160 protein-coding genes, 1 rRNA gene and 2 pseudogenes (1 of these 163 only partly in view) are annotated in these 169,489 nt (G+C 60.5%); 81 read left to right on the forward strand and 82 right to left on the reverse strand.

Going from position 1 to position 169,489, the window contains the following annotated elements; genetic code table 11:
* Positions 1-1,071 carry the 5' portion of a copper resistance system multicopper oxidase gene (locus tag JV551A3_RS00835; RefSeq protein WP_023377932.1) on the reverse strand. Its footprint begins 840 nt before the window's first position, so the window shows 1,071 of its 1,911 coding nt (coding positions 1-1,071); it begins with the start codon at positions 1,069-1,071; the stop codon falls past the left edge of the window.
* 182 nt (positions 1,072-1,253) lie between these two features.
* A complete protein-coding gene (locus tag JV551A3_RS00840; RefSeq protein WP_011953085.1) occupies positions 1,254-1,460 on the reverse strand; it encodes a co-regulatory protein PtrA N-terminal domain-containing protein in 207 nt (68 codons plus the stop codon).
* Between the two features lie 166 nt (positions 1,461-1,626).
* Between JV551A3_RS00840 and JV551A3_RS00845 the strand changes: the two genes are divergently transcribed.
* The 6 genes from JV551A3_RS00845 (at position 1,627) to JV551A3_RS00875 (ending at position 10,396) form a co-directional block, all read left to right on the forward strand.
* Positions 1,627-2,304, forward strand: coding sequence for a heavy metal response regulator transcription factor (locus JV551A3_RS00845; protein WP_011953086.1), 678 nt, complete (start codon positions 1,627-1,629; stop codon positions 2,302-2,304).
* On the forward strand, positions 2,304-3,710 hold the full coding sequence (locus tag JV551A3_RS00850; RefSeq protein ID WP_011953087.1) for a heavy metal sensor histidine kinase: 1,407 nt from the start codon (positions 2,304-2,306) through the stop codon (positions 3,708-3,710). The genes JV551A3_RS00845 and JV551A3_RS00850 overlap by 1 nt, the downstream gene beginning before the upstream one ends.
* A 470-nt stretch (positions 3,711-4,180) precedes the next feature.
* Positions 4,181-5,434, forward strand: a complete 1,254-nt coding sequence (locus tag JV551A3_RS00860) for a TolC family protein (RefSeq protein ID WP_133978228.1) — start codon at positions 4,181-4,183, stop codon at positions 5,432-5,434.
* A complete protein-coding gene (locus JV551A3_RS00865) occupies positions 5,431-6,897 on the forward strand; it encodes an efflux RND transporter periplasmic adaptor subunit (RefSeq protein WP_011953090.1) in 1,467 nt (488 codons plus the stop codon). Before JV551A3_RS00860 ends, JV551A3_RS00865 begins: the two co-directional genes overlap by 4 nt.
* Positions 6,894-10,052: an efflux RND transporter permease subunit gene (locus JV551A3_RS00870; RefSeq protein WP_011953091.1), complete on the forward strand. Its 3,159-nt coding sequence runs from the start codon at positions 6,894-6,896 to the stop codon at positions 10,050-10,052. The genes JV551A3_RS00865 and JV551A3_RS00870 overlap by 4 nt, the downstream gene beginning before the upstream one ends.
* Entirely contained in the window at positions 10,049-10,396 is a 348-nt protein-coding gene (locus JV551A3_RS00875; protein ID WP_011953092.1) for a copper-binding protein, read from the forward strand. Before JV551A3_RS00870 ends, JV551A3_RS00875 begins: the two co-directional genes overlap by 4 nt.
* 414 nt (positions 10,397-10,810) lie before the next feature.
* Here JV551A3_RS00875 and JV551A3_RS00885 read toward each other — a convergent pair whose 3' ends face one another.
* The 7 genes from JV551A3_RS00885 to JV551A3_RS30605 all read right to left on the reverse strand — a co-directional run bounded on the left by JV551A3_RS00885 (position 10,811) and on the right by JV551A3_RS30605 (position 16,906).
* A complete protein-coding gene (locus tag JV551A3_RS00885) occupies positions 10,811-11,470 on the reverse strand; it encodes a methyltransferase family protein (protein WP_011953093.1) in 660 nt (219 codons plus the stop codon).
* Positions 11,467-11,742 (reverse strand): DUF2933 domain-containing protein, encoded by a 276-nt coding sequence (locus JV551A3_RS00890; protein ID WP_011953094.1) that lies wholly within the window; start codon positions 11,740-11,742, stop codon positions 11,467-11,469. The genes JV551A3_RS00885 and JV551A3_RS00890 overlap by 4 nt, the downstream gene beginning before the upstream one ends.
* 25 nt (positions 11,743-11,767) lie before the next feature.
* Complete coding sequence (locus tag JV551A3_RS00895; protein WP_011953095.1) at positions 11,768-12,223, reverse strand: hypothetical protein; 456 nt, start codon at positions 12,221-12,223, stop codon at positions 11,768-11,770.
* A gap of 138 nt (positions 12,224-12,361) precedes the next feature.
* Positions 12,362-13,384 carry a YVTN family beta-propeller repeat protein gene (locus JV551A3_RS00900; protein ID WP_011953096.1) on the reverse strand — a complete coding sequence of 341 codons (1,023 nt, stop codon included), beginning with the start codon at positions 13,382-13,384 and terminating at the stop codon, positions 12,362-12,364.
* A 265-nt stretch (positions 13,385-13,649) separates the two neighbouring features.
* Positions 13,650-13,850, reverse strand: a complete 201-nt coding sequence (locus JV551A3_RS00905) for a heavy-metal-associated domain-containing protein (RefSeq protein WP_004575963.1) — start codon at positions 13,848-13,850, stop codon at positions 13,650-13,652.
* 337 nt (positions 13,851-14,187) lie between these two features.
* Positions 14,188-16,704 carry a heavy metal translocating P-type ATPase gene (locus JV551A3_RS00910; RefSeq protein ID WP_012269848.1) on the reverse strand — a complete coding sequence of 839 codons (2,517 nt, stop codon included), beginning with the start codon at positions 16,702-16,704 and terminating at the stop codon, positions 14,188-14,190.
* Between the two features lie 43 nt (positions 16,705-16,747).
* The gene (locus JV551A3_RS30605) at positions 16,748-16,906 is read right to left on the reverse strand and encodes a hypothetical protein (RefSeq protein WP_011953098.1); all 159 of its coding nucleotides are present in this window, start codon (positions 16,904-16,906) and stop codon (positions 16,748-16,750) included.
* A 47-nt stretch (positions 16,907-16,953) separates the two neighbouring features.
* On the opposite strand from JV551A3_RS30605, the pseudogene JV551A3_RS30805 reads away from it, so the two are divergent.
* The 7 genes and pseudogenes from JV551A3_RS30805 to JV551A3_RS00950 form a co-directional block, all read left to right on the forward strand.
* Positions 16,954-17,289: pseudogene (locus tag JV551A3_RS30805) on the forward strand (helix-turn-helix transcriptional regulator); the annotation flags it as partial.
* A 423-nt stretch (positions 17,290-17,712) separates the two neighbouring features.
* On the forward strand, positions 17,713-18,732 hold the full coding sequence (locus JV551A3_RS30810; RefSeq protein ID WP_015268415.1) for an ATP-binding protein: 1,020 nt from the start codon (positions 17,713-17,715) through the stop codon (positions 18,730-18,732).
* Between the two features lie 174 nt (positions 18,733-18,906).
* Positions 18,907-19,161 (forward strand): STAS-like domain-containing protein, encoded by a 255-nt coding sequence (locus JV551A3_RS31285; RefSeq protein ID WP_128337688.1) that lies wholly within the window; start codon positions 18,907-18,909, stop codon positions 19,159-19,161.
* A gap of 417 nt (positions 19,162-19,578) precedes the next feature.
* Positions 19,579-19,812 carry a hypothetical protein gene (locus JV551A3_RS00935; protein ID WP_156867445.1) on the forward strand — a complete coding sequence of 78 codons (234 nt, stop codon included), beginning with the start codon at positions 19,579-19,581 and terminating at the stop codon, positions 19,810-19,812.
* 310 nt (positions 19,813-20,122) lie between these two features.
* Positions 20,123-21,046 (forward strand): hypothetical protein, encoded by a 924-nt coding sequence (locus JV551A3_RS00940; RefSeq protein WP_011953102.1) that lies wholly within the window; start codon positions 20,123-20,125, stop codon positions 21,044-21,046.
* 220 nt (positions 21,047-21,266) lie between these two features.
* A complete protein-coding gene (locus JV551A3_RS00945) occupies positions 21,267-21,476 on the forward strand; it encodes a hypothetical protein (protein WP_015268418.1) in 210 nt (69 codons plus the stop codon).
* Between the two features lie 14 nt (positions 21,477-21,490).
* Complete coding sequence (locus tag JV551A3_RS00950) at positions 21,491-21,697, forward strand: hypothetical protein (protein WP_011953104.1); 207 nt, start codon at positions 21,491-21,493, stop codon at positions 21,695-21,697.
* A gap of 143 nt (positions 21,698-21,840) precedes the next feature.
* Here JV551A3_RS00950 and JV551A3_RS31170 read toward each other — a convergent pair whose 3' ends face one another.
* The gene (locus JV551A3_RS31170; RefSeq protein WP_003253468.1) at positions 21,841-21,969 is read right to left on the reverse strand and encodes a hypothetical protein; all 129 of its coding nucleotides are present in this window, start codon (positions 21,967-21,969) and stop codon (positions 21,841-21,843) included.
* Between the two features lie 122 nt (positions 21,970-22,091).
* Positions 22,092-23,789: a phosphoethanolamine transferase gene (locus JV551A3_RS00955; RefSeq protein WP_003298414.1), complete on the reverse strand. Its 1,698-nt coding sequence runs from the start codon at positions 23,787-23,789 to the stop codon at positions 22,092-22,094.
* Positions 23,790-24,279: 490 nt separating this feature from the next.
* Between JV551A3_RS00955 and JV551A3_RS00960 the strand changes: the two genes are divergently transcribed.
* The 3 genes from JV551A3_RS00960 to JV551A3_RS00970 all read left to right on the forward strand — a co-directional run bounded on the left by JV551A3_RS00960 (position 24,280) and on the right by JV551A3_RS00970 (position 26,086).
* Positions 24,280-24,618, forward strand: coding sequence for a zinc ribbon domain-containing protein (locus tag JV551A3_RS00960; RefSeq protein ID WP_071890582.1), 339 nt, complete (start codon positions 24,280-24,282; stop codon positions 24,616-24,618).
* A gap of 54 nt (positions 24,619-24,672) precedes the next feature.
* Positions 24,673-25,578 (forward strand): cation diffusion facilitator family transporter, encoded by a 906-nt coding sequence (locus tag JV551A3_RS00965; protein WP_010951438.1) that lies wholly within the window; start codon positions 24,673-24,675, stop codon positions 25,576-25,578.
* 157 nt (positions 25,579-25,735) lie between these two features.
* The gene (locus JV551A3_RS00970; RefSeq protein ID WP_011953105.1) at positions 25,736-26,086 is read left to right on the forward strand and encodes a DUF3147 family protein; all 351 of its coding nucleotides are present in this window, start codon (positions 25,736-25,738) and stop codon (positions 26,084-26,086) included.
* A 32-nt stretch (positions 26,087-26,118) separates the two neighbouring features.
* On the opposite strand, the gene JV551A3_RS00975 is transcribed toward JV551A3_RS00970, so the two are convergent.
* A complete protein-coding gene (locus JV551A3_RS00975) occupies positions 26,119-26,445 on the reverse strand; it encodes a DUF2790 domain-containing protein (protein ID WP_011953106.1) in 327 nt (108 codons plus the stop codon).
* A 689-nt stretch (positions 26,446-27,134) separates the two neighbouring features.
* On the opposite strand from JV551A3_RS00975, the gene JV551A3_RS00980 reads away from it, so the two are divergent.
* Together JV551A3_RS00980 and JV551A3_RS00985 are read left to right on the forward strand one after the other, a co-directional pair.
* Positions 27,135-27,809 carry a heavy metal response regulator transcription factor gene (locus JV551A3_RS00980; protein ID WP_003253457.1) on the forward strand — a complete coding sequence of 225 codons (675 nt, stop codon included), beginning with the start codon at positions 27,135-27,137 and terminating at the stop codon, positions 27,807-27,809.
* On the forward strand, positions 27,806-29,224 hold the full coding sequence (locus JV551A3_RS00985) for a heavy metal sensor histidine kinase (RefSeq protein WP_011953107.1): 1,419 nt from the start codon (positions 27,806-27,808) through the stop codon (positions 29,222-29,224). Before JV551A3_RS00980 ends, JV551A3_RS00985 begins: the two co-directional genes overlap by 4 nt.
* A 57-nt stretch (positions 29,225-29,281) precedes the next feature.
* On the opposite strand, the gene JV551A3_RS00990 is transcribed toward JV551A3_RS00985, so the two are convergent.
* A complete protein-coding gene (locus tag JV551A3_RS00990; protein WP_010951442.1) occupies positions 29,282-29,869 on the reverse strand; it encodes a hypothetical protein in 588 nt (195 codons plus the stop codon).
* A 266-nt stretch (positions 29,870-30,135) separates the two neighbouring features.
* On the opposite strand from JV551A3_RS00990, the gene JV551A3_RS00995 reads away from it, so the two are divergent.
* The gene (locus tag JV551A3_RS00995; RefSeq protein WP_010951443.1) at positions 30,136-30,357 is read left to right on the forward strand and encodes a hypothetical protein; all 222 of its coding nucleotides are present in this window, start codon (positions 30,136-30,138) and stop codon (positions 30,355-30,357) included.
* An 82-nt stretch (positions 30,358-30,439) separates the two neighbouring features.
* Here JV551A3_RS00995 and JV551A3_RS01000 read toward each other — a convergent pair whose 3' ends face one another.
* From JV551A3_RS01000 to JV551A3_RS01010, 3 genes are read right to left on the reverse strand one after another with little or no spacing between them, the layout of a single operon-like run.
* Positions 30,440-31,894: a phospholipid carrier-dependent glycosyltransferase gene (locus JV551A3_RS01000; protein ID WP_010951444.1), complete on the reverse strand. Its 1,455-nt coding sequence runs from the start codon at positions 31,892-31,894 to the stop codon at positions 30,440-30,442.
* Positions 31,888-32,871: a glycosyltransferase family 2 protein gene (locus JV551A3_RS01005; protein WP_010951445.1), complete on the reverse strand. Its 984-nt coding sequence runs from the start codon at positions 32,869-32,871 to the stop codon at positions 31,888-31,890. The genes JV551A3_RS01000 and JV551A3_RS01005 overlap by 7 nt, the downstream gene beginning before the upstream one ends.
* Positions 32,837-33,256 carry a GtrA family protein gene (locus JV551A3_RS01010; RefSeq protein ID WP_010951446.1) on the reverse strand — a complete coding sequence of 140 codons (420 nt, stop codon included), beginning with the start codon at positions 33,254-33,256 and terminating at the stop codon, positions 32,837-32,839. Before JV551A3_RS01010 ends, JV551A3_RS01005 begins: the two co-directional genes overlap by 35 nt.
* 257 nt (positions 33,257-33,513) lie before the next feature.
* On the opposite strand from JV551A3_RS01010, the gene JV551A3_RS01015 reads away from it, so the two are divergent.
* From JV551A3_RS01015 to JV551A3_RS01030, 4 genes are all read left to right on the forward strand, one after another.
* On the forward strand, positions 33,514-34,482 hold the full coding sequence (locus JV551A3_RS01015; RefSeq protein ID WP_011953108.1) for a LysR family transcriptional regulator: 969 nt from the start codon (positions 33,514-33,516) through the stop codon (positions 34,480-34,482).
* A 210-nt stretch (positions 34,483-34,692) separates the two neighbouring features.
* Entirely contained in the window at positions 34,693-36,000 is a 1,308-nt protein-coding gene (locus JV551A3_RS01020) for an OprO/OprP family phosphate-selective porin (protein ID WP_009395904.1), read from the forward strand.
* Between the two features lie 298 nt (positions 36,001-36,298).
* Positions 36,299-37,324, forward strand: coding sequence for a hypothetical protein (locus JV551A3_RS01025; protein WP_011953109.1), 1,026 nt, complete (start codon positions 36,299-36,301; stop codon positions 37,322-37,324).
* A gap of 127 nt (positions 37,325-37,451) precedes the next feature.
* On the forward strand, positions 37,452-37,676 hold the full coding sequence (locus tag JV551A3_RS01030) for a hypothetical protein (protein ID WP_010951451.1): 225 nt from the start codon (positions 37,452-37,454) through the stop codon (positions 37,674-37,676).
* 92 nt (positions 37,677-37,768) lie between these two features.
* Here the strand turns inward: JV551A3_RS01030 and JV551A3_RS01035 are convergent, their stop codons facing one another.
* From JV551A3_RS01035 to JV551A3_RS01055, 5 genes are all read right to left on the reverse strand, one after another.
* Positions 37,769-39,766 carry a heavy metal translocating P-type ATPase gene (locus JV551A3_RS01035; RefSeq protein WP_133978230.1) on the reverse strand — a complete coding sequence of 666 codons (1,998 nt, stop codon included), beginning with the start codon at positions 39,764-39,766 and terminating at the stop codon, positions 37,769-37,771.
* 202 nt (positions 39,767-39,968) lie between these two features.
* Entirely contained in the window at positions 39,969-40,292 is a 324-nt protein-coding gene (locus JV551A3_RS01040) for a DUF2790 domain-containing protein (RefSeq protein ID WP_003253432.1), read from the reverse strand.
* A gap of 162 nt (positions 40,293-40,454) precedes the next feature.
* Positions 40,455-43,616: a CusA/CzcA family heavy metal efflux RND transporter gene (locus JV551A3_RS01045; RefSeq protein ID WP_010951454.1), complete on the reverse strand. Its 3,162-nt coding sequence runs from the start codon at positions 43,614-43,616 to the stop codon at positions 40,455-40,457.
* Between the two features lie 24 nt (positions 43,617-43,640).
* Positions 43,641-44,891, reverse strand: coding sequence for an efflux RND transporter periplasmic adaptor subunit (locus JV551A3_RS01050; protein WP_012269854.1), 1,251 nt, complete (start codon positions 44,889-44,891; stop codon positions 43,641-43,643).
* A gap of 68 nt (positions 44,892-44,959) precedes the next feature.
* On the reverse strand, positions 44,960-46,231 hold the full coding sequence (locus tag JV551A3_RS01055; protein ID WP_010951456.1) for a TolC family protein: 1,272 nt from the start codon (positions 46,229-46,231) through the stop codon (positions 44,960-44,962).
* Between the two features lie 403 nt (positions 46,232-46,634).
* Here JV551A3_RS01055 and JV551A3_RS01060 point away from each other — a divergent pair, with 403 nt between their 5' ends.
* From JV551A3_RS01060 to JV551A3_RS01070, 3 genes are all read left to right on the forward strand, one after another.
* Positions 46,635-47,978, forward strand: coding sequence for an OprD family porin (locus tag JV551A3_RS01060; protein WP_003253422.1), 1,344 nt, complete (start codon positions 46,635-46,637; stop codon positions 47,976-47,978).
* 489 nt (positions 47,979-48,467) lie between these two features.
* Positions 48,468-49,142, forward strand: coding sequence for a heavy metal response regulator transcription factor (locus JV551A3_RS01065; protein ID WP_003253420.1), 675 nt, complete (start codon positions 48,468-48,470; stop codon positions 49,140-49,142).
* A 117-nt stretch (positions 49,143-49,259) separates the two neighbouring features.
* Positions 49,260-49,583: a hypothetical protein gene (locus tag JV551A3_RS01070; protein ID WP_010951457.1), complete on the forward strand. Its 324-nt coding sequence runs from the start codon at positions 49,260-49,262 to the stop codon at positions 49,581-49,583.
* Between the two features lie 101 nt (positions 49,584-49,684).
* Here JV551A3_RS01070 and JV551A3_RS01075 read toward each other — a convergent pair whose 3' ends face one another.
* The 5 genes from JV551A3_RS01075 to JV551A3_RS01095 all read right to left on the reverse strand — a co-directional run bounded on the left by JV551A3_RS01075 (position 49,685) and on the right by JV551A3_RS01095 (position 54,947).
* Complete coding sequence (locus JV551A3_RS01075) at positions 49,685-50,212, reverse strand: hypothetical protein (RefSeq protein ID WP_012269855.1); 528 nt, start codon at positions 50,210-50,212, stop codon at positions 49,685-49,687.
* A 189-nt stretch (positions 50,213-50,401) separates the two neighbouring features.
* Positions 50,402-51,799 (reverse strand): hypothetical protein, encoded by a 1,398-nt coding sequence (locus JV551A3_RS01080; RefSeq protein ID WP_223296393.1) that lies wholly within the window; start codon positions 51,797-51,799, stop codon positions 50,402-50,404.
* A gap of 81 nt (positions 51,800-51,880) precedes the next feature.
* On the reverse strand, positions 51,881-52,282 hold the full coding sequence (locus JV551A3_RS01085; protein ID WP_012269857.1) for a hypothetical protein: 402 nt from the start codon (positions 52,280-52,282) through the stop codon (positions 51,881-51,883).
* 737 nt (positions 52,283-53,019) lie between these two features.
* A complete protein-coding gene (locus JV551A3_RS01090; protein ID WP_133969794.1) occupies positions 53,020-53,427 on the reverse strand; it encodes an RcnB family protein in 408 nt (135 codons plus the stop codon).
* Positions 53,428-53,654: 227 nt separating this feature from the next.
* Entirely contained in the window at positions 53,655-54,947 is a 1,293-nt protein-coding gene (locus JV551A3_RS01095; RefSeq protein ID WP_133969795.1) for a sigma-54 interaction domain-containing protein, read from the reverse strand.
* Positions 54,948-55,169: 222 nt separating this feature from the next.
* Between JV551A3_RS01095 and JV551A3_RS01100 the strand changes: the two genes are divergently transcribed.
* The 3 genes from JV551A3_RS01100 to JV551A3_RS01110 are packed head-to-tail and all read left to right on the forward strand — an operon-like array spanning position 55,170 to position 58,180.
* Positions 55,170-56,054 carry an MBL fold metallo-hydrolase gene (locus tag JV551A3_RS01100; protein WP_133969796.1) on the forward strand — a complete coding sequence of 295 codons (885 nt, stop codon included), beginning with the start codon at positions 55,170-55,172 and terminating at the stop codon, positions 56,052-56,054.
* Positions 56,055-56,093: 39 nt separating this feature from the next.
* Entirely contained in the window at positions 56,094-57,365 is a 1,272-nt protein-coding gene (locus JV551A3_RS01105; protein WP_133969797.1) for an NAD(P)/FAD-dependent oxidoreductase, read from the forward strand.
* Positions 57,362-58,180 carry a sulfite exporter TauE/SafE family protein gene (locus tag JV551A3_RS01110; protein ID WP_133969798.1) on the forward strand — a complete coding sequence of 273 codons (819 nt, stop codon included), beginning with the start codon at positions 57,362-57,364 and terminating at the stop codon, positions 58,178-58,180. Before JV551A3_RS01105 ends, JV551A3_RS01110 begins: the two co-directional genes overlap by 4 nt.
* On the opposite strand, the gene JV551A3_RS01115 is transcribed toward JV551A3_RS01110, so the two are convergent.
* Positions 58,169-59,056 (reverse strand): LysR family transcriptional regulator, encoded by an 888-nt coding sequence (locus tag JV551A3_RS01115; protein WP_133969799.1) that lies wholly within the window; start codon positions 59,054-59,056, stop codon positions 58,169-58,171. The genes JV551A3_RS01110 and JV551A3_RS01115 overlap by 12 nt on opposite strands.
* Positions 59,057-59,275: 219 nt before the next feature.
* On the opposite strand from JV551A3_RS01115, the gene JV551A3_RS01120 reads away from it, so the two are divergent.
* On the forward strand, positions 59,276-60,922 hold the full coding sequence (locus JV551A3_RS01120; RefSeq protein WP_133969800.1) for a GMC family oxidoreductase: 1,647 nt from the start codon (positions 59,276-59,278) through the stop codon (positions 60,920-60,922).
* Between the two features lie 98 nt (positions 60,923-61,020).
* Positions 61,021-62,640, forward strand: coding sequence for an MFS transporter (locus tag JV551A3_RS01125; protein WP_112251673.1), 1,620 nt, complete (start codon positions 61,021-61,023; stop codon positions 62,638-62,640).
* A gap of 322 nt (positions 62,641-62,962) precedes the next feature.
* Here the strand turns inward: JV551A3_RS01125 and JV551A3_RS01130 are convergent, their stop codons facing one another.
* The 4 genes from JV551A3_RS01130 to glyQ are packed head-to-tail and all read right to left on the reverse strand — an operon-like array spanning position 62,963 to position 67,321.
* Positions 62,963-63,748: a lysophospholipid acyltransferase family protein gene (locus tag JV551A3_RS01130; RefSeq protein WP_133969801.1), complete on the reverse strand. Its 786-nt coding sequence runs from the start codon at positions 63,746-63,748 to the stop codon at positions 62,963-62,965.
* Between the two features lie 46 nt (positions 63,749-63,794).
* Positions 63,795-64,322, reverse strand: a complete 528-nt coding sequence (gene gmhB / locus JV551A3_RS01135; protein WP_133969802.1) for a D-glycero-beta-D-manno-heptose 1,7-bisphosphate 7-phosphatase — start codon at positions 64,320-64,322, stop codon at positions 63,795-63,797.
* 3 nt (positions 64,323-64,325) lie between these two features.
* Complete coding sequence (glyS, locus tag JV551A3_RS01140; RefSeq protein ID WP_133969803.1) at positions 64,326-66,377, reverse strand: glycine--tRNA ligase subunit beta; 2,052 nt, start codon at positions 66,375-66,377, stop codon at positions 64,326-64,328.
* A complete protein-coding gene (glyQ, locus tag JV551A3_RS01145; RefSeq protein WP_027592054.1) occupies positions 66,374-67,321 on the reverse strand; it encodes a glycine--tRNA ligase subunit alpha in 948 nt (315 codons plus the stop codon). The genes glyS and glyQ overlap by 4 nt, the downstream gene beginning before the upstream one ends.
* 83 nt (positions 67,322-67,404) lie before the next feature.
* Between glyQ and JV551A3_RS01150 the strand changes: the two genes are divergently transcribed.
* Positions 67,405-67,956, forward strand: coding sequence for a DNA-3-methyladenine glycosylase I (locus JV551A3_RS01150; RefSeq protein WP_133969804.1), 552 nt, complete (start codon positions 67,405-67,407; stop codon positions 67,954-67,956).
* A 41-nt stretch (positions 67,957-67,997) separates the two neighbouring features.
* Complete coding sequence (locus JV551A3_RS01155; protein WP_133969805.1) at positions 67,998-68,885, forward strand: lysophospholipid acyltransferase; 888 nt, start codon at positions 67,998-68,000, stop codon at positions 68,883-68,885.
* A gap of 97 nt (positions 68,886-68,982) precedes the next feature.
* Here JV551A3_RS01155 and JV551A3_RS01160 read toward each other — a convergent pair whose 3' ends face one another.
* The 5 genes from JV551A3_RS01160 to def are packed head-to-tail and all read right to left on the reverse strand — an operon-like array spanning position 68,983 to position 73,510.
* Complete coding sequence (locus JV551A3_RS01160) at positions 68,983-69,297, reverse strand: tetratricopeptide repeat protein (protein WP_133969806.1); 315 nt, start codon at positions 69,295-69,297, stop codon at positions 68,983-68,985.
* Positions 69,298-69,308: 11 nt separating this feature from the next.
* Positions 69,309-70,682, reverse strand: coding sequence for a Trk system potassium transporter TrkA (trkA, locus tag JV551A3_RS01165; RefSeq protein ID WP_133969807.1), 1,374 nt, complete (start codon positions 70,680-70,682; stop codon positions 69,309-69,311).
* A gap of 23 nt (positions 70,683-70,705) precedes the next feature.
* A complete protein-coding gene (rsmB, locus tag JV551A3_RS01170; protein WP_133969808.1) occupies positions 70,706-72,016 on the reverse strand; it encodes a 16S rRNA (cytosine(967)-C(5))-methyltransferase RsmB in 1,311 nt (436 codons plus the stop codon).
* Positions 72,013-72,945 carry a methionyl-tRNA formyltransferase gene (gene fmt / locus JV551A3_RS01175; protein WP_133969809.1) on the reverse strand — a complete coding sequence of 311 codons (933 nt, stop codon included), beginning with the start codon at positions 72,943-72,945 and terminating at the stop codon, positions 72,013-72,015. The genes rsmB and fmt overlap by 4 nt, the downstream gene beginning before the upstream one ends.
* A 58-nt stretch (positions 72,946-73,003) precedes the next feature.
* The gene (gene def, locus JV551A3_RS01180) at positions 73,004-73,510 is read right to left on the reverse strand and encodes a peptide deformylase (RefSeq protein WP_016712797.1); all 507 of its coding nucleotides are present in this window, start codon (positions 73,508-73,510) and stop codon (positions 73,004-73,006) included.
* Positions 73,511-73,717: 207 nt separating this feature from the next.
* On the opposite strand from def, the gene dprA reads away from it, so the two are divergent.
* A complete protein-coding gene (dprA, locus tag JV551A3_RS01185) occupies positions 73,718-74,815 on the forward strand; it encodes a DNA-processing protein DprA (RefSeq protein WP_133969810.1) in 1,098 nt (365 codons plus the stop codon).
* 42 nt (positions 74,816-74,857) lie between these two features.
* The gene (locus JV551A3_RS01190) at positions 74,858-75,415 is read left to right on the forward strand and encodes an L-threonylcarbamoyladenylate synthase type 1 TsaC (protein ID WP_023660948.1); all 558 of its coding nucleotides are present in this window, start codon (positions 74,858-74,860) and stop codon (positions 75,413-75,415) included.
* A gap of 399 nt (positions 75,416-75,814) precedes the next feature.
* Here JV551A3_RS01190 and JV551A3_RS01205 read toward each other — a convergent pair whose 3' ends face one another.
* Positions 75,815-76,792, reverse strand: a complete 978-nt coding sequence (locus JV551A3_RS01205; RefSeq protein ID WP_133969811.1) for an NADPH:quinone reductase — start codon at positions 76,790-76,792, stop codon at positions 75,815-75,817.
* Positions 76,793-77,045: 253 nt separating this feature from the next.
* On the opposite strand from JV551A3_RS01205, the gene JV551A3_RS01210 reads away from it, so the two are divergent.
* From JV551A3_RS01210 to aroE, 3 genes are all read left to right on the forward strand, one after another.
* Entirely contained in the window at positions 77,046-77,309 is a 264-nt protein-coding gene (locus JV551A3_RS01210; RefSeq protein WP_133969812.1) for a hypothetical protein, read from the forward strand.
* Between the two features lie 211 nt (positions 77,310-77,520).
* Entirely contained in the window at positions 77,521-78,432 is a 912-nt protein-coding gene (hemF, locus tag JV551A3_RS01215) for an oxygen-dependent coproporphyrinogen oxidase (RefSeq protein ID WP_133969813.1), read from the forward strand.
* Between the two features lie 25 nt (positions 78,433-78,457).
* Positions 78,458-79,282: a shikimate dehydrogenase gene (aroE, locus tag JV551A3_RS01220; RefSeq protein WP_133969814.1), complete on the forward strand. Its 825-nt coding sequence runs from the start codon at positions 78,458-78,460 to the stop codon at positions 79,280-79,282.
* 143 nt (positions 79,283-79,425) lie between these two features.
* On the opposite strand, the gene JV551A3_RS01225 is transcribed toward aroE, so the two are convergent.
* The 3 genes from JV551A3_RS01225 to betC all read right to left on the reverse strand — a co-directional run bounded on the left by JV551A3_RS01225 (position 79,426) and on the right by betC (position 83,568).
* Positions 79,426-80,991, reverse strand: coding sequence for a SulP family inorganic anion transporter (locus tag JV551A3_RS01225; RefSeq protein WP_133969815.1), 1,566 nt, complete (start codon positions 80,989-80,991; stop codon positions 79,426-79,428).
* A gap of 115 nt (positions 80,992-81,106) precedes the next feature.
* Positions 81,107-82,036: a choline ABC transporter substrate-binding protein gene (gene choX / locus JV551A3_RS01230; protein WP_133969816.1), complete on the reverse strand. Its 930-nt coding sequence runs from the start codon at positions 82,034-82,036 to the stop codon at positions 81,107-81,109.
* Between the two features lie 14 nt (positions 82,037-82,050).
* A complete protein-coding gene (gene betC / locus JV551A3_RS01235; protein ID WP_133969817.1) occupies positions 82,051-83,568 on the reverse strand; it encodes a choline-sulfatase in 1,518 nt (505 codons plus the stop codon).
* A 108-nt stretch (positions 83,569-83,676) separates the two neighbouring features.
* On the opposite strand from betC, the gene JV551A3_RS01240 reads away from it, so the two are divergent.
* Positions 83,677-84,576: a choline sulfate utilization transcriptional regulator gene (locus JV551A3_RS01240; protein WP_133969818.1), complete on the forward strand. Its 900-nt coding sequence runs from the start codon at positions 83,677-83,679 to the stop codon at positions 84,574-84,576.
* A 121-nt stretch (positions 84,577-84,697) separates the two neighbouring features.
* Here the strand turns inward: JV551A3_RS01240 and JV551A3_RS01245 are convergent, their stop codons facing one another.
* The gene (locus JV551A3_RS01245; RefSeq protein WP_133969819.1) at positions 84,698-85,315 is read right to left on the reverse strand and encodes an NAD(P)-dependent oxidoreductase; all 618 of its coding nucleotides are present in this window, start codon (positions 85,313-85,315) and stop codon (positions 84,698-84,700) included.
* A gap of 52 nt (positions 85,316-85,367) precedes the next feature.
* On the opposite strand from JV551A3_RS01245, the gene JV551A3_RS01250 reads away from it, so the two are divergent.
* Entirely contained in the window at positions 85,368-85,700 is a 333-nt protein-coding gene (locus tag JV551A3_RS01250) for a DOPA 4,5-dioxygenase family protein (RefSeq protein ID WP_003261037.1), read from the forward strand.
* Positions 85,701-85,820: 120 nt separating this feature from the next.
* On the opposite strand, the gene trpA is transcribed toward JV551A3_RS01250, so the two are convergent.
* Positions 85,821-86,630 carry a tryptophan synthase subunit alpha gene (trpA, locus tag JV551A3_RS01255; RefSeq protein WP_112251693.1) on the reverse strand — a complete coding sequence of 270 codons (810 nt, stop codon included), beginning with the start codon at positions 86,628-86,630 and terminating at the stop codon, positions 85,821-85,823.
* Positions 86,627-87,844 carry a tryptophan synthase subunit beta gene (gene trpB, locus JV551A3_RS01260; protein ID WP_133969820.1) on the reverse strand — a complete coding sequence of 406 codons (1,218 nt, stop codon included), beginning with the start codon at positions 87,842-87,844 and terminating at the stop codon, positions 86,627-86,629. The genes trpA and trpB overlap by 4 nt, the downstream gene beginning before the upstream one ends.
* A 111-nt stretch (positions 87,845-87,955) precedes the next feature.
* Here trpB and JV551A3_RS01265 point away from each other — a divergent pair, with 111 nt between their 5' ends.
* On the forward strand, positions 87,956-88,852 hold the full coding sequence (locus tag JV551A3_RS01265; protein WP_133969821.1) for a LysR family transcriptional regulator: 897 nt from the start codon (positions 87,956-87,958) through the stop codon (positions 88,850-88,852).
* Here the strand turns inward: JV551A3_RS01265 and JV551A3_RS01270 are convergent.
* On the reverse strand, positions 88,849-89,172 hold the full coding sequence (locus JV551A3_RS01270; protein ID WP_112251696.1) for an ElaB/YgaM/YqjD family protein: 324 nt from the start codon (positions 89,170-89,172) through the stop codon (positions 88,849-88,851). The genes JV551A3_RS01265 and JV551A3_RS01270 overlap by 4 nt on opposite strands.
* A 150-nt stretch (positions 89,173-89,322) precedes the next feature.
* Between JV551A3_RS01270 and JV551A3_RS01275 the strand changes: the two genes are divergently transcribed.
* Both JV551A3_RS01275 and JV551A3_RS01280 read left to right on the forward strand, forming a co-directional pair.
* Complete coding sequence (locus tag JV551A3_RS01275; RefSeq protein ID WP_013970282.1) at positions 89,323-89,538, forward strand: dodecin; 216 nt, start codon at positions 89,323-89,325, stop codon at positions 89,536-89,538.
* Between the two features lie 101 nt (positions 89,539-89,639).
* A complete protein-coding gene (locus JV551A3_RS01280; RefSeq protein WP_133969822.1) occupies positions 89,640-89,861 on the forward strand; it encodes a DUF1161 domain-containing protein in 222 nt (73 codons plus the stop codon).
* 98 nt (positions 89,862-89,959) lie between these two features.
* Here JV551A3_RS01280 and JV551A3_RS01285 read toward each other — a convergent pair whose 3' ends face one another.
* Entirely contained in the window at positions 89,960-90,964 is a 1,005-nt protein-coding gene (locus JV551A3_RS01285) for an LLM class flavin-dependent oxidoreductase (RefSeq protein ID WP_133969823.1), read from the reverse strand.
* A 152-nt stretch (positions 90,965-91,116) separates the two neighbouring features.
* Between JV551A3_RS01285 and JV551A3_RS01290 the strand changes: the two genes are divergently transcribed.
* The gene (locus JV551A3_RS01290) at positions 91,117-91,542 is read left to right on the forward strand and encodes an OsmC family protein (protein WP_112251699.1); all 426 of its coding nucleotides are present in this window, start codon (positions 91,117-91,119) and stop codon (positions 91,540-91,542) included.
* 73 nt (positions 91,543-91,615) lie between these two features.
* Complete coding sequence (locus JV551A3_RS01295) at positions 91,616-91,849, forward strand: DUF1161 domain-containing protein (protein WP_133969824.1); 234 nt, start codon at positions 91,616-91,618, stop codon at positions 91,847-91,849.
* A gap of 121 nt (positions 91,850-91,970) precedes the next feature.
* Here the strand turns inward: JV551A3_RS01295 and JV551A3_RS01300 are convergent, their stop codons facing one another.
* Both JV551A3_RS01300 and JV551A3_RS01305 read right to left on the reverse strand, forming a co-directional pair.
* Positions 91,971-92,384 carry a PA0061/PA0062 family lipoprotein gene (locus JV551A3_RS01300; RefSeq protein WP_013970286.1) on the reverse strand — a complete coding sequence of 138 codons (414 nt, stop codon included), beginning with the start codon at positions 92,382-92,384 and terminating at the stop codon, positions 91,971-91,973.
* Positions 92,385-92,439: 55 nt separating this feature from the next.
* Complete coding sequence (locus tag JV551A3_RS01305; protein ID WP_015268455.1) at positions 92,440-92,853, reverse strand: PA0061/PA0062 family lipoprotein; 414 nt, start codon at positions 92,851-92,853, stop codon at positions 92,440-92,442.
* Positions 92,854-92,938: 85 nt separating this feature from the next.
* On the opposite strand from JV551A3_RS01305, the gene JV551A3_RS01310 reads away from it, so the two are divergent.
* The gene (locus JV551A3_RS01310) at positions 92,939-94,012 is read left to right on the forward strand and encodes an aminopeptidase (RefSeq protein WP_133969825.1); all 1,074 of its coding nucleotides are present in this window, start codon (positions 92,939-92,941) and stop codon (positions 94,010-94,012) included.
* Between the two features lie 123 nt (positions 94,013-94,135).
* Here JV551A3_RS01310 and JV551A3_RS01315 read toward each other — a convergent pair whose 3' ends face one another.
* Positions 94,136-94,786, reverse strand: a complete 651-nt coding sequence (locus tag JV551A3_RS01315; RefSeq protein ID WP_133969826.1) for an HAD family hydrolase — start codon at positions 94,784-94,786, stop codon at positions 94,136-94,138.
* 123 nt (positions 94,787-94,909) lie between these two features.
* Positions 94,910-95,458 carry a gamma carbonic anhydrase family protein gene (locus tag JV551A3_RS01320; RefSeq protein WP_133969827.1) on the reverse strand — a complete coding sequence of 183 codons (549 nt, stop codon included), beginning with the start codon at positions 95,456-95,458 and terminating at the stop codon, positions 94,910-94,912.
* Between the two features lie 66 nt (positions 95,459-95,524).
* On the opposite strand from JV551A3_RS01320, the gene prlC reads away from it, so the two are divergent.
* From prlC to JV551A3_RS01350, 6 genes are all read left to right on the forward strand, one after another.
* Entirely contained in the window at positions 95,525-97,612 is a 2,088-nt protein-coding gene (gene prlC, locus JV551A3_RS01325; RefSeq protein WP_133969828.1) for an oligopeptidase A, read from the forward strand.
* On the forward strand, positions 97,609-97,890 hold the full coding sequence (locus JV551A3_RS01330) for a YheV family putative zinc ribbon protein (protein ID WP_133969829.1): 282 nt from the start codon (positions 97,609-97,611) through the stop codon (positions 97,888-97,890). The genes prlC and JV551A3_RS01330 overlap by 4 nt, the downstream gene beginning before the upstream one ends.
* Before the next feature lie 124 nt (positions 97,891-98,014).
* Positions 98,015-100,009, forward strand: coding sequence for a M3 family metallopeptidase (locus JV551A3_RS01335; protein ID WP_133969830.1), 1,995 nt, complete (start codon positions 98,015-98,017; stop codon positions 100,007-100,009).
* 77 nt (positions 100,010-100,086) lie between these two features.
* Positions 100,087-101,145, forward strand: coding sequence for a PA0069 family radical SAM protein (locus JV551A3_RS01340; protein WP_133969831.1), 1,059 nt, complete (start codon positions 100,087-100,089; stop codon positions 101,143-101,145).
* A gap of 422 nt (positions 101,146-101,567) precedes the next feature.
* On the forward strand, positions 101,568-102,287 hold the full coding sequence (locus JV551A3_RS01345) for a carbonic anhydrase (RefSeq protein WP_063912352.1): 720 nt from the start codon (positions 101,568-101,570) through the stop codon (positions 102,285-102,287).
* A 191-nt stretch (positions 102,288-102,478) separates the two neighbouring features.
* The gene (locus JV551A3_RS01350) at positions 102,479-104,011 is read left to right on the forward strand and encodes a SulP family inorganic anion transporter (protein WP_133969832.1); all 1,533 of its coding nucleotides are present in this window, start codon (positions 102,479-102,481) and stop codon (positions 104,009-104,011) included.
* A gap of 141 nt (positions 104,012-104,152) precedes the next feature.
* On the opposite strand, the gene JV551A3_RS01355 is transcribed toward JV551A3_RS01350, so the two are convergent.
* A complete protein-coding gene (locus JV551A3_RS01355) occupies positions 104,153-104,794 on the reverse strand; it encodes a hypothetical protein (RefSeq protein ID WP_133969833.1) in 642 nt (213 codons plus the stop codon).
* Between the two features lie 370 nt (positions 104,795-105,164).
* On the opposite strand from JV551A3_RS01355, the gene coxB reads away from it, so the two are divergent.
* The 4 genes from coxB to JV551A3_RS01375 are packed head-to-tail and all read left to right on the forward strand — an operon-like array spanning position 105,165 to position 109,406.
* Positions 105,165-106,292, forward strand: a complete 1,128-nt coding sequence (gene coxB, locus JV551A3_RS01360) for a cytochrome c oxidase subunit II (protein ID WP_133969834.1) — start codon at positions 105,165-105,167, stop codon at positions 106,290-106,292.
* 43 nt (positions 106,293-106,335) lie between these two features.
* The gene (ctaD, locus tag JV551A3_RS01365) at positions 106,336-107,925 is read left to right on the forward strand and encodes a cytochrome c oxidase subunit I (protein ID WP_013970300.1); all 1,590 of its coding nucleotides are present in this window, start codon (positions 106,336-106,338) and stop codon (positions 107,923-107,925) included.
* A 10-nt stretch (positions 107,926-107,935) separates the two neighbouring features.
* Positions 107,936-108,502 (forward strand): cytochrome c oxidase assembly protein, encoded by a 567-nt coding sequence (locus JV551A3_RS01370; RefSeq protein WP_112251712.1) that lies wholly within the window; start codon positions 107,936-107,938, stop codon positions 108,500-108,502.
* 16 nt (positions 108,503-108,518) lie between these two features.
* Positions 108,519-109,406, forward strand: a complete 888-nt coding sequence (locus tag JV551A3_RS01375) for a cytochrome c oxidase subunit 3 (RefSeq protein ID WP_112251713.1) — start codon at positions 108,519-108,521, stop codon at positions 109,404-109,406.
* Between the two features lie 111 nt (positions 109,407-109,517).
* Here JV551A3_RS01375 and JV551A3_RS01380 read toward each other — a convergent pair whose 3' ends face one another.
* Positions 109,518-109,721: a twin transmembrane helix small protein gene (locus JV551A3_RS01380; RefSeq protein WP_003258925.1), complete on the reverse strand. Its 204-nt coding sequence runs from the start codon at positions 109,719-109,721 to the stop codon at positions 109,518-109,520.
* Between the two features lie 63 nt (positions 109,722-109,784).
* On the opposite strand from JV551A3_RS01380, the gene JV551A3_RS01385 reads away from it, so the two are divergent.
* Genes JV551A3_RS01385 through JV551A3_RS01405 form a run of 5 tightly spaced genes read left to right on the forward strand, consistent with a single transcriptional unit; the run spans position 109,785 to position 113,668 of the window.
* Entirely contained in the window at positions 109,785-110,522 is a 738-nt protein-coding gene (locus tag JV551A3_RS01385; RefSeq protein ID WP_133969835.1) for an SURF1 family protein, read from the forward strand.
* Positions 110,491-111,072: a hypothetical protein gene (locus tag JV551A3_RS01390; protein WP_133969836.1), complete on the forward strand. Its 582-nt coding sequence runs from the start codon at positions 110,491-110,493 to the stop codon at positions 111,070-111,072. Before JV551A3_RS01385 ends, JV551A3_RS01390 begins: the two co-directional genes overlap by 32 nt.
* A gap of 9 nt (positions 111,073-111,081) precedes the next feature.
* Entirely contained in the window at positions 111,082-112,161 is a 1,080-nt protein-coding gene (locus JV551A3_RS01395; RefSeq protein ID WP_015268468.1) for a COX15/CtaA family protein, read from the forward strand.
* Positions 112,146-113,039 carry a heme o synthase gene (cyoE, locus tag JV551A3_RS01400; protein ID WP_133969837.1) on the forward strand — a complete coding sequence of 298 codons (894 nt, stop codon included), beginning with the start codon at positions 112,146-112,148 and terminating at the stop codon, positions 113,037-113,039. The genes JV551A3_RS01395 and cyoE overlap by 16 nt, the downstream gene beginning before the upstream one ends.
* Positions 113,036-113,668 carry an SCO family protein gene (locus JV551A3_RS01405; protein WP_133969838.1) on the forward strand — a complete coding sequence of 211 codons (633 nt, stop codon included), beginning with the start codon at positions 113,036-113,038 and terminating at the stop codon, positions 113,666-113,668. The genes cyoE and JV551A3_RS01405 overlap by 4 nt, the downstream gene beginning before the upstream one ends.
* Before the next feature lie 119 nt (positions 113,669-113,787).
* Here JV551A3_RS01405 and JV551A3_RS01410 read toward each other — a convergent pair whose 3' ends face one another.
* The 3 genes from JV551A3_RS01410 to JV551A3_RS01420 form a co-directional block, all read right to left on the reverse strand.
* On the reverse strand, positions 113,788-114,558 hold the full coding sequence (locus JV551A3_RS01410; RefSeq protein WP_133969839.1) for a MetQ/NlpA family ABC transporter substrate-binding protein: 771 nt from the start codon (positions 114,556-114,558) through the stop codon (positions 113,788-113,790).
* A 64-nt stretch (positions 114,559-114,622) separates the two neighbouring features.
* Positions 114,623-115,294 carry a methionine ABC transporter permease gene (locus tag JV551A3_RS01415; RefSeq protein WP_085621373.1) on the reverse strand — a complete coding sequence of 224 codons (672 nt, stop codon included), beginning with the start codon at positions 115,292-115,294 and terminating at the stop codon, positions 114,623-114,625.
* Entirely contained in the window at positions 115,294-116,301 is a 1,008-nt protein-coding gene (locus JV551A3_RS01420) for a methionine ABC transporter ATP-binding protein (RefSeq protein WP_133969840.1), read from the reverse strand. Before JV551A3_RS01420 ends, JV551A3_RS01415 begins: the two co-directional genes overlap by 1 nt.
* Positions 116,302-116,525: 224 nt before the next feature.
* Between JV551A3_RS01420 and katE the strand changes: the two genes are divergently transcribed.
* Complete coding sequence (gene katE / locus JV551A3_RS01425; RefSeq protein WP_133969841.1) at positions 116,526-118,661, forward strand: catalase HPII; 2,136 nt, start codon at positions 116,526-116,528, stop codon at positions 118,659-118,661.
* A 110-nt stretch (positions 118,662-118,771) separates the two neighbouring features.
* Here the strand turns inward: katE and JV551A3_RS01430 are convergent, their stop codons facing one another.
* The 4 genes from JV551A3_RS01430 to zur all read right to left on the reverse strand — a co-directional run bounded on the left by JV551A3_RS01430 (position 118,772) and on the right by zur (position 121,640).
* Positions 118,772-119,479: a PA5502 family lipoprotein gene (locus JV551A3_RS01430; RefSeq protein ID WP_133969842.1), complete on the reverse strand. Its 708-nt coding sequence runs from the start codon at positions 119,477-119,479 to the stop codon at positions 118,772-118,774.
* Between the two features lie 127 nt (positions 119,480-119,606).
* Positions 119,607-120,389, reverse strand: coding sequence for a zinc ABC transporter permease subunit ZnuB (znuB, locus tag JV551A3_RS01435; protein WP_112251722.1), 783 nt, complete (start codon positions 120,387-120,389; stop codon positions 119,607-119,609).
* Positions 120,382-121,158, reverse strand: coding sequence for a zinc ABC transporter ATP-binding protein ZnuC (znuC, locus tag JV551A3_RS01440; protein WP_133969843.1), 777 nt, complete (start codon positions 121,156-121,158; stop codon positions 120,382-120,384). Before znuC ends, znuB begins: the two co-directional genes overlap by 8 nt.
* Positions 121,155-121,640, reverse strand: coding sequence for a zinc uptake transcriptional repressor Zur (gene zur, locus JV551A3_RS01445; RefSeq protein WP_112251724.1), 486 nt, complete (start codon positions 121,638-121,640; stop codon positions 121,155-121,157). The genes znuC and zur overlap by 4 nt, the downstream gene beginning before the upstream one ends.
* Positions 121,641-121,658: 18 nt before the next feature.
* Here zur and JV551A3_RS01450 point away from each other — a divergent pair, with 18 nt between their 5' ends.
* Entirely contained in the window at positions 121,659-122,615 is a 957-nt protein-coding gene (locus tag JV551A3_RS01450; RefSeq protein WP_133969844.1) for a zinc ABC transporter substrate-binding protein, read from the forward strand.
* Positions 122,616-122,726: 111 nt separating this feature from the next.
* Here the strand turns inward: JV551A3_RS01450 and JV551A3_RS01455 are convergent, their stop codons facing one another.
* A complete protein-coding gene (locus JV551A3_RS01455) occupies positions 122,727-123,677 on the reverse strand; it encodes a homoserine kinase (protein WP_112251726.1) in 951 nt (316 codons plus the stop codon).
* A gap of 69 nt (positions 123,678-123,746) precedes the next feature.
* The gene (locus tag JV551A3_RS01460; protein ID WP_013970316.1) at positions 123,747-124,034 is read right to left on the reverse strand and encodes a DUF2782 domain-containing protein; all 288 of its coding nucleotides are present in this window, start codon (positions 124,032-124,034) and stop codon (positions 123,747-123,749) included.
* Between the two features lie 75 nt (positions 124,035-124,109).
* Here JV551A3_RS01460 and polA point away from each other — a divergent pair, with 75 nt between their 5' ends.
* Complete coding sequence (polA, locus tag JV551A3_RS01465; RefSeq protein ID WP_133969845.1) at positions 124,110-126,857, forward strand: DNA polymerase I; 2,748 nt, start codon at positions 124,110-124,112, stop codon at positions 126,855-126,857.
* Between the two features lie 429 nt (positions 126,858-127,286).
* Here polA and yihA read toward each other — a convergent pair whose 3' ends face one another.
* A complete protein-coding gene (yihA, locus tag JV551A3_RS01475; protein ID WP_019099202.1) occupies positions 127,287-127,919 on the reverse strand; it encodes a ribosome biogenesis GTP-binding protein YihA/YsxC in 633 nt (210 codons plus the stop codon).
* A gap of 201 nt (positions 127,920-128,120) precedes the next feature.
* Between yihA and JV551A3_RS01480 the strand changes: the two genes are divergently transcribed.
* The 7 genes and pseudogenes from JV551A3_RS01480 to JV551A3_RS01510 all read left to right on the forward strand — a co-directional run bounded on the left by JV551A3_RS01480 (position 128,121) and on the right by JV551A3_RS01510 (position 135,707).
* On the forward strand, positions 128,121-128,423 hold the full coding sequence (locus JV551A3_RS01480) for a c-type cytochrome (protein ID WP_015268479.1): 303 nt from the start codon (positions 128,121-128,123) through the stop codon (positions 128,421-128,423).
* Between the two features lie 31 nt (positions 128,424-128,454).
* A complete protein-coding gene (locus JV551A3_RS01485; protein ID WP_003256951.1) occupies positions 128,455-129,072 on the forward strand; it encodes a c-type cytochrome in 618 nt (205 codons plus the stop codon).
* 368 nt (positions 129,073-129,440) lie between these two features.
* Entirely contained in the window at positions 129,441-130,073 is a 633-nt protein-coding gene (dsbA, locus tag JV551A3_RS01490) for a thiol:disulfide interchange protein DsbA (protein WP_133969846.1), read from the forward strand.
* 34 nt (positions 130,074-130,107) lie between these two features.
* A pseudogene (locus JV551A3_RS01495) lies at positions 130,108-130,940 on the forward strand (endonuclease/exonuclease/phosphatase family protein).
* 27 nt (positions 130,941-130,967) lie between these two features.
* Positions 130,968-132,911, forward strand: a complete 1,944-nt coding sequence (locus tag JV551A3_RS01500; protein WP_133969848.1) for a GGDEF domain-containing protein — start codon at positions 130,968-130,970, stop codon at positions 132,909-132,911.
* Positions 132,912-132,991: 80 nt separating this feature from the next.
* Positions 132,992-133,780, forward strand: a complete 789-nt coding sequence (locus tag JV551A3_RS01505) for an N-acetylmuramoyl-L-alanine amidase (RefSeq protein WP_133969849.1) — start codon at positions 132,992-132,994, stop codon at positions 133,778-133,780.
* 322 nt (positions 133,781-134,102) lie between these two features.
* The gene (locus JV551A3_RS01510) at positions 134,103-135,707 is read left to right on the forward strand and encodes an EAL domain-containing protein (protein WP_133969850.1); all 1,605 of its coding nucleotides are present in this window, start codon (positions 134,103-134,105) and stop codon (positions 135,705-135,707) included.
* Between the two features lie 162 nt (positions 135,708-135,869).
* Here JV551A3_RS01510 and JV551A3_RS01515 read toward each other — a convergent pair whose 3' ends face one another.
* Both JV551A3_RS01515 and algB read right to left on the reverse strand, forming a co-directional pair.
* Positions 135,870-137,636 carry a KinB sensor domain-containing domain gene (locus JV551A3_RS01515; RefSeq protein WP_133969851.1) on the reverse strand — a complete coding sequence of 589 codons (1,767 nt, stop codon included), beginning with the start codon at positions 137,634-137,636 and terminating at the stop codon, positions 135,870-135,872.
* 11 nt (positions 137,637-137,647) lie between these two features.
* Positions 137,648-138,994, reverse strand: a complete 1,347-nt coding sequence (gene algB, locus JV551A3_RS01520) for a sigma-54-dependent response regulator transcription factor AlgB (RefSeq protein ID WP_112251736.1) — start codon at positions 138,992-138,994, stop codon at positions 137,648-137,650.
* Positions 138,995-139,205: 211 nt separating this feature from the next.
* Here algB and JV551A3_RS01525 point away from each other — a divergent pair, with 211 nt between their 5' ends.
* The 6 genes from JV551A3_RS01525 (at position 139,206) to JV551A3_RS01550 (ending at position 144,708) form a co-directional block, all read left to right on the forward strand.
* Entirely contained in the window at positions 139,206-140,027 is an 822-nt protein-coding gene (locus tag JV551A3_RS01525) for a BON domain-containing protein (RefSeq protein WP_133969852.1), read from the forward strand.
* Between the two features lie 174 nt (positions 140,028-140,201).
* On the forward strand, positions 140,202-140,492 hold the full coding sequence (locus JV551A3_RS01530; RefSeq protein WP_112251738.1) for a hypothetical protein: 291 nt from the start codon (positions 140,202-140,204) through the stop codon (positions 140,490-140,492).
* A gap of 41 nt (positions 140,493-140,533) precedes the next feature.
* The gene (locus JV551A3_RS01535) at positions 140,534-140,695 is read left to right on the forward strand and encodes a DUF1328 domain-containing protein (protein ID WP_003252966.1); all 162 of its coding nucleotides are present in this window, start codon (positions 140,534-140,536) and stop codon (positions 140,693-140,695) included.
* A 2-nt stretch (positions 140,696-140,697) separates the two neighbouring features.
* Positions 140,698-141,168, forward strand: coding sequence for an inhibitor of vertebrate lysozyme family protein (locus JV551A3_RS01540; protein WP_133969853.1), 471 nt, complete (start codon positions 140,698-140,700; stop codon positions 141,166-141,168).
* Between the two features lie 743 nt (positions 141,169-141,911).
* Entirely contained in the window at positions 141,912-143,240 is a 1,329-nt protein-coding gene (gene gltP, locus JV551A3_RS01545) for a glutamate/aspartate:proton symporter GltP (RefSeq protein WP_025337235.1), read from the forward strand.
* 238 nt (positions 143,241-143,478) lie between these two features.
* The gene (locus JV551A3_RS01550; protein ID WP_133969854.1) at positions 143,479-144,708 is read left to right on the forward strand and encodes a nucleoside recognition domain-containing protein; all 1,230 of its coding nucleotides are present in this window, start codon (positions 143,479-143,481) and stop codon (positions 144,706-144,708) included.
* Positions 144,709-144,851: 143 nt separating this feature from the next.
* Here JV551A3_RS01550 and JV551A3_RS01555 read toward each other — a convergent pair whose 3' ends face one another.
* The 9 genes from JV551A3_RS01555 to JV551A3_RS01595 all read right to left on the reverse strand — a co-directional run bounded on the left by JV551A3_RS01555 (position 144,852) and on the right by JV551A3_RS01595 (position 155,307).
* Positions 144,852-145,469: an ABC-type transport auxiliary lipoprotein family protein gene (locus tag JV551A3_RS01555; RefSeq protein WP_133969855.1), complete on the reverse strand. Its 618-nt coding sequence runs from the start codon at positions 145,467-145,469 to the stop codon at positions 144,852-144,854.
* On the reverse strand, positions 145,466-146,404 hold the full coding sequence (locus JV551A3_RS01560; protein WP_133969856.1) for an MlaD family protein: 939 nt from the start codon (positions 146,402-146,404) through the stop codon (positions 145,466-145,468). Before JV551A3_RS01560 ends, JV551A3_RS01555 begins: the two co-directional genes overlap by 4 nt.
* Before the next feature lie 3 nt (positions 146,405-146,407).
* On the reverse strand, positions 146,408-147,199 hold the full coding sequence (locus JV551A3_RS01565) for an ABC transporter ATP-binding protein (RefSeq protein WP_013970333.1): 792 nt from the start codon (positions 147,197-147,199) through the stop codon (positions 146,408-146,410).
* Positions 147,196-148,329, reverse strand: a complete 1,134-nt coding sequence (locus JV551A3_RS01570; protein WP_133969857.1) for an ABC transporter permease — start codon at positions 148,327-148,329, stop codon at positions 147,196-147,198. The genes JV551A3_RS01565 and JV551A3_RS01570 overlap by 4 nt, the downstream gene beginning before the upstream one ends.
* 219 nt (positions 148,330-148,548) lie before the next feature.
* Positions 148,549-149,571, reverse strand: a complete 1,023-nt coding sequence (locus tag JV551A3_RS01575; RefSeq protein WP_133969858.1) for a DUF5924 family protein — start codon at positions 149,569-149,571, stop codon at positions 148,549-148,551.
* Between the two features lie 151 nt (positions 149,572-149,722).
* On the reverse strand, positions 149,723-151,123 hold the full coding sequence (locus JV551A3_RS01580) for a M16 family metallopeptidase (protein WP_112251745.1): 1,401 nt from the start codon (positions 151,121-151,123) through the stop codon (positions 149,723-149,725).
* A gap of 30 nt (positions 151,124-151,153) precedes the next feature.
* On the reverse strand, positions 151,154-152,812 hold the full coding sequence (locus JV551A3_RS01585) for a Na/Pi cotransporter family protein (RefSeq protein WP_112251746.1): 1,659 nt from the start codon (positions 152,810-152,812) through the stop codon (positions 151,154-151,156).
* 345 nt (positions 152,813-153,157) lie between these two features.
* The gene (locus JV551A3_RS01590) at positions 153,158-153,928 is read right to left on the reverse strand and encodes a TerC family protein (RefSeq protein WP_112251747.1); all 771 of its coding nucleotides are present in this window, start codon (positions 153,926-153,928) and stop codon (positions 153,158-153,160) included.
* Positions 153,929-153,999: 71 nt separating this feature from the next.
* Positions 154,000-155,307 carry a CitMHS family transporter gene (locus JV551A3_RS01595; RefSeq protein ID WP_015268498.1) on the reverse strand — a complete coding sequence of 436 codons (1,308 nt, stop codon included), beginning with the start codon at positions 155,305-155,307 and terminating at the stop codon, positions 154,000-154,002.
* Between the two features lie 267 nt (positions 155,308-155,574).
* On the opposite strand from JV551A3_RS01595, the gene JV551A3_RS01600 reads away from it, so the two are divergent.
* Positions 155,575-155,976: a GFA family protein gene (locus tag JV551A3_RS01600; protein WP_133969859.1), complete on the forward strand. Its 402-nt coding sequence runs from the start codon at positions 155,575-155,577 to the stop codon at positions 155,974-155,976.
* Between the two features lie 45 nt (positions 155,977-156,021).
* Here JV551A3_RS01600 and JV551A3_RS01605 read toward each other — a convergent pair whose 3' ends face one another.
* The 10 genes from JV551A3_RS01605 to JV551A3_RS01650 all read right to left on the reverse strand — a co-directional run bounded on the left by JV551A3_RS01605 (position 156,022) and on the right by JV551A3_RS01650 (position 165,849).
* The gene (locus tag JV551A3_RS01605; protein WP_133969860.1) at positions 156,022-157,977 is read right to left on the reverse strand and encodes a DUF7844 domain-containing protein; all 1,956 of its coding nucleotides are present in this window, start codon (positions 157,975-157,977) and stop codon (positions 156,022-156,024) included.
* Positions 157,974-158,294, reverse strand: coding sequence for a DUF2388 domain-containing protein (locus tag JV551A3_RS01610; protein ID WP_003256970.1), 321 nt, complete (start codon positions 158,292-158,294; stop codon positions 157,974-157,976). Before JV551A3_RS01610 ends, JV551A3_RS01605 begins: the two co-directional genes overlap by 4 nt.
* Positions 158,295-158,331: 37 nt before the next feature.
* The gene (locus tag JV551A3_RS01615; protein ID WP_025337246.1) at positions 158,332-158,625 is read right to left on the reverse strand and encodes a DUF2388 domain-containing protein; all 294 of its coding nucleotides are present in this window, start codon (positions 158,623-158,625) and stop codon (positions 158,332-158,334) included.
* A gap of 88 nt (positions 158,626-158,713) precedes the next feature.
* Entirely contained in the window at positions 158,714-159,031 is a 318-nt protein-coding gene (locus tag JV551A3_RS01620) for a DUF2388 domain-containing protein (protein ID WP_133969861.1), read from the reverse strand.
* 305 nt (positions 159,032-159,336) lie between these two features.
* Positions 159,337-159,552: a DUF1127 domain-containing protein gene (locus JV551A3_RS01625; RefSeq protein ID WP_112251752.1), complete on the reverse strand. Its 216-nt coding sequence runs from the start codon at positions 159,550-159,552 to the stop codon at positions 159,337-159,339.
* Between the two features lie 393 nt (positions 159,553-159,945).
* Entirely contained in the window at positions 159,946-161,439 is a 1,494-nt protein-coding gene (locus tag JV551A3_RS01630) for an acetyl-CoA hydrolase/transferase family protein (RefSeq protein WP_112251753.1), read from the reverse strand.
* A 186-nt stretch (positions 161,440-161,625) separates the two neighbouring features.
* Complete coding sequence (locus JV551A3_RS01635; RefSeq protein WP_015268505.1) at positions 161,626-163,062, reverse strand: NAD(P)(+) transhydrogenase (Re/Si-specific) subunit beta; 1,437 nt, start codon at positions 163,060-163,062, stop codon at positions 161,626-161,628.
* A gap of 2 nt (positions 163,063-163,064) precedes the next feature.
* Positions 163,065-163,379 carry an NAD(P) transhydrogenase subunit alpha part 2 gene (locus JV551A3_RS01640; protein ID WP_003256966.1) on the reverse strand — a complete coding sequence of 105 codons (315 nt, stop codon included), beginning with the start codon at positions 163,377-163,379 and terminating at the stop codon, positions 163,065-163,067.
* An 11-nt stretch (positions 163,380-163,390) separates the two neighbouring features.
* Positions 163,391-164,512 carry a Re/Si-specific NAD(P)(+) transhydrogenase subunit alpha gene (locus JV551A3_RS01645; protein ID WP_133969862.1) on the reverse strand — a complete coding sequence of 374 codons (1,122 nt, stop codon included), beginning with the start codon at positions 164,510-164,512 and terminating at the stop codon, positions 163,391-163,393.
* A 437-nt stretch (positions 164,513-164,949) separates the two neighbouring features.
* Positions 164,950-165,849: a LysR family transcriptional regulator gene (locus tag JV551A3_RS01650; protein ID WP_133969863.1), complete on the reverse strand. Its 900-nt coding sequence runs from the start codon at positions 165,847-165,849 to the stop codon at positions 164,950-164,952.
* A gap of 161 nt (positions 165,850-166,010) precedes the next feature.
* Between JV551A3_RS01650 and JV551A3_RS01655 the strand changes: the two genes are divergently transcribed.
* The 3 genes from JV551A3_RS01655 to JV551A3_RS01665 form a co-directional block, all read left to right on the forward strand.
* Positions 166,011-167,192 (forward strand): acyl-CoA dehydrogenase, encoded by a 1,182-nt coding sequence (locus JV551A3_RS01655; RefSeq protein ID WP_133969864.1) that lies wholly within the window; start codon positions 166,011-166,013, stop codon positions 167,190-167,192.
* A gap of 14 nt (positions 167,193-167,206) precedes the next feature.
* On the forward strand, positions 167,207-168,427 hold the full coding sequence (locus tag JV551A3_RS01660; protein WP_133969865.1) for a CaiB/BaiF CoA transferase family protein: 1,221 nt from the start codon (positions 167,207-167,209) through the stop codon (positions 168,425-168,427).
* Positions 168,428-168,994: 567 nt separating this feature from the next.
* A 16S ribosomal RNA gene (locus tag JV551A3_RS01665) occupies positions 168,995-169,489 on the forward strand; the annotation flags it as partial.

Genomic DNA, 169,489 nt, shown 5'->3' on the forward strand with positions numbered 1-169,489 from the left:
CGGCACCGGTGCCTGCAGGCCCTCACGGACAGCCAAGGTACCCCTTGAATAGCCGGTGCGATCCATGGATTGAGCAAAGATGGTGTAAGCCTGCTCGTTTTCAGGCTCGACAATGACATCGTAGGTTTCAGCAACGGCAATCCGGAATTCATCGATCGACACTGGCTTAACGTACTGACCGTCGGCTGCGACAACCGTCATTTTCAAGCCGGGGATCCGCACGTCGAAATAGGTCATCGCCGAGCCATTGATAAAGCGAAGCCGGATTTTCTCCCCTGGCTTGAAGATTCCCGTCCAGTTCCCATTTGGCGCCTGGCCGTTCATGAGGTAGGTGTAGGTGTGCCCGCTCACGTCAGCGAGATCGGTTGGGCTCATCTTCATCTCGGCCCACATCTTTCGATCGGCCACAGCAGCAGACCAACCTTTCTCGCTCACGTCGTCGACGAAGTCGCCAACGGTGCGCTTGTGGAAGTTGTAATAGTCCGACTGTTTTTTGAGCTTGGACATAACCCGCGCCGGGTCTTCGTCGGTCCAATCACTCAGCATGACGACATAGTCACGATCGTAGGTGAAAGGCTCTGGATCCTTGGCATCAATCACCAGCGCACCGTAAACACCGACCTGCTCCTGGAAGCCCGAATGGCTGTGGTACCAGTAGGTGCCGTTCTGGTGGACCTTGAACTTGTACTCGTACATGCCGTCGGGAGCGATGCCATGGAAGCTTAGACCCGGCACGCCGTCCATATTCGCCGGCAGGATGATGCCGTGCCAGTGGATGGACGTGTCCTGCTTCAAGCGGTTGCGAACCCGTAGCGTGACCGTGTCGCCTTCGCGCCAACGGAGTATTGGTCCTGGCAGCGAACCGTTGATGGCCATCGCCGTTCGAGCTGCCCCGGTAATGTTCACCGGGAGCTCCCCGATGTACAGGTCAAAATCGGTGCCGGTCAGTACGTTAGGCTGGCCAGGGCTGGTTACGGCCCAGACCGGCGCGCGCCACATGCCCAGCCCACCCAGTAGTCCGGTAGCAGCCAGGCCTTTGACGAATGAACGTCTCGTGGTTTTGCTTTGCATGCCGTTGCGTCCAATCAGGTAGATCGCTGATATCCAGACTGCGGGATCCGCAGCCATCTGGTTTCAATTGAGCTCCCCCAAGCCTCGTAGACTTTCGCCAAAGCACAAGGATTGCGGGAGGCAATACCCCGAAAGCTGACATAGTTCAGATTCCGGGGTGATTACATTTCTGTAAGCTAAGCTCAGCAGCTCTCGTGGCCGGGGTGCTTTTGGCTTTGGGCGGTAACAGGAGCCTCTGCTTTTTTCTCCTGAGCAACCTGGTAAGCCTGCATGGAAGATGCACGTGCAGCTTCCATCCTGGCGAAGGTGCGATCCGCGCCGCCTTCAGCCAGGGCGAGGCTCGCCATGCCGAAGGTGACTACCATCACAATCGCTTTGATCATGTTCATTTGCGTTTCCTCTAAGGGTCAGTTTCGCCTGATTGGCGCCGTTCACAGTGCTCAAGCTAGCTACCCGGCACTGTCAGCAAGCTGAGCCCGACATTACTTTTCCGTCAGCTTCTGGTTGGGTGCCTTTTTTGCTGCACACTGAAGGGCATCCAAGGGGGCGCAGCAGATGAAATTACTCGTAGCCGAAGATGAGCCAAAAATCGGGGCCTACCTGCAGCAAGGGCTGACGGAGGCAGGCTTTACCGTCGATCGTGTGGTCACAGGGACCGACGCGCTGCAATACGCTTTGAGCGAGGCGTATGACCTGCTGATTCTTGATGTAATGATGCCGGGGCTAGACGGCTGGGAGGTGCTGCGGATGGTACGTGCGGCAGGGAAAGAGGTCCCAGTCTTGTTTTTGACGGCCCGTGATGGCGTGGACGATCGCGTGAAAGGGTTAGAACTCGGGGCTGACGATTACCTGGTCAAACCCTTTGCATTCTCGGAACTGCTAGCGCGTGTGCGCACTTTGCTGCGAAGAGGCAGCAGTGGCTATGCTCAGACCACTATGAAGATGGCTGACCTGGAGGTAGACCTGCTTAAGCGCCGGGCCACCCGAAATGGCAAGCGGATCGACCTCACAGCCAAGGAGTTCTCCTTACTGGAACTACTCATGCGCCGACGCGGCGAGGTACTGCCGAAGTCCCTGATCGCATCGCAGGTGTGGGATATGAACTTCGACAGCGACACTAACGTGATCGAGGTTGCTGTTCGTAGGTTGCGGGCCAAGATTGATGACGATTTCGCCCCCAAGCTCATACATACAGTTCGTGGCATGGGCTATCTGATGGATGTTCCCGAGTAATGCGCGCCCAATCGTCGCTCGTTAAACGCCTTACCCTCATGTTCATGTTCGCGGTCATCGCCGTATTGGTCGTTGCCGGCGTGAGCTTCTACATGCTCAGTCAGCACCATTTCCAGATGCTGGATGAGCAAGCCCTGGCCGAGAAACTCGAATCCACCCGGCACATCCTTTCACTTTCAGCAGCACGTGATGAACTTGAGGATCAGGAGCCTCAACTGCGTGCTTTGTTGGGGGCTCATCAGGACCTTTCTGCGGAGATTCTTGATGCTGACGGTACTGTCCTGTTCTCGGACTCCAAGGCATCCCGCATCCCTGAGCGCTTTAAGCAGGCCTCTTCTGGCGCCGTTTGGGACTGGCAAATCGACTCGCGGAACTTCCGGGGGATTACCTCTCAACTGGCTATAGCGCAGGCGCAGGCGCCGGTAACAGTCATGTTGATGCTGGATGTCACCAGCCATGCCCACTTTTTCAAGACGCTGCAATGGTGGTTCGGCATTGGCTTGGTCATCAGCGCTCTGGTTAGTGCAGGATTGGGGTGGATCGTGGCCAAGAGCGGTCTTCGGCCGGTTGGGCAGATCACCAAGGTGGCGACATCCATGTCTGCCCGGTCCCTTCGCGAGCGAATTCCATTGGAGCCCGTGCCGCTTGAATTGCAGGAGCTGATCCTCTCCTTCAACGGAATGCTTGCACGCCTGGAAGACGCGTTCGTCCGGCTATCAAACTTCTCAGCCGACATCGCACATGAGCTGCGGACTCCGGTAAGTAATCTTCTGACGCATACCGAAGTCGTTCTGACCAAAAAACGCGACCTCGATGCCTACGAAGACAACCTCTACTCCAATCTTGAAGACCTCAAGCGCATGTCGCGCATGATCGATGACATGCTGTTCCTGGCAAAAGCTGATAACGGCTTGATCATCCCCGAGCAGGTTGATATCGATCTGGTCGGGCTAGTGTCCAGACTGATTGAGTACTACCAGCTTGCAGCCGAAGACCGAAGCATTCGGCTTGCCCTTCAAGGCGAAGGTACGATCCGTGGTGACCGGCTAATGATTGACCGGGCGGTTTCCAACATTCTATCCAACGCTTTGCGCTATACCCCCGAAGGCCACGATATCGCCGTCCGGATTGTCGAGGCGGCTGATCAAGTGAACCTGTCCGTCCAGAACAATGGGGCCACGATTGATCCGGAACATATCAACAAAATCTTCGACCGGTTCTATCGCGCTGACCCTGCAAGGCGGGAAGGAAGCCCAAGCAACGCCGGCTTGGGTCTGGCCATAACGCGTTCGATCATCGAGGCTCATGGTGGGCGAATTTGGTGTACCTCCGCTGACGGCGTGACGAGTTTTCACATCGCTCTGCCGCACGCCAAACAATCCACTTCCAAGCCTCAAACGGCTTAATGCTCATTTCATGCGTGTAACCTATACTCGGCCATCATGAACCGGCTCCTACGACTGTTCACCATCCTGCTTCTAATCGCATCGCTTCCTCTCAACGGCATGGCGGGAGTCGACTCAGCCATTGAACCATGCCCCATGCAAACCATGGGGATGGAGATGATGGCGGGGATGGATCACGATTGTTGCCAGGATACTGATCCAGGATCAGCTGCCGACCACTCCAAAGCCTGCAAAGTGGGCCAGGAGTGTAGAACCGCGAGCACAGTTCAGGTCGAAATAATTAACCCCACGCTCACCTATTCTGCGCCTAGGCCAGTAGATACCTATGCGGTGAGCCTCGTAAACAGGGCGCCTCCTGACCCTTGGCGGCCACCCCGCGCCTGATTACCTCTTAAATTCACCCCATCGTCCTGTTTTGCAGCCGGATGATGGCATGCGCTTGCGCGCTGATTTTTTGAGGAATCATTTCCATGACTCCCCCACGTTACCGATTAGGGATGGCATGTCTGGCCGCTCTGATCAGCCTGTTGTCGACGTTACCGGCTCAGGCTACACCGTTGTCTCTGGAGGAAGCGCTTCAACTTGCCGAACGCAATGCCCCCATCCTCCAGGCCAGGCAAGAGCAAATGACGGCCGCTCGACACGCTGTGATCCCAGCAGGCGAGCTGCCTGATCCACGTCTCAACCTAGGAGTGCAGAACCTTCCTGTTGACGGCAGTGATCGTTGGAGCATGAACCGCGATTTCATGACGATGCAGGTTGTCGGCCTCTCCCAGGAAGTACCAAACCGGGACAAGCGGGAGGCACGAGTTGAGACGGCACGAGCGAGCGTTGAGCGAGCCGATGCAGAGGCGGTGTTCGAGCGCTTAAAAGTGCGTGCTGCCACAGCCCAAGCTTGGGTCGCGGCGTACACCGTTCAACGGAAACTGCAGCAGTTTGAGGACTTCTACAAAGAAAACGGTCTGTTGGCCGCAGCAATCCGCGCACGCCTGGCCGGCGGTACCGGCGCGACGGCCGACGCACTTGCTCCTGACCAGGAAGCTGCGCAACTCGATGAGCAAAAAGATGTTCTGCTCACACAGGCCGCTCAGGCACGGGCTGCACTCAAGCGATGGATTGGAGAGGATGCTGATCCGCAAGCTCAAGCATTTCCGCGCTGGCCAGTGAGCGCGCCGGACTATCTACACGCTATACATGCACATCCAGAATTGGCGACCTACAACGCCCTTACGCGGGAAGCACAAGCTCAAGTGCACCAAGCCTTGGCAGAAAAGAAGTCGGACTGGGGGTGGCAGGTGGATTACCAGCGGCGCGGGCCTGAATTCAGCAATATGGTGAGCCTGCAGGTAAGTTTCCAACTGCCCTTGTTCGCTGGCTCACGGCAGGACCCGATGATCGCGGCACGTCGCGCACAAGTCCGGCAACTGGAGGACGAACAGGAAGCGGCATTGCGTGAGCATAAAGCGCAGCTGGAGACAGATCTTGCGGATTACCAGCGATTGCAGCGAGCAGTGCAGCGCAGCCGTGAAACATTGTTACCGCTAGCGGAGGATCGAGTCCGCCTCGCCCTTGCTGACTATCGAGCCGGTAAATCACCCTTAAGTGAGGTTCTCACCGCTCGACGTCAGCGGGTTGAAACACGACTGCAAGACATCGATCTGCAAGGACAGTTGGCCGCGACAGCTGCACGGCTGCACTTCGCGTATGGAGAGGTGCGCGCATGAGAAATTCAACTATCAGCCTTGTGGTATTGGCCGCGTTGGCTATCGGCGGTGGCGTTGGCTATCAGCTAGCAAAGCGTGGGCAGGTGTCCACTGCCTCCCCTGAAACGCTACAGAAGGTGCTGTATTGGTATGACCCGATGTACCCCCAGCAGCACTTTCCAGCACCGGGCAAGTCGCCCTTCATGGACATGCCACTGGTGCCGAAGTACCAGGAAAGCACCGCTGCTGAGGTGAGCCCCGCAGTTCAAGTTTCACAGGGGCTCCAACAAAACCTGGGGGTCCGTCTGGCTACCGTAGCGAAAGGGCAGCTTGCTCGAACCCTCCAGGTGAGCGGCGTGCTTACCTTCGATGAGCGGGATTTTAGCGTTCTGCAGGCTCGTACCGGTGGCTACGTCGAACGCACCTATGGCCGCGCTACAGGCGACGTGGTTGCCAAGGGCGCCCCATTGGCAGATGTGTTGACGCCTGAATGGGCGGGCTTGCAGGAAGAGTACCTGGCGCTTCAGCGATCTGGGGACAATGAATTGCGCGCTGCAGCTCGGCAACGACTACTGCTGGCGGGTATGCCTGCCGATCTTATCAACCGGATTGACCGTACGGGAAGGGTCCAGAATTCGGTAACGCTCTTGGCCCCAACAGCAGGCGTCCTTCAGGCTCTGGAATTGCGGCCAGGCATGACAATGACACCGGGTGCAACGTTGGCGAAGATCAATGGTATCGCGAACGTCTGGCTTGAGGCCGCAGTACCTGAAGCGCAAGCCCAAGGCCTACAGGAAGGACAGGCAGTGCAGGCGAATCTGGCAGCGTTCCCAGGCGAACCTGTTCCCGGCAAGCTGACCGCATTGCTGGCTGATGCGGATCTGCAAAGCCGCACCTTGCGGCTTCGTATAGAACTGCCCAACCCCGGCGGCCGGTTGCGCCCAGGCATGACCGCGCAGGTTTCCCTCCATCCGTCCGGGCAACAGGATGACAGCCTACTGGTGCCAGCCGAGGCGATCATTCGGACGGGGAAACGCGATCTCGTAATGGTGTCAGAAGACGGAGGTCGATTCCGGCCGGTGGAAGTAGTGCTCGGCCAGGAAAGTGCTGGCCAGGTGGTCGTGCTGCGAGGCCTTCAGGCGGGCCAGCGCGTTGTGGCGTCCGGGCAGTTTCTGCTGGACTCCGAAGCGAGCTTGAAAGGTATCGAGGCCGTTACTGCTGGCGATGCTCCACTTGCGCAACCTGTACAGCCGGCTCTACATCAGGCCAATGGGCGCATCGTTCAAATAGAAGGTAATCAGCTGACCATCGCTCATGGACCGTTCGTGACGCTGGGCATGCCTGGTATGACGATGACTTTCCCTGTGGCAGATCCCCGCTTGATTGCCGGACTCAAGGTTGGCGAACGCATCCGGTTTGGAGTGCGCGAGCGCGATGAAGGCATGGTCATCGAGCAAATAACCCAGCAGGAGAACCAGCCATGATCGCGAACCTGATTCGTTGGTCGGTTGGCAACCGCGTCCTGGTCCTGCTGGCAACACTGTTTGCCGTAGCTTGGGGCGTTTTCTCTCTGCGCAGTTTGCCGATCGACGCGTTGCCTGACCTGTCAGATGTGCAGGTGATTATCCGCACCTCCTACCCAGGGCAGGCACCGCAGATCGTGGAAAATCAGGTGACATATCCCCTGACCACCACAATGCTTTCCGTACCCGGAGCCAAGACAGTGCGGGGCTTTTCAGCATTTGGAGACAGCTTCGTATATGTGTTGTTTGAGGACGGCACAGATCTCTATTGGGCGCGGTCCAGGGTGCTCGAATACCTAAGCCAGGTTCAGTCTCGATTACCGGCGTCCGCTAAGCCAGTGCTCGGACCCGATGCCACTGGTGTAGGCTGGATCTACCAGTATGCGCTGGTGGACCGCAGTGGTACCCATGACCTGGCACAGCTGCGCAGCCTTCAGGACTGGTTCCTGCGCTTCGAGTTGAAAACTCTTCCGGACGTTGCCGAAGTGGCGACGATAGGCGGGATGGTCAAGCAGTACCAGGTAGTGCTCGATCCGCTGCGCATGGCCAGCTTGGGAATCACTCAAGTTGAGGTTTCGGACGCCATCGCCAAGGCCAATCAGGAAACCGGTGGCGGCGTGCTCGAACAAGGCGAAGCTGAGTTCATGGTAAGGGCTTCCGGCTATCTGAAGTCACTCGATGATTTCCGAGCCATTCCCCTGCGCCTGGCTGCGAAGGGTATACCCGTAACACTGGGCGATGTAGCCACTGTACAGCTGGGCCCTGAGGCACGTCGCGGCATCGGCGAGCTTGATGGACAGGGCGAAGCGGTGGGCGGCGTAGTAATTCTGCGCAGTGGCAAGAATGCGAAAGATGCCATCGCTCACGTCAAATCCAAGCTTGAATCGCTGGAAAAAAGCCTGCCTGCCGGGGTCGAGCTGGTCACTACCTACGACCGTAGCCAGTTGATCGATCGTGCTGTGGAAAATCTGAGCCAGAAGCTGATTGAAGAGTTCATCGTGGTCGCACTGGTGTGCGCTGCATTTCTTTGGCATCTGCGCTCATCGTTGGTCGCCATCGTCTCGCTTCCGGTTGGTGTCCTCATTGCCCTGATCGTCATGCGCCACCAGGGCATCAACGCCAACATCATGTCGCTTGGGGGCATAGCCATTGCAATCGGTGCGATGGTGGACGCCGCTGTGGTGATGATTGAGAACGCGCACAAACGGGTTGAGGCTTGGCATACGTGGCACCCTGGAAAGTCGTTGCGTGGCGAAGATCATTGGAAAGTGATGACTGAGGCAGCAGTCGAGGTCGGGCCTGCGCTGTTCTTCAGCCTCATGATCATTACGCTGTCCTTCATACCGGTATTCACCTTGCAGGCTCAGGAGGGAAGGCTGTTTGCGCCCCTCGCATTCACCAAGACTTATGCAATGGCAGCAGCAGCGGGCCTTTCGGTTACCCTGGTACCCGTGCTGATGGGGTACTGGATTCGGGGTCGTTTACCGGCAGAAGAGCGCAACCCACTCAATCGAACCCTGATACGGCTCTATCGCCCAGCATTGGAGATCGTTCTACGCCGGCCAAAGCTCACGTTGGCGGGTGCACTGTTGATTTTGCTCAGCAGTGTCTGGCCCCTGAGCCAGCTCGGCGGCGAATTCTTGCCGCCACTGGATGAAGGCGATTTGCTGTACATGCCGACTGCCCTGCCAGGTCTTTCGGCGCAGAAAGCCTCTGAGCTTTTGCAACGTACGGACCGGCTGATCCGAACGGTACCGGAGGTCGCCAGTGTCTTCGGTAAAGCGGGCCGGGCTGAATCAGCGACCGACCCGGCCCCGCTGGAGATGTTCGAGACGACTGTCCGACTTAAACCGAAGGATCAGTGGCGAGCAGGGATGACCACTGAGAAGCTGATCGAAGAGCTGGACCGTACCGTGCAGGTACCTGGGCTAACCAATATCTGGATCCCACCGATTCGAAACCGTATCGACATGCTCGCAACCGGTATCAAAAGCCCGATCGGCGTAAAGGTTGCCGGCAGCAATTTGAATGAGATCGACCGGGTGACTCTGGCTATCGAGAAGGTGGCCAAAACGGTTCCAGGGGTGACTTCCGCCCTCGCCGAGCGATTAACCGGTGGACGCTACATCGATCTGGATATCGACCGCCAATTCGCAGCGCGTTACGGCCTGAACATTGCTGATGTCCAAGCGATTGTTGCCGGCGCCGTTGGGGGCGAAAACATCGGCGAAACCGTAGAAGGCCTGGCGCGATATCCCATCAGTGTTCGGTACCCACGGGAGTGGCGTGACTCTGTTGATGCCCTGCGGCAGCTACCGATTTACACCAGCCAAGGGGGGCGAATCACACTGGGAACCGTGGCACGGGTGCGTATTGCGGACGGTCCACCCATGCTCAAGAGTGAAAACGCGCGCCCCTCGGGCTGGGTGTATATCGACGTGCGGAGACGGGACCTGTCCTCCGTCGTTGCCGACCTGCGCCGGCTAGTCGATCAGCAGGTGAAGCTCGATCCTGGCATAAGCTTGAGCTATTCCGGGCAGTTCGAATACCTGGAGCGCGCCAATGCGCGCTTAGCATGGGTAGTACCGGCGACGCTGGCCATTATTTTCGTCCTTCTCTACCTCACGTTTGGCCGCCTCGGTGAAGCGCTGCTGATCATGGCTACCTTGCCATTTGCGCTAACCGGCGGCGTATGGCTGCTGTACATGATGGGCTACAACCTGTCGGTGGCCACGGGTGTCGGTTTTATCGCCTTGGCTGGGGTCGCAGCAGAGTTTGGAGTCATCATGCTGATCTACCTCAACAATGCCTGGACTGAACGAAACGGCAACGGTACGCAGGGGCAACCTGCGCTTCTGGATGCTATCCGCGAAGGGGCCGTGCAGCGCATCCGCCCCAAAGCCATGACCGTAGCAGTGATCGTCGCAGGCTTGATGCCAATCCTCTGGAGTAGCGGTACCGGCAGCGAAGTCATGAGCCGGATCGCTGTACCCATGGTCGGCGGCATGCTCACCGCGCCTTTGCTCTCACTATTTGTAATCCCTGCGGCTTACTGGCTCGTCAGGCGCCGCGGACTCGCTGTACACGATAACCCCCAAACAGGAGTAACCCGATGAAGAAGCTACTGATCAGCGCTGGCCTGGTGTTCGCCGTTGCGGCGGCGGTGCAGGCCCAAGACATGTATGGCACGGATATGAAGAATATGCCCATGGAAGGCAACGAGACCCAAGGCAGCCAGGCGGCTCCGACTGCATCGGCTGAGGGAACCATCAAAGCTTTGGAACCAGGTAAAGTTACCTTGGCGCATGGACCAGTATCAGCCCTGAAATGGCCGGCAATGACCATGGGCTTCAGCGCTACCGAGCAGCAACTCAAGGGACTCAAGGTAGGCGACAAGGTCAGCTTCGATTTCCGAATGAATGGGGGCACAGCGACGATCGTAGGCATTCGCAAGCAGTGACGGATTGACTTCTAACCCTGCCTATTAGAGCTGATAGGCAGGGTCATTTAGCCAAACTTTGGAAAAAGTGCTGCCGCAATTCCTGACCGCGCCGCCTTCAGCTCTGTGCCTCGGGACGCTAGTTGGTCTTTGCGCTCTGTAGCCGGGATGCATTCAGATCAGAGTAGTAGCTGACGTTTGAGCAGAGATCTTCGTGCATCACGATCTATATGGGTCGAAAGCGGACAGGGCATCGCAAAGTCATCCAACTGCCTGAGTTATCCGAACGCCAACAAGGATTCCACCGAGCTTGTCGACAAGAAAACCCGCGACAACTCAGAGTGTTATCCGAGCAAACAGACTTTGGATACCCTATTCCCGCTAGAAACACTGCCGCTGAAACCCTCCTGGCATGTAGCTCCTTCGTCCTACGCTTCAGCCTCTATGACCCCCACCCAACCTTTCGCGCAGGTGCGGAACGAACCTAGGCGTAACGCGGGTATAAGCTTCGTAGGCAGCGCCAAACTGCTTGTGCATTTCCCGCTCTTCGGAAACCGCCAAACGCCCGTACATCACCAGCAACACCGGGAACATTGCCAGCGTCAGCAGCGTCGGCCACTGAAGGAGAAAGCCCAGAAGAATCAGCACAAATGCCACGTACTGCGGATGTCTGATCCAGCCATAGGGCCCGACCGTTGCAAGTGAACGGCGGCGTTGCGCGTGATATAGCACGTTCCAGGCGGCAGAAAGCAAATAGAAGCCGAAACCCAGGAATAGGTAACTGGCAATGTGCAAAACACTGAAGTGTGGGTTGCCCTGGTCACCGAGCAACGTCGACCACAGATGGCCGGATTCGTGGGAAAGCAGATCGAGGTTGGGGAACCTGGCCTGCAACCAGCCTGACAACAGATAGATCGTCAGGGGGAAGCCATACATTTCCACAAACAGGGCAACGATGAAGGCCGAGAATGCACCGAAGCTCCTCCAGTCTCTCGCCGTTGCCGGCTTGAAGAAACTGAAGGCAAACATGATGAAGATCGCGGAGTTGATGAAAACCAGCGACCAGAGGCCATACGCGCTTTCACCATGATTCATGATGGATCTCCCGGCTTATGGATATCAGCCTTATCGGAGGGGGCCGGTTTGCTCTGGCCCTGGTGATGGTGTCCCCCATGTCCTCGATGCATGAAGACATGCATCAGCGGACAGGCGAGCAACAACAGATAAGGCAGGGCTCCAACGACATGGGCAAGGTGCTCGGTGAGCAGGAAGTAGACGGCGATCCCACCGATTACCACCAGGCCGATTGCATAGCGTGAACGCCAGAAACTGTGTGGTGAGCCGTTTTCATCGAAGTGAGGGTTCATAGCGACTCCTGGGAAAGGAGATGGGTTACTTCGATGCAGCAGATGGCATGCGGTCCATCATCATCTGCATCATCGACTCCATCATGTCCATGCGCTTTTCCATCATCTGGTGGCGGGCGGCCATATCCCCGCCCATGCCGCCATGCATGCCCCCCATTTCAGGCATGCCACCCTCCATGGACTTCATCATGGCCATGCCATTTTTCATCAGCGCCATATGCTCGGCCATCAACGCCTGACGGGCTTCCGGCGTTTTGGCTGCAGCCATCTTTTCGTGCATGGCTTGCATGGCCTTCATTTGCTGGTCCATCGCCGCCATTTGCCCTTTGTCCATTGGCTGAGAAGGCGTCTTCTCGGTAGCCGCCGCGCTTGGCGCATCGGCCGGGTGATGTGTCGAGTGTTCATCGGTGTTTTGCGCCATGGCGCCCACGGACGCTGCGGCCAAACAAAGTCCGATCAGTAAATTTCGAACGTTGTTCATCATCATCTCCTTAGCACTGTTTTAAAGCCGGATGCCTTGGTCTGGGCGCTAGGCCTCACCTGGCACGACAAGCAAATTACTGCGCCGGCGTGAATGCTCATTTTTCGCGTCGTGCTCGGGTTGTACACCGACGGGCTATTATTGGGCACTCGGCGGCTCGAAGCTGATCCCGTTTGGCCCGGCGCCAACCTTATGGGTAGCAACGACCTTTCGGCTGCTCGTATCGATGACAGATACGGTGCCCGCTTCAATATTGCTGACAAACACATAAGCGCCGTCGCTGCTGATGGCCACACCATGGGCACCCTTGCCGGTGGTCACGGTGCCCAGGCTGCTACGCGTCTGGAGATCTACGATGGAGACTCGGTCGTCCGGATTCTGGCCACTGCCCTGATTCGCGACATAGACCTGGCGACCGTCAACGGTGGCCATCATCTGGATTGGCGTGCGGCCGACATCAACCTTGCTGATCACCTTGCGTCTGGCCGTGTCGATGATGCCAAGCTGATTTGTCGCACTGAGCGAGACGAATGCCAGGCGACCGTCAGGGGCAAAGCCGACCTGGACAGGGCCTTTGCCCACGGGAATCTGCGCGGTTTCTTTGAGTGTGACGACATCGATAAGCGATACGCTGTCGCTCTTCATGTTCGCGATATAGAGTGTCCGGCCATCAGGGCTCAAGCGCAGCCCATGGGGATAACGCCCAGTTGGAATACCGGGCAACTCGATTCGCTGCTCAAGGTCAAATACTCGCACCTGGTTGGCAGCGGAATCGGTCACAAAAGCTCGCAGCCCGGTGACGTCGGTGACCACATGAGCCGGGTGATCGCCTGCCGGGAAGCTGAACGGTGGCCTGTCCAGCGCGCTGGTACTGAACACCAGCAACTGCCCACCGGGCTTTTCACCGCTCGAATGCCCCGCATGTCCAGCCACTCCAACAACCAGAAGCAAGCTGCCGTCGGGCGAAACCTGTAGGTTGTGGGGTGCGATCGGCAAGGCGACCGTGCTCACATCACCTGTCGCAAGATTTACCTGGCTAATGGAAGCGGACCGTTCATTGGCCGTGTAGACGTTACCCGTAGGGTTTGCCATGACCAGCCCCAGAGGGATGAGCAGGGATATCCCCAAGGCCATAGAACTAAACCGCTTGGCAGTCATCATTGTGAATGAGCTCCAACGAGGGGCCGGGGTATGTGAGCCAGGCTGGCCTATACATTTACTCAAGATAAACACCAATCGCGAAGCATTTTCTTGATCAGCGTCAACGTCCACAGCTTGACTCGGCACTGGGTGATCGAAGGCCGTCCATTTCTTGGGGAGTATTGCTGGCTATCCCGACCCGGAGTCAGTCGACATCAGGCTGTATATGAAGAAACCGCGCCATGAAACATGGCACGGCGGCTTGCCATCTGAGCGGTAACGAGACTTAGCGACTGACTTTGGTTGGGTAACCAAGCGCCTGGACCAGTGCACCGACGCGTTCCGCCTCGATGTTGCTTTGGACACTCACTGTACCGGCAGCACGATCAACGATCACCTTCGCGTCGCCATCGGCAGCCTGGATGGCCTTGGTGATCTTGTTGACACAACTGCCACATCCCATACCGGAAACTTCCAAAACGAACATAGCGGGCCTCTCATGCTGGTACGGCTTTTCTCGCCGCATTTACAGCTTCAACCTTGACACGATGACAAGGTCAAGGCCCGGTCAAAGGATTTATCTTCGCCCTGAAATCTTGTCCAACTCCTCTGGCGGCGGCCCCTGCTGCATCACAATTGTCCCTTACGATCTTGGCAGAAGATGGCGGACGTCGCAGTTGCCCGATGTCCTCCATCAGGACCAGATTGGCGCCGAACTCGCGGACATACCCGCTAAGGCCAAAGCCCTAGACAGTCAGTCATATGGATCAGGCGTTGAAACGCTGATGGCGGAACTTCCTCTCATAGGTTGCGGTGTGCCCATTTCAGTCTGTGACTACGCGCTTCAGCCGCAGTGCGTTGAATACCACGGAAGCCGAACTTACGCTCATGGCCAATGCCGCAATCATCGGTGACAATAGATGGCCGGTAAGCGGGTAGAACAAACCTGCCGCCAGCGGTATGCCCATAGCGTTGTAGAAGAATGCGAAGCCCAAGTTTTGACGCATGTTCTTCACCGTGGCCACGGATAGTGTTCTGGCCCGCAGGATGCCCATCAGGTCGCCCTTGACCAGCGTCAACTGGGAGCTGTTCATGGCAACATCGGTGCCAGTTCCCATGGCGATCCCGACATCAGCCCGGGCCAGCGCAGGGGCATCGTTGATCCCATCTCCTGCCATGGCAACCCGGCGCTTATCGCCCTGCAGGAGCGCCACCAGTTGCTCCTTGTCCTCGGGTTTCACTTCTCCGTGGACTTCCTCGATGCCGAGTTGTTTCGCGACCGCACGTGCCGTAGTCAGGCCGTCGCCGGTGGCCATGATGACCTTCACATCTTCTGCCTGTAGCCGGGTTACCGCCTCCTTGGAGGTGGGTTTGACCGGATCGGACACCGCTAGCAGGCCAGCGAGCACGCCATCGACGGCCAAGTACATGATACTCATGCCTTCCAGACGCAGCTGCTCGGCGCGGTCTCGCAACGGACTGGTGTCGAGGCCAGCCTCTTCCATCAAGGTCGTGTTGCCAAGCTGCAGCCGTTTGCCGTTCACCTGGCCACGTACACCGATCCCAGAGCCCGACTCAAACGCCTCTGGCTTGGACAAGCTGTGTCCATGCGCTCGCGCATGATCGACAATCGCATGTGCCAGCGGATGCTCGCTGCCTTGGTCCAGGCTGGCGGCAAGGCGCAAGACTTCGGGTGGCATGAACTGCCCGGTACCGACCACGCTATGAAACACTGGCCGGCCCTCGGTGAGGGTCCCGGTCTTGTCGACGATCAGCGTGTCGATCTTGCAGAGGTTCTCGATAGCACTGGCGTCTCGGAAGAGCACGCCACTGCTGGCAGCCTTCCCGGTAGCGACCATGATCGACATGGGAGTGGCTAGGCCGAGCGCGCAGGGGCAGGCAATGATCAGGACCGCGACCGCATTGATCAGGCCGAAGACCCAGCCAGGCTCCGGTCCGAAAAGCCCCCAGCCGAAGAGCGTGACCAGCGCGACCAGAATCACCCCCATGACGAAATAGCCGGCCACGGTGTCCGCCATCCGCTGCATCGGGGCTTTCGAGCGCTGAGCCCGCGCGACCATCTGCACGATTTGCGAGAGCACTGTCTCGGCGCCGACCTTCTGCGCCGCCATCACAAGGCTGCCGTGGGTATTCAGCGTGGCACCGATGAGTGCATCCCCAGCTTTCTTCATCACTGGCACGGGCTCGCCTGTCAGCATGGATTCATCGATAGCACTTTCGCCTTCCAGGACCACCCCGTCGACCGGCACCTTCTCGCCAGGGCGAACGCGCAGGTGGTCGCCCGTATGCACGTGGGTGAGCGGAATATCTTCCTCCTGACCATCGGCCCCGATGCGACGGGCCGTCTTGGGGGCAAGACCCAGGAGCGACTTGATGGCGGCGGAGGTTTGTGAGCGCGCCTTGAGCTCGAGCATTTGGCCGAGCAACGTTAATGAGATGATGACTGCAGCCGCTTCGAAGTAGACACCGATGCGGCCATCCTGCATGAAAGTCGTCGGGAAAACCTGCGGGAACACTGTGGCCGCAACGCTGTATAGGTACGCCGCAGCCGTTCCCAAACCTATCAGGGTCCACATATTCGGGCTGCGATTACGAATCGATGCGACCCCACGCACGAAAAACGGCCAGCCAGCCCATAGTGTCACGGGAGTGGCCAGAATCAACTCCACCCAATTCTGTGTGGCACCATGCAGCAATTGGAGTTGGTGGGCAGTCATGGCCAACACGGTCACGATGACCGTCAGGGGCAAGGTCCACCAGAAGCGGCGGGAGAAGTCCTTGAGTTCCGGGTTCTCGTCTTCCTCAAGCTCCGGTATTACCGGCTCTAGGGCCATGCCACAGATTGGGCAACTGCCCGGCCCACGCTGGCGGATTTGGGGATGCATCGGGCAAGTGTATTCGGCGTCCGCCGCGTTGCTTGGCTGCGGGGCAGCCGAGTGGAGATGGCCCGCGTGTTCTTGGTCCTGGGGAGGGCTAAGATAATGCACAGGCGCTGCGCGGAATTTCGTCAGGCACTTTTCACTGCAGAAGCGGTATGTCCTTCCCTCGTATAGCTCGAAGTAGCGACTATCCGGTGGCACCGTCATACCGCATACCAAATCGCGCTGACTACCATCCGGTTGCTCATACGGGTGCGAGTGGTCATGGTCATGGTCATGCTGGCACGATTCGGTGTGCATGAAGTAGTTCCCTTTGTTGTCCGGTTTGGACGAGTTTTCACCCTTCTGGTGAGAATACCCGCCATGGTTGTGCCCGAAGAGTTGCGTCAGCGGACAGAGCAACAAAATTAAATAACTGTAGTGCCTGTGACAGGTGGCCATAGTGCACGAGCCACATAAAACAGGCCAAATATGGCCAGCATGATCAGTGCAATACCGCCTTTAGTCCGCCAAAAAGGTATTGCCAGATCTGTACCACGGCGATGGGCTCCATCATGATCAACTCCCAAGCTGGGTGGGAAATATCGGCCGCTGCCGTATTGTCCAGCCTAGACAACATCTCCTTGAACAGCTGTGACGCCAATCAATGCTCCTGTAAGCGTGTCGATTATTGTTGTGGTGTAGCGTCATGGCATAGATCATTTCTGGAGGTTGCTGATCCTGCTGCTGCACCAGTGGTTGCCCTTCGACAATGCGCTGGCTGCCTTGTACCCCGGCGAGGGAGTGCCCAAGCCGCTGGAGGAGTACGACGCCGGCTCCCGGTGGGGAACGCCGTCCATGCTTTCCTGCCTGGACGGCCTATACTTGCTCGACCCCTTCTACCAGGCCTGTCAGGAAGGCCTGCCCAGTGGGCTGTAACGCCTGGAGGAGATCGCTTCTGACCAGTTCCGTCAAAGCGAGTACTTCCTCAGTTACTTCCACGCCAACGCATTGGAAGACGAGGAGCAGTTCGTTCTCCAGTTGCCGGCCAAGGTAGCCTTATGCGATCTAACAGCTCAAGCCCCAGACCTGATACATGCGGTGCGGTACAGCGCTGATCGGGTCACTCTTCGCTGTTCCCCTTCCAGCTTTGCCTTTGCCCACAGCAGACGTCGGAGATGAAACTGCTCGGCGGACTCACAAACCTGCTCCAGTGCTCTCGCACAAGGCTTTGATCTGGCCATCTTTGCTTGAATGGCTGACCCGTGGCAGGGCGTTGGCCGTGTTTTCTTCGTGCGTGTTGAGCCCAAGGCGAGCGCGATCCACCATCCACAGGCCGCTACTGCCGCGCGCCAATTCTATGCCGGCACTACTCGTCAAAAAATAGGTGAGTGCTTACCCGGCAGGCAATGGGCTACTATCGAGCCCTATATCTATCCGAAAGGGTTAGCTCCGTTGCCAGGGAATTGCATGCAGGCCATCGATATTGAAAACGCGATCGTTCTTCCTTGGGGGCTTGGCTCAAGATCGCCCCATGACCTGTTTTCTGTGTGCGCAGAAATCATTAACTGCCCTGGTGACATCGTTTTAGACGCTAGCAACCTCTCGTATATCGATCCGTTAGGGATGGCCACGCTGCGAGCGTTGTTTGAAAACCAGTTGGTCCAGAAGCGAGTTTCGATGCAGTTTTTGAGCAGAGACCTGACCTCCTACCTGGCCAGGATGGATTTTTTCAAGGACATTGATGTAGAGGGTGTAGATCTATCGGGGGTAGGACGTCGAAACGACCGAAGCACCTCGTTGGTGGAAATCACCAAAATCAGCGAACACCATCAAGCAGAGGCTGCAGCCTCTCGCCTCGCTAGAGCTATTACGGGAAGGTTGACTCAATCGGACCCGGATGCCCCAGTCGACGAGCACACGGGACGGAATGAGTTTGACTCCTACCGGGGCCCTCTGGAGTATTCGCTCAAGGAGCTATTGGAAAACTCGCTTACTCACGCCCGCAGAGAGGGACGTGGTGACGCCGCCGTTTGGCTGACCTGTCAGTTTTATCCAAAATTGAACCTTGTACGCATGGCCATCGTCGATAATGGGTGTGGGTTTCTCGCGACACTGAGGAATCACCCTGAGCTTCATGACCGCACGCATTTGCACGCGATCGAGGCGGCACTCAAACCGCGAGTGAGCTGCAACCGGGGTGCGATGGCCCAGATCCTGGGTAGCGAGAACCAAGGTATCGGGTTAACAACTACCGCAAAAATTGCAGACGCGGCGGGCGGTGGTTTGATCATCGTGAGCGGCAATGGCATACATGACACAAAGCGTCGGCAGTCTCAGGAGCTGCATGATGCGCTGTGGAATGGTGTATCGATCGCGTTTAGCTGTACCCGTGAGCTGCTGCCCACCATTTCGATCAGTGACTTGCTGCCGAAGGACGATGCAGGACAGGTTGACGACGATCTCGACCTAGATCTGAATTTCCGCTAGCTCTGGCTTTTTGATAGCTCGAGGGCTAGAGTCGATCATGCAAGGAGCGGTAAATGGGAGATTCAGCGTCAACTGAAACTCTCGGGCTGCAAAAAAGGATTATGCAATACAAGGGGTTACGACATGCAAACTCAAATTCGATTAAGTAGGGATAGTTCTATCCGAACGTACGGAATGCGAGCTTCAGCGATCCCCTACCGTACCGAAATCGAACGCTCGCTCAGCAGTGGTGAGAGCGTTGTCATAGATTTCGCTGGGAACGATGTCACTCAGTCCTTCGTCGACGAGTTGATCGGGGCGCTGATTCTGAAGGAGGGTCGCCAGGTGGTATCGCGCCTTGCCTTTGAAAACTGCACCAACGATGTCAAAGGAATCATTAAATTTGTGGTCCATGATCGAGTTCGACAGCTGCAAAAAATGCCCGCGTGACGGATCCGCATTGAATTTAAGGCCCTCAATATTGAGGGCCTTTTCATTGGTGCCAGGCAAAAGATAGCCGTCTTGAGTGGCCCCCATAGCTCGCCCTGAAAAGCGAATGTCAGGGGACACACCGCAGAAAAGCGTTCTGTAGCGGAGGAATACGTGGAAAACGGAGCTTAGGTTTCCTCATTGAGATGTGTAGAAATCCATCGCGACTCACCTATGCAAAGGCTGCGAAAAGCCTGAATCTACTGGGGTATCGTGGCGTGAGATATGTGCAAAAAAATGTGCACAGCATCTGCGGATTGGAGAGCTGGCTTGGCTCCTTAAGTAAAACCATCAAGCTGCAACGGACCTGCAACTCCTGCGGCTTGAAGCAAAGCGGGTAATACCACCCCTGAGCCCTACGAGGTGGTGTTCCGGTTTTTGACCAAACGAGAGCACGCCAGGCGCGCAAATGAGCTGCACGACCAGCTGAATGAAGTGCTCGGGGTGGCCAGAAATCTCAACGATGGGCTGTACTTCGGTGGAGCAGACGTCACGGTGCTACAAGACTTTACCATGCTCGATGCGGAAGACTTCGTGCGGTACAACCTTCACGACTGGCTCAGTGTTGGGGATACCGATGAAGATGAAGAAGGTGCCGATGATGCTGACTGAGCTGCTATCGGCCTCCCCTTTAGGATCTGGGTTTGACCTTAGCTGACCGGCTGCTCTACAAACCAATTGATTTTCTCCGGAGCCGGTGTCACTGTCGCTCCAAGAATAGCCCCCACGCCTCGGGCAGGTCCCAGACCTGTACTGCGCATCAGGGGGTTAGTTGTTTCTAGGGCCCGCCCAGGTCGATCAGGCATGCTTTGGGCTGGCCTCAAACCAGTGGGTGACCACCAAAAGGGTCAGTTAGGCCTACTGCTGCCTATCCTCGCTCGTTACCATCCAGAAACCCTCTATTGATACGGTTTCAGCAAAGATGGATGTCTATAAGCTCCGCATCGAAGACACAGAAAGCAAGATCATCGACAAGGAAGGTTTCGAGGCCGAGACCTTCCGCAGAGATCCGTGGTACCAGCCTGGAAGTGCGGGCAAGCTAGCTCAGTTTGCTGTATGCCCGGCATGCGACAACCCTGTCCAGCTGGTTGGGCTGTATGAGCTACCGCCTAACGTGAAGAACCCATTCGGGAAACATGCTACTAAGAGCATTCGCGGCATCGCTCCATTTGATAGTGAGGCCCGTAACGATTGCCCGTACTTCAAGCCTCGCCAGCATAAGAAAACAGAACGAAAAACCAGGTTTGACGGCGTCCCGCGGAAGATTCTCAAGCTATTGATCGAACAGTTCGATCGCGTGGTTTACATCCTGGAGAAAGAGACCCAACTGGTCCTTTCCGAGAACGCGTTGAGAGGCATGCTGCAGCGTTACAAGGGAGAGCGTGGCTACCTCTATACCGGCGCGACGCTTCGCAATGTGCCATGGATCTTTGCTTACATGTCGGACGCCACCCGCCTGTTTGGCCAGAAGGTCAGTGGAAATGCTGAGCTGGTGAAAGCTATTGCCGCTGAGGTGCCGGGGGCGGAAATCAGCAGCACTGGTCGGCTGGAATCGAAGAAGGTGCCTGGTTCGAAGGCGGCATATTTTGATCTCAAAATGAGTTTCATCCGCCATCGAATCGTCAAAGACAGTGAAGCGTCTGGCTTGGTTGAAAGCATGGAGTTTGTAGTGTCACAGCCTCGCGGAGGTGAGCTTGAGCACATTCACAAGGAAGTCATCAAATTCGATTCGGCTTGGTTCGAATCTCTTATCCGGATGCCGGTTGATCATCCTTATCGCAGAATGGATAGAGTGAAGATGGCCCGGGAGGAACTGGGCGATCTGCTGGAGCTGACTCAGGCCTGAGGAGGCCTGCTGTAAACCACTTTTTTTCACTGTAAACCACAGTGGTTTACAGTGAAAAAAGTGGTTTACAACGTAGCTATGACACGCGCCCTGGCCACTCCCCAGGCCAGCGCGCTCCTCATTGGTTCGTTCAGCCGGACGTCGAACACCTGTGCTGCTCGGGGCCTTGCCACGCCGCGGTGTCCTATAATTCATCTTCAGCTGAGTGGAGCAAAATGTTGTGAAGCGCACATTCATTGGAATGGTCGAGGCTGGTGAGCCACTGATGAGGCAAGCGCTTGAAGCTATCCGACAGGCCCACGAAGCGGAGGCTGCTGGATTGCCAGACCTTGAGGTACAGCGTCTTCACCTATTGGCAGATTCGCTCTATCAGGCGGTCATTGATTTTCAGCTCCTCAAAGCAGGTAAACCACCGTCGACTATCCAGTGAGGACCTGCCGCTACATGACGAAAAAGATACCAGCTCTTCTCCCCGACCACCCCATGTATACCGACGCAGTGGATGCGATGAAGCAATACCACGAGGCGCAGGCTTCTGGCTCATCTGCCGAAGAGGTTGAGCGCCTGCGTCAAATCGCAGAATCACAATTTCGGGCTGTCAGCGAGTATCAGCTCAACGCTCTGGGATATCAGTCTCGTCGTCCGCACTGAAGGGATAACCGATCCGGAGGTAGCTTCAGAATCCATCAAGCCAAGCGGAAGACTCACGACGCGGTCCGATTGATCAGCGAGACGGTCGGGAGGGTTTGCACACAGCCCCAAAAAAAAAGCAGCTCCCGAGAGCTGCTTTTTTCTTACTCCCCCTTTTTGTGCTTGTGGGGTTTCAGGTCCGGATGGTCCTTCTGCTTTTCAGGGGTGACTCGCTGCCTTTTGTCCGGAGTGCCATCTTCATTGGTGCGCTTTGGGCCTGGCTTGATGCTCATGCAAAACTTCCTTTTCCGCTTGGGTTGTTGAATGCAGCTATGTAATTAGTCCAGCTTCTCTCAGCTGTCAAAGCAGGCTGGTGCAGAACCGCCTGGCCGATGATCCGGTCCACATCGAACATTCAGAGGCCAGAATAAGAGCCTCCGACAAAGGGCTTACAAGGGGCAGTGAAATCCAGCGCTGAGCGATACGAAGACGTCTGGACGTTCATCATGCCGAGCACGGTGTGGAACAGGTTGTCGTGGCTCAGCGGTGACGTGGTTTGAGCTTTCAAACAACCCACGTTGACCTTTTCGCTCTTCGCGAGCGAGTCAGACATCCAAAGTACCAACGGCACCTTTGTTTGCTCGTCAGGAGCCATCGCGTAAGGCAGCCCGTGTAGATAGAGCCCACCCTCCCCCAGCGATTCGCCGTGGTCCGAAACGTACATCAGCGCAGTGTCGAACTTGGTGTTGGCCGCCAGGATATCGATGAGATTTGCAGTCACATAATCGGTGTAGAGGATTGAGTTGTCGTAGGCATTGACCACCTCCTCCTGCTTACATTTGTCGAGCTCGTTGGTCTCGCACACCGGTGCGAATTTCTTGAATTGCGAGGGGTAGCGCTTGTAGTAGGCCGGGCCGTGACTGCCTTTGTAGTGGAGCACCAGGACAGCATCGCCTTCCTGGCGCTTGATGAAGTCTTGCATCTCCGTGAGCAGCACCCCGTCCTTACACTCCTCGCTGGTGCACAGTTGGGAATCCGCGTGAGAGGCAGCCTTGTGGTTGGGAACCCTGTCGCAGACCCCTTTGCACCCCGAGTTGTTGTCAGTCCACATGACACTGATGCCAGCGCGTTGAAGCACGTCGAGCAGCCCTTCTCGGCTCTTGGCCAAGCCATCTTTGTACTGGGCCTTACCCACGTCCAGGAACATGCATGGCAGCGAGACCGCGGTAGCGGTACCGCAGGAGCTCACGTTCGTGAAGCTAATGACATTTCGCTTTTCTAGTTCCGGATTCGTTTCACGGGAGTAGCCGTTGAGGGAGAAGTTGGCGGAGCGAGCGGTCTCTCCTACTGCCAGTACCAGCAGCCTGGGTTTACGAGCCGCACCCTGTCGATTAACTACCGCATCAGTACCAATGGCCGTCAGCGTTTTAGGTGAGGCCAGCTGACGCTTCAGGTACCCATGGCCAGCCGCAAACAAGTTGGTAGGTACCAGAATCAGCCGGATCTCCCGATTGTTGCGCAGCAAGGAGGCATACGACTGGTACTGACTCAACGCGATGCCAGATAAGGTCAACAGAGCGAGCGACAGAGCAATGAACCTGCTGACCAAAGCTTTGGCCCAAGGCTTGCGCCGGAGGGGAACCCGGGCAATCAGGTAGACGGGCAACACCCCAACCATTGCGACCCAAAGACCGAGCTTCCAATTCAGCAGCTCGGTTGCCTCAGCGACGTCGGTCTCCACAACGTTGGTGAACATTGTGTAATCGATCACGATGCCGTAGGCATTCATGAAGTAACTCGCAAAAGACGCGCTGATCAGTACCAGGCACAGTATGGGTTTGGCCAGCCGCCCCCATGACAGCAAGCTCAGAACGGTAAACACCCATGCGAATACTATGACTGGGAGGCTAGCCGCTAGCTGCCAGTTCACTTCATCGGTTTTGAATACCAGCTTCCAGAGCACGTTCCAGAGCTCAGCGTTCGCGAATAGCAGTAACCAAAAAGTCACCAGGCCGATTAGCAAATTAGTACTGATGCCTTTCTGCCGCGCATTGCGAATAGCAAAGATCCATTTGCTTAACAGGGTGTGAACAATGGATTTGGAAGGTGTCATTATCAAACTCTGGAAGCTGCTTATCCATGGCGGTAGCTATGGAGTTAGCGGGAGCTACAAGGCAAACCGTCGACAGATGCTGAGCGATTGCGCAATGTGCGGAGCGTCAGAGGCCTTAGGCCCCTAGGCGTTGGGGACGCTTAGTATGTGTGAGGCATAGGGATAAAAAGAGAAATGAATCTCGCTGAGCGCATTATTTCCGGGACCTGATAACGACACGATGACCTCGGGATTACAATGCTGACAGAAATCCAATTACTGCTGTTTTGATTGTCATTGATCACGCTATGATCAAAATTAGGGGGATACTACCCACCAAAAGCAATGCTCCGCTCAGCTAGATAAATTTAATTTCACAAACAAAACGGTTTCGTTTTGTCGTAGGCTAATTTTGAACTTTCAATTCAACTTACAAGTCTTTCTCGCGAGCAGAATATTATTTTCAACTTTTGCTCGTTAATATGTCACCCATCAATGAGGGGCGAATACCATGAGCTTTTTCAAAAACATCCTGGGCGGGCACCATGGCCGTGGAAACCACGGTGGAGGCAAGCACCACAGCGGGGGACATGGGGCCGAGCAATATGATCGCCATGGCCGGCAGCAGGGCTGCGACGGCGGTAATCAGGTGTATGACGGCGGGCGCCCTCCCACTCCTGCCCCCATCAAAGATCTGCAGGGCTGCAGGCAGTGCCGGACGGCCAACGATCCGTCAGCACGCTTTTGTCTAAACTGCGGAACACCGCTATCGAGTGGTTGCACCGCCTGCGGCTCGCTGCTGAGTGCAGGAGCAAGATTTTGCAGTCACTGTGGCCAAGCGACGCTCTAAGGCTAGGTAGACAGGAAGGCCAACGAGACCACAACCCTGCGCAAGGAGAAATACGTGGGTTCAAATCATGACCATGGCAGCGCTGCAGTACGCGAGGGGCATCAGAAGAAGCTAATCATGGCGCTCGGCTTGACTGGCAGCTTCATGATTGCAGAAGTGATCGGTGCGTGGATTACCGGCAGCCTGGCGCTGCTGTCGGACGCATCTCACATGTTCACAGATACTGCCGCCTTGGCGATCTCACTGATTGCACTTCAGATAGCCAAGCGGCCGGCGGATCAGAAAAGAACCTTCGGCTATGCGCGCCTGGAAATTCTGGCTTCGACGTTCAACGCCGTGCTGCTCTTCCTGGTGGCGATGTACATCTTGTATGAGGCCTACCAGCGCTTCTTCATGCCGGCGGAGATCGCTACCGGAGCGATGATGTGGATCGCAATCGCCGGCCTGATCATCAACCTAATTTCGATGCGCCTTCTGGCATCTGCGAGCAACGAAAGCCTCAACGTCAAAGGAGCCTACCTCGAAGTTTGGAGCGACATGCTCGGCTCGCTTGGCGTAATCATCGCGGCACTTATCATCCGCTTCACCGGCTGGACCTGGGTCGACACGATTGTCGCTGTGGCGATCGGCCTTTGGGTTCTGCCGCGGACGTGGCAGTTGCTTCGCGAAAGCCTGGGGATCCTCATGGAGGGTGTCCCGAGGGGGCTCGACGTTACGGCAATCGAGGCCACCATCCTCGGAGTAGATGGCGTGACGGACGTTCATGACTTGCACGTGTGGGCTGTCAGCAGTGGCAGTAACGTGATGACGTCGCACGTAGTGGTTCGGGATTCTGCAGATGGGGATGCTGTGTTGGCGGCCGTCGTGGATGCTGTCAGCGATGCATTCGAAATCCATCACTGCACCATCCAGATCGAGCGGGCAGCTTTCCACGAGAGCGTTCCCTCACCCTCGCACTGACCGATCGGTAAACACCATGCAAACACATCACCCTCCTGGCTGAGGGTGATGTTGCAAAAAAAATGCGGTGAGGGATGCCGTAAACGGCAGGAGCGCTTCAAGGGGGTTGGTGAATGGCTTCGCCTGCCCTCGTCAACAACCTCCAGAAGGCTCAGCGATGGCCTGGATCATCACGAAGTACCTACTCACTGCCGGTATAGTGATTCTCGTGTCAGAGCTGGCGAAACGCAGCGACAAGCTGGGCGGCTTGGTCGCCGCCCTACCCTTGGTCACGGTCGTGACGTTGGTCTGGCTCTATTTAGAGAACCAGAGCATGGAGAAGATCTCCAACCATGCTTGGTACACGTTCTGGTACGTGCTTCCGACCCTACCGATGTTTATTGCTTTTCCATTGCTGCTACCTAAGCTCGGCTTTTGGCCGACACTGATCAGCAGCATCCTCATCACAATGGCCAGCTTCGGAGGCTTCGCCATACTGCTGCGCCGGTTCGGCATTGAGCTTCTATGATCCGGTGGCCGCAGGGATCATCTTGATGAGTCTTAACGGCTATTAACACACTCGCCCTTCACCAGGTAGCGAACCATGTGCAGTTCGCCTTTCGAGTCTTCGTAGGTCATCATGCTTCTTACATTACCGCAGTACCGCACACTGGGTGATACATACACCAACTTACCAACGTCCAGGTCCATGCCATAGGCGTAGTCTTCTAGTTGAGGCATGGGCTTTTTTACGCGTTGAGCATAATCCGCTGTAGCCTCTCTAGCAGTACGCTCGATGCGTTTATTGATCTCCATACCGCTTTGGGCATTGGCTGTTAGTGATGTAAAGAGCAAAAACACGGCGATCGCTGATACAGTAGTGTTCATAAGAAGTCCCTTAATAAAAAAGCGCCCGTAGGGGGGCGCTAAAATTCACCTACCAAAGGAGCGTATGGTTTACAGGTGAATGCACTGGCGCGAACAACTGCTCGGTGCTCTTGCCAAGCTGCTTTGAAATGAGACAATTTCCAAAGCAGCGATGCCTCTTCCGCTGCCCTTAAACTAGCAAAGGAGGCTAACACCAAGATGATCGGGCAATTACAATTTGGACATGTAATAGATTGTAAGATAATTATTCGAGAGAATATCGAGCCGCCACGTGAACTAATTTGCAGAAAGGCGCTGCGGTTTGCGGCCGTGCATGGGGTCTGCCTGCGTGGCGCCCTCGATCCAAGGCCAGTACCAGTCCTTGCAAGCTAACGACCGAAATGCTGCCTGTCCTGGCCGATTCCACCTGCCAGGCGAATCTGTCATACACCGCCGCAGGCCCCAGAATCCGCTATGCTTAGGGGTGGAGCCTGCATGACTGTCAGAAATCTTGCGGCTACATTACAAATTTGTAGGATTTCGCCGCGGCCAGCTTCTTCGCGTTAAGATTCAAGCGTCCTCAGGTGACCCGGCGTATGGACAGAGGTAGCGACTACCACATGCCATACCCTCAGCCAAACTTTCGAACAGCCTGCAACCATAATCTTGGCGGATTAGGCCAACTCCTTCCTCACACCTTGAGATAAGTTATGCGCGTTCTAGTTGTGGAAGACGAAATTAAAACTGCCGAATATCTTCAGCAGGGCCTATCCGAAAGCGGGTATGTCGTAGATATCGTGCACAACGGTGTAGATGCTCTGCACTTGTTCAACACTAATGTCTATTCGTTGGTCCTCCTGGACGTGAACCTCCCGGGTATCGACGGCTGGGACCTGCTGGAAACCATCCGTAAGACCAGCCGGGTCCGCATCATCATGCTGACCGCCCGCGGACGCATCAATGACAAGCTCAAGGGCTTGGACGGCGGCGCGGATGACTACCTTGTGAAGCCATTCGAATTCCCTGAGCTGCTTGCTCGCATCCGTTCGCTGCAACGCCGTGGTGATGAGTTAGTCGAGAAGAGCTCGCTGAAAATTGCCGATCTGGAACTCGACTCCGTCCGCCATCGCGTCTTCCGCGGTGGCACACGCATCGATCTCACCACCAAGGAATTTGCGCTTCTGCACCTGCTCATGAGCCGAACGGGCGAAGCGCTGACTCGCTCTCAGATCATCTCGTTGGTCTGGGATATGAATTTCGATTGCGACACCAATGTCATCGATGTAGCCATCCGGCGCTTGCGCTCGAAGATCGATGACCCGTTTGAAACCAAGCTCATTCACACGCTTCGTGGCGTTGGGTACGTTTTTGAGGAACGCGCATGAGGCCATTCAGCCTGGCTGCAAAGCTGGGGTTAAAAGTTGGGTTGATGAGCGCAGCGTTGCTGCTTCTGTTCGCCACCTTTGGCTATCTGATGGTAGGCAAGGCTCTGGAAAGAAATGCCAGAGCAGACCTGGAAGTAAAGATGGCGGGGATGGCTCACAACCTGTCCACCATCCCGGACATCTCCGGCGTCAACGCGGATGCGCATCAGCTTGTCGATTTGGTCATGGGCCACAACAACCTGTATGTGAGCATATTCGATACCTCACAGAATCAGACTCCCCTGCTCTCGATTGGCTCGAAACAGGTCAATCTGGAGGTGCACAAGTTTCAGCCGGCGGCCCAGCCCAAAGAGCACGAATGGCGTGATACGCAGGACCGTCCTCTGCTGAGTGCTTCTCGAATCATGCGTTTGGGCGATGGAACAGAGGTCAGCGTCTATATGACCATGGACCAGTCATCCAGTGAGGCGCTGCTCGATGCGTTGCTGACCTGGGCCTTGATGATGTCCCCCGTCATCCTCGCACTGATCTTGGCCATTGGCTGGTGGACTGTGCGCAGAGGCCTGCTACCACTGACCAAGTTCCTCAAGATCGCCTCGAAAATCTCAACCGAGAGCCTCGACCATCGCCTTCCAACTGATGGGATGCCGGCAGAACTCAAAATGCTCGCCGACGGCATCAACATCATGCTGGCTCGCCTGGATGATGGGGTTCAGCAGCTCTCGCAGTTTTCTGACGACCTTGCTCACGAACTTCGAGCACCGCTTTCCAACCTGATGGGCAAGGCCCAGGTTGCCTTGACCAGAGAACGATCGCTTTCCGAGTACCGGGAGGTTCTGGAGTCGTGCACAGAAGAGCTGGACCGCATGAGCCGCATGGTTTCCGACATGCTGTTCTTGGCCCAGGTCAGTCATCCAGCATCAATGGTGGAGTTCGAATCCGTCTCCTTGGTCGACGAGGTTCAGCGAGTGTGCGAGCTCTTCAGCATTTCAGCAGAAGAAGGCGAGATTCAGCTGCAGATCTCCGGCAGTGATGACGTGGTGCGCGGGAATCGCCTGATGGTTCAACGTGCCGTCTCGAATCTGGTCTCGAACGCGATCCGTTACTGCCCTCGCGGCCGCACGGTCTACGTTAAGGTGCAGCATAGTGCGAGCGGTACGACGTTGAGTGTCGGCAACCCCGGCCGTGGTATTGCCAAGGAACACCACGCGCACTTGTTTGAGCGGTTCTACCGTGTGGACAAGAGCCGAGCACGGAGCGAAGGCGGTACCGGTCTTGGCTTGGCCATTGTGCAGTCGATCATGAGTCTGCACCAGGGATCGGCGAGCGTGGAGGTGACCGAAGAAAACTTCACCTGGTTCCACCTTCACTTTCCGGAAGCCCAGCAAATGCAGCCGGCAATGACCGCCGCTTAAATTGCGCAGACACGATTAGGCCCGTCAATCGACGGGCCTTTTGTTTGCCTCAATGCATCAGTGCCGAAGGACCACAGGGTCCATGGGCGACCGCAGAATCACCGACTTAATAATCTTCTGTTCGTCAGGATTGGCGTTTTTCCACAGGTGTGAGAAGTACTGAGCATTCACTTTCTCTTGAGCACTTACGCTGCCGGCGGCATCGATCAGGCGCATGGTCGAGTAGACACAGATCAGCGCCAGAATGAAGAACGCCGTGGCGACCACCATCACATAACGCTTGGCCAGCACCGGTGCCCGCTTGAGCTCCTGGATAGAGGCGTCCGCCGCCTTTGTCGCTGCTGTAAGCTCCGAGATCAGTGGCTGGATGGCGGTGTCGACTCCGCGGCATGCAGCTGAATACGCTGATGCAGCGGCGCGCAAGGCAACCTCCTCCGCGTTCGACCAAGCCTTCTCCGCCTTTCGCACCTCCTCCTGAATCTGCCGGCCGACAGCGTCCACCTGCTCCACCAGTTCGTTCGACCTCTCCAGAACAGCGCTGGAGGTGCGCGTCTGCGAGGTCAGCTCATCGAGCTGGACAGTGAGTTTTTCAGTGCAGCGGCGAAAGTCACCGATAGCAACTGCCCAGGGCTCTATGTCATTCATGGCTATCTCCTAGGGCGGCCAACAACGCCGCGCTGAATTAACGCGCTAGATATCAAAATTGTAATTTAAGAGAAAATTCGAAGTCGCCCTCGACAGTGCCGAGATAGACATGATCCTTCCAGATTTGAAGATTTAACGCATCCTATCTGCAGCCAAAATTACGGAATTGTAATTATTGACTCACCTTGTCGTTAGCTTCGCGTTCCTAAACTACAAACCAACAAAGGCCGCTAATCAGGTTGGCCTAGTATGAACCGAGGTTCACAATGAAATTTGTCAAATCTATCGCTATTGGCAGCCTGCTGCTGGGTCTCATGGGTACCGCTTACGCTGAAGGCGGCTTCGAGCGAACGAAACAGTTCAACGAGAACTTCCGAACCGAACAGGCTCGCCTATGGAGCGATGACTCTTCGGACCAGAACAAACAACAAGTCGCTCAAGAGCAAAAGAAAGAAAGCAAGGATGGTAAGGAACAAGCCGACAATTAATCGGCGGTTAAATAGGACTTCAAATGACGAAAGAAATCGACAAAAAAGCCAGGGTAAAACCTGGCTTTTTTGTGCTTGGAATTTAGCCTTCGTTCTTGCGAGGCGTTTCCGCATTGCTTTCTCCGGCCAGACCCTCGGCACCTTGTGCGGGGCGTTTCCAATGGCACAGCAGGAGCTGGCTGGCGTTCGCTTCGGTGATCGATGTGCAAGCTAGATCAGCGGGCAGACCATCCTTGCTGTCTCGCAAGCGCCTGGACAGATAGAACGAGCCATCCCGCGGCCACTTGGCAGGATCCTTGATGTTCTCGGACTTCCCGCTGCTGTAAAACTCCGACGAGTATGAGCGGCGGCCAGGATAGATCAGGGGAGCGGAATGAGCAGACTGCACATTGAGCCAGGCTTGAACCACATCCCGCTGATTCTGAGGGCGCTCCTCTAGTACCCCGGCGTAGATGATGCCCGCACCGATGATTGGCAACACCAATGCGCTCGCAGCGGCAGCCCAGGTGGTCTTCGGGCCAACTTCGCTGACCCGTGCAGACAGCAGCAATGCCCACGCTGGCAGCGCGGGTAGCAGGTAGGTCCACAGAATGTTGCCTGCAAATGTGAAGAAGACCGGTGTCGCCAAGGCCCACAGCCAGAGGTAGGCTTTGAAGCGCTGCATCGATCCACGCTTGCGGATCAACAGTGGTAGAAACAAGGCCCATGGCAGTAGCGACAATCCGAGCTGGATCCAGATGCTGCCGTACGGCTTGGCATGAGCACTACCATAGAGGTCCCCTGCCCAGTTACTGACGACGTAGCGGCTCCAGTGCTCACCAACGAAGAAGTACTCCATGAAGCCGGGCGTTTTCATCTCGGCCGCGACATACCATGGCACGGATATACCGAACATGAGTACAAGGCCGCTAATCCAGGGAAGCCTCAGTACCCGTCCCCATTCCTTGTAGATAACGAACCAGGCGAATGCCGGCGCCCCCATAAGCACCAGGGTCAGCGGCCCTTTGGCAAGCAAGCCCAGCCCGAGACCTGCGAACATCAGGTAGGCATCCGCCTTGCTGGCGCACTTCATCCAACGCCAGAAACCGTAGCTGGCCAGCAGAATCGAGAACGACAAAACAGGGTCAGTCAGCACAACACCGCTGGAGACCAGGCCAAGTGTGGTGCTGGAAAAAATAATGGCAGCCCAGATGCCGGCGTTACGAGAAATCTGCTGCGTGCCGAGTTTGATGATGATGAAACAGCTTGCCAGGTGGAGTAGCCACGCTGGGAAGCGCGCAGCGAACTCGTTAACGCCGAAGACCGTCATGCTCGCGGCCTGGGTCCAGAAGGACAACGGAGGCTTGCCCCAGAACGGTACCCCGTAGTCGAACATGGGCGTGATCCAGTCATTCAACTCGACCATCTTGCGAGCCATTTCAGCGTAACGGGCCTCAGATGTGTCCATCAGCGGGTAGATGCCCAGCCCCACCAAACGCAATAGCAAAATCGAACCCAGGACCCACCACAGCGTCCTCTCGTTCTTCAGGTTCAGCATTTCTTACCCTCGATCGAAGCCATCGAAGGGTGGAGTGACACGGGATCTGCCTTGTTGCTGTGCTTCAGGAAATAGAGAGGCCGGCGCTTCACTTCCGCGAGTGTCACGCCCAGGTACTCCCCCACCATGGCGACACCGACGCACATGAATGAAGCCATTCCGACGATCAGGTGATGGATGTCGAAACTGCCTGCCACAAGCGACGCAAGCATGTAGCAGATGCTGGAGACGAAAAGACCGAAACTGATGAGGCTGAAAATGCGCAGTGGTTTGCGAGAGAAGCTGACGATGCTCTCGATGGCCAGATTGAACAGGCCAGCTGCATTCCATTTGGTGCTCCCGGCATGGCGAACAGTGCGATTGTAGGGGAGTTCGATGGTACGAAAGCCTACCCAGCCGATCATGCCTTTGAGAATCCTGGAGCGTTCATCCAGGGCCCGCAGGGCTGCCAGCGGCGCAGGCCCAATCAATCGGAAATCGCTGACATCGGCCGGCATGTCCACCTTCTCCACCAGGCGCTGCATGACCCAGTAGTAAGCCCGGGCACTCATGCGCTTGAACCACGAATCACCGATTCTCAGGTTGCGCTGCATGTTCACCACGTCGTAGCCGCGTTGCCAGTAGTCCACCATGGCCGCGATGAGCTCTGGTGGATCCTGCAGGTCGACATCAATGAAGATCAGCGCACTGCCACGGGCATGGTCTATCCCGGCGCTCAGTGCAGCCTCTTTGCCGAAGTTGCGACTCAGGGACAGGCAACGTACAGATGACCCATCCTGATAGTGGCGAAGAATGTCGGCCGTCCGGTCATTACTGCCGTCGTCGACATAGAGGATTTCGCAGGAGACGGGTAAGCGCTTCACCACGCGGGTGATTCGCTGGTGGAACTCGGGGATGGTTTCCTCTTCCTGGAAGCAAGGGACCACGATGGTTAACAAGGGATCAGGGCGCTCGGGAAAGCGATGTAATGTCTGCATGATTGAATGTCCAAAAACGATGTGCAATGAATCCAAGTGCAGTGAGGCTTAAGGTCACTACGACTTGGGAGATGAGCGGTGACAGATTCGACTTGATGAGGAACCACATACCCACGCCATTGCCGAAGTTTGTGGTTAACGCGACCAGTGCAAACCTGACAGGCTGAAACTTACGAGAGCCATCTGCCACAAAACAGAGCGCCCTATTTCCAATGAAGCTCGCGATTGCGCCAACCATGCCGCCACAGATACTGGCCAGTAACGGAGTAACGAATTCTGTCGTAACCAGCAATAGGAACACCGCATAATGGACTCCCGTTGCTATGAAGCCGATCCCCAGATAACGAATCAGTAAGGTAGTAAGAGGTGGGGTTTGATTTTCCATGCCCAAAGCCTATGGAGGCAAAGGTGAAAAAATAGTGAACTAAATGTAAATGCGTAATTAGCCGAATCTATATATGGTAAGTAACAAGTCGGCGCACTAGGCTAGCACGCTACAATATCAGAGGGATTGCCTGAAAATTACGCTTTCGAAATAAAAGCCTTCCGATAACGCATGCATGACCCGTGGATTACAATGTTGACAAGATAAGGAAACACCGGGTGGCATTGAGATAGATTCCCCGAATTAAGGGGGACCTAATGGTTACACAAAATGAAACATATACAAGCAGCGTTGTTCCTTACAGCCCTGACATATTGGATGATTTGCCAATTGATGATCAGCTGGCCGTAGAGTTTTTCGCAACAGCACGTTGTGCCAGTTTCAAACAGGCTGCCCGAGGGCTCAATGTGCCAGTGGTAGGCCTGCGGAAACGCTTGGAGAAACTGGAAGAGCACATTGGTGCTCCCGTGTTTGTCTACAAACACAACAAGCTTGCCCTGACCCGCACAGGCGAGAGGGTCAGCCATTACCTGTGCCAGCTCTTCGGCCCAGACGGCCTTGGCAAGTCCGGTGAAAAGGAAGTCCCCAGGCTTACCATCGCGATCACAGAGCCAGTGCTGAACGACATCGTAAACCGCGATCTAGTCGCCTACGTGCGTGATCATGCCGAAATGCAGCTGGAAATCCATTCAGAATGCACAACGCAGATGCTTTCTGAGTGTGAAGTCGATGTGGGTATCGCTTTGGTGAGCCCAGATGATAAAGGCGCGCTTGATCGCCATCCTACGTATAGGTTTGAAAGGCTTGGCCGGATTGGGCACGCCCTGTTCATTTCCAGCCGCTATTCAAGAAGCGTCACCCTTCCAGTGGAGAGCTTGGATTTGCACAACTTCATGCTCGTTGTCCCTTGGGATGAAGAGATCTTGGCGGGCTCACGAAAGTGGGCATCGATAATGGCTGAGCATCAGGGCGGTACCACTCGGGTCAAGAGCTACAACCTATCACGAGGCCTTGTCGTTGGCGGTGCGTGTATTGGAGTGCTGCCCGACTACAGCCGAAAACTGGAGAGAAATATCCTACCCGTGCCGGGTTTCCTGGACGACCTGGAGGAGAAAGATGTCTATCTTGTTATCAAAACGAAGCTTGTCCGCAATCCGCAGGTTTTGGAAATTCGAAGATTGATCAAGAAGAGCTTTTTTGATAAGAAGGACTGGCTTGTTCGGTAACAGTTTTGTTAGGTTTCAAACTCCTCCGTTAACACTACAGAAACACAACTGTCATATTCGCTTGCAACCTAGTCAGAGTGCTTAGAACAAAGGCATCTTGTTACAGCGGGTGACAACCGTGGCCTGCTCCCATCTGCAAGATAAATTTAGGCCGGCGCAGGGCGAAATATAACGTCGGTAGCTAAGCACTTAACATACGAGAGGCAAGCAATGATCCGTTCTTCGAACATGCGGGAAAAGCTGTTGGCTGCCGCAATAATAGGCACATTTTCCTCGCAAGCATTCTCCGGAACAGTAACCACTGACGGAGCTGACATCGTTCTGAAGACCAAGGGCGGTCTTGAAGTATCGACTTCTGACAAGGAATTCAGTTTCAAACTGGGCGGCCGAGTTCAGGCCGACTACGGCCGTTTCGATGGTGTCTTCACCAAGAATGGCGATACCGCTGACGCAGGCTACTTCCGTCGCGCCTACCTTGAGCTCGGTGGCGTGCTGTACCGCGACTGGAAGTATCAGCTCAACTACGACCTTTCCCGCAACACGGGCAACGACTCCGACGGCTACTTCGACGAAGCCAGCCTGACCTACACGGGTTTCAAGCCGGTGCAACTGCGCTTTGGCCGTTTCTACACCGACTTCGGTCTTGAGAAAGCCACCAGTTCGAAGTGGACCACCGCCATGGAGCGGAACCTCTCGTACGACCTGGCGGACTGGATCAACGACAACGCCGGCATGGGTGTTCAAGCCACCAGCACCATCGCTGACATGGCTTATGTTTCCGGTAGCGTTTTCAGCGAAACCAATAACAACTCGGATGGCGACAGCACCAAGCGCTACAACGTACGTGGCGTGTTCGCACCGCTGCACAGTGATGGCAACGTCCTGCACGTCGGTGCTCAGTACGCTTACCGCGACCTCAAAAACAGTGCGGTCGATACCCGGATTCGTTCGCGTCTGGGCGTCCGCGGTGTAGATACCAATGGCGGCGGCGATGCCGGCACCAACGGCAACCGCATGCTGTTTGGCGGTGCTGCTGCACAAGATGGCCTGTGGAAGGACGACTCGGTCTGGGGTCTCGAAGGTGCCTGGGCCACCGGCCCGTTCTCGGTTCAAGCGGAATACCTTCGCCGCAAGCTGAAAGCTGACCAGGCCAACAACGACATGAAGGCCTCCGGTTACTACGCCCAGATGGCTTACACCCTGACCGGCGAGCCGCGTATCTACAAGCTCGATGGTGCCAAGTTCGACACTATCAAACCAGAGAACAAGGAACTGGGGGCCTGGGAAGTCTTCTACCGCTTTGACGATATCAAGGTCGAAGACGGCAACCTGGTCACCGCGGCGGACCAATCGAACGAGCGCAAGGCCAAGAGCCACACGGTGGGTGTGAACTGGTACGTCAACGAGGCGGTGAAAGTCAGTGCCAACTACATCAACGTGCGCACCGACAACAACGAGAACACCGTGGGCGACGACAGCGGCAATGCCATCGTGACCCGCCTGCAATACGTCTTCTGATCCCTCTCATCAGTCTGACGTGAGAAAGCCGGAAGCGCTCAACGTGCTTCCGGCTTTCCTGTTTCTGGAGGTGATCAAGCATGGAGCGCCCTCCTCCTACCTGCTTTCGCTTACCGATGACCGCTCTTGCCAAAGCTCGGCGAATCTGATGTGATTGCCGCGTCGGGCTTTGCATGGTGGCCGTGCAAGCAAATCAAACCTGACTCCTATTCATGATTGAACCTGATTCGACGTCCAGCTTCGCGTCTAACGGCCCTACAAGCGCAGCTACCCCAACGTCGCTCATTAGGGGATAGTCATGTCTGCAAAAAAGCTGCTTCAACCTCTCGCTGCTCAGCTGCACGCCTCGTTCTCGGCTTCTGGCCGCCCGTACTCTCATCTGCACCTCCACCAGCTGTTCCACGCGGCCATCGGCTCCGTTGCACCGCAAGTTGCCATCCAAGACAAGCTGCCAATTCAGGTCTGTCGTGACAACGAGACACGGCAGTACAACCTCTACGCGGCGGTCGAGCGGGCGAAAACGTGCTTAGGATTGACCGATCTTCAAGCAGTCGGTGTGGCTGAAGAAGTCATTGAGGTGCTACGAACTGCGGGAATCGGCGTGAACCAGGTTCGCCTGCTCCTTGACCCCTCCTTCAGCTCGAAGACTCGCAAAAAGGCCTTCAAGGCTCTCTGCAAGAACCTGGATCTGAACGAGCTAGGCGATCGCTTCGTCCCCAAGACTGCCACGTTGGCCATCGCTGCTGGTATTGCGCCGCCTCCCAAAATGTCGTGGAAGGATCGCTTCGCCCTGGCTGCAAATTCCCCCATGCGGGGGCCAAGCGAGCTCATCAGCATGGTCAACCGGGATGAGTGTTATCTGTGGGTATTCCCACCGACTGACCATCATGCGACGGCTCCAGCGACGCATGACCGTTTCTTTGGTGAAAAGACCCACCCGAGCGCAGAAATGGGCATGGGGTTCAGCATCATCGATTCCGGCTGGACCCGCCCCAAGTACCCGCTATCCAGGCAGTCACAAGAGACCTTCATCCAGTATTCGCTTTCTGCGCCGATGTGGTCCTGGCGCGCACAAAGTGACACCTGGCGCCTGGGAAACATCCTGCGTTCAAGAATCCTTGACGGGGCTCCTTGGCATAACGAGCCTCTGAGTGACGTGCTTCCGAGCGGCCTTAAATCCCTGCCCCGGATCTATGGGTGCGAAACCTGCCGAACGCTGTTCATTGAGAATCACAGCGACTACCCGGATGTACCCACTCAGTGCCAATGCGGTGAGGCGAGCAGCACGGGTGACCAAAACGAGTCATCTGCTCTCAATAGCTGATTTTCCTTACGGTGGCGGGCTGAGCCCCCCGTTAGGGATTGGCTATGGGAGCGGGATTCGCTCACCCCAAACCTGAAGGCGCCGCCACCTAACCGAGCGATATGAGCTGAATGCTCGCGGAGTAGATATGCAAAAGAGTAAAAACAAACAGGACACCCTGGCGGCGATCAATGCGCTTGTCGAGATTGCGTATGATCAGGGATTTGCGGACGGACACGGAGTCGGCAATCAAGTCGGTTTCGTAGCCGGTGTCATGAGCCTCAAAGCTGCATTGGCCTGCGGCTTACGGCATGGCTCACCTGAGTGCGGAAAGGCCCTTGAAAGCCTCAAGCGCATCGGGATCGACGAGTGAGAGAAAAGTACGGGTCGTGCGCTGATCGCGCACGACCCGTACTTCTACTTCAGGTCATTTCCCTGCTTAGCTTCATGATTGAAGCTCAGGGATCAGGTGCTTCTGCGGTAGGCCAACAGGCGCAAGGCGTTGAAGACGACCAACAGTGTGGAGCCCTCATGGATCGCAACAGCGGCACCAATGCTCAAGCCCATGATGGTGGACGGAACCAGGATGGCCACAATCCCCAAGCTGACGAACAGATTCTGGTGGATGATCGATCGCGTGTGACGGCTCAGCCCCACCGCAAATGGGAGTTGCCTGATGTCGTCAGCCATAAGCGCGATATCAGCCGTTTCCAGGGCAACATCAGATCCAGCAGCCCCCATTGCGATACCAACGCTCGAACTGGCCATGGCAGGGGCATCATTGACGCCGTCACCCACCATGGCCACCTTGGCGCTAAGGCGCAGGTTTTTGATGGCCTTGACCTTGTCTTCCGGCATCAGGTCTCCCCACGCTTCATCTAAGCCAACTTGTTTGGCTACAGCCTCTGCAACGCGGTTGTGGTCTCCAGAAATCATGACCATGCGTTCGATGCCCATCTCTCTAAGCTTCTGGAGTGCCTCTTTGGCCCCCTCCCGGGGTGTGTCCAATAGCCCGATAGCGCCCAGATCCTTGTCAGCACGCCGTACCACCATGGTGGTACGGCCTGACTGACGTAGACGCTCCGCAGCCTCCAGGGCTGCCTTGCTGAGTGCGGGAATACCATTGGTACCGAACATCTCGACCTTGCCAATCCAGACGAACTGCCCATCAAGCTCAGCACGCACGCCGCGGCCAATCATGTTGCTCATGTTCTTGGCTTGGAATCGGCGCCGTGTGCCAATCATCTCTTCACCGTCACGCACAATTGCCGCAGCCAGCGGATGGTCGCTCATCGACTCCACAGCGATGGCGACGTTTAGCAGATCCTCGATCTGCGTGCCGCCTATGGGTATTACATCGGTGATACGTGGGCGCCCTTCGGTCAGGGTACCGGTCTTGTCGAATGCCATGGCATTCAATGATCCAAGCTCTTCAAGTGGCGCACCGCCCTTGATCAGCACGCCACCTCGGGCTGCCCTGGCGATGCCAGAGAGAATGGCGCTTGGTGTAGCGATCGCGAGCGCGCAGGGGCTGGCTGCAACCAGTACGGCCATCGCCCGGTAGAACGAGTCACGGAACGGCTCGTCAAGGAAAATGCCGGCAAATAGCAGCCCGACTACCAGCAGTAAAACCAACGGGACGAATATGCGTTGGAAGCGGTCCGTGAATCGCTGGGTCGGTGACTTCCTGACTTCGGCTTCACTGACCATCTTGATGACCCGCGCCAAGGTACTCTCCGTAGAGCGCCGGGTTACCTCAACCTCGATGAGCGTTTCGCCATTGATGGTACCGGCGAAGACTTTCGAGGCTGCATCCACTGCATCTGGCTTGCTGCGTGCGAGTTCGGCATCAGGAACAGGTTGCTTGTCCACGGGGACGCTCTCACCGGTTACTGGCGCCTGGTTGATACTTGAGGAGCCTACGACTACAAAACCATCGGCCGGCAGGCGGTCATTGGGGCGCACGATGACAACGTCACCGGGAACCAGCAGCTCCACGGGCATCTCCACCGTGCCATTTGCTCTGCGTACGATCGCGGTGGCTGGTGCGAGCTTGGACAGTGCCTCAATCGCTTTCTTGGCCCGCCCCATCGCGTAGCTTTCAAGGGAATGCCCCAGACTGAACAGGAACAGCAGCAGAGCCCCCTCCGCCCAGGCGCCGATGCTCGCGGCACCGACTGCGGCGAGAAGCATCAGCGAGTCGATCTCGAAGCGTTTCTGACGGATGTTGGTAACCGCTTCCTTAGTGGTGAACCATCCACCGAACACGTAGGCCGACACGTACAGAATCAGAGGCAGACGATCAATCAGGCCAAGTTTTCCTGCGAGAGCTCCGGCACCCAGGAGAGCACTACAGATCAGCGCGAAAATCAGCTCTGTGTTCATTCCAAAAATGCCGCCATGCTCATGGCTATGACCTTCATGCCCGGCTTGGTCATCAGGGCGTTCAAGCAAACTCTTCATAACTCGTCCCTTCTGGGGTCAAGGCTTCCAATTGCCCTCTGCAGTTGGGGAGCCGTCTCTGTTGGTTGGCTAAGATCTATTGCACGGTTTGCCCGAGCCCAGGCGTTAACATTTCGAAGCTATGGGGTATCGGGCGTAATAAAAAATGCCAGGCACTGCCTGGCATTTATGAATTCTCTAATTGTTCTGTTCAAATCGTTTACTACTTGTTGTTGATGCATTGCGAATACATCGAGTAACGAACAGTCTTGAGCGTGCCCTGGGAGTCCTCGAAGGTCATCAACCGTGGATAGACCTGGCAGGTACGGGGGTCCTGCGACTGACGTACGAATTTCGCAACGTCTATCTTCATGCCATATTTGTAATCCTGAATCTCTGGCATTGGCTTGCCATTTTTCTCCGCGTACTTGGCCACTGCGGTCTGGTGTTCCTTGGTGTATTGAAGCTGCTTGCTCTCGGAGAAAGTGTTGGCCTGCGAAGCCACCGAGAAAACAACAAGTGCAGCAGCGATAATTAGCTTTTTCATAAAACCCTCTCAATTTCAAAACTTCTCGGGCGTAACCTTAGCAATGCATAGGCATCACCGGCATGACGAGAAACTTACAATTTTGAAAGGTAAGTGCATCTACTTCACTTTAAACAAAAAAGCCCACAACACGTGTTGTGGGCTTCTCTTTAGCGGAGGCTGTTAGCTAACCACTTCGGCCTCGTCGCCGTCTTCATCCTTGCGGTGTGCCCAGTGATACAGGGCAGGCAGTACCAGCAAGGTCAGTGCGGTGGAGGACAGGATCCCGCCAATCACCACCGTCGCCAATGGCCGCTGAACTTCGGCACCGGTGCCGGTGGCCAAAGCCATCGGGATGAAGCCCAGGGACGCTACCAAGGCTGTCATCAGAACAGGTCGCAGACGGGTCAATGCACCTTCATCGACTGCCTGTCTGAGCGTTCGTCCCTCCTCCCTTAGCCCGCGGATGAAGGCAATCATCACCAGGCCGTTCAGTACTGCAACGCCGGACAGTGCAATGAAGCCGACACCTGCCGAGATCGACAGTGGGATGTCCCGCAGCCACAACGCCACAACACCACCGGTGAGTGCGAATGGAATACCGGTGAAGACCAGCATGCCGTCCTTCAGGTTGTTGAACATCAGGAACAACAAGGTCATGACCAGCAGCAAGGCGACTGGAACAACGATCTGCAGGCGTTTGGCAGCCGACTGCAGCTGCTCGAACTGGCCCCCCCAAGTCGTCCAGTAGCCCGCAGGGATTTGCACCTTCTTGTCCAGCGATGCGGTCGCCTCCTCAACGAAGGACCCCAGATCGCGGCCTCGAACGTTGGCGCTGACGATAACCAGACGTTTGCCGTTCTCGCGGCTGATTTGGTTCGGGCCCAGTTGCAGGTCCAGATTGGCGACCTGGGACAGCGGGATGAAGCCGATCTGATTGGCACCCTGTGCCGCATTGGCAGGTACCGGGATCAGCAAGCTGGACATACCCGCTACGTCGGTGCGAACGGTCTCTGGTAGGCGTACTACCATGTCGAACCGACGGTCGCCCTCATACAGCGTGCCGGCCTGACGGCCACCCACGGCGATAGCGATCGAGTTCTGAACATCCGCGATGTTCAGGCCGTAGCGTGCTGCTTTTTCGCGGTCAATGTTGATGGTCAGCACCGGCAGGCCGGATGTCTGCTCAACTTTCACTTCCGATGAGCCCGGGACCGCTTTGAGCGCTGCCGCGATCTTGTTGGCGGTGTTGTTGAGCACGTCCATGTCATCGCCGAAGACTTTCACAGCGACGTCACTACGCACGCCCGAAATCAGCTCGTTGAAACGCAGTTGGATTGGCTGCGACAACTCGTAGTTGCTTCCTGGAACACCCGCTGCGGCCTTCTGCACTTCAGCAATCAGCTCATCACGAGGCTTCTTCGGGTTAGGCCACTGATCCTGAGGCTTGAGCATGATGTAGGCGTCAGAGGCGTTCGGCGGCATCGGGTCAGATGCAATTTCTGCGGTACCCGAGCGTGCGAACATCCGCTCAACTTCAGGCACCTGCGCAATCACCGCTTTCTCCAGACGCTGCTGCATCTCGACAGATTGAGTGAGGCTCGTTCCAGGCACACGCATGGCCTGCATCGCAAAGTCACCCTCACTGAGGCTTGGGATGAACTCGCTACCCATACGACTTGCCAGCAAACCACTGAGCACGACCAAGGCTACTGCGGCCGAGAAAGCGATGTTCCGATGTCCCAGCACCCATTGCAGAACCGGTTCATAGCGCAGTCGAGCTGTGCGCATGACCACGCCTTCCTCTTCCTTCACCTTGCCAGTGACGAACATGGCAATAGCTGCAGGAACAAAGGTAACGGACAGGACCATTGCACCCAGCAGCGCCATCACAACGGTGAAGGCCATCGGGTGGAACATTTTGCCTTCGACGCCGGTGAGGGCGAAGATCGGCAGGTACACCACCATGATGATCAGCTGACCGAAGATCAGCGGCCGGCGAGCTTCTCGCGCCGCGGCAAAGACCTCGTGGAAGCGTTCGGTTTTGGTGAGCATGCGGCCATGCTTATGTTGCGCATGAGCCAGTCGACGGATCGCGTTTTCTACAATAACCACGGCACCGTCGACGATGATGCCGAAGTCGAGTGCCCCCAAACTCATTAAGTTGGCACTGACCTTGTTGTTGAACATGCCTGTGAAGGTGAACAGCATGGACAGCGGAATCACCATCGCGGTGATCAGAGCCGCACGGATGTTGCCGAGGAACAGGAACAGAATGGCGATAACCAGGATCGCGCCTTCCACCAGGTTCTTCTTCACCGTCGCGATGGCTTTTTCAACCAGGTTGGTACGGTCGTAAACAGTCACAGCCACCACGCCCTTTGGCAGGGTGCGGTTGATGTCCGCCAATTTGGCGGCGACAGCTTGAGATACGGTGCGGCTGTTTTCACCAATCAGCATGAACACGGTACCGAGCACGACTTCGCGGCCGTTCTCAGTAGCAGCACCTGTACGGAGCTCTTTACCGATGCTGACGTCAGCAACGCTGCTGATGCGAATCGGTGCACCATCCACACTGGTGATCACGATGTTGGCGATGTCTTCGATATTGCCTACCTGACCCGGTGCACGGATGAGCAACTGTTCACCATTACGCTCGATGTAGCCGGCACCGACGTTGGCGTTGTTACTTTCCAACGCTGCGACCAGGTCATTGAGTGTCAGCTTGTAGGTAGCCAGGCGCTTTGGATCCGGCGCAACCAGGAACTGCTTGGCATAACCGCCGATGGTATTGATCTCGGCCACACCCGGGACGTTACGCAGCTGAGGCTTGATGATCCAGTCCTGGATCACGCGCAGGTCGGTCGGGGTGTACGGCGTACCGTCCTCTTTGACCGCGCCATCTTCGGCTTCAACAGTCCACAGGAAGATCTCGCCGAGGCCGGTAGATACCGGACCCATGACGGCCTCTACACCTTCTGGCAGCTGTTCCTTCGCAACCTGCAGCCGCTCGTTGATCAACTGGCGGGCAAAGAAGATGTCAGTGCCATCCTTGAAGATCACGGTGACCTGAGACAGGCCAGAGCGAGACAGGGAACGGGTCTGCTGAAGGCCCGGGAGACCGGCCATGGCCGTTTCAACTGGAAACGTGATCCGTTGTTCGGTTTCCAAGGGCGAGTAACCAGGCGCTGCAGTGTTGATCTGCACCTGGACGTTGGTGATATCGGGTACCGCATCGATGGGCAGCTTTTGATAGCTGTAGATACCGATACCCGCCATGATCAGAACGGCGATCATTACTACGATGCGCTGCTCGATGGCGAATCTGATGATACGTTCAAACATGAGAAATCATCCTGTCAGTTCGCATCAGTGACCGTGTTCGGCAGAAGCTTTGCCGAGCTCGGACTTGAGTGTGAAGCTGCCACTGGTTGCTACCTGGGCGCCGGCTTCAATACCGTCGATGATTTCCACGTACCCATTGTCGCGGCGACCCAGTTTTACCGGGCGGGTGTCAAAGCCATCTGGGGTGCGTACGAATACCGAAGGTTTGTCTTCAACGGTCTGCACAGCGTGCTCAGGGACCGCTACGGCAACTCGATCGGTCTGGAAGGTGACCGCAATGTTTACGAACAGGCCTGGACGCCAGGCGCCGTTGGGGTTGGTCAAGGTGACGCGGACAGTAGCTGCACGGTTTTGCTCGCCCAGCAGGCTGCCGACATAACCCACCTTCCCTTCGACCTCGACGTTCATGTCAGGCGAAGAGACTTTCACTGCACGGCCAGTCGTGACCTTGCCCAGATCTGTCGGCGGAACTGCGAAGGTCGCCCAGACCTGATTCAGGTCGGAAAGGATGAAGGCGTTGGTCGCCTCGCTGACGACTTCGCCGACGGTCAGGTGTTTCTCCACTACCACGGCGTCGAAGGGAGCGCGGAGCTCGTAACGATTACCGCCAACGGAGTTAACCGAGGCACCGATTGCGCCGACCTTCTGCTTGGCGTTGGCCAAGGAGATCTCCGCTTCTTGCAGCGCTTGGCGTGCTTGGAGGTAGTCTTGCTCTGCAGAGATCTTGTCCTGCCACAGTTGCTTCTCACGTTCGAAGGTCACACGCGCCAGTTCGACGCGACGCTGTGCGGCCTGTTGTTCGCTGCGCAGGTCAGAGATCTGCTGGCTGGCGATTACCGCGAGGACTTGCCCTTTCTTGACCGTCTCGCCCAGGTTGGCCTGGACAGCCTCAACAACGCCAGGAACACGAGGAACCACGTGGGCAGTACGATCTTCGTCGAAGCGAATTTCGCCAGGGAAGCTCACGACGGTACCGAGGTCACGAGGCGCTGCAGCTTCCAGGGCAACACCAGCGGCCTTGATCTGTTCAGCGCTGAGCGTCAGCTTGCCCTCTTCTTCACCGCCCTCTTCGCTGTGGCCTTCTTCACCATGGCCCTCATCACCTTCCTCTTTGGCGGCAGATGCGGCTTTCTTTTCGTCGCCATGGCCATCGTTAGCGCCATGCTCGGCAGTACTGGCGGCCTGCTGTCCGGAACTGTTGTTCCAGGCAAGGCTGCCAAATCCGAGGGCTGCCACAGCGGCTACCGCGAGGGCGATCTTGCGTTTGTTATCCATTGCTACTCCTGCTGATCGTAGGCACCGGCTTGTTCAAGGCTGTGTGCCGAAGAAAATGTTTGGCCCGTTCAGCGAGTGCCGGCGGTTGAGCCGACTTCGCCATAAACCCTTTCCACCTGCGCACGCGCATTGGTCGCCGCTGCCAACGATTCGAGGTATTGGCCACGAGCGACGATCAAGGTGCGCTGGGCATCCAGCACTTCGATGAAACCGAATTTGCCCATCTCGAAGCCGCGGGTTGCGGTCTCTACGGCTTGTTGGGCTGAAGGCAGAATGGTCTTGTCGTAGGACTCGACCTCCTGCATGGCGGTGGACCATTGGTTCAACGCGGTTTGGGTTTCGGTGCGCAGGCGCAGCTCAACAGCATTGCGCTGGTCCCGGGCCTGATCTGCACGACGAGAAGCGGAAAGAATGTTGCCCTGGTTACGATCGAACAGCGGCAAAGGCATAGACAGGCCCACAGTGTTGACCCGCTCGCGCACAGAGCGGTCGTACTGGCTACCTACACTGACAGTAAGGTTCGGGATACGCTGAGCTTTCTCTGAGCCGAGCGAGGCATCGCTCTTGTCTATCTGCACCACGGCCTGACGCATTTCTGCTGTTTGGTCGAGCTTAGCCAGCAGATCTTCAGTGCGAGGTGGCAAGCCCGGGGAGAGGGTTGGCGATTCGAGTCGATCAAACACGGTGACTGAGCTCCCGGTAATTTGAGCGAGCTGTTGGTAAGCGGTCGCTTTTTCCGTTTCTGCACGTCGAACTTGCAGCTGGGCTTCGGCCAGTTGCACTTGAGCGCGGGTCGCCTCCACTGGGGACGACTTACCTGCGCGAACACGGCCATCGACGATGCGAAGACCGCGCTCAGTCAGTTCGAGAGATTGCTTGGCCAGGTCGAGACCTGTCTGGGCCCGCAACGCGGCGTAAAAGGCTTGGACGACATCTGCACGCAGGCCGTTAACGCGACGGTCTAACTCAAGCTGTGCGGCGGTCTGCCCGTATGTGGCGACGTCAACACGAGCCCCCCGCTTACCGCCCAGCTCAAGGGTCTGGCTGAGAGAGACAGTCGTCTGGCTGGTGTTACGACGGGTGTCTTCCACGTCATACGAGATTGTGGGGTTGGGGATAAGCCCGGCCTGCTTGCGAGCACCATCAGCGATCCCAATTTCTTGCCTGGCCGCGGCCAGGTCTGGGTTGGCATCCATGGCCGTCGAAAGCGCCTGGGGCAAGCTGATGCTTTGGGCAAGGGCTGCAGGCGCCATCAACCCAGAGATGACTGCACAGAGTGCAGCGATCTTCCAGGGCGAGACGGGGGTCTTGGGTAAGACATTGCGGTTATACCGGGGCACTTTGATGGTCCTCGTGCACAAACTTCGATAAAGCTTGGCGAGAACGCCGAAACAGCTGCCAAGCCCCACTTGATTAGGTGATGGCACTCTAATGAGCGGTAGCTATCAGAGGGGTGGCTAGAAAATTACAATTCCGTAAGAATGTCCTGTAATGCCCGAAAATACTGGGAAACCAAACCCGACACGATGATTTCGTTACAAGCAACGGAGATGGCAAACACGCGGTGCGAAGGCCCGAACAACAGGTAGATGACGAAATTGTAATTTTCCTATCACCCCCCCGTTATCTTCGGCCTGCAAATATGAGCTCGCGCTACGCTAGGCGCGCCGCCTGGTCAGAACAATTAACGACACCCGCGCCGGTAAACATAATAAAAACTGCCGTGAATCAAAGGAGCATCGGATGAAAATCAAAGTACCACTGTATTTGGCGGCAGTTTCTGCGCTGTCTGGAAGCTATGCTATTTCGGCACAAGCTGAAGACAAGCCAGAAGGCTTCATTGAAGGCAGCAGCCTTACAGTGTTGAACCGTAACTTCTACTTCAACCGTGATAACCGCGACAGCACCGCCCCCACTTACAACAGTGGCAAGGGCAATACGAACGGCTACTCCGAAGCCTGGGCGCACGCGATCATCAGCAAATTCAACTCCGGGTTTACCCAAGGTACCGTTGGCTTTGGCGTTGATGCCTTTGCCATGATCGGCCTCAAGCTCGACACCGGTGATGGGCGCAACGGCGGCCGTAGCTCCTTCGACGTGCTGCCCGTTGATAACAAGGGTGAAGCTCGCGACGAATACACCAAGGTCGGCGGCGCAGCCAAAGTCCGCTTGTTCGATACCATCGTGAAAGTGGGTGATGTCTTCCCATCGACCCCGGTCGTCGCATCGGGTGACTCTCGCCTGCTGCCAGAGAGTTTCCGCGGTGTGACCGTTGAGAACACCAGCATCCAGGGCCTTACCCTCCAGGGTGGTCGTCTGCATGCGATGAGCCAGCCGGTCTCAAGCAACCTGAACGACAACTTCGTGACGTTCTACGGCGGCCCGGTCAACTCGCCATGGATCGGTTACGGTGGCGGTGACTACTCGATCAACGACAACTGGACTGTGAGCGTCTACGCCAGCCAGCTGAAAGACGTCTGGAATCAGTACTACGCCGGCACAAGCGTGGTTTACCCGCTGAGCGACGATCTGGCGCTGATCGGTGGCTTCAACTACTACAAAGCCGTAGATGAAGGTAAGAAGCGCCTGGGTGAATTCGACAACAACATCTGGAGTGCCAAGGTCGGTGTGCGTTACGGTGCCCACACCCTGGCCCTGTCGCATCAGCGCAACAACGGCGACGACGATTTCGACTACCTGCGTCAGTCGGACTCGATTTTCGTCGACAACTCCATCCAGTACAGCGACTTCAACTCGCCGAAAGAGCGTTCCTGGATGCTGCGCTATGACCTGAACTTCACCAGCTACGGCATTCCAGGCCTGACGTTCATGACGCGCTACGCCAGAGGCTCGGGTGCGGATTACTCGAACGCTAACCAGTTCTACATGCGCACCGACGACAACGGCAACCCGCTCGACAATCAGAAGCGTTGGGAGCGTGACGTCGAAGTCAAATACGTTGTCCAAACCGGTCCGGCAAAAGATCTGTCCTTCCGGTTGCGCCAGGCAACCACGCGTGCCACTGCTTTCGAATCGGATCTGGATGAAACTCGTGTAATCATCGAGTACCCGCTTTCGATTCTGTAATTCGCTAACTGGGCCAGTTATCCATTGGCGGGTCCTGTTAGTAAAACGAGCATTACGCATTCACCTTGAGTGGCTTAAGTGCTCCTTTGGTAAAAGGTGGATATTTGGCGCCCATTGGGCGCCTTTTTTTTGCCTAAAATTCAAGTAGGCGTTCGATTGTACGCATCGCATGCCGGTGAAGTTCATGACTACACCAATGACCAGTCTCTTCAATGTGAGCGACCTCGCCGTCATCTGAGCGGAACGAAGCCAGCACAAAGAAGAAAATAACCCAATACTTCATAAGGTCAAATCACCTGCTGGAGAGAGGGCCCGCAACTGTCAAACCCAAACCGCGACAAGATATACCGCCAGACTATCAACTGTATTACCTAGAAATTACAAATCCGTCATTTGAGCCCCGGCACGCTCATTTTGATTTACCATCCCTTTCAATAATGCCGGCGCGCGTGCGCGGTTAATTGCTCAGTGATATCGAGACAAAATCCCATGCGAATTCTGGTAATTGAGGATGAAGTAAAAACTGCGGAGTATGTGCGTCAAGGTCTGACGGAATGTGGCTATGTCGTAGATTGCGTCCACACCGGGTCAGATGGATTATTCTTGGCTAAGCAGCACGAATATGAGCTGATTATCCTGGATATAAATCTGCCAGAGATGGACGGTTGGCAGGTCCTTGAGTTGTTGCGTCGTAAAAACTGCCCTTCCCGTATCATGATGCTGACGGCGAGAAGCCGGCTGGCGGATAAGGTCCGGGGGCTGGAGAACGGAGCAGATGACTACCTGATCAAGCCATTTGAGTTCCCTGAGCTGCTGGCCCGGGTTCGCGCCTTGATGCGCAGGTCAGATCACCCTGCATCCGTAGAGGTCATTCGCGTCGCTGACCTGGAGCTTGATCAGAGCCGGCACAGGGCATTCAGGGACGGTCAGCGCATTGACCTGACCACGAAAGAATTCGCGTTACTGCATTACCTGATGCGTAATACCGGTGTGGTGCTGAGCCGCACCCAAATTATTTCGCAGGTTTGGGATATGAATTTTGACTGCGACACAAACGTTGTAGAGGTGTCGATTCGAAGACTCAGAGCCAAGATAGATGACCCTTTCGAGACCAAACTGATACATACGCTTCGGGGCGTAGGGTATGTGCTTGAAAAACGATAGTTGCCAAGCTCTCTAGTACCGAAAATCCGCTACATGCTCCCGTCGCTTGCGAACTTGAGGTTTCTGTTTACGATCCGCGGCGCTGATTCCTCACTCAACAAATGAGGTAGGCTGTACATGAGGTATAGCATTGATTATCAGCAGGTTTCGCAAGGACAATCCGATGCCAGCATTGATGCCTGTCCAGCTGACATTGTCTTCAACAGCGACCATGGCCTAGCTCTTATCCCGTGCGTTGGCGATGTTATCAACCTCCCCTCTACGGCGGTCAAAGAAGGGGTTTGCGGCATCGTTAGATCAAGGATTTTCAATTATCTCAGAGGTCCTGAAGAGCTGTACTGTCACGTCAATATTCTCGTTGAGGAGGCGGACATCAATTTCGAAAGTCTCATCTCGGAATACATGCGCAATCAGTCACGTGCTCGCTCGCCTTCTTCATAAAGTCGAAGGCGGGCCAGTCCATTAATGGTTGTGTATGGGTGAGGGTTCAGCAGAGCGAGCGCCTACTGAGCACCAGAGATGAATAGTCACAGCCTAGTGGTTTAACGCGGTACTGCTGGTGTACGCAGGGCCGGACTCATTGTTTTTTGAATGGCGCATTGCAGCACATAGAAATATAAAACCCCGGAAGCAAATACGATTGCGGACAGATAAGCAAACTCAGAGTCTAAAACCCCGGAAACCATATACAATTTAATCGTGATAGAACCCATAATAATTCCGGTACAGTACATGACGCCTGTGAACTGATTGCCCAAAAAACTCAGTATGCCGCTGAAGGCATTGTTCGCACTCAACAGCATTGCTTTCAGTATCGTCCAGCCGAGAACTGGCAGAAAAGCCTTGATCATGAAGGCGAATAACATCGACGATGCAAACAGTTTTATCGGGGTTTCTGCCCACGGCTTGATGGTGCCGTCTACTTCAACGCCGGTATACAAGATGATATTCAGAATAATCGCCATAAGGGTGCATATGCCGAGGCGTATCATTTCCCGCTTAAGCGGGGCCATCATTATCACTGCGTGAATCTTGTTTCCAAAGTATCGTTTTAGTCCTTGGATCGACATTTTTCTTCCTATGCTCTCGGGTATGACGCTGTTGTAGCGTTGTATGACGGTCATGCTTTTACCCGAAGAGAGGTGACGCTTCAACGGTCCTGAATTGCGCAGGGGATCTCATGTCCTTCCCCTGGCTGGGTAGCTTGCTGAGAAATTCTCATCTACCTGCGTGGCAACGATGCGGCCACCCCGCCGCCGTCAGAGCTCTGGAGGACTGGCTGCTGTCAGCAACTCATCGAGTGACGGAACCTTAGCGTTTGCACTGAGGACGAGTGTTCTGGATCGGAGTATGGATACATCAAAGAAAGATTCGCACTCGACTCTTCCGTTTACTTCTCTCCAGTGGGTGACTTCTGGTATCAACTCATTAGGCACCGGGTATAGTGCCATAGGGTTATGGAATACCTCCACTTCAGCAGACCACGGCTCGTAGCCATATTGCGGCCAGAGCTGACCGTAGTCGCTGGACGCTACATCCAACAGAAATGGGATACCTCGTGATGCTCCCGGAGAACGGTCGAAAAACTCACCAAACCGCAAGTATCGGTACCCGTCTAGATGAGCTCCACCTGAGATCGGCACTCGGCTGAGCTTTGGCACTGTGCAGGCATTGGTGAAAATGACCGCTGAAAGATGGGCATTTTCCATTAGCGTAAATAGGCCGTTGGGGCGCCCTGATAGCAGAGATGTCTCTTCCTCCACAGTTATCAGGTGCGTACCACGATGCGCAGATGAGTGAACTGCAAAGCCATAGAGATAGCTGATGAGCGACTCCCTGCTCCACAGCATTGAACTGGGCGCATGGAAATCGGCTAAGGCCAGAATGAGCGGCTTACCCTCCACGTGCGGTAGGGATTCGTAACGCTTGTCCAATTTGTTTTGGATGGTCCTCGCAAACCTTTCTGCAGCCGCTCCTAAGAAACGCTCATGTCGGTCAGCGGGTGGGGGGACCGGCGAGGCGCCAAAATGCTCATACCGCTCTTCCGGGTTGGCTGTCACTGCTTCAACCCAGGCCTCATCTCCCAGCCTATTCTCGATGTGAAAATCGGGTGATTCTTTAGGCTGGGTGACCAAGAGTCCCTGTTCACGAAAAATCGCTAATAGGTGGGCTTCCCAGAGGCGGGTGTGAAAATTCTCAGTCTGGCAATCGGGAACCCAATTTCTGTCTGGGGATGGCAGTGCGAGATACAGTTGATTCAGCGCCCACGCCCCAATACGGCGGCTTGGATCAAATAGTGATTTGAACACCACGCTTGGTGTGCGCTTACCCATTCTGCTTAGAGGAGCACGTCGTCGTTCACCTGAAGGGAGTGGAAGCGGATGGGCTTGGGTATAGAGAAAATGGCTGATTGAGGCGCGGGCTTCGGACTCGCCAGTGGTGCACTCACCATGGCTGAGGAGCACCCACACGCTATCGACACGACGCCGCAAGGTGACAATTCCGAAGCTGCCGGAATTGATATTTCGGGTTAGAGCGGCACAAGAAATTCCGTCCTCACTAAGCCATGCCCCTACTGGCGGGCTGTCCCCAAACCCCAACCCTCGTGGAAGCGACAAAGCGATTAGATCGAACATCGGCGCAGCAATTTCTTTCATTCGCTGATCTCGGCAGCCGTCAAAATGCATTCCATCAATGCCTCGGAGCGTGCCCGCCGGCGATGGCATCGGTGGAGGTACCTATTGAAGAAGGGGGCCTTGTTCCACCAGGACATCTCGGTTGGTGAAGATGGTCTCAATGGTTGCAGCCTCGGCAGCCACATGAGTCTTTCGCGTGATCTCTTCAAGGGCCAGTTCGAGCCGGTAGTCTTGGAAATACTCGTACAGCTTTTCAGAGCTCTCGGATATCTCCTCCCCACCATTCTTCGCGAACAAGATGTGGATGATCGCTGCGAGTGGGAGAGAGATGTCGAGATCCTTCTCTTCTGCATCTGAATCCGAGTTCAAACCGTCGAAATACCTCTCCAGATGACTCTGGAGCTCCTCAAGCCAGAACTGAGATAGGTTGCTTGGAAGGGAGCTTTCAGGCCCGGTCAGAAGGACTTCATCTCTGAATAGAGCCAGCAGATTGGGGTTTGCCATGGAGGACCTCACGATTAGATTTGAGAGCAACTGGTCAGCATAGTCCACCTCAAGATGACCACCTCCTTGACGCCCATCCTGGTGCTCCTGAGCATCAGACGAGTGAATCGCCCCGAAACCTGTAGATACAAAATGACCGCTTCTCGCCGTTAGCTGCCTTTCTTGAAGGACAGCTTTGGGTCGATAGCGGCCTTCGTGGAGGTTGGTGTCTACGGGGTCGGTTTAGTCAATCTGAATCTCCGGTTTCACCTCCGTGAGGCCGGCCATCGTCATGCATCAGATCTTGATTGACACGCGTGCCGCTTTGGATAGCCTTGCAATTGAGGGCTGCAACTGCGCATTTGTCGGGCCTGGGTACCAGCATGAGCCCCCCGCAATTTTGGCAGCAGAGGAAGCTGGTTCCTCTGAAGTAGTGACGGCGGGCATTGCCAGTCGGATTCTGAACCCAAGGTCGCCAGACTAGGAGCTAAAGGATCGCTGCGACTACTCCTCATCCCTTACCGAAAAGTCACGCGTCGGTCGTAAACGGCCCTTTCCAGGCCAATCAACTTTTGTGATTGGTGAGTAGGGATTTCTCGGCTTTTCTGTGAAAAGCACCCCTTCATTTCACAAAAAAAATGGCGAAGATTCCAATTTCACGGGGTCTGGCCTATCACCTATTTTGTGAACCTACATCCGGCGTAAATCACCAGGCACAAGAAAGCCCGCAGATGCGGGCTTTTTTGTGCCTGTAGAAATCAGTAACCGCTGAGGACGTTGACGATGACACCACTGGCAATGGCCACTAACACATAGTCCCCGTTCACATACAACCAGCGGTGATCACGCGGTGGCGCATACAAGTGGCGTGCTTTCCAGTCGGTCACCCAGTAACGGTCGCCACGGTAATGCGGGTCAACCACATGGCCACGCTGCCACTGCTGATGCGGAACCGGCATGCCCTGTTGTGGATGGAAGTTCGGGTCACGATAAGCGGGACCGCGGCCATTATCATGTCGGCCTTGGTGCTGCGGCTGACCATGCGGTGGGTTGCTTTGGTGCGATGGGCCGCCATCATGCCGGTCGGGTGGGCCTGGCTGCGCGAAACTGGCCAAGGGGGCGCTGAGCATGAGCGCGGCGCAGATCACGGTCAGGGTTTTCTTCATTTTGCGGTCCTCTGCATGTTGATGCCTGGCGGGAGCTGACTGGCTACCAGGTTCGGTTAACTGATCAGACCACAATCATTCCCGCTTAATGTCAGGACAGAGGTAAAGGTCCGGTAAAGGTCCATGAAGCGCCATCATTGTGGGAGCGGGTATTGCGCTGTATTCACGGCCTGTACTGTACCTGTGGGAGCTGGCTTGCCGGCGATACGGCCAGCACAACCAACGCGTCAATTCAGGCCAAGCGCCTTCAACCGGCGATACAGCGTTCGCTCGCTCAGGCCAAGGTGACGGGCCAGTTCACTGCGTGAGCCCTTGAACTGTTCCAGTGCCTGCGCCAGCTCGCCCAGATGATTGCGCCTGCCACCTGCCGTAATCACCCCCGCCGGCGCAATATCCTCCGGCAAATGCTCTGGCCGGATCAGTCCGTCATCGGCAAACAAGCGAGCCCTTTCCAGAATGTTGCGCAGCTCGCGAATGTTGCCCGGAAATGGATGCAGCCCAAGCTGCTGCAAGGCGTCGTCGCTCAGCCTCGGTGTCGGCTTGCCTGCCATGCGCTGTAGCAGGCTCTGTGCGAGCAAGGGCAGATCCTCTACCCGTTCGCGCAAAGCAGGAAGACGGATCGGGAAGCCGCTGATGCGGTAGTACAGATCTTCGCGGAAGGTGCCGTCCGCGACCATTTGCCTGAGCGGTTTATGGGTTGCCGACACCAGGCGGAAATCCGAATGCACCGTGCGCAGGCTACCCACCGGGCGGAAGCTGCCGGACTCGATCAGGCGCAGCAGCTTCACCTGCATCGCCAGCGGTACCTCGCCAATTTCGTCTAGGAACAGGGTGCCGCCGTGCGCCGCTTCAGCCAGGCCGATCTTGCGCTGGTTGGCGCCAGTGAACGCGCCCTTCTCGTAACCGAACAACTCGCTCTCGAGCAACGACTCGGTCAGGCCAGTACAGTCGACCACCACCAACGGGCCGTTTGCCCTGGGGCTGCCCATGTGTACCGCGCGAGCAAACAGTTCCTTGCCGGTACCCGATTCCCCCTGCAGCAACACCGGGATCTGCGCTGGCGCCGCACGCTGCAGGCTGGCCAGAGCCGCCTTGAAAGCGGGTGCTCGGCCGACCAGCCCTTGTCCCTGAGGCTGTGCCGAGGCGAGGGTGATGCTGGTCAGGCGTTCGACAAAGGCCACCACCCTGCCCTGTTTATCCAGGATCGGCCGCAGCTCGACATCCACATGTTCGGGGCCGCGTGGCGTGTGATGAATGTGCAGCACACGCTCCGGCACCTTGCTTTGCCATGCCTTACGCATCGGGCAATGCTCGCCGGCCTGGTCGCAAGGCACGGCGTAGTGGTGCGAGACCTTGTGACATTTTTCACCCAGGGGTGCCTGCTCATGGCGGCCGAACTGGCGGCGATAGGCAGCATTGGCCGCCAGGATGTTGTAGTCGGTATCCAGCACGATGGTTGGCAGGGCATCGTGCTCAAGATAGGAAACCAAAGCTAGGATGAGGGGATGGGCTTCAGGCATGACGGCACCGATTGGATGACCGGGGCAGGGTAACAAGGACTGCCAAACACTGCCATTGGCTGACAGTCGACTGCCATCTGCGCTGCCACTGTCGTCGGCAACTGTCAGCAACCGACCGGTTTCGTTGACCCACGGGCAGGAAGTTGCCTGGCATGTATCTTGATAAACCTCCTGACACTGCCTACGCCTGTACAAGGCTGGGCGGATAAATTGGAGAACGCGATGATCATCGGCAACAACCTGCACGTGGACGCCTTTTACGACAAGGCGACCTCGACCATCAGCTACCTGGTCATGGACCGTGAAACCCGCCAATGCGCATTGATCGACAGTGTGCTGGATTACGACCCCAAGTCCGGGCGCACCTGCACTGCGTCGGCGGACCGCCTGATCCAGCGTGTGACCGAGCTTGAAGCCAGCGTGCAGTGGGTGCTGGAAACCCATGTGCATGCAGACCACCTTTCGGCGGCGGCCTATTTGAAGGAAAAGCTAGGTGGCCATACCGCCATCGGCGCGCACATCACCCAGGTACAGAAAGTGTTCGGTGCCCTGTTCAACGCCGAGCCCGGCTTCGCCCGCGATGGCAGCCAGTTCGATGTGCTGTTCGAGGACGAGGAAGGTTTCCGTATTGGCAACCTGCATGCCCGCGCGTTGCACACCCCGGGGCACACGCCTGCGTGCATGAGCTTCATGATCGAGGACGCCGGCGAGATCGCGGTGTTCGTCGGCGACACCTTGTTCATGCCCGACTACGGTACCGCCCGTTGCGACTTCCCTGGGGCCGATGCCCGCACCCTGTACCGCTCGATCCGTCGCCTGCTGGCCTTCCCCGATCAGACCCGGCTGTTCATGTGCCACGATTACCTGCCAGGTGGCCGTGACATGCAGTACGTCACCACCGTGGCCGAGCAGCGCGCTAACAATATTCATATCCACCAGGGCATCGACGAGGACAGCTTCGTCGCTATGCGTGAAGCCCGCGACAAGACCCTCGACATGCCCGTGCTGATCCTGCCGTCGGTGCAGGTGAACATGCGCAGCGGCCAGTTCCCCGCGCCGGAAGATAACGGTGTGAGCTATCTGAAGATTCCGCTGAACAAGCTGTGACCGCCCTGCCCCATAACCAGATTTACAGGATTTACCGCCATGCCTGCCTTGTTGTCCCCTGCCAATACCGACCACCACAAAGTGGTCATCGTCGGTGCCGGCGCCGCCGGAATCGCCACTGCTTCCAGCCTGATCAGCCGTGACCCGTCGCTGGATGTGACCTTGATCGACCCCGCCGAAGTGCATTACTACCAGCCCGGCTGGACCATGGTCGGTGCCGGTGTTTTCAAGGCGCCAAGCACTGCTCGCACCATGGCCTCGACCATTCCGCGCGGCGTGCGCTGGATAAAGGCACGCGTGCAGGGGTTCGACCCGCTGGGCCAGCTGGTTCTGCTCGAAGGCGGCCGCGCCATCAGTTATGAACAGTTGGTGGTCTGCCCCGGCCTCAAGCTGGATTGGGCGGCCATTGATGGCCTCAGCGAGACCTTGGGCCGCAATGGCGTCACCTCCAACTACCGCTACGACCTGGCGCCCTACACCTGGGAACTGGTGCAGAAGCTCAAGCAAGGCCGAGCCCTGTTCTGCCAGCCGCCTATGCCGATCAAGTGCGCAGGCGCGCCGCAGAAGGCGCTGTACCTGTCTTGCGACCACTGGCTGCGGCACGGTCACCTGGGGGCTGTGAAAGCCAGCTTCTTCAATGCCGGCGCAGTGTTGTTCGGTGTGGCGGACTACGTGCCCGCACTGATGAAGTACATCGACAAGTACGCCGTGGACCTGCATTTTTCCCACCGCCTGGTCGCCGTGGACGGCCCCAACAAGCGCGCCACCTTCGTGCGCAACTTGGCCGATGGCAGCAGCGAAACCCGTGTCGAGGTCTTCGACATGCTGCACGTGGTACCACCGCAGGTGGCACCGGACTTCATTCGTGAAAGCCCGTTGGCCGACAGCGCCGGCTGGGTCGATGTCGATCCGCACACCCTGCGCCATCGCAAATACACCAACGTGCATGCCCTGGGTGACGTAGCCAATACCAGCAATGCCAAGACCGCCGCTGCTGCACGCAAGCAAGCTCCGGTCGTGGCCAACAACGTGCTGGTGGCCCTGGGCAGGCTGCCTACCCTGGCCCAGTACGATGGTTATGGCTCATGCCCGCTCACTGTCGAGCGCGGCAAGATCGTCCTGGCCGAGTTCACCTATGGCGGCAAGCTGGCACCGAGCTTCCCCAACTGGTTGCTGGATGGCCGCAAACCGACACGTCTGGCCTGGTTGCTCAAGGCACAGGTGCTGCCACCCTTGTACTGGAAAGGCATGCTCAAAGGCCGCGAGTGGCTCGCACGGCCACAGCCGTTGGTAGCCGAGGGTCGGCAGTGATCGAACATCAAATACTGGGAGCGGGCCTGGGGGCGATCATCGGTGCCGTGCTGGCGTTGACCGGTGCCGGCGGTGGCATTCTCGCAGTGCCTTTGCTGGTGTTCGGCCTGGGTTTGTCGATGGTTGAGGCTGCACCGGTCGGCCTGCTGGCTGTCGGCATGGCGGCAGCGGTGGGTGCTGCGCTGGGCTTGCGTCAGGGCTTGGTGCGCTACCGGGCGGCGTTGTTCATCGCATTGATCGGTGTGGCAGCGGCCCCGTTCGGGCTGATGCTGGCCCACCGCTTGCCGAACACGCCACTGCAGTTGGTGTTCGCCGGGGTGTTGGTGTACGCCTGCCTGCGCATCTGGCGCAAGGCGGCCAAGGAACTGCGCGGCGAAGCCAATGACGCCCATCGCTACATCGAACCCTGCGTGCTGAACCCGTTGCAGGGCCGTTTGCGCTGGACCCTGCCCTGCGCGCGCGCCCTGGCCTTCACCGGCGCACTGTCCGGGCTGCTGTCCGGCCTGCTCGGCGTGGGCGGTGGCTTTGTCATCATCCCGGCCCTGAACCGCTACACCAACCTGCGGATGGCCAGCATCGTCTCCACTTCGCTGGCGGTGATCGCGCTGGTGTCCACCGGCAGCGTGGTCAGCGCCAGCCTGGCAGGGGTCATGCACTGGCGGGTTGGCGCCCCGTTCGCCGTCGGTGCGGTGCTCGGCCTGCTGCTGGCTCGGCCATTGGCGGCCAGGCTGGCCGGGCCGCGCTTGCAGCAGATGTTTGCCGTGGCCGGTTGGGCTGCGGCTCTGCTGCTGGCCGGCAAGGCGCTACTGGGCTAGCAGCTCGCTCTGTTCTGCCGCGCACAGCGCCAGCAGGTAGTCCCACACTACCCGCAGGCGCACCGACTTGTGCAGTTCGCGGCGGGTACAGATCCAGTAGCTGCGCTGGATGGTTTCGCCAGGCAGCACGCGCACCAGCGTCGGGTCGTGACGGGCCATGTAGTTGGGCAGTACGGCGATGCCCAGCCCGGCGCGGGCGGCGGTTTGCTGGGCGATCACGCTGGTGCTGCGAAACACCACGTTGGGGGCGCGACAGAAGCTATTGAGAAACAGCAGTTCCTGGCTGAACAACAAGTCGTCTACGTAGCCGATCCAGCTGTGCCGGGCCAGGTCCTCGCGGTTGCGCAGCGGGGGGGCACGATCCAGGTAGGCTTGGCTGGCGTACAAGGCCAGGCGATAGTCGGTGAGCTTGCGGGTGATCAGCAGGTCGGCGTTGGGCCGTTCCAGGTGAATGCTGATTTCCGCCTCGCGATTGAGGATGCTGACGAAGCGTGGTACCGCCACCAGCTCCACCTCCAGGCCGGGGTAGCGGTCGAACAGCGCATTCATGCGCGGGGTGAAGAACATGATGCCGATGCCTTCGGTCACCCCCAGGCGAATCTTGCCGAGCGGCGTGATGGCCTGGGTGATTTCTTCCTGCGCCAGCAGGGCGACGTTTTCCATGGCTTCGGCATGCTTGAGCAGGGCTTGGCCCGAGGGGGTCAGTTCATAGCCCTGGGCATGCTGCACGAACAACGCGGTACCCAGGCTTTGTTCGATGCTCTCGATGTGCCGGGCTACGGTGCTGTGGGTGGTGTTGAGGCGCTTGGCGGCGGTAAGCAGACGGCCGCTGCGCTGCAACTCGAGGAAAAACCGCAGATCGTTCCAGTCGAACATGCTGATCCTTTTTGCTGTTCGTCCGGCCTCTTCGCGGGCACGCCCGCTCCCACAGGGATCGCGTTACCTTGTGGGAGCGGGCGTGCCCGCGAAGAGGCCAGTACAGACTTACCACTGTGCTAAAACGCACAGCGGCTGCGCGAAATCTCGTGTTTCCTCCACGAAATTACTCACTAAGATGGACCGGGACAAGAATAATAATCAGGCCCGAGGTTGCACATGCCATCAGCCGATTCTGTCTTCGACTACGTGGTCGTAGGGGCCGGTCCCGCCGGTTGCCTGCTGGCCAATCGTTTGTCCGCCGACCCTTCCTGCCGCGTGCTGCTGCTGGAGGCGGGTGGCCGCGACAACTATCCCTGGATCCACATCCCCGTTGGTTACCTCTATTGCATCGGCAACCCGCGCACCGACTGGTGCTTCAAGACCGAGGCGCAGCCTGGCCTGGTCGGCCGTGCACTGGGCTATCCACGCGGCAAGGTGCTGGGTGGCTGCTCCTCGATCAACGGCATGATCTACATGCGCGGCCAGGCCGCCGACTACGACCGCTGGGCCGAGCAGGGCAACGACGGGTGGGCCTGGAAGGACGTAATGCCGCTGTTCAAGGCCAGCGAAAGCCACTTTGCCGGCGCCAGCGAGCACCACGGTGGTGATGGCGAATGGCGGGTCGAGCGCCAGCGCTACAGCTGGCCGATCCTCGATGCCTTCCGCGATGCTGCCGAGCAGAGCGGCATCGGCAAGGTCGACGACTTCAATACTGGCGACAACCAGGGCTGTGGATACTTTCAGGTGAACCAGCGCAGCGGTGTGCGCTGGAACGCTTCCAAGGCTTTCCTGCGGCCGATCAACAACCGCCCCAACCTCACCGTGCTGACCGGCGTTCAGGTTGAACAGGTACTGCTCAACAACACCCGTGCACGGGCGGTGAAAGCGTTCTGGCAGGGTGCCTGGCATGAGTTTGCGGCACGCCGCGAGATCATCCTCTGTGCGGGCGCGGTGGGCTCTCCTGGCATCCTGCAGCGCTCCGGCATCGGCCCACGACAGCTACTGGAAAGCCTGGGCATAGGCGTGCGTCACGACATGCCCGGTGTTGGCGGCAACCTGCAGGATCACCTGCAACTGCGCCTGATCTATCAGATTCGCAATACCCGCACCCTCAACCAGATGGCCAACAGCCTGTGGGGCAAGATGGGCATGGGCCTGCGCTACCTTTATGACCGAAGTGGCCCGCTGGCCATGGCGCCGAGCCAGCTGGGGGCATTCGTGCGTTCAAGCCCGGAACAGGCCACCGCCAACCTGCAGTACCACGTGCAACCGCTGTCACTTGAGCGCTTCGGCGAGCCACTGCACACGTTCCCGGCCTTTACCGCTTCGGTGTGCAACCTGCGCCCGGCCAGCCGCGGGCGTATCGATATCCGCAGCAGCGACATGAACAGCACGCCGCTGATCGATCCCAACTACCTAAGTGACCCCCAGGACCTGCGCGTTGCCGCCGATTCCATTCGCCTTACCCGGCGTATCGTCCAGGCCCCTGCCCTCGCCGCGTTCGACCCGAAGGAATACCTGCCGGGCCCAGCCCTGCAAACTGAAGAGGAGCTGTTCGAAGCTGCCGGCAAGATCGGCACCACCATCTTCCACCCGGTCGGCACCTGCCGCATGGGCAATGGCGAACTGGACGTTGTGGATAACCAGTTGCGCGTGCACGGCATCCCCGGCCTGCGCGTGGCAGACGCCTCGATCATGCCGCAGATCACCTCCGGCAATACCTGTTCACCCACCCTGATGATCGCCGAGAAGGCGGCGCAACTGATCCTCAAAGGAGCTGCCACCCAGACCTATCTGAACGAAGACGCAATACCGACGCCCTGACCACGGGTGCGTGCAGTACCGGCAGCTGGCGGTCAGAAGCTGCCGACAGTGGAACAACAAGAATAATCACTGTGGCCTGCGGGCCGAGGACAGCAACGATGTCGGATTACATCCAAGAGCAGGGTGCGGCGGCCAGCAGCTCCAGCCGTCGTGAAGAACGCAAGATCATTTTCGCGTCATCCCTCGGGACAGTTTTCGAGTGGTATGACTTTTTTCTCTATGGTGCGCTGGCAGCGGTCATCAGCAAGCAGTTCTTCGCTGGCGTGAACGACACCACCGCCTTCATCTTCGCCCTCATGGCCTTTGCTGCCGGCTTCCTGGTGCGGCCGTTCGGTGCGCTGGTGTTCGGCCGGCTGGGCGACATGATCGGGCGCAAGTACACCTTCCTGGTCACCATCGTGCTGATGGGCCTGTCCACCTTCGCGGTGGGGCTGTTGCCCACCTATGCCAGCATCGGCATCGCGGCACCGATCATCCTGGTAGTCCTGCGCATGCTGCAGGGGCTGGCGCTGGGTGGTGAATACGGCGGTGCGGCCACCTACGTGGCCGAGCATGCGCCGCCCGGCAAGCGCGGTTTCCACACCGGTTTCATCCAGTCCACCGCCACCCTTGGCCTGTTGTTGTCGCTGCTGGTGGTGCTGGGCAGCCGCTATGTCAGTGGCGACCAGTTCGAAACCTGGGGCTGGCGCCTGCCGTTCCTGCTGTCGATCGTGCTGCTGGCGATTTCCACCTGGATCCGCATGAGCATGCACGAGTCGCCGGCGTTCGTGAAAATGAAGGCGCAAGGCAAGGTCAGCAAGTCGCCGATCCGTGAGTCGTTCACCTCCTGGCCGAACCTGAAGGTGGTGCTTACCGCCCTGTTCAGCATCAACGCCGGGCAGGCCGTAACCTTCTACACGGCGCAATTCTACGTGCTGTTCTTCATGACCCAGATGCTGAAGATGGACCCGGCCCAAGCCAACACCCTGCTGATCATCAGCGTGGTCATTGGTGCGCCGTTCTTCGTGTTCTTCGGCTGGTTGTCCGACCGTATTGGCCGCAAGCCGATCCTGATGCTCGGCCTGCTGCTGGCCACCGTGCTGTACTTCCCGTTGTTCAAGGCGCTGAGCCACTACGCCAACCCTCAGATCGACGCGGCCAGCCGCCAGGCGCCGATCGTGGTCACCGCCGACCCACAAGGTTGTACCTTCCAGTTCGACCCGGTGGGCAAGGCGCGTTTCGACAGCCCGTGCGACAAGGTCAAGACATTCCTGGTCAAGCAGGGCCTGCCGTACAGCTCGGTGGATGTGGCGGGCAGCGATGTGGTGGTCAACATCGGTGACAAGACCATCAACGGCTTCGACGAAGCGGCCATGCGTGCGGCGGTGGAACAGGCTGGCTACCCCGCCAAGGCGGACCCTGGTCAGGTCAACCAGGTGATGGTGGTGGTGCTGATCGTGGCGATGATCCTGATCGCGACCATGACCTATGGCCCGCTGGCGGCGGTGATGGTCGAGTTGTTCCCGACTCGTATCCGCTACACCTCGATGTCGCTGCCCTACCACATTGGCAACGGCTGGTTTGGTGGCTTCCTGCCAACGGTGTCGTTCGCCCTGGTGGTGTATACCGGGGATATCTTCTATGGGCTGTGGTACCCGGTGCTGGTGACCGGGGTCAGCCTGGTGGTGGGGATCTTCTGCCTGAAAGAAACCAAGGATGTGGATATCGACAAGATCTAAGGGCTGGCGCGGCCCTTTGTAGGAGCGGCCTTGTGTCGCGAAAGGGCCGCAAAGCGGCCCCAGGGTTTGAGCAGTGATGCACAAATTGCCGGGGGCTGCTTCGCAGCCCTATCGCGACACAAGGCCGCTCCTACACAGATCAGCACACCTACATGAACCCATAAAAAAACCGGCTGTAAAAGCCGGTTTTCTTATGCCCCAAAAAAACTTATGCACGATTTTCAGAAAAATGTCATACACAGAAATAAACAGCTAATTCAAAGACTTAGCGTCGATTCGTAGCATTTCATCCAGAAATTGCACACAACTTATCCACAGATGGTCAGGCCGTCTGCTCCTGGGATTTTTCCTCTGCTGGCGGCAGCGAACCCATGGCCCGCTGGGTCGCTTCGTTCCACGCTGCGGCGCGGTCATTGAGCTCGGCGATGGCCCGTGGCCCAGTACCGTTGGCATACATCGGCTCGCCAATCACCACCTCGATTGTGCCAGCGCGTTTGCCCCAGCCGTTCTTTGGCCAGAACTTGCCGGCGTTGTGGGCAATTGGCAGCACCGGCAGCCCGGCATTCACCGCCAGCGCGGTACCGCCGCGGGAGAACTTGCCCATTGTGCCGAATGGCACACGGGTGCCTTCCGGGAAGATCAGCACCCAGGTTTTCTGCTTGAGCAACTCGTCGCCCTTGCTGGCTACCTGGCGCAGGGCTTCCTTGGGGTTATCGCGGTTGATCGCGATCGGCCGCAGCATGGCCATGGCCCAACCGAAGAACGGCACGTACAGCAACTCGCGCTTGAGCACCTGGCTCAGCGGCGAGAAATACTGGGAAAGGAAGAAGGTTTCCCAGGTGCTCTGGTGGTTGGACAGAATCACGCAAGGCTCATCAGGCACGTTCTGGGCACCAGTGACCTTGTAGTCGATACCCAGGATGGTGCGCACCAGGAACAACGCGCAACGGCACCAGTACACGTTGATGAACTTGTAGCGCTTGGGGAACGACAGGAACGGCGCGACGAAGAAGCTCAGCGAGCACCACAGCAGAGAACTGGTGCCCAGCAGCAGGTAAAAAAGAAAGATTCTGATCGCCTGCAGGATCGACATAGTGGCTTGTACCATTGCGGGGCATGCCCGCCTGAGAAAAATGCGCCCGAAGGCGCACTGTTTAAATTAGTTCTCTGGCGATAGCTGCCAGATCGTCGAAAATCAGTGTAGTTTTCGGGACGCCTTTTTCCAGGGTCCGCTCGCCCTTGCCGGTTTTCACCAGCACGGGTTGTGCACCGACGGCCAGGGCGGCCTCCAGGTCACCTTTGCTGTCGCCAACGAACCAGACGCCTTCCAGGCCGACCTGGTAATGCTCGGCGATCGCCCGCAGCATGCCAGGCTTGGGCTTGCGGCAATCGCAGCCTTCGTCCGGCCCGTGCGGGCAATACACGATGTAACCCACCTCGCCACCCTGTTCGGCCACCAGCGCGCGCAGGCGCGCGTGCATGGCCTCGAGGGTTGCCAGCGCATAGTAGCCACGGGCAATGCCGGACTGGTTGGTGGCTACCGCCACCGTCCAGCCCGCTTTGCTCAACTGCGCGATCGCTTCGACCGAGCCAGGGATCGGCACCCACTCGTCCAGCGTCTTGATGTAGGCGTCGGAGTCATGGTTGATGACTCCGTCACGGTCGAGAATCAGCAGTTTCAAGGCTTACCCCAGCAGCGAAATGTCGGCCACGCCCAGGAACAGGCCGCGCAGGCGGCTGAGCAGGGCATAACGGTTGGCGCGTACCTTGGCATCTTCGGCGTTGACCATCACCGCCTCGAAGAAGGCATCGACCGGGTCGCGCAGGGCCGCCAGGCGGGCCAGCGATTCGCTGTACTGGCGTGCAGCCGCCATCGGTTGCACCGCCTGGTCGGCCTGCTGGATGGCCGAATACAGGGAGAACTCGTTGGCGTTGTCGAAGTATTTCGGCTCGACGTGATCGGCGATGGCGCCTTCGGCCTTGCTCAGCAGGTTCGACACACGCTTGTTCACCGCGGCCAGGGCCTCGGCTTCCGGCAGCTTGCGGAAGGCTTGTACAGCCTGCACGCGCTGGTCGAAGTCCAGTGCAGAACCTGGCTGCAGGGCACGTACCGACAGATAGGTGGCCACGTCGATGCCTTCATCTTCGTAACGCGCACGCAGGCGGTCGAAGATGAACTCCAGCACCTGTTCGGCCAGGCCGACGGCCTTGACCTTGGTACCGAACTGCTTGACCGCGAACTCGACCGCGCCGGTCAGGTCCAGGTCCAGTTGCTTTTCGATCAGGATGCGTAGCACGCCCAGGGCGGCACGGCGCAGGGCGTACGGGTCCTTGCTGCCGGTAGGCAGCATGCCGATGCCGAAGATACCGACCAGGGTGTCGAGCTTGTCGGCGATGGCCACGGCAGCACCGGTGAGGGTCTGCGGCAGCTCGGCACCAGCACCGCGCGGCATGTACTGCTCGTTCAGGGCCAGGGCCACGTCTTCCGGCTCACCGTCGTTGAGCGCGTAGTAGTAACCGGCAACACCCTGCATTTCAGGGAATTCGCCGACCATCTCGGTGGCCAGGTCGCACTTCGACAGCAGGCCAGCACGGCCGGCGCGCTGGGCGTCGCCGCCGATCAGCGGGGCGATGAAGGCGGCCAGCCTGGAAACGCGCTCGGCCTTGTCGTACACAGTACCCAGCTGAGCCTGGAACACCACGTTCTTCAGGCGCTCGTTGAAGGTTTCCAGCGGCTGCTTCTTGTCCTGCTTGAAGAAGAACTCGGCGTCGGTCAGGCGTGGGCGCACGACCTTCTCGTTGCCTTGCACGATCTGCTTGGGGTCGCGGCTCTCGACGTTGGCCACGGTGATGAAGCGCGGCAGCAGCTTGCCTTCGCTGTCCAGCAAGCAGAAGTACTTCTGGTTGTCCTGCATGGTGGTGATCAGGGCTTCTTGCGGCACTTCGAGGAAACGCTCCTCGAACGAGCACACCAGCGGCACCGGCCACTCGACCAGAGCGGTCACTTCATCCAGCAGTGCCGGCGGCACGATGGCACTGCCTTCCTGCTGCATGGCCAGTTCGGCAGTACGCTTGCTGATCAGCTCGCGGCGCTCGGCGAAGTCGGCCAGCACGTAGGCTTTGCGCAGGTCTTCGACGTAGTTGGCCGGGGTGGTGATGACCACGTTTTCCGGGTGATGGAAGCGGTGGCCGCGGGATTCACGGCCGGCCTTCTGCGACAGGATGGTGCAGTCGACCACCTGGTCGCCCAGCAGCATCACCAGCCATTGGGTCGGGCGCACGAACTCTTCACGGCTGGCCGCCCAGCGCATGCGCTTGGGAATCGGCAGGTCGTTGAGCGAGTCCTCGACGATGGTTGGCAGCAGGCCGATAGTGGCCTTGCCCGGAATGTGCTGGGAGAAGCGCAGCTTGGCGCCGGTCTGGTCGATTTCCGACAGATCCACACCGCATTTCTTGGCAAAGCCCAAGGCAGCCTGGGTCGGCTCGCCGTCTTTGAAAGCAGCCTGCAGGGGCGGGCCGTCGATATTGATGCTGCGGTCAGGCTGCTGCACATCCAGCTGGCGGATCAGCACGGCCAGGCGACGCGGCGCGGCGTAAACCTGCTTGCCGGTGTAGTTCAGGCCAGCGGCCTGCAGGCCTTTCTCGATACCGGCCAGGAAGGCTTCGCCGAGGCTGGCGAGGGCCTTCGGTGGCAGCTCTTCGGTGCCCAGTTCTACCAGGAAATCTTGAGCACTCATTGTGCAGCCTCCAGCTTAGCCAACACTTCGTCACGCAGTTCTGGGGTGGCCATCGGGAAGCCCAGGCGTGCGCGGGCTTGCAGATAGCTTTGCGCCACGTCCCGGGCCAGGGTACGTACACGCAGGATGTAGCGCTGGCGCTCGGTTACCGAGATGGCGCGGCGGGCGTCCAGCAGGTTGAAGGTGTGCGAGGCCTTCAGGACCATTTCATAGGTCGGCAGCGGCAGCTCAAGCTTGATCAGGCGGTTGGCTTCGCTTTCGTAGAAGTCGAACAGCTCGAACAGTTTCTCGACGTTGGCGTGCTCGAAGTTGTAGGTCGACTGCTCCACCTCGTTCTGGTGGAACACGTCACCGTAGGTGACCTTGCCGAACGGGCCGTCGGCCCACACCAGGTCGTACACCGAGTCGACGCCCTGGATATACATGGCCAGGCGCTCAAGGCCGTAGGTGATTTCACCGGTGACCGGGTAGCACTCGATGCCGCCTACCTGCTGGAAGTAGGTGAACTGGGTGACTTCCATGCCGTTGAGCCAGATTTCCCAGCCCAGGCCCCAGGCGCCGAGGGTCGGCGATTCCCAGTTGTCTTCGACGAAGCGAATGTCGTGGACCAGCGGGTCCAGGCCGATGGCTTTCAGCGAGCCGAGGTACAGCTCCTGGAAGTTGGCCGGGTTGGGCTTCAGTACCACCTGGAACTGATAGTAGTGCTGCAGACGGTTGGGGTTTTCGCCATACCGCCCGTCGGCAGGGCGACGGCTAGGCTGCACATAGGCGGCGTTCCAGGTTTCTGGACCCACGGCGCGCAGGAATGTAGCGGTGTGGAAAGTGCCGGCGCCTACTTCCATATCGTAGGGCTGAAGCACCACACAACCTTGAGCTGCCCAGTAGTTCTGCAGGGCGAGGATCAGGTCTTGGAAGGTACGCACGGCTGGCGTAGGCTGGCTCACGAAATTCACCTGTATCTGGGGATGCGGATGTAAAGAGCGGGAGTATAACCTGATTCGCCTCGCCCTCTACTCATTGGAGCCTTATGCCACGCTGCTTTTGGTGTACCGACGATCCGTTGTACCAGGCCTACCATGACCAGGAATGGGGAACGCCCCAGCGTGACCCGGCGTTGCTGTTCGAGATGCTTTTGCTCGAAGGGTTCCAGGCGGGGCTTTCGTGGATCACCGTTTTGCGCAAACGCGAGCGTTATCGCGAGGTGCTGCACGGCTTCGATCCGGTGAAACTCGCCGGCATGAGCGACGAACGCATTGAGGAGCTGATGCAGGATGCCGGCATCATCCGCAACCGCCTCAAGCTCAAGGCTGCCAGGCGCAATGCACAGGCCTGGCTGGCTGTGGATAACCCTGCCGACTGGCTGTGGTCGTTCGTTGGTGGTGCGCCGAAGATCAACCACTTCAAGGGCCGCAGCGAGGTACCTGCGGTTACCGATGAAGCCAAGGCCATGAGCAAAGCCCTGCAGAAAGCCGGCTTCACGTTCGTTGGCCCGACCATCTGCTACGCCTTCATGCAGGCTACCGGCATGGTCATGGACCACACCACCGATTGCGATCGCTACGCCGCCTTGTTGCGCTGAGGGGTTACAATGCGCGCCTTGCTGAAATAAGGAATTCGCCTGTGGAAAAGTTCAAGGGCGCCCTGATGGTCGGGGTGCTGCGTCTGTTTGCCAAGCTGCCCTGGAGTGCTGTGCAGCGCGTCGGCGCCGGTATCGGCTGGCTGATGTGGAAGGTGCCCAACGGTTCGCGCAATGTCGTGCGCATCAACCTGGCAAAGTGCTTCCCGGAAATGGACCCGGCCGAGCGCGAGCAGCTGGTTGGCCGCGCGTTGAAGGATATCGGTAAATCCTTCGTCGAAAGTGCCTGTGCCTGGATCTGGCCGCCGCAGCGCTCGCTGGAGCTGGTGAAGGAAGTGCACGGCCTGGAAGTGCTGGAGCAAGCGCTGGCCTCGGGCAAGGGCGTGGTTGGCATCACCAGTCACCTGGGCAACTGGGAAGTGCTGAACCACTTCTACTGCAACCAGTGCAAACCGATCATCTTCTACCGCCCGCCGAAGCTGAAGGCGGTGGATGACCTGCTGCGCGAGCAGCGGGTTCAGATGGGTAACCGCGTGGCGCCTTCGACCAAGGAAGGCATCCTCAGCGTGATCAAGGAAGTGCGCCGTGGTGGCCAGGTGGGTATTCCTGCCGACCCGGAGCCGGCGGAGTCGGCGGGGGTATTCGTGCCGTTCCTGGGGACCCAGGCGCTGACCAGCAAGTTCGTGCCGAACATGCTGGCCGGGGGCAAGGCGGTGGGAGTGTTCCTGCATGCCCTGCGGTTGCCGGATGGCTCGGGCTTCAAGGTGTTCCTGGAGGCGGCGCCGGAAGAAATGTACAGCACCGACGTGACCGTTTCCGCGGCGGCGATGAGCAAGGTGGTCGAGCGCTATGTGCGCGAGTACCCGAGCCAGTACATGTGGAGCATGAAGCGCTTCAAGAAGCGCCCGGCTGGCGAGCCGCGCTGGTACTAAGATTTTCACTGTCCCCTGTGGGAGCGGGTTTACCCGCGAATGCGTCGGTGAATCCAACATCGCATTCGCGGGTGAACCCGCTCCCACAGGGACCGCGTTAACCTGATGTCTTGTTGAGCTTTTTCAGGAAAACGGCCATCTCTTTCTCGGCCTGCTTGTCGCCATGTGCCTGCGCCGCCACGATCCCCTCCTCCCAGGCCTTGCGCGCCGCCGCCAGGTCACCCTGCAGCTGATGCGCCTTGCCCAGCAGCTTCCAAGCCGCCGAGTACTTCGGGTCCTGCTCCACGCACCGTGCCAGATGCACCGCCGCTTCAGCGCCATTGCCTTCGTCCAGCCAGGCCTTGCCCAGGCCGAACCTCAGCAACGAGTTATCCACACCCTTGGCCAGCATCTTCTCCAGCGATTCGCGCATGCCCTGTGCTCCTAGAAGAAACTCAAGCCGACGTGGAACAGCTTCTCCACATCCCGAATATGCTTTTTATCCACAACGAACAGAATCACATGGTCGCCCGACTCGATCATGGTGTCGTCGTGGGCGATCATCACTTCTTCATCACGGATAATCGCACCGATGGTAGTGCCCGGCGGCAAGGCGATGTCTTCGATCGCCTTGCCAACCACCTTGCTGGACTTCGAATCGCCGTGCGCCACCGCTTCGATAGCTTCGGCAGCGCCGCGGCGCAGCGAGTGCACGCTGACGATGTCGCCCCGGCGCACGTGCGCCAGCAGGGTGCCGATGGTGGCCAGCTGCGGGCTGATGGCGATGTCGATGTCGCCACCCTGCACCAGGTCGACATAGGCCGGGTTGTTGATAATGGTCATCACCTTGCGCGCACCCAGGCGCTTGGCCAGCAACGACGACATGATGTTGGCCTCGTCGTCGTTGGTCAGAGCCAGGAAAATATCGGCGTCGGCGATGTTCTCTTCCAGCATCAGGTCCTTGTCCGAGGCGCTGCCCTGTAGCACCACGGTGCTATCCAGGGTGTCGGAGAGGTATCGGCAACGGGCCGGGCTCATCTCGATGATCTTCACCTGGTAGCGGCTTTCGATGGCCTCGGCCAAGCGCTCGCCGATCTGCCCACCACCGGCGATGACCACGCGCTTGTTGGTTTCGTCGATACGGCGCAGCTCGCCCATCACCGCACGGATATCCTTCTTCGCGGCGATGAAGAACACTTCGTCGTCTGCTTCGATCACCGTGTCGCCCCGCGGGGTGATCGGGCGGTCGCGGCGGAAGATGGCTGCCACGCGGGTGTCGACGTTGGGCATGTGCGCGCGGATTTGGCGCAGTTGCTGGCCGACCAGCGGCCCGCCGTAGTACGCCTTTACTGCCACCAGCTGGGCCTTGCCTTCGGCGAAATCGATCACCTGCAGCGAGCCCGGGTGCTCGATCAGGCGTTTGATGTAGTTGGTCACCACCTGCTCTGGGCTGATCAGCACATCGACCGGGATATGGTCGTTGTCGAACAGCTCTTCGCGGGTCAGGTAGGCCGACTCGCGCACCCGGGCGATCTTGGTCGGGGTGTGGAACAGTGAATAGGCCACCTGGCAGGCGACCATGTTGGTCTCGTCACTGTTGGTTACCGCAACCAGCATGTCGGCGTCGTCGGCACCGGCCTGGCGCAGCACCGTAGGCAGCGAGCCGCGGCCTTGCACGGTGCGGATGTCCAGGCGGTCGCCAAGGTCGCGCAGGCGGTCGCCGTCAGTGTCGACCACGGTGATGTCGTTGGCTTCGCTGGCCAGATGTTCCGCCAGCGTACCGCCTACCTGCCCTGCGCCGAGGATGATGATCTTCATCCGCTACTCCCTACCTTTTGTTCTTATCCGCGCGAGGCGGCGATCTTGATCAGCTTGGCATAGTAGAAACCGTCGTGGCCGCCCTCCTGCGCCAGCAACTGGCGGCCGTGGGGCTGGCGCAGGCCGGCTTCGGTGGCCAGGTCCAGCTCACGGGCGCCCGGAGTGCGTGCGAGGAAGGCATCGATCACTTCGGTGTTTTCGGTCGGCAGGCTGGAGCAGGTGGCGTACAGCAGCATGCCGCCCACTTCCAGGGTCGGCCACAGGGCATCGAGCAACTCGCCTTGCAGGTTGGCCAGGGCCGGGATGTCGTCGGCCTGGCGGGTCAGCTTGATGTCCGGATGGCGGCGGATCACGCCGGTGGCCGAGCATGGTGCGTCGAGCAGGATGCGCTGGAACGGCTTGCCGTCCCACCAGCTGGCGGTGTCGCGGGCATCGCAGGCGATCAGCTCGGCGTCCAGTTGCAGGCGGTCGAGGTTTTCGCGCACGCGGGTCAGGCGCTTGGCTTCGAGGTCGATCGCCACCACGTGAGCCAGGCCGGCTTCGGCTTCTAACAGGTGGCAGGTCTTGCCGCCCGGTGCGCAGCAGGCGTCGAGCACGCGCTGGCCGGGGGCCAGTTCCAGCAGGTCGGCGGACAGCTGCGCGGCTTCGTCCTGAACGCTCACCCAGCCTTCGGCAAAGCCTGGCAGGCCGCGCACATCGCAGGCTTCTGCCAGCACGATGCCGTCACGGCTGTACTGGCAGGCGCTGGCGCCAACGCCTGCCTCGGCCAGCAGCGCCAGGTAGGCATCGCGGCTGTGGTGGCGGCGGTTGACCCGCAGGATCATCGGCGGGTGATCGTTGTTGGCGGCGCAGATGGCCTCCCACTGCTCCGGCCAGAAAGCCTTGAGCGACTTCTGCAGCCAGCGCGGGTGGGCAGTGCGTACCACCGGGTCGCGCTCCATGCTGGCCAGCAGTTCCTCGCCCTCGCGTTGGGCGCGGCGCAGTACGGCATTGAGCAGGCCCTTGGCCCACGGCTTCTTCAGCTTGTCGGCACAGCCGACGGTCTCGCCGATGGCGGCGTGGGCCGGGATACGGCTGTAGAACAGCTGGTACAGGCCGACCAGCAGCAGCGCCTGCACATCGGCATCGGCGGCCTTGAACGGCTTCTGCAGCAGCTGCGCGGCCAGCAGGTCGAGGCGTGGCTGCCAGCGCGCGGTGCCGAACGCCAGGTCCTGGGTCAGGCCACGGTCGCGTTCATCGACCTTGTCGAGCTGGGCTGGCAGCGAGCTGTTCAGCGAGGCCTTGCCGCTGAGCACAGCGGCAAGGGCACGGGCGGCGGCGAGGCGTGGGTTCATTGGCCCAGCACCTTGCCGCTGGCGAATTTCTCGCGACGGCTGTTGAACAGGTCGCTGAAGTTCAGTGCCTTGCCGCCAGGCAGTTGCAGGCGGGTCAGGCTCAGCGCCTGGTCACCGCAGGCGACCACCAGGCCGTCCTTGCTGGCGGAAAGGATCTCGCCGGGGGTGCCTGTCGCTGTGGACAAGTTGGCGGCCAGCACTTTCACGCTTTCGCCATCGAGCGTGCTGTGGCACACCGGCCACGGGTTGAAGGCACGGATCAAACGCTCCAGTTCGACGGCCGGACGGCTCCAGTCGATACGCGCTTCGTCCTTGTTCAGCTTGTGTGCATAAGTGGCCAGGGCATCGTCCTGTACCTCGCCTTGCAGCGAACCGTCGGCCAGGCCGGCGATGGCTTGCACTACTGCGGGCGGGCCCATCTCGGCCAAGCGGTCGTGCAGGCTGCCGCCAGTGTCTTCGGCGCTGATCGGGGTTACCACCTTCAGCAGCATCGGGCCGGTGTCCAGGCCTGCCTCCATACGCATCACGGTCACACCGCTCTCGGCGTCTCCGGCTTCCACGGCGCGCTGGATCGGTGCGGCGCCGCGCCAGCGTGGCAGCAGGGAAGCATGGCTGTTGATGCAGCCCAGGCGCGGGATATCGAGCACAACCTGCGGCAGGATCAGGCCGTAGGCGACCACCACCATCAGGTCCGGCTTCAGCGCGGCCAGTTCGGCCTGGGCTTCTGCGTTGCGCAGGGTTGGCGGCTGGAACACTGGGATGTCATTGGCCACAGCCAGTTGCTTGACCGGGCTTGGCATCAGCTTCTGGCCACGGCCGGCGGGGCGGTCGGGCTGGGTGTAGACGGCCACGATCTCGTACGGGCTGTCGAGCAGGGCCTTGAGGTGTTCGGCGGCAAACTCTGGAGTGCCTGCAAAGACGATGCGCATGGAGTTCTCGCTTCAAAAAGAAAAGGCTTGCCGGAGCAAGCCTTCTGGAAGGTGGGGGTCAGGCTTGCTGGCGGTGCTGCTTTTCCAGCTTCTTCTTGATCCGGTCGCGCTTGAGCTGCGACAGGTAGTCGACGAACAGCTTGCCGTTGAGGTGATCGAATTCGTGCTGCACGCACACCGCCAGCAGCCCTTCGCACTCCAGCTCGTATGGCTTGCCGTCGCGGTCCTGGGCCTTGACCCGCACACGCAGCGGGCGGTCGACGTTCTCGTAGAAGCCAGGTACCGACAGGCAACCTTCCTGGTACTGGCCCATGTCGTGGGTCAGCTCTTCGACCGTGGGGTTGATGAAGACGCGCGGCTCGCTGCGGTCTTCACTGAGGTCCATGACCACGACCTGCAGGTGCACGTTGACCTGGGTGGCGGCCAGGCCGATGCCAGGGGCTTCGTACATGGTTTCAAACATGTCGTCGATCAGCTGACGCAGGGCGTCGTCGAACACCGTCACCGGCTTGGCGATGGTGCGCAGGCGCGGGTCCGGGAATTCGAGAATGTTCAAGATGGCCATAAGGTCAGGCAGTCACTGTGCGTTCGGTTGAAAACTGAGCACACATAATAAAGGGAAACGGGGATTTCAGCACCTGCGAAAGCTCGTCTAGGGTTTTCAGGGCCAGCTTATAGCCCATTCGATGGACAGGTTGTCAAAGCGTTATCAACAAAGTTATCCACAGTTTGTGCCACGTTGCTGGCCCCGTTTCGATCAAGGATGATCCCCATGCAAACCTACCATTCGTCGCCTCTTCCACCTGCCGAACTGGAGGCGAGATTACGTCTGCACCGGCTGCCGGAGACAGGATTGCGTCGCTTTAACACCTTGCTGGAGGCCTTTGGCAGTGCCTCGTCGGCGCTGTGTGCTCCGGCCGGCGCCTGGCGCGCATTGGGCATACCACAGGCCACCATAGATGCCCGGCGCAGTGCCGAAGTACGTGAGGGTGCATTGGCCGCAATGGCCTGGCTAGAGCGCCCAGGCCAGCATTTACTGATGTGGGACAGCCCTGGCTACCCGCCACTATTGGCGGAAATCGACGATGCCCCTCCGCTGCTTTTCGTAGCAGGCGACCCCGCCTTGCTCGAGCGCCCACAACTGGCAATTGTGGGCAGCAGGCGTGCTTCACCCCCGGCGCTCGATACCGCTGCGGCATTTTCCCGCTACCTGGCGCAGGCCGGTTTCACCATTACCAGCGGCTTGGCCGTGGGCATCGACGGTGCCGCTCATCGGGCCGCATTGCAGGCTGGTGGGGGCACGATTGGCGTGCTCGGTACGGGGTTGCAAAAACTTTATCCACAGCGCCACAAGTCGCTTGCGCAAGCGATGATCGACAATGGAAGCGCGCTGGTTTCCGAGTACCCGCTGGATGCCGGGCCGCTGCCTGGCAACTTCCCGCGGCGTAATCGCATCATCAGTGGCCTGTCGCTCGGCGTGCTGGTGGTCGAGGCCAGCCTGGCCAGTGGTTCGCTGATCACTGCCCGTCTGGCGGCCGAGCAAGGCCGCGAGGTGTATGCCATACCGGGCTCTATTCACCACCCTGGAGCCAAGGGCTGCCACCAGTTGATACGTGACGGCGCGCTGCTGGTGGAGAGCGTGGAGCAGATATTGGAAAGCCTGCAGGGCTGGCAGAACCTGCCACCTGCGGTTGTGGACAAATTCGACCATCCTCTGCTCGCCTTGCTGCATGCTGCGCCACAAACCAGCGAAAGCCTGGCCTACTGCAGCGAGCTGCCCTTGGCCGAGGTGCTGGCGCAACTGACCGAATTGGAGCTGGAAGGCCGGGTCAGCAACGAAGCCGGGCGTTGGTTTGCCCGCGCGGGCTAAGTACACTGCTCACAAGCAAGGGTTATAGGCGGAGTGACAGAAATGGTGAGCAGTTTTCGTGTGCAACAAGCCGCACGTGAGATCCGGGCGGGCGCGGTGATCGCCTACCCGACGGAAGCGGTCTGGGGCCTGGGCTGTGACCCGTGGAACGAGGACGCGGTGTATCGCCTGCTGGCGCTTAAGTCGCGGCCTGTGGATAAAGGGCTGATTCTGGTTGCCGACAACATCCGCCAGTTCGACTTTTTGTTCGAGGATTTTCCCGAAGACTGGATCGACCGCATGGGTAGCACCTGGCCGGGGCCGAACACCTGGCTGGTGCCACACCAGGACCTGTTGCCCGAGTGGGTGACCGGGGAGCATGACACCGTGGCGCTGCGGGTCAGTGACCACCCGGTGGTGCGTGAGCTGTGCGCGTTGGTCGGGCCGTTGATTTCCACCTCGTGCAACCCGGGCGGGCGCCCGGCGGCGAAGACCCGGTTGCGGGTGGAGCAGTACTTCCATGGGCAGCTGGATCTGGTGTTGGGTGGAGCGTTGGGCGGGCGGAAGAACCCGAGTGTGATTCGCAACCTGGCCACAGGCGAAGTCGTTCGCCCGGGCTGATACATATCCACAGGCCTGGCCGCGACCTCCTGTGGGAGCGGGCGAGCCCGCGAAGAATCCAACGCGGTGCCTGGCACGGGCTTCGCCCGTGTTCGCGGGCATGCCCGCTCCCACAGGGATAGCGCCGTATTCAAAGCCGATGCAGTACCTGTGGGAGCGGGCGCGCCCGCGAACACCGGCGGAGCCGGTGCCAAACACCGCAGTGCCTACTTTGCGGGTAAACCCGCTCCCACAGGGATAGCGCTGTATTCAAGGTTGGTGCAGTACCTGTGGGAGCGGGCGCGCCCGCGAACACCGGCGTAGCCGGTGCCATGCACCGCGGTGCTTGCTTCGCGGGCATGCCCGCTCCCACAGGGATGGCACTGCACTTAAGATCGGTGTAGTACCTGGGGTGTGAACTCAAGGAAGAAGAATTGTGGAGCCCACAGTCCGCCGAGCCGACAGCTCCGCCTGTGCCTTGGCCGCCTCACTCAGTGGATACCGCTGTTGGATATCCACAACCAGCTTGCCGCTACCAATCATCGCAAACAGGTCATCGGCCATGGCCTGGGTATTCTCGGCATTGTTGGCATAGGTCGCCAACGTCGGCCGGGTCACATAGAGCGAGCCCTTCTGCGCCAGAATCCCCAGGTTCACCCCGCTCACTGCCCCCGAGGCATTACCAAAGCTCACCATCAACCCACGCGGCTGCAGGCAGTCCAGCGAGGTCAGCCAGGTATCGGCACCCACACCGTCATATACCACCGGGCATTTCTTGCCGTCGGTCAGCTCCAGCACCCGCTTGGCCACGTCTTCACGGCTGTAATCGATGGTCGCCCACGCCCCCAGCGCCTTGGCCCGCTCGGCCTTTTCGGCAGAGCTCACAGTACCGATCAGCTTGGCGCCCAGCGCCTTCGCCCACTGGCACGCCAACGAACCCACGCCTCCAGCCGCTGCATGGAACAGAATCACATCACCCGACTTCACCTGGTAGGTCTGCTTCAGCAGGTACTGCACGGTCAAACCCTTGAGCATCACCGCCGCCGCCTGTTCGAAGCTGATGTTGTCGGGCAGCTTCACCAGGTTGGCTTCCGGCAGCGTATGCACCTCGCTATACGCGCCCAGCGGGCCGCCGGCATGAGCTACGCGGTCTCCAACCTTCAGCCGCGTCACGCCTTCGCCGACCGCCTCGACCACGCCCGCCGCTTCGGTACCCAGGCCCGAAGGCAGGGATGGCGGCGCATACAGCCCGCTGCGGAAGTAGGTATCGATGAAGTTCAGGCCGATCGCATGGTTACGCACACGCACCTGCTGTGGCCCTGGCGGAGCGGGTTCGAATTCCACCAATTGCAACACTTCCGGGCCGCCATGCTGGCTGAACTGGATACGCTTGGCCATCTCGCACTCCTGTAGTCGGGATCGGGAAAGGCCTTCTATCGGACGCCTTTGCCGCAATGCCGTCAACTCCTGCAGCAGGACAGAGCGTGATTAACTCAAACAAAACTGTTCTGCGAGCAACAGCGGGTGCATGAATCACGGCTCACAAGCCTGAAGCAACGCGTTCGTTCTGAAGTCAACTAGTAACTCTGCAAGTGGCGTGGTGAGTGGGTTTTTTCCATCATGAATCGGTAAATAACCCAAGAGGTGCATTATGGAATATACAATTATTTTCATCCATGCAGATAATACGGGCGAGTGGATGAAGTTCTCTTTAGAAGATAGCAGAGCGGTATTCTCGGCTATGCGGGAAGGAGACAGTTTTAACCTCAGCCCCGCCAAGTACGGTCGTGTTGTAGCGAAAGCTTGCTTTTACAAGAATCCAGAGGGCGTCGCCGAAGCTATTATGGCCGTTAGAGAGGTAGAAACAGACAAGGGTTTGATAGATTATGCTTCATACAAGTCAGGATTAAATTGATGCTTGCTTAGCTGCTGGCCTTTTGAAATACATCCACTTAATTGTTCATTCAATGGCGTTGTGGGTTCAGTCCGCTGGCTGATCAAATAAATGTACGCTTATTTGGTTGGCCGGCCCTCGTCATGTTGCTTGATCGCCGTCAACTGCGGCGCGCGGGCTGGGGGTGGTATGCTACGCGGCGAATTCTTCCCTGCCCGTTCCTGGTGACCCGATGACTAGCCGCACCGAGGCCGTGAAAGCCTACCTGCTCGACCTGCAAGACCGCATCTGCTCTGCCCTCGAAACAGAAGACGGCGGCGCCCGCTTCGTCGAGGACGCCTGGGTGCGCGATGCTGGTGGCGGGGGCCGCACGCGGGTGATCGGCGACGGCAAGGTGATCGAGAAAGGCGGGGTCAACTTTTCTCACGTGTTCGGCGCCGGCCTGCCGCCGTCGGCCAGTGCCCACCGCCCCGAACTGGCGGGCCGTGGCTTCGAGGCCCTGGGTGTGTCGCTGGTGATCCACCCGCACAACCCGCATGTACCCACTTCCCATGCCAACGTGCGCTTCTTCATCGCCGAAAAGGAAGGTGAAGAGGCTGTCTGGTGGTTCGGCGGCGGCTTCGACCTGACCCCGTACTACGGCAATGAAGAAGACTGCATCCACTGGCACCGTGTGGCCGAGCAGGCCTGCGCGCCGTTCGGCGCCGACGTGTACCCGCGCTACAAGGCCTGGTGCGACCGCTATTTCCACCTCAAGCACCGCGGCGAGCCACGCGGTATCGGTGGCCTGTTCTTCGATGACCTGAACGAATGGGACTTCGACACTTGCTTCGCCTTCATCCGGGCCATCGGCGACGCCTACGTCAACGCCTACCTGCCAATCATCCAGCGTCGCAAGGACACCCCTTACACCCCACAGCAGCGCGAGTTCCAGGAGTACCGCCGTGGCCGCTACGTGGAGTTCAACCTGGTCTACGACCGTGGCACCCTTTTCGGCCTGCAGTCCGGTGGGCGCACCGAGTCCATTCTCATGTCGCTGCCGCCGCAGGTTCGCTGGGGTTACGACTGGAAACCCACGCCTGGCAGCGAAGAAGCGCGCCTGACCGAGTACTTCCTGCAGGACCGCGACTGGCTCGGCCAGTAATTCTGTGGATAACCAAGGAGCCGTCATGGACCAGTACGTTGTTTTTGGTAACCCCATCGGCCACAGCAAATCGCCGTTGATTCATCGCCTGTTTGCCGAGCAGACCGGCCAGGACCTGGAGTACAGGACGCTGCTGGCGCCACTGGACGAATTCAGCGACTGCGCGCGCGGTTTCTTCAAGCAAGGTAGCGGCGGCAACGTTACCGTGCCGTTCAAGGAAGAGGCCTACCGCCTGTGCGACAGCCTGACCCCGCGTGCCCAGCGCGCTGGCGCAGTGAACACGCTGAGCAAGCTGGCCGATGGCAGCCTGCAGGGCGACAACACCGATGGCACTGGCCTGGTGCGCGACCTGACGGTGAATGCCGGGGTGGAGCTTGCGGGCAAGCGCATTCTGATCCTGGGGGCCGGTGGTGCGGTGCGTGGTGTGCTGGAACCGATCCTGGCGCACAAGCCGCAGTCGCTGGTGATTGCCAACCGTACCGTGGAAAAGGCCGAGCAGTTGGCGCGTGAGTTCGATGAACTGGGGCCGGTGGTAGCCAGCGGGTTTGCCTGGTTGCAGGAGCCGGTGGATGTGATCATCAATGCCACCTCGGCGAGCCTGGCCGGAGAGTTGCCGCCGATTGCCGACAGCCTGGTCGAAGCGGGGCGCACGGTTTGCTATGACATGATGTATGGCAAGGAGCCTACGCCGTTTTGCCAGTGGGCTGAGAAGCTGGGTGCGGTGAAGGTGCTGGATGGCTTGGGGATGCTGGCTGAGCAGGCGGCTGAGGCGTTCTTTATCTGGCGTGGGGTGCGGCCGGATACGGCGCCGGTGTTGGCTGAGTTGCGCCGGCAGCTGGCTCGGGGCTGAGATTGTCGGGGCCGCTTTGCGGCCCATCGCGACACAAGGCCGCTCCTACAGGGGACCGCGTCAGCAGGCATTGTGCGGTCGGTGTAGGAGCGGCCTTGCGTCGCGATGGGCTGCGCAGCAGCCCCAAAAATCTCAGCCCAATATCACTCTTCAAACCGGATCGGGCACAACTCCACCCCTTCCAGCTTCTGCAATTCCTCGATCACCTGCGGCCTGGCCCGGTGCAGGGTCAGGCTCCCTCCCGCCCGCCGCAACCGACGCGCCTCGCGGTGCAACATATCCACCCCCGAGTAATCGATAAAATTCACCTGCCGCGCATCGATCACCACATGCGGCCCTTGGCAGCGCTGCAAGCGCACCTGCAGGTAATGCGCCGCGCCAAAGAAGATCGACCCGCCCACCCGCAGCACATCCGCCTCCCCTTCACGGCTCTGCTGCACCCGAGGCCGCGAGGTGCGCTTCAGATAGAAGAACAGCGATGCCAGCACTCCGGCATAGATCGCCGTCTGCAGCTCCAGCAACAAGGTTGCTGCCGCTGTCAGCGCCATCACCAGGAACTCCGAGCGACTGACTCGAAACAGCGCGCGAATGCCCTGGTGGTCCACCAACCCCCAGCAGATCAGCAAGATGCTGCCAGCCATGGCCGGGATCGGCAGGTGCGCGATCAGGCCGGCCCCGGCGACGGCGAACACCGCCACCCACAGCGCCGAGAATACCCCGGCCATGGGCGAGCGGGCGCCGGCGTCGTAGCTCAGCCCGGAGCGGGTGAAAGAGCCGGAAGACAGGTAACCGGAGAAAAACGCACCAACAATGTTCGACAAGCCCTGTGCGCGTATCTCCTGGTCAGCGTCGATCAACTGCTCCGAACGTGCGGACAACGAGCGGGCAATCGACAGGCTGGTGACCAGCCCGAGCATGCCCACCGCCACGGCGCTGGGTAACAGGCGCAGGATCAGTTCCACATCCAGCAAGGGCAGCGGACTGAAGGGTGGCAGCTGGCCGGTGAATGCCGGCACTCGCGGCACATGGCCAAAGAACCCGGGCAGCAGCCAGGCCAGAAGGCTAACCAGAATCAGGCTTATCAACAGGCTGGGCCAGCGTGGGCGCCAGAGCTTGAAGCACACGCCGATCACCACTGTGGCCAGGCCCAGAATCAAGGAAGGCAGGTCGACCTCGCCGGCATGGCTGGCCAGGTCCTGCACCGTCTTCATCGCCGTGGCCTGGCTTGGCAGGTCCATGCCCAGCAGGTTGGGTAGCTGGCCCAGGGCAATGACGACAGCGGCGCCCAAGGTAAAGCCAAGCACCACAGAATGGGAGACGAAGTTGACCAGTGCGCCGAACCGCAAAAGCCCCAGCAGCAACTGGAAGATGCCGCCGAGGAAGGTCAGCAGCAGCACCAGGGTGACATAGTCGGCGCTTCCGGCCACGGCCAGCGGGCTGATGCTGGCGTAGAGGACGATGGAGATGGCGGCGGTGGGGCCGCAGATCAGGTGCCATGACGAACCCCACAGGCAGGCTATCAGCACTGGCACGATGGCGGCGTACAAGCCGTATTCGGCGGGCAGACCGGCGATCAGGGCGTAGGCGATGGATTGCGGCAGGGCGAGGATTGCACCGCTCAGGCCTACCAACAGGTCCTGGCGCAGGCTGCGGCCCGATTGGCGGGGGAGCCAGGAAAGGAAGGGCAGCAGGTGAGTGAGGCGATGCATGAGATATCCAGATTTCCGAAGGTGCACTGTCCCCCTGTGGGAGCGGGTTCACCCGCGAATGCGGCAGTGAGGCTACCGACGCTTTCGCGGGTGAACCCGCTCCCACAGGATCGATTTACAGCTTGGTTTTTACTGCTTCGCTCGCATCCCCACCACCTTTGGTGGTCACTCCGGCCAGCCACCCTTCCAGCACCTCGGGGTGCGCCTTCAGCCAAGCCTTGGCCGCATCATCGAAGCCGATCTTCTTGTCCACAACCTCGGCCATGATGGCGTTTTCCATATTCAGCGTGAACTTCAGGTTGCCCAGCAGCCTGGCCGCATTCGGGCAGGCTTGTGGATAACCCTTGCGGGTCAGGGTATACACCTCGCCCTTGCTGCCAAACCACTTCTCCCCGCCGGTCAGGTAATGCATCTTCAGCTTCACGTTCATCGGGTGCGGGGTCCAGCCCAGGAAGGTGATGAACTGTTGTTTCTTCACCGCCCGGTCGACCTGCGCCAGCATCGCCTGCTCGCTGGACTCAACCAGCTTCCACTGGCCGAGGTTGAATTCATTCTTGTCGATGATTTCCTTCAACGACAGGTTGGCCGGTGCCCCGGAACCGATCCCGTACAGCTTCTTGTCGAACTGGTCGGCGTGCTTCTGCAAGTCGGCGAAATCCTTCACCCCGGCATTCCACACATAGTCGGGCACTGCCAGGGTGAACTCGGTTCCTTCCAGATTGCGCGAGAGCTGCTGCACATCGCCATTGGCGATGAACTTGTCATGAAAGCCCTGCTGTGCCGGCATCCAGTTGCCGAGGAAGGCATCGACGCGGCCATCCTTGAGGCCGCCGTAGATGATCGGCACGGCCAGGCTGTCGATCTTCACCCGGTAACCCAGGCTTTCCAGCAGCAGGCGGGCCAAGGCGTTGGTGGTGGCGATGTCGCTCCAGCCGGGGTCGGCCATCTTCACGGTGGTGCATTGCGCGTCGCTGTCGGCGGCGTGAGCCGTGGCGGTACCCAGGCTCAGGGCCAGGGCGAACACGGCGGCGGAGAACTTGTGCATGGCGGCCTCTTTTCTCAATCCAGGGGGGCGGGCTGTGGATAACGTGCCTTGCGCTCGAGGTCGTCGAGATCGATGTGGTTGCGCATGTACTGTTGGCTGGCATCCACCAGCGGTTGGTGGTCCCAGCTTTTCAGCTTGCCGATGGCCAGCGCCTCGGCCACCAGGCGGCGGCGCCGCTGGCTGGCCAGAACCTGCTGGCGCAGGCTGGGGATATCCCAGCGCTGCTGTGCTTCATCGATAAATGCCTGCAGCAGCGCCTGGTGCTCCGGGCTGCCGGTGAGGTTCTCCCGCTCGTGCGGGTCGCGGCTCAGGTCATAGAGTAGGCATGGGTCGTCTTCGCTGTACACGAACTTGTAGGGCCCGCGGCGGATCATCATCAGCGGGCCAACGGTACCTTCGGCCATGTACTCGCCGATCACCTCGTCATGGCCGCCCTGCCCTTGCAGGTGGCCGACCAGCGAGCGGCCATCCAGATGCAGGTGGTTATCCACAGAGCCGCCAGCCAGTTCGACCAGGGTCGGTAGCAGGTCGCAGGTAGACACCGAGGCGCTGACCCGGGCTGGCGCGTAGCGTTTCGGCGCGTGCACCAGCAGCGGCACCCGCGCCGACATCTCGAACCAGTGCATCTTGTACCAGAGGCCTCGTTCGCCAAGCATGTCGCCGTGGTCGCCGGAGAACACGATCAGAGTGTCGTCGGCCAGGTTGCATTCCTCCAAGGTCTGCAGCAGCAGGCCGATGTTGTCGTCGATGTAGCTGCAGGCGCCGAAGTAGGCACGGCGGGCATCGCGGATCTTGTCCACAGGCAGCGGCTTGTTCCACAAGTCGTAGACTTTCAACAGGCGCTGTGAGTGCGGGTCGAGTTCTGCCTGGCTGAATTCGGCGCGGGGCATGGGGATATCCATACCCTCGTAGCGATCCCAGTAGCGCTTGGGGATGGTGTACGGGTCGTGCGGGTGGGTCATCGACACGGTGAGGCAGAACGGCCGGCCATCATTTTCGCGCACATGGTCGTACAGGTACTGGCGCGCCTTGAAGACCACTTCTTCGTCGAAATCCAGCTGGTTGGTACGCACGCACGGGCCCGCCTGCAGCACCGAGGACATGTTGTGGTACCAGCTCGGGCGCACGTTGGGCTCATCCCAATTCACCGCCCAGCCATAGTCGGCTGGGTAGATATCGCTGGTCAGTCGTTCTTCGTAGCCGTGCAGCTGGTCAGGGCCACAGAAGTGCATCTTGCCCGACAGCGCGGTGCGGTAACCCAGGCGGCGCAGGTAATGGGCGTACGTCGGTACGTCGGCAGGGAAGTCGGCGGCGTTGTCGTAGGCACCGATGCGACTGGGCAACTGACCGCTGACCAGGGTGAAGCGCGAGGGGGCGCACAACGGGCTGTTGCAGTAGGCCGAGTCGAACACCACCGCCTGTTCGGCAAGGCGGCTCAGGTGCGGCATCTGGATCGGTGAAGAGGCGTAGATCGGCAGCAAGGGTGCGGCCATCTGGTCGGCCATGATGAACAGGATATTCGGGCGCGTCATGGTGTCTTCCATCTTTGAGGGTTATGCGGACCGCTTGCCTATCAAGATGCGACTGTGGATAACATGGGTAAAGCCCATGACGGGCAATGACTGGGATTAGCCCTGCTTATGTTTGACCACCTTGCCAAGTTGTCGCTGGATACATTGCGCGTGTTCGAGGCCGCCGCACGGTTGCGTGGCTTTACCGCTGCGGCGCTGGAACTGGGTACTACGCAGCCGGCGGTGAGCCAGCAAGTCAAACGGCTGGAGGCACAGTTGGGCACACGCCTTTTCGACCGCATTTACCGCGGGATCGAGCTGACCGAGGCTGGCCAGGTGCTGTTCGAACAGGTTCATCAAGGCCTGCAGGCCATGGAGGAGGGTATTGCCCAGGCCAGTGGGCGGGGCCAGCGTGAAGTGCTGCAGGTGGCTACCGACTTCGCTTTTGCGGCGTTCTGGCTGATGCCACGGCTGCATCGTTTTCACGAGGCTTATCCACAGGTGGACGTGAGCCTGGTGACCGGTGAGCGTAGCCAGGGCATGTTGCGGCCGGACATTGATGTTGCGGTGCTGTTTGGCGACGGGCGCTTTCACCAGGGCGAGAGCCGTTGGCTATTCGATGAGGAGGTTTTCCCGGTGTGCAGCCCCCGGCTGACTCATGGCAAACCCTTGTCAGCCGTGGCTTTGCAACGGTTGCCCTTGCTGCACTTGAAGGGCGAGCAGGCTAGCCGCTGGTTTGACTGGGCGGGCGTGTTTCGCGGGTTTGGCGTGGCCAGCCCGCCGCCGACGGGGCAGTTGCGGTTCGATAACTATACGTTGCTGATCCAGGCGGCGATCGCTGGGCAGGGGGTGGCTATTGGTTGGGGTCACTTGGTGGATGGGTTGGTGGAGCAAGGGTTGCTATGCCGGCCGTTGGAGGGGAGTTTGCGCTCGGCGCGCGGGTATTACGCGGTGTTGCCGCCACGCAAGCGGCGTGGGGCGTTGATCGAGCGGTTTGTGGATTGGTTGGAGCAAGAGCGCAGCCTTTGAGATTTTAGGGCCGCTTTGCGGCCCATCGCGACACAAGGCCGCTCCTACAAAGGTACTGCGCACGCCGGCCCGTGTAGGAGCGGCCTTGCGTCGCGATGGGCTGCACAGCAGCCCCGGCAATCTAGACCACGAAGTTCAGATGCTCGCCCCGGTGCAAATCCAGCTCCAGCATATCCACCATCCCCGCCGCTACCCTGGCCAGGTGCCGCAACGGCTCAGCCAACCCCGGCTCCAGCGTTCCCTCGGTGCTGCGAAAGTGCTCCATCCCCAACCCGGGCAGCTCCTGCGGCGCATTGATCAACGTCCAGTGCAAGGCACTGCGCTGTAACCCGTCCACCACCTGGTCCACACACTCCCGCTCTGCCTCGCTGTACTTGCCCGGCTCATCCAGCACATCGAAATCGCCCACCAACAACAGCCGGCGTATAGTCGTACGCTTCAGCCCCGCCACCAGCGCCTCGCTCATGCGGGCTTGCCCGGGCAGATCGCCCGACGCCAGCGTCGACAACAAGGCAATTACTGCTGACCCGCCTGCCGCGCCCTGCTCCGCCTGGTCGGCATCGCCCAGCCCGCCTATCTTGAAATGCAGGCCGGGGCGCGGCGCATGGCGGTTGAGGTCGTCGACCACGGCGGTGACTTCGTGCTGGCGCGACAGCAGCTCTACCATCAGGGCATTGCCCAGGCTGCTTTCAGGCCCGAACAGGACCAGTTTGAACACTGGGGTTTCGGCGTTTTTCACTGCATCACTCCCTTTGCAGGTGGTGATGGTTGGACCGCAATCAGGAGTTATCGTGCAAAGGATCAAGGGCTATCACGCCCACGTTTACTACGACGCAGCGACCATGGACCAGGCCCGTGAACTGTGTGAGGAGGCGGCGCGGCTGTTTCCCGTGACCATGGGGCGCATGCACCAGAAACCGGTGGGGCCGCATCCGGACTGGAGCTGTCAGTTGGCGTTCGGGCCGGAGGTGGTGGGGGTGGTGTTGCCGTGGTTGGCGTTGTATCGGAAGGGGTTGGTGGTGTTCATGCATCCGCTGACCGGGGATGAACTGGCGGACCACCGGGATCATGCGATCTGGATGGGGGCTGTAAGGCCGCTGGATCTGTCGATTTTTGGGGGCTGAGGCTCTGTTGCTTGTGCGGGCCTCTTCGCGGGCTCGCCCGCTCCCACAGGGATATCACAGGGCCTGAGGGCGGCGCTGTACCTGTGGGAGCTGGCTTGCCGGCGATGAAGGCGACGCGGTTCAGCGACGAGCGCCGCGCACCCCTTCAGCCAGTGCCGAGCACAAGCTCAATACATCGTTCACTGCCTGCTCGGCATTCTTGGCCTGGGCAATCTTGTCGACCAGCGCCGAGCCCACCACCACGCCGTCCGACAGGCGGGCAATGGCCGCAGCCTGCTCCGGCGTACGAATGCCAAAACCAACGCTGATCGGCAGATCGGTATGCCGACGCAGGCGGGCAATGGCTTCGGTCACGTGCTCGGTGGTCGCCGAGCCAGCGCCGGTTACACCGGCCACCGACACGTAGTAGACGAACCCGGAGCTGCGCTCCAGCACGCGCGGCAGGCGCGCGTCGTCGGTGGTCGGGGTGGTCAGGCGGATGAAGTCGATACCCGCGGCCTGGGCCGGGGTCGCCAGTTCGGCGTCGTGCTCTGGCGGCAGGTCGACGATGATCAGGCCATCGACACCCGCTTGCTTGGCTTCGGCCACGAACTTTTCCACGCCAAAGCGGTGGATCGGGTTGTAGTAACCCATCAGCACGATCGGCGTGGTCTGGTTATCCACACGGAATTCGCGAACCATCTGCAGGGTCTTGGCCAAGGTCTGGCCAGCCTCCAGGGCGCGCAGGGTGGCCAGCTGGATCGCCACACCATCGGCCATCGGGTCGGTGAACGGCATGCCCAGTTCGATCACGTCGGCACCGGCAGCCGGCAGGCCCTTGAGGATCTGCAGCGAGGCGTCATAGCCCGGGTCGCCCGCGGTGACGAAGGTGACCAGTGCCGAGCGGCCTTCGGCTTTCAGCTCGGCGAAACGTTGTTCAAGACGGCTCATGCCTGTTTCTCCTGGGCGGCCATGTGGCTCATGACGGTTTGCATGTCTTTGTCACCGCGGCCCGACAGGCAGATCACCATCAGGTGGTCCTTGGGCAGCTTCGGTGCGCGCTTGATCGCTTCGGCCAGGGCGTGGGAGCTTTCCAGTGCCGGGATGATGCCTTCCAGTCGGCAGCAGGCATGGAACGCGTCCAACGCCTCGTCGTCAGTGATGCTGACGTATTCCACACGCTTCACTTCGTGCAGGTAGGCGTGTTCCGGGCCGATGCCCGGGTAGTCCAGGCCGGCGGAAATCGAGTGGGCGTCGGTGATCTGGCCGTCTTCGTCCTGCAGCAGGTAGGTGCGGTTGCCGTGCAGCACGCCCGGTACGCCGCCGTTCAGGCTGGCGGCGTGCTTGTCGGTGTGCACGCCATGGCCACCGGCTTCGACGCCGATGATCTGCACGCTTGGCTCTTCGAGGAATTCATGGAACAGGCCCATGGCGTTGGAGCCACCACCGACGCAGGCTACCAGGCTGTCTGGCAGGCGGCCTTCCTTCTCTTGCAACTGGGCGCGGGTTTCCTTGCCGATGATCGACTGGAAGTCGCGGACCATGGCCGGGTACGGGTGCGGGCCGGCCACGGTGCCGATCAGGTAGAAGGTGTCTTCGACGTTGGTGACCCAGTCGCGCAGGGCTTCGTTCATGGCATCTTTCAGGGTGCCGGTACCGGCGGTGACCGGCACGATCTCGGCGCCCAGCAGCTTCATGCGGAACACGTTGGCCTGCTGGCGCTCGATGTCGGTGGCACCCATGTAGATCACACAAGGCAGGCCGAAGCGGGCCGCGACGGTGGCGGTGGCCACGCCGTGCATGCCGGCGCCGGTTTCGGCAATCAGACGCTTCTTGCCCATGCGCTTGGCCAGCAGCACCTGGCCGATGCAGTTGTTTACCTTGTGCGCGCCGGTGTGGTTGAGTTCTTCACGCTTGAAGAAAATCTTCGCGCCGCCGCAGTGCTCGGTCAGGCGTTCGGCGAAGTACAGCGGGTTGGGGCGGCCGATGTAGTCGCGCTGGAAGTAGGCCAGCTCTTCGAGGAACTTGGGGTCTGCCTTGGCCGCTTCGTATTCGCGGGCCAGGTCCAGCACCAGTGGCATCAGGGTTTCGGCCACGTAGCGGCCGCCGAACGAGCCGAACAGGCCATTGGCGTCAGGGCCGGGACGGTATTGGGACTGGGTCATCGGGGCGCTCCAGGGCGTAATGAACAAGTGATGGGCTTTACTCTAACCACGGCAAGCCCTGCTGAAAACCGATAAGATTGCGCAAACTTGTCAGAAAAACTCACAGGTAAAATGGCCCACGACCTTCCTCCCCTCAATGCCCTGCGGGCCTTCGAGGCTACCGCACGGCTCAATAGCGTCAGCCAGGCGGCCGAAGCGCTGCACGTCACCCATGGCGCCGTCAGCCGGCAGATCAAGGTACTTGAAGAGCACTTGGGCGTAGCGCTGTTCGTGAAGGACGGGCGTGGCATCAAACTCACAGATGCCGGCGTACGCCTGCGCGATGCCAGTGGCGAAGCCTTTGACCGCCTGCGTAGCGTGTGCGCCGAGCTCAGCCACGATGTCAGCGATGCACCATTCGTGCTGGGTTGTTCGGGCAGCTTGCTGGCGCGCTGGTTTATCCCACGACTGGGGCGGCTGCAGGCTGACTTGCCTGAACTGCGCTTGCACCTGTCGGCCGGTGAAGGCGACCTGGACCCGCGGCGGCCAGGGCTGGATGCGTTGTTGGTGTATGCCGAGCCGCCGTGGCCGGGGGACATGCAAGTGCATGTACTGGCCGAGGAACGCATCGGGCCGGTGCTCAGCCCGCATTTCGCCGGTTTCGAGCGCTTGCAGGGCGCGCCAGCCAAGGCGTTGCTGGGCGAAGCCTTGCTGCACACCACCTCGCGCCCGCAGGCTTGGCCGACCTGGGCGCTGGAACAGGGGTTGGAGCCGGCGGCCCTTCACTATGGCCAGGCTTTCGAGCACCTGTATTACCTGCTGGAGGCTGCCGTGGCCGGGTTGGGTGTGGCGATTGCGCCGCAGCCGCTGGTCGCCGATGACCTGCGGGCGGGCCGTTTGAGTGCGCCGTGGGGTTTTTCACCTACCCCTGCGGCTTTGGCACTTTGGGTGCCCAGGCGCGCCGCGGACGGGCGCGCCGAGCAGTTGGCGCAGTGGTTACGGGCGGAGCTGGCGCGCCAGAGCGCTTAGTTGCGCTTGCACAGCAAGTAGGCCGCCAGCAGGCCCAGTGCGCCGATGGCAACACCCGCCGTGGTGTATGGGTGTTCCTGGGCGTAATCACGGGTGGCGAGGCCGGTCTGGCGGGTCCGCTGCTTCACTTCCTCGTAGGCATCGCTCAGCAGGCTACGGGAATGCCGAAGGGCGCTTTCGGCGTTGCTGCGAATGGCCTTCACCGACTTCTGGGATTCTTCCGACGCGTCATGCTTGAGGTTCTCCAGGCTCTTCAGAAGGCTCTCGATTTCGGCTTCCATACTTTCCAGGGACGTTTTACGCAGCGAATTGCGGTGCATGTTGACTCTCCTTCGCGTTGTGGACTGTAGAGGTTGCGACTGCCAAGCGAAGCGAAAGTGCGATCGAACTTTTACCAACGGTGACGGTTCGCAGGTAAACCCTGCCTGCGCTGCTAGGCTGAATCTCACCGTTATCCAAGGAGAGCGCTCATGACCGATCATCACACCTACAAGAAGATCGAACTGGTGGGGTCGTCGACCACCAGCATCGAGGAGGCCATCAACAATGCCCTGGCCGAAGCCGGCAAGAGCATCAAGCACCTGGAGTGGTTCGAAGTGATAGATACCCGGGGCCATATCCGCGACAACAAGGCGGCGCACTTCCAAGTCACGCTAAAGGTCGGCTTCCGCATCGCCAATAGCTGAAACACTGCCGGGCTGGATGAGCCCGGCATGATGGGGTATTCAGGAAGGGCGCGCCTTGGCGGGCGCCCCTTCTGATTTCATCTGCACAAGGAAAGCGAGTGATGAACAAACTGATTCTGGCGCTGGGCCTGATGGCCCTGGCCGGTGGTGCGCTGGCGGCGGGCAAGCCGTGCGAGGAGCTCAAGGCAGAGATTGCGGCCAAGCTGGATGCCAAAGGGGTCACCGGCTACAAGCTGGAGATCGTCGACAAGGGCGACCCGGCCGGCAAGGTGATCGGCAGTTGCGAGGCTGGTACCAAGGAGATTGTGTACCGCCGCGGTTAACGCGTTGGCTTCTTCGCGGGTAAACCCGCTCCCACAGGTACAGCGTCGCTCTCAGGCCTGTGATATCCCTGTGGGAGCGGGTTTACCCGCGAAGAGGATCATGCGGTCTTGAGTGCCTGCGCCATCAGTTCATATGACCGAATCCGGTCCGCATGCTCATACAAATCACAGGTAAAGATCAGCTCATCTGCCCCGGTCTGCTCCAGCAGCACTTCCACCTTGGCCCGCACCTTCTGCGGGCTGCCGATCATCGCCAGGCCGAGGAAGCTGCCTACCGCGTCCCGCTCATGGGGCAGCCACAGCCCATCCATGCTTTCCACCGGCGGCTTTTGCATCAGGCTCTGCCCGCGAATCAGCGCGAGGATGCGCTGGTACACCGAAGTGGCCAGGTACTCGGCCTTTTCATCGGTTTCTGCCACCACCATGGGGATGCCCAGCATCACATACGGCTTGTCCAGTGTGGTCGAAGGCTTGAAGTGGTTGCGGTACACGCGGATCGCCTCATGCATCAAGCGCGGCGCAAAGTGCGAGGCGAACGCGTAGGGCATGCCGCGCATCCCGGCCAGCTGGGCGCTGAACAGGCTGGAGCCAAGCAGCCACATCGGTACCTCGGTATCGTGCCCAGGCACGGCGATCACTTTTTGATCATCGGTACGCGGGCCGAGGTAGCGTGACAGTTCCTCGACATCGTCCGGGAAGTCATCCGGGCCGCCAGCGCGGTCGCGACGCAGGGCGTAGGCAGTCATCTGGTCGGAGCCTGGCGCGCGGCCCAGACCCAGGTCGATGCGCCCCGGATACAGGCTGGCCAGGGTGCCGAACTGCTCGGCGATCACCAGCGGCGCATGGTTGGGCAGCATGACCCCACCAGAGCCCACGCGAATGCTCGAGGTCCCCCCAGCCAGATAGCCGATCAGCACGGAAGTCGCCGAACTGGCGATGCCGTCCATGTTGTGGTGCTCGGCCACCCAGAAGCGGTTGTAGCCAAAGCGCTCGACGTGCTGCGCCAGGTCCAGCGAGTTGTGCAGTGACTGCGCCGGGCCGGCGTCGGCACGTACCGGCACCAGGTCGAGGGTGGAAATCTTCAGGTCACGCAACTGCGTCATGGAGCCTCCGCGAAGGTGTTTGGCCACAGGCCTTTTCAACTCTGTATGGGCATATTCGAAGGATTCAATGCTTGCCGTGCGATTGCTCTGAACTTGCCGTAGGCGGCTGACCTCTGAAGCCATAAGCATGTAACCCGAGACCAGGAGGCATCATGAAAAAGACAGCATCGGCGATCTGGCAAGGTGGCCTGAAAGACGGCAAAGGGCTGCTTTCTACCGAAAGTGGCGCGCTCAAGCAGAACCCCTACGGCTTCAACACCCGTTTCGAGGGCTCGTCCGGGACCAACCCGGAGGAGCTGATCGGCGCGGCGCACGCCGGCTGTTTCTCGATGGCGCTGTCGATGATGCTGGGCGAAGCGGGGCTCACCCCGGACAGGATCGACACCGCTGCCGAAGTGACCCTCGACAAGCAAGCTGATGGCTTTGCCATTACGGCGGTGCATTTGGTGCTCAGGGCCAAGGTACCCGGGGCAAGTGAAGCGCAGTTCTTGCAGATCGCCGACAAGGCCAAGGCCGGGTGCCCGGTGTCCAAGGTGCTGAACGCGAAGATCAGCCTGGATGCGGCGCTGGTGGGTTGAAGCGGTGCAATGAGGGCGGTTTGTTGTAGTCTAAACAGCGTCGGCAGCACGCTGCCCTTTCAGGAGCCGTTTCATGATTCGCGTAGCAATCACCGTGTTGGCTTCCCTGGTCGCCACATCTGCGTTGGCGGCGGTCAAGCCGTGCGAGGAGCTCAAAGCCGAGATCGAGGCCAAGATCCAGGCCCAGGGTGTTGCGTCCTATACCCTCGAGATCGTGCCCAACAGCGAGGTCAAGGACCAGAACATGGTCGTCGGGACCTGCGACGGTGGGACCAAGAAGATCATTTATCAGAAGAATGATCGGTAGGTTCAGGATTTTGGGGGCCGCTTTGCGGGCCATTCGCAGCACAAGGCTGCTCCTACAGGATATACGCGGAACCCTGTAGGAGCAGCCTTGTGCTGCGAATGGGCTGCGAAGCAGCCCCGGATCAAGGAATGCAGAACACCTCGCTAGGCTCGTTCACCACCACCTTGCGGCTGCCGTCATACAGCAGCACCTGCGGCTCCATCACCGGCGCCCGCGCCTCCAGGCGATAGCGTTCACCGGCCTTGAAGTTGTCAAAGCGCACGGTCAGGTAGCAGGTACGGTCCCGGGGCTGGGTCATGAGGCCGCCGCCGTAGATCTCATAATCGAAGCGCACTACCAGTTCGTGCTTGCCTGGCGTCACCTGGAAGTAACGGCCATCCTCCAGGCGCTTGCCGTCGAGGCGGTCGGCCATGATCACCCTGCCGGGTGTCATGGTGTAAAGGTCGACCCAGGCCTGCTTGGGATCGACGGGCGGCAAGGGGCTGGCGCAAGCCCCCAGTGCACTGAGGGCGATCAGCATCATGGGCTGGCGCATGGCAAGACTCCCGCTTGCGACTTATACGCTACAAGCATAGCGCCGTTTGTGCATTTCAGGTGCGCTGGCAGCCTGCAGGCAAGCCCTGGCCAACCAGTTTCTGCTGATGGTCGTAGAGCTTGATCCAGGGGCGGAAGCCGATGCTGCCAGCCTGCAGCTGGTAGCGCTGGCCGGCACTGAAATCCTTGAAGGTCAGCTTGACCTGGCAATCCCGCCATAAAGGCTCCTCGACCGGGCCGATATTGCTGGGGGTAACAGGAAACTGGTAGCGCACGGTCAGCTCGTGGCTGCCGGGCTGTACTTCGAAGTAACGGCTGTCGGCCCAGTCGCGTTCATCTACCTGCACGGCATGGAGCGAAGTGTTGTCGTAGGGCGTGAGGTCGATCCAGGCCTGGTTCGGGTCCGGGTCTGGCAAGGTCGAACAGGCGGAAATCAGCAACAGTGAACCGGTGACCAACAGTGCACGCATGGCGAAACGCCCCCTTGGCGAGATAGTCTTGGAGTGAATCGGCCTTGAGCGAGTCAGACAGTTGCAGATGCTTCGACTTATTCTTATGCAGCGCTCAGGCCCTGGGCCACTCGACCGTGTTTTTATCCGTTTGGTTCCCCTGCTGGCGGTACTCCTGCTGAACGGTTGCAGCAGCGCCGCCTACTATGGGCAGCTGGTCGAAGGCCAGTGGCAGCTGCTACGTGCACGGCAGCCGGTAGAGCAGGTAGTGGCCAACCCGGCCACTTCAACGCAATTGCGCGCACGTCTGGAACACGCCAGGCAGGCGCGGTTGTTTGCCAGCCAGCAACTTAAGCTGCCGGACAACCGCAGCTATCGGGTGTATGCCGACATTGGCAGGCCCTACGTGGTATGGAATGTGTTCGCCACCCCCGAGCTGTCGTTGCAGCCAGTGACGCACTGCTTCCCGATCGCGGGGTGTGTGGCCTACCGCGGCTATTACCAGCAAGGCGCGGCGCGTGGGGCGGCGGCGTTGATGCGCCAGGACGGCATGGATGTGTACGTGGGCGGCGTGGAGGCCTATTCGACGCTGGGCTGGTTCGACGACCCGATCCTGTCATCAATGGTGGGCTGGAGCGACGAGCGCCTGGCCACATTGATCTTCCATGAGCTGGCCCACCAGCGCTTCTATGTGCAGGACGATACCGAGTTCAACGAGTCGTTTGCTTCCTTCGTCGAGCAGGAAGGCACGCGACAATGGCGTGTGGCGCTTGGCCTGGCTGCCTCTGGCGGGGAGCAGGGGCAGCAACGTGAGCAATTGATCCGGTTGGTGCTGGCCTGCCGCGAGCGGTTGCAGGCGATTTATGCCGGGCCTCTGGATGATGTGCAGAAGCGGGCGGCCAAGCAGGCGGAGTTCGAGCGCTTGAGGCGCGAGTACCGGCAGCTAAGGGATGGCCAGTGGGGTGGCGACAAGCGCTATGACGCCTGGATGTATGGGCCGATGAACAATGCCAAGTTGCTGCCGTTCGGGCTGTATGACCAGTGGGTGCCGGCGTTTGCCGCGGTGTTCCGCGAGGTGGGTGGGGATTGGGCGCGGTTTTACCAGCGCGTCGAACAGTTGGGGCAGTTGCCGATTGAAGGGCGGAAGGCGGCGTTGCAGCGGTTGATGGTGAACCTGTGAGAATTTGGGGCCGCTTTGCGGCCCATCGCGACGCAAGGCCGCTCCCACAAAGGTCCTGCTTACGCCGATCGATGTGGGAGCGGCCTTGCGTCGCGATGGGCTGCAAAGCAGCCCCCAGGGCCATCAAGCCTTGAGGAACGCCTGATGCATCTCGGCCAAGGTAGCAAAGTGGTAGGCCGGTTCTTCCGCCATCAACTCTTCCTGGCTACCAAACCCGTACCCCACCGCCACCGCTTGCAAGCCATTGCTGCGCGCACCGATCAGGTCATGCTTGCGGTCGCCGATCATCAGCGTCTGCGCCGGGTCCAGCCCTTCTTCATCCAGCAGGTGGCGAATCAGCTCCACCTTGTTGGTGCGCGTGCCGTCCAGCTCACTGCCGTAGATCACCTTGAAGTGGTGGTCGAAGGCGAAGTGCCGGGCGATTTCACGGGCGAACTCCCACGGTTTTGAGGTGGCGATATACAGCGTGCGGCCCTGACCGGTCAGGGCCTCGAGCAGCTCCGGTACACCTTCGAACACCAGGTTTTCGTACAGGCCGGTGACCTTGAAGCGTTCCCGATAGAAGTTCACCGCCTCCCAGGCCTTGGCTTCGTCGAAACTGTAGAAATGCATGAAGGCCTGCAACAGGGGTGGGCCGATGAAGTGCTCGAGGCGGGTGAGGTCTGGCTCGTCGATACCCAGTTTGGCCAGGGCGTACTGGATCGAGCGGGTGATGCCCTGGCGCGGGTCGGTCAGGGTGCCGTCGAGGTCGAAGAGGATGTTTTGCTGGTGCATTTTGCGGGGGTCCACTTTGAGTGCTGCGTGATCTTCTTCGCGGGTAAACCCGCTCCCACAGGGATATCACAGGGCCTGGGGCTGGCGCCGTACCTGTGGGAGCGGGTTTACCCGCGAATTCGGTCATTCCGGTTGATCGTAGCCTTCGGCCAAATGCTGGTCTTTGAGCTTCACGTAGTTACTGGCGCTGTAGGCAAAAAATGCATGTTCCTGCTCGTTCAGCAGCCGGGCCTGTTTCACCGGGCTACCCATGTACAGGTAGCCACTGACCAGGCGCTTGCCCGGCGGCACCAGGCTGCCGGCGCCGATGATCACTTCGTCCTCGACAATGGCGCCGTCCATGATGGTACTGCCCATGCCGACCAGGATGCGATTGCCCAGGGTGCAGCCATGCAGCATGACCTTATGACCGATGGTCACCTCGTCACCGATGATCAACGGGAAGCCGTCCGGGTTGAACGGACCGGCATGGGTGATGTGCAGCACGCTGCCGTCCTGCACGCTGGTGCGCGCGCCGATGCGGATGCGGTGCATGTCGCCGCGTATCACGGTCAACGGCCAGACGGAGCTGTCTTCACCGATTTCCACGTCGCCCAGCACTACCGCCGATCGGTCGACGAAGGCCCTGGGCCCAACTTTCGGAGTGTGTTGCTGGAAGCTTCGGATGGCCATGATAGCGTCTCTCATCTGTGCCGATAGGCAGGCTGCCTGCTGCGGTCGGCGTCGATTGTAATTAAGATGGGGCAGTGTTTCTTCTGCCAAGGTATCCAAACCGTGAGTGCGAACAACCCGCTTCTGCAGTCCTACGATCTGCCGCCCTTCTCGCAAATCCGTGCCGAACACGTGTTGCCGGCGATCGAAGCGATCCTGGCCGACAACCGTAAAGCCATTGCCGAGATCCTCGAAAAGCAGGGCAAGAACCCTACCTGGGCTGGCCTGGTGCTGGCCATGGACGAATTGAACGACCGCCTGGGCGCCGCATGGAGCCCGGTCAGCCACCTCAATGCGGTGTGCAACAGCGCAGAGCTGCGCGAAGCCTACGAGTCGTGCCTGCCGGCGCTGAGCGCCTACTCTACCGAACTGGGCCAGAACCGCGCGCTGTTCGAAGCCTACCAGGCGCTGATCGACAGCCCCGAAGCCGCCGGCTTCGATGTGGCGCAAAAGACTATCCTCGAGCACGCCCTGCGTGACTTCCGCCTGTCGGGTATCGACCTGCCGGCGGATAAACAGCAGCGCTACGCCGAAGTGCAGAGCAAGCTCAGCGAGCTGGGCAGCCGTTTCTCCAATCAGCTGCTCGATGCTACCCAGGCCTGGACCAAGCACGTTACCGACGAAGCCGCGCTGGCTGGCCTGACCGATTCGGCCAAAGCCCAGATGGCCGCCGCCGCCCAGGCCAAGGGCCTCGACGGCTGGCTGATCACCCTGGAATTCCCCAGCTACTACGCGGTGATGACCTACGCCAGCGACCGCGCCCTGCGCGAAGAGCTGTACGCCGCCTACTGCACCCGCGCCTCGGACCAGGGCCCGAATGCCGGCCAGTTCGACAACGGCCCGGTGATGCAGGAAATCCTCGGCCTGCGCCAGGAGCTGGCAGAACTGCTGGGCTACAAGAACTACGCCGAGCTGAGCCTTGCCACCAAGATGGCCGAGTCCAGCGACCAGGTGCTGAGCTTCCTGCGTGACCTGGCCAAGCGTTCCAAGCCGTTCGCCGCTCAGGACCTGATGCAACTCAAGGCCTATGCCGCCGAGCAGGGCTGCCCTGAGCTGGCCAGCTGGGACGCCGGCTACTTCGGCGAGAAGCTGCGCGAGCAGCGTTACAGCGTGTCGCAGGAAGCCCTGCGCGCCTACTTCCCGATCGACAAGGTGCTGGGCGGCTTGTTCAGCATCGTGCAGCGCCTGTACGGTATCGAAATCGCCGAGCTCAAGGGCTTCGACAGCTGGCACCCGGATGTGCGCCTGTTCGAGATCAAGGAAAACGGCCAGCACGTCGGCCGCTTCTTCTTCGACCTCTATGCCCGCGCCAACAAGCGTGGCGGCGCCTGGATGGATGGCGCGCGTGACCGTCGCCGCACAGCTGCTGGCCAGTTGCAGAGCCCGGTGGCCAACCTGGTGTGCAACTTTACCCCGGCCGCGCCCGGCAAGCCGGCGCTGTTGACCCACGATGAAGTCACCACGTTGTTCCACGAGTTCGGCCATGGCCTGCACCACATGCTGACCCGCATCGAGCATGCCGGTGTATCCGGCATCAATGGCGTGGCCTGGGACGCGGTCGAACTGCCGAGCCAGTTCATGGAAAACTGGTGCTGGGAGCCGGAAGGCCTGGCACTGATCTCCGCCCACTACGAAACCGGTGCCCCCCTGCCCCAGGACCTGCTGGACAAGATGCTGGCGGCGAAGAACTTCCAGTCGGGCATGATGATGGTGCGCCAGCTTGAATTCTCGCTGTTCGACTTCGAGCTGCATGCCACCCATGGCGACGGCCGCAGCGTGCTGCAGGTGCTCGAAGGCGTGCGCGACGAGGTGTCGGTCATGCGCCCGCCGGCTTACAACCGCTTCCCCAACAGCTTTGCGCACATCTTCGCTGGTGGGTACGCGGCGGGCTACTACAGCTACAAATGGGCCGAAGTGTTGTCGGCTGACGCCTTCTCGCGCTTCGAGGAAGAAGGTGTGCTGAACGCCGATACCGGCCGTGCCTTCCGCGAGGCGATCCTGGCACGCGGTGGTTCGCGCGAGCCGATGGAGCTGTTCGTCGACTTCCGTGGCCGTGAACCTTCCATTGATGCATTGCTGCGCCACAGCGGCCTGAGCGAGGACGCTGCGGCATGAGTGAGGGAGCCGTGAACAAGACCAAGAAACGCTTCATTGCCGGGGCGGTATGCCCGGCATGCAGCGAGACCGACAAGCTGATGATGTGGAACGAAGACGGCGTACCGCACCGCGAGTGCGTGGCCTGCGGCTTTACCGACACCCTCAACGAGCAGGGCTTGTCGGTGCCGAAGGAGCTCGGCACCCGGGTCAACCATCTGGAGCCGAAAGCCGCGCCGGCCAAGGTACAGACGGTGCAGTTCTTCCCCAACCCGAAGCTGAAGAAACCGGCTGAATAAAGCCGTCGTGCCGCCCGGGCTCATGCCCGGGCCGGCATGTCCCGGGTGGTAGATAGTCAGGCCACCTGTTGCACGCTGGCCATGCAAGCTCGCCTGCTCTTCCCTACGAGCAAGGTGTTGCACCATGGACAACCCCCTTCTGCAAAATAGCCGCACCCCCGTCGACTATCCGTCGATCACGCTTCAGAACATGCAAGTTGCCTTCGACTATGTGCTGTTGGCGCACGAGCAAGGTATCGAGCGCATCATCCGCGACCAGCAGGCATTGCCAACCTGGGATGACATGGTGCTGGCAGTGGACGGGCTGGATAGTCAGCTACTGGCGGTATTGTATGCCGCCTCGCCATTGGTTGGTCGGGATGAAGCCTGGGCTAGTGCCATTTTCGACTTCTTCGCCAAGGCCACGGAGCGGTTCGAACAGAAATTCACCAACTCCGCACTGCACGCCCTGTATGAGCGCTTGGCCAACAGCGACATCGGCAAGCAGCTGGACGCACAGAAACGCGCCACTTTGCGCTGGCATCTGCAAAAGTTCATCTCCAGTGGTGCATCGCTCGACCCAGCCGGCAAGATGCGCCTGGCCGAACTGCTGAAACAGATTGGAGCCGCGCGTGAGGCGTTTCGCAGCAATATCAACCGGCCAGGGCTGAGCATAACGGATGAGTCCGAACTGAGCGGTATACCGCAACGCATCCGTGACGAGCTGGCTACAAGAGCACAGGAGGCGGGTGAGCCGGGATGGTTGATTGCTTGTGAAAGCGTGACCACCGACGCCGTGCTCAAACATGCCGACAACCGGCAACTGCGTGAGCGCGTGTACCGGGCTTACAACACCAGAGGCGTCGGACTTGGCCAGCAGCAGGATAATCGCTCGCACCTGGAGCAACTGGCGAAGTTGCTGGAAGAAAAGGCCCACCTGCTCGGCTTTGCCAGCCACCTGGAGCAGAGCCTGCATACGAAGAGCGCGGGTTCGGTTGCCCAGGTGCGCGGCTTTCTTCATGACCTGGCTGGCCATGTGCGTCCGGCCGTGCTGCAGTGGCGTGCAGATATGCAACGCCAGGCCGCCGCCAAAGGGCTGGGGAGTGTCCAACCCTGGGACATTGCCTACCTGCAGGCCTCGTCGCGCGAGGTGCTTTCCACCGAAGCCTTGCGCGAGCACTTCCCGCTGAACGCCGTTGTCAGCGCCTTGAAGCAATTGGCGGATAAGCTGTTTGGCGTGACGCTGCAGGCCAGACCGCTGGCAACCTGGGATAACAGCGTGCAACCGTTCGAGGTGTGGCAGGACAACGCCTTGATCGGTTTCCTGTACCTGGACGCCGTACAGCATGCCGGCAAGCAGCCTGACTCGGTGTTTACCACTTACATTCGCAACCGCCGGGTCGATGCCGAGGGAATCTTCCAGGCGGCCTCGGTTGTGGTCTACAGCGATGTGCCAGCAGCGCTACCGGGTAGCCAGCCGTTGCTGGACCATCTGTCACTGCGCAAGCTGTTCCATGAGTTTGGCCATGCCTTGCACCATTTGCTCGTGCGCACGACCAACCACGTGATGTCCAACGTCACCGAACTCGGTACAGATGGCGTGGAGCTGTTCGGCAAGCTGTTCGAGCGCTGGGTCTGGGACGCGGACTACCTGGTGGCGATTTCTTCGCCCCGCCAGGATGGCAGCAAGCTTTCACGGACCCGGGTCGACGAGTGCCTGCGCCGCTTGCGACAACAAGGCGTGGAAGAAACCGCGCGCGATCTGAGCATGGCGCTGTTCGACCTGGACCTGCATGGCACGCCGAATGATGGCCGGTCCCTTGAGCAGCGCCTGGGCGATGCCCGTGAACAGTGTGGCTACTGGCCCCTGGCCGATTTCGAGCACCCGGCGCATGCCTTCGACCATCTGGTGAACGGCTACGATGCCGGCTATTACGCCTATCTGTGGTCGGATGTGCACGCCTTCGACCTGTTCACCCGTTTCGAGGCCCAAGGCTTGCTGAACCGGGCCACAGGACGGGCGTTGCAGGAGGCATTGCTTGCCCCAGGGGCATCGCGCCCGTTACGTGAAGGCATTGAGGAGTTCCTTGGCCGGCAGGCCAGCCAGTTGCCTTACCTGCGTTGGCATGGCTTGAAATGAGGATGTGCTGACCGGAGGTGCTGGAAAGCATCATGCGCACACGATACTGTATATGAATACAGTATTCGGGGTAAGCCATGATTCCTCCAGCACCGCAAAAGGGCCGTGGCACGGCGCACAATCCGCACAACCGCTTTGCTTCCAGCCATTCGGTGGTGGAGGATGACGGCTGGTATCAGGAGGTGCCGCAAACCCAGGGCACCGAGGTGCGGGCAGAGACGGCCAAGTCGATGATCAGCCGCAACACCTCGCCCGACCTGCCCTTCGACCGCTCCATCAACCCTTACCGTGGCTGCGAGCACGGTTGCATCTACTGCTATGCCCGTCCTTCCCACGCCTACTGGGACCTTTCCCCCGGTCTGGACTTCGAGACCAAGCTGATTGCCAAGACCAACGCTGCCGAAGTGCTGGTTGAGCAACTGAGCAAACCGGGTTACGTATGCGCACCGATCAACCTGGGTAGCAATACCGACCCGTATCAGCCGATCGAGCGTGAACAACTGCTGACTCGGCGCCTGCTCGAAGTGCTGCTGCGTTTCCGCCACCCGGTGACCATCGTTACCAAGGGTTCACTGGTGCTTCGCGACCTCGACTTGCTGGCCGAGATGGCGCGCCAGCGCCTGGCACGGGTGATGATCAGCTTGACCACGCTGGAGGATGACCTGAAACGGGTGCTGGAGCCGCGTGCGGCGTCGCCCAAGGCGCGTTTGCGGGCGATCCGCGTACTGCGTGAGGCGGGAGTGCCGGTGGGGGTGTTGTGTGCGCCGATGATCCCGATGATCAACGACAGTGAACTGGAGCACCTGCTGGAGGCGGCCAGGGAGGCTGGCGCACAGAGCGCGGCCTACATGATGCTGCGCCTGCCGCTGGAGGTGGCGCCGTTGTTCGAGCAATGGCTTCAGGACCATTACCCGCAGCGGGCGGCGCATGTGTTGAGCCTGATTCGCCAGAGCCGCGGTGGTGAACTGTATGACAGCCGGTTTGGTGCGCGCATGCGCGGTGAAGGCGTGTTTGCCGAGTTGCTGGCGCAGCGCTTTGCCAAGGCGATGAAACGGTTGGAGTTCGAAGGGCGAGAAGCGCAGGCGCTGGATTGTTCGGCGTTCTGCCCGCCGGGTGGGCAGATGGCATTGTTCTGATGCTTGAGCAGAGCACGGCCTTTGTGGGAGCGGGCGCGCCCGCGAACACCGGCGCAGCCGGTGCCATGTACCGAGTTGCCTCCTTCGCGGGCACGCCCGCTCCCACAGGTTCTACGCAGGTTCCGGGTTCCCGCATGGGGCGCATGGCCAGCCCTCAATGCAACTAATCCAAGTTGATAATTGCAGTAATGGCTCTTGGCAGTTGATGTTTTTTTGCTATTATCCAACTCCCGCCTTTCCTATCTGGAACACCCGTTCTAGAGCCTTCGAATTAAGTTTCAGTTAAGTTTTCCCCGCTAGCGTAGGCAACCAGTCCACGAAGACTGTGATTTATGGCCCGTGCGCGTCATCTAAATCTCCGCATAGCCAGAATCTTTCACCGGTAAAATGGATTTACCTACACACCGTCAAGAGGATGAATCATGCCCATCAAGGACCCATCCAAGGTCGTACCGCAGGTCCCCGCGGAGAGCGCCGATGCCGCCCTGAAGCACATCGTCGACGGCTTCCTGCGTTTTCACCATGACGTTTTCCCCGAGCAGCAAGAGCTGTTCAAGAAGCTCGCCACCGCGCAAACCCCGCGCGCCATGTTCATCACCTGCGCCGACTCGCGCATCGTTCCCGAGCTGATCACCCAGAGTTCGCCTGGCGACCTGTTCGTGACTCGTAACGTCGGTAACGTGGTACCGCCTTATGGCCAGATGAACGGCGGCGTTTCCAGCGCCATCGAATACGCCGTGCTGGCGTTGAAAGTGCATCACATCATCGTCTGTGGCCACTCCGACTGCGGCGCAATGCGTGCGGTGCTCAACCCGCAGTCGCTGACCAAGATGCCGACCGTGTCCGCCTGGTTGCGCCACGCCGAAGTGGCCCGCACCGTGGTCGAGAACAACTGCTCGTGCGGCAGCGAGCACGAAACGATGCAGGTGCTGACCAAGGAAAACGTCATCGCCCAGCTGCATCACTTGCGCACACACCCTTCGGTGGCTTCGCGCCTGGCAGCCGGTGAGCTGTTCATTCATGGTTGGGTCTACGATATCGAGACCAGCAAGATCGAAGCCTACGACGCCGCCAGCGACAGCTTCCTGCCCCTGGCTGCTGGCGAGCCGGTCCCCTGCGCTACTCCGAGAGGCCGCTACTAAGCGACCCGTCCACCCGCTGAAACCTTGATAGCCGGCTGCACCCTGTAGGGGTGTGGCGCGGCCTTCGGCTGCCCTGAATTCCCTGACTGCCTGCCGGCACGCCCGCTGGCGGCCCGCGCCTGCGCGCTCGTCGGGGACAAACGTGCCCACGGCCAGAGGAATGGCTGTGTGACAAAGAAAGGAGAAACACGGTGAACATTACACAGTTGAAAGCGGCCCTGCCGCGTGAGTTGCTGGCGTCGGTGGTGGTCTTCCTGGTGGCCCTGCCGTTGTGCATGGGCATTGCGATCGCCTCGGGCATGCCGCCGGCCAAAGGCCTGGTTACCGGCATAATCGGCGGTATTGTCGTAGGTTTCCTTGCCGGTTCGCCGCTGCAGGTCAGTGGCCCGGCCGCCGGCCTGGCAGTATTGGTGTTCGAGCTGGTACGCCAGCATGGTATAGCCATGCTCGGGCCGATCCTGCTGCTGGCCGGCTTGCTGCAGTTGCTGGCCGGGCGCTTGCGCCTGGGCTGCTGGTTCCGGGTTACCGCTCCGGCGGTGGTGTACGGCATGCTGGCGGGGATTGGCGTGCTGATCGTGCTGTCGCAGGTGCATGTGATGTTCGACACCGCGCCGCAGCCATCCGGCATGCAGAATCTGCTGGAGTTCCCGGCGACCGTGGCGGCGGCCCTGCCGCAGGAAAGCGCTGGCTCCGGTTGGATGGCCGGTGCGCTGGGCCTGGGCACCATCGCCATCATGTGGGGCTGGGAACGCCTGCGGCCGCAGCGGCTGCGCTTCGTCCCGGGTGCCCTGCTGGGCGTGTCGGCCATGACGGCCATCAGCATGTGGCTGGTCTTGCCGGTGAACCGCGTACAGGTGCCGGCCGACCTGTCCGAGGCCATCGACTGGATCCGCCCTGGTGACCTGATGCAACTGGCCGACCCTACCCTGTTGGTCGCCGCTTTTGCCCTGGCCTTCATCGCCAGCGCCGAAACCTTGTTGTCGGCTGCAGCGGTTGACCGCATGCACAGCGGCCAGCGCTCGGACTTCGACCGTGAGCTGTCAGCCCAGGGCATCGGCAACATGCTGTGTGGGGTGCTCGGCGCGTTGCCGATGACCGGGGTAATCGTGCGTAGCTCGGCCAACGTGCAGGCGGGTGCGCAGACCCGGGCTTCGGCGATCTTCCATGGCCTGTGGCTGCTGGCGTTCGTGGTGGCGCTGAGCAGCGTGCTGCAGCAGATCCCGGTGGCGAGCCTGGCGGGTGTGCTGGTATTCACCGGGGTCAAGCTGGTGGATTTCAAGGCGTTTCGTGGGCTGGGCCGCTATGGCCGCATGCCGATGTTCACCTACGCGGCGACGGCGCTGGCGATCATCTTTACCGACCTGCTTACTGGCGTGCTGCTGGGTTTTGCCCTGACCTTGCTGAAGCTGGCACTGAAGGCGGCGCGGTTGAAGATCAACCTGGTCAGCCTGGAGAAGGCTGGGCACATGGAGCTGCGGTTGAGTGGCGCGGCCACTTTCCTCAAAGTGCCGGCGCTGACCCAGGTGCTGGATAGCGTGCCGGCGGGGACCACGCTGCATGTGCCGCTGGGTAACCTGAGCTATATCGACCACTCGTGCCTCGAGCTGCTTGAGGACTGGGGGCGCAGCAATTCGGCCAATGGCTCGCGGTTGCTGATAGAGCAGCGGCGTTTGAAGCGGCGGATCGAAGGGCGGATGCGGACTACGGCGGGGGTTGGGGCCTGAAGCTGAAAACCTGTAGCGCCTGAACTGGCCTCTTCGCGGGTAAACCCGCTCCCACAGGTACTGCGCAGGCTTTGAACCCTGTGCAGTACCTGTGGGAGCGGGTTTACCCGCGAAGAGGCCGGAACAGTTTATACAAATGAATCAGGCCGGCTGGCCCAGCTCCACGCCCAGCTGCCGCGACAAACAAGGCCAACGCTTCCAGGCCGCGCCCGTTTCCGGGCTGCTCAATTTCTCGCGGTAAGCCTCTACCGACTCCACCGCGAAGCTTTCGTCATTCAACATTTCATCCACCGAGTGGTGCACCACTTCATCCAGCTGGTTGGCAAACTCCTCGCCGATCAACTGGTGGGCAATCAGGTTGGCGACGGTGGTGTCGACCGGGATCAACGGCTGCTGGAAGTGACGGATGTACAGGTCGTTCACCTCTTCCACCAGGCGGTGCGCCAGGTAGGCCTCATCCAGCAGGCAGTCCAGGCCCACATGCCCTTGCATCACGCTGGGCGGCTGCAGGAAGTAGGCTTCGGCGATTTTCAGTACAGGTTTGATCTGCGATTCGATCCCGGCCTCGCGGGCGACCTCGTGGGCGGCCTCCAGCAGTTCCGGAACCTGGTCGATGTAGGCGCTGACGAAGCGCGCCAAAGTACCCTGGGCGTCCTGCTCAGGCAGTTGGATCGAGGGGTGCAGGTGGGGCAGTTGCAGCTCGAGACGCTCTTTCAATTGGCCGGTCTGGCCTTCGTGTTGATGGGCTTGGCTTACCTGCTCGCGTACAGCAGCGATGTTCATGACAACTCCAGGGACATTACGTTTCAAACGGAAGACACTAAATTAGCTCGGTATACAGAATACCTAAGACGTATTTGTTATAAGTCGCCCGAACGTGTGCATGCTCAGGCATATCGAAATGCCATTATCGCGCCATGCAGTGTCAAACGCGCGGTTTTCAGGCCGTTCAGCCATTTCAATGAAGTTCATTTCACGGCCTTCGTTGCGTGCCGTTGGTCGCTGTCTATACTCCCGGTGAACGTGATTCGTTGATGAGGCCCGACTGCTTTTAGCAGGGGCTCGGTCGTCGAAGCCAGGCAGTCTTGACCACCGTTCCCTCTTGCCGCAGGCCACGCCTCCGGGACTACAAGAACGAGAAGGGGAACCCGCAATGATGCGACATCCACATGTCTGGATGGGACTCCTGTTGTGGTCGGTTTTTGGTCAGGCCAACGCCGCCTGGACCGTGAACATGCACCCAGGGGCGACGGAAGTCTCCAACGCCGTCTTCGACCTGCACATGACCATCTTCTGGATCTGCGTGATCATCGGCGTGGTTGTCTTTGGCGCGATGTTCTGGTCCATGGTCATCCACCGCCGTTCCACCGGCCAGCAGGCTGCGCATTTCCACGAGCACACCTGGGTGGAAATCCTCTGGACCGTGGTCCCCTTCCTGATCCTGGTGGCCATGGCCATTCCGGCCACCAAGACCCTGATCGACATCTATGATGCCAGCGAGTCGGACATCGACATCCAGGTTACCGGCTACCAGTGGAAGTGGCACTACAAATACCTTGGCCAGGATGTCGAGTTCTTCAGCAACCTGGCCACCCCCACAGAGCAGATCCACAACAAGGCACCCAAGGACGAGCACTACCTGCTCGAAGTCGACCAACCGCTGGTGCTGCCGGTGGGCGCCAAGGTGCGCTTCCTGGTGACCGCTGCCGATGTCATCCACTCCTGGTGGGTGCCGGCCTTCGCGGTCAAGCGTGATGCCATCCCCGGCTTCGTCAACGAAGCCTGGACCCGTATCGAGAAACCAGGCATCTACCGCGGCCAGTGCACCGAGCTGTGCGGCAAGGATCACGGCTTCATGCCGGTGGTGGTCGAGGTCAAGTCCAAGGCCGACTACGACACCTGGCTGGGCGAGCGCAAGGCCGAAGCTGCCAAGCTCAAGGAGCTGACCAGCAAGGAATGGACCCTGGAGGAACTGGTGGAACGTGGTGACAAGGTCTACCACACCACTTGCGTGGCCTGTCACCAGGCCGAGGGCCAGGGCCTGCCGCCGATGTTCCCGGCGCTCAAGGGTTCGAAGATCGCCACAGGGCCGAAGGAAGCCCACCTGGGCATCGTCTTCCACGGCAAGCCCGGTACTGCCATGGCCGCGTTCGGCAAGCAGCTCTCGGAAGTCGACATCGCCGCCGTGGTCACCTACGAGCGCAACGCCTGGGGCAACAACAAGGGTGACATGGTCACGCCGAAGGACGTGCTGGCGCTGAAGCAGGCAGAAGCGCAATGAACCGGGTTACTCGCGGCAATCAATGGATTGCAGGAGGCAGGACATGAGTGCAGTGATCGACGACCACGCCCACGGGCATGACCACGCGCACGGCCCGGCCAAGGGCCTGATGCGCTGGGTCCTGACCACCAACCACAAGGACATCGGCACGATGTACCTGTGGTTCAGCTTCATCATGTTCCTGCTTGGCGGCTCGTTCGCCATGGTGATCCGCGCGGAGCTATTCCAGCCAGGCCTGCAGATCGTCCAGCCAGAGTTCTTCAACCAGATGACCACCATGCACGGCCTGATCATGGTGTTCGGTGCGGTGATGCCAGCCTTCGTCGGCCTCGCCAACTGGATGATCCCGCTGATGATTGGCGCGCCCGACATGGCCCTGCCGCGGATGAACAACTTCAGCTTCTGGCTGCTGCCGGCGGCTTTCCTGTTGCTGGTCTCGACCCTGTTCAGCCCGGGCGGCGGGCCCAACTTTGGCTGGACCTTCTACGCTCCGCTGTCCACCACCTACGCACCGGCCAGTGTCACCTTCTTCATCTTCGCCATCCACCTGATGGGTATCAGCTCGATCATGGGCGCGATCAACGTGATCGCCACCATCCTCAACCTGCGCGCCCCGGGCATGACCCTGATGAAGATGCCACTGTTCGTCTGGACCTGGCTGATTACCGCGTTCCTGCTGATTGCGGTGATGCCGGTGCTGGCCGGCGTGGTGACCATGATGCTGATGGACATCCATTTCGGCACCAGCTTCTTCAGTGCTGCCGGCGGCGGTGACCCGGTGCTGTTCCAGCACGTGTTCTGGTTCTTCGGCCACCCCGAGGTATACATCATGATCCTGCCGGCCTTTGGCGCGGTCAGCTCGATCATCCCGGCGTTCTCGCGCAAGCCGCTGTTCGGCTACACCTCCATGGTTTACGCCACCGGCGCCATCGCCTTCCTGTCGTTCATCGTCTGGGCCCACCACATGTTCGTGGTCGGTATCCCGGTGGTCGGCGAACTGTTCTTCATGTACGCCACCATGCTGATCGCCGTGCCTACCGGGGTGAAGGTGTTCAACTGGGTCAGCACCATGTGGGAAGGCTCGCTGACCTTCGAGACGCCGATGCTGTTCGCCATCGCCTTCGTCATCCTGTTCACCATCGGCGGTTTCAGCGGGCTGATGCTTGCCATCGCACCGGCAGACTTCCAGTACCACGACACCTATTTCGTGGTGGCGCACTTCCACTATGTGCTGGTGCCTGGGGCTATCTTCGGCATCTTCGCCTCGGCCTACTACTGGCTGCCGAAATGGACCGGCCACATGTACGACGAAACCCTTGGCAAGCTGCACTTCTGGCTATCGTTCATCGGCATGAACATGGCCTTCTTCCCCATGCACTTCGTGGGGTTGGCCGGCATGCCACGGCGAATTCCCGACTACAACCTGCAATTCGCCGACTTCAACATGGTGTCGTCGATCGGCGCGTTCATGTTCGGCGCCACGCAGATCTTCTTCCTGTTCATTGTCATCAAGTGCATCCGCGGCGGTGCGCCGGCACCGGCCAAGCCATGGGATGGCGCCGAGGGCCTGGAGTGGTCGATCCCTTCGCCTGCGCCGTATCACACCTTCCAGACGCCACCGGAAGTGAAATAGGAACCGTGCCATGAATGGCCTTTCGCTGAAACGCCTGGTGTTGCGCCTGTTGATGCTGACGGTGGTGATGTTCGCCTTCGGCTTCGCCCTGGTGCCTATCTATGACGTGATGTGCAAGGCCTTCGGCATCAACGGCAAGACCGGTGGGCAGTATGAAGGCAGCCAGGTCAGCGACACGACGCGTTCGGTGCGGGTGCAGTTCATGTCGACCAATGCCAGCGACATGGTCTGGGACTTCTACTCCACCGCAGACCAGCTGGAGGTCAACCCGGGAGCGGTGAACCAGATGATCTTCATTGCCCACAACCCGACCGATCGGCCGATGAGTGCGCAAGCCATTCCCAGCATCACCCCGGCCGAGGCCGCGGCGTACTTCCACAAGACCGAGTGCTTCTGCTTCACCCAGCAGGTGCTGCAGCCCGGTGAACGCATCGAGATGCCGGTGCGCTTCATCGTCGACCGCGACCTGCCGGCCAGCGTGAAGCACCTGACACTGGCCTACACCTTGTTCGACATCACCGCTCGCCACCCGCCGGTCGCGCATGTCGCGGCCCAGGACGTTCAGGGCGCCCGTTAAGGGAAGGAGAACAGCAATGGCAAGTCATGAGCACTACTACGTTCCGGCGCAGAGCAAGTGGCCGATCATCGCCACCATCGGCATGTTCATCACGGTGTTCGGCCTGGGCACCTGGTTCAACGACATGAAGGCTGGCCACCCCGACTCGCACGGGCCGCTGATTTTCTTCATTGGCGCGTTGTTCCTGGCCTACATGCTGTTCGGCTGGTTCGGTTCGGTGGTGCGGGAAAGCCGCGCGGGGCTGTACAGCCCGCAGCTGGACCGCTCGTTCCGCTGGGGCATGAGCTGGTTCATCTTTTCCGAGGTGATGTTCTTCCTGGCGTTTTTCGGTGCGCTGTTCTACGTGCGCGTGCTGGCCGGGCCGTGGCTGGGCGGTGATGGGGCCAAGGGTGTTGCGCACATGTTGTGGCCGACCTTCGAATTCACCTGGCCGCTGCTGCACACGCCCGACCCGAAACTGTTCCCGCCACCCAAGGAAGTGATCGACCCGTGGCACCTGCCGCTGATCAACACCATCTTGCTGGTCAGCTCCAGCGTGACCATCACCATCGCCCACCATGCCCTGCGCCGTGACCACCGTGGCCCGCTGAAATTCTGGATGGCGCTGACCATCGTCCTGGGCGCCAGCTTCATCGCGTTGCAGGCCTACGAGTACCACGAGGCCTATACCAAGCTGGGGCTGACGCTGGGGTCGGGGATCTATGGCGCGACGTTCTTCATGCTCACCGGCTTCCACGGCGCCCACGTGACCTTGGGCACGATCATCCTGATCGTGATGTTCGTGCGCATCTTGCGCGGGCATTTCAACCCGGAGAAACACTTTGGTTTCGAGGCGGCCAGTTGGTACTGGCACTTCGTCGATGTGGTGTGGGTGGGGTTGTTCATCTTTGTCTATGTGCTTTAGGGCCAATCGCCGGCAAGCCAGCTCCCACAGGATCACACAGGGCCTGAGACATATGGTGATCCCTGTGGGAGCTGGCTTGCCGGCGATGAGGCCATCAAAACAAGTGCAGTTTTAGAAGGGGGCATGCGACACCAGCTGACCGCTTATGAAGCCCCAGGCCACCAAACCGATGGTAAGCGCCGCCAGGGTCACCCGCACGGTCAGTGCTTTCAGCAAACGGGTCGAGTTTTCATCGTCCTTGACCAGAAACACCAGGCCACTGAACAGGCTGGCAATCGTGGCCAACAGCATCAGGACAATCGCGGCCTTGAGCATGGCGATACTCCGGGGGGATGCGGTGATGTGGATAAGTATAGCGATCGGCCCGGCGAGGCTCCGATGAGGCCGTTTCGTCCGGGCTGGGTACCAACCCTGGTGGTGCTTGCGCTGCTGCCGGGGCTGATCGCGCTCGGCTGCTGGCAACTCGGCCGTGCCGAGGAAAAACGCGTGCTGCTGGCCGCGTATGCCGAACGACGGGTCGAAGCGCCAGTGGCCACGGCCCAACTGACGGCGAACCAGGACAATGCCTTCCGCCGCGTGCATCTCTATGGCCGCTTCGACGCCGAGCACAGCCTGCTGCTGGACAACCGCATGCGCGATGGCCAGGCCGGCGTCGAGCTGCTGCAACCCTTCCATGATCAGGCCAGCGGCGTGTGGCTGCTGGTCAACCGCGGCTGGCTGCCCTGGCCGGACCGCCGCATGCCGGTGCAATTCGATACCCCTGCCCAGGCGTTGGCGCTGGACGCTTCGGTGTATGTCGCGCCTGGCAGCACCTTTCAGCTGCATCCCGACCCTGCAGGCGGCCAGTGGCCGCACCTGCTGACCGCCGTGGATGCCACGCAGCTGTGGCAGCAGCTCGATCGCGAAGGCTTCGCCCACGAATTGCGCCTGGAACCCGGCCCGGCGACCTATCGCCTGGACTGGCCGGTCGTTGCGATGGGCCCGGAAAAACACCTGGGTTACGCCGTGCAATGGTTTGCCCTGGCAACCACTTTGGTACTGCTCTACCTCTACTTCGGCTGGCACCACAACAAGGAGAAACGCCATGGCCACCGCCACTCCACTGGAAGTGCCTGAACGTAGCAAACCCAGAGCCCGCGGGCGTTTGCAGCTGCTGCTGATTCTACTGGTGGTGCTCGGGCCGATGGTTCTGGCCACCAGCATGTACAAGCTCAAGTTCTGGGTGCCGGATGGCCGCAGCTACCACGGCGTGATGATCGGCAACGGCGAGAGCCTTTCCGATCTCGGCGTGGCGGGCCAGAACGAGCGCTGGCAGCTTCTGGTGAGCACACCCACAGCCTGTGCCGAGGATTGCCAGCGGCTGGTGTACCTGGCCCGGCAGATCCAGGTCGGCCTGGGCCGTGATGCCAGCCGTGCCAGCCATGCCCTGGCGGCCGCCCAGCCGGCAAGTGCCGACTACCAGGCGTTGCTCAGTCGCGAATACCCACAGTTGCAGCACTACCCGCTGGATGCGCAACGCTACCTGCAAAAGGTCGGCGAGGCCGGCCCGCAGCTGTGGATCGTCGACCCACACGGCAACCTGGTGCTGCGCTACGACGCCAAGGTCGACGGCAAGCATGTGCTGGACGACCTGCGCCACCTGCTCAAGCTGTCCAACATCGGCTAGGAGCCTGTCATGGCCAGACCCGGATTCCGCCTTGCTGTGTTTGCCACCCTGCTGGCACTGCTGGTCGTCCTGCTCGGTGCCTATACCCGCCTGACCCACGCCGGCCTCGGCTGCCCGGACTGGCCGGGTTGCTACGGCTTCATCAGCGTGCCCAAGAGCGAAGCGCAGCTGGCTCATGCCGAGCTGCATTTTCCCGAACACCCGGTGGAAGCCGCCAAAGGTTGGGCCGAGATGGTCCACCGCTACTTCGCCGGTACCCTGGCAATGGTGATCGCCCTGCTCGCCTTGCAGGCGCTGCGCCGGCATGCCCGTGATGGCCAGCCTTATCGCCTGCCCCTGCTGTTGCTGGGCGTGGTGCTGGCCCAGGCAGCCTTCGGCATGTGGACGGTCACCCTCAAGCTGTGGCCGCAGGTGGTCACCGCGCATCTACTCGGTGGCTTCACTACCCTGAGCTTGTTGTTCCTGTTGTCCCTGCGTCTGTCCCGGGCCTTTGCGCCCTTGCCAAAGCTACCATTGAGCCTGCGCCGGATCGCCGCGCTGGCCTTGCTGGTGGTGATCGGCCAGATCGCCCTGGGCGGCTGGGTCAGTGCCAACTACGCGGCCGTCGCCTGCATCGACCTGCCCACCTGCCACGGCCAGTGGTGGCCGGCGGCGGACTTCAGCAATGGCTTCCACCTGACCCAGCACGTCGGACCCAACTATCTGGGCGGGCAGCTGGACAGTGATGCGCGCACGGCCATCCACATCAGCCACCGCCTGGGCGCATTGCTGGTGACCTGTGTGCTGCTGATGCTCAGCTGGAAGCTGCACCGTTGTGGCCTCCCTGGCCTGGCGCGGCTGGTGCTGCTGGCGCTGGTGGTGCAAGTTGGCCTGGGCATCAGCAATGTGCTGCTGCACCTGCCGCTGGCCGTGGCCGTGGCGCACAACGCCGGTGGTGCGCTGTTGCTGCTGAGCATGGTGCTTGTGAACTACCGCATCCGCGTGGTCGACAAGGTTCGCGTGGGCGTTGGCCATGGCTGGCGCCTGCGGCCCGTGGCAGGCGTGGGCATCTCCCACCACATGAGGAATGATTCGTGGCGACGCTTCTGAGCGCACAGAGGGCATGTTGGCGTGATTACCTGGAGCTGACCAAACCCAAGGTGGTGGTGCTCATGCTGATCACCTCGCTGGCGGGCATGTTCCTTGCCACCCGTGCGGGTGTCAGCTGGAGCGTGCTGCTGTTCGGCAACCTGGGCATCGGTTTGTGTGCAGGCGGCGCGGCGGTGGTCAACCATGTGGTGGACCGACGCATCGACGCGTTGATGGCGCGTACCCACAAGCGCCCGCTGGCCCAGGGCCGGGTCGGGCCGCTGCCTGCGTTGCTGTTCGCCCTGGTGCTGGCGCTGCTGGGCATGGCCCTGCTGCTGGTGTTCACAAACCCCCTCACCGCCTGGCTGACGCTGGCTTCCCTGCTCGGCTATGCGGTGCTCTACACCGGCTTTCTCAAGCGTGCCACACCGCAGAACATCGTCATCGGTGGCTTGGCTGGTGCCGCCCCGCCATTGCTGGGCTGGGTGGCGGTCAGTGGGCATGTCAGCGCCGAGCCCCTGCTGCTGGTGCTGATCATCTTCGCCTGGACCCCACCCCACTTCTGGGCCCTGGCCATCCACCGCAAGGAGGAATACGCCAAGGCCGATATCCCGATGCTGCCGGTGACCCACGGCGAGCGCTACACCAAGCTGCATATCCTGCTGTACACCTTGGTATTGCTGGCGGTAAGCCTGCTGCCCTATGCCATCCACATGAGCGGCCTGCTGTACCTGGCCTGCGCCCTGGTGCTGGGCCTGCGCTTCCTGCAATGGGCCTGGGTGTTGTACCGTGGCAGCCGGCCGCACGCGGCGATCGGTACCTTCAAGTACTCTATCGGCTACCTGTTCGCGCTGTTCATCGCGCTACTTCTCGACCATTACCTGTTGCTGAACCTATGACCCGAACTCAGAAAACCGTCTTCATCCTCGTTGCCCTGGTCGCGTTGATCCTGGGCCTGACCGTCAACAAGGTGCTCAATGGCCGCGACCAGCCGAACCCCGCCGAGCTGATTGATGCCGGCATCATCCTGCTGCCGCAGAGCCGTACCGTGGCCGATGTGACCATGACCAACCAGGAAGGCCAGCCGGTGCAACTGGATGACCTGAAGGGCAAATGGTCGCTACTGTTCTTCGGCTACACCTACTGCCCGGACATCTGCCCGACCACCCTGGCCCAGCTGCGCCAGGTGAAGAGCGAGCTGCCCAAGGAAGCCGTCGACCGGCTGCAGGTGGTGCTGGTGAGCGTGGATCCGAACCGCGACACGCCGAACCAGCTGAAGCAGTACCTGGGTTATTTCGACAAAGATTTCGTCGGGTTGGCGGGGTCGATCGAGGATACCCAGAAACTGGCCAATGCCTTGAGCATTCCGTTCATTCCGGCCGATACCAGCAAGCCGGGGTATACCGTGGATCACAGCGGCAACCTGGCGGTTGTGGGACCGGATGGGCGTCAGCGCGGGTTCATTCGGGCGCCGTTCAATAACCAGAAGCTGGTGGCGCAGTTGCCGGGGCTTGTGAAGCGGGATTGAGTTAGCCCCAAAAGCTTCGCGGGTAAACCCGCTCCCACAGGGATAGCGCCAGGCTCACGGCCTACGCTGTACCTGTGGGAGCGGGTTTACCCGCGAAGAACCCAGCGCGATTATTCGGCTTAGAACGCCGGAACCACAGCGCCTTTGTACTTCTCGTTGATGAACTGCTTCACCTCAGGCGAGTGCAGCGCAGCAGCCAGCTTTTTCATGGCATCCGAGTCCTTGTTGTCCGGGCGGGCAACCAGGATGTTCACGTAAGGCGAGTCGCTGCCTTCGATGGCCAGGGCGTCTTTCTCTGGGTTCAGCTTGGCTTCCAGCGCGTAGTTGGTGTTGATCAGGGCAGCATCGACCTGAGTCAGCACGCGCGGGATAGTGGCTGCTTCCAGCTCACGGAACTTCAGGCTTTTCGGGTTCTCGGCAACATCCTTCACGGTGGACAGGATGTTCTTGTTGTCCTTCAGCTTGATCACCCCGGCCTTGTCCAGCAGCAGCAGCGCGCGGCCGCCGTTGGTGGCGTCGTTGGGAATGACCACGGTGGCACCGGAGGACAGCTCGTCCAGCTTCTTAACCTTGGCCGAGTAAACGCCCAGCGGTTCGATGTGCACGCCGGCAACACTCACCAGGTTGGTGCCCTTGGCCTTGTTGAACTCATCCAGGTAAGGCTGGTGCTGGAAGAAGTTGGCGTCCAGGCGCTTTTCGGCAACCTGCACGTTCGGCTGGATGTAGTCGGTGAATTCCTTGACCTTCAGCTCTACGCCCTCTTTCGCCAGTGCAGGTTTGACGAAGTTGAGGATTTCGGCGTGCGGCACCGGGGTAGCGGCGACGGTCAGGGACTCGGCGTGGGCCGAGAAGGCCGCGACAGCGGCGACAACAGCAAGCAGCTTCTTCATTGATCACTCCTTGTGAGGGCCGCGACGGCCCCCGAACGGGTCGGACGGGCCGACCCCATTGGGGTTACTTACGGGAAAAATGCACGACCAGTTTGTCGCCCACGCTTTGCAGGACTTGAACCAGTACCAGCAACAGCACCACTGTGACGACCATCACATCGGTCTGGAAACGCTGGTAGCCGAAGCGAATGGCCAGGTCGCCCAGGCCGCCAGCACCGACCACACCGGCCATGGCGGTGTACGACACCAGGGTGATGGCGGTCACGGTAATGGCGGCGAAGATGCCCGGGCGGGCCTCTGGCAGCAGTGCGCTGGTGATGATCTGGCGCGTGGTGGCGCCCATCGACTGGGTGGCCTCGATGATGCCGCGGTCCACTTCACGCAAGGCGGTTTCCACCAGGCGCGCGAAGAACGGCGTGGCACCCACCACCAGCGGCGGAATGGCGCCGGCTACGCCCAGCGAAGTGCCGGTGATCAGCACGGTGATCGGAATCATCACGATCAGCAGGATGATGAACGGCAGCGAGCGCAGAATGTTGACGATCAGCGACAGCAGCGCATACACACCCTTCTGCTCGAACATCTGCTTCGGCCCGCAGAGGAACAGCAGCACGCCCAGCGGCAAACCGAGCAGCACGGTGAAGAACAGCGAGCCGAACAGCATGATCATGGTATCGACGCTGGCCAGCCAGATTTCGGCCCAGTCGACGTTGGCAAAGAAACTCAGGGCGTCCATCAACGCAGTACCTCCATATGTACGTCAGCTGCCTTGAAGCGGGCGAACGCCGCTTCCATGTCACCGCCGATCAGGGCGAGGGTGAGCTGGCCATAGGGGACATCCTTGATGCGGTCGATACGCCCGGCAAGGATGCTGTAGTCCACGCCGGTTTCGCGGGCAACGGTGCCCAGCAGTGGCGCGTAGGTGGCGTCGCCCTGGAAGGTCAGGCGCACGATACGGCCTGGCACATGGGCGAAGTCGTCACGCTGCTCGCCTTCGTCGACCTGCTCGTCTTCCTGGACGAAGCGCTTGGTGGTGGGGTGCTGCGGGTGCAGGAACACCTCGGCCACCGAGCCCTGCTCGACGATCTGGCCGGCGTCCATCACTGCCACGCGGTCGCAGACCCGGCGGATCACATCCATTTCGTGGGTGATCAGGACGATGGTCAGCTTCAGCTCACGGTTGATTTCGGCCAGCAACTGCAAGACCGAGGCGGTGGTTTGCGGGTCGAGGGCGCTGGTGGCCTCGTCGCACAGCAGGATCTTCGGGTTGGTGGACAGTGCTCGGGCGATGCCGACGCGCTGCTTCTGGCCACCGGACAGCTGCGCCGGGTACTTTTTGGCATGGTCGGAAAGGCCGACGCGGGCCAGGAGCTCGGTCACACGCTTGTCGATTTCGCTGCGCGACAACTCGCCGGCCAGGGTCAGTGGCAGGGCGACGTTGTCGGCGACGGTCTTGGAGGCCAGCAGGTTGAAGTGCTGGAAAATCATCCCGACCTGCTGGCGGAAACCGCGCAGCTGGCTGGCATTGAACGCGGTTACGTCTTCGCCATCGACGATGATCTTGCCGCCGGAAGGCTCTTCCAGGCGGTTGATCAGGCGCAGCATGGTGCTCTTGCCGGCGCCGGAATGGCCTATCAGGCCGAACACCTGGCCATCTTCGATGATCAGGCTGGTCGGATTCAGTGCGGGGATTTCCCTACCGGCGACGCGGTAGGTCTTGTGTACCTGTTGGAACTCGATCACGTAGCGAACCTTGTGGGGCGCATGGAATTTGGGGTCAGCGGTTGGCTGGGGTCGCGTATTTTAGCCTTTTCCCTTAGCTGTTCTTAGCATTTATTTCGTATTCCACCAATCCATCGGGCATATCGCGACAACCGGTAAAGTGAATTGAACGCAACGAAGCCGCCTCCGGTCACTACTTGAACATGCCCCCAAGGGCAGCCTGAAGACTGATGAGGAGAGCCCAGATGCCCAGCAAGAAGCCGGATTCGCCGAAACAGAGCCAGCTCGCCGGTACCGACACCCCTGATCGGGCGAATACCAACGCCAAGATTCAAAGCCTGGAAAGCGTACGCAGCGATGCCACCGGCCAGGCACTACGCACCAATCAGGGCGTGCGCATCGCCGATAATCAGAACACCTTGAAGGCGGGCGATCGGGGGCCCTCGCTGCTCGAAGACTTCATCATGCGCGAGAAGATCACGCACTTCGACCACGAGCGTATTCCCGAGCGCATCGTGCATGCCCGCGGGACGGGCGCGCATGGCTACTTCCAGAGCTACGGCAACCACGCCGAGCTGACCAAGGCAGGCTTCCTGCAGGACCCGGAAAAAGTCACGCCCGTTTTCGTGCGGTTTTCCACGGTACAGGGCCCGCGCGGCTCTGCCGACACCGTGCGTGACGTGAGGGGTTTTGCGGTCAAGTTCTACACCGACGAAGGCAACTTCGACCTGGTGGGCAACAACATGCCGGTGTTCTTCATTCAGGATGCGATCAAGTTCCCGGATTTCGTCCACGCCGTAAAGCCGGAGCCGCACAACGAGATCCCGACCGGCGCCTCGGCCCATGACACCTTCTGGGATTTCGTCTCGCTGGTACCGGAGTCGGCTCATATGGTGATGTGGGCGATGTCGGACCGTGCGATCCCGCGCAGCTTGCGGATGATGGAAGGGTTCGGGGTGCATACCTTCCGCCTGATCAACGCCCAGGGCGTAGCCAGTTTCGTCAAATTCCACTGGAAACCACGCCAGGGTGTGCACTCCCTGCTATGGGACGAAGCGCAGAAACTGGCAGGCAAGGACCCTGACTTCCAACGTCGCGACTTGTGGGAGGCTATCGAGACCGGCGATTACCCGGAGTGGGAACTGGGCGTGCAGATCGTGCCGGAAGCCGACGAGCACAAATTCGATTTCGACCTGCTGGACCCGACCAAGATAATCCCGGAAGAGCTGGTGCCGGTTACACCTTTGGGCAAGATGGTCCTGAATCGCAACCCGGACAACTTCTTTGCCGAAGTGGAACAGGTGGCGTTCTGCCCGGGCCATATCGTGCCTGGTATCGATTTTACCAACGACCCTTTGCTGCAGGGCCGGCTGTTCTCCTACACCGACACGCAGCTTAGCCGCCTGGGCGGGCCAAACTTCCACCAGATCCCGGTCAACCGCCCCGTCGCGCCCAACCACAACAACCAGCGCGACGCCCTGCATCAGCATGTGGTGCACAGGGGCCGTGCATCCTACGAGCCCAATTCCATCGACGGCGGCTGGCCGAAGGAAACGCCACCTGCCGCGCAGGACGGCGGCTTCGAGAGTTACCAGGAGCGAATCGATGCAAACAAGATTCGCCAGCGCAGCGAGTCGTTCGGCGACCACTTCTCGCAAGCGCGGTTGTTCTTCCAGAGCATGAGCCCGACCGAGCAGCAGCACATTATCAAGGCTTACAGCTTTGAATTGGGCAAGGTGGAGCGGGAGACGATCCGCGCTCGGGAAGTGAATGAAATTCTCGCCAACATCGACCTGAAGCTGGCGGCTGCGGTGGCTGCCAACCTGGGCTTGCCAGCGCCGAGCGCGGGCACGGTGCAAGTGAAGGGTAGCCAGCTTGCGCAGTCGCCTGCCCTGAGCCAGATGAACCACCCTGGTTCGGTGGGCATCAAGGGGCGCAAGATTGCCGTGCTGGTGGCCGATGGCGTGGACGCTGCCAGCGCGGACAAGCTGGTCAAAGCCTTGGAGGCGCATAGTGCTCGGCCGATGCTGCTGGGGCCGACTTCGGCGCCGGTAAAGACGGCGGATGGCAAGCAACTGCCGGTAGATGCGTCCATGGAGGGGATGCCATCGATCATGTTCGACGGGGTTGTCGTGCCGGGGGGCAAGGCTTCGATCGATGCTCTGGCGGCCAGCGGGTTGGCCAAGCATTTCCTGCTGGAGGGCTACAAGCACCTGAAAGCGATGGTGTTGACCAAAGAGCTTTTGGGCAGCTTGGGGCTGAAAGAAGACAAGGGGTTGCTGCTGGGAGATGAGCAGAAGACCGTGGATGCCTTCGTCAAAGCGGTAGAGGGGCATCGGGTGTGGGAGCGGGAGGCGGCTGCGGAGGCTGTGCCGGCCTGAGGGGCTGCTTTGCAGCCCATCGCGACACAAGGCCGCTCCTACAGGAGATCGCATTTCCCTTGTAGGAGCGGCCTTGTGTCGCGAAAGGGGCGCGCAGCGCCCCCAGATTCTTAACGCTGATGCGGAACCAGAACCACCTGCGCCGGCAGCGACCGCTGGATTTCATGCTTCTGCTTCAGCTCGAACCCGCTGTCGATCTTGCGCACGCGCTTCTCCAGCAAGGTCTTCAGCCAAGGCGCATCCTCGGTGCGCGGCACCTGGAACACAACATCGCATTGATAGCTCACCACATCGGCGGCAATGTCATCCAGCTGGCGCCGCATGGCGCGGCTGTCGGTGGTCTTCAAGGCCACGACGGTGCTCGGTGCAGCCGGGTCGATGATGCGCGCCTTGGGCTTGGCCTCGGCCGCTTTCAACGCCGCTTCAGTTTTTTCCAGCTCGGCCTTGCGCGCCTGGGTCACGGCGTCGCCACCAGTCACCGCCGGGGCCTGTGGCATCAGCGCGCGGGCACGGGCCAGGGCGGTTGCAGCAGCGTTCACATCACCCTTTTGCAGGAAGATCTGGCTGCGTTGCAGGTAGGCTTCGGCAAGCTGGCGCTGGTATTGCTCCAGGCGCGCGTCATCCGGCGCCTGGGCCTGCAGGGCTGCCAGCTGGTCTTCAGCGGTGGCCAGCTCGTTGCTGGCGATGTTTTGTTGCAACTGCTGCCAGGCATCGGCTTGGGCAGGTGCGGTGGCCTGTTCGACCGGCGCGTTGGAACACGCAGCCAGGAACAGGGAAAACGCGGCAACAAGCAGATAACGGGAGGCGAACGGCTTCATTCCTGCGACTCTCTATTTGCGCAAAAAGCGAGCAAGTCTACACCCAGGTGCGCACGCTCGAAAACAAGTCTTACAGACCCTTTACGTGCGAAAAGGTTGCAGGGCGCGCCTTCACGCGCCCTGTTTTTCAGCGTTTCGGCAGGGCCAGGCTCAGCAAGAATAGCACCGCCGCGCAGACCACGATCGACGGGCCGGCGGGGGTGTCTTTGAACCAGGACATGGCCAGGCCGCCGCATACCGCGGTCACGCCGAGCAGGCTGGCGCCTAGGGCCATCTGCTCGGGAGAGCGGGCGTGACGTTGCGCCGCAGCGGCAGGAATGATCAGCAGGGAGGTGATCAGCAGCACGCCGACGATCTTCATGGCAACGGCAATTACCACCGCGATCAGCAGCATCAGCGCCATGCGCAGCCCGGCCACCGGCAGGCCTTCGACCATTGCCAGCTCTTCGTGCACGGTGACTGCCAGCAACGGCCGCCACAACGCAGCGAGCAGTAGCAACACCAGCACGCTGCCGCCAATTATCCAGGCCAGGTCGGTGGTGCTGATGGCCAGCAGGTCGCCGAACAGATAGGCCATCAGGTCTATGCGCACATCGTGCATGAAGCTCAACACCACCAGGCCCAGCGACAAGGTACTGGGTGCGAGGATGCCGAGCAGGGTGTCAGAGGCCAGCGGTTGGCGTTGCTGCAGGGTCACCAGCAAGATAGCCAGTAACAGGCAGCCTACGGTTACCGCCAGCGCCGGGCTGACGTCCAGGGCAAAGCCCAGCGCAACGCCGAGCAGGGCAGCGTGGGACAGGGTGTCGCCAAAATAGGCCATGCGCCGCCACACCACGAAGGAACCCAGTGGGCCGGCCACCAGCGCCAGGGACAAGCCGGCAAGCAAGGCGTAGAGAAGAAAATCAGCCATGCTTGCAGTGCGCTCCGTGAACATGGGTGCCAGGGGCGACCACCGAACCGTGCAGGTCGTGACTGTGGTCGTGATGGTGGTGGTAGATGGCCAGGCTGGGGGCGGCGGTCTGGCCGAACAGCTCAACGAATGCCGGGTCACCGCTGACCTGCTCGGGGTGGCCCGAACAGCACACGTGGCGGTTCAGGCACACCACCTGGTCGGTTGCACTCATCACCAGGTGCAGGTCGTGGGAAACCATCAGCACGCCGCAACCGTGGCGGTCGCGCAGGCGGGTAATGAGGTTGTACAGCTCGGTCTGGCCGACCACGTCTACGCCCTGCACCGGCTCGTCGAGCACCAGCAACTGGGGTTCGCGCAGCAGGGCCCGGGCCAGCAGCACGCGCTGCATCTCGCCGCCGGAAATGGTCTGGATCGGGCTGTCGATGACCTGCTCGGCGCCCACCTCCTGCAACGCCGACAAGGCTGCCGCGCGGTCTACACCGGGCACCAGGCGCAAGAAGCGCAGCACCGACAGCGGCAGCGTGGCATCTACCTGGATTTTTTGCGGCATGTAGCCAATGCGCAGTTTCGGCTTGCGCCATACCCTGCCGCGGTGCGGCTTGAGCAGGCCGAGCACGGCGCGCACCAGGGTAGTCTTGCCCGCGCCGTTCGGGCCGATCAGGGTAACGATCTGGCCGGGTGCGACCGATAGGTCGATGCTGTCGAGCACCGCCTCGCCACCGAAGGTGACGCCGACCTGCTCCAGGCGGATCAGTGCGTCGCTCATGCCGCGCTCCGGCAGTTGCTGCACAGGCCGACCACTTCCACGGTCTGGGTCTCGACCGTGAAGCCCACGCCCTTGGCGCTGCTGATGATGGCCTCGCTGATACTGTCCTGTTCCAGCTCGATGGCCACATGGCAGGCCCGGCAGATCAGGAACTGCCCTTGATGCACGTGCTCGGGGTGGCTACAGCCGATGAAGGCGTTGAGCGAGGCGATGCGGTGCACCAGGCCGTTTTCCAGCAGGAAGTCCAGTGCCCGATACACCGTCGGTGGTGCAGCGCGGCGGCCGTCCTGCTCGCTGAGTACGGCGAGGATGTCGTAGGCACCCAGCGGCTTGTGGCTTTGCCACACCAGTTCCAGCACACGGCGGCGCAGTGCGGTCAGGCGCAGGCCCTGGCGGGTGCACAAGGCATCGGCTTCAGCCAGGGCGCTGTGTACGCAATGGGAATGGTCGTGAGGACGGTTTGCCAGCGGCGTGATGGACATGGGCAGCGACGGTTCTGGATGGAGACGTTATTATGTTACCTGTTTCTGACGACTCGAGTATTCACCGTGTCCCGATTCCTAGTCCTTTTTGTCGCTTTCATCGCATTTTCCGCCCAGGCTGACGTGCGTGTGCTGACCAGTATCAAACCCCTGCAGCAGATTGCCGCCGCCGTCCAGGATGGTGTCGGCAATCCAGAGGTATTGCTGCCGCCGGGTGCTTCGCCGCACCACTACGCGCTGCGCCCGTCCGACGTGCGGCGGGTGGCGGACGCCGACCTGCTGTACTGGATCGGCCCGGACATGGAGAACTTTCTGCCACGGTTGCTGAGCAATCGCAGCAAGCCCACGGTGGCCGTGCAGTCGCTGCCGGGCATGAAGCTGCGCCATTTTGGCGAGGACAGCCAGTCCCATGAAGAGGAAGACCACGACGACCATGACCACGACCACCGCCCAGGCAGCCTGGATGCTCATTTGTGGCTATCGTCGGTCAACGCGCGGGTGATTGCAGCGAAAATGGCCGCTGACCTGGCGCAGGTCGACCCAACGAATGCGGCACGCTACCAAAGCAATCTCAAGGCCTTCGACGAACGCCTGGACGCACTGGATGGACGGATCAAGGCGCGGGTGGCTGGGATTGCCGGCAAGCCGTACTTCGTGTTCCACGAAGCGTTCGATTATTTCGAGGCCGAGTATGGCCTGAAGCACACCGGGGTGTTCACCGTGGCAGCCGAAGTGCAGCCCGGCGCGCAGCATGTGGCGGCCATGCGCAAGCGCCTGCAGGAAGTGGGCAAGACCTGTGTGTTCAGCGAGCCGCCATTGCGGCCGCGCCTGGCCGAGACCTTGACTGCCGGCTTGCCGGTGCGTCTGGCCGAGCTGGATGCGCTGGGCGGCAATGACCCGGTGGATGGCAAGGGCTATGAGCGCCTGCTGGAGAAACTGGGTGGCGATCTGGTTGGGTGCCTGGAACAGTTGTAAGCCTGTGCCGGCCTCTTCGCGGGTGAACCCGCTCCCACAAGGACAGCACAAATCTCAAGCCTGTCACCATACCTGTGGGAGCGGGTTTACCCGCGAAGAAGCAAACGCGGTCTAGAGAGCAAACGGCAGGTGCAAGGCCACCTGCTGACGCTGCGCCAAACGCACTTCGAACTCGCTCGGGTCGTGGATCATCACATCCATCCCGGCAAACGACTCCGCTGCAATCAGGCGCGACAGCCAGAAGCGCACGCAGCCTACCCGCAACATCTCCGGCCACAGCTCGGCTTCGGCTGCGGTGAACGGCCTCAGCGCCGCATAGGCCGCCAGCAGCGCCTGGGCGCGTGGCACATCGATCGCGCCGTGTTCATCCAGGCACCAGTCGTTCACGGTGATTGCGATGTCATACAGCATCGGCCCGGAACAGGCGTTGTAGAAGTCGATCACACCGGTCAGGTGTGTGCCTTCGAACATCACGTTGTCGCGGAACAGGTCGGCGTGCAGGTTGGCCCGTGGCAGTGCCAGGATCTGAGCCTTGTGCGCGCTGATTTCGTCCAGCGCCGGCTGCAGCAGCGCGGCTTGCTCGGCGCTGAGGCGCGGCAGCAACTCGGCACCCGAGGCCAGCATCCAGTCCAGGCCGCGGTCGGTGCGGCGCTCGATGATGTGCTCGCGGGTGGCCAGGTGAATATGCGCCAGCAGCTCGCCGACCTGGGCGCAGTGCTGGGCGTTCGGTGCCTTGATGTGCTTGCCCGACAGCCGTGGCTGCAGCAGCGCCGGCTTGCCGCACAGCTCGCGCAGGCCGTTGCCGTCGCGGTCACGAATCGCATAGGGCACCGGCATGTCGGCCGCGTGCAGGGTGTCCAGCAGCTCGATGAAGAACGGCATGTCCTCGCTGGGCCCGCGCTCGATAAGCGTCAGGACGAACTCCCCCTGTTCGAGGCTGACGAAGAAATTGCTGTTTTCGGTGCCGGCGGCGATGCCCTGGAAGTCGAGCAGACGGCCCAGCGCGTACGGTGCCAGAAAGGTTTCCAGCTCAGGCCGGGTCACGGGGGTGAAGACTGACATGATGAAGAATTGCCCATACGGGCACTTCCGCCGGGAAGTGCCGGGTTGATGTGAACGGTGCGCGTCAGATTACCACTCGAAGATCTTCCAGGACGGAATCAGCATGTCCGGCTGGTCGGATCGAATGAAATTGCCATCAGAGCCATCGGCGCGTACCAGGAAATAAGGCTTGCCGTTTTTCGGCGTGATCTTGATCGCATACAGGAACCCGTTCTGCCGGTACTCCTGGATGGTTTTGTCGCCTTCCGTGCGAATGGTCACCTCGGGATCGGCCGAGGGGGCGTCGTCCGCCGCCAGGGTGACGACAGGCATGGTTGCCAACAGACCGAGCAGTAACAGGCGATTGAGTGTACGCATGATAACCTTGTCCCTTTGTCGTCAATGATTCTGGCTATTCTAGCGCCGGACCCGTCGAAAAGGTTGATTCTGCTCATGAGCCAAGCGCCCCTCGTCCTGGTGGACGGTTCCTCCTACCTGTACCGCGCCTTTCACGCGCTGCCGCCGCTGACCACCTCCAAGGGCATGCCGACCGGCGCGGTGAAGGGGGTGCTGAACATGCTCAAGAGCCTGCGCAAGCAATACCCCGACAGCTTGTTTGCGGTGGTGTTCGACGCCAAGGGCGGTACCTTCCGCGATGCCATGTTCGCCGAATACAAGGCCAACCGCCCCAGCATGCCGGACGACCTGCGGGTACAGATCGAGCCGCTGCATGCCAGCGTCAAGGCGCTGGGCTACCCGCTGCTGTGCGTGGAAGGGGTCGAGGCCGACGATGTGATCGGCACCCTGGCGCGCAGCAGCGCCGCGCTGGGCCGCCCGGTGATCATCTCGACCGGTGACAAGGACATGGCGCAGCTGGTGGACGGGCACATTACCTTGGTCAACACCATGACCGGAAGCGTGCTGGACGTGGCTGGCGTGCACGAGAAATTTGGCGTCGGCCCGGAACATATCATCGACTTCCTGGCGCTGATGGGCGACAAGGTCGACAACATCCCCGGTGTGCCGGGCGTGGGCGAAAAAACCGCGGTGGGCCTGCTGACCGGCATCGGCGGCGGCCTCAGCGATTTGTACGCCAACCTGGACAAGGTCCCGGCGCTGGCCATTCGCGGCGCCAAGACCCTGCCGGCCAAGCTGGAAGAGCACCGCGACGCCGCGTTCCTGTCTTATGAGCTGGCTACCATCAAGGTCGATGTGCCCCTGGATATCGAAGTAGATGCCCTGGTGTGCGGCGAGCCGGACCGTGAAGCGTTGCTGGCGCTGTACACCGAGATGGAGTTCAAGAGCTGGGTCGCCGAGGTGCAGCGTGAGGCGGCCAAGGCCGGTGACGACATCGCGCCGATCGTGGAGCAAGCGGCCAAGGCCGAGCCCAGGTACGAAACCATCCTCGACCAAGCCCGTCTCGACTTCTGGCTGGAGAAGCTGCGTCAGGCGCCACTGTTCGCCTTCGACACCGAAACCACCAGCCTGGACGCCCAGCAGGCGCAGCTGGTTGGCGTGTCGTTCGCTGTCGAGCCGCATGAAGCGGCCTATGTGCCGCTGGCCCATGACTATGAGGGGGCGCCGGTTCAGCTGGACCGCGCCGCCGTGCTGCTTGCGCTGAAGCCGCTGCTGGAAGACCCGGCCAAGGCCAAGGTCGGGCAGAACGCCAAGTACGATATCAACATCCTCGCCAACGGCTCACCCGCCATCGAAATGCGCGGCGTGGCCTACGACACCATGCTCGAGTCGTACGTGCTGAACTCTACCGCCACCCGTCACGACATGGACAGCCTGGCGCAGAAGTACCTCGACCACACCACCATCGCCTTCGAGGACATCGCCGGCAAGGGCGCCAAGCAGCTGACCTTCAACCAGATCCACCTGGACAAGGCCGGCCCCTACGCCGCCGAAGACGCCGACATCACCCTGCGCCTGCATCACGCGCTGCAGGCACGGCTGGCGCAGACGCCGAGCGTGCAGCCGGTACTGATGGACATCGAGATGCCGCTGGTGCCGGTGCTGGCCAGGATCGAGCGCCAGGGTGCGCTGGTCGATGCCGCGCTGCTGCAGGTGCAGAGCGGTGAGCTGGGCGTGAAGATGGCCGAACTGGAGCAGCGCGCCTATGAGCTGGCCGGTGAGGAATTCAACCTCGGTTCGCCCAAGCAGCTGGGTGCGATTCTCTACGACAAGCTGGGCATGCCGGTGCTGAGCAAGACCACCAAGGGCCAGCCATCCACGGCGGAAGCAGTGCTCGATGAACTGGCCGAGCAAGGCTACCCGCTGCCTGAGGTACTGATGCAGTACCGCAGCCTGAGCAAGCTCAAGAGCACCTACACCGACAAGCTGCCGGGGCAGATCAACCCGCGCACCGGGCGTATCCACACCTCCTACCAGCAGGCGGTGGCGGCCACCGGCCGGCTTTCTTCCAGCGACCCTAACCTGCAGAACATCCCGATCCGTACCGCCGAAGGCCGGCGCATCCGCCAGGCCTTCGTCGCCAGCCCGGGCTACAAGCTGTTGGCGGCGGACTACTCGCAGATCGAGTTGCGCATCATGGCCCACCTGGCCAAGGACGAAGGCTTGCTGCATGCCTTCCGCAACGACCTGGACGTGCACCGCGCCACGGCGGCGGAGGTATTCGGGGTAGCTCTGGAAGACGTCACCACCGACCAGCGTCGCAGTGCCAAGGCCATCAACTTCGGCCTGATCTACGGCATGAGCGCCTTCGGCCTGGCCAAGCAGATCGGCGTCGACCGCAAGCAGTCGCAGGATTACATCGACCGCTACTTCGCCCGTTACCCGGGCGTGCTGGCCTACATGGAGCGCACCCGTGCCCAGGCTGCGGAGCAAGGCTTTGTCGAAACCTTGTTCGGCCGCCGCTTGTACCTGCCTGACATCAATGCCAAGAACCCGGCTCTGCGCAAAGGCGCCGAACGCACGGCGATCAACGCCCCCATGCAGGGCACTGCGGCCGACATCATCAAGCGGGCCATGGTCAATGTGGATAACTGGCTGCGCGAGAGCGGGCTGGATGCCCGGGTGATCCTGCAGGTACACGACGAACTGGTACTTGAAGTGCGCGAGGACCTGGTCGAGCAGGTAAAGGATGAAATTCGTCAGCACATGAGCAAGGCCGCGCAACTGGATGTGCCGCTGCTGGTCGAGGCAGGAATTGGTGCGAATTGGGACGAAGCTCACTGATCGGGCGGGGAAAGCTGTGTAGGATCCGTGACGTAGGGATGCGGATCCTGGCACGGCTCAGTGCCAGTGGTGCTGAGGTTTCATGAAACTATCGCAAATAGTTTTCAGGGCTTTGGAACTAAACCGGTGAAGCGGAACTCAGAGTAACTGAATGGCTGGTGAAGCCTTTCGATGCTCCTATGTTGTGTTAAGTGTTGGCAGATATCTGGACCCCGCCCTAGCGGTCCGGACTTGGACCCCGAACTTCCCCCTCCCCATACGAAGTCCGGGGTTTTTTTTGCCCGGAATTTGACCTGAGTCTGGTGAAGAACACTGTGGGAGCGGGCGTGCCCGCGAACCTGGGCGAAGCCCAGGCCATGCTCCGCGCTGGATTCTTCGCGGGCACGCCCGCTCCCACAGTAATGTCCCCCAGAGGGGACGGTGCAGGCCTCAGGCTACAGGCTTGTCTTCCAGCTCCATCCAGTCCGCCAGCACCCGGTAGGCGTCTTCCACGCCCAGGCGCTTGGGCGCCGAGAACAGTTGGATGGTCACGCCGTCGCCCCAGCCCTTGCGGATTTCCGACTGCACCTTGAGCAGGGTGTTCTTGCCCGCGCCGTGGGTCAGCTTGTCGGCCTTGGTCAGCAGGATGTGCATCGGCATGCTGCTGGCCTTGGCCCAATCGAGCATCATCTTGTCGAAGTCGGTCATCGGGTGGCGAACGTCCATCATCAGGATCACGCCACGCAGGCACTCCCGGCTGCCCAGGTAGGCTTCCAGGTGTTTCTGCCAGTGCTGCTTGAGCGGAATCGGGACTTTTGCATAACCGTAGCCCGGCAGGTCGACCAAACGCCGTTCATCGTCCAGACTGAAGAAATTCAACAGCTGGGTGCGCCCGGGGGTTTTCGAGGTGCGCGCCAGGCTGGCATGAGTCAGGGTGTTGAGGGCGCTGGATTTGCCGGCGTTGGAGCGGCCGGCGAAAGCCACCTCGTAACCCTGGTCGTCCGGGCATTGTTCGACCTTGGCAGCGCTGAGGGCGAATTTGGCTTTCTGGCAGAGGCCGAGGATGGGGTTCTTGACTTGCATGGGATATCCGATGTGGGTGTTGCCTGACTCTTCAGGTCCGAGCCTGGCAAGCGGTGTCGTTTCCGTTTGGATGGCGGAAGTATATAATGCCCCAGTTTTTGTGTGCTCATTCTCCCAGCGAAGGAGAACGGGCATGGGGTGTCGAACAATAGCTCGCGCAACAGAACGCAGCGCGGCCCCCAACCCTGAAGGTCGTTCCGCATGGCGAAATGGCTGCTTGCTGTCGGTATGTTCCTGCCGTTTTTCAGCGCACAGGCTACACAGGATCCCGAGGTGTTGTACAACCGCACGTGTGCGGCCTGTCACACCGGGCAATTGCCACAGGCACCCAGGCAGGGTGACCGGGCAGCATGGGAGCCAAGGCTGGCGCAAGGCATGGATGTACTGGTGAAGCACGTTACCCAGGGTTTCAAGGCTATGCCGCCGCGTGGATTGTGCATGGACTGCAGTGCCGAGGACTACCGTTTGGTCATCCTTTGGATGAGTGGCAGTCCCGATACATAACATTTCACCCTTAGCCGTGTTGGATTAGCTGATGAACAAACTAGTCGTGAGTCTGCTGTTGACCCTGGGTGTCGCAGGTGCGGCCACTGCTGCGCAACCCGTCAAAGGCGATGCCGCCGCCGGCCAGGCCAAGACGGCCGTCTGTGGCGCCTGCCACAACCCCGACGGCAACAGCCTGGCACCGAACTTCCCGAAACTGGCCGGCCAAGGCCAGCGCTACCTCGAAAAACAATTGCATGACATTAAGTCGGGCAAGCGTACCGTGCTGGAGATGACCGGCATGCTGGCCGCGTTCAGCGACCAGGACCTGGCCGATATCGCCGCCTACTTCTCCAGCCAGAAAGGCAGCGTGGGCGCCGCCGATCCCAAGCTGGTCGAACGTGGCCGGGCGCTGTTCAACGGCGGCGACCTGGAAAAAGGCATGCCTGCCTGCACCGGCTGCCATTCGCCTAACGGCGCGGGTATCGCCCTGGCCGGCTTCCCGCACCTGGGCGGGCAGCACGCGCAGTACGTGACCAAGCAGCTTACCGACTTCCGCGAAGGCAACCGCACCAACGATGGCGATGCCATGACAATGCGCACTATCGCCGGCAAGTTGAGCAACCACGATATCGAGGCGTTGGCCAGCTACATCCAGGGTCTGCACTGAGGCCACGGATAGCCTGTGATGGCCCTATCGCCGGCAAGCCAGCTCCCACCTCGACCGCGTCGACTTTGAGTCATGCGCAGTACCTGTGGGAGCCACTGTCTTGCCCCGTCATGTTGCCTCATTGCCTGTAGGAGCAGCCTGTGCATGCCTGGAAGTCGGTGCTGGCAATGTGGGAGCTGGCTTGCCGGCGATAGGGCCATTACAGGCGGCGTATTAACTTTCAGTTAATGTTGTAGGCCAATGATTAAAGGGCGGCCGGACCGCCCTTTTTTCCGTCCGCAGCCGTTACACTACAGAACTCGACCCCTTCCCGGCTTGTCTCAGTGCAGGTCGCGTCGTGGCGACCAATGACTGCCCAGGAGTAAAGCATGCGTAAACTGATTCTCAGCGCCGCGCTGGTCGCTGCCAGCGTATTCGGTATGACTGCCGTCCAGGCCGCCGAGCCTGTCGCCGGCAAGGAATACCTCGAGCTGAGCAACCCTGTTCCGGTTTCCGTGCCTGGCAAGATCGAAGTGGTCGAGCTGTTCTGGTACGGCTGCCCACACTGCTACCACTTCGAGCCGACCATCAACCCATGGGTCGACAAACTGCCGAAGGACGTCAACTTCAAGCGCGTTCCGGCCATGTTCGGTGGCCCATGGGACGCCCACGGCCAGATGTTCCTGACCCTCGAAGCCATGGGCGTCGAGCAGAAGGTACACGCCGCGGTGTTCGATGCCATCCAGAACCAGAAAAAGCGCCTGACCGACCCGCAGGACATGGCCGACTTCCTCGCCACCCAAGGCGTGGACAAGGATAAGTTCCTCGCCACCTTCAACTCGTTCGCCATCAAGGGCCAGGTCAACCAGGCCAAGGAACTGGCGAAGAAGTACGAGATCACCGGCGTGCCGAGCATGGTGGTCAACGGCAAGTACCGCTTCGACCTGGGTACTGCCGGCGGGCCGGAAGGTGTACTCAACGTTGCCGACCAGCTGATCGCCAAGGAGCGCGCCGCTAAGTAAGCGGCGTAACCCATGCGCCGCTTCAGAACCGCGCGTGGCATTGGCTTGCACCAGCCGCAGGTCAATGAGCATCACCTGCAGGCCCCTGGCCTGCCCGAGGATGGTCGCTTGCGGCTGCTCAGTTTCAACATCCAGGTGGGCATCAGCACCGAGCGCTACCGGCATTACGTGACCCGCAGCTGGCAGCACCTGCTGCCGCATAACGGGCGTGCCGGCAACCTGCAGAAGATTGGCCAACTGCTGGGCGACTTCGACCTGGTGGCCTTGCAGGAGGCCGATGGCGGTAGCATGCGCTCGGGCTACGTCAACCAGGTCGAGCACCTTGCCCACTTGGGGGCCTTCCCCTACTGGTACCAGCAACTCAACCGCAACCTTGGGCGTTTTGCCCAGCACAGCAATGGCGTGCTCAGCCGCCTGAAGCCGCAGCTGCTGGAGGATCACCCGTTGCCCGGCCCGTCTGGGCGTGGTGCGATCCTGGTGCGCTTTGGCGAGGGCGAAGATGCGCTGATCGTGGTAATGATGCACCTGGCCCTGGGAGCCAAGACCCGCGCCTTGCAGCTGGGCTACATCCGCGAGCTGATTGGCGGCTACCGCCACCAGGTGCTGATGGGTGACATGAATACCCATGCAACCGACCTGCTGGAGCACTCGCCGTTGCGCGACTTGGGCCTGGTTGCCCCACAAGTGGAAGCCACCTTCCCCAGTTGGCGCCCACAGCGGTGCCTGGACCACATCCTGCTCAGCCCAAGCCTCACGCTGGAGCGTGTCGAGGTGCTGGCGCAGCCAATTTCCGACCACCTTCCCGTTGCTGTCGAGATTCGATTGCCTGATGCATTGACTGTGGATACGCTGCCGGTCCTGAGCTAATTGCCATCACCGTTTGCGGACCCGGGCATGACTGAAGACGCTGAGCGCTGGAAAGAGAAATACCTGAAAAGCATCGAGCAGCAGGAAAAGCTTGAGCGCCGTTGGGACGCCCGTCTCGACCTGCTGCGTCGCGGCCTGGTACGCAGCACCCTGGCTGCCGAAGGCAGCGACAAGGTGGTGGACCAGTGCATGAAGGAAATGCGCGAGGTCATCCGCAGCGACAACATGGACGCCGGCCTTGCCGGGTTGATTCCACGTCTTGAAAAGGCGGTGCTGGACTCCGAGCAGCGCCGGGAAGCCCGCATGAACCAGGTCAGCGATGCGCTGGCCGCACTGGTGGGCCAACTACAAGGCCTGCCATTGCCAAACGATGTGTCGCGGCCGTTGAAAAAGCTGGCGAAGAAGCTAGATGGCGGTGTGGCCCAGTCACGCGACTTGCCACCGTTGCTTGGCGAGTTGAGCGGCTTGCAGGGCCGCGCGCTGTCAGCCTTGGGCAAGTCGGCTGAGGACGCCCGGCCCGGCTTCTTGCAGCGCTTGTTCGGCAGCCGCGAGGATGACGTGCAAGGCGAGCCAGAGCTTGTGCCGCTCGCGCTTCCGGTTGTCGAGGCGCAGCCCTTGGTGGCACCGGCCGGCGTCGATGCCCCGCAGCCCGACGATGTGGACGCGCTCCTGCCGCTGCCAGCCTCTTCAGCTTCTGTTGTCGAAGCAGCCGTAGCGTCGAAGCCTGTGCTGGAGGCTACTGGCCCGGCGCTGATCGAAACGGCCGAACTGGCACCGGCCCCGCTACCGCAGCCGCTACCGGACGACATGCCGGCATCGGAAGCTGTCGCCAGCGAGTGTCCGGCTGAAGCAGAACCGGCACAAACACTCGAAGAACCCTTCGGTGAAGATGGCACCTACGCCCTGCCTTACGCTGTGGAACCGCCCTACAGCCAGGTTGCCGAGCACATCGAGCATACCCTGATCGGCCTGCTCGATGACCTCAGCCTGCCGGAGCGACACAAAGCCCAGGCGCTCGAGATGCGTGAACGGGTCGCCCGCGGCCTGAACTGGTATGAGCTGATCCCGGTGCTGGATGACCTGGCCGTGCTCATGCTGGCAATAACCGACAGCGGCCAGCACGAATTCGAAACCTATCTGCAGCAGCTCAACGAACGCCTGGAAGGTTTCCAGAGCCACCTGCACGAGGCCAGCGCCGGCCATGCCGATAACAGCTCGGCCGCCCGCGAGCTGGATACCCAGCTGCGTGAGCACGTCGACGGGCTGCAGAGCAGTGTGCAAGGCGCCGCCGACGTCGACAGCCTCAAGCACATCCTGGAAAACCGTCTGGAAGGCCTGTTGGTGACCATGGACGAGCACAAGCATGAGCGTGATCGCCGCGAGCAGGAGCTGGCTGGGCGCCTGCAAGGGCTTTCGGAGCGGGTGGCGAACATGGAGCACGAGGCACTCGGCTACCGCGAGCACCTCGAAGAGCAGCGCCAGAAGGCCTTGCTCGATCCCCTCACCGGTTTGCCCAACCGAGCGGCCTGGAGCGAGCGGGTCGAGCGCGAAATGCTCGAATGGCAGGCTCATGGCGGCCATCTGGCGATGGCGATCCTCGACCTGGACCATTTCAAGCGTATCAACGACAGCTATGGTCACCTGGCTGGGGACAAGGTACTGAAGATCGTCGCCGACCAGTTGCGCAAGCGCCTGCGCAGCGGTGACTTCATCGCCCGGTTTGGCGGCGAGGAGTTTGTTCTGTTACTGCCGCAGACCTCGCCGGCCGCCGCTGCCCAGATAGCCGAGGTGCTGCGAGCCACGGTCGAGGCATGCCCGTTCCACTTCAAGGGCGAACGGGTGGTAATAACCACCTCCATCGGCCTGGGTGCATTCCGGCCCGGCGAGCGCGGCGACCAGGTGCTCAAGCGCGCTGATGCGGCGCTGTACCGGGCCAAGGAATCGGGACGCAACCGCGTCGAGCAGGCATAGCTGGCAGCCGCTGACTCGCGGCAAGCACGGCCCTTGGGGAGCACGTTATACTGTAGCGCTCATACGCTGAGGCCACTGACGTGCTTTCCACGCTTAAAAAAACCCTGATTCCCTTCCTGCTGTTGGCTGTCGCCGGTTGCTCGACCGGCCTGCGCATCGACCGTAGCCACCCTTCGGTCAATCAGGACAACCGCATCCAGTTCGTTGTCCTGCATTACACCAATGCTTCGCTGGAGCGTTCCCTGGCGTTGCTCACCCATGGCGAAGTGAGCAGCCACTATTTGATTGGTGACGGCCCGGCGACGGTGTACCAGCTGGTGGATGAAAGCCGCCGCGCCTGGCATGCCGGTGATAGCCAGTGGCAGGGCCGGACCTGGCTGAACTCCTCCTCCATCGGCATCGAAATCGTCAACCCGGGTTTCACCGACACGCCGAATGGCCGGGTCTGGCATCCTTACAGCGAAGCGCAGGTCCAGTCGCTGATCGCGCTGCTCAAGGACATCGTCAAACGTAACAATATCGAACCACGGCACATCATTGGCCACAGCGATATCGCGCCGCTGCGCAAGCTTGACCCGGGGCCGCTATTCCCGTGGAAGCGCCTGGCCGACGCCGGATTAGGTGTCTGGCCGGATGCCAATGCCGTGGCACGGCAGCAAGCCTATTTCAGCGTCAACCCACCGAGCGTTGGCTGGTATCAGCAGGAGCTGGCCCGGTTTGGCTATGCGATCGAGCAAACCGGGGTACTGGATGTTGCCACCCGCCATGTGATCGCCGCGTTCCAGATGCGTTTCCGCCCGCAGCGCTTCGATGGCATGCCGGATGCGCAGACGGCCGCGATGCTCCAGGTGCTCAACCGCATGCGTTGAGCCGCCAGCGAGGCTCTGTGGGAGATTGCCCAGCCCTTTGGTCTGCGCTGTCGCACAGATAACTGAATTCGCAAGCGATCCTCGTGCCCTGTGGGAGCGGCTTTAGCCGCGAAGAACCCAACGCGGTGCATGGCACCGGCTGCGCCGGTGTTCGCGGCTAAAGCCGCTCCCACAGAGTCCGTGTAGCGCCTGCAAATCGAGTTCTCTGCGCGACAGCGCAGCCTTGGGAGATGGCGATCTCCCAACAAGCGAACGAAACGCCAAACGGCGAGGTGATTCCTGATCCAGTTGCTATACCTTAGTTATCAACTGGATGCCTTCGATGTCAGCCTTGATCGCCTTGCTGCGCCAAATTTTCTACCGTCCCTGGATGCTGGCCACATTGGCAGCACTGGCCAGCGCGGCTCTGTTGCTTTCTGCCAGTATCGGCATTGCCCTGCAACAGATGAAGCAAAGCGAGAGTGCACAGATGAACGCCCAGGGCGAACGCTTTCTCGAGCGCCTCGAGCAGGTGTTCGGCCAGTTGCGCGAAGGGGTCGACCTGTTGCAGGCGCAGCCCTTGCGCGGCTGCAGCCCGGCGATGCTGACGGCATTGCAGCAGGTAGGCCTGAGCTCACGCTTCATATATGAAGCGGCATACGTGGATGGTGATATCGCCTGTTCGAACCGCGGTGATGAGCGGGCGTTCGAACCCTTGCGCATCCCCGACATCCAGGGGCCGACCTACAGCTACTGGCTGAATACCACGACCGAGCCGAACGAGAACCTGGCCGCATTGATGCTGGGGAGGGGCAAGTTCGTGGTATCCACCTCTCGTGGGCACCTGACCGATGTGGTCGACCTGCCCCCGGGCGGCAGCCTGGTCGTGGTGCTGGACAACGGCACCCGGGCTATCCCCGTGCTGGGCCCCCCGCAGGTATGGCCGCCACCCTCGGCCTGGTCGACCAGCCACAAGGCGCTGCTCGAACTCAGCGATCGCCTGATCTACCGAATGCCGACAAAGTCACCGGACTACCAACTGGTGCTGATTGCCCCGAGGGCGAGCCTGCCGTTGAGGATGAACGGCATGCTCTGGCTCCTGTTCCCCGGCAGTGTGCTGGCGGCCTGCTGCATCGGCTGGCTGGTGTTGCAACTGATCCTGCAGCGGCGGTCGATGAGCTCGGAATTGCAGAATGCCTTGCGTCGCGGCGAACTGCAGGTGCTCTACCAGCCGATCTTCGAGCTCGACAGCCGGCGCTGTGTCGGGGCGGAGGCCCTGGTGCGCTGGCGTCGCCCGGACGGCACCCTGACCAGCCCGGACCTGTTCATCCCGTTGGCGGAAAACACCGGGCAGATCCGCCAGATCACCGACTTTGTCCTGCAGCGTGTGCTGGAACAGTTAGGGCAACTGCTGCGCTCGCACCCCAACTTGTACATATCGGTGAACCTGGCGGCTTGCGATGTGATGGTGCCGCGCATTGGACGGGTGGCGGCACGCTTGCTGGCCATGCACCGGGTGGCGGCCAGCCAGATTGCCTTCGAGGTGACCGAGCGCGGCCTGATCGATGTGGTGGTGGCGCGCGACAACCTGCAGGCGCTGCGCGCGGTGGGGCATCAGGTGCTGATCGACGATTTTGGTACGGGTTATTGCAGCCTGGCCTACCTGCAAACCCTGCCGGTGGACTGTTTGAAGATCGACAAGGCCTTTATCGATGCCCTGGGGCACGACGCCGCCAGCAGCGGTGTTGCGCCGCATATCATCCGCATGGCCCACGACCTGCACCTGCGGGTGATTGCCGAAGGCATCGAGTGTGAAGACCAAGCGGTACTGCTGAACAGCGAAGGGGTCAATTATGGCCAGGGCTGGCTTTTTGCCCGGCCACTGAATGCCCGGCAGTTTGCCGAACTGGTGACCCGAGGACGGTTGCCGCGGCGGGTTGAGCATTGAGTGATTGTTGCTGGCCTGCGAGTTCCCTGTAGGAGCGGCCTTGTGTCGCGATGGGCTGCAAAGCAGCCCCAGGATCTTGGCAACAGTGCAGATATCGCAGGGGGCTGCTGTGCAGCCCATCGCGACACAAGGCCGCTCCTACAGGGGGCGAGTCACGAGCCGTCAGACCGGCAGGGCCATGTAGAACTGGGTCCCCTGCCCCGGTCGGGAAAACACGCCCATGCGCCCGCCATGCAGCTGCACGATCTCTTTGCACAACGCCAGCCCCAGCCCCGCGCCGCCTTTCTTGCGCCCTACCTGTACGAAGGGCTCGAAGATGCGCCCTTGTTGCCCATAGGCAATGCCTTCGCCGTTATCTTCGACACTGATGATCACCCGCTCCGCATGCCGTCGTGCGTGCAGGCGGATACGCCCACCGCTGGCGGTATGGCGGATGGCGTTGTGCAACAGGTTGTCCAGCACCCGGTCAAGTTGGGTGACGTCGGCCTGGATACGCGGTAGCGGCGGCTCCAGCTCCGTGATCAGCTCGATCTGCTTGTGCGCCGCCGGTTCGGCAAAGCGCTGTTGTGCACGCCCCAGCAGTTCGTCGATGGCGCAGGGAGCCAGATCGAGCTTCTGCATCCCACTCTGGTAGCGGCTGAAGTTGAGCAGGTCGTTGATCAACTGGGTCAGGCGCTGCATTTCCTCGCCGATGGTCTCCAGCAGGTCATGCTCGCGCGACTCGGGCGGGAACTTGAGCCTCTCGCGCAACAGGCCGAAGGCCATGTGCATGCCGGTCACCGGAGTGCGCAGCTCATGGGAAGCGCGCAGCACGAATTCGCTGCGCACGCGTTCGAAGGCTCGCTGCTCGGTTACATCGTGCAATACCATCACCGCGCCAAGTATCGGCCCTTGCGGGTGGCTGACTGGAGTCAGGCTGTAGGCGAGCAGGCGCGTTTCGTCATCGACGTCCATGTTCAGGTCGTCAGGCTGGCGGTCGAGGTTGCCGCCGCGCAGTACCTGGCGTAGCTGCTGTTCCAGCTCTGGGCGCTGCAGGGCTTCGGCCAGGCTGCTGCCTGCGCGGCTATCGGTCCAGCCCAGCTGGCGCTGCGCCACCGGGTTGAGGTGCTCCAGGCGGCCTTGGCGATCGATGATCAGCAGGCCATCGTCAATGCTATCCAGTACGGCCTGCAAGCGTTGCTGGCCGGCCAGCAGTTCATCGACGTTGGTGGCCTGGTGCTTGCGCAAGGCATCGGCCATCAGGCCAAAGCGTCGGGTCAGTTGGTTCAGTTCCGTGGCTTGTGTGACCGGCAGGGTAACGTCGAAATCGCCCTTGCCGAGTTGGTCGGCTGCTTTGGCCAAGGCTTCGATCGGCTGGCCGAAGCGCCGGGCAATGTTGTGGGCGGTGATGAAGCCCAGTACCAGTACCACCAGGCCCATCAGGCCAAGTACACCGCTGACCAGCAGGGCGTGATCGCGGGTGTGCTCCTCGCTGCGGGTGATGTGCTCCAGGGCCTGCTTGTGGGAATCGATCAGGTCGGTGCGGACCTGGTTGAACGCGGCCCCCAGTGGTTGCTCAACCCCCATGCTGCGCGAGGGCGCCGGGCTGTCGCGATAGGCCTGGAGGAAGGCCTGGTAATTGCTGCTGGCCTTGCTGAAGCCGGTGCGCTCGCCGCCTTGGTCCAGCCCTTGCTCGAGCAGTTTCTGGAAGTTTTCCTGCAGCAGCCGCAGGTTCTCCGGGGCGGTGTCTTCATCAAGGATCAGGGTCAACTGTTCGCCAAGGTTCTGGCGCAACTTCAGTCCTGTTTCCAGGGTGTGGGTGGTATCGCGCACCAGTCGCTGCTGCACCGTGGCCATTTGCAGCACGCTGACCAGGCCCAGCAGCAGCCCGAGCAGGGCCACGGTGACCAGCGCCGAGATGCTGAGGAAAAGCCGCGTGCGCAGCTTCATGGGACGCCACCTCACAGGTTGTACTGCTTGCGCTTGCGGTACAGGGTGGAGGCATCGATCCCCAAGGTCTTGGCTGCCTGGTCAAGGGTATCGCTGGCGGCCAGCACCGCGCCGATATGGGCGCGTTCCAGCTCATCCAGGCTCAGCGCGGCGCCGACGCGCGGAGCATTGCCTGCAGGCTGCTCGCCCATGCCCAGGTGGCTGATTTCCACACGTTCCTGCGGGCAGATGATGCTGGCCCGCTCTACCACGTTGCGCAGTTCGCGAATGTTGCCGGGCCAGCGGTAGTTGAGCAGGGCTGTGCGGGCTTCGTCACTGAAACCGCGGGCAGGCCGGGAGTATTCCTTGACGAAGCGGGCGAGAAAGCGGTCGGCCAAGGTCAGGATGTCTTCACTGCGCTCGCGCAGCGGCGGCAGGTGCAGGGTGATGACATTCAGGCGATACAGCAGGTCTTCGCGGAAGCGGCTCTCTCGCACCATCTCTTCGAGGTTGAGGTTGGTGGCGGCGAGGATACGCACATCGGCGCGACGGGTGACCGGGTCGCCGACGCGCTCGTATTCCTTGTCCTGGATGAAACGCAGCAGTTTGGGCTGCAAGGTCAGTGGGAAATCGCCGATCTCGTCGAGAAACAGCGTGCCCCCATCAGCCTGGCTGACACGCCCCAGGGTGCTTTCGCTGGCGCCGGTGAAGGCGCCGCGGGTGTGGCCGAACAACTCGCTTTCCATCAGCTCGGCGTTCAGTGACGGGCAGTTGATGGTCACGCAGGATTTGCGCGCGCGCTTGCTCCAGCCATGTATGGCCCGGGCCAGCTCACCTTTACCTGTGCCTGACTCGCCAAGGATGAGGATGTTGGCATCGGTGGTAGCGACCTGGCGGGCGGTTTCCAGCACTGCCATCATCGCCGGACTGTGCGAGTCGAGGCCGTCCTTGGGTTTGCGCACTTCACCTTCCAGGGCCTCCAGGCGCGCGGAAAGCTGACGCACTTCCAACTGCTTGGAAGTAGCCAGGCGCAGCTGGTCGGGGCTGCACGGTTTGACCAGGTAATCGGCGGCACCGGCCTGGATCGCGTCTACCGCCGTATCGATCGCCGAGTGTGCGGTGACGATCACCACCCGCATCCAGGGGGCCTGGATACGCATCTGCGCCAGCACATCGAGGCCGTTGTCCTCGCCCAGGCGCAAATCGAGGAAGCAAAGGTCGAAGACCTGGCGTTGCAACAAGGCTTCGGCCTGGGCGGCGCTGTTGGCGGTGGCCACATTGTAGCCCTCGTCCTCCAGGCAGTAGCGGAAGGTGCGCAGGATCGCGGACTCGTCATCCACCAGCAGAATGCGGCCTTGGTTGTCCTGGGCTGACTCCATGTGCTGCGCTCCTTTAGGAAAGATCTTCATTTAGTGTGGGAAAAATCGGGCAAGTTGCATGGTCCATTGTGAAGGAACCTGTCCTTTGCATGCTAGCCACTGGCCAATCGGCGCTTGGAGGCCGCGCTTTTCAGATGATTTTCTTAGAGGGTCACGGTGGCACATTGGTTGCGAGGATTTTCAGTTTTTGCCTACAAGAGGAGGCACTGTCATGCGCTTTTCCATCCGCGCCGCCATGTTGGCAGCCACCCTGCTACCAGGGTTCACGCCGGTAGTCGCCGATCCGGTACAGGACGCCCGCCTGGAGGGGGCGCTGCAAACCGCCCTGTCGCTGAACCGCATGCTCGACCCGTTCCGTATCCAGGTCGAGGTGGACGGCAAGCAGGCGCGGCTTTCCGGGGAGGTGGAGAACGACGTCGAGCGCCAGCTGGCAGAGCATGTGGCCCTGGCTACCCGTGGCATCGAGCAAGTGGACAACCAGCTGCAGGTCAATGCCCAGCTGGTGGAACGCCCGCTGGAGTTGCGTGCCTATGCCCAGCGCCTGGAGGATGCCACCCTGGCTGCAGTGATCCGTGCGCGGCTGTTGTGGAGCCGTACCACCGAGAAGGCGCCTATAGATGTACAGAGCAGCGAAGGCGTGGTGACCCTGCGCGGCAAGGTCGACAGTGCCGAGGCCAAGGAGCTGGCTGGCGTGGTGGCGCGTACCACCGAGGGCGTGCACCTGGTCAACAACCTGGTCAGCCTCGATAGTGCCGCCATGGCCAAGGCCCGGGAAGCTCCGGTGGGGGTGCCGACCGGCCCGCAGCCGAGCGACAGCTGGATCATCGACAAGATCCAGAACAGCTACCGGTTCAGCCGCAACCTTGATGGCCTGAACCTTAAGGTGGCCAGCGAAGAGGGGCTGGTTCGGCTTTCGGGCGAAGTGGTCAGCAGCGAGCAGAAAACCATCGCCGTGGAGATCGCCCGGCAGATCATCGGCGTGCGCGGGGTGGATGCCGACCTGCTCAAGGTGGCGACCAAGGTCGAGGGCTGATCGTGCAATTCGCACGGCTGCACGGACCGCATCGTGCAGGATACGTCCTTGCCGATTTCGGGCGATTCGGATAACTATTTGATTTTATTGAATTTTATCTGGATCAAAAGGCTGGCATGCAGGCTGCAATTACCTGTTCAGGTTTGAACAAGAATTACAGCAGGAGGAGCCGGCATGAACCGCCAATCCGTCAACCGTTTGCAGAGCGCCGCACTGCCCCTGCGCCAGATGCTGTCACTCGGCTTGGCGTTGTTGCTGACCTTGGCCGCTGGCCTCTTCTATTACAGCTGGCAGACCGCGCGCCTGGCCGAGCAAGTGGCGGCGCAGACCGCCCTGTTGACGCAGATTCAGGCAACCCGTGCCAACACCCTGGTCAAGGCCGTCGACCCGCTGCCAACCGGCCAGGCCACTACCTCACCGGCCACGCTGGAAAATGTCGTACCCCAGGACCGCTGGGTGTTCTGACCGCCGACCAGACCGATTCTGAAAAAGAAAGGAGAACCACCATGCTGAGTTGGGCTATCACTTTCCTCATCATCGCCATTGTCGCCGCCGTACTGGGCTTCGGTGGTATCGCGGGCGCTGCCACCGGTATCGCGAAGATTCTGTTCATTGTCTTCCTGGTGCTGTTCGTAGCCTCCTTCTTCTTTGGACGTGGACGAGGTTGAAGATGGGCAGGAAGCGTTGGACATCCCTGGCTGCCGCCCTGTTACTGGGCGGCAGTGCGGCGGCGATGGCGGCCAATGACGGCCAGGTCCGGGTCGACCAGTTGCTCGGCTCGGACCCTGAGTACCGGGAAACCTGGCAGGACACGATCAAAGGCGAGGAACGCCTGCCTGATTGGGTGGTCAATCTGACCGGCAGTGCCCAGCAGCAGATGTCTGCCGTTACCGAAGACGGCGACAAGTATCTGGTCGGCCCATTATGCGAAGGCCCGGACAACTGCACCTACAAGCGCCTGATCGTGGCGTTCAGCTGGGACAAGGACGATGCCTACGGGATGCTCGTGGAGGTACCCGAAGGTTTGCCCAACGACAAGTCGCCCACCCGCCATGCGCAGTACCGCTGGCTGGGTGAACCGGACGACGGCATGAAGGCGATGCTGCAGGAGCAGCTCAAGCGTGACCCGAACTGGTACTGAGCGTTTGTACCCGGTACGGATGAAAGGTCATGCACTGTCACACAATAGAAGCTGAACCTTTCTATATTTCAGCCTTCTATGATGCGCCGCCCCGAGGAGGGGCTGCACATGACCAAGGGGCCGGGCCGTTCTGATTGTTGCAGGATCGGAGTGGCCTAGGGGTACAGGGAGTACCTCCAGCAATGGGCCGGGTCAGGAAAGGCGGAATCGGAAGTTTCAGGTCGGCGGTGTCATAGGGGCACTTGACCAGACCTGGCTTCCGAGGAGCCATGTAGGAAACGTCTCTTCCCTGCACGATTTTCTCTTCGAGACACATTTTGTCTCGACCGCACATCAATTTTTTTCGATCATACCGGCGCTTGTTCAAGCGGCATTTCAGCCATTCGGATTGTCGAACAGGCCATCTTCCCCATCCTTTTCATCCTGCCAAATCTGCCTAAATATGGCGGTTTGGTCTTGTTCGGGATTCCGAACGTTGTAAATCAAGCACTTGCGAACCTCCCGTTTTGGTCAGAAACGTTATGCATAAACGGCATGGGTCATGCGCTTCCGGCATTAGATTTCCCCCTTTGCCATCGCAATAGTTGCCGCCTTTTTCGCCGGTCGAGCGCCCTGTCGCTTGCCTGCGGTGTCCTTACATGAAGTCGCCGGACGGAAGCAGCTGCTGCTCGTGACCTAGCCAACGGCTCTGTTACGGGCTTTTCCGTTGGGTAGCCATGACCACTAGAACAAAGGGTAAAGACATGAAGAAGGCAAAACTGAGCCTCGCCTGGCAGATCGTCATCGGTCTGGTCCTGGGTGTTGCAATCGGCGCGCTACTGAATCATTTCAGTGCAGAAAAGGCATGGTGGATCAGCAATGTCCTCCAGCCTGCTGGTGACATCTTCATTCGCCTGATCAAGATGATCGTCGTCCCGATCGTGATTTCGTCGCTGATCGTGGGTATCGCCGGGGTTGGCGACGCGAAGAAACTGGGCAGCATCGGCCTGAAGACCATCATCTACTTCGAAGTGGTGACCACCATCGCCATCGTCGTCGGGCTGGTGTTGGCCAACCTGTTCCACCCGGGCGCCGGCATTGACATGAGCACCCTGGGGACCGTGGACATCTCCAAGTACCAGGCCACCGCGGCCGAAGTGCAGCATGAGCACGCGTTCATCGAAACCCTGCTGAACCTGATCCCGTCGAACATCTTCGCAGCGCTGATGCGTGGCGAAATGCTGCCGATCATCTTCTTCTCGGTAATGTTCGGCCTGGGCCTGTCGAGCCTGCAGGCAGAGCTGCGCGACCCGCTGGTACGTACCTTCCAGGCGGTTTCCGAGACCATGTTCAAGGTCACCCACATGATCATGAACTACGCCCCTATCGGCGTGTTCGCCCTGATCGCCGTGACCGTCGCCAACTTCGGTTTCAGCTCGCTGCTGCCGCTGGCCAAGCTGGTGCTGCTGGTGTACTTCGCCATCGCCTTCTTCGCCTTCATGGTGCTGGGCCTGGTCGCCCGCCTGTTCGGCTTCTCGGTGATCAAGATCATGCGCATCATGAAAGATGAGCTGATCCTCGCCTACTCCACCTCCAGCTCCGAAACCGTGCTGCCGCGCGTGATCGAGAAGATGGAGAAGTACGGTGCACCGAAGTCGATCTGTTCGTTCGTGGTACCGACCGGCTACTCGTTCAACCTCGACGGTTCGACCCTGTACCAGAGCATCGCGGCAATCTTCATTGCCCAGCTGTACGGTATCGACCTGTCGTGGAGCCAGCAGCTGCTGCTGGTGCTGACCCTGATGGTCACTTCCAAGGGTATCGCTGGCGTACCGGGTGTTTCCTTCGTGGTGCTGCTGGCCACTCTGGGCAGCGTTGGCATCCCGCTGGAAGGCCTGGCCTTCATCGCCGGTGTCGACCGGATCATGGACATGGCCCGTACAGCGCTGAACGTTGTCGGCAACGCTCTGGCAGCCCTGGTCATCGCCCGTTGGGAAGGCATGTACGACGCAGCCAAAGGCGAGAAGTACTACGCCTCGCTGATGGCCGGTAAGCAGGAAGCGGCCATGGTTGGCGAAGCTGCCAAGCGCTGAGCCTGACTGCTTTTTTGACCAAGAGCCCCGACTTGTCGGGGCTTTTTGTTGCCTGTGAGATTTGGGGCCGCTTTGCGGCCCTTTCGCGACGCAAGGCCGCTCCCACAATGGCCGGTGTTCGCCGATCTCTGTGGGAGCGGCCTTGTGTCGCGATACGAGGGCGCAGCCCTCGCCTGCGGTCTCCAGCCTTGAGCCCCGATACGCTATCATTCGGGCATTTTTCAGGGGGAACACTCGGATGCTCAACGGCCTTTGGCTTGGCTTTTTCCTGGTGGCGGCAGTGTCCGCCCTGGCCCAATGGCTGGTAGGCGGCAACGCCGGCATCTTCGCGGCGATGGTCGAGAGCATATTCGCCATGGCCAAGCTGTCGGTCGAGGTGATGGTGCTGCTGTTCGGCACGCTGACCCTGTGGCTGGGCTTTCTCAAGATCGCCGAGAAGGCTGGCATCGTCGAGTGGCTGGCCAAGGTGCTCGGCCCGCTGTTCGCCCGGCTGATGCCGGAAGTTCCACCCGGTCACCCGGCGCTGGGCCTTATCACCATGAACTTTGCCGCCAACGGGCTGGGCCTGGACAACGCCGCCACGCCGATCGGCCTGAAGGCCATGCGCGCGCTGCAGGAGCTGAACCCCAGCAGCACCACGGCGAGCAACGCGCAGATCCTGTTCCTGGTGCTCAACGCCTCGTCGCTGACGCTGCTGCCTGTAACCATCTTCATGTACCGGGCCCAGCAAGGCGCGGCGGACCCGACCATGGTGTTTCTACCCATCCTGCTGGCCACCAGTGTCTCGACCCTGGTCGGCCTGCTGTCGGTGGCGGTGATGCAGCGCCTGCGCCTGTGGGACCCGGTTGTGCTCGCCTACTTCATCCCCGGCGCTTTGCTGCTGGGTGGTTTCATGGCTTTTCTTGGCACCTTGTCGGCAGCGGCGCTGGCCAGCTTGTCGTCGATTCTGGGTAACCTCACGCTGTTTGGCGTGATCATCCTTTTCCTGGTGATTGGTGCCTTGAAGCGGGTGAAGGTTTATGAAGCCTTTGTCGAAGGCGCCAAGGAAGGCTTCGACGTGGCCAAGAACCTGTTGCCCTATCTGGTGGCGATGCTGGTGGCAGTGGGAGTGCTGCGTGCTTCAGGCGCGCTGGAGCTGGCCCTGGACGGTATTCGCCATGCGGTGAACTGGATGGGCCTGGACACCCGCTTCGTGGAGGGCCTGCCCACTGCTCTGGTCAAGCCGTTCTCCGGCAGCGCGGCGCGGGCGATGCTGATCGAGACCATGCAGAGCCAAGGCGTGGACAGCTTCCCGGCGCTGGTTGCTGCGACGATTCAGGGGAGTACCGAAACTACCTTCTACGTGCTGGCGGTTTACTTCGGTGCGGTGGGGATCCAGCGCGTGCGGCATGCGGTGGGGTGTGCGCTGCTGGCCGAATTCTCCGGTGTGGTCGCAGCGATCTTCGTCTGCTACTGGTTCTTCGCCTGACGCGGACCGTTGTGGGAGCGGCCTTGTGTCGCGAAAGGGCCGCACAGCGGCCCCAGGATTTCGGCGCTCATGCAAGAATCGCCGGGGCCGCTTCGCGGCCCTTTCGCGACACAAGGCCGCACCCACAAAAAGCAGGCAGGGGTTCAGTGAGCAGGAGCGCTGGCTGCTTGCGCAATGGTCCAACTGACCACCTGCCCGGTCAGTTGGTCACAGGCCTTGCCAAAGCCGGCAACCACCGCTGACACCTGCTTATCGGCCAATGGCTGGCGGATTTCGAAGCGCTTGCTGGCCAGGATCCGTTGGGTGCGGCCCTGCACCAGGCGTGCGTCATAGCGGATCACCACCTCCACCGCCCCGTCCGTGCGGTACTCGGTCTGGAATGCCTGCAGCTCACCCGCCAGCTCGTAGTCGGCCTGCAGGTTGCTGTCGTCGGCGCTCAGGCGTTGCACCTGGCCGTCACGCTGGAAACCATCGAGCAGGCGGTTGCGGACCAACACCGGCACTGCATCGCTCCAGCGCGCGCCCTTGTAGCTGCTGACCACATCGCCCTGGGGAATCACGGCAATCCGTGGCCCGGCCAGCACTTCGCTGGCCAGCGGCTTGTTCAGGCGCAATGACCAGTCCAGCGCCGGCGCCGTCCGGCCGGGCTGGTTCACGGGCAGGCGGTACAGGTCGACGGGCTCGCTCTGCGGCAGGATCGAGCAGGCACTGGCCAGGCTCAATGCGGCCGCCAGAGCCAGCAGGCGCAGCGACGGTTTCATGGTTGGAACTCCTTGTTGTTGTCGCGGCCGAGCAGGTAGCCGCTAGGGTCGGCCTCCAGTTGCCGGGAAATGCCTTTGAGTGCGTTGAGGGTTTCGCGCAGCTCGCGAATCGCCGGGGTCAGCTGGTTCAGGCCCTGTGCACCGTCGCCAATGGCTTCGCGGTTGTCCTCGAGCAGGCGGTTGATGGTGGCGGTGCTCTCGGCAAGTGACTGCATGGCTTGCTCGGCGCTGCCGATTGCCTGCTTGCCTTCGCTGCCGAGCAGGCCGTTGGCATTGCGCATCAGTGCCTGGGTTTCGGCCAAGGTGGCGCTGGCCTGCTTGCCCACCTGCACCAGTTGCTCGATGGCCTGGGTGATGCTGCCGTGCTGGCCAGCGAAGGCGCCAGTGGTCTTGTCGAGGTTGGACAGGGTGTTGCTGAGGTGGCCGATGTTGTCTTCGGAAAACATCTGGTTGGCGTTGTGCAGCAGCAGGTTGATGTTGGTCACCAGGTCGCTGCTGTCATTGAGCAGGCGCGAGATTGGCGAGGGCGAGGCGATGATCACCGGCAGCTTGCCGTCCTTGCCTTTCAGCTCAGGACTTTGCGGGGTGCCGCCGCTGAGCTGAATGAACGAGTTGCCGGTCACACCGGCCAGGGTCAACTTGGCCTGGGTGTCTTCCTTCACCGGGGTGTCGGCGCTCAGGCGCACCCGTGCCAGTACCCGGCGCGGGTCTTTCGGGTCCAGGCGCAGGGTGGACACATCACCCACCTTGATGCCGTTGTACTGCACCGGGCTGCCGCGGGACAGGCCGGAGACGGCTTCGTTGAACACCACTTCGTAGTCCTTGAAGGCGTCGTCGACACTCGACTTGGCCAGCCACAGGCCGAAAAACATGGCGCCGGCCACCACCAGGACAGTGACCAGGCCGATAAGAACGTGATGGGCTCGGGTTTCCATTGCTCAGCGCTCCTGCCCGGCACGGGTGGCGGCCTGCTCGGCTGCGCGCCCGCGTGGGCCATGAAAGTATTCTTGAATCCAGGCGTCGTCGGTCTGCTCGACCTCTGCCAGCGGGCCGGCCACCAGGACCTTCTTCTGCGACAGCACGGCGATGCGGTCGGTAATGGTGTACAGCGTGTCGAGGTCGTGGGTGATGAGGAACACCGACAGGCCCAAGGCGTCACGCAGGGTCAGAATCAACTGGTCGAAGGCGGCGGCGCCGATCGGGTCCAGGCCGGCGGTGGGCTCGTCGAGGAACAGGATGTCCGGGTCCAGTGCCAGGGCACGGGCCAGCGCTGCGCGCTTGATCATGCCCCCCGACAGCGAAGCCGGGTACTTGTCGGCGGCCGAGATCGGCAGCCCGGCCAGGGCCAGCTTCACTCCGGCCAGGTGCTCGGCATCGGCGCGGGACAGCCCGGCGTGCTCGATCAGCGGCAATGCCACGTTTTCGGTGACGGTCAGCGAAGAGAACAGCGCGCCCTTCTGGAACAGTACGCCGAAGCGCCGTTCGACCAGTGAACGCTGCTCTTCGCGCAGGCCGGCCAAGTCCTGGCCGAAGACCTTGATCTGCCCTTCGTCCGGCCGCCGCAGGCCAATGATGCTGCGCAGCAGTACCGACTTGCCGCTGCCCGAGCCGCCGACCACGGCGAGAATCTCGCCGCGATATAGGTCGAGGTCGAGGTTTTCGTGCACGCTCTGGCGGCCGAAGCGGTTGCAGATGCCGCGGGCCTCGATCACGCGTTCCTGGCCATTCACCAGCCCATCTCCATGAAGAACAGTGCAGCCACCGCATCCAGCACGATGACCACGAATATCGACTGCACCACTGCCGAGGTGGTGTGCGCGCCCACCGATTCGGCGCTGCCGCTGACTTTGAAGCCTTCCAGGCAGCCAATGGCGGCGATCAGGAAGGCGAAGAACGGAGCCTTGGCCAGGCCGACCAGGAAGTGCTGCACGCCGATGTCGCTTTGCAGCAGCGACAGGAACATGGCTGGCGAGATGTCCAGTGTCAGCGCGCATACCACCGCGCCGCCAACGATGCCGCAGATCATCGCGATGAAGGTCAGCAAGGGTAGCGAAATCAACAGCGCCAGTACCCGCGGCACCACCAGCAGCTCCATGGGGTTCAGGCCGAGGGTGCGGATGGCGTCGATTTCCTCGTTGGCTTTCATCGAGCCGATCTGTGCGGTGAACGCGCTGGCAGTGCGGCCGGCCATGAGGATGGCGGTCAGCAGCACGGCGAACTCGCGCAGGAACGAGAATGCCACCAGGTCGACGGTGAAGATGGTCGCGCCAAAATCGGCCAGCACCGTGGCGCCGAGGAAGGCCACCACTGCGCCCACCAGAAAGGTCAGCAGGGCGACGATTGGCGCGGCGTCCAGGCCGGTCTGTTCGATGTGCGCCACGACCGGGGTGAAGCGCCAGCGATGGGGTTGCAGGGCCCGGCGCAGCAGGGTTTCAAGGATCAGGCCAACGAAGCCGAGTACCTGCATGGTGTCTTGCCACAGGGTACCGACGGCGCAGCCGATGCGTTCCAGCAGCAACAGCAGCACGTTGCGCTCGGGTTCCTTGACCGGGATGCAGTAATCCTGCACAGAGCAGTAGACGTTCTTTAGTAGCGCGCGGCTGGCTTCGGGCAGGTCGTGGGTGCAGCGAGACAGGCGCTCGGAGCCGAGCAGTTCGGCCAGCAGCGAGGCACCGGCGGTATCCAGGCGGCCCAGTTGGCTGAGGTCGGCGACGGTATCGGCAGCGTATTGCGCGCGCAGGCGCTCGCTCTCACGCTTGAGGCTGGCGTAGTGCGCCAAGGTCCAGTCACCGGTAATGCGCAGGCAGGCCGGTTGGCTACTGGTGTCCAGGGTGGCGCTGGGGGTGGTCATCGGCTCCATGCTACTGACTCGGCGCTAAGGCTTAGGGGCTGATCATAGCGCAGCGGGCATGGGCTGTTTGGTCATTATGTGCTGTGTGCGTATCTGCAGCAGGGACCTGTAGGAGCAGCCTTGTGCTGCGAAAGGGCCGCAAGCGCCGACGGGAATGGTCTGGCTGTACCGGCCCTTTCGCAGCACAAGGCTGCTCCTACACAGGGATTGCGCAAGGCAGGGGCAAAACTACCCAGCCTGCGCGTCGTCGACCACCTTGAAGCGCAGCACGCCAATCACCTGGCCATCTTCGGTCAGCACCCTCACCTGCCACTTGCCCACCGGGTTCGGCGGGAAGTTCTGTTTGTGGGTCCAGGCCCGGTAGCCTTCCTTGCGCCCACCGTGGATGTCCAGGGCAATACGGTCGACTTCTTGGCCGTCCTTTTGCCACACGTGATAGATCCGCTCATTCAGGCCGCGTGGTGCGTTGATCGCAGTGTAGGCGTACAGGCCGCTGCTACGGATGCGGCTGGCGGCAATCTCGTCCAGCGAATCGCTCGGCTGGCGGTTCAGTACTTCGGTGCTGACCGCCACTTCGGTCATCCACAGGGTCGCTGGTGGCACCCAGGAGCGCAGCAGCCAGCCCCCGCCGCCGACCGACAGGGTGACCACCACCAGGGCCACGGCGCGGCGCCAGTTGTTGATCGGGAAGCTGCTGACAAGGCTGGGGAACGACAGGGCCATGGCTGCGATAAGGGCCAGCTTGAAGCTTTGCGCAGTGGTCAGGTGCAGGATGATTGGCAGCGCAGTCAGCAGGGCGGCGAACAGGGTCAGGGTATGCAGCGCCAGGAACAGCCAGCGCCTCGGTGCCAGCCATTTGTAGTACAGCGGGTCGATGATCGAGATCAGCCCGGCGGCCCCGAGCAGGCCGGTGAACACCAGCTGGCCGCTGTTCCAGGTGGTGGTGATGAAGAAGAACGGCAGTACGAAGAACAATGATTCCTGGTGGATCATCTGCGTCGCGTAGCGCAGCAATGGCTGTGGAATTTCGCGGTTGAAGGTGCGCGCGAACAGGCCGGTGAGGGTGTTTTCCAGCATCAGCCAGAGCCAGCTGACCAGCATGAGCACGGCTATCCAGCTGGCCAGGCCAGCCTGGCGGTCGACCAGGATGAAGCTGCCGATGCCGGAGAGGAAACCGCCGAGCGCGATGATGCCGGGGTAGCGTTTGAGCAGTTCGATGATGCGCTGGACGATGTGGGGGATTTGGGGCATTGGGGGCTACAACAGAAAGGATATAGTGGCTGTGCCGGCCTCTTCGCGGGCATGCCCGCTCCCACAGTGTTCAGCGATAACGCGGACCTTGTGGGAGCGGGCGTGCCCGCGAAGGGGCCGGTACTGGCAAAAGGATACCGCCGATTCACCGCTAGCGTGTAGCACCGCCCGGCTTTTCCGGACCATGCCGCCGCCAGCGCAACAGCCCCGCCGCTAGGATCAGCCCCAACAGCAAGGCAACCAGCCCGTAGAGCTCATCATAGCCAAGGAACGGCTTCTCGATACGCACATAGCCATCTTCCTTGAGCAGTTCCTTGAGCGCCTCGTTGGCCTGCGCCAGGCTTACCTGGCGCAACTTGCGCACCGGGTTGGCGAAGCGCCCGTCGCTATAGTCGTTCAACGCGCCCCAGTAGTAGTCGGCCAAGGCACTGTTGCCCTGGGTGCTCCAGCTTTCCTTGGCGACGCTGGCGTACTTGATGCGCTCGAAGATGTCCGGGTCGAGGCCTTCCTTGCGCAGGTGGTCGAACAACTTCTGCATCACCTCGACCGCCTGGTCGATGTCCTCGCGCTCCAGGTCGGCATTGAGGCTCAGCAGGCCGGTGTCGCCAAAGCTCTCGCGTTTTGCCGAGGGGCCGTAGGACAACCCGTTGCGCAGGCGCAGTTGATCGTATAGCGCCCAATCCAGGTAGTGCGACAGCAGGTCGAGGGTGGCCTGGTGGTCGTTGTCCAGCACTGGCTCGACGAACAACCAGTGCAGCTTGACGCTGTCCCCCAACCAGCCGCGGGTCAGGTCGCGGCGCTGTTCAGCTTGCTGGCCGATGCTTTCCAGGGTGCGGCGTTCCTCCGGCTCGGTGGCGGGCAGTTCGCCAAAGGTGCGCTCCAGATAGGCCGGCAGCAGGCGGTCGAGTCCGCCGACCACGATCAGGGTCATGTTGTTGGCCGCGTACCAGCGGTCACGCAAGGTGTTCACCTGCTCCAGTGTCATGTCGTCGAGGTTGGAGCGCTCCGGGCATTTCAGGCCCAGCTCGGTGGCCAGCTGGTCACTGGCGGGGTGGCCGATGTCCTGGCGGTCGAGCCAGCGCTGCAGGTGGCCATAGTGGCCGCCATCCTCACGCTCGATGATGCGCTTGGCAGTGGCCAGGGCTTTGGCATCGATGCGGGTGTCGTGAATCACTGCCAGCAGCAGGTCGAGAACCTTGCGCTGGTTGCGCGCCGGGGCTTCGATGACGAAGGTAGTGTCGGCGCTGCTGGTATAGGCGTTCCACTCGCCGCCCAACGATTGCAGGCGCTCTTCCAGGCCCCCCTCGCCGGTTGCGTCGATGCCGCTGAACAGCAGGTGTTCGAGCAGGTGCGGCAGCTCTTTCTGCTCGCAATTGAAGTCATCCAGGCCGACGCCGACCACCAGGCGAATCGCCACATGGTCACGTTCATAGCCGTTTTTCAGGATGACCTGAAGGCCATTGGGTAAAAGGTAACCTTCAACCCGCGAGCGGTCGAGGGCGAACGAGGGCAGGCTGCAGATCAGCAGGCAAACGAACATCAGGCAACGCATGGGCGAGCTTGGGTCCTCAGGTAGGCGAAATCACGGCAAACGGGCTTCGTCCGGCACGCTGTCGAGCATCAGCCCGCCCGTGTCCGAGCCGCCCAGTACCACATAGGCACTGCTACAGAACAAAGAGTTCAACCGTTTCATGTCGGCGATCAGCTCCAAGTGTAGCGAACTGGTCTCGATACTTTGCACTACCTTGCGCTGCAGGCGGCTGACATGGGCGTGGGCAAGGCGCCGTTCCTGGGCGCGAAAACGGCGTTTTTCCCGCAGCAGCAGGCGGGCGCTTTCCGGGTCGGCACTGAGGAACACCGACAAGCCCAGGCGCAGGTTGGCCAGCAGCTGTTCCTGCAAGCCGGTCAGCTCTTCCAGGCCCACCTGGGAAAACTCCCGGCGCTGGCTGGTTTTCTGCTGCTGCACCTTGCGCAGCATGCGCTCGATCAGGTCACAGGCCAGCTTGAGGTTGATCGCCAGTTCGATGATTTCTGCCCAGCGGCGGTTGTCCTGCTCGCTGAGGTCTTCACGCGTCATCTGCGCCAGGTACAGCTTGATCGCGCTATACAGGGCTTCGGCATCCTCGCCCAAGGCGCGCACCTGCTGCGGCAGGGCGGCCTGGGTGCCGCGCAGGGCCGCGAGCATGGCTTCGAGCAGGCTGTCGACGATATCTCCCAGGCGCAAGGTTTCGCGGGAGGCGTTGGCCAAGGCCAGGCTGGGGGTTTCCAGCGCCGAGGTGTCGAGATGGCGCGGGCGAATCTGGCCGTTGCCGTTTTCCCGTTCGGGCAGCAGGCTGTTGCACAGCCGGCCCATGGGTTTGACCGTGGGCAGCATGATCAGGCAACGCAGCGTGTTGTAGAGCAGATGGAAGCCGATGACCAGCTCCTGTGCGCTGAAGCTCAGTGAGTCCATCCAGCCCACCAGCGGGTGCAGCACGGGGATGATCAGCAACAGGCCGATCAGCTTGTACAGCAAACTGCCCAGTGCCACGCGGCGCCCGGCGGCGTTTTGCATGCTGGTGCTGATGAAGGCCAGCAGCCCGCTGCCGATGTTGGCGCCAACCACCAGGCCGATGGCCACCGGCAGGCTGATCACTTCGGCACCGGCCAACGTTGCGGTGAGCAGCACGGCGGCCAGGCTGGAATAGGAAATCATGGCGAACAGTGCGCCGACCAGGGCGTCGAGCATGATGTCGCCGGTCAGCGAAGCGAACAGCACCTTCACGCCCTGGGCGTGGGTGATGGGTGTCGCTGCCTGCACGATCAGCTCCAATGCCAGGATGATCAGACCAAGCCCGATGCCTACCCTGCCCAGCTGGCCGGCCCGCGTCTGTTTGCGCGAGAGGAAGAAGATCACACCCAGGAAGATCAGCAGCGGCGACAGCCAGGACAGGTCCAGGGTCAGCACCCGGGCCATCAGGGCGGTACCCACGTCGGCGCCGAGCATGATCGCCAAGGCCGGAGTCATGGCCATCAGCCCCTGGCCGACGAACGAGGTGACCAACATGGCTGTGGCATTGCTGCTTTGCACCATGGCCGTGACCAGAATGCCGGCGACGAACGCCAGCGGGCGTTTGCTCATGTTCTGGCTGATGATGCGCCGCAGACTCGAGCCGAATACCCGAAGGATGCCGGTGCGCACGATGTGGGTGCCCCAGACCAGAAGCGTAACGGCCGAGAGCAGGTTGAGCAGGGTCAGCATGGCGACGGCCCCCTGTTGCATTGGCCCAGAGGGCCAAGAGACGAAGCGTGAGCGTTTGAAGAATTTTCAGTGCTCACTCAAAGCTTTAGTTGTTTTGCGCAGCTGTCGCCAGCTTCGCATGGCTGCCATTTATTTGAAACACACTGCAAATGAATGATTGCCTGTGCTGGCCTCTTCGCGGGCGCGCCCGCTCCCACAAATACCACACCACCTTAAGGGCCTGTGCTATCCCTGTGGGAGCGGGCGTGCCCGCGAAGAGGCCAGTACAGCAATCGGCATAATTCAGTAATCCGGGCATGAAAAAGGGCCCTGCGAAGGGCCCTTTGTGTCCTGCACTTCCTGATCTTATTGACCCGGAATGTCCTTGCGCAGTTTCACTGGGTCATGCTCTTTTCCGTTCTTGCGGGCCAAGGCAGTGCGCATGCGAATGTTGATGGCTTCCACTGCCAGCGAGAACGCCATGGCGAAGTAGACGTAGCCTTTCGGCACATGCACGTCGAAGGCTTCGGCAATCAGCACGGTACCGACCACGATCAGGAAAGAAAGTGCGAGCATCTTCAGCGACGGGTGCTTGTCGATGAAGTCACTGATGGCGCCTGCGCACAGCATCATTACCAGCACGGCGACGATGATCGCGGCGATCATTACCGGTACGTGGGACACCATGCCCACTGCAGTGATCACCGAGTCCAGCGAGAACACGATGTCGATGATGGCGATCTGGATGATGGTATAGAAGAACTTGCCACCTGCACCTTTCGGCTCTTCCGCGTTCTCGTCCTCGCCTTCCAGGCCGTGGTAGATCTCTTGCGAGCTTTTCCACAGCAGGAAAAGGCCACCAAAGAACAGGATCAGGTCACGCCCGGAGATGCCCTGGCCAAGGACCACGAACAGGTCGGCGGTAAGGCGCATTACCCAGGTGATCGAGAGCAGCAGCATGATACGGGTGACCATGGCCAGGGCCAGGCCGAAGATCCGGGTGCGCGGCTGCATGTGCTTGGGCATGCGGCTGACCAGAATCGAGATCATGATGATGTTGTCGATACCGAGGACGATCTCAAGCGCGGTAAGGGTAAAAAAGGCAACCCAGATTTCCGGGCTGGTCAGCCATTCCATTTGTTTTCCTTCGAACGGTAAAGGCGACGCGCCCGTATCAGGGCGCGTTGCGTTAGGGAAATACGCGTTTATTAAAGACTACTGAACAGCGGGAAAATGCCCATCAGCAGCGCGGCGAGCATTATGCACAGGCACACCAGCACTGCCCACTTCAAGGTGAAGCGCTGATGATCGCCGAACTCGATGCCGGCCAGGGCCACCAGCAGGTAGGTGGAGGGTACCAGGGGGCTGAGCAGGTGTACCGGCTGCCCGACGATCGACGCACGGGCCATTTCCACCGGGCTGATGCCGTAGTGGCTGGCAGCTTCGGCCAGCACCGGCAGCACGCCGTAGTAGAACGCGTCGTTGGACATGAAGAAGGTGAACGGCATGCTCACGATCGCGGTGATCACCGCCAGGTATGGGCCCAGCGCCTCGGGGATGACCGACAGCAGGCTCTTGGACATGGCGTCGACCATGCCGGTGCCCGACAGTATGCCGGTGAAGATGCCGGCGGCAAAGATCAGCCCGGTGACCGCCAGCACGCTGCCGGCGTGGGCGGCGATGCGGTCTTTCTGCTGCTGCAGGCACGGGTAGTTGACGATCATGGCGATACTGAAGGCGATCATGAACAGCACGGGCAACGGCAGCACGCCGGCGATCAGCGCGACCATCAGGGCTGCGGTCAGGGCACCGTTGAAGTACAGCAGTTTTGGCCGGCGCGCGTCCGGGTACTGCGAAACGGTGATTTCGCTGTGGTCGATGTCGTCGGTGGGCAGGTGCAATTCGCCCAAGCGGGCACGTTCGCGCTTTCCGTACATGTAGGCGATGGCCAGGATCGCCAGCACGCCGAACAGCATGGCCGGGATCATCGGTACGAAGATGTCCGACGGGTCCACGTGCAGTGCGCTGGCGGCGCGAGCGGTCGGGCCACCCCAGGGGGTCATGTTCATCACCCCGCCGGCGAGAATGATCAGGCCGGCCATGATCCGCGGGCTCATGCCCAGGCGGCTGTACATCGGCAGCATGGCGGCGCAGCAAATCATGTAGGTGGTGGCGCCGTCACCGTCGAGCGAGACCACCAGGGCCAGTACTGCGGTACCGACGGAGACTTTCAGCGGGTCACCCTTGACCAGCTTGAGGATCTTGCGCACGGCCGGGTCGAACAGGCCGGAGTCGATCATCAGGGCGAAATAGAGGATGGCGAACATCAGCATCACGCCGGTAGGTGCGAGCTTGCTGATGCCCTCGAGCATCATCGGGCCGATCTTGGCGGAAAAACCGCCGAACAGGGCGAACAGGATCGGTACCAGGATCAGCGCGATCAAGGCCGACAGGCGCTTGGTCATGATCAGGTACATGAAGGTGATGACCATGGCAAAGCCGAGGAAGGTCAGCATGGCAATACTCCAGGCGTGGCGCGGCGAAAGGAAAGTCGATTCGGGCGGATCAGCGCGTTTGGCGCTGTGCGTGGAGCATGCGGAGGGAGGCTACGGAAAATCGGGCACAGGAATACATCAGAATCACCATTGTTGTTGTTGATTGGGCCGGGCGCGGTGGTTACCGGGTGCCCTGGCTGACCGGTCTTGTGCCGGTAGTGGGGGCTATCCTATGAGGGCAAGCTTTCAGCCAGCTTTCGCCGAAGCAAAGGCGACGAGAGGTAGGTGATGCAGGATGTGACCGAGGGTGGCTGCCATTGTGGCGCCTTGCGTTATCGGTTGGAGGGCGACCTGACGGACATTGCCCATTGCCATTGTTCGATCTGTCGGCGGGTCAGCGGCGGGCTTGTGGTGACCTGGCTCACCCTGCCCCGCTCGGGGTTCCAGTGGCTGGCAGGCGAGCCGAACTGCTATGTGGCACCGGCCAGCTGCAGCCGGTACTTCTGTGGGCATTGCGGGGCGCATGTGGCATTGGTGACTACACATAGCCCGGAGACGGTGGATGTGACGGTAGCGACGCTGGACCACCCGGAACGGGTGCGGGCCAATCGGCATATCTGGGTGGCTAGCCGGTTGCCTTGGCTTCACCTGGATGAGGATTTGCCTTCGGAGGCGGAGGAAAACCTGTAAGAGATTGTGTTGGTGCTGCCGGCGATAGGGCCGGTGCAGCCATCATCACAACTGCAGGCCACCGGCAGCCTTGTGCAGCGCCCGCAGATGCTCGCCCACCTGCTTCACATTGGCTTCCACTGCCGCAATCTCCCTGGCCCGCGACGGCTCCAGCAGCGCCCTCACCTCTTTGTCCAGGCTGGTGCTCAAGCGCAGCAACTGCGCTTGCCGCTCGCTGCTGACCTGCTCCAGGTGCTTGCGCTCCTGCGGCTGCGGCAGCCCGTAGCCCTTGCTGTCGAGCAGCTCTGCCGGGCGGCTGAGGAAACCACTGTTGGCAAGCATCTGCCTGAGGGTCGCATCGGCCTTGCTGACGCTGCCATCGTTCAGCGCAGCGGCGTTCAGGTAGCGCTGCTTGACCTCATCCTGAGCCAGCAGCAGTTGCCGGCGCAAGCTGGCCTGTTCAAGCAGCAGCAAGGCGGCGCTGGTGCGCAGGTCAGCCTGGGCGAACCAGCCCCGCCGTTGTTCGGCATCCAGGGCCAGCCAGTCTTCGACCTTGGCCTGCTTGATTGGCAGCTGTTTCTTCAATACCTCGAACATGGCCTGGTAACGGTCGCGGTAAGAATCGAAGCGATAACCCAGGCGCAGCGCCTCGCGGGGGTCGTCGAGCACGCTGGTGTCGGCCAGCCCCCTGCCCTTGAGCACGGCCAGCAGGCCATTGGGCATGATGCTGTCGAGGTCGTTCAGGCGTGGGTTGGCGGTGCCGCTGCGCAGCAGCTTCAACGACTCTACTGCGCAGTTGTTGGACAGGAACCAGTAGTTGCCGTCGTAGCTCCAGTGCATCTCGGCGGCCTGGCGCACCAGGTTCTCGATCTCCTCGCGATTGAGCCGCAAGGGCACCGACGCCAGGCTGCGCAGTTCGGTCTTGGTGTATTCGTCGATCACCTGGCCCAGCGGCAGCACGAACAGGCGCGAGGGATAGGCGCCGACCAGGCCGTCCCAGCTGGAAAGCTGCACATCGTTGACGAAGGCTCGGTACGACAGCACCAGGCTCTGGTCGAGGTCCAGACGGCAGTCCGGCCCGCGTGGGCGGCCCGGCTTGCAGATCACCAGGCGCAGCATGCTGTGGCCCCAGCGGCTGACCAGGTTCTGGTTGGCTTCGGCCAGCAGGTAGTCCACCTCATAGACCCGCTCGGGGTCGATTTCGCCCAGTGGCTGGCGGGCGAAGTCGCTGCCGGCATTGATGAACGGCAGTCCCTTGGCGCAAGTGTCCTGTTGTGGTGCCCAGCCGAAGTGTTCGCGCAGGTACTGGTTCAGCGCCGGACGGCGGCAGCCGTAGCTCGGGTCGAGGAGGAAGTACTCCATGTTGACCGCGATGTACTCCTTTGGGCTGCTCAGTTCATAGCTGTCGGGGCTGCGCACGAACTGGCCGTTGTGCTGCTCGCGCTCGCCGCGTCGGCCCACGTACTGCTGCCAGCCGGCCAGGTCGAGCAGGCGCGGGTCGTCGCTGAGGGTGAAGCGGCGTTCGGCCTGGCCACGGCATGCTTCTGGCAGGCCGACCTTGCCCAACGTACCTTGCTGGCGCTTGCAGCGGGCGATCAGCGCGTTCTCGGCGCTGGGCCACAGCCGGGCACGGTCGTAGATATGGGTGAGTTCGTGCAGCACGGTGGCCAGCAGTTCTTCTCGCACCGTGCCATGTGGGCGGTTGGTGCGCTCGGTGGCAGCACTGCCATCGGTGAGGCTGGGCAGCAGCCGGCGATTGAGTTCGAGGGTAGATACCAGCGATGCCTGGCCATAAGCGTCGGCCGGCATGTTGTCGCTCCAGCTGACCCGCACGCGGCGGTTCAACTGTTGCTTGAAGCCAGGGGGCAGCTTGCCCATGGCTTCGTCGAGCAGAGCCTGAGTGGCTTTGGCCTGCTGCGAGTCAAGGCCGGACGCCTGCAGCTCAAGCTGCAGGTCGGCCAAGGCGGGCGTGCCGAGCAGCGTCAGGGCGCAGCCGAGCAGCCAGGCGCGCACGCGGTTCACAGCGCGAGGATGGCTTCAGCCAGTACCTGGTCGCTGGCATCGCGCGCTTGCGGCACGCGCTCGCGCAGGGTGTTGAAGGCGGCCTCGAGTTGGGCGCCGCGAATGTCGCCGTTGCTGGCGACGAAGCTGGCGGCATCGTCATGGGCTTCGCGCACCACTTTGGAGTCGCGAATCGAAGTGGTGGTGTCAGAGGTGAAATCGATCGAACGGCCAAAGGCCCGCACGATGATGTTGCTGGTGGCCACCAGGGTCTGTGCCTGGGCCAGGTCGGCCAGCAGCAACATGCCGAGGGTAGCGGCAATCAGCGGTTTACGCATGGAGCATCTCCGAAAAAATACAGGGAGTCAGATGTAGTTATTGGACGAGAATTGCCTGCGCCAGTTCCAGATCGCCGACGGTATGCCGAGCGCAATTGTGGCGTAATGATTCCAGCGCCGCCTCCAGCCGTGCACCGCGGATCTGGCCGTCGCTGGCGACAAAGGCAGCGGCATCGTCCTGGGCCTGGCGGACCAGTTTGCGGTCGAACGGTGCGGTGGTGACCTGGCTGGTGACATAGCCGGTGATGACCAGGCTTTGCGTAGTGGTATCCATGGCATGGGCGCTGGCCATGCCAACAACGGAGAACAGCAACGGCAACAGATAACGCATGGGCTCTACAACAGCTGGAAACGTGGGTGGCAAAGGTGGATAAGGCTGTGCTGGTGATAAGCAGCACAGCCGAACGGCTCAGCCGATGTCAGAGCGCCAGGATGGCCTGGGCCAGTTGTGCGTCGCTGGCCTGCAGGGCTGGCATCTGCGAGCGGATGTGCAGGAAAGCACTTTCCAGTTTGGCGCCACGGATGTCGCCCTGGCTGCCAACGAAGCTGGCGGCGTCGTCACGGGCGGCCTGGACGATCTTGTCGTCACGGAACGAGGAGGAAATATCGGAAGTTGCATCGGTGGACGCGGCTACCGCGCCAACGACGGCGTCGGTGGTGACAACGAAGCTGGTGGCGTTTACGGTGCCGGCCAGGCTCAGCAACAGGGCGGCGCCAATCAGGTATTTACGGGACATGATCGTGGACTCCTGGACTAGGGTCGGGGGGTTCTGCTTTATCGGACGCTCGCACAGCTCGTCGCGGTACTTTTCAACAGTGCTTCTACCAGACTGTTACGCCAAGCGTATCACGCGCCGGTGTTTCTGGATGTTAATGAACAGCGCGCCAATAAACTGTTCTGGTTTGTTTTTAGATTTTTCAAACTGTACATGTTTGCCCGTAAAAGGCTCTGGAATGCCACCTGCAAACAAAAAACCCGTCGCAGTCACCTGCAACGGGTTTTGGGAATTCGCGGTGCCGGCCGAAGCCGGCAAGCCGGAGCTTAGCGCCAGAAAGGCTTGCTCAGCTCTTCGTAACGCTGCGACTCGCTGATACCAGCGTCAGCCAGCAGGCGGGCATCCAGGCGAGCCAGTTGACGGCGGCTGGCCATACGGCGCTGCCACAGCAGCAGGGTAGACAGGGCGCGCAGCGGCAGCGAAGTGTTGGACTGCTGGGCGTTGCTTTCGAAAACCAGACCGGAACTGAGGGTACGTTCCATGATGCTTCATCCTTCCGCTTATGGCGGGATTAGGTAGTGATTTAACTGATGCCAATGATCCTCCTCTGTCGTCCATAACAGTAGATACAGTTCGGTTGAAAGACGATGGTCCAGTTAACTGTGTAACCCTACTGTTGCACTCGAAATAGGCGCAACTGTACTGGTCCGCACTTGTTTGGTGCGTTATGGCTTCGGTGAAGAGATTTTTCGGGCGGAAGAGCTAAAAACAACCAGTACAGTAGTACAGTTTTTTCCAGAAAACTATGGGTGCTGTAATGCTGGCCCCTGTAGGAGCGGCCTTGTGTCGCGAAAGGGCCGCAAAGCGGCCCCAGGATCACAAGGATAAAGACCGGAACAGCGGAAGCAGGGCCGCCGTTCCGTACCACAACTGGATCAGCTAGCCAGCATGCGCCCGGTTTCTTCCAGGTTCTCGTGCCAGCTCAGGGCTTCACGCAGGATGTGCGGGGTATGGCCGCCACGCTGGCAGGCGCGATCGAAGTAGTCGTTCAGCGCTGCGCGATAGTCCGGGTGCACACAGTTGTCGATGATCGCCCGGGCGCGCTCACGTGGCGCCAGGCCACGCAGGTCGGCCAGGCCTTGCTCGGTGACCAGGATGTCAACGTCGTGCTCGGTATGGTCGACATGGCTGACCATCGGCACCACGCTGGAAATCGCGCCACCCTTGGCAATCGACTTGGTGACGAACACAGCCAGGTGTGCGTTACGAGCGAAGTCACCCGAGCCGCCGATGCCGTTCATCATCCTGGTGCCGCAGACATGGGTGGAGTTGACGTTGCCGTAGATGTCGAACTCCAGCGCGGTATTGATACCGATGATGCCCAGGCGACGAACCACTTCCGGGTGGTTGGAAATTTCCTGCGGGCGCAGAACCAGCTTGTCCTTGTAACGCTCCAGGTTGCCGAACACGTCGGCGTTGCGGCGGGTCGACAAGGTGATCGAGCTGCCCGAGGCGAAACTCAGCTTGCCGGCGTCGATCAGGTCGAAGGTGGAATCCTGCAGTACTTCGGAGTACATGGTCAGGTCTTCGAACGGCGACTCGATCAGGCCGCACATCACTGCGTTGGCGATGCTGCCGATACCGGCCTGCAGCGGGCCAAGCTTGTTGGTCATGCGGCCAGCTTCGACTTCTTTCTTGAGGAAGTTGATCAGGTGGTCGGCGATACCCTGGGTTTCGTCATCCGGCGGCAATACGGTGGACGGCGAGTCCGGCTGGTCGCTGATGACGATGCCGACGATCTTGGCCGGGTCGATCGGGATGGCGGTGCTGCCGATACGGTCGTCGACCTTGACCAGCGGGATTGGCGTGCGGGTCGGGCGGTAGGTCGGGATATAGATGTCGTGCAGGCCTTCGAGGTTGGTGTTGTGCGAGAGGTTGATCTCGACAATTACCTGCTTGGCGAAGATCGCGAAGCTGGCCGAGTTGCCCACCGAGGTGGTTGGCACGATGTGGCCCTGCTCGGTGATGGCCACGGCTTCGATGACCGCGATGTCCGGCAGCTTCAGTTGCTGGTTGCGCAACTGCTCGACGGTTTCCGACAGGTGCTGGTCGATGAACATCACCTGGCCGTCGTTGATGGCCTTGCGCAGGGTGCTGTCGACCTGGAACGGCATGCGGCGAGCCAGTACGCCAGCCTCGGTCAGTTGCTTGTCCAGGTCGTTGCCCAGGCTGGCGCCGGTCATCAGGCTGATTTTCAGTGGCGACTGCTTGGCACGTTCGGCCAGTGCATGTGGTACGGCCTTGGCTTCGCCGGCGCGGGTGAAACCGCTCATGCCGACGGTCATGCCATCCTCGATCAGACCAGCGGCATCAGCCGCACTCATTACCTTGCTGTGCAGGGAGGACAAGCGGATACGATCACGGTACATGGATTGTTATCTCGGGCTACTGAAACTACTGCAGCGCAGTCTAGAGACTTCGCCCCCTGCCGTCCCACGACCATGGTCGTATGAGGAGCCTTGGAATAGAGCCGTTGATCCGGATCAATAAAAGAAAAGCCCCGGCAGATTCTGACCGGGGCTTCCTTTATATCAGCTGGTTTGCAGCGGCCGTTGTCACTCCACCGCCTTCACCATGTCTTCGATGACCTTCTTGGCGTCGCCGAACACCATCATGGTCTTGTCGAGGTAGAACAGTTCGTTGTCCAGGCCGGCATAGCCGCTGGCCATCGAGCGTTTGTTGACGATGATGGTCTTGGCCTTGAACGCTTCGAGGATAGGCATGCCTGCGATCGGCGACTTGGGATCGTTCTTCGCCGCCGGGTTGACCACATCGTTGGCGCCCAGCACCAGCACTACATCGGCCTGGCCGAACTCGGCGTTGATGTCTTCCATCTCGAACACCTGGTCGTATGGCACCTCTGCCTCCGCCAGCAGCACGTTCATGTGCCCGGGCATACGGCCCGCCACCGGGTGGATCGCGTACTTCACGGTCACGCCGTTGTGGCTCAGCTTCTCGGTCAGTTCCTTGAGCGCGTGCTGTGCGCGTGCCACCGCCAGGCCATAGCCTGGGACGATGATCACGCTGTCGGCGTTGCTGAGCAGGAAGGTGGCATCGTCGGCCGAGCCGGACTTCACCGGGCGCTGCTCTTTGGAGCCCTGCGCCGCGCCAGCATCGGTATCACCACCGAAGCCACCGAGGATGACGTTGAAGAACGAACGATTCATCGCCTTGCACATGATGTACGAGAGGATGGCACCGGACGAACCGACCAGGGAGCCTGCGATGATCAGCATCGAGTTGTTCAGCGAGAAGCCGATACCGGCTGCTGCCCAGCCCGAATAGCTGTTGAGCATCGACACCACCACCGGCATGTCGGCGCCCCCGATCGGAATAATGATCAGCACGCCCATGATGAAGGCCAAAACCAGCATCAGGGTGAAGGCGCTGTAGTGGCCAGTAAAGGTGAACAGCAGGCCCAGGGCGATAGTGGTAAGGCCGAGGATCAGGTTCAGCTTGTGCTGGCCGGCGAACTGTACCGGTGCGCCCTGGAACAGGCGGAACTTGTACTTGCCCGACAGCTTGCCGAAGGCGATGACCGAGCCGGAGAAGGTAATGGCACCGATGGCAGCGCCGAGGAACAGTTCCAGGCGGTTGCCGGTGGGGATCGGGTCGCTCATGGCGGCAACGATGCCCATCGATTGCGGTTCCAGCACCGCGGCGATGGCGATGAACACCGCAGCCAGGCCGATCATGCTGTGCATGAAGGCGACCAGCTCCGGCATCTTGGTCATCTCGACCCGCTTGGCCATGATCGAACCGGCGGTGCCGCCGACCAGCAGGCCCACGAGAACGTAGCCGATGCCAGCGGTAGCAAGCTCGGCCCCGAGCTTGTAAATGAGGCCGACCGTAGTGACGATGGCAATCCCCATGCCGATCATGCCGAACAGGTTGCCGCGCCGCGAGGTAGTCGGGTGCGACAGGCCCTTGAGCGCCTGGATGAAGCACACCGAGGCGACGAGGTAGAGGAGCGTTACCAGATTCATGCTCATGCTTACTTCTGCGCCTCGTTCTTGGTTTTCTTCTTGAACATCTCGAGCATGCGACGGGTGACCAGGAAACCACCGAACACGTTGACCGCGGCCAACGCCACTGCAAGGGTGCCCATGAGCTTGCCGGCAGGGGTCACCGTCAGGGCGGCGGCCAGCATGGCGCCGACGATGACGATCGCGGAGATGGCGTTGGTCACGGCCATGAGCGGCGTGTGCAACGCCGGGGTGACGTTCCACACCACGTGGTAGCCCACATAAATGGCCAGCACGAAGATGATCAGGTTGTAGATGCCATGGGATATCAGCATGTCTTCCATTGTCGTGCTCCTTAGCCGTTCTTGCGGACGACCTGACCATCACGGCACATCAGGCAGGCCGCGACGATGTCGTCTTCGAGGTTGATGACCAGCGCGCCGTCCTTGTCGAACAGCAGCTTCATGAAGTCCAGCAGGTTGCGTGCATACAGCGCCGAGGCATCGGCGCCCACCTGGGCCGGCAGGTTGGTCGGGCCGACGATGATCACGCCGTTCTCCTGTACTACCTGGTCGGCGACAGTCAGTGGGCAGTTGCCGCCTTGGGCTGCTGCGAGGTCGATGACCACCGAGCCAGGCTTCATCTGCGCTACGGTTTCGGCGCTGAGCAAGGTCGGTGCCTTGCGCCCCGGGATCAGAGCAGTGGTAATGACGATATCCGCCTGCTTGGCGCGCTCGTGCACGGCCTGGGCTTGGCGCTGCATCCAGCTTGCCGGCATCGGCCGGGCGTAACCGCCGACACCTTCGGCGCACTCGCGCTCTTCATCGGTTTCGTAGGGTACGTCGATGAACTTGGCGCCCAGCGACTCGATCTGCTCCTTCACGGCCGGGCGTACGTCGGACGCCTCGATCACCGCGCCCAGGCGCTTGGCCGTGGCAATGGCCTGCAGGCCGGCAACGCCCGCGCCCAGGATCAGCACGCGCGCGGCCTTTACGGTGCCGGCGGCGGTCATCAGCATGGGCATGAAGCGTGGGTAGTGATGGGCAGCCAGCAACACCGCCTTGTAACCGGCGATATTGGCCTGCGACGACAGCACGTCCAGGCTCTGCGCCCGCGAGGTGCGCGGCGCGGCTTCCAGGGCGAATGCGGTAATGCCGCGCTCGGCCATCTTGCCGATCAGCTCGCTGTTAAAGGGGTTGAGCATGCCCACCAGGAGGCTGCCACTGTTGATCAGGGCCAGTTCCTGGTCGTTGGGGGCGACCACTTTGAGCACCAATTTGGCACCGTAGGCATCGGCTGCACTCCCCAGGGAAGCGCCCACGGCCTCATAGGCACTGTCCGGAATGCTGGCGTTGAGCCCTGCCCCCCGTTGGACGGTGACCTGATGGCCCTGGCCAATCAGTTTCTTGATGGTTTCCGGGGTCGCAGCGACCCTTGTCTCACCGGTCTGCGTCTCGAGAGGAACACCAATGTGCACGACTATTTCTCCTGCGGTGACCTTTTGTCTTTGTAAAAGCCAGCACACTTCGGATGGTGCACTGGGGCGGCTGTGGAGCGCCGACCCGCCGAATCCCGGGCGGGCGAAGCATTTTGCAGACGAAGCCAGGGGCCTTCAACCAGTTCTGAAGCGAAACGAAGTTAAAACTACAAGTCACCCTGTGACCGTATGTCGCAACAGTCAGGCTGCGGCCCGTCAAACATGGGCTATTGGCAGATTAGGAGAAAAAAACAAAAAATTTGCGGTCAATTCGCTTATGGCTTCGTGAATGTCGCAAAATAACCGGCAAAGCCGCGCCGTAAGCAGGGTAAAAGGGGATTTTTGCATCTGCATAACAGTTTATGTAGATGCGACAAATACATATATCTGTAGGTGTTAAAAATAATTGACTACGAGGTCAGCTTTGTCGTGCTCTGTCATGTCTTCGCCGTATATGCCTGGGCCTGACTTACCAGCCAGTCGCGGAAGGCGCGCAGCGAAGCCGACTCAACCTTGCGTTCCGGAATCATCAGATAGTAGGCCTTGTCACTACTCAGGGCATGCCTGTTAGCGACCACCAACCTACCCTCCTCCAACTCGCGCTGTATCAGGAACGGCGGAATCAGGGCGATGCCCATCTCATGCATGGCCGCCTGGGCGAGCATCGAGAATAGTTCATAGCGCGGGCCTGTCATGTCGCGTTCCACATTCATGCCGACGCTGCCGAACCATTGCCGCCAGGCATAGGGACGCGTGCTCTGCTGCAGCAGTGGCAGTTGGGCAATGCGCAGCGCGTCGAGTGCGCCCTGCCCGTCCAGCAGCGCCGGGCTGCACACCGGTACCGGGTTTTCCCCCATCAGCCGGTGCGACTGCGTGCCGGACCAGTCGGCATCGCCGAAATAGATAGCGGCATCGAAGGTGGTGTCGGCAAACAGGAATGGCCGGGTGCGGTTGGTGAGGTTGACGGTGACCTCCGGGTGACGCTGCTGGAAGTCCTTGAGCCGCGGAAGCAGCCATTGGGTACCGAAGGTGGGCACCACGGCCAGCTCGATCACGTTGGCGCCCTGCTGGCGCATTACCGACAAGGTATCGCGCTCTACCGCGTCCAGTTGGGCGGCCACCTGCCGACTATAGGACAGGCCGGCTTCGGTCAGCTTCACGCCGCGGCGCGAGCGGCGGAATAGCTCCACATTAAGGAAGGCTTCCAGGCCACCTATCTGCCGACAGACGGCGCCTTGGGTCAGGGCAAGTTCCTGGGCGGCCTTGGTAAAGCTCTCGTTGCGCGCCGCTGCCTCGAAGCATATCAGGGCGGTGGTGCTGGGGATCTTGCGACGCATGTACGTCAACCTCACTCGTCAGGCTGTCAATATGGCGTTTTGCCGATTTACGAAGTGACAAATTATCACTAATTGGTGCGCAATCCTCGTTTGTCCCGGCGGACGATCAGGCCTAGGCTCAAAGGCACAAGAAACTGCCCACTATTTCGAGGATTTCGCTCATGGCCGGTAAAGCAAGCTTCAACTGGATCGACCCGCTGTTGCTCGATCAGCAGCTCACTGAAGAAGAGCGCATGGTGCGTGACAGCGCTTATCAGTTCGCCCAGGACAAGCTGGCCCCGCGCGTGCTCGAGGCCTTCCGTCATGAGCAGACCGACCCGGCGATCTTCCGTGAAATGGGCGAGGTCGGGTTGCTGGGCGCCACCATTCCCGAGCAATACGGTGGCAGTGGCCTGAACTACGTGTGCTATGGCCTGATTGCTCGCGAGGTAGAGCGTATCGACTCGGGTTATCGTTCGATGATGAGCGTGCAGTCGTCGCTGGTGATGGTGCCAATCAACGAGTTCGGTACCGAGGCACAAAAGCAGAAGTACCTGCCCAAACTGGCTAGCGGCGAATGGATCGGTTGCTTCGGCCTGACCGAGCCTAACCACGGCTCCGACCCGGGTTCGATGATCACTCGTGCCCGGAAGGTCGACGGCGGCTACCGTCTGAGCGGCAGCAAGATGTGGATCACCAACAGCCCGATCGCCGATGTATTCGTGGTATGGGCCAAGGACGATGCAGGTGATATCCGCGGATTTGTCCTGGAAAAGGGTTGGGAGGGCCTCAGTGCGCCGGCGATTCACGGCAAGGTCGGCCTGCGCGCCTCGATCACTGGCGAAATCGTCATGGACAATGTGTTCGTGCCAGAGGAAAACATCTTCCCGGATGTACGCGGCCTCAAAGGCCCGTTCACCTGCCTGAACTCCGCCCGTTATGGCATCTCGTGGGGTGCGCTGGGCGCCGCGGAAGCCTGCTGGCACACCGCGCGTCAGTACACCCTTGACCGTCACCAGTTCGGTCGTCCGTTGGCTGCCAACCAGCTGATCCAGAAGAAACTGGCCGACATGCAGACCGAGATTACCCTGGCCCTGCAGGGCTGTCTGCGTCTGGGGCGGATGAAGGACGAAGGCACGGCTGCAGTGGAGATAACGTCGATCATGAAGCGCAACTCCTGCGGCAAGGCGCTCGATATTGCCCGTATGGCGCGTGACATGCTGGGTGGCAATGGTATTTCCGATGAGTTCGGCGTGGCCCGCCACCTGGTTAACCTGGAAGTGGTCAACACCTACGAAGGTACCCACGATGTGCATGCGCTGATCCTGGGGCGTGCGCAGACTGGTATCCAGGCCTTCTATTGATAAGGAGCCAGCCCATGGGCGCGCTATCACATCTGCGGGTGCTGGACCTTTCTCGCGTGTTGGCCGGCCCATGGTCTGGCCAGATTCTCGCTGATCTTGGCGCTGATGTGATCAAGGTCGAGCGCCCTGGCAGTGGTGACGATACCCGTTCGTGGGGGCCGCCCTTCCTCAAGGATGCCGGGGGTGAGAACACCAGTGAGGCGGCCTATTACTTGTCGGCCAACCGCAACAAGCGCTCGGTGACCATCGACTTCACCCAGGCCGAGGGGCAGCGCCTGGTGCGTGAACTGGCGGCGAAGTCCGATATCGTCATCGAGAACTTCAAGGTAGGCGGATTGGCTGCCTATGGCCTGGACTACCAGAGCCTGAAGGCGATAAACCCGCAGCTTATCTATTGTTCCATTACGGGGTTTGGCCAGACGGGGCCTTATGCCAAACGCGCGGGTTATGACTTCATGATCCAGGGGCTGGGCGGGCTGATGAGCCTGACCGGCCGCCCGGAGGGTGAAGAAGGTGCGGGGCCGGTCAAGGTCGGGGTGGCGTTGACTGATATCCTTACCGGGTTGTATTCAACTGTGGCAATCCTCGCTGCCCTCGCCCATCGCGAGCAGACCGGGGTGGGCCAGCATGTCGACATGGCGCTGCTGGATGTGCAGGTGGCCTGCCTTGCGAACCAGGCGATGAATTATCTGACCACGGGCAACCCTCCTCGTCGTCTGGGTAATGCGCACCCCAATATCGTGCCTTATCAGGATTTTCCGACGGCGGATGGCGACTTCATCCTTACCGTGGGCAACGATAGCCAGTTCCGCAAGTTCGCCGAGGTGGCCGGGCAGCCGCAATGGGCGGACGACCCGCGTTTCGTTACCAACAAGCTGCGGGTGGCCAACCGGGCCGAGCTGATTCCTTTGATTCGCCAGGCCACCGTCTTCAAGAGCACGGCGGAGTGGGTGAGCCAACTGGAGGCAGCAGGGGTGCCGTGCGGGCCTATCAATGACCTGGCGCAGATGTTCCAGGACCCGCAGGTGCTGGCGCGCGGATTGGCGGTAAGTATTCCGCATCCGCTGGCGGGGAGTGTGCCGCAGGTGGCGAGCCCGATACGGCTGTCGGAGACGCCGGTTGAGTACCGTCGCGCGCCGCCGCTGCTGGGTGAGCATACCGAGGCGGTGCTGGAGGATGTATTGGGGCTGGATACCGGTGAGGTGCAGCGGCTGCGCAGTACTGGTGTGCTTTAAGGGCGTTTGGCCTTGGTGAAAAGCGGGGAGGCCGTCAGGCCTCCCCGCTTTGCTTTTCAGCGATATCGAGGTTTCTTGTAATTAAGGGTTGACGCGGTTTTGAATCCCCTTATAATGCGCCCCACTTCCGACGTAGTCGAAGCGCAAAACTTCTTGAAAATCAATTAGTTAGGCGATTCAGGTAGTATCGGGAGTGCTTCGGTCGCTAGATCGCAGTGGTTGAGATGATGGTTGACAGCGCTTCTAAACGCTGTATGATTCGCCTCCCGCTACGAGAGATCGCAGCGAGTCAAGTGTTTGAAGCTAAACGAGTTTCTCGCAAAAAACTTCAAAATTAACGCTTGACAGCAAATGAGGAAAGCGTAGAATGCGCGCCTCGGTTGAGACGAAAAGCTCTTAACCAAACGCTCTTTAACAAATCGAGTCAAGCAATTCGTGTGGGTGCTTGTGAGTACGGACTGATAGTCACAAAGATTATCAGCATCACAAGTGGCCATGCGAGAAATCACATAGTCATTTGAGATTGCTGAGCCAAGTTTAGGGTTTCTTAAAAACCCAAGCAGTATTGAACTGAAGAGTTTGATCATGGCTCAGATTGAACGCTGGCGGCAGGCCTAACACATGCAAGTCGAGCGGATGACGGGAGCTTGCTCCTTGATTCAGCGGCGGACGGGTGAGTAATGCCTAGGAATCTGCCTGGTAGTGGGGGACAACGTTTCGAAAGGAACGCTAATACCGCATACGTCCTACGGGAGAAAGCAGGGGACCTTCGGGCCTTGCGCTATCAGATGAGCCTAGGTCGGATTAGCTAGTTGGTGGGGTAATGGCTCACCAAGGCGACGATCCGTAACTGGTCTGAGAGGATGATCAGTCACACTGGAACTGAGACACGGTCCAGACTCCTACGGGAGGCAGCAGTGGGGAATATTGGACAATGGGCGAAAGCCTGATCCAGCCATGCCGCGTGTGTGAAGAAGGTCTTCGGATTGTAAAGCACTTTAAGTTGGGAGGAAGGGCAGTAAGTTAATACCTTGCTGTTTTGACGTTACCGACAGAATAAGC

Source organism: Pseudomonas inefficax, assembly GCF_900277125.1.
Classification (GTDB): Bacteria; Pseudomonadota; Gammaproteobacteria; order Pseudomonadales; family Pseudomonadaceae; genus Aquipseudomonas; species Aquipseudomonas inefficax.

What these genes read in the sequence shown, in the direction of transcription:
- JV551A3_RS00840 (WP_011953085.1), bottom strand. Translation starts at nt 1,460, where the DNA reads ATGAACATGATCAAAGCGATTGTGATGGTAGTCACCTTCGGCATGGCG.
- JV551A3_RS00845 (WP_011953086.1), top strand. Translation starts at nt 1,627, where the DNA reads ATGAAATTACTCGTAGCCGAAGATGAGCCAAAAATCGGGGCCTACCTG.
- JV551A3_RS00850 (WP_011953087.1), top strand. Translation starts at nt 2,304, where the DNA reads ATGCGCGCCCAATCGTCGCTCGTTAAACGCCTTACCCTCATGTTCATG.
- JV551A3_RS00860 (WP_133978228.1), top strand. Translation starts at nt 4,181, where the DNA reads ATGACTCCCCCACGTTACCGATTAGGGATGGCATGTCTGGCCGCTCTG.
- JV551A3_RS00865 (WP_011953090.1), top strand. Translation starts at nt 5,431, where the DNA reads ATGAGAAATTCAACTATCAGCCTTGTGGTATTGGCCGCGTTGGCTATC.
- JV551A3_RS00870 (WP_011953091.1), top strand. Translation starts at nt 6,894, where the DNA reads ATGATCGCGAACCTGATTCGTTGGTCGGTTGGCAACCGCGTCCTGGTC.
- JV551A3_RS00875 (WP_011953092.1), top strand. Translation starts at nt 10,049, where the DNA reads ATGAAGAAGCTACTGATCAGCGCTGGCCTGGTGTTCGCCGTTGCGGCG.
- JV551A3_RS00885 (WP_011953093.1), bottom strand. Translation starts at nt 11,470, where the DNA reads ATGAATCATGGTGAAAGCGCGTATGGCCTCTGGTCGCTGGTTTTCATC.
- JV551A3_RS00890 (WP_011953094.1), bottom strand. Translation starts at nt 11,742, where the DNA reads ATGAACCCTCACTTCGATGAAAACGGCTCACCACACAGTTTCTGGCGT.
- JV551A3_RS00895 (WP_011953095.1), bottom strand. Translation starts at nt 12,223, where the DNA reads ATGAACAACGTTCGAAATTTACTGATCGGACTTTGTTTGGCCGCAGCG.
- JV551A3_RS00900 (WP_011953096.1), bottom strand. Translation starts at nt 13,384, where the DNA reads ATGATGACTGCCAAGCGGTTTAGTTCTATGGCCTTGGGGATATCCCTG.
- JV551A3_RS00905 (WP_004575963.1), bottom strand. Translation starts at nt 13,850, where the DNA reads ATGTTCGTTTTGGAAGTTTCCGGTATGGGATGTGGCAGTTGTGTCAAC.
- JV551A3_RS00910 (WP_012269848.1), bottom strand. Translation starts at nt 16,704, where the DNA reads ATGGCCACCTGTCACAGGCACTACAGTTATTTAATTTTGTTGCTCTGT.
- JV551A3_RS30810 (WP_015268415.1), top strand. Translation starts at nt 17,713, where the DNA reads ATGCAGGCCATCGATATTGAAAACGCGATCGTTCTTCCTTGGGGGCTT.
- JV551A3_RS31285 (WP_128337688.1), top strand. Translation starts at nt 18,907, where the DNA reads ATGCGAGCTTCAGCGATCCCCTACCGTACCGAAATCGAACGCTCGCTC.
- JV551A3_RS00940 (WP_011953102.1), top strand. Translation starts at nt 20,123, where the DNA reads ATGGATGTCTATAAGCTCCGCATCGAAGACACAGAAAGCAAGATCATC.
- JV551A3_RS00950 (WP_011953104.1), top strand. Translation starts at nt 21,491, where the DNA reads ATGACGAAAAAGATACCAGCTCTTCTCCCCGACCACCCCATGTATACC.
- JV551A3_RS31170 (WP_003253468.1), bottom strand. Translation starts at nt 21,969, where the DNA reads ATGAGCATCAAGCCAGGCCCAAAGCGCACCAATGAAGATGGCACTCCG.
- JV551A3_RS00955 (WP_003298414.1), bottom strand. Translation starts at nt 23,789, where the DNA reads ATGACACCTTCCAAATCCATTGTTCACACCCTGTTAAGCAAATGGATC.
- JV551A3_RS00960 (WP_071890582.1), top strand. Translation starts at nt 24,280, where the DNA reads ATGAGCTTTTTCAAAAACATCCTGGGCGGGCACCATGGCCGTGGAAAC.
- JV551A3_RS00970 (WP_011953105.1), top strand. Translation starts at nt 25,736, where the DNA reads ATGGCCTGGATCATCACGAAGTACCTACTCACTGCCGGTATAGTGATT.
- JV551A3_RS00975 (WP_011953106.1), bottom strand. Translation starts at nt 26,445, where the DNA reads ATGAACACTACTGTATCAGCGATCGCCGTGTTTTTGCTCTTTACATCA.
- JV551A3_RS00980 (WP_003253457.1), top strand. Translation starts at nt 27,135, where the DNA reads ATGCGCGTTCTAGTTGTGGAAGACGAAATTAAAACTGCCGAATATCTT.
- JV551A3_RS00985 (WP_011953107.1), top strand. Translation starts at nt 27,806, where the DNA reads ATGAGGCCATTCAGCCTGGCTGCAAAGCTGGGGTTAAAAGTTGGGTTG.
- JV551A3_RS00990 (WP_010951442.1), bottom strand. Translation starts at nt 29,869, where the DNA reads ATGAATGACATAGAGCCCTGGGCAGTTGCTATCGGTGACTTTCGCCGC.
- JV551A3_RS00995 (WP_010951443.1), top strand. Translation starts at nt 30,136, where the DNA reads ATGAAATTTGTCAAATCTATCGCTATTGGCAGCCTGCTGCTGGGTCTC.
- JV551A3_RS01000 (WP_010951444.1), bottom strand. Translation starts at nt 31,894, where the DNA reads ATGCTGAACCTGAAGAACGAGAGGACGCTGTGGTGGGTCCTGGGTTCG.
- JV551A3_RS01005 (WP_010951445.1), bottom strand. Translation starts at nt 32,871, where the DNA reads ATGCAGACATTACATCGCTTTCCCGAGCGCCCTGATCCCTTGTTAACC.
- JV551A3_RS01010 (WP_010951446.1), bottom strand. Translation starts at nt 33,256, where the DNA reads ATGGAAAATCAAACCCCACCTCTTACTACCTTACTGATTCGTTATCTG.
- JV551A3_RS01015 (WP_011953108.1), top strand. Translation starts at nt 33,514, where the DNA reads ATGGTTACACAAAATGAAACATATACAAGCAGCGTTGTTCCTTACAGC.
- JV551A3_RS01020 (WP_009395904.1), top strand. Translation starts at nt 34,693, where the DNA reads ATGATCCGTTCTTCGAACATGCGGGAAAAGCTGTTGGCTGCCGCAATA.
- JV551A3_RS01025 (WP_011953109.1), top strand. Translation starts at nt 36,299, where the DNA reads ATGTCTGCAAAAAAGCTGCTTCAACCTCTCGCTGCTCAGCTGCACGCC.
- JV551A3_RS01030 (WP_010951451.1), top strand. Translation starts at nt 37,452, where the DNA reads ATGCAAAAGAGTAAAAACAAACAGGACACCCTGGCGGCGATCAATGCG.
- JV551A3_RS01035 (WP_133978230.1), bottom strand. Translation starts at nt 39,766, where the DNA reads ATGAAGAGTTTGCTTGAACGCCCTGATGACCAAGCCGGGCATGAAGGT.
- JV551A3_RS01040 (WP_003253432.1), bottom strand. Translation starts at nt 40,292, where the DNA reads ATGAAAAAGCTAATTATCGCTGCTGCACTTGTTGTTTTCTCGGTGGCT.
- JV551A3_RS01045 (WP_010951454.1), bottom strand. Translation starts at nt 43,616, where the DNA reads ATGTTTGAACGTATCATCAGATTCGCCATCGAGCAGCGCATCGTAGTA.
- JV551A3_RS01050 (WP_012269854.1), bottom strand. Translation starts at nt 44,891, where the DNA reads ATGGATAACAAACGCAAGATCGCCCTCGCGGTAGCCGCTGTGGCAGCC.
- JV551A3_RS01060 (WP_003253422.1), top strand. Translation starts at nt 46,635, where the DNA reads ATGAAAATCAAAGTACCACTGTATTTGGCGGCAGTTTCTGCGCTGTCT.
- JV551A3_RS01065 (WP_003253420.1), top strand. Translation starts at nt 48,468, where the DNA reads ATGCGAATTCTGGTAATTGAGGATGAAGTAAAAACTGCGGAGTATGTG.
- JV551A3_RS01070 (WP_010951457.1), top strand. Translation starts at nt 49,260, where the DNA reads ATGAGGTATAGCATTGATTATCAGCAGGTTTCGCAAGGACAATCCGAT.
- JV551A3_RS01075 (WP_012269855.1), bottom strand. Translation starts at nt 50,212, where the DNA reads ATGTCGATCCAAGGACTAAAACGATACTTTGGAAACAAGATTCACGCA.
- JV551A3_RS01080 (WP_223296393.1), bottom strand. Translation starts at nt 51,799, where the DNA reads ATGAAAGAAATTGCTGCGCCGATGTTCGATCTAATCGCTTTGTCGCTT.
- JV551A3_RS01085 (WP_012269857.1), bottom strand. Translation starts at nt 52,282, where the DNA reads ATGGCAAACCCCAATCTGCTGGCTCTATTCAGAGATGAAGTCCTTCTG.
- JV551A3_RS01090 (WP_133969794.1), bottom strand. Translation starts at nt 53,427, where the DNA reads ATGAAGAAAACCCTGACCGTGATCTGCGCCGCGCTCATGCTCAGCGCC.
- JV551A3_RS01095 (WP_133969795.1), bottom strand. Translation starts at nt 54,947, where the DNA reads ATGCCTGAAGCCCATCCCCTCATCCTAGCTTTGGTTTCCTATCTTGAG.
- JV551A3_RS01100 (WP_133969796.1), top strand. Translation starts at nt 55,170, where the DNA reads ATGATCATCGGCAACAACCTGCACGTGGACGCCTTTTACGACAAGGCG.
- JV551A3_RS01105 (WP_133969797.1), top strand. Translation starts at nt 56,094, where the DNA reads ATGCCTGCCTTGTTGTCCCCTGCCAATACCGACCACCACAAAGTGGTC.
- JV551A3_RS01115 (WP_133969799.1), bottom strand. Translation starts at nt 59,056, where the DNA reads ATGTTCGACTGGAACGATCTGCGGTTTTTCCTCGAGTTGCAGCGCAGC.
- JV551A3_RS01120 (WP_133969800.1), top strand. Translation starts at nt 59,276, where the DNA reads ATGCCATCAGCCGATTCTGTCTTCGACTACGTGGTCGTAGGGGCCGGT.
- JV551A3_RS01125 (WP_112251673.1), top strand. Translation starts at nt 61,021, where the DNA reads ATGTCGGATTACATCCAAGAGCAGGGTGCGGCGGCCAGCAGCTCCAGC.
- JV551A3_RS01130 (WP_133969801.1), bottom strand. Translation starts at nt 63,748, where the DNA reads ATGGTACAAGCCACTATGTCGATCCTGCAGGCGATCAGAATCTTTCTT.
- glyS (WP_133969803.1), bottom strand. Translation starts at nt 66,377, where the DNA reads ATGAGTGCTCAAGATTTCCTGGTAGAACTGGGCACCGAAGAGCTGCCA.
- JV551A3_RS01150 (WP_133969804.1), top strand. Translation starts at nt 67,405, where the DNA reads ATGCCACGCTGCTTTTGGTGTACCGACGATCCGTTGTACCAGGCCTAC.
- JV551A3_RS01160 (WP_133969806.1), bottom strand. Translation starts at nt 69,297, where the DNA reads ATGCGCGAATCGCTGGAGAAGATGCTGGCCAAGGGTGTGGATAACTCG.
- trkA (WP_133969807.1), bottom strand. Translation starts at nt 70,682, where the DNA reads ATGAAGATCATCATCCTCGGCGCAGGGCAGGTAGGCGGTACGCTGGCG.
- rsmB (WP_133969808.1), bottom strand. Translation starts at nt 72,016, where the DNA reads ATGAACCCACGCCTCGCCGCCGCCCGTGCCCTTGCCGCTGTGCTCAGC.
- fmt (WP_133969809.1), bottom strand. Translation starts at nt 72,945, where the DNA reads ATGCGCATCGTCTTTGCAGGCACTCCAGAGTTTGCCGCCGAACACCTC.
- def (WP_016712797.1), bottom strand. Translation starts at nt 73,510, where the DNA reads ATGGCCATCTTGAACATTCTCGAATTCCCGGACCCGCGCCTGCGCACC.
- dprA (WP_133969810.1), top strand. Translation starts at nt 73,718, where the DNA reads ATGCAAACCTACCATTCGTCGCCTCTTCCACCTGCCGAACTGGAGGCG.
- JV551A3_RS01190 (WP_023660948.1), top strand. Translation starts at nt 74,858, where the DNA reads ATGGTGAGCAGTTTTCGTGTGCAACAAGCCGCACGTGAGATCCGGGCG.
- JV551A3_RS01205 (WP_133969811.1), bottom strand. Translation starts at nt 76,792, where the DNA reads ATGGCCAAGCGTATCCAGTTCAGCCAGCATGGCGGCCCGGAAGTGTTG.
- JV551A3_RS01210 (WP_133969812.1), top strand. Translation starts at nt 77,046, where the DNA reads ATGGAATATACAATTATTTTCATCCATGCAGATAATACGGGCGAGTGG.
- hemF (WP_133969813.1), top strand. Translation starts at nt 77,521, where the DNA reads ATGACTAGCCGCACCGAGGCCGTGAAAGCCTACCTGCTCGACCTGCAA.
- aroE (WP_133969814.1), top strand. Translation starts at nt 78,458, where the DNA reads ATGGACCAGTACGTTGTTTTTGGTAACCCCATCGGCCACAGCAAATCG.
- JV551A3_RS01225 (WP_133969815.1), bottom strand. Translation starts at nt 80,991, where the DNA reads ATGCATCGCCTCACTCACCTGCTGCCCTTCCTTTCCTGGCTCCCCCGC.
- choX (WP_133969816.1), bottom strand. Translation starts at nt 82,036, where the DNA reads ATGCACAAGTTCTCCGCCGCCGTGTTCGCCCTGGCCCTGAGCCTGGGT.
- betC (WP_133969817.1), bottom strand. Translation starts at nt 83,568, where the DNA reads ATGACGCGCCCGAATATCCTGTTCATCATGGCCGACCAGATGGCCGCA.
- JV551A3_RS01240 (WP_133969818.1), top strand. Translation starts at nt 83,677, where the DNA reads ATGTTTGACCACCTTGCCAAGTTGTCGCTGGATACATTGCGCGTGTTC.
- trpA (WP_112251693.1), bottom strand. Translation starts at nt 86,630, where the DNA reads ATGAGCCGTCTTGAACAACGTTTCGCCGAGCTGAAAGCCGAAGGCCGC.
- trpB (WP_133969820.1), bottom strand. Translation starts at nt 87,844, where the DNA reads ATGACCCAGTCCCAATACCGTCCCGGCCCTGACGCCAATGGCCTGTTC.
- JV551A3_RS01265 (WP_133969821.1), top strand. Translation starts at nt 87,956, where the DNA reads ATGGCCCACGACCTTCCTCCCCTCAATGCCCTGCGGGCCTTCGAGGCT.
- JV551A3_RS01270 (WP_112251696.1), bottom strand. Translation starts at nt 89,172, where the DNA reads ATGCACCGCAATTCGCTGCGTAAAACGTCCCTGGAAAGTATGGAAGCC.
- JV551A3_RS01275 (WP_013970282.1), top strand. Translation starts at nt 89,323, where the DNA reads ATGACCGATCATCACACCTACAAGAAGATCGAACTGGTGGGGTCGTCG.
- JV551A3_RS01280 (WP_133969822.1), top strand. Translation starts at nt 89,640, where the DNA reads ATGAACAAACTGATTCTGGCGCTGGGCCTGATGGCCCTGGCCGGTGGT.
- JV551A3_RS01285 (WP_133969823.1), bottom strand. Translation starts at nt 90,964, where the DNA reads ATGACGCAGTTGCGTGACCTGAAGATTTCCACCCTCGACCTGGTGCCG.
- JV551A3_RS01290 (WP_112251699.1), top strand. Translation starts at nt 91,117, where the DNA reads ATGAAAAAGACAGCATCGGCGATCTGGCAAGGTGGCCTGAAAGACGGC.
- JV551A3_RS01295 (WP_133969824.1), top strand. Translation starts at nt 91,616, where the DNA reads ATGATTCGCGTAGCAATCACCGTGTTGGCTTCCCTGGTCGCCACATCT.
- JV551A3_RS01300 (WP_013970286.1), bottom strand. Translation starts at nt 92,384, where the DNA reads ATGCGCCAGCCCATGATGCTGATCGCCCTCAGTGCACTGGGGGCTTGC.
- JV551A3_RS01305 (WP_015268455.1), bottom strand. Translation starts at nt 92,853, where the DNA reads ATGCGTGCACTGTTGGTCACCGGTTCACTGTTGCTGATTTCCGCCTGT.
- JV551A3_RS01310 (WP_133969825.1), top strand. Translation starts at nt 92,939, where the DNA reads ATGCAGCGCTCAGGCCCTGGGCCACTCGACCGTGTTTTTATCCGTTTG.
- JV551A3_RS01315 (WP_133969826.1), bottom strand. Translation starts at nt 94,786, where the DNA reads ATGCACCAGCAAAACATCCTCTTCGACCTCGACGGCACCCTGACCGAC.
- JV551A3_RS01320 (WP_133969827.1), bottom strand. Translation starts at nt 95,458, where the DNA reads ATGGCCATCCGAAGCTTCCAGCAACACACTCCGAAAGTTGGGCCCAGG.
- prlC (WP_133969828.1), top strand. Translation starts at nt 95,525, where the DNA reads ATGGGGCAGTGTTTCTTCTGCCAAGGTATCCAAACCGTGAGTGCGAAC.
- JV551A3_RS01330 (WP_133969829.1), top strand. Translation starts at nt 97,609, where the DNA reads ATGAGTGAGGGAGCCGTGAACAAGACCAAGAAACGCTTCATTGCCGGG.
- JV551A3_RS01335 (WP_133969830.1), top strand. Translation starts at nt 98,015, where the DNA reads ATGGACAACCCCCTTCTGCAAAATAGCCGCACCCCCGTCGACTATCCG.
- JV551A3_RS01340 (WP_133969831.1), top strand. Translation starts at nt 100,087, where the DNA reads ATGATTCCTCCAGCACCGCAAAAGGGCCGTGGCACGGCGCACAATCCG.
- JV551A3_RS01345 (WP_063912352.1), top strand. Translation starts at nt 101,568, where the DNA reads ATGCCCATCAAGGACCCATCCAAGGTCGTACCGCAGGTCCCCGCGGAG.
- JV551A3_RS01355 (WP_133969833.1), bottom strand. Translation starts at nt 104,794, where the DNA reads ATGAACATCGCTGCTGTACGCGAGCAGGTAAGCCAAGCCCATCAACAC.
- coxB (WP_133969834.1), top strand. Translation starts at nt 105,165, where the DNA reads ATGATGCGACATCCACATGTCTGGATGGGACTCCTGTTGTGGTCGGTT.
- ctaD (WP_013970300.1), top strand. Translation starts at nt 106,336, where the DNA reads ATGAGTGCAGTGATCGACGACCACGCCCACGGGCATGACCACGCGCAC.
- JV551A3_RS01370 (WP_112251712.1), top strand. Translation starts at nt 107,936, where the DNA reads ATGAATGGCCTTTCGCTGAAACGCCTGGTGTTGCGCCTGTTGATGCTG.
- JV551A3_RS01375 (WP_112251713.1), top strand. Translation starts at nt 108,519, where the DNA reads ATGGCAAGTCATGAGCACTACTACGTTCCGGCGCAGAGCAAGTGGCCG.
- JV551A3_RS01380 (WP_003258925.1), bottom strand. Translation starts at nt 109,721, where the DNA reads ATGCTCAAGGCCGCGATTGTCCTGATGCTGTTGGCCACGATTGCCAGC.
- JV551A3_RS01385 (WP_133969835.1), top strand. Translation starts at nt 109,785, where the DNA reads ATGAGGCCGTTTCGTCCGGGCTGGGTACCAACCCTGGTGGTGCTTGCG.
- JV551A3_RS01390 (WP_133969836.1), top strand. Translation starts at nt 110,491, where the DNA reads ATGGCCACCGCCACTCCACTGGAAGTGCCTGAACGTAGCAAACCCAGA.
- JV551A3_RS01395 (WP_015268468.1), top strand. Translation starts at nt 111,082, where the DNA reads ATGGCCAGACCCGGATTCCGCCTTGCTGTGTTTGCCACCCTGCTGGCA.
- JV551A3_RS01405 (WP_133969838.1), top strand. Translation starts at nt 113,036, where the DNA reads ATGACCCGAACTCAGAAAACCGTCTTCATCCTCGTTGCCCTGGTCGCG.
- JV551A3_RS01410 (WP_133969839.1), bottom strand. Translation starts at nt 114,558, where the DNA reads ATGAAGAAGCTGCTTGCTGTTGTCGCCGCTGTCGCGGCCTTCTCGGCC.
- JV551A3_RS01415 (WP_085621373.1), bottom strand. Translation starts at nt 115,294, where the DNA reads ATGGACGCCCTGAGTTTCTTTGCCAACGTCGACTGGGCCGAAATCTGG.
- katE (WP_133969841.1), top strand. Translation starts at nt 116,526, where the DNA reads ATGCCCAGCAAGAAGCCGGATTCGCCGAAACAGAGCCAGCTCGCCGGT.
- JV551A3_RS01430 (WP_133969842.1), bottom strand. Translation starts at nt 119,479, where the DNA reads ATGAAGCCGTTCGCCTCCCGTTATCTGCTTGTTGCCGCGTTTTCCCTG.
- znuB (WP_112251722.1), bottom strand. Translation starts at nt 120,389, where the DNA reads ATGGCTGATTTTCTTCTCTACGCCTTGCTTGCCGGCTTGTCCCTGGCG.
- znuC (WP_133969843.1), bottom strand. Translation starts at nt 121,158, where the DNA reads ATGAGCGACGCACTGATCCGCCTGGAGCAGGTCGGCGTCACCTTCGGT.
- zur (WP_112251724.1), bottom strand. Translation starts at nt 121,640, where the DNA reads ATGTCCATCACGCCGCTGGCAAACCGTCCTCACGACCATTCCCATTGC.
- JV551A3_RS01450 (WP_133969844.1), top strand. Translation starts at nt 121,659, where the DNA reads ATGGAGACGTTATTATGTTACCTGTTTCTGACGACTCGAGTATTCACC.
- JV551A3_RS01455 (WP_112251726.1), bottom strand. Translation starts at nt 123,677, where the DNA reads ATGTCAGTCTTCACCCCCGTGACCCGGCCTGAGCTGGAAACCTTTCTG.
- JV551A3_RS01460 (WP_013970316.1), bottom strand. Translation starts at nt 124,034, where the DNA reads ATGCGTACACTCAATCGCCTGTTACTGCTCGGTCTGTTGGCAACCATG.
- polA (WP_133969845.1), top strand. Translation starts at nt 124,110, where the DNA reads ATGAGCCAAGCGCCCCTCGTCCTGGTGGACGGTTCCTCCTACCTGTAC.
- yihA (WP_019099202.1), bottom strand. Translation starts at nt 127,919, where the DNA reads ATGCAAGTCAAGAACCCCATCCTCGGCCTCTGCCAGAAAGCCAAATTC.
- JV551A3_RS01480 (WP_015268479.1), top strand. Translation starts at nt 128,121, where the DNA reads ATGGCGAAATGGCTGCTTGCTGTCGGTATGTTCCTGCCGTTTTTCAGC.
- JV551A3_RS01485 (WP_003256951.1), top strand. Translation starts at nt 128,455, where the DNA reads ATGAACAAACTAGTCGTGAGTCTGCTGTTGACCCTGGGTGTCGCAGGT.
- dsbA (WP_133969846.1), top strand. Translation starts at nt 129,441, where the DNA reads ATGCGTAAACTGATTCTCAGCGCCGCGCTGGTCGCTGCCAGCGTATTC.
- JV551A3_RS01500 (WP_133969848.1), top strand. Translation starts at nt 130,968, where the DNA reads ATGACTGAAGACGCTGAGCGCTGGAAAGAGAAATACCTGAAAAGCATC.
- JV551A3_RS01510 (WP_133969850.1), top strand. Translation starts at nt 134,103, where the DNA reads ATGTCAGCCTTGATCGCCTTGCTGCGCCAAATTTTCTACCGTCCCTGG.
- JV551A3_RS01515 (WP_133969851.1), bottom strand. Translation starts at nt 137,636, where the DNA reads ATGAAGCTGCGCACGCGGCTTTTCCTCAGCATCTCGGCGCTGGTCACC.
- algB (WP_112251736.1), bottom strand. Translation starts at nt 138,994, where the DNA reads ATGGAGTCAGCCCAGGACAACCAAGGCCGCATTCTGCTGGTGGATGAC.
- JV551A3_RS01525 (WP_133969852.1), top strand. Translation starts at nt 139,206, where the DNA reads ATGCGCTTTTCCATCCGCGCCGCCATGTTGGCAGCCACCCTGCTACCA.
- JV551A3_RS01530 (WP_112251738.1), top strand. Translation starts at nt 140,202, where the DNA reads ATGAACCGCCAATCCGTCAACCGTTTGCAGAGCGCCGCACTGCCCCTG.
- JV551A3_RS01535 (WP_003252966.1), top strand. Translation starts at nt 140,534, where the DNA reads ATGCTGAGTTGGGCTATCACTTTCCTCATCATCGCCATTGTCGCCGCC.
- JV551A3_RS01540 (WP_133969853.1), top strand. Translation starts at nt 140,698, where the DNA reads ATGGGCAGGAAGCGTTGGACATCCCTGGCTGCCGCCCTGTTACTGGGC.
- gltP (WP_025337235.1), top strand. Translation starts at nt 141,912, where the DNA reads ATGAAGAAGGCAAAACTGAGCCTCGCCTGGCAGATCGTCATCGGTCTG.
- JV551A3_RS01550 (WP_133969854.1), top strand. Translation starts at nt 143,479, where the DNA reads ATGCTCAACGGCCTTTGGCTTGGCTTTTTCCTGGTGGCGGCAGTGTCC.
- JV551A3_RS01555 (WP_133969855.1), bottom strand. Translation starts at nt 145,469, where the DNA reads ATGAAACCGTCGCTGCGCCTGCTGGCTCTGGCGGCCGCATTGAGCCTG.
- JV551A3_RS01560 (WP_133969856.1), bottom strand. Translation starts at nt 146,404, where the DNA reads ATGGAAACCCGAGCCCATCACGTTCTTATCGGCCTGGTCACTGTCCTG.
- JV551A3_RS01570 (WP_133969857.1), bottom strand. Translation starts at nt 148,329, where the DNA reads ATGGAGCCGATGACCACCCCCAGCGCCACCCTGGACACCAGTAGCCAA.
- JV551A3_RS01575 (WP_133969858.1), bottom strand. Translation starts at nt 149,571, where the DNA reads ATGCCCCAAATCCCCCACATCGTCCAGCGCATCATCGAACTGCTCAAA.
- JV551A3_RS01580 (WP_112251745.1), bottom strand. Translation starts at nt 151,123, where the DNA reads ATGCGTTGCCTGATGTTCGTTTGCCTGCTGATCTGCAGCCTGCCCTCG.
- JV551A3_RS01585 (WP_112251746.1), bottom strand. Translation starts at nt 152,812, where the DNA reads ATGCTGACCCTGCTCAACCTGCTCTCGGCCGTTACGCTTCTGGTCTGG.
- JV551A3_RS01590 (WP_112251747.1), bottom strand. Translation starts at nt 153,928, where the DNA reads ATGGAATGGCTGACCAGCCCGGAAATCTGGGTTGCCTTTTTTACCCTT.
- JV551A3_RS01595 (WP_015268498.1), bottom strand. Translation starts at nt 155,307, where the DNA reads ATGCTGACCTTCCTCGGCTTTGCCATGGTCATCACCTTCATGTACCTG.
- JV551A3_RS01600 (WP_133969859.1), top strand. Translation starts at nt 155,575, where the DNA reads ATGCAGGATGTGACCGAGGGTGGCTGCCATTGTGGCGCCTTGCGTTAT.
- JV551A3_RS01610 (WP_003256970.1), bottom strand. Translation starts at nt 158,294, where the DNA reads ATGCGTAAACCGCTGATTGCCGCTACCCTCGGCATGTTGCTGCTGGCC.
- JV551A3_RS01615 (WP_025337246.1), bottom strand. Translation starts at nt 158,625, where the DNA reads ATGCGTTATCTGTTGCCGTTGCTGTTCTCCGTTGTTGGCATGGCCAGC.
- JV551A3_RS01620 (WP_133969861.1), bottom strand. Translation starts at nt 159,031, where the DNA reads ATGTCCCGTAAATACCTGATTGGCGCCGCCCTGTTGCTGAGCCTGGCC.
- JV551A3_RS01625 (WP_112251752.1), bottom strand. Translation starts at nt 159,552, where the DNA reads ATGGAACGTACCCTCAGTTCCGGTCTGGTTTTCGAAAGCAACGCCCAG.
- JV551A3_RS01630 (WP_112251753.1), bottom strand. Translation starts at nt 161,439, where the DNA reads ATGTACCGTGATCGTATCCGCTTGTCCTCCCTGCACAGCAAGGTAATG.
- JV551A3_RS01635 (WP_015268505.1), bottom strand. Translation starts at nt 163,062, where the DNA reads ATGAGCATGAATCTGGTAACGCTCCTCTACCTCGTCGCCTCGGTGTGC.
- JV551A3_RS01640 (WP_003256966.1), bottom strand. Translation starts at nt 163,379, where the DNA reads ATGGAAGACATGCTGATATCCCATGGCATCTACAACCTGATCATCTTC.
- JV551A3_RS01650 (WP_133969863.1), bottom strand. Translation starts at nt 165,849, where the DNA reads ATGCGTCGCAAGATCCCCAGCACCACCGCCCTGATATGCTTCGAGGCA.
- JV551A3_RS01655 (WP_133969864.1), top strand. Translation starts at nt 166,011, where the DNA reads ATGGCCGGTAAAGCAAGCTTCAACTGGATCGACCCGCTGTTGCTCGAT.
- JV551A3_RS01660 (WP_133969865.1), top strand. Translation starts at nt 167,207, where the DNA reads ATGGGCGCGCTATCACATCTGCGGGTGCTGGACCTTTCTCGCGTGTTG.